This is a genomic window from Serpentinimonas sp. SMBJO2 (genome assembly GCF_056341105.1).
The window spans coordinates 859,383-1,081,464 of sequence record NZ_CP150628.1 but is presented as its reverse complement, the minus strand read 5'-3'; the positions used below and the strand labels follow the sequence as shown (position 1 = coordinate 1,081,464).

Annotated in this window: 212 protein-coding genes, 1 tRNA gene, 1 pseudogene and 1 riboswitch (1 of these 215 running past the window's edge); of the genes and pseudogenes, 100 read left to right on the top strand and 114 right to left on the bottom strand. The window is 68.0% G+C overall.

The window, feature by feature from the left end:
• Both AAAZ40_RS04915 and AAAZ40_RS04910 read right to left on the bottom strand, forming a co-directional pair.
• Positions 1-137, bottom strand: the 5' portion of a protein-coding gene (locus AAAZ40_RS04915; protein ID WP_476661447.1) for a DEAD/DEAH box helicase. 2,518 nt of this gene lie to the left of the window's left edge; only the first 137 of its 2,655 coding nucleotides appear in the window; the start codon lies at positions 135-137; its stop codon lies beyond the left edge, outside the window.
• A gap of 1 nt (position 138) precedes the next feature.
• Positions 139-1,086 (bottom strand): annotated as a pseudogene (locus AAAZ40_RS04910) (DNA methyltransferase); the annotation flags it as partial.
• A gap of 87 nt (positions 1,087-1,173) precedes the next feature.
• On the opposite strand from AAAZ40_RS04910, the gene AAAZ40_RS04905 reads away from it, so the two are divergent.
• A complete protein-coding gene (locus tag AAAZ40_RS04905) occupies positions 1,174-2,136 on the top strand; it encodes an IS5 family transposase (protein WP_476661446.1) in 963 nt (320 codons plus the stop codon).
• Positions 2,137-2,281: 145 nt separating this feature from the next.
• Here AAAZ40_RS04905 and AAAZ40_RS04900 read toward each other — a convergent pair whose 3' ends face one another.
• From AAAZ40_RS04900 to AAAZ40_RS04880, 5 genes are all read right to left on the bottom strand, one after another.
• A complete protein-coding gene (locus AAAZ40_RS04900; RefSeq protein ID WP_476661445.1) occupies positions 2,282-3,145 on the bottom strand; it encodes a site-specific DNA-methyltransferase in 864 nt (287 codons plus the stop codon).
• Positions 3,146-3,501: 356 nt separating this feature from the next.
• Positions 3,502-4,257, bottom strand: a complete 756-nt coding sequence (locus tag AAAZ40_RS04895; RefSeq protein WP_476661444.1) for a ComF family protein — start codon at positions 4,255-4,257, stop codon at positions 3,502-3,504.
• A gap of 36 nt (positions 4,258-4,293) precedes the next feature.
• Positions 4,294-5,310 (bottom strand): ketol-acid reductoisomerase, encoded by a 1,017-nt coding sequence (gene ilvC, locus AAAZ40_RS04890; protein ID WP_476661443.1) that lies wholly within the window; start codon positions 5,308-5,310, stop codon positions 4,294-4,296.
• Between the two features lie 55 nt (positions 5,311-5,365).
• Positions 5,366-5,857 carry an acetolactate synthase small subunit gene (ilvN, locus tag AAAZ40_RS04885; protein ID WP_476661442.1) on the bottom strand — a complete coding sequence of 164 codons (492 nt, stop codon included), beginning with the start codon at positions 5,855-5,857 and terminating at the stop codon, positions 5,366-5,368.
• A 23-nt stretch (positions 5,858-5,880) separates the two neighbouring features.
• Complete coding sequence (locus AAAZ40_RS04880; RefSeq protein WP_476661441.1) at positions 5,881-7,659, bottom strand: acetolactate synthase 3 catalytic subunit; 1,779 nt, start codon at positions 7,657-7,659, stop codon at positions 5,881-5,883.
• A gap of 257 nt (positions 7,660-7,916) precedes the next feature.
• Here AAAZ40_RS04880 and AAAZ40_RS04875 point away from each other — a divergent pair, with 257 nt between their 5' ends.
• From AAAZ40_RS04875 to AAAZ40_RS04865, 3 genes are read left to right on the top strand one after another with little or no spacing between them, the layout of a single operon-like run.
• Positions 7,917-8,480 (top strand): RDD family protein, encoded by a 564-nt coding sequence (locus tag AAAZ40_RS04875; protein WP_476661691.1) that lies wholly within the window; start codon positions 7,917-7,919, stop codon positions 8,478-8,480.
• A 17-nt stretch (positions 8,481-8,497) separates the two neighbouring features.
• On the top strand, positions 8,498-8,905 hold the full coding sequence (locus tag AAAZ40_RS04870) for a diacylglycerol kinase (RefSeq protein WP_476661440.1): 408 nt from the start codon (positions 8,498-8,500) through the stop codon (positions 8,903-8,905).
• Positions 8,906-8,963: 58 nt separating this feature from the next.
• Entirely contained in the window at positions 8,964-9,590 is a 627-nt protein-coding gene (locus AAAZ40_RS04865) for an LOG family protein (RefSeq protein WP_476661439.1), read from the top strand.
• A 39-nt stretch (positions 9,591-9,629) separates the two neighbouring features.
• Here the strand turns inward: AAAZ40_RS04865 and AAAZ40_RS04860 are convergent, their stop codons facing one another.
• Positions 9,630-9,968: a P-II family nitrogen regulator gene (locus AAAZ40_RS04860; protein WP_476661438.1), complete on the bottom strand. Its 339-nt coding sequence runs from the start codon at positions 9,966-9,968 to the stop codon at positions 9,630-9,632.
• Positions 9,969-10,019: 51 nt separating this feature from the next.
• On the opposite strand from AAAZ40_RS04860, the gene AAAZ40_RS04855 reads away from it, so the two are divergent.
• From AAAZ40_RS04855 to AAAZ40_RS04845, 3 genes are read left to right on the top strand one after another with little or no spacing between them, the layout of a single operon-like run.
• Complete coding sequence (locus AAAZ40_RS04855; protein ID WP_476661437.1) at positions 10,020-10,736, top strand: ABC transporter ATP-binding protein; 717 nt, start codon at positions 10,020-10,022, stop codon at positions 10,734-10,736.
• Complete coding sequence (locus AAAZ40_RS04850; protein WP_476661436.1) at positions 10,733-13,087, top strand: ABC transporter permease; 2,355 nt, start codon at positions 10,733-10,735, stop codon at positions 13,085-13,087. Before AAAZ40_RS04855 ends, AAAZ40_RS04850 begins: the two co-directional genes overlap by 4 nt.
• Before the next feature lie 2 nt (positions 13,088-13,089).
• Positions 13,090-14,322 carry an efflux RND transporter periplasmic adaptor subunit gene (locus tag AAAZ40_RS04845; protein ID WP_476661435.1) on the top strand — a complete coding sequence of 411 codons (1,233 nt, stop codon included), beginning with the start codon at positions 13,090-13,092 and terminating at the stop codon, positions 14,320-14,322.
• A gap of 33 nt (positions 14,323-14,355) precedes the next feature.
• Here AAAZ40_RS04845 and AAAZ40_RS04840 read toward each other — a convergent pair whose 3' ends face one another.
• The gene (locus AAAZ40_RS04840; RefSeq protein WP_476661690.1) at positions 14,356-16,221 is read right to left on the bottom strand and encodes an NAD+ synthase; all 1,866 of its coding nucleotides are present in this window, start codon (positions 16,219-16,221) and stop codon (positions 14,356-14,358) included.
• A gap of 84 nt (positions 16,222-16,305) precedes the next feature.
• Positions 16,306-16,848 (bottom strand): inorganic diphosphatase, encoded by a 543-nt coding sequence (ppa, locus tag AAAZ40_RS04835; protein WP_476661434.1) that lies wholly within the window; start codon positions 16,846-16,848, stop codon positions 16,306-16,308.
• Positions 16,849-16,977: 129 nt separating this feature from the next.
• Between ppa and moaA the strand changes: the two genes are divergently transcribed.
• Both moaA and AAAZ40_RS04825 read left to right on the top strand, forming a co-directional pair.
• The gene (gene moaA, locus AAAZ40_RS04830; RefSeq protein WP_476661433.1) at positions 16,978-18,129 is read left to right on the top strand and encodes a GTP 3',8-cyclase MoaA; all 1,152 of its coding nucleotides are present in this window, start codon (positions 16,978-16,980) and stop codon (positions 18,127-18,129) included.
• Between the two features lie 37 nt (positions 18,130-18,166).
• Positions 18,167-19,318 carry an iron-containing alcohol dehydrogenase gene (locus AAAZ40_RS04825; RefSeq protein ID WP_476661432.1) on the top strand — a complete coding sequence of 384 codons (1,152 nt, stop codon included), beginning with the start codon at positions 18,167-18,169 and terminating at the stop codon, positions 19,316-19,318.
• A 15-nt stretch (positions 19,319-19,333) separates the two neighbouring features.
• Here the strand turns inward: AAAZ40_RS04825 and AAAZ40_RS04820 are convergent, their stop codons facing one another.
• From AAAZ40_RS04820 to AAAZ40_RS04795, 6 genes are all read right to left on the bottom strand, one after another.
• Entirely contained in the window at positions 19,334-20,404 is a 1,071-nt protein-coding gene (locus tag AAAZ40_RS04820) for a phospholipase (protein WP_476661689.1), read from the bottom strand.
• 11 nt (positions 20,405-20,415) lie between these two features.
• On the bottom strand, positions 20,416-21,228 hold the full coding sequence (locus AAAZ40_RS04815; RefSeq protein ID WP_476661431.1) for an HDOD domain-containing protein: 813 nt from the start codon (positions 21,226-21,228) through the stop codon (positions 20,416-20,418).
• Positions 21,229-21,245: 17 nt separating this feature from the next.
• Entirely contained in the window at positions 21,246-22,073 is an 828-nt protein-coding gene (locus AAAZ40_RS04810; RefSeq protein ID WP_476661430.1) for an HDOD domain-containing protein, read from the bottom strand.
• A gap of 83 nt (positions 22,074-22,156) precedes the next feature.
• Positions 22,157-23,173, bottom strand: coding sequence for an NADP-dependent oxidoreductase (locus AAAZ40_RS04805; protein WP_476661429.1), 1,017 nt, complete (start codon positions 23,171-23,173; stop codon positions 22,157-22,159).
• Between the two features lie 59 nt (positions 23,174-23,232).
• Positions 23,233-24,024 (bottom strand): SDR family oxidoreductase, encoded by a 792-nt coding sequence (locus tag AAAZ40_RS04800; protein ID WP_476661428.1) that lies wholly within the window; start codon positions 24,022-24,024, stop codon positions 23,233-23,235.
• A gap of 47 nt (positions 24,025-24,071) precedes the next feature.
• On the bottom strand, positions 24,072-25,439 hold the full coding sequence (locus AAAZ40_RS04795) for a hemolysin family protein (protein ID WP_476661427.1): 1,368 nt from the start codon (positions 25,437-25,439) through the stop codon (positions 24,072-24,074).
• A gap of 11 nt (positions 25,440-25,450) precedes the next feature.
• Between AAAZ40_RS04795 and AAAZ40_RS04790 the strand changes: the two genes are divergently transcribed.
• Positions 25,451-26,290 (top strand): symmetrical bis(5'-nucleosyl)-tetraphosphatase, encoded by an 840-nt coding sequence (locus AAAZ40_RS04790; RefSeq protein ID WP_476661426.1) that lies wholly within the window; start codon positions 25,451-25,453, stop codon positions 26,288-26,290.
• 12 nt (positions 26,291-26,302) lie between these two features.
• Here AAAZ40_RS04790 and AAAZ40_RS04785 read toward each other — a convergent pair whose 3' ends face one another.
• Both AAAZ40_RS04785 and AAAZ40_RS04780 read right to left on the bottom strand, forming a co-directional pair.
• Positions 26,303-27,781 carry a DEAD/DEAH box helicase gene (locus AAAZ40_RS04785; RefSeq protein WP_476661425.1) on the bottom strand — a complete coding sequence of 493 codons (1,479 nt, stop codon included), beginning with the start codon at positions 27,779-27,781 and terminating at the stop codon, positions 26,303-26,305.
• 148 nt (positions 27,782-27,929) lie between these two features.
• Positions 27,930-29,072: a fatty acid desaturase gene (locus AAAZ40_RS04780; protein ID WP_476661424.1), complete on the bottom strand. Its 1,143-nt coding sequence runs from the start codon at positions 29,070-29,072 to the stop codon at positions 27,930-27,932.
• Positions 29,073-29,295: 223 nt separating this feature from the next.
• Here AAAZ40_RS04780 and rpsT point away from each other — a divergent pair, with 223 nt between their 5' ends.
• On the top strand, positions 29,296-29,601 hold the full coding sequence (rpsT, locus tag AAAZ40_RS04775; RefSeq protein ID WP_476661423.1) for a 30S ribosomal protein S20: 306 nt from the start codon (positions 29,296-29,298) through the stop codon (positions 29,599-29,601).
• A gap of 181 nt (positions 29,602-29,782) precedes the next feature.
• Here the strand turns inward: rpsT and AAAZ40_RS04770 are convergent, their stop codons facing one another.
• A complete protein-coding gene (locus AAAZ40_RS04770) occupies positions 29,783-30,127 on the bottom strand; it encodes a DUF3579 domain-containing protein (RefSeq protein WP_476661422.1) in 345 nt (114 codons plus the stop codon).
• Between the two features lie 256 nt (positions 30,128-30,383).
• Here AAAZ40_RS04770 and AAAZ40_RS04765 point away from each other — a divergent pair, with 256 nt between their 5' ends.
• The 4 genes from AAAZ40_RS04765 to grxD all read left to right on the top strand — a co-directional run bounded on the left by AAAZ40_RS04765 (position 30,384) and on the right by grxD (position 34,261).
• Positions 30,384-31,589 carry an acetylornithine/succinylornithine family transaminase gene (locus tag AAAZ40_RS04765; RefSeq protein WP_476661421.1) on the top strand — a complete coding sequence of 402 codons (1,206 nt, stop codon included), beginning with the start codon at positions 30,384-30,386 and terminating at the stop codon, positions 31,587-31,589.
• A gap of 24 nt (positions 31,590-31,613) precedes the next feature.
• Complete coding sequence (gene argF, locus AAAZ40_RS04760; RefSeq protein ID WP_476661420.1) at positions 31,614-32,570, top strand: ornithine carbamoyltransferase; 957 nt, start codon at positions 31,614-31,616, stop codon at positions 32,568-32,570.
• A gap of 34 nt (positions 32,571-32,604) precedes the next feature.
• Complete coding sequence (locus AAAZ40_RS04755; RefSeq protein WP_476661419.1) at positions 32,605-33,843, top strand: BaiN/RdsA family NAD(P)/FAD-dependent oxidoreductase; 1,239 nt, start codon at positions 32,605-32,607, stop codon at positions 33,841-33,843.
• Positions 33,844-33,925: 82 nt separating this feature from the next.
• Entirely contained in the window at positions 33,926-34,261 is a 336-nt protein-coding gene (grxD, locus tag AAAZ40_RS04750) for a Grx4 family monothiol glutaredoxin (RefSeq protein ID WP_476661418.1), read from the top strand.
• 57 nt (positions 34,262-34,318) lie between these two features.
• Here grxD and AAAZ40_RS04745 read toward each other — a convergent pair whose 3' ends face one another.
• Together AAAZ40_RS04745 and AAAZ40_RS04740 are read right to left on the bottom strand one after the other, a co-directional pair.
• A complete protein-coding gene (locus AAAZ40_RS04745; protein WP_476661417.1) occupies positions 34,319-34,963 on the bottom strand; it encodes a lytic transglycosylase domain-containing protein in 645 nt (214 codons plus the stop codon).
• A 7-nt stretch (positions 34,964-34,970) separates the two neighbouring features.
• Positions 34,971-36,716, bottom strand: coding sequence for a proline--tRNA ligase (locus tag AAAZ40_RS04740; RefSeq protein ID WP_476661416.1), 1,746 nt, complete (start codon positions 36,714-36,716; stop codon positions 34,971-34,973).
• Between the two features lie 156 nt (positions 36,717-36,872).
• Here AAAZ40_RS04740 and AAAZ40_RS04735 point away from each other — a divergent pair, with 156 nt between their 5' ends.
• The 3 genes from AAAZ40_RS04735 (at position 36,873) to AAAZ40_RS04725 (ending at position 39,119) form a co-directional block, all read left to right on the top strand.
• Positions 36,873-37,583 carry an RNA pyrophosphohydrolase gene (locus AAAZ40_RS04735; RefSeq protein ID WP_476661415.1) on the top strand — a complete coding sequence of 237 codons (711 nt, stop codon included), beginning with the start codon at positions 36,873-36,875 and terminating at the stop codon, positions 37,581-37,583.
• Positions 37,580-38,164 carry a CNP1-like family protein gene (locus AAAZ40_RS04730; protein ID WP_476661414.1) on the top strand — a complete coding sequence of 195 codons (585 nt, stop codon included), beginning with the start codon at positions 37,580-37,582 and terminating at the stop codon, positions 38,162-38,164. Before AAAZ40_RS04735 ends, AAAZ40_RS04730 begins: the two co-directional genes overlap by 4 nt.
• Positions 38,165-38,339: 175 nt before the next feature.
• Complete coding sequence (locus tag AAAZ40_RS04725) at positions 38,340-39,119, top strand: DUF3050 domain-containing protein (protein WP_476661413.1); 780 nt, start codon at positions 38,340-38,342, stop codon at positions 39,117-39,119.
• A 24-nt stretch (positions 39,120-39,143) separates the two neighbouring features.
• Here the strand turns inward: AAAZ40_RS04725 and AAAZ40_RS04720 are convergent, their stop codons facing one another.
• Positions 39,144-41,210, bottom strand: coding sequence for a SulP family inorganic anion transporter (locus tag AAAZ40_RS04720; protein ID WP_476661412.1), 2,067 nt, complete (start codon positions 41,208-41,210; stop codon positions 39,144-39,146).
• Positions 41,211-41,395: 185 nt separating this feature from the next.
• Between AAAZ40_RS04720 and AAAZ40_RS04715 the strand changes: the two genes are divergently transcribed.
• The 4 genes from AAAZ40_RS04715 (at position 41,396) to AAAZ40_RS04700 (ending at position 43,453) form a co-directional block, all read left to right on the top strand.
• Positions 41,396-41,758: a TusE/DsrC/DsvC family sulfur relay protein gene (locus tag AAAZ40_RS04715; protein WP_476661411.1), complete on the top strand. Its 363-nt coding sequence runs from the start codon at positions 41,396-41,398 to the stop codon at positions 41,756-41,758.
• A 61-nt stretch (positions 41,759-41,819) separates the two neighbouring features.
• The gene (locus AAAZ40_RS04710; RefSeq protein ID WP_476661410.1) at positions 41,820-42,338 is read left to right on the top strand and encodes a rhodanese-like domain-containing protein; all 519 of its coding nucleotides are present in this window, start codon (positions 41,820-41,822) and stop codon (positions 42,336-42,338) included.
• Between the two features lie 78 nt (positions 42,339-42,416).
• Positions 42,417-42,815: a hypothetical protein gene (locus AAAZ40_RS04705; RefSeq protein WP_476661409.1), complete on the top strand. Its 399-nt coding sequence runs from the start codon at positions 42,417-42,419 to the stop codon at positions 42,813-42,815.
• A 20-nt stretch (positions 42,816-42,835) separates the two neighbouring features.
• The gene (locus AAAZ40_RS04700; protein WP_476661688.1) at positions 42,836-43,453 is read left to right on the top strand and encodes a class I SAM-dependent methyltransferase; all 618 of its coding nucleotides are present in this window, start codon (positions 42,836-42,838) and stop codon (positions 43,451-43,453) included.
• A gap of 15 nt (positions 43,454-43,468) precedes the next feature.
• Here the strand turns inward: AAAZ40_RS04700 and proB are convergent, their stop codons facing one another.
• The 13 genes from proB to AAAZ40_RS04635 all read right to left on the bottom strand — a co-directional run bounded on the left by proB (position 43,469) and on the right by AAAZ40_RS04635 (position 52,968).
• Positions 43,469-44,650, bottom strand: coding sequence for a glutamate 5-kinase (gene proB, locus AAAZ40_RS04695; protein ID WP_476661408.1), 1,182 nt, complete (start codon positions 44,648-44,650; stop codon positions 43,469-43,471).
• Between the two features lie 51 nt (positions 44,651-44,701).
• Positions 44,702-45,760 carry an Obg family GTPase CgtA gene (cgtA, locus tag AAAZ40_RS04690; RefSeq protein WP_476661407.1) on the bottom strand — a complete coding sequence of 353 codons (1,059 nt, stop codon included), beginning with the start codon at positions 45,758-45,760 and terminating at the stop codon, positions 44,702-44,704.
• Positions 45,761-45,907: 147 nt separating this feature from the next.
• Entirely contained in the window at positions 45,908-46,183 is a 276-nt protein-coding gene (gene rpmA / locus AAAZ40_RS04685) for a 50S ribosomal protein L27 (RefSeq protein WP_476661406.1), read from the bottom strand.
• A 13-nt stretch (positions 46,184-46,196) separates the two neighbouring features.
• Positions 46,197-46,508, bottom strand: coding sequence for a 50S ribosomal protein L21 (rplU, locus tag AAAZ40_RS04680; RefSeq protein ID WP_029462341.1), 312 nt, complete (start codon positions 46,506-46,508; stop codon positions 46,197-46,199).
• A gap of 71 nt (positions 46,509-46,579) precedes the next feature.
• Positions 46,580-46,655: transfer RNA gene (locus tag AAAZ40_RS04675), tRNA-Thr, on the bottom strand.
• A 28-nt stretch (positions 46,656-46,683) separates the two neighbouring features.
• Positions 46,684-47,181 carry a ClpXP protease specificity-enhancing factor gene (locus AAAZ40_RS04670; protein ID WP_476661405.1) on the bottom strand — a complete coding sequence of 166 codons (498 nt, stop codon included), beginning with the start codon at positions 47,179-47,181 and terminating at the stop codon, positions 46,684-46,686.
• Between the two features lie 12 nt (positions 47,182-47,193).
• Positions 47,194-47,805, bottom strand: coding sequence for a glutathione S-transferase N-terminal domain-containing protein (locus tag AAAZ40_RS04665; protein WP_476661404.1), 612 nt, complete (start codon positions 47,803-47,805; stop codon positions 47,194-47,196).
• Positions 47,806-47,921: 116 nt separating this feature from the next.
• Complete coding sequence (locus AAAZ40_RS04660) at positions 47,922-48,674, bottom strand: cytochrome c1 (protein WP_476661403.1); 753 nt, start codon at positions 48,672-48,674, stop codon at positions 47,922-47,924.
• Positions 48,675-48,710: 36 nt separating this feature from the next.
• Positions 48,711-50,135 carry a cytochrome b gene (locus AAAZ40_RS04655; RefSeq protein WP_476661402.1) on the bottom strand — a complete coding sequence of 475 codons (1,425 nt, stop codon included), beginning with the start codon at positions 50,133-50,135 and terminating at the stop codon, positions 48,711-48,713.
• Positions 50,136-50,155: 20 nt separating this feature from the next.
• Positions 50,156-50,752: a ubiquinol-cytochrome c reductase iron-sulfur subunit gene (petA, locus tag AAAZ40_RS04650; RefSeq protein ID WP_476661401.1), complete on the bottom strand. Its 597-nt coding sequence runs from the start codon at positions 50,750-50,752 to the stop codon at positions 50,156-50,158.
• Between the two features lie 156 nt (positions 50,753-50,908).
• On the bottom strand, positions 50,909-51,931 hold the full coding sequence (pdxA, locus tag AAAZ40_RS04645) for a 4-hydroxythreonine-4-phosphate dehydrogenase PdxA (protein ID WP_476661400.1): 1,023 nt from the start codon (positions 51,929-51,931) through the stop codon (positions 50,909-50,911).
• Complete coding sequence (locus AAAZ40_RS04640; RefSeq protein ID WP_476661399.1) at positions 51,928-52,725, bottom strand: Nif3-like dinuclear metal center hexameric protein; 798 nt, start codon at positions 52,723-52,725, stop codon at positions 51,928-51,930. The genes pdxA and AAAZ40_RS04640 overlap by 4 nt, the downstream gene beginning before the upstream one ends.
• 57 nt (positions 52,726-52,782) lie before the next feature.
• The gene (locus AAAZ40_RS04635) at positions 52,783-52,968 is read right to left on the bottom strand and encodes a DUF3149 domain-containing protein (protein WP_476661398.1); all 186 of its coding nucleotides are present in this window, start codon (positions 52,966-52,968) and stop codon (positions 52,783-52,785) included.
• 108 nt (positions 52,969-53,076) lie between these two features.
• Between AAAZ40_RS04635 and AAAZ40_RS04630 the strand changes: the two genes are divergently transcribed.
• A complete protein-coding gene (locus AAAZ40_RS04630) occupies positions 53,077-54,240 on the top strand; it encodes a S1C family serine protease (RefSeq protein WP_476661397.1) in 1,164 nt (387 codons plus the stop codon).
• Positions 54,241-54,276: 36 nt separating this feature from the next.
• On the opposite strand, the gene tatC is transcribed toward AAAZ40_RS04630, so the two are convergent.
• The 7 genes from tatC to hisI all read right to left on the bottom strand — a co-directional run bounded on the left by tatC (position 54,277) and on the right by hisI (position 57,743).
• Entirely contained in the window at positions 54,277-55,062 is a 786-nt protein-coding gene (gene tatC, locus AAAZ40_RS04625) for a twin-arginine translocase subunit TatC (protein ID WP_476661396.1), read from the bottom strand.
• An 18-nt stretch (positions 55,063-55,080) separates the two neighbouring features.
• Positions 55,081-55,611, bottom strand: coding sequence for a Sec-independent protein translocase protein TatB (gene tatB, locus AAAZ40_RS04620; RefSeq protein ID WP_476661395.1), 531 nt, complete (start codon positions 55,609-55,611; stop codon positions 55,081-55,083).
• A 59-nt stretch (positions 55,612-55,670) separates the two neighbouring features.
• Complete coding sequence (gene tatA, locus AAAZ40_RS04615; RefSeq protein ID WP_476661394.1) at positions 55,671-55,937, bottom strand: Sec-independent protein translocase subunit TatA; 267 nt, start codon at positions 55,935-55,937, stop codon at positions 55,671-55,673.
• Between the two features lie 168 nt (positions 55,938-56,105).
• Entirely contained in the window at positions 56,106-56,465 is a 360-nt protein-coding gene (locus tag AAAZ40_RS04610; protein ID WP_476661393.1) for a histidine triad nucleotide-binding protein, read from the bottom strand.
• Between the two features lie 32 nt (positions 56,466-56,497).
• Positions 56,498-56,872, bottom strand: a complete 375-nt coding sequence (locus tag AAAZ40_RS04605; protein ID WP_476661392.1) for a DUF4870 family protein — start codon at positions 56,870-56,872, stop codon at positions 56,498-56,500.
• Positions 56,869-57,261 (bottom strand): phosphoribosyl-ATP diphosphatase, encoded by a 393-nt coding sequence (locus AAAZ40_RS04600; RefSeq protein ID WP_476661687.1) that lies wholly within the window; start codon positions 57,259-57,261, stop codon positions 56,869-56,871. The genes AAAZ40_RS04605 and AAAZ40_RS04600 overlap by 4 nt, the downstream gene beginning before the upstream one ends.
• Before the next feature lie 53 nt (positions 57,262-57,314).
• Positions 57,315-57,743 (bottom strand): phosphoribosyl-AMP cyclohydrolase, encoded by a 429-nt coding sequence (hisI, locus tag AAAZ40_RS04595; protein WP_476661391.1) that lies wholly within the window; start codon positions 57,741-57,743, stop codon positions 57,315-57,317.
• 271 nt (positions 57,744-58,014) lie between these two features.
• Between hisI and AAAZ40_RS04590 the strand changes: the two genes are divergently transcribed.
• From AAAZ40_RS04590 to AAAZ40_RS04580, 3 genes are all read left to right on the top strand, one after another.
• Positions 58,015-60,933, top strand: coding sequence for a ribonucleoside-diphosphate reductase subunit alpha (locus AAAZ40_RS04590; protein WP_476661390.1), 2,919 nt, complete (start codon positions 58,015-58,017; stop codon positions 60,931-60,933).
• A gap of 109 nt (positions 60,934-61,042) precedes the next feature.
• The gene (locus AAAZ40_RS04585) at positions 61,043-62,215 is read left to right on the top strand and encodes a ribonucleotide-diphosphate reductase subunit beta (RefSeq protein WP_476661389.1); all 1,173 of its coding nucleotides are present in this window, start codon (positions 61,043-61,045) and stop codon (positions 62,213-62,215) included.
• 84 nt (positions 62,216-62,299) lie between these two features.
• The gene (locus tag AAAZ40_RS04580) at positions 62,300-62,728 is read left to right on the top strand and encodes a histone (protein ID WP_476661388.1); all 429 of its coding nucleotides are present in this window, start codon (positions 62,300-62,302) and stop codon (positions 62,726-62,728) included.
• A gap of 40 nt (positions 62,729-62,768) precedes the next feature.
• On the opposite strand, the gene AAAZ40_RS04575 is transcribed toward AAAZ40_RS04580, so the two are convergent.
• Genes AAAZ40_RS04575 through accB form a run of 5 tightly spaced genes read right to left on the bottom strand, consistent with a single transcriptional unit; the run spans position 62,769 to position 67,548 of the window.
• Positions 62,769-63,656, bottom strand: coding sequence for a carbohydrate kinase family protein (locus AAAZ40_RS04575; protein WP_045536060.1), 888 nt, complete (start codon positions 63,654-63,656; stop codon positions 62,769-62,771).
• 46 nt (positions 63,657-63,702) lie between these two features.
• Positions 63,703-64,719 carry a zinc-ribbon and DUF3426 domain-containing protein gene (locus AAAZ40_RS04570; RefSeq protein ID WP_476661387.1) on the bottom strand — a complete coding sequence of 339 codons (1,017 nt, stop codon included), beginning with the start codon at positions 64,717-64,719 and terminating at the stop codon, positions 63,703-63,705.
• Between the two features lie 7 nt (positions 64,720-64,726).
• A complete protein-coding gene (prmA, locus tag AAAZ40_RS04565) occupies positions 64,727-65,629 on the bottom strand; it encodes a 50S ribosomal protein L11 methyltransferase (protein WP_476661686.1) in 903 nt (300 codons plus the stop codon).
• A 58-nt stretch (positions 65,630-65,687) separates the two neighbouring features.
• On the bottom strand, positions 65,688-67,037 hold the full coding sequence (gene accC / locus AAAZ40_RS04560; RefSeq protein WP_476661386.1) for an acetyl-CoA carboxylase biotin carboxylase subunit: 1,350 nt from the start codon (positions 67,035-67,037) through the stop codon (positions 65,688-65,690).
• Between the two features lie 13 nt (positions 67,038-67,050).
• On the bottom strand, positions 67,051-67,548 hold the full coding sequence (gene accB, locus AAAZ40_RS04555) for an acetyl-CoA carboxylase biotin carboxyl carrier protein (RefSeq protein WP_476661385.1): 498 nt from the start codon (positions 67,546-67,548) through the stop codon (positions 67,051-67,053).
• A gap of 148 nt (positions 67,549-67,696) precedes the next feature.
• On the opposite strand from accB, the gene pilB reads away from it, so the two are divergent.
• The 8 genes from pilB to AAAZ40_RS04515 all read left to right on the top strand — a co-directional run bounded on the left by pilB (position 67,697) and on the right by AAAZ40_RS04515 (position 77,682).
• Positions 67,697-69,427, top strand: coding sequence for a type IV-A pilus assembly ATPase PilB (gene pilB, locus AAAZ40_RS04550; RefSeq protein WP_476661384.1), 1,731 nt, complete (start codon positions 67,697-67,699; stop codon positions 69,425-69,427).
• A gap of 44 nt (positions 69,428-69,471) precedes the next feature.
• Positions 69,472-70,689 (top strand): type II secretion system F family protein, encoded by a 1,218-nt coding sequence (locus AAAZ40_RS04545; RefSeq protein WP_476661383.1) that lies wholly within the window; start codon positions 69,472-69,474, stop codon positions 70,687-70,689.
• Between the two features lie 190 nt (positions 70,690-70,879).
• A complete protein-coding gene (gene hemP / locus AAAZ40_RS04540) occupies positions 70,880-71,062 on the top strand; it encodes a hemin uptake protein HemP (protein WP_476661382.1) in 183 nt (60 codons plus the stop codon).
• Between the two features lie 117 nt (positions 71,063-71,179).
• Positions 71,180-73,495, top strand: coding sequence for a TonB-dependent hemoglobin/transferrin/lactoferrin family receptor (locus AAAZ40_RS04535; RefSeq protein ID WP_476661381.1), 2,316 nt, complete (start codon positions 71,180-71,182; stop codon positions 73,493-73,495).
• A gap of 13 nt (positions 73,496-73,508) precedes the next feature.
• Positions 73,509-74,588, top strand: a complete 1,080-nt coding sequence (locus AAAZ40_RS04530) for a hemin-degrading factor (RefSeq protein ID WP_476661380.1) — start codon at positions 73,509-73,511, stop codon at positions 74,586-74,588.
• The gene (locus AAAZ40_RS04525; protein ID WP_476661379.1) at positions 74,585-75,562 is read left to right on the top strand and encodes a heme/hemin ABC transporter substrate-binding protein; all 978 of its coding nucleotides are present in this window, start codon (positions 74,585-74,587) and stop codon (positions 75,560-75,562) included. Before AAAZ40_RS04530 ends, AAAZ40_RS04525 begins: the two co-directional genes overlap by 4 nt.
• On the top strand, positions 75,559-76,764 hold the full coding sequence (locus AAAZ40_RS04520; protein ID WP_476661378.1) for a FecCD family ABC transporter permease: 1,206 nt from the start codon (positions 75,559-75,561) through the stop codon (positions 76,762-76,764). Before AAAZ40_RS04525 ends, AAAZ40_RS04520 begins: the two co-directional genes overlap by 4 nt.
• A 75-nt stretch (positions 76,765-76,839) precedes the next feature.
• On the top strand, positions 76,840-77,682 hold the full coding sequence (locus AAAZ40_RS04515; RefSeq protein WP_476661377.1) for a heme ABC transporter ATP-binding protein: 843 nt from the start codon (positions 76,840-76,842) through the stop codon (positions 77,680-77,682).
• A 314-nt stretch (positions 77,683-77,996) separates the two neighbouring features.
• Here AAAZ40_RS04515 and cysE read toward each other — a convergent pair whose 3' ends face one another.
• Together cysE and AAAZ40_RS04505 are read right to left on the bottom strand one after the other, a co-directional pair.
• Complete coding sequence (cysE, locus tag AAAZ40_RS04510; RefSeq protein WP_476661376.1) at positions 77,997-78,770, bottom strand: serine O-acetyltransferase; 774 nt, start codon at positions 78,768-78,770, stop codon at positions 77,997-77,999.
• A gap of 11 nt (positions 78,771-78,781) precedes the next feature.
• Positions 78,782-79,594 (bottom strand): RNA methyltransferase, encoded by an 813-nt coding sequence (locus tag AAAZ40_RS04505; RefSeq protein ID WP_476661685.1) that lies wholly within the window; start codon positions 79,592-79,594, stop codon positions 78,782-78,784.
• Positions 79,595-80,147: 553 nt separating this feature from the next.
• On the opposite strand from AAAZ40_RS04505, the gene AAAZ40_RS04500 reads away from it, so the two are divergent.
• The gene (locus tag AAAZ40_RS04500) at positions 80,148-81,017 is read left to right on the top strand and encodes an inositol monophosphatase family protein (protein WP_476661375.1); all 870 of its coding nucleotides are present in this window, start codon (positions 80,148-80,150) and stop codon (positions 81,015-81,017) included.
• On the opposite strand, the gene AAAZ40_RS04495 is transcribed toward AAAZ40_RS04500, so the two are convergent.
• Positions 81,014-81,775 (bottom strand): EAL domain-containing protein, encoded by a 762-nt coding sequence (locus AAAZ40_RS04495; RefSeq protein ID WP_476661374.1) that lies wholly within the window; start codon positions 81,773-81,775, stop codon positions 81,014-81,016. The genes AAAZ40_RS04500 and AAAZ40_RS04495 overlap by 4 nt on opposite strands.
• Positions 81,776-82,053: 278 nt before the next feature.
• On the opposite strand from AAAZ40_RS04495, the gene mutS reads away from it, so the two are divergent.
• Genes mutS through AAAZ40_RS04480 form a run of 3 tightly spaced genes read left to right on the top strand, consistent with a single transcriptional unit; the run spans position 82,054 to position 86,997 of the window.
• The gene (gene mutS, locus AAAZ40_RS04490; RefSeq protein WP_476661684.1) at positions 82,054-84,804 is read left to right on the top strand and encodes a DNA mismatch repair protein MutS; all 2,751 of its coding nucleotides are present in this window, start codon (positions 82,054-82,056) and stop codon (positions 84,802-84,804) included.
• A gap of 41 nt (positions 84,805-84,845) precedes the next feature.
• A complete protein-coding gene (locus tag AAAZ40_RS04485) occupies positions 84,846-85,544 on the top strand; it encodes a protein-L-isoaspartate O-methyltransferase family protein (RefSeq protein WP_476661373.1) in 699 nt (232 codons plus the stop codon).
• 13 nt (positions 85,545-85,557) lie between these two features.
• Positions 85,558-86,997, top strand: a complete 1,440-nt coding sequence (locus AAAZ40_RS04480) for a TolC family protein (protein ID WP_476661372.1) — start codon at positions 85,558-85,560, stop codon at positions 86,995-86,997.
• 47 nt (positions 86,998-87,044) lie between these two features.
• On the opposite strand, the gene ppsA is transcribed toward AAAZ40_RS04480, so the two are convergent.
• Positions 87,045-89,435: a phosphoenolpyruvate synthase gene (gene ppsA, locus AAAZ40_RS04475; RefSeq protein WP_476661371.1), complete on the bottom strand. Its 2,391-nt coding sequence runs from the start codon at positions 89,433-89,435 to the stop codon at positions 87,045-87,047.
• Positions 89,436-89,651: 216 nt separating this feature from the next.
• Here ppsA and ppsR point away from each other — a divergent pair, with 216 nt between their 5' ends.
• Entirely contained in the window at positions 89,652-90,458 is an 807-nt protein-coding gene (gene ppsR / locus AAAZ40_RS04470) for a posphoenolpyruvate synthetase regulatory kinase/phosphorylase PpsR (protein ID WP_476661370.1), read from the top strand.
• 54 nt (positions 90,459-90,512) lie between these two features.
• Here ppsR and AAAZ40_RS04465 read toward each other — a convergent pair whose 3' ends face one another.
• Positions 90,513-91,526 (bottom strand): lytic transglycosylase domain-containing protein, encoded by a 1,014-nt coding sequence (locus AAAZ40_RS04465; protein WP_476661369.1) that lies wholly within the window; start codon positions 91,524-91,526, stop codon positions 90,513-90,515.
• A gap of 203 nt (positions 91,527-91,729) precedes the next feature.
• Between AAAZ40_RS04465 and AAAZ40_RS04460 the strand changes: the two genes are divergently transcribed.
• Positions 91,730-93,199 (top strand): putative nucleotidyltransferase substrate binding domain-containing protein, encoded by a 1,470-nt coding sequence (locus tag AAAZ40_RS04460; RefSeq protein ID WP_476661368.1) that lies wholly within the window; start codon positions 91,730-91,732, stop codon positions 93,197-93,199.
• Between the two features lie 162 nt (positions 93,200-93,361).
• Here AAAZ40_RS04460 and AAAZ40_RS04455 read toward each other — a convergent pair whose 3' ends face one another.
• From AAAZ40_RS04455 to AAAZ40_RS04405, 11 genes are all read right to left on the bottom strand, one after another.
• On the bottom strand, positions 93,362-94,975 hold the full coding sequence (locus AAAZ40_RS04455) for a sodium/solute symporter (RefSeq protein ID WP_476661367.1): 1,614 nt from the start codon (positions 94,973-94,975) through the stop codon (positions 93,362-93,364).
• A gap of 1 nt (position 94,976) precedes the next feature.
• Positions 94,977-95,246 (bottom strand): hypothetical protein, encoded by a 270-nt coding sequence (locus tag AAAZ40_RS04450; protein ID WP_476661366.1) that lies wholly within the window; start codon positions 95,244-95,246, stop codon positions 94,977-94,979.
• 170 nt (positions 95,247-95,416) lie between these two features.
• Positions 95,417-96,058 (bottom strand): histidine phosphatase family protein, encoded by a 642-nt coding sequence (locus tag AAAZ40_RS04445; RefSeq protein ID WP_476661365.1) that lies wholly within the window; start codon positions 96,056-96,058, stop codon positions 95,417-95,419.
• Positions 96,055-96,942, bottom strand: a complete 888-nt coding sequence (locus AAAZ40_RS04440; RefSeq protein WP_476661364.1) for an adenosylcobinamide-GDP ribazoletransferase — start codon at positions 96,940-96,942, stop codon at positions 96,055-96,057. The genes AAAZ40_RS04445 and AAAZ40_RS04440 overlap by 4 nt, the downstream gene beginning before the upstream one ends.
• Positions 96,917-97,984, bottom strand: coding sequence for a nicotinate-nucleotide--dimethylbenzimidazole phosphoribosyltransferase (gene cobT, locus AAAZ40_RS04435; protein ID WP_476661363.1), 1,068 nt, complete (start codon positions 97,982-97,984; stop codon positions 96,917-96,919). The genes AAAZ40_RS04440 and cobT overlap by 26 nt, the downstream gene beginning before the upstream one ends.
• Positions 97,981-98,829 carry an ABC transporter ATP-binding protein gene (locus AAAZ40_RS04430; RefSeq protein ID WP_476661362.1) on the bottom strand — a complete coding sequence of 283 codons (849 nt, stop codon included), beginning with the start codon at positions 98,827-98,829 and terminating at the stop codon, positions 97,981-97,983. Before AAAZ40_RS04430 ends, cobT begins: the two co-directional genes overlap by 4 nt.
• Positions 98,826-99,794 (bottom strand): FecCD family ABC transporter permease, encoded by a 969-nt coding sequence (locus tag AAAZ40_RS04425; RefSeq protein WP_476661683.1) that lies wholly within the window; start codon positions 99,792-99,794, stop codon positions 98,826-98,828. The genes AAAZ40_RS04430 and AAAZ40_RS04425 overlap by 4 nt, the downstream gene beginning before the upstream one ends.
• A gap of 47 nt (positions 99,795-99,841) precedes the next feature.
• The gene (locus AAAZ40_RS04420) at positions 99,842-100,750 is read right to left on the bottom strand and encodes an ABC transporter substrate-binding protein (protein WP_476661361.1); all 909 of its coding nucleotides are present in this window, start codon (positions 100,748-100,750) and stop codon (positions 99,842-99,844) included.
• A complete protein-coding gene (locus AAAZ40_RS04415; protein WP_476661360.1) occupies positions 100,744-101,319 on the bottom strand; it encodes a bifunctional adenosylcobinamide kinase/adenosylcobinamide-phosphate guanylyltransferase in 576 nt (191 codons plus the stop codon). Before AAAZ40_RS04415 ends, AAAZ40_RS04420 begins: the two co-directional genes overlap by 7 nt.
• Complete coding sequence (locus AAAZ40_RS04410) at positions 101,312-102,127, bottom strand: ABC transporter substrate-binding protein (protein ID WP_476661359.1); 816 nt, start codon at positions 102,125-102,127, stop codon at positions 101,312-101,314. Before AAAZ40_RS04410 ends, AAAZ40_RS04415 begins: the two co-directional genes overlap by 8 nt.
• Positions 102,128-102,133: 6 nt before the next feature.
• Entirely contained in the window at positions 102,134-104,116 is a 1,983-nt protein-coding gene (locus tag AAAZ40_RS04405; protein ID WP_476661358.1) for a TonB-dependent receptor, read from the bottom strand.
• A 93-nt stretch (positions 104,117-104,209) separates the two neighbouring features.
• Positions 104,210-104,480: riboswitch (cobalamin riboswitch) on the bottom strand.
• A 77-nt stretch (positions 104,481-104,557) separates the two neighbouring features.
• Here AAAZ40_RS04405 and AAAZ40_RS04400 point away from each other — a divergent pair.
• From AAAZ40_RS04400 to AAAZ40_RS04385, 4 genes are all read left to right on the top strand, one after another.
• Positions 104,558-104,776 carry a DUF904 domain-containing protein gene (locus AAAZ40_RS04400; RefSeq protein WP_476661357.1) on the top strand — a complete coding sequence of 73 codons (219 nt, stop codon included), beginning with the start codon at positions 104,558-104,560 and terminating at the stop codon, positions 104,774-104,776.
• Positions 104,777-104,787: 11 nt separating this feature from the next.
• Positions 104,788-105,123 carry a cell division protein ZapA gene (locus tag AAAZ40_RS04395; protein WP_476661682.1) on the top strand — a complete coding sequence of 112 codons (336 nt, stop codon included), beginning with the start codon at positions 104,788-104,790 and terminating at the stop codon, positions 105,121-105,123.
• A gap of 289 nt (positions 105,124-105,412) precedes the next feature.
• Complete coding sequence (locus AAAZ40_RS04390; protein ID WP_476661356.1) at positions 105,413-106,240, top strand: sulfite exporter TauE/SafE family protein; 828 nt, start codon at positions 105,413-105,415, stop codon at positions 106,238-106,240.
• A gap of 150 nt (positions 106,241-106,390) precedes the next feature.
• Positions 106,391-106,834 carry an SWIB/MDM2 domain-containing protein gene (locus AAAZ40_RS04385; protein WP_476661355.1) on the top strand — a complete coding sequence of 148 codons (444 nt, stop codon included), beginning with the start codon at positions 106,391-106,393 and terminating at the stop codon, positions 106,832-106,834.
• A gap of 34 nt (positions 106,835-106,868) precedes the next feature.
• Here the strand turns inward: AAAZ40_RS04385 and AAAZ40_RS04380 are convergent, their stop codons facing one another.
• Both AAAZ40_RS04380 and AAAZ40_RS04375 read right to left on the bottom strand, forming a co-directional pair.
• Positions 106,869-107,315: a DNA polymerase III subunit chi gene (locus AAAZ40_RS04380; RefSeq protein WP_476661354.1), complete on the bottom strand. Its 447-nt coding sequence runs from the start codon at positions 107,313-107,315 to the stop codon at positions 106,869-106,871.
• A gap of 29 nt (positions 107,316-107,344) precedes the next feature.
• A complete protein-coding gene (locus tag AAAZ40_RS04375; RefSeq protein WP_476661353.1) occupies positions 107,345-108,895 on the bottom strand; it encodes a leucyl aminopeptidase in 1,551 nt (516 codons plus the stop codon).
• 27 nt (positions 108,896-108,922) lie between these two features.
• On the opposite strand from AAAZ40_RS04375, the gene lptF reads away from it, so the two are divergent.
• From lptF to AAAZ40_RS04350, 5 genes are read left to right on the top strand one after another with little or no spacing between them, the layout of a single operon-like run.
• Positions 108,923-110,032 (top strand): LPS export ABC transporter permease LptF, encoded by a 1,110-nt coding sequence (gene lptF, locus AAAZ40_RS04370; protein ID WP_476661352.1) that lies wholly within the window; start codon positions 108,923-108,925, stop codon positions 110,030-110,032.
• Positions 110,029-111,147 carry an LPS export ABC transporter permease LptG gene (gene lptG / locus AAAZ40_RS04365; RefSeq protein ID WP_476661351.1) on the top strand — a complete coding sequence of 373 codons (1,119 nt, stop codon included), beginning with the start codon at positions 110,029-110,031 and terminating at the stop codon, positions 111,145-111,147. Before lptF ends, lptG begins: the two co-directional genes overlap by 4 nt.
• 33 nt (positions 111,148-111,180) lie before the next feature.
• Positions 111,181-111,549 (top strand): sirohydrochlorin chelatase, encoded by a 369-nt coding sequence (locus tag AAAZ40_RS04360; RefSeq protein WP_476661350.1) that lies wholly within the window; start codon positions 111,181-111,183, stop codon positions 111,547-111,549.
• Complete coding sequence (locus AAAZ40_RS04355; RefSeq protein WP_476661349.1) at positions 111,546-112,490, top strand: CysB family HTH-type transcriptional regulator; 945 nt, start codon at positions 111,546-111,548, stop codon at positions 112,488-112,490. Before AAAZ40_RS04360 ends, AAAZ40_RS04355 begins: the two co-directional genes overlap by 4 nt.
• Complete coding sequence (locus AAAZ40_RS04350) at positions 112,487-113,698, top strand: pyridoxal phosphate-dependent aminotransferase (protein WP_476661348.1); 1,212 nt, start codon at positions 112,487-112,489, stop codon at positions 113,696-113,698. Before AAAZ40_RS04355 ends, AAAZ40_RS04350 begins: the two co-directional genes overlap by 4 nt.
• Positions 113,699-113,739: 41 nt before the next feature.
• Here AAAZ40_RS04350 and hrpA read toward each other — a convergent pair whose 3' ends face one another.
• Positions 113,740-117,825, bottom strand: a complete 4,086-nt coding sequence (gene hrpA, locus AAAZ40_RS04345) for an ATP-dependent RNA helicase HrpA (RefSeq protein ID WP_476661681.1) — start codon at positions 117,823-117,825, stop codon at positions 113,740-113,742.
• Between the two features lie 198 nt (positions 117,826-118,023).
• Between hrpA and argA the strand changes: the two genes are divergently transcribed.
• Positions 118,024-119,370, top strand: a complete 1,347-nt coding sequence (argA, locus tag AAAZ40_RS04340; RefSeq protein ID WP_476661347.1) for an amino-acid N-acetyltransferase — start codon at positions 118,024-118,026, stop codon at positions 119,368-119,370.
• A gap of 100 nt (positions 119,371-119,470) precedes the next feature.
• On the opposite strand, the gene AAAZ40_RS04335 is transcribed toward argA, so the two are convergent.
• Together AAAZ40_RS04335 and AAAZ40_RS04330 are read right to left on the bottom strand one after the other, a co-directional pair.
• A complete protein-coding gene (locus AAAZ40_RS04335) occupies positions 119,471-119,707 on the bottom strand; it encodes a hypothetical protein (protein WP_476661346.1) in 237 nt (78 codons plus the stop codon).
• Between the two features lie 285 nt (positions 119,708-119,992).
• Positions 119,993-121,225, bottom strand: coding sequence for a JmjC domain-containing protein (locus AAAZ40_RS04330; RefSeq protein ID WP_476661345.1), 1,233 nt, complete (start codon positions 121,223-121,225; stop codon positions 119,993-119,995).
• Positions 121,226-121,239: 14 nt separating this feature from the next.
• Between AAAZ40_RS04330 and AAAZ40_RS04325 the strand changes: the two genes are divergently transcribed.
• On the top strand, positions 121,240-121,731 hold the full coding sequence (locus AAAZ40_RS04325; RefSeq protein ID WP_045534542.1) for an FKBP-type peptidyl-prolyl cis-trans isomerase: 492 nt from the start codon (positions 121,240-121,242) through the stop codon (positions 121,729-121,731).
• Positions 121,732-121,752: 21 nt separating this feature from the next.
• Here the strand turns inward: AAAZ40_RS04325 and dut are convergent, their stop codons facing one another.
• The 7 genes from dut to xseB form a co-directional block, all read right to left on the bottom strand.
• Complete coding sequence (gene dut / locus AAAZ40_RS04320; RefSeq protein WP_045534540.1) at positions 121,753-122,202, bottom strand: dUTP diphosphatase; 450 nt, start codon at positions 122,200-122,202, stop codon at positions 121,753-121,755.
• Between the two features lie 15 nt (positions 122,203-122,217).
• Positions 122,218-124,065: a TRAP transporter large permease gene (locus tag AAAZ40_RS04315; RefSeq protein WP_476661344.1), complete on the bottom strand. Its 1,848-nt coding sequence runs from the start codon at positions 124,063-124,065 to the stop codon at positions 122,218-122,220.
• Positions 124,062-124,697, bottom strand: a complete 636-nt coding sequence (locus AAAZ40_RS04310) for a TRAP transporter small permease subunit (protein ID WP_476661343.1) — start codon at positions 124,695-124,697, stop codon at positions 124,062-124,064. The genes AAAZ40_RS04315 and AAAZ40_RS04310 overlap by 4 nt, the downstream gene beginning before the upstream one ends.
• A gap of 132 nt (positions 124,698-124,829) precedes the next feature.
• Positions 124,830-125,984: a TRAP transporter substrate-binding protein gene (locus AAAZ40_RS04305; RefSeq protein ID WP_476661342.1), complete on the bottom strand. Its 1,155-nt coding sequence runs from the start codon at positions 125,982-125,984 to the stop codon at positions 124,830-124,832.
• A gap of 171 nt (positions 125,985-126,155) precedes the next feature.
• A complete protein-coding gene (gene dxs / locus AAAZ40_RS04300; RefSeq protein WP_476661341.1) occupies positions 126,156-128,033 on the bottom strand; it encodes a 1-deoxy-D-xylulose-5-phosphate synthase in 1,878 nt (625 codons plus the stop codon).
• 18 nt (positions 128,034-128,051) lie between these two features.
• Positions 128,052-128,984: a polyprenyl synthetase family protein gene (locus AAAZ40_RS04295; protein WP_476661340.1), complete on the bottom strand. Its 933-nt coding sequence runs from the start codon at positions 128,982-128,984 to the stop codon at positions 128,052-128,054.
• A 23-nt stretch (positions 128,985-129,007) separates the two neighbouring features.
• A complete protein-coding gene (gene xseB / locus AAAZ40_RS04290; protein WP_476661339.1) occupies positions 129,008-129,253 on the bottom strand; it encodes an exodeoxyribonuclease VII small subunit in 246 nt (81 codons plus the stop codon).
• A 255-nt stretch (positions 129,254-129,508) separates the two neighbouring features.
• Between xseB and AAAZ40_RS04285 the strand changes: the two genes are divergently transcribed.
• From AAAZ40_RS04285 to AAAZ40_RS04270, 4 genes are all read left to right on the top strand, one after another.
• A complete protein-coding gene (locus AAAZ40_RS04285) occupies positions 129,509-130,669 on the top strand; it encodes an aromatic ring-hydroxylating oxygenase subunit alpha (protein ID WP_476661338.1) in 1,161 nt (386 codons plus the stop codon).
• Between the two features lie 137 nt (positions 130,670-130,806).
• On the top strand, positions 130,807-131,097 hold the full coding sequence (locus AAAZ40_RS04280; RefSeq protein ID WP_476661337.1) for a nucleotidyltransferase family protein: 291 nt from the start codon (positions 130,807-130,809) through the stop codon (positions 131,095-131,097).
• Complete coding sequence (locus AAAZ40_RS04275; protein WP_476661336.1) at positions 131,094-131,480, top strand: HepT-like ribonuclease domain-containing protein; 387 nt, start codon at positions 131,094-131,096, stop codon at positions 131,478-131,480. The genes AAAZ40_RS04280 and AAAZ40_RS04275 overlap by 4 nt, the downstream gene beginning before the upstream one ends.
• A gap of 213 nt (positions 131,481-131,693) precedes the next feature.
• Entirely contained in the window at positions 131,694-133,262 is a 1,569-nt protein-coding gene (locus AAAZ40_RS04270; protein WP_476661335.1) for a methyl-accepting chemotaxis protein, read from the top strand.
• 92 nt (positions 133,263-133,354) lie between these two features.
• Here the strand turns inward: AAAZ40_RS04270 and AAAZ40_RS04265 are convergent, their stop codons facing one another.
• Entirely contained in the window at positions 133,355-134,458 is a 1,104-nt protein-coding gene (locus tag AAAZ40_RS04265; protein WP_476661334.1) for a nucleotidyltransferase family protein, read from the bottom strand.
• Positions 134,459-134,599: 141 nt separating this feature from the next.
• Here AAAZ40_RS04265 and AAAZ40_RS04260 point away from each other — a divergent pair, with 141 nt between their 5' ends.
• Positions 134,600-135,328: a hypothetical protein gene (locus tag AAAZ40_RS04260; protein ID WP_476661333.1), complete on the top strand. Its 729-nt coding sequence runs from the start codon at positions 134,600-134,602 to the stop codon at positions 135,326-135,328.
• A gap of 22 nt (positions 135,329-135,350) precedes the next feature.
• On the opposite strand, the gene polA is transcribed toward AAAZ40_RS04260, so the two are convergent.
• Positions 135,351-138,164, bottom strand: coding sequence for a DNA polymerase I (polA, locus tag AAAZ40_RS04255; RefSeq protein WP_476661332.1), 2,814 nt, complete (start codon positions 138,162-138,164; stop codon positions 135,351-135,353).
• 81 nt (positions 138,165-138,245) lie between these two features.
• Here polA and AAAZ40_RS04250 point away from each other — a divergent pair, with 81 nt between their 5' ends.
• Complete coding sequence (locus AAAZ40_RS04250) at positions 138,246-139,202, top strand: homoserine kinase (protein WP_476661331.1); 957 nt, start codon at positions 138,246-138,248, stop codon at positions 139,200-139,202.
• Positions 139,199-140,011, top strand: a complete 813-nt coding sequence (locus tag AAAZ40_RS04245; RefSeq protein WP_476661330.1) for a BPSS1780 family membrane protein — start codon at positions 139,199-139,201, stop codon at positions 140,009-140,011. The genes AAAZ40_RS04250 and AAAZ40_RS04245 overlap by 4 nt, the downstream gene beginning before the upstream one ends.
• Positions 140,012-140,276: 265 nt before the next feature.
• Here AAAZ40_RS04245 and AAAZ40_RS04240 read toward each other — a convergent pair whose 3' ends face one another.
• From AAAZ40_RS04240 to orn, 5 genes are all read right to left on the bottom strand, one after another.
• Positions 140,277-142,616 (bottom strand): UvrD-helicase domain-containing protein, encoded by a 2,340-nt coding sequence (locus AAAZ40_RS04240; RefSeq protein ID WP_476661329.1) that lies wholly within the window; start codon positions 142,614-142,616, stop codon positions 140,277-140,279.
• Positions 142,617-142,864: 248 nt separating this feature from the next.
• Positions 142,865-143,749, bottom strand: coding sequence for an OmpA/MotB family protein (locus AAAZ40_RS04235; protein ID WP_476661328.1), 885 nt, complete (start codon positions 143,747-143,749; stop codon positions 142,865-142,867).
• Positions 143,746-144,615, bottom strand: coding sequence for a motility protein A (locus AAAZ40_RS04230; protein WP_476661327.1), 870 nt, complete (start codon positions 144,613-144,615; stop codon positions 143,746-143,748). The genes AAAZ40_RS04235 and AAAZ40_RS04230 overlap by 4 nt, the downstream gene beginning before the upstream one ends.
• 143 nt (positions 144,616-144,758) lie before the next feature.
• A complete protein-coding gene (locus AAAZ40_RS04225; protein WP_476661326.1) occupies positions 144,759-146,471 on the bottom strand; it encodes a DEAD/DEAH box helicase in 1,713 nt (570 codons plus the stop codon).
• 378 nt (positions 146,472-146,849) lie between these two features.
• Complete coding sequence (gene orn, locus AAAZ40_RS04220) at positions 146,850-147,440, bottom strand: oligoribonuclease (RefSeq protein WP_476661325.1); 591 nt, start codon at positions 147,438-147,440, stop codon at positions 146,850-146,852.
• 86 nt (positions 147,441-147,526) lie between these two features.
• On the opposite strand from orn, the gene AAAZ40_RS04215 reads away from it, so the two are divergent.
• A complete protein-coding gene (locus AAAZ40_RS04215) occupies positions 147,527-148,798 on the top strand; it encodes a M48 family metallopeptidase (protein ID WP_476661324.1) in 1,272 nt (423 codons plus the stop codon).
• Positions 148,795-149,724 carry a ribosome small subunit-dependent GTPase A gene (gene rsgA / locus AAAZ40_RS04210; protein WP_476661323.1) on the top strand — a complete coding sequence of 310 codons (930 nt, stop codon included), beginning with the start codon at positions 148,795-148,797 and terminating at the stop codon, positions 149,722-149,724. Before AAAZ40_RS04215 ends, rsgA begins: the two co-directional genes overlap by 4 nt.
• 43 nt (positions 149,725-149,767) lie before the next feature.
• On the opposite strand, the gene AAAZ40_RS04205 is transcribed toward rsgA, so the two are convergent.
• Complete coding sequence (locus tag AAAZ40_RS04205; RefSeq protein ID WP_476661322.1) at positions 149,768-150,709, bottom strand: CobD/CbiB family protein; 942 nt, start codon at positions 150,707-150,709, stop codon at positions 149,768-149,770.
• Between the two features lie 87 nt (positions 150,710-150,796).
• Positions 150,797-151,456: a CoA pyrophosphatase gene (locus AAAZ40_RS04200; RefSeq protein ID WP_476661321.1), complete on the bottom strand. Its 660-nt coding sequence runs from the start codon at positions 151,454-151,456 to the stop codon at positions 150,797-150,799.
• A 121-nt stretch (positions 151,457-151,577) separates the two neighbouring features.
• Between AAAZ40_RS04200 and AAAZ40_RS04195 the strand changes: the two genes are divergently transcribed.
• Complete coding sequence (locus tag AAAZ40_RS04195) at positions 151,578-151,988, top strand: ComEA family DNA-binding protein (RefSeq protein ID WP_476661320.1); 411 nt, start codon at positions 151,578-151,580, stop codon at positions 151,986-151,988.
• Between the two features lie 113 nt (positions 151,989-152,101).
• The gene (locus tag AAAZ40_RS04190; RefSeq protein WP_476661319.1) at positions 152,102-152,413 is read left to right on the top strand and encodes a flagellar protein FliT; all 312 of its coding nucleotides are present in this window, start codon (positions 152,102-152,104) and stop codon (positions 152,411-152,413) included.
• 5 nt (positions 152,414-152,418) lie between these two features.
• Here AAAZ40_RS04190 and fliE read toward each other — a convergent pair whose 3' ends face one another.
• Entirely contained in the window at positions 152,419-152,754 is a 336-nt protein-coding gene (gene fliE, locus AAAZ40_RS04185; protein WP_476661318.1) for a flagellar hook-basal body complex protein FliE, read from the bottom strand.
• Between the two features lie 180 nt (positions 152,755-152,934).
• Between fliE and fliF the strand changes: the two genes are divergently transcribed.
• From fliF to fliR, 13 genes are all read left to right on the top strand, one after another.
• Positions 152,935-154,659 (top strand): flagellar basal-body MS-ring/collar protein FliF, encoded by a 1,725-nt coding sequence (gene fliF, locus AAAZ40_RS04180; RefSeq protein ID WP_476661317.1) that lies wholly within the window; start codon positions 152,935-152,937, stop codon positions 154,657-154,659.
• A 41-nt stretch (positions 154,660-154,700) separates the two neighbouring features.
• Positions 154,701-155,702 (top strand): flagellar motor switch protein FliG, encoded by a 1,002-nt coding sequence (gene fliG / locus AAAZ40_RS04175; RefSeq protein ID WP_476661316.1) that lies wholly within the window; start codon positions 154,701-154,703, stop codon positions 155,700-155,702.
• On the top strand, positions 155,689-156,396 hold the full coding sequence (locus tag AAAZ40_RS04170) for a FliH/SctL family protein (RefSeq protein WP_476661315.1): 708 nt from the start codon (positions 155,689-155,691) through the stop codon (positions 156,394-156,396). The genes fliG and AAAZ40_RS04170 overlap by 14 nt, the downstream gene beginning before the upstream one ends.
• 100 nt (positions 156,397-156,496) lie before the next feature.
• On the top strand, positions 156,497-157,909 hold the full coding sequence (gene fliI / locus AAAZ40_RS04165) for a flagellar protein export ATPase FliI (RefSeq protein ID WP_476661680.1): 1,413 nt from the start codon (positions 156,497-156,499) through the stop codon (positions 157,907-157,909).
• The gene (fliJ, locus tag AAAZ40_RS04160) at positions 157,906-158,376 is read left to right on the top strand and encodes a flagellar export protein FliJ (RefSeq protein WP_476661314.1); all 471 of its coding nucleotides are present in this window, start codon (positions 157,906-157,908) and stop codon (positions 158,374-158,376) included. Before fliI ends, fliJ begins: the two co-directional genes overlap by 4 nt.
• A complete protein-coding gene (locus AAAZ40_RS04155; protein WP_476661313.1) occupies positions 158,373-159,686 on the top strand; it encodes a flagellar hook-length control protein FliK in 1,314 nt (437 codons plus the stop codon). Before fliJ ends, AAAZ40_RS04155 begins: the two co-directional genes overlap by 4 nt.
• Before the next feature lie 165 nt (positions 159,687-159,851).
• Positions 159,852-160,388, top strand: coding sequence for a flagellar basal body-associated FliL family protein (locus tag AAAZ40_RS04150; protein ID WP_476661312.1), 537 nt, complete (start codon positions 159,852-159,854; stop codon positions 160,386-160,388).
• 47 nt (positions 160,389-160,435) lie between these two features.
• Positions 160,436-161,437 (top strand): flagellar motor switch protein FliM, encoded by a 1,002-nt coding sequence (gene fliM / locus AAAZ40_RS04145; protein WP_476661311.1) that lies wholly within the window; start codon positions 160,436-160,438, stop codon positions 161,435-161,437.
• Positions 161,430-161,840 carry a flagellar motor switch protein FliN gene (gene fliN, locus AAAZ40_RS04140; protein ID WP_476661310.1) on the top strand — a complete coding sequence of 137 codons (411 nt, stop codon included), beginning with the start codon at positions 161,430-161,432 and terminating at the stop codon, positions 161,838-161,840. Before fliM ends, fliN begins: the two co-directional genes overlap by 8 nt.
• A 37-nt stretch (positions 161,841-161,877) precedes the next feature.
• Positions 161,878-162,309, top strand: coding sequence for a FliO/MopB family protein (locus AAAZ40_RS04135; protein WP_476661309.1), 432 nt, complete (start codon positions 161,878-161,880; stop codon positions 162,307-162,309).
• Positions 162,306-163,100: a flagellar type III secretion system pore protein FliP gene (fliP, locus tag AAAZ40_RS04130; protein WP_476661308.1), complete on the top strand. Its 795-nt coding sequence runs from the start codon at positions 162,306-162,308 to the stop codon at positions 163,098-163,100. Before AAAZ40_RS04135 ends, fliP begins: the two co-directional genes overlap by 4 nt.
• A 35-nt stretch (positions 163,101-163,135) precedes the next feature.
• The gene (gene fliQ / locus AAAZ40_RS04125) at positions 163,136-163,405 is read left to right on the top strand and encodes a flagellar biosynthesis protein FliQ (RefSeq protein WP_476661307.1); all 270 of its coding nucleotides are present in this window, start codon (positions 163,136-163,138) and stop codon (positions 163,403-163,405) included.
• 26 nt (positions 163,406-163,431) lie between these two features.
• The gene (gene fliR, locus AAAZ40_RS04120) at positions 163,432-164,199 is read left to right on the top strand and encodes a flagellar biosynthetic protein FliR (protein WP_476661306.1); all 768 of its coding nucleotides are present in this window, start codon (positions 163,432-163,434) and stop codon (positions 164,197-164,199) included.
• A 23-nt stretch (positions 164,200-164,222) separates the two neighbouring features.
• Here fliR and AAAZ40_RS04115 read toward each other — a convergent pair whose 3' ends face one another.
• Positions 164,223-164,852 carry a response regulator gene (locus tag AAAZ40_RS04115; protein ID WP_476661305.1) on the bottom strand — a complete coding sequence of 210 codons (630 nt, stop codon included), beginning with the start codon at positions 164,850-164,852 and terminating at the stop codon, positions 164,223-164,225.
• A 5-nt stretch (positions 164,853-164,857) separates the two neighbouring features.
• Positions 164,858-165,949, bottom strand: a complete 1,092-nt coding sequence (locus AAAZ40_RS04110; RefSeq protein WP_476661304.1) for a sensor histidine kinase — start codon at positions 165,947-165,949, stop codon at positions 164,858-164,860.
• Positions 165,950-166,248: 299 nt separating this feature from the next.
• Between AAAZ40_RS04110 and AAAZ40_RS04105 the strand changes: the two genes are divergently transcribed.
• From AAAZ40_RS04105 to AAAZ40_RS04080, 6 genes are all read left to right on the top strand, one after another.
• Entirely contained in the window at positions 166,249-166,644 is a 396-nt protein-coding gene (locus tag AAAZ40_RS04105) for a hypothetical protein (protein ID WP_476661679.1), read from the top strand.
• Positions 166,645-166,707: 63 nt separating this feature from the next.
• On the top strand, positions 166,708-167,070 hold the full coding sequence (locus AAAZ40_RS04100) for a response regulator (RefSeq protein ID WP_476661303.1): 363 nt from the start codon (positions 166,708-166,710) through the stop codon (positions 167,068-167,070).
• 64 nt (positions 167,071-167,134) lie between these two features.
• Positions 167,135-169,369 (top strand): chemotaxis protein CheA, encoded by a 2,235-nt coding sequence (locus AAAZ40_RS04095; RefSeq protein WP_476661302.1) that lies wholly within the window; start codon positions 167,135-167,137, stop codon positions 169,367-169,369.
• 23 nt (positions 169,370-169,392) lie between these two features.
• Entirely contained in the window at positions 169,393-170,229 is an 837-nt protein-coding gene (locus AAAZ40_RS04090) for a CheR family methyltransferase (RefSeq protein ID WP_476661301.1), read from the top strand.
• A 6-nt stretch (positions 170,230-170,235) separates the two neighbouring features.
• Positions 170,236-170,862 carry a chemoreceptor glutamine deamidase CheD gene (gene cheD / locus AAAZ40_RS04085; RefSeq protein ID WP_476661300.1) on the top strand — a complete coding sequence of 209 codons (627 nt, stop codon included), beginning with the start codon at positions 170,236-170,238 and terminating at the stop codon, positions 170,860-170,862.
• Positions 170,863-170,875: 13 nt separating this feature from the next.
• Positions 170,876-171,967: a protein-glutamate methylesterase/protein-glutamine glutaminase gene (locus AAAZ40_RS04080; protein ID WP_476661299.1), complete on the top strand. Its 1,092-nt coding sequence runs from the start codon at positions 170,876-170,878 to the stop codon at positions 171,965-171,967.
• Positions 171,968-172,010: 43 nt separating this feature from the next.
• On the opposite strand, the gene AAAZ40_RS04075 is transcribed toward AAAZ40_RS04080, so the two are convergent.
• On the bottom strand, positions 172,011-172,784 hold the full coding sequence (locus tag AAAZ40_RS04075; protein WP_476661298.1) for a hypothetical protein: 774 nt from the start codon (positions 172,782-172,784) through the stop codon (positions 172,011-172,013).
• Positions 172,785-173,061: 277 nt separating this feature from the next.
• On the opposite strand from AAAZ40_RS04075, the gene AAAZ40_RS04070 reads away from it, so the two are divergent.
• The 4 genes from AAAZ40_RS04070 to AAAZ40_RS04055 all read left to right on the top strand — a co-directional run bounded on the left by AAAZ40_RS04070 (position 173,062) and on the right by AAAZ40_RS04055 (position 176,933).
• The gene (locus tag AAAZ40_RS04070; RefSeq protein WP_476661297.1) at positions 173,062-173,997 is read left to right on the top strand and encodes a branched-chain amino acid transaminase; all 936 of its coding nucleotides are present in this window, start codon (positions 173,062-173,064) and stop codon (positions 173,995-173,997) included.
• Positions 173,998-174,066: 69 nt separating this feature from the next.
• Positions 174,067-174,720, top strand: a complete 654-nt coding sequence (locus AAAZ40_RS04065; protein WP_476661296.1) for a class I SAM-dependent methyltransferase — start codon at positions 174,067-174,069, stop codon at positions 174,718-174,720.
• A 3-nt stretch (positions 174,721-174,723) separates the two neighbouring features.
• Positions 174,724-175,635: a glycosyltransferase gene (locus AAAZ40_RS04060; RefSeq protein ID WP_476661295.1), complete on the top strand. Its 912-nt coding sequence runs from the start codon at positions 174,724-174,726 to the stop codon at positions 175,633-175,635.
• Positions 175,632-176,933, top strand: a complete 1,302-nt coding sequence (locus AAAZ40_RS04055; protein ID WP_476661294.1) for an O-antigen ligase family protein — start codon at positions 175,632-175,634, stop codon at positions 176,931-176,933. Before AAAZ40_RS04060 ends, AAAZ40_RS04055 begins: the two co-directional genes overlap by 4 nt.
• On the opposite strand, the gene AAAZ40_RS04050 is transcribed toward AAAZ40_RS04055, so the two are convergent.
• Entirely contained in the window at positions 176,888-177,556 is a 669-nt protein-coding gene (locus AAAZ40_RS04050) for a hypothetical protein (RefSeq protein WP_476661293.1), read from the bottom strand. The genes AAAZ40_RS04055 and AAAZ40_RS04050 overlap by 46 nt on opposite strands.
• Before the next feature lie 250 nt (positions 177,557-177,806).
• Between AAAZ40_RS04050 and AAAZ40_RS04045 the strand changes: the two genes are divergently transcribed.
• Positions 177,807-179,426 (top strand): peptide chain release factor 3, encoded by a 1,620-nt coding sequence (locus AAAZ40_RS04045; protein WP_476661292.1) that lies wholly within the window; start codon positions 177,807-177,809, stop codon positions 179,424-179,426.
• Positions 179,427-179,583: 157 nt separating this feature from the next.
• On the opposite strand, the gene purN is transcribed toward AAAZ40_RS04045, so the two are convergent.
• A complete protein-coding gene (purN, locus tag AAAZ40_RS04040; RefSeq protein ID WP_476661291.1) occupies positions 179,584-180,201 on the bottom strand; it encodes a phosphoribosylglycinamide formyltransferase in 618 nt (205 codons plus the stop codon).
• A 131-nt stretch (positions 180,202-180,332) separates the two neighbouring features.
• On the opposite strand from purN, the gene AAAZ40_RS04035 reads away from it, so the two are divergent.
• Entirely contained in the window at positions 180,333-181,514 is a 1,182-nt protein-coding gene (locus tag AAAZ40_RS04035) for an acyl-CoA dehydrogenase family protein (RefSeq protein ID WP_476661290.1), read from the top strand.
• A 20-nt stretch (positions 181,515-181,534) separates the two neighbouring features.
• Positions 181,535-182,710 (top strand): acyl-CoA dehydrogenase family protein, encoded by a 1,176-nt coding sequence (locus AAAZ40_RS04030; RefSeq protein WP_476661289.1) that lies wholly within the window; start codon positions 181,535-181,537, stop codon positions 182,708-182,710.
• Between the two features lies 1 nt (position 182,711).
• Here the strand turns inward: AAAZ40_RS04030 and AAAZ40_RS04025 are convergent, their stop codons facing one another.
• The 3 genes from AAAZ40_RS04025 to AAAZ40_RS04015 form a co-directional block, all read right to left on the bottom strand.
• Entirely contained in the window at positions 182,712-184,856 is a 2,145-nt protein-coding gene (locus tag AAAZ40_RS04025; RefSeq protein ID WP_476661288.1) for a hypothetical protein, read from the bottom strand.
• 117 nt (positions 184,857-184,973) lie between these two features.
• Positions 184,974-187,169: a catalase/peroxidase HPI gene (katG, locus tag AAAZ40_RS04020; RefSeq protein WP_476661287.1), complete on the bottom strand. Its 2,196-nt coding sequence runs from the start codon at positions 187,167-187,169 to the stop codon at positions 184,974-184,976.
• 138 nt (positions 187,170-187,307) lie between these two features.
• Complete coding sequence (locus AAAZ40_RS04015) at positions 187,308-187,865, bottom strand: HNH endonuclease (RefSeq protein ID WP_476661286.1); 558 nt, start codon at positions 187,863-187,865, stop codon at positions 187,308-187,310.
• 196 nt (positions 187,866-188,061) lie between these two features.
• On the opposite strand from AAAZ40_RS04015, the gene AAAZ40_RS04010 reads away from it, so the two are divergent.
• The 3 genes from AAAZ40_RS04010 (at position 188,062) to lspA (ending at position 192,657) form a co-directional block, all read left to right on the top strand.
• Positions 188,062-189,123 carry a bifunctional riboflavin kinase/FAD synthetase gene (locus tag AAAZ40_RS04010; RefSeq protein ID WP_476661285.1) on the top strand — a complete coding sequence of 354 codons (1,062 nt, stop codon included), beginning with the start codon at positions 188,062-188,064 and terminating at the stop codon, positions 189,121-189,123.
• 71 nt (positions 189,124-189,194) lie between these two features.
• A complete protein-coding gene (ileS, locus tag AAAZ40_RS04005) occupies positions 189,195-192,071 on the top strand; it encodes an isoleucine--tRNA ligase (protein WP_476661284.1) in 2,877 nt (958 codons plus the stop codon).
• Positions 192,072-192,144: 73 nt separating this feature from the next.
• On the top strand, positions 192,145-192,657 hold the full coding sequence (gene lspA, locus AAAZ40_RS04000) for a signal peptidase II (protein ID WP_476661283.1): 513 nt from the start codon (positions 192,145-192,147) through the stop codon (positions 192,655-192,657).
• Between the two features lie 77 nt (positions 192,658-192,734).
• Here lspA and AAAZ40_RS03995 read toward each other — a convergent pair whose 3' ends face one another.
• Together AAAZ40_RS03995 and AAAZ40_RS03990 are read right to left on the bottom strand one after the other, a co-directional pair.
• On the bottom strand, positions 192,735-193,160 hold the full coding sequence (locus AAAZ40_RS03995) for an Hsp20/alpha crystallin family protein (protein WP_476661282.1): 426 nt from the start codon (positions 193,158-193,160) through the stop codon (positions 192,735-192,737).
• 121 nt (positions 193,161-193,281) lie between these two features.
• The gene (locus tag AAAZ40_RS03990) at positions 193,282-194,277 is read right to left on the bottom strand and encodes a quinone oxidoreductase family protein (protein WP_476661281.1); all 996 of its coding nucleotides are present in this window, start codon (positions 194,275-194,277) and stop codon (positions 193,282-193,284) included.
• Between the two features lie 114 nt (positions 194,278-194,391).
• Here AAAZ40_RS03990 and AAAZ40_RS03985 point away from each other — a divergent pair, with 114 nt between their 5' ends.
• Entirely contained in the window at positions 194,392-195,327 is a 936-nt protein-coding gene (locus AAAZ40_RS03985) for a DMT family transporter (RefSeq protein WP_476661280.1), read from the top strand.
• A 72-nt stretch (positions 195,328-195,399) separates the two neighbouring features.
• Here the strand turns inward: AAAZ40_RS03985 and AAAZ40_RS03980 are convergent, their stop codons facing one another.
• The 7 genes from AAAZ40_RS03980 to AAAZ40_RS03950 form a co-directional block, all read right to left on the bottom strand.
• Positions 195,400-196,194, bottom strand: coding sequence for an SDR family oxidoreductase (locus AAAZ40_RS03980; protein ID WP_476661279.1), 795 nt, complete (start codon positions 196,192-196,194; stop codon positions 195,400-195,402).
• Between the two features lie 64 nt (positions 196,195-196,258).
• Positions 196,259-197,182, bottom strand: coding sequence for a DMT family transporter (locus AAAZ40_RS03975; protein WP_476661278.1), 924 nt, complete (start codon positions 197,180-197,182; stop codon positions 196,259-196,261).
• 28 nt (positions 197,183-197,210) lie between these two features.
• Positions 197,211-198,125 carry a TatD family hydrolase gene (locus tag AAAZ40_RS03970; protein WP_476661678.1) on the bottom strand — a complete coding sequence of 305 codons (915 nt, stop codon included), beginning with the start codon at positions 198,123-198,125 and terminating at the stop codon, positions 197,211-197,213.
• Between the two features lie 125 nt (positions 198,126-198,250).
• Positions 198,251-199,951, bottom strand: a complete 1,701-nt coding sequence (locus AAAZ40_RS03965; protein WP_476661277.1) for a choice-of-anchor I family protein — start codon at positions 199,949-199,951, stop codon at positions 198,251-198,253.
• Positions 199,952-200,056: 105 nt separating this feature from the next.
• On the bottom strand, positions 200,057-201,244 hold the full coding sequence (gene bktB / locus AAAZ40_RS03960; RefSeq protein WP_476661276.1) for a beta-ketothiolase BktB: 1,188 nt from the start codon (positions 201,242-201,244) through the stop codon (positions 200,057-200,059).
• A gap of 91 nt (positions 201,245-201,335) precedes the next feature.
• Complete coding sequence (locus AAAZ40_RS03955; protein WP_476661275.1) at positions 201,336-202,076, bottom strand: 2OG-Fe dioxygenase family protein; 741 nt, start codon at positions 202,074-202,076, stop codon at positions 201,336-201,338.
• A gap of 61 nt (positions 202,077-202,137) precedes the next feature.
• Positions 202,138-202,389, bottom strand: a complete 252-nt coding sequence (locus tag AAAZ40_RS03950; RefSeq protein WP_476661274.1) for a hypothetical protein — start codon at positions 202,387-202,389, stop codon at positions 202,138-202,140.
• Positions 202,390-202,443: 54 nt separating this feature from the next.
• On the opposite strand from AAAZ40_RS03950, the gene AAAZ40_RS03945 reads away from it, so the two are divergent.
• The 7 genes from AAAZ40_RS03945 to coq7 all read left to right on the top strand — a co-directional run bounded on the left by AAAZ40_RS03945 (position 202,444) and on the right by coq7 (position 208,569).
• Positions 202,444-202,845, top strand: coding sequence for a hypothetical protein (locus AAAZ40_RS03945; RefSeq protein ID WP_476661273.1), 402 nt, complete (start codon positions 202,444-202,446; stop codon positions 202,843-202,845).
• Between the two features lie 120 nt (positions 202,846-202,965).
• Entirely contained in the window at positions 202,966-204,243 is a 1,278-nt protein-coding gene (locus tag AAAZ40_RS03940) for a TolC family protein (RefSeq protein WP_476661272.1), read from the top strand.
• A gap of 58 nt (positions 204,244-204,301) precedes the next feature.
• Entirely contained in the window at positions 204,302-205,750 is a 1,449-nt protein-coding gene (locus AAAZ40_RS03935) for a multicopper oxidase family protein (protein ID WP_476661271.1), read from the top strand.
• A 29-nt stretch (positions 205,751-205,779) separates the two neighbouring features.
• Positions 205,780-206,139, top strand: coding sequence for a copper resistance CopC family protein (locus tag AAAZ40_RS03930; RefSeq protein WP_476661270.1), 360 nt, complete (start codon positions 205,780-205,782; stop codon positions 206,137-206,139).
• Positions 206,140-206,153: 14 nt separating this feature from the next.
• Positions 206,154-207,056, top strand: coding sequence for a CopD family protein (locus AAAZ40_RS03925; RefSeq protein WP_476661269.1), 903 nt, complete (start codon positions 206,154-206,156; stop codon positions 207,054-207,056).
• A 24-nt stretch (positions 207,057-207,080) separates the two neighbouring features.
• Positions 207,081-207,857: a DUF411 domain-containing protein gene (locus AAAZ40_RS03920; RefSeq protein WP_476661268.1), complete on the top strand. Its 777-nt coding sequence runs from the start codon at positions 207,081-207,083 to the stop codon at positions 207,855-207,857.
• A gap of 52 nt (positions 207,858-207,909) precedes the next feature.
• A complete protein-coding gene (gene coq7 / locus AAAZ40_RS03915) occupies positions 207,910-208,569 on the top strand; it encodes a 2-polyprenyl-3-methyl-6-methoxy-1,4-benzoquinone monooxygenase (protein ID WP_476661267.1) in 660 nt (219 codons plus the stop codon).
• Positions 208,570-208,592: 23 nt separating this feature from the next.
• Here the strand turns inward: coq7 and AAAZ40_RS03910 are convergent, their stop codons facing one another.
• The gene (locus tag AAAZ40_RS03910) at positions 208,593-209,042 is read right to left on the bottom strand and encodes an OsmC family protein (RefSeq protein WP_476661677.1); all 450 of its coding nucleotides are present in this window, start codon (positions 209,040-209,042) and stop codon (positions 208,593-208,595) included.
• Between the two features lie 332 nt (positions 209,043-209,374).
• On the opposite strand from AAAZ40_RS03910, the gene ilvA reads away from it, so the two are divergent.
• Positions 209,375-211,018, top strand: a complete 1,644-nt coding sequence (ilvA, locus tag AAAZ40_RS03905; RefSeq protein ID WP_476661266.1) for a threonine ammonia-lyase, biosynthetic — start codon at positions 209,375-209,377, stop codon at positions 211,016-211,018.
• 75 nt (positions 211,019-211,093) lie between these two features.
• Here ilvA and rpmG read toward each other — a convergent pair whose 3' ends face one another.
• From rpmG to aceK, 11 genes are all read right to left on the bottom strand, one after another.
• A complete protein-coding gene (gene rpmG / locus AAAZ40_RS03900) occupies positions 211,094-211,264 on the bottom strand; it encodes a 50S ribosomal protein L33 (RefSeq protein WP_476661265.1) in 171 nt (56 codons plus the stop codon).
• Positions 211,265-211,284: 20 nt separating this feature from the next.
• Positions 211,285-211,518 carry a 50S ribosomal protein L28 gene (rpmB, locus tag AAAZ40_RS03895; protein WP_034111793.1) on the bottom strand — a complete coding sequence of 78 codons (234 nt, stop codon included), beginning with the start codon at positions 211,516-211,518 and terminating at the stop codon, positions 211,285-211,287.
• Positions 211,519-211,826: 308 nt separating this feature from the next.
• On the bottom strand, positions 211,827-213,185 hold the full coding sequence (locus AAAZ40_RS03890; protein WP_476661264.1) for a DUF2325 domain-containing protein: 1,359 nt from the start codon (positions 213,183-213,185) through the stop codon (positions 211,827-211,829).
• Positions 213,169-213,684 (bottom strand): hypothetical protein, encoded by a 516-nt coding sequence (locus AAAZ40_RS03885; RefSeq protein ID WP_476661263.1) that lies wholly within the window; start codon positions 213,682-213,684, stop codon positions 213,169-213,171. The genes AAAZ40_RS03890 and AAAZ40_RS03885 overlap by 17 nt, the downstream gene beginning before the upstream one ends.
• Positions 213,681-214,004, bottom strand: coding sequence for a hypothetical protein (locus AAAZ40_RS03880; RefSeq protein WP_476661262.1), 324 nt, complete (start codon positions 214,002-214,004; stop codon positions 213,681-213,683). Before AAAZ40_RS03880 ends, AAAZ40_RS03885 begins: the two co-directional genes overlap by 4 nt.
• Before the next feature lie 207 nt (positions 214,005-214,211).
• A complete protein-coding gene (locus tag AAAZ40_RS03875) occupies positions 214,212-215,693 on the bottom strand; it encodes a TrkH family potassium uptake protein (protein WP_476661261.1) in 1,482 nt (493 codons plus the stop codon).
• A gap of 96 nt (positions 215,694-215,789) precedes the next feature.
• On the bottom strand, positions 215,790-217,181 hold the full coding sequence (trkA, locus tag AAAZ40_RS03870; RefSeq protein WP_476661260.1) for a Trk system potassium transporter TrkA: 1,392 nt from the start codon (positions 217,179-217,181) through the stop codon (positions 215,790-215,792).
• Complete coding sequence (locus tag AAAZ40_RS03865; RefSeq protein ID WP_476661259.1) at positions 217,178-218,314, bottom strand: acyl-CoA dehydrogenase family protein; 1,137 nt, start codon at positions 218,312-218,314, stop codon at positions 217,178-217,180. Before AAAZ40_RS03865 ends, trkA begins: the two co-directional genes overlap by 4 nt.
• 18 nt (positions 218,315-218,332) lie before the next feature.
• Complete coding sequence (locus tag AAAZ40_RS03860; protein WP_476661258.1) at positions 218,333-219,523, bottom strand: acetyl-CoA C-acyltransferase; 1,191 nt, start codon at positions 219,521-219,523, stop codon at positions 218,333-218,335.
• Positions 219,524-219,568: 45 nt separating this feature from the next.
• Entirely contained in the window at positions 219,569-220,066 is a 498-nt protein-coding gene (locus tag AAAZ40_RS03855) for a hypothetical protein (protein WP_476661257.1), read from the bottom strand.
• 43 nt (positions 220,067-220,109) lie between these two features.
• Positions 220,110-222,002: a bifunctional isocitrate dehydrogenase kinase/phosphatase gene (aceK, locus tag AAAZ40_RS03850; protein ID WP_476661256.1), complete on the bottom strand. Its 1,893-nt coding sequence runs from the start codon at positions 222,000-222,002 to the stop codon at positions 220,110-220,112.
• Positions 222,003-222,082: the final 80 nt, after the last annotated feature.

Sequence of the window (222,082 nt, the reverse complement as noted above, 5' to 3'; positions counted from 1 at the left end):
ATCAGGTCGGGGTCGTCTTCGCCCACGTTGGAAGCAGCGATCTTGTCGGCCCGCTGCTTCTGAGCCGACAGCGCGGCCAAATACGCATCGAGTGCAGCGAGCACGCGGCCCTGGTAGTCCAGATCGCGCAATGCCATGTCAGCCCCTCTCGGCGCGGTAGAGCGCCCACGGCAGCGGGGCAAACTCCACGGCTAGGCCGGCCGCGCCCAGCAACCTTTGCGACACAAACTTGGCCGGGGCAAACACCAGTTGCTTTTTGCCGGGCTTGGCGGCCACAAAAGCCTGCGCCTTGGCCATGGTCAGAGCGGCCTCGCGCGACTGCAAAAACTGCAGCTCCGGCTTGTAAATCAGCCAGACGTGGTACTGGGCGGACTCGCCTAGGTAGCCCACACCCGTGGCCTGATCCAGCGCCATAGCAGCGGGTTGCATGGCCTCGTTGGTGGCCATGTGGTACAGCAAGGCCCCCAATTGGTCGAACGATGGCAGGTGTTCGCCGGTCAGCATTCGGTCCATGTCCACCGCTGCACCCAGGGTGCAGTAGGTGAACTCGCCGCCCAGGCCCTCCATGCGCTCGGTGATCTGTTTGACGCCCTCCACCAGCAGCACGCCGTCTTTGACCTTCTTCTCCAGCCTATCGTATTGCGAGCCTTCGAGGTTTTCGATCGCCGCGATGTCGTGCAACAGTCGGTCGGCGTTCCTCAAGTCGGTGAAGGTCAGGGACCTTTGCATCAACTCGACTCGGTGGTTCCCCTGGTAGGCGTAGCCCTGGCTGACGCGACGTATGCGCTCGGCAGTTAATGAGTCGGCATAGTCCTCACACTCCACGAGGATGAACTTGCGCTCACCACCGTCGGCCTTGTTCGCCGCCAGCACCGCATGAGCTGTGGTGCCAGAGCCGGCAAAGGAGTCCAGCACGATCGAGTGCTCGGTGGTGGCCAAGTCGAGAATGCGGCGCAACAGACCGACAGGCTTGGGGGTAACGAAAACATCGTCAGAACTAGCAAAGTCAAGGATCGACAGCAACTCCTTTTTGGCGTCTTGGGTATGACCCACCTCTTGAAAACGCCACAATGTTTGCGGAACTCGTCCCTGCTGAACGTCTGTTAGGGAAACCCTGCAAAACTACTCCCAGCAGTATGCCAGCTGTAAGCCTTGAATGGCACACTTCAGCACATGAAACAAAGCCCACTTGATCTGAGCCTGTGCACACGCAAGACCCGCAAACAGGTTTTTTTGCAGCAGATGGAAACCGTGGTGCCTTGGGCTGCCTTGGTTGAGCTCATCGCCCCCTACTACAGCGACGGGCGCAACGGCCGGCCACCCTTTGCCCTCGAGACCATGCTGCGCGTACACTTCATGCAGCAGTGGTTCAGCCTGTCGGATCCGGCCATGGAAGAAGCCTTCTTCGACACCCCGCTGTACCGCGAGTTTGCCCAGTTGAGCCCCTTTGGCCGACTGCCCGATGAGAGCACCATTCTTCGCTTTCGTCACCGGCTGGAGAAGCACAAGCTGGCCGAGCGCATCTTGGCCACCGTCAACGAACTGCTCGAACAACGCGGCCTGCTGCTCAAAGCCGGCACCGCCGTCGATGCCACCCTCATCGCCGCGCCGAGCTCGACCAAGAACAAAGACCGAGCGCGTGATCCTCAGATGCATTCGAGCAAGAAGGGCAACGAGTGGCACTTTGGCATGAAGGCCCACATCGGCGTCGATGCCGACTCGGGTCTGGTGCACACCGTTTGCGGCACCTCGGGCAACGTCTCCGATGTCACCCAAGGCAACAGCCTGTTGCACGGCCAAGAGACCGACGCATACGGCGACGCAGGCTACCAAGGCGCAGACCACCGCCCCGAAGCCCAGACCGGCTGCAAGTGGCACATCGCTATGCGCCCCGGCAAGCGCAAGCAACTGGACACAGAGAACAAGCTGGTGGATGCGCTGATCGACAAAGTCGAGCAGATCAAGGCCAAGATACGCGCCAAGGTGGAGCACCCGTTTCGGGTCATCAAGTGCCAGTTTGGCTTCAAGCAGGTGCGCTATCGGGGCTTGATGAAGAACACCTTGCAGATCAAGACGCTGTTTGCGCTCTCCAATCTGTGGATGGCGCGACACAAGCTGATGGGTGCGCAGGCATGAGTGCGTCCAAAAACTGGAGAAATGGCACAGAAAAGATAAAAACAGCGTTTTTTGAAGGCGAGGCTGGAATCAAGCTGGCTTAAATCGCTCGAAATCTCAGCTGGTGGAATGCATCAGCCTGCTGGCTGACCTGATTTTGAGTTTTTCAGAGTGTCCTTAGGAAGCGCTTCAACCTTGGCCGGTTGTCTCCTTCCTCGCCCCACCAGATACGCTTGTCGCGATCCATCTCCAAAAACTTTGCCTGAGACACAGTCCAATAGCGACCAGAGGGAGGGCCATCAATAACTCGGCCGGACGGGGCAGTAACGGAATAACTCCCCTCCCCGTAGTAGTTTCTAGCAGAGATATCGCCAGACATCCAAGGACCACGATGATCATTGTCTGGGTTGGTGAAACGCGCATCCATGTCTTCTGTGCGCTCCAAGAGATTGGGACGCCAGATTTCCTTGTTCTTGGCATATACCAACAGGTAGTCGTGGTCTTCCGAGAAAAACTGCGCGGAGGGCTTGGGCGAAAAGTTTTTGTGCCAGATGCACGTGGCCACAAAGTTGCTCTCGCCAAAGATGCTGTCCAGCATCGAGCGCGCCCGGTGCACCTCGTTGTCGTCCAGCGTGATCCAGATGCTGCCGGCCTCGCCCAGCAACTCATGCAGCAGCCGCAACCGCGGCCACATCATGGCGCACCATTTGTCGTGGCGCAGCCCGTCCTCGATGCCGATGGGGTTGGAGCGCAGCCACTCCTGCATCATGGGGCTGTTGACGTTGTCGTTGTAGCACCAGCCTTCGTTGCCGGTGTTGTAGGGCGGGTCGATGAACACGCAATCCACCTTGCCGGCATACATGGGCAGCAGCGACTTCAAAGCGTGCAAGTTGTCGCCGTGAATCACGAGGTTGCCGTCTAGGCGCGGCGTGCCGATGGATTTGGCTGCGTCGGGCACCAGAGGCCGGTGCGGCACCGCCAGATGGTGGTTGAAGACAAACTCCTTGCCCTTGAAGTTGAGTTCGGACATGCGGTTCCCTGAAAAATATGCCAGCAATAGTACAAACCGAAGGGGTAGCGCTTGCCGGCGAGCTCATTTTATGTGAGCACAGCCTAGGCGCACCGGCTTATCCCAGCGCGCGGGGCTGGGGCGCTGGGGGCTGTTGGCCGATTTTTGGCCGCGCAGCGGACGGCATGAGGCCGACTGCCCCCAGCGCCCCAGCCCTTAACCCCACGGGGGTTCACCATGGCCGGAGCACGATTTTCAGGCACATGGCACGGCTCGGCCTGGTGCGCAACGCACCCTGATTCCATGCGTCCCTGATTCCATGCGTTTTGGGCTTAACCGAGTGCCATGACGGTCAGCCCCCGCCTTTGCTTGCGCACTTAATCGAGGCGATTGAGCTCGGCTTCGGCCTGGGTTTCGTCGCCCCCTTGCAGCGGCGTCGGGGTGCGGGCAAACACCAAGGCGCTGACGCGGGCGGCGCCGGCGTCGAGCAGGTGCCGGGCGGCGGCTTGCAGCGTGGCCCCGGTGGTGAGCACGTCATCGACCAGCACCCAGTGCCCACCCTTGAGCGCGCTGCGCTGGCGCGGGTTGACGGCAAAGGCCTGCTGCGCATGGGCCAGGCGCGCGGCGCGGCCCAGTTCGTGCTGCACCTGCTGGGTCTCGCGGTGCAGCAGGGCCGTGGGCAAGGCCGGCAGGCCGCTTGCGCGCTGCAGCTCGCGCACCAGCTCCCACGCCTGGTTGTAGCCGCGTTCGGCCTGCCGGGCTGGGCTGAGGGGGATGGGCAGCAGGCCGTCGGCCTGCGTGAGCAGATCGTGCGCCAGCGGGTTTTGCAGCATCAGCTGCGCCAGCGCATGGGCCCAGGCGGGTTGGGCGCGAAACTTGAACTGCGCCACCACATCGACCCACGGCCACTCGTAGCTCACGCGCGCCACGCACTGCGCCAGCGGGCCCGGGCCGGCTTCGGTGCAGCGACTGCACAGCGCCAGCCCCGGTGCCAGCGCCAGGGCACACTGCGGGCAGCGCGGCAGCAGGCGCGCGTACTGGCCGCAGCAGTCGGGGCAGACGGCATCGCGGCCCCAGCGGCGGCAGACGGCGCACAGGGTGGGCAGGGGCTGCCGGCGCAACAAGCGCAGCATGGTCGGCCGGCCCCAAGCCCCAAGCCTTACCCGGCTTTAGTTGCGGCTCTGGTCCACCAGCTTGTTCTTGGCGATCCAGGGCATCATGGCGCGCAACTGGCCGCCCACGACCTCGATCGGGTGCGCCGCCGTGTTGCGCCGGCGCGCCGTCATGCTCGGGTAGTTCAGGCTGCCTTCCTGGATGAACATCTTGGCGTAGTCGCCGTTCTGGATGCGCTTCAGGGCATGGCGCATGGCCGCGCGCGACTGCTCGTTGATGACCTCGGGGCCGGTGACGTATTCGCCGAACTCGGCGTTGTTGCTGATCGAGTAGTTCATGTTGGCGATGCCGCCTTCGTACATCAGATCGACGATCAGCTTGAGCTCGTGCAGGCACTCGAAGTAGGCCATCTCGGGGGCGTAGCCGGCTTCGGTCAGGGTCTCGAAGCCCATCTTGACCAGCTCCACCGCGCCGCCGCAGAGCACGGCTTGCTCGCCAAAGAGGTCGGTCTCGGTCTCTTCCTTGAAGCTGGTTTCGATGATGCCGGCCTTGCCGCCGCCGTTGGCCATGGCGTAGGAGAGCGCCAGATCGCGCGCCTTGCCCGATGGGTCTTGGTGCACCGCCACCAGATGCGGCACGCCGCCGCCCTGGGTGTAGGTGTTGCGCACGGTGTGGCCGGGGGCCTTGGGGGCGACCATCCAGACGTCGAGGTCAGGGCGCGGGTTGACCTGGTTGTAGTGGACGTTGAAGCCGTGCGCAAAAGCCAGCGAAGCGCCTTTTTTGATGTGGGGTTCGATCTGGTTTTTGTAGACGGCGCCGATCTGCTCGTCGGGCAGCAGCACCATCACCACGTCGGCGGCGGCCACGGCCTCGTGCACTTCCTGCACCTGCAAGCCGGCCTTGCCGACCTTGTCCCACGAGGCGCCGCCCTTGCGCAGGCCCACCACCACCTTGACGCCGCTGTCGTTGAGGTTTTGCGCGTGCGCGTGGCCCTGGCTGCCGTAGCCGATGATGGCCACGGTCTTGCCCTTGATCAGGCTGAGGTCACAGTCTTTGTCGTAGAAAACTTTCATGCTCGGGGCTCCAAATGAAAAAAGGGGTTGATGATACGGGGACGGAGCGGGCTGTTCAGACCCGCAAAATGCGTTCGCCGCGGCCGATGCCGCTGGGGCCGGTGCGCACGGTCTCGAGGATCGCGCTGCGCTCGAGCGCCTGCAGGAAGGCGTCGTTCTTGCCTTGGTCGCCGGTGAGTTCGATGGTGTAGCTCTTGTCGGTGACGTCGATGATGCGGCCGCGGAAAATATCCGCCATGCGCTTCATTTCCTCGCGCTCCTTGCCCACCGCACGCACCTTGACCAGCATCAGCTCGCGCTCGGTGTAGGCGCCTTCGGTCAGATCCACCACCTTGACGACCTCGATCAGGCGGTTCAGGTGCTTGGTGATCTGCTCGATGACTTCGTCCGAGCCCGTGGTCTGGATCGTCATGCGCGACAGCGACGCGTCCTCGGTCGGGGCCACGGTGAGCGATTCGATGTTGTAGCCGCGCGCCGAAAACAGCCCGACCACACGCGACAGCGCGCCGGCTTCGTTTTCCAGTAGAACGGAAATGATGTGTTTCATGCTCTGCACTCCAGTTCCGGGCTTCAGAGGTCTTCGCTGCCGAGCAGCATTTCGGTGATGCCCTTGCCGGCCTTGACCATCGGGAACACGTTTTCGGTCGGGTCGGTGCGAAAGTCCATGAACACCGTGCGGTCCTTGAGCGCGCGCGCCTCGCGCAGCGCCGGCTCCACGTCCTGCGGGCGCTCGATCAGCATGCCGACGTGGCCATAGGCCTCGGCCAGCTTGACGAAGTTGGGCAGCGCGTCCATGTAGCTGTGGCTGTAGCGGCCCGAGTATTCGATCTCCTGCCACTGGCGCACCATGCCCAGGTAGCGGTTGTTGAGCGAGAGAATCTTGATCGGCGTGTCGTACTGCAGGCAGGTGGACAGCTCCTGGATGCACATCTGCACCGAGCCCTCGCCGGTGACGCAATAGACCTCGCTCTCGGGCCGCGCCAGCTTGATGCCCATGGCGTAGGGAATGCCCACGCCCATGGTGCCCAGGCCGCCGGAGTTGATCCAGCGCCGCGGGCGGTCAAACTTGTAGTACTGCGCCGCCCACATCTGGTGCTGGCCGACGTCTGAGGTGACGTAGGCGTCGGCGTCGCGGGTCAGGTTCCAGAGGGTTTCGATCACGCGCTGCGGCTTGATCACGTCCGGGTTGCTGTCGTCGTACCTGAGGCAGTCGCGGCTGCGCCAGCCCTCGATGGTCTGCCACCAGTCGGCCAACACGCGGCCGTCGGGGCGCAGCGGGCTTTCCTGCAGCATGGCGATGAGCTCGGTGAGCACCTCGCGCACGTCGCCCACGATCGGCACATCGACCTTGACGCGCTTGGAGATGCTCGAGGGGTCGATGTCGATGTGGATGATCTTGCGCTCGTTTTGCGCAAAGTGCTTGGGGTTGCCGATGACGCGGTCGTCAAAGCGCGCCCCCACCGCCAGCAGCACGTCGCAGTTTTGCATGGTGTTGTTGGCCTCGAGCGTGCCGTGCATGCCGAGCATGCCCAAAAAGCGCCGATCGGTGGCCGGAAACGCCCCCAGCCCCATCAGGGTGTTGGTGACCGGAAAGCCCAGCAGATCGCACAGGGTGCGCAGCTCGGGCACGGCGTTGCCCAGCAGCACGCCGCCGCCGGTGTAGATGTAGGGCCGCTTGGCCGTCAGCAGCAGCTGCAGCGCCTTGCGGATCTGGCCGCCGTGGCCCTTGCGCACTGGGTTGTAGGAGCGCAGCGCGACCGCTTCCGGGTAGCCGTTCCAGGCGGTTTTCTTGAACGACACGTCTTTGGGAATATCGACCACCACCGGGCCCGGGCGGCCGCTGCGCGCCAGGTAGAAGGCTTTTTTGAGCGTCAGCGCCAGATCGCGCACGTCCTTGACCAGAAAGTTGTGCTTGACGATCGGGCGCGTGATGCCCACGGTGTCGCACTCCTGGAAGGCGTCGAGCCCGATCGCCGCCGTGGGCACCTGACCGGTGAGGATCACCATCGGGATGCTGTCCATGTAGGCGGTGGCGATGCCGGTGATGGCGTTGGTCACGCCCGGACCCGAGGTGACCAGCGCCACGCCGACTTCGCCGGTGGCGCGGGCGTAGCCGTCGGCGGCGTGCACCGCCGCCTGCTCGTGGCGCACCAGCACGTGCTGGATCGTGTCTTGCTTGTAGAGCGCGTCGTAGATGTAGAGCACGGCGCCGCCGGGGTAGCCCCAGAGGTAGCGCACGTTTTCGGCCTGCAGGGCGCGCACGAGGATTTCGCCCCCCATCAGCTCTTCGGGCGTGCCGGGGTGGCCCGCGCTGGCTGCAGGGGCGGATGCGGATGTCTTGATTTCCATGATGATGATGAACCTTTCGGGTATTTCTCTGACGAAAAACCTTGGGTGCCTCTGAGCCAGCCCTTGTGGGGCCGCTGCGAGACTTGAGGCCAAAGCCATGGCGGCTCGATGCCGCGCAACCTTGACCCGTTTGCCGGATTGAATTGGGATAAGCGCCCATTATGACACGATCGGCGGGCTTTGCTGCCCTGCAACACCGGCGCCCCACGCTGGGTGCGACAATGCGCGCCGATACGCTGCCCACGCCACGCCCCCACATGAGCAAAAACCGCCCCGCCGCCTCTGCCACCCGCTCCCAGCCTGCCACTGCTTGCCCGGCGCCGGCGGCTGCGCCCTCGGCCCCCTCGCTGCGCCGGCGCATGGCCTGCTGGCTATACGAGGGCACGCTGATGTTTGGCGTCATCTTCATCGCCGCGCTGGCCTTTGGCGTGCTCACCGACAGCCGCGAGCCGATGCAGAACCGCCACGCCCTGCAGGGCTTTTTGTTCGTGGTCGCGGGCCTGTACTTCGCCTGGTTCTGGCACAAGGGGCAGACGCTGGCCATGAAAACCTGGCACATTCGCGTCGTTGACCACGCTGGGCGGCCGCTGCGGCTGGCACACGCGCTGTGGCGCTACGTGCTCAGTTGGGTCTGGTTTGCGCCGCCCATGCTGCTGGGTTGGGCGCTGCAACTGCAGGTGTCATGGATTTTGTGGATGATGTTATTTTGGGTGCCGCTGTACGCGCTGCTGGCGCGGCTGCACCCGCAGCGCCAGTTCTGGCACGACGCCTGGGCTGGCACGCAACTGATCCACGCCCCGCCCCCCGCCGACACGCCCTGAGCCCCTGCCCCACCGCCATGTCCGACCCCACCCTGCCGCACCTGGACCCCGTCACGCAACAAAAACGCCGCGGCATCCTGCGGCTCTGGAACGCGATGGGCTACTCGCTCATGGGTTTGCGCGCCGCCTGGGACGAATCGGCTTTTCGCCAGGAGGCGCTGGCGGCGCTGGTGATGGTGCCGGCGGCCTTCTGGGTGGGGCAAAACTGGTTCGAAGTCGGGCTGCTGGTGGGCACCGTGCTGCTGGTGATGATCGTCGAGCTGCTCAACACCGGCATCGAGACCGCCATCGACCGCATCGGGCCGCAGTGGCACCACCTGTCCAAGCGCGCCAAAGACATGGGCAGCGCCGCCGTGCTGCTGAGCTTGCTGCTGTGCGGCGGCGTGTGGCTGGGGGCGCTGCACGCGCGCTTCATGGCCGGCTAGATGGCCACCCCACCCACCGGGCGCCGCCGTGGCCCCCAGCCGTGCCAGAATAGCGACCATGAACAGCCCACACCCCTCCCCGGCAGCCCCCGCCACGCAGCTGGCGCCCATGTTCAGCCTGTGCGTGTTTTGTGGCTCGCGCAGCGGCACCGACCCGCGCCACGCCCAAGCCGCGCAAGCCGTGGGGCAGTGGATCGGCCGCCACCGCGGCCAGCTGGTGTACGGCGGCGGCGGCAACGGCCTCATGGGGCTGCTGGCCGATGCCGCCCTCGGGTCCGGCGCCGAGGTGGTGGGCGTGATCCCGCAAAGCCTCGAAATCAAGGAACACGCCAAGCGCGAGTGCACCGAACTGCACGTCGTGCCCTCGATGCACCGGCGCAAGCAGCTCATGGCCGAACGCGCCGACGCCTTTCTGATCCTGCCCGGCGGCATCGGCACGCTCGAAGAATGGTTCGAGGTCTGGAGCTGGCGCCAGCTCGGCTACCACGACAAGCCCATCGGCGTGCTCAACATCGGCGGCTACTACGACGCGCTGCTGGGCGCGCTGGGCCATTCGGCCCAAGCCGGCTTCATGGACCACTGGCAGCTCGACCTGATCCAGATCTCCTCCAGCATCGACACCCTGCTGCCCGCGCTGGTGCAAAACGCCGGCTTCGCCCCGCCCGACCGGCTCGAGCAGATTTGAAGCCCGTCAGCGCAGCGGCGCGCGCAACGGTGCCGAAACTCAGATCGCGGTTTCGTCCAGCTCGCCGGTGCGGATGCGCACCACGCGCTCGACCGGGCTGACAAAGATCTTGCCGTCGCCGATCTTGCCGGTGCGCGCGGCGCGGATGATGGCATCGACGCAGCGCTCCACGTCTTCGGACCTGAGCACCACGTCGATGCGCACCTTGGGCAGGAAATCGACCACGTACTCGGCGCCACGATAGAGCTCGGTGTGGCCCTTCTGGCGCCCGAAGCCCTTGACCTCGGTCACCGTCAGGCCGGTCACGCCCTGCTCGGCCAGGGCCTCGCGCACTTCCTCGAGTTTGAAGGGTTTGATGACGGCGGTGATTTGTTTCATGCGCAAGGGCTCCAACGAAAAACGACTGGCCTGACTTTATCATGCCTCCCCATGACAGCAGCGATCGAACCGGTATTCCGTGCGCGCGCCTTGTGCAAACACTACACCATGGGCGAGGTGCAGGTGCAGGCGCTGCGCGGCATCGATCTCGACCTCTACCCAGGCGAGTTCGTGGTCTTGCTGGGGGCCTCGGGCAGCGGCAAATCGACCCTGCTCAACATCCTGGGCGGGCTCGACCGCCCCAGCAGTGGCCAAGTGCAATGCCGGGGCCACAGCCTGGACGCTGCCAACGAGGCCGAACTGACGCGCTTCAGGCGCGCCTCGATCGGTTTCGTGTTCCAGTTCTACAACCTCATACCGAGCCTGACGGCACTGGAAAACGTGCAACTGGTGACCGACATCGCCCCCGACCCGATGCCGGCTGAACAAGCGCTGGACTGGGTTGGACTGAGCGAGCGCCAGCACCACTTCCCGGCCCAGCTCTCGGGCGGCGAACAGCAGCGGGTGGCGATCGCCCGCGCCATCGCCAAGCGCCCGGCGGTGCTGCTGTGCGACGAACCCACCGGCGCGCTCGATTCGCGCACCGGGGTGCGGGTGCTGGAGGCGTTGCGGCGCATCCACCAGCAGCTCGGCGCCCTGACGGTGGTGATCACACACAACGCGGTGATTGCCGACATGGCCGATCGGGTGATCTGCCTGAGCGACGGCCTGATCGATCGCGAACAGCGCAACCCGGCCCCCAAGGCGCCGCAGGAGCTGCACTGGTGAAGGCGCTGCAGCGCAAACTGCTGCGCGACGCCTGGCAGTTGCGCGGCCAGGCGCTGGCGATTGCGCTGGTGGTGATCGGCGGCATCGCCACCCTGGTGATGGCGCTGAGCAACTACCAGGCGCTGCAGCAGACACGCGAGCGCTTTTACGCGGAACACCGCTTTGCCGACCTGTTTGCCAGCCTGCAGCGCGCGCCCCTGACCCTGCTCGACGAACTGGCCGCCCTGCCCGGCGTGCAACAGGCCCAGGGGCGGGTGCAGACGCTGGCGCAACTGGAGCTGCCCGATTTTGAGCGCCCGATCACCGGGCAACTGGTCGCGCTGCCCGAGCGCCCCGGGGGTCTGAACCAGCTGTATCTGCGCAGCGGCAGCTGGCCCACCCAACCCTGGGAAGCGGTGCTGGGCGAAGCCTTTGCGCTGGCGCACGGCCTGCAGCCGGGCGATGCGCTGGTGGCGATCGTCAACGGCCAGCGGCAGGAACTGCGCATCAGCGGCATTGGCCTCTCGCCCGAGTTCACCTACCCGGTGCGGCCGGGCGATCTGTTCCCCGACTTTGTGCACTTTGCGGTGCTGTGGCTGCCGCCGGACACACTGGCCGGGGCGCTCGATCTGGAGGGTGCCTTCAACCAATTGGCGCTGGAGCTGGCCCCCGAGGCCGTCGAGGCCGACCTGATCGCCGCCGTCGACCGGTTGTTGCAGCCCTATGGGGGCCGCGGCAGCCACGGGCGCGAACTGCAGTTTTCGCACCGCCTGCTGGAAGAAGAACTGCTGGGCTTGCGCACCATGTCGCACCTGTTTGGGCTGATTTTCCTGGGCGTGACGGCATTTTTGCTCAGCGTGGTGAGCGCGCGCCTGATCCGTACCCAACAAGAGCAGATCGCGCTGCTCAAGGCCTTTGGCTACCGCAACCGGCAGATTGCGGCCCATTACGCCACCCTGGTGCTGCTGCTGGTGAGCGTCGGCGTGCTGCCGGGGCTGGCGCTGGGGGCTTGGCTGGGACGTGGCATGGCCGCGCTCTACGCCGGCTTTTACCACTTCCCCTACCTGGACTGGAGCCTGCGGCCCGAGCTGGTGTGGCTGGCCTGTGCCTTTGCGCTCAGTGCCGCCGCCTTGGGCACCGCGGCCGGCCTGTGGCGCGCTTGGCGGCTGGCACCGGCCGCGGCCATGCGCCCGCCCAGCCCTGCGCGCTTTGTCCATGCGCGCAGCGAAAGCTGGCTGCCCAGCCGCTGGTTGCCGCCGTCGGCGCGCATGGTGGCGCGCCAGTTGGAACGCCACCCCGTGCGCACGCTGCTGTCGGTGCTGGGCATCGCCTTGGCGGGCGGGATTTTGATCATGTCGCGGCTGCAAGCCAGCGCCATCGACGAAATCGTGCGCGTGCAGTTCGATCTGGCGCAGCGCGAGCACCTGAGCCTGACGTTCACCCACGCCACCCCGGCCAGCGCCCTGGCGGAACTGGCCAGCCTGCCTGGCGTGCTGGCCCTCGAAGGGGTGCGGCACAGTCCGGTGCGGCTGCGCCACGGGCCGCGCAGCTTCGTCACGACCCTGCAGGGCCTGCCGGCGCAGAGCGAACTGCGGCGCGTGCTCGATCAACGACTGCAACCGGTCGCCCTGCCCACGCAGGGCCTGCTGCTGACCGAGCACCTGGCGCAGATGCTGCAAATCCGCCCTGGGCAAATGCTGAGCGTGGAGTTTCTGGACGGCCGCCGCGACACCCTGATGCTGCCGCTGGCCGGCACGGTGCGCGAGTACCTGGGCGTGGGCGCGTATGCGCGGCTGGACTGGCTCAATCCCTTGCTGCTGGACGGTGCGCTGCTCACCGGTGCCCTGCTGCGCATCGACCCGGTGCAGGAAATGGCGCTGCTGCAGGCGCTGCGCCAGCGCCCCGGCGTGGCCACCGTGAGCGAACAGGAGCGCGCCATCGCCGCCTTCATGGACACCATGGCCGAGGGCATGCTGACCTTTGGCCTGATCATGACGCTGCTGGCCTCGAGCATCGCGGTCGGGGTGGTGTATAACGCGGCGCGCATCACGCTGGCCGAGCGCGCACGCGACCTGGCCAGCCTGCGCGTGCTGGGCTACACCCCGCAAGAGGTGCGCAATCTGCTGCTGGGCGAGCTGGGGGCGCTGGTGCTGCTGGCGCTGCTGCCGGCCTTTGCCATCGGCTACGGCCTGAGCGCGCTGCTGGTGGCGGGAATGCAAAACGAGCTGTTTCGCATCCCACTGGTGCTCACGCCGCAGGCTTTTGCCTTGGGCGGCTTGGTGATGCTGCTGGCCTCGGCCCTGGCAGCCTGGTGGGCCTTGCGCCGCCTGCGCCTGCTGGACCTGGTGGCCGTGTTGAAAACCCGGGAGTAAAAATGCCCCATCCCCTGACCTCTGCCCCCTGGCTGCGTTATCTGCTCGCCGCTGCGGTGCTGGCGGCCTTGCTGGCGCTGGCGCTGTGGCCCGAGCGCCACCCGGTGGACCGCGCCACGGTGCGGCAAGGGGAGGTGCGCGAGAGCTTCGAGGCCGAAGGCCGCGCCCGCGTGCAACAGCGCTTTGTGCTGAGCGCCCCCGTGGCAGGCGTGGTCGAACGGCTGCAGTGGGAGCCCGGCGAGCGCGTGCAAGCCGGGCAGGTGCTGGTGCGGCTGCTGCCGCTGGCCAGCCCGGCGCTGGATGCGCGCAGCCGCGCCCAGGCGCAGGCGCGGGCCGCAGCGGCGCAGGCCGCTTACGCCGCCGCCCAGGCCGATGCCCAGGCTGCCGCGCACACGGCGCGCCTGGCCGCTGCAGCAGCCGCGCGCGCCCAGGCGCTGGCGGCGCAAGGCATGGTGTCGGCGGCGGCGCTGCAGCAGGCGCAGGCGCAGCGCGATGAAAGCGCCCAGCGTGCGCAAAGCGCCCAATGGCTCCAAGGCAGCGCCCGCTACCAGCGCGACGCCGCCCGCGCCGCCCTGCTGGCACCCGAGGCGCAACACCCAAGCGGGGCCGCGCTGCTGCTGCGCGCGCCCATCGACGGCGTGCTGCTGCGGCGCCATTTTCAGAGCGAGCGCGCGGTGCCGCTGGGTGAACCGATTCTGGAGCTGGGCAACCCGGAGGCGCTCGAAGTCGAGGCCGACGTGCTGTCGGCCGACGCGGTGCGGCTGCGCCCTGGCATGGCGGTCGAGCTGCGGCGCTGGGGCGGACCGGTGACGCTCAACGCGGCCGTGCGCCGCATCGAACCGGCGGCGTTCACCCAGGTGTCGGCGCTCGGGGTGCAGGAGCAGCGGGTGCGGGTCTGGCTGGCGCTGCGCGATGCGCCCGCCGCTTGGGCGGGCCTGGGCGAGGGCTACCGGGTGCAGGCGCGCTTCGTGCTGCGCGCAGTGCCCGAGGCCCTCTACCTGCCCAGCGCAGCCGTATTCCGCCACGGCGACACCGGCGCTGCCGACGGCCACGGCGCCGAGCCCGGCTGGGCGGTGTATCGCATCGAAGGGCAGCGCGCCCGCCTGCAGCCGGTGCAGTTGGGCCTGCAGGGCGAAGGCCGGGTGCAGATCCTCGCCGGGCTGCAAGCGGGCGACGAGGTGGTGCTGCATCCACCGCGCCAGCTCAGCGATGGCGCGTGGCTGCGGCCGCGCTGAAGCTGCGCCGCCGCCGGCTTTGGCCAAGCCGAATCAGCCGCGGTAGCGGTTGGTGTTGGGCATGCGCCAGTCTTTGCCAAAGCTGCGCGGCGTCACGCGCGTGCCCAGCGGGCCTTGGCGGCGCTTGTATTCGCTCAGGCGCAGCAGCCGCAGCACCTGCTCCACCGCCGCCGCGGGCAAGCCGGCGGCGACGATCTGGGCCGCGCTCTGCTCTTGCTCCACGTAGCGCTCGACGATGGCATCGAGCACCTCATAGGGCGGCAGGCTGTCCTGGTCGGTTTGGTTCGGGCGCAGTTCGGCGCTCGGGGGCCGGGTGATGATGCGCTCGGGGATCGGGTTGAGGCCGCGGCCAAAGGGGTCGTGGGCATTGCGCCAGCGCGCCAGCTCAAAGACCCGGGTTTTGGGCACGTCCTTGAGCACGGCAAAACCACCGGCCATGTCGCCGTAGAGGGTGCAGTAGCCGGTGGCCAGCTCGCTCTTGTTGCCGGTGGTGAGCACGATGGCACCAAACTTGTTCGACAAGGCCATGAGCAACATGCCGCGGATGCGCGCCTGCAGGTTTTCTTCGGTGAGGTCGGGGGCGCGGCCCTCGAACAGGGGCTCGAGCGTGTGCAGCAGCGCCTCGAACACCGGTTGGATCGACAGTTCCTCATGGCGCACGCCCAGGCGCGCGGCCATGTCGCGGGCGTCGATGAGCGAAATGTCGGCGCTGTAGGGTGAGGGCAGCATGAGCGTGCGCACGCGCTCAGGCCCCAAGGCATCGACCGCCAGCGCCAACACCAGCGCCGAATCGATGCCGCCCGAGAGGCCCAGCAGCGCCCCCGGAAAGCCGTTTTTGTCCACGTAGTCGCGCAGCCCCAGCACCAACGCCTGCCAGAGCTCGGCCAGCGGCTCGGGCTCGGGGGCCACCGGGCCGCTTGGGCGCCACGGCTGGAGCGGCACCATGCCGCCGACTGGAGCGGGCGCGCTGGCGGGCATCGCGTCGCTGGCCCACAGGTCGATGCGCAACAGCTCAGGCACAAAGCTGGCGGCGCGCGCGGCCAGGCGGCCGTCGGCTCCAAGGGCGAAGCTGCGGCCCTCGAACACCACTTCGTCTTGCGCCCCCACCAGGTGCGCATAGACCAGCGGCAAGCCGGTCTCGGCCACGCGCTGGCGCATCACCTGCTCGCGCTGCGCGCCCTTGCCCCAGTGAAAGGGCGAGGCATTGAGCACCAGCAGCAGCTCGGCCCCGGCGGCTTTGGACTGTGCGGCGGGTTCTGGGTACCAGGCGTCTTCGCAGATCAGCAGCCCCAGGCGCAGCCGCTGCCCGGCGCTGCCAGCCAGATCGAACACGCCCACGCCCTGGCCCGGCACAAAGGTGCGCTGCTCGTCGAACACCTGGTAGTTGGGCAGCTCGCGCTTGGCATAGCGCAGCAGCACGCGCCCGTGCGCCAGCACCGAAGCGGCGTTGAGGCAGCGCGTGCGGCCGTGGCCGCTGGCAGGGGGGAAGTCGGGGAGATGGGCCGTGGGGCTGTCGGCAGGGCCACCAGCAGGGCAGGCCCATCGTCCAGCCCGAGCGCCCGCACCCGCACCCGGGACAGCACCCGCCTCAAGCCCAGGCCCCAGCGCCGCCGGGTGCCCCACCACCAGGTGCAGCCCCGGCCAACTGGCGCTCAGGCGCGCCAGCTCCTGCAGCGCGGCCTCGCAGTCGGCCACGAAGGCTGGCCGCAGCAACAGGTCTTCGGCGGGGTAGCCGCACAGCGCCAGCTCGGGCGTGAGCAGCAGCCGCGCGCCTTGGGCGTGCGCGGCCTGCGCCGCCGCCGCGATCTGGCGCACGTTGCCCGCCAGGTCGCCGACGACGACGTTGAGCTGCGCCACGCAGAGCGTCAGCGTGGCAGCGCTCGGGGGGGCCGACAGCACAGGCGGCAAAGCGGTGGGCAAAGCGGTGGGCAAATCGGCAGGCAAGGCAGCGGCCACAGCAGCGGTGGGGGCAGCCTGAGGCCCTCAGCCTTGCTGCTGCTCTTTCTGGTAGGCGGCAATCCCGTCGCGGATTTCCTGGTGCGCGGCCTCGAGCCCGTCCCAGCCCAGCACCTTGACCCACTTGCCTGGGTCGAGGTCTTTGTAGTGCTCGAAGAAGTGCTCGATCTGCTTGAGGCTGATCGGATTCAAGTCGGACAGGCTCTGCCACTGCGAGTACAGGGGCAGGATTTTTTCGGTCGGCACCGCCAGCACCTTGCCATCGACGCCGCCTTCGTCTTCCATTTTCAGGATGCCCAGCGCGCGGCACGGCACCACCACGCCCGGCGGCAGCGGCACCGGCGTGATCACCAGCACGTCCACCGGGTCGCCGTCACCCGAGATGGTCTTGGGCACGTAACCGTAGTTGGTCGGGTAGTGCATGGCGGTGTTCATGAAGCGGTCGACGAAGATGCAGCCGCTGGCTTTGTCGACTTCGTACTTGATCGGGTCGCCGTTCATCGAGATTTCGATGATGACGTTGAACACAGCGGGGGCCTTGCTGCCAGGGGTGACGTGGTCGAGTGACATGGGTGTACAGCCTGTGGTTGAAGATGGGCCAGGAATTGAAACCGATTTTACCTGCGCCAAACTGACTGGAACCGGCTGAATGCACCGCCGCGCCCCCCTGCGGCGCCACTTGGTATAAGCTTGCGCCGTATGGCAGAGCGCATCATCCCCCTGGTCAACGCCTTCAACCCCGGTCTGGCGGTGCCGACGGGGCCGACGAACGGGCACCAGCCGCCACCCAGCGGCGTGTTGCTCGACGCCCTGGGGCGGCCGCTGCGCGACCTGCGCATCAGCGTCACCGACCGCTGCAACTTTCGCTGCAGCTACTGCATGCCGCGCGAAACCTTCGACCGCCACCATGCTTTCTTGCCACACGCCGATCTGCTCAGCTTCGAGGAGATCACGCGGCTGGCGCGGCTCTTTGTGGCTCACGGAGTGCGCAAGCTGCGCCTGACCGGCGGTGAGCCGTTGCTGCGCAAAAACGTCGAAACCCTGATCGAGCAACTGGCGCAACTGCGCACCCCCGAGGGCCTGCCGCTCGACCTCACCCTGACCACCAACGCCAGTTTGCTGCAACGCAAGGCGCGCAGCCTCAAGGCCGCCGGTCTGAGCCGCATCACCATCAGCCTCGACGCGCTCGACGACGCGGTGTTCAGGCGCATGAACGACGCCGATTTTCCGGTCGCCGAGGTGCTGGCCGGCATCGACGCCGCCGAGGCCGCCGGGCTGGGGCCGATCAAGATCAACACCGTGGTCAAGCGCGGCACCAACGAACACCAGATCTTGCCGCTGGTGCGCCACTTCCGCGGCCGCCCGTTGGCCTTGCGCTTCATCGAATACATGGACGTGGGCTGCAGCAACGGCTGGCAGATGGACGAGGTGCTGCCCAGCGCGCAGGCGCGCCAGCTGATCGAGGCCGAGCTGCCGCTGCTGGCGCTGCCGGCCAGCGCCAGCGGCGAGACCGCCGAACGCTGGGGCCACGCCGGGCCCGATGGCCGCCACGACCCGGCGCTGGGCGAGGTGGGCTTCATCAGCAGCGTGACGCAAGCCTTCTGCCGCGACTGCAACCGCGCCCGGCTCTCGACCGAGGGCAAGGTCTATCTGTGTCTGTTTGCCACCCAGGGCTACGATCTGCGCGCCCTGCTGCGCGCTGGCGCCAGCGACGCCGATCTGGCCCACGCCATCGCCGCCATCTGGCAGCCACGGCGCGAGCGCTACTCGGAGCTGCGCGCCAGCCTGCCCCCCGCAGCGCGCGCGCCCGAGGCCGGCAAGCGCATCGAAATGAGCTACATCGGCGGCTGACAGCGGCCCCCACACCACCCTGGAGACGGCAAGCCCCATGGCCCAGATTTTTTACCTGACCCAAATCCAGATCGAGCTCGGCGCCCTGCGCCTGCTGGCCAGCGAGTGCGGGCGCGTGGGCATCCAGCGGCCGCTGATCGTCACCGACGCCGGGGTGCGCGCCGCCGGGTTGCTCGAGCGCACCGTGGCGGCGCTCGGCCAAGGCGGCGCTGCCCTGCCGCACGCGGTGTTCGACGCCACCCCCAGCAACCCGACCGAGGCCGCCGTGCGCGCCGCCGCGGCGGTGTATGGGCAGGCGCGCTGCGACGGCCTGATCGCGCTCGGCGGCGGCAGCGCCATCGACTGCGCCAAGGGCGTGGCGATCGCGCTCGCGCACCCGGGACCGCTCAAGGCTTACGCCACGATCGAGGGCGGCTCGACCAAGATCAGCGCCCAGCTACCGCCCCTGATAGCCGTGCCCACCACCGCCGGCACCGGCAGCGAGGTGGCCCGTGGCGCCATCCTGATCGTCGATGACGGACGCAAGCTCGGCTTTCACAGCTGGCACCTGCTGCCCAAGGCGGCCATCCTCGACCCCGAACTCACGCTCGGCCTGCCGCCGCTGCTCACCGCCGCCACCGGCATGGACGCGATCGCGCACTGCATGGAAACCTTCATGGCCAGCGCCTTCAACCCGCCGGCCGACGGCATCGCGCTCGACGGGCTGGCGCGCGGCTGGGCGCACATCGAGCGCGCCACCCGCGACGGCCTCGACCGCCAGGCGCGGCTGCAGATGATGAGCGCCAGCATGCAGGGCGCGCTGGCGTTTCAAAAGGGGTTGGGCTGCGTGCATTCGCTCAGCCACAGCCTGGGCGGCGTGTTGCCACGGCTGCACCATGGCACCCTGAATGCGGTGTTTCTGCCCGCTGTGCTGGCTTTCAACGCCAGCGCCGCAGCGGTGCAGCAAGAGCGCCGGCTGGAGCGCATGGCGCAGGCCATGGGCTTGGGCACAGACCCGCAGGCCGTCGGACCGGCCATCCGCGCCCTCAACGCACGCCTGGGCCTGCCCAGCGGACTGGCGGCGCTCGGCGTGGGCCCCGAGGTGTTCGAACGCGTGATCGCAGGCGCCCTGGCCGACCACTGCCACCACAGCAACCCGCGCCTGGCCAGCCCCGACGACTACCGCGCCCTGCTCGAGGCCTCGATGTGACACCGCAGCCAGGCGCTACAGCGACTGCACCACCGACGGATCGGGCCGCTGCAGCCAGGCGGCGAATTCGTCCGCCAGCTGCTGGCTCGCCGCCGCCGCCGCACTCCAGGCGCGCATGCGCGCCGCCAGATCGCTGCCGTAGCGCTCGAAATCGCTGCGATCGGGCAGCTTGCCGTCGGGCAGCGTGCGCAGCCAAGCTGGGTCCGGCGCCAGCACCAGGGTGCGATCCAGAAACGCCGTGCTGCGGTGGCGCCACTTGAGCGCCTTGTCGAGCCAACCGGGCACCAGTTGGCGCTGAAAGTGCGGATACAGCACCAGGCCGGGCGCGCGCTGCCAGTCCAGGTGCAGGTGGTAGTCGGTGATGCCGCCGTCCCAGTAGGCGCCCGGGGGCGCGCCGGCGATGTCGGGCACCGCCTGCATGGCAAACGGCACCGAGCAACTGGCTTGCAGCGCCGGCAGCCAGTTGCGCTCGTCGAGCCAGACCTGCTGCGTACGCAGGTCGGTGCAGCCAAAGGGCAAGGCCGCCCCCGGGGTCGAGAACACCACCCGCTCCAGCCAGGCGCCCAAGGCCGGGCGGTGCAGCGCGTTGCTCAGCCAGGCACCCAGATAGCCCGCCGGGGTGCGCCAGCGCCCCTCGCGCCGCAGCAGGTGGCGGCCACGGGCCGTGAGCACATGCAGCCGGTAGCGCCGGTGCGCCAGCACCTGTTGCGCCCGGCCGGCGTAGAACAGCTGCAAATTGTGCGCAAAACGCTTGCTCACATGCGCCGCCGTGGGCCGCTTGCGCCCCGCTGGCAGCTCGAACTGCTGGCGGATGTAGCCGTGCTCGAAGCGCTCGAACGCCGCCGCGCAGTCGTCCAGACAGGCCGTCGCCATGCGCCAGGCCCCGATCGAGGCGCCCACGAGGTCGATCGGCTGCGCGCTCTGCGCCAGCCAATGACCGAAGATGAAACGATCCAGTGGCCCCAGAATCAGTCCCTTGGGGCCGCCGGCGGCCCCGGCGACGATGCCCACGTCGCGCGCCTGCAAACCCTGGGTGTGCAGATGACGCAGCGCCGCCGGGCCGGCATAGAGGCGCAGGGCCTGCAAGCGGGCCGCCATCAGAGCGCCGGCAACCGGTCCAGCCCGGCCACGTCGGGCGCCACCAGCAGGTCCGGGTCCAGCCCCAGCGCCTCGCCCACGTCGTCCGGGTAGTGGTCGATCAGCTCGTTGGCGCGGTTGCCCGCCAGCAGCAGGCGTGCGCGCCAGCTGGCCAGGTGCACCACCGCCGCCAGCGGTTCCTGTTCGGCGGGTGCCAGCGGCTCGGTGTGCTGCGCGATCGCCGTCACCAGCAAGCGCGGCAGGCGCCAGTGCTGCGCCAGCGCGGCCCCGGTTTCGGCGTAGCTGTAGCCCAGCGCCAGCCGCTCGACCTCGGCGCGCTCGAGCGCAAACACGTCCAGGCGCCGGTTCAGGCTGGCCATGGCCTCGGGCATGCCCATGTGCAGCACCAGTTCGCCCACCCCGTGCAACAGCGCCGCCGTGAAAGCCAGGTTGGCATCGAGCCGGCGCGGGGTGCACAAGAGCCGGGCCACGGTGGCGGCGGCAAAGCTGAAATGCCAGAATCGGTCCAGGTGGATGCCGCTCACGGCATGAAAGCTGGCATTCAGGGCGGCGGCGATGACCAGCGCGCGCACCTTGTTGAGCCCCAGCACCACAATCGCCTCGCGCACCGTGCCGACCGGGTGCAGCAGGGCAAAAAAGGAGGAATTGGCCTGCCGCAGCAGGCGCGCCGTGAGCACCGGGTCGTGCTCGATGTCGCGCGCCAGCGCATCGACATCGACCTCGTCGAACTCGAAGGTCTGGATCAGCTTGGCCGCCAGCTCGGGCACCACCGGCAGGCTTTGGGGTTGGCGCAGCAGTTCGTCGAGTCGCATCGGGGGCTCAGGCATCATCAACCCAAAAACGCCGACAGTTCGCCAGCCGAAGTCCATTCGCTCGGGTCTTTGTCGAGCACCATGTCGAGGTCGAGCCCGAGCAGAATCGCCACCACTTCGGGGAAGGTCGCGGCCAGGCCCTCGCGGTCGAGGTTGATCTCTTGCGCGCGCGCGCGCCACGCCGCCATGTGCACGATGCCGGCCAGCGGTTCGTACACATCGCCCTCGAAGGGCAGCAGCTGGTGCCGCAGCGCGCGCACGATCAGTTCGGGGAAATCCCACTTGGCGGCGAAGGCGGCGCTGACGTCGGCGTAGGTGTAGCCCAGCACGGCGCGCTCGGCCTCGGCGCGCTTGATGTCGAACGGCGAGACGCTCCAGTCAATGCGGGCGATGACCTCGGGCAGGCCAATGTGCAGCACCAGGTCGCCGACCGCGTGCACCAGGCCGGCGGTGAAGGCCGCGCCCTCGTTCTGGCGCATGCTGCGCGCCAGGGTGCGGCAGATCTTGGCGCTGTTGAGGCTGTAGCGCCAGAACTGCTCGAGGTTGACGCCGGGCACGGCCTTGAAACTGCGCCCCAGCGCCACCGCCTGCACCGTGGTGCGCAACTGGTTGAAGCCCAGGATGTTGACGGCGTCTTGCACGCTCAGAATTTCGCGCGACAGGCCAAAAAAAGCCGAATTGGCCAGCTTGAGCAGCCGGGCGGTGAGGGCCGGGTCGGTACCGATGGCCTCGCTGATGCGGCGCGCATCGGGCTCCGCCTTGTTGAGCTCGGCCGACACCTCGGACACCACACGCGGGATGCTGGGCAGTGCCTTGGCTTGCGCCAGAAGTTCGTCGAGTTGCATGGGGGCGCTGGGTAGGGTGATCCAAGCTGGGCAGTATAGTGGAGCCAGCGCGCCGGGCCACCCGGCCCGGCCCGGCCCCCGCATCAGATCAGCCGCACCAACTGCTTGCCAAAGTTTTGGCCCTTGAGCAGGCCCAGAAAGGCCGCCGGGGCCGACTCGATGCCTTGGGCGATGGTCTCGCGCGGCCGGAAACGCCCGCTGCCCACCAGCTGCCCGAGTTCGGCCAGCGCCGGCGGCCAGTCCTGCATCTGCTCGCTGACGATGAAGCCCTGCACGCGCAGGCGGTTGACCAGGATCAGCGCCGGGTTCAGCAGCGGCAGCGGCTGGCCTTCGTAGCCCGCGATCATGCCGCAGATGGCAAAGCGGGCAAAGGCGTTGCTGCGCAGCAGCGCAGCGTCGAGCACGGCCCCGCCCACGTTCTCGAAATGTCCGTCAATGCCCTGCGGGCAGGCGGCCTTGAGCGCCTGCGCCAGCGCGAGGTAATCGGGATGACGGCGGTGGTCGATGCAGTCGTCAAAACCGAGTTCCTCGCGCACGTAGGCGCATTTGTCCGGGCCACCGGCAATGCCCACCACGCGGCAGCCGCGTGCCTTGGCCAGCACGCCCACCGCACTGCCCACGGCGCCGCTGGCGGCGCTCACCGTCACCGTTTGCCCCGGCTGGGGGTCGATGATGCGCACCAGCCCGTGCCATGCCGTCACGCCCGGCATGCCCACCGCCCCCAGGTAGTGGCTCAGGGGCACGTGGGTGGGATCGACCTGGTGCAGGGCGCCGGCCTGGTTGGCATCGACCACGCCGATCTGCTGCCAGCCGCCCATGCCGACCACCCAGTCGCCGGGGGTGTGGCGCGGGTGGCGGCTCTCGATCACCTCGCCCACCGTGCCGCCGATCATCACCTCATCGAGCGGCTGCGGCGCGGCGTAGCTCTTGCCCTCGTTCATGCGCCCGCGCATGTAGGGGTCGAGGCTCAGGTAATGGTGCCGCACCCGCACCTGGCCCTCTTGCAAGGGTTCGAGGGCGACGGTTTCGAGCCTGAAATGCTCCAGGCCGGCTTGGCCTTGCGGGCGCGCGGCGAGCACGATGCGGGTGTTGGTGGTCATGGCCATGTTCCTTGTGAGGGTTGCGTAGCAGGGTGTGAGCGTGCGCGCAGTCGAGCCTCTCAGCCGCCGACGACGGCGCTCACGCCGCCATCGACCGCCAGCCACTGACCCGTGATGTGCTTGCCTGCGGCCGACGCCAGCAGCACGGTCAGGCCCTTGAGGTCTTCGTCGTCGCCCAAGCGGCCCAGCGGTGCGTGCGCGGCCAGCCGCTCCTCGCCCAGCGCCTCCAGCGTGCCGCGCGTCATGCGGCTGGGGAAGAAGCCCGGGCAAATGGCGTTGACGCGGATGCCGTGCGGCCCCCACTCGGCCGCCAGCGCCCGGGTGAAGTTGAGCACCGCACCCTTGGAGGTGTTGTAGGCGATGGTCTGCATGCCGCGGGGGTTGCCCCCCAGGCCAGCGATCGACGCCAGATTGATGATGCTGCCACGGCGGCGCGCGATCATGCAGTGCCGGGCCAGGTATTGGCTGAGCAGAAAATAGCCGCGCACATTGAGGTTCATGACCTTGTCCCAAGCCTCGACCGGATGCTCCTCGGCCGGTGCACCCCAGGCCGCGCCGGCGTTGTTGACCAGCACATCGACCGCGCCCAGGCGCTGCAGCGCCTCGGCGCCCAGGCGCTGCAAATCGGCCTGCTGGGCGCAGTCGGCCACGATCCACTGCGCCTCGATCCCTTGCGCCTGAAGCCGTTGCGCCGCTTCGTCGAGCTCATCGCGCTTGCGCGCCACCAGCAGCACGCGCGCACCGGCCTCGCCCAAGGCGTGGGCCATTTGCAGTCCGAGGCCGCGCGAGCCCCCCGTCACCAGCGCCGTCTGGCCGCTGAGGTCGAACAGTTGTTGCACCGTGCGTGTCATGGGTGGGGTCTCCTGGGTCGTTGATCGTGGCCCCGACCCTAACCCAATCAGGCGTCGGAAGCTGACGCCTGCACGACACGGTGCACCCGCACCTCGTCGATGCGGCGCCCATCGAGCCGCTGCACGGTGAATTGCCAGCCTGCCACCTGCACCGCTTCGCCCTCGTTGAGCAGCTCGCCGGCCACGGTCTGCATCAGGCCGCCGACGGTGTTGTAGCGCTCCTTGTCCTCGTCGGGCAGCGCGTCGATGTCCAGGCGCACCTTGAGCTCGTGCGCCGGCATGGCGCCATCGACCAGCCACGAGCCGTCCGGCTGCGGCGTCGCCCAGGCCTTGAGCGGCGTCTCGGGCGAGAGCTCGCCGGTGATGGCCTCGAGCAGATCCAGCGGCGTGAGCACGCCCTGCACCTCGCCATACTCATCGACCACAAAGGCCATGCGTGTGGCGCGCGCACGGAACTGCTCGAGCATTTCCATGCCGCTCAGGGTTTCGGGCACGAACACCGGCGCGCGCGCCTGGCTGGCCCAGTGTGGCGCGCAAACCACCGCACCCGCCGCCCCCACCGCAGCGGCCTCATCGCCCCCCCCTCCAGCGCCCACGGCCGGCTCGGCCAAGGCCAGCGCCACCAGCTGCGGCAGGTGGATCACGCCCAGCACCTCGTGCAGGCCGCCGCGGCAGACCGGGTACCACGAATGGCCGCCGCGTTGCGCCGCATCCAGCGCCTGCGCCAGCGGCCAGGCGGCGTCGAGCCAGAGCACGTCTGGGCGCGGCACCATGATCGAGGTCAGCGGCCGGTCGTCGAGCAAAAAGACGTTGCGCACCATCTGGTGCTCGTTGGCCTCGATGATGCCCGCGCCCACGCCCTCTTGCAGGCTGGCGTCGATCTCGGCCTCGGTGACTTGCTGCACCGCCGCGTTGTCGATGCGCAGCAGCTTGAGCGTGGCCTGGGTGGTGTGGGTGAGCAACCAGACGAAAGGCTTGGTCGCCTGGGCCACCAGCGTCATCGGGCGCGCGATCCAGCGCGACACGGTTTCGGGGTAGATCTGGCCGATGCGCTTGGGCACCAGTTCGCCAAAGACGATGGTGATGAAGGTGATGACCAACACCACGATGGCGGTGGCGGCGATGCTGGCCGAGCCCTCGGACACGCCCCAGCCGATCATGAAGGCGGCAAAGTCGTCGCTGAACGCGGCCTCGCCCACGATGCCGTTGAGCATGCCGATCGAGGTGATGCCCACCTGCACCGAGGACAGGAACTGGGTCGGGTTGTCCATCAGCTCGAGCGCGGTCTGGGCGCCGCGGTCGCCGCTTTCGGCCAGCGCCAGCAGGCGCGCCTTGCGGCTCGAGGCCAGTGCCAGCTCGGACATGGCAAAGGCGCCATTGAGCAGAATCAGGAACAGGATCAGCAGGGCGTCCATAATCGCGGTTTATGCCTAATTACTTGATCGGCGACGTACAGGGCTGCGACGCCGCCTTGCAGCGCTTGCTGCACAAAATCGATTTTTCGCCCAGCCGCGACACGCTCTACCTGCTGGGCGATCTGGTCAACCGCGGTCCGGCCTCGCTGGCGGTGCTGCGGCGCCTGCGCGCCCTCGAAGGCGCCGCGCATTGCCTGCTGGGCAACCACGACCTGCACCTGCTGGCGGTGGCGCACGGGGTGCGGCGCGCCAGCCGCCACGACAGCTTTGGCGACGTGCTGCAAGCCAGCGACGCCGCCGCCCTGCTGCACTGGCTGCGCCAGCGCCCGCTGGCCCTGCAGGTGCAGGGCTGGCTGCTGGTGCACGCTGGCGTGCTGCCGCAGTGGACGACGGCGCAGACGCTGGCGCTGGCCAGCGAAGTGGCGCAGCAACTGGCCGGGCCCGAAGTTGGGGATTTTTTGCAGCACATGTACGGCGACCAGCCGGAACGCTGGAGCGACGATCTGCAAGGGGCCGAGCGCTGGCGCGTGGTGGTGAACGCGCTGACGCGGCTGCGCTTTTGCCGCGCCGACGGCAGCATGGAGTTCACCAGCAAAGACGGCTCTGCCGCCGCGCCAGCCGGCTACCTGCCGTGGTTCGAGGTGCCAGGCCGCCTGACGGCAGGCAACCCGATCGCTTTTGGTCATTGGTCCACGCTGGGGCCGCTGAAGCAGCCCGATTTGCTGGCGCTGGACACCGGCTGCGTCTGGGGTGGCTGCCTGAGCGCAGCCCAGCTGCCCGCAGCCGCATCGACGCATGCGCCGCTCATCATCAAGGTGCAGTGCCCACAGGAACTGAAGCCGGGGCGCTGAAAACCCCTCGCCTCAGGACACCGGCTCGGGGCGGGGCAGTGGCTCGCATGCGGCGCCAGACTCGACCACGACTGCAGCCTTGAACAAGGCCGCCACCTTGCGTTTGGAGCGGATGAATGGCGACCCGGTGCGCGCCCCCGTGCCGGCCTTGGCAGACTGCAGCTCCCACTCGGGCTTGACCTCGGGTGCCAACTTGGGCTGGTAGGGCTGTTCAAAGAACGGGTCGGCAGCCGGGCGCGCTGGCCGTTGCGGACGCAGGGCGCGCAGATCGCTGCTGCCGCGCGGGTCGTGCCAAAGGCGCTGGCCGTCGTTGATGCGGCCCGGCTCGCCGCCGAAACGGCGCCGATCCGATTCGATCTCCAGCGGCTCCACCTCGAGCTTTTTGCCGAGCAGTTTTTCAATGTCGGCCAGCGACTTGGCGTCGCGCCCGCTGACAAAGGAAAAAGACTGCCCGGAAGACCCGGCGCGCCCGGTGCGGCCGATGCGGTGCACGTAGTCTTCGGCGTTGAACGGGATGTCGAAGTTGAACACCGCCGGCACGTCTTTGATGTCGAGCCCGCGCGCCGCCACGTCGGTGCACACCAGCAGCTGCACCGCGCCGCTCTTGAAGGCTTCGAGCGCCTTGAGGCGCTCGTCCTGGCTCTTGTCGCCGTGCAGCGCCGTGGTGACGAAGCCGTCGCGCTCCAGCGTGCGCGCCAGCCGCGCACAGCCCAGCTTGCTGTTGACGAACACAAACGACTGGCCGATCTCGCGCTCGCGCAGCACCTGTTTGAGCGCCTGGAGCTTGTCGTTTTCTTCGACGCGGTAAAAGCGCTGCTCGATGGTGGCGGCGGTGGCGTTGGAGCGCGCGACCTCGATGGTCACCGGGTCTTGTAGGTAGCTCGAGGCCAAGCGCTTGATTTCGGACGAGAACGTGGCCGAGAACAGCAAGGTCGTGCGCTGCTTGGGCAAATACGAAAGAATGCGCTGCAGGTCGGGCAGGAAACCGATGTCGAGCATGCGGTCGGCTTCGTCGAGCACCACGTATTCGACCTGGTTGAGCACGCAGTTCTTGGCTTCGATGTGGTCCAGCAGCCGCCCCGGGGTGGCCACCAGCACCTCGACCCCGCGCTTGAGTTCGGCGGTTTGCGGCTTCATGTCCATGCCGCCAAACACCACCGTGCTGCGCAGCTCGGTGTATTTGGCGTAGAGCTCGATTTGCTGCGCCACCTGCACCGCCAGCTCGCGCGTGGGCAGCAGCACCAGTGCGCGCACCGGGTGCCGCGCCGGCGAGGTGGAGGCGCTGGCATGCCTGAGCAGGCGCTGCAGCAGCGGCAAGGAAAAGGCGGCGGTTTTGCCGGTGCCGGTCTGGGCCGCGCCCATCACGTCGCGGCCTTGCAGCACCACCGGAATCGCCTGCGCCTGGATCGGCGTCATGGATGTGAAGCCGAGTTCGGCCACGGCACGGGCCAGCGGCTCGGCCAGCGAGAGTTCAGAAAAAGCAGGATTCATCTAAGGCGGATTGTCGCACCACAACGTGACAAAGCAAAAAACCGAAACGGGTGGGCTGTGGTGCGCCCGCAACGCCAGCGGCCGCACACCCTCCCGTCAACCGGCACGGCGCCGGTGCAGCAAAGACGCAAGAAGACGGCGGCGCGGCTCAAACGGCGTAAGACGGCGCCTGCCCGCTGGTCGGGCGGCCCTGGAAGTCGGTCCAGCAGCGCTGGGTGAAGTCGTAGAGCTTGCACTTGCGTGCGGTCTCGAAGTACCAGCGCCAGCTGAACTGCTGCACGATGATGCGTCCGGGCAGCATGTCTTCGAGCTTTTGCTGCGCCTCTTTGAGCTTGTACAGCGGCACGCTCATGTCCACGTGGTGCGCGGTGTGCTCCATGATGTGGTGCACCAGCGCGCCGATGCGGTAGGGGAACTTGAGGTGCACGGTGGTCGAAACGAAGGGCGCCGCCTTGGCCCAGAGGTGTTTGTCGTCGTGCCACTGCACGCTGGTGTGGGTGTGGTGCACATAGACCACGAAGCCGATCATGGCGTTCCAGAACAGGAACGGCACCACGAAACCCATGACGATCAGCAGCCACACCGGCTGCCCGGTGGCCAGCGCCGCCCACACGAGGCCGGCGATCCACAGCAGCGCCACCGCCGCGACGAAGACCCCGTCCCAAATGAACTCGCTGCGCTGCGTACCCATGTAGGTCTTGCGCGGAAAAAACATGCGCAGCCACCACATCTCGATCAGGTAGTACAGCGCCGGGCCCCAACCGCTGCGGTAGATGCGCTCGAGGGCGCGGCGGCCGGGCGAGAGCGCTTCGAACTCGGCCTTGGTCAGCGGCGCCCAGACGAAATCCACGCCCTTGAGGTTGGTGTAGCCGTGATGCACCACGTTGTGACCCACCTCCCACAGGCTGTAGGGGGTGAGCGAGGGGATCATGGCGATGCGCCCCAGCACCCGGTTCAGGCCGCGGTGCGGGGTGTAGCTCTGGTGACAGGCGTCGTGCCCGATGATGAACAAGCGCCCGATCACGAAACCCGCCGCCAGCGCACACAGCAGCTTGGCCCACCAGGCTTGCAGCACGATGGTGCCGGCGATCAGGGCGGCAAAAATGGCCCAGTCGAGCACCAGCAGCGCCACCGCGATGGCGGTGCGGCGCTCGGCCAACGGCGTGATCCAGCCGCGGATGACCTTGCGGTGCGGCAGCGGGGCCCCGGCAGGAACCGGGCGCTCAGAGGCAGCAGAGGCTGCGGCTGGGGGCGGCTGCACGCCGCTTAGGGGGTCTGGTGTCGTGTGCATCGAGAAAAGCAAGGGATAAAATGCCAGCGCGCAGGCCGTGCCGGACACATTGCGGGCAGCCCAAAACTGCATCCGAACATTCTATCCTGCCCGCCCTTACACCAGCTTGACCGCGATCAAAGACTGCAAGAAACAACAGTCTATTCTAGCCCAGAGCAGCGGCTTGCGTCTATAATGCAGGGTTTTGCTGGCAACATCCACAAACCACTCAAGGAACCCACACATGGCCACCAAGCCGAAGAAAAAGAACCCCCGCCTGGCCTCAGGCCGCAAACGCGCGCGCCAGGACGTCAAGCTCAACGCCGCCAACACCTCGCTGCGCTCGAAGTACCGCACCGCCGTCAAGAAGGTCGAAAAGGCCGTGCTGGCCGGCGACAAGAGCCAAGCCAGCGCGCTCTTTGCCCAGATGCAGAGCGTGGTCGACACTGTGGCCGACAAAGGCATTTTCCACAAGAACAAGGCCGCCCGCGACAAGAGCCGCCTGTCGGCCAAAGTCAAGGCCCTGGCCACCCCCACCGCAGCGGCCTGACCACCAGCCAGACCGACCGCCCAGGCCCGGGGGGCTGTTCAGCCCCCACACCGCCTGCCGTTTGAACCGGGTGCGCTGCCAGCAAACCCCGCTCACCCTGCAAAAACCGCCTCTCGGGGCGGTTTTTTTGTCTGACCACAGGCCTGTCCGCCTGGCGGCGCTGCAGTGCCCGAAGTCTGGCTCACGGGGTCGAATCGCCAGGCGCTGGGCTGATGGCATCCCGATCGGGCAGCAGACACGCCTCCACCACCTCCAGCTCGTTGTCGCGCGCAAAGCCGATCACGAAGTCCCAAGCCATGGGGTCGTAGTCGCGCAAGGCGGTGTTGAGCACCACGCACTTGACGCCGTTGATCACCTTGGGTATGCACCAAGGCGAGTAGCCCAGGTGCGCGCCCGGCATCCGCCCTGCCGGGTGAAAAGGGCTCATCACCCCGGACAGGCGCTCGGCCCAGTCGCTGGGGCGAAAGGGTTTGCCGCTGCGGGTGCGGCCCTGAATGAAGACTTCATTGGCGCTCGGGGAGACCATGGGGGTTCAGGCCTTAAAGGGAGTCCGCCAGCCGCCGCCGAGGATCGCTCGCTGCACGTGCTGAACCGGTAGAGACCGATGGGTGGATGGCAGTATTCTATCTTATATAAGACTTGCGCTCGAATTCCCCGCTTCTGCGCCCGCCTTTGCGCCTCGAGCTGCGCCTACAATGTTCGCTTCTACCCTTGGCGGTGCCGAGGGTCGGGCATCGCCCTTCCCCCTTCCTCTCACTCACTTTTCGATCAGGACTCGATCCATGCTGCCAGCCGCCCCGGTGCAACCGCACGTCATGAACACCTATGGCCGCGTGCCGATCGAGCTCGCGCACGGCAAGGGTTGCCGCGTCTGGGATGTGCACGGCAAGGCCTACCTCGATGCGCTGGGCGGCATCGCCGTCAATACGCTTGGGCACGCGCACCCCAAGCTGGTGCCGGCGCTGCAGGAGCAGATCGGTACCCTGATGCACATCAGCAACTACTACCACCACCGCTACACCGAGCAACTGGCGCGGCTGCTGGTCGAGCGCTCGGGCCTGAGCAATGTGTTTTTCTGCTCCAGCGGGCTCGAGGCCAACGAGGCCGCGCTCAAGCTGGCGCGCAAGTTTGGCCACGACAAGGGCATCGAGCGGCCCGAGGTCGTGGTCTACGAGAAAGCCTTTCATGGCCGCTCCATCGCCACCCTGAGCGCCACCGGCAACCCCAAGGTGCAAGCCGGCTTTGGGCCGCTGGTCGAGGGCTTCATCCGCGTGCCGCTCAACGACGCCGAAGCCATCCGCCGCGCCACAGACGGCAACCCCAATGTGGTGGCGGTGTTCCTCGAGGCCATTCAGGGCGAAGGGGGCGTACACCCGGCCAGCGCCGACTACCTGCAGCAGGTGCGCGCCCTGTGCGACGCCAACGACTGGCTGCTGATGATCGACGAGGTGCAATGCGGCATGGGCCGCACCGGCAAGTGGTTCGCGCACCAGTGGGCCGGCATCGTGCCCGACGTCATGCCGCTGGCCAAGGGGCTGGGCTCGGGGGTGCCGATCGGCGCCGTGGTGGCGGGCCCCAAAGCGGCGCAGCTGTTCCAGCCCGGCAACCACGGCAGCACCTTTGGTGGCAACCCGCTGGCGCTGCGCGCCGGCATCGAAACCATCCGCATCATGGAAGAAGACGGCCTGCTCGCGCACGCGGCCAAGGTCGGTTTTCAGCTGCAGACCCTGCTCACGACCCAGCTCATGCACGAGCCTGGCGTGCGTGCGGTGCGCGGCAAGGGGCTGATGATCGGCATCGAGCTCGACCGCCCCTGCGCCGTGCTGGTCGAGCGCTGCGCCGAGGCGGGGCTGCTGATCAGCGTCACCGCCGAGCGCGTGGTGCGCCTGGTGCCGCCGCTCATCCTCAGCGGCGGCGAGGCCGACGAGATCGTGGCCCTGCTGGTGCCCCAGATCAAGCAGTTGCTGACCGAACCCTTGGCCGCCTAACCCCCTCTTTGCAGAGCGCCCTCCATGTCAGCCACCGCCCTCAAGCACTACCTGCAGTTCAAGGATTTCACCGCCGCCGAGTACGCCTACCTGTTCGAGCGCGCCTGGCTCATCAAGCACAAGTTCAAGACCTACCAAAAGCACCACACGCTGTGCGACCGCACCCTGGCCATGATCTTCGAGAAGGCCAGCACGCGCACCCGCGTCAGCTTCGAGGCCGGTATGTACCAGATGGGCGGCAGCGTGGTGCACCTGACCACCGGCGACAGCCAGCTCGGGCGCGCCGAGCCGATCGAAGACAGCGCGCGCGTCATCAGCCGCATGACCGACCTGGTCATGATCCGCACCTACGAACAGAGCAAGATCGAGCGCTTTGCCGCGCACTCGCGCGTGCCGGTGATCAACGGCCTGACGAACGAATTCCACCCGTGCCAGATTCTGGCCGATCTGTTTACCTGGCTCGAGCACCGCGGCCGCCGCGCCGACGGCACGCTCGATGTGGGGGCGCTGCGCGGCATGACGGTGGCCTGGGTGGGCGACGGCAACAACATGGCCAACACCTGGCTGCAGGCGGCGCAGATCTTGGGCTTTGGCGTGCGCGTGAGCACCCCCAGCGGCTACGAGGTCAAGCCCGACATCGCGGGCGTGGCCGCTGCGGGCAACTGCTGGCAGGTGTTTGACGACCCGCTGCATGCCTGCGCCGGGGCCGATCTGGTGACCACCGACGTCTGGACCAGCATGGGCTTCGAGGCCGAAAACGCCGCCCGCCAGCACGCCTTCGGCGCCTGGTGCGTGACGCCACGGCTGATGGCGCAAGCGCACCCCGAGGCGCTGTTCATGCACTGCCTGCCCGCGCACCGCGGCGAGGAAGTGGCGGCCGAAGTGATCGACGGCCCGCAGAGCGTGGTCTGGGACGAGGCCGAAAACCGCATGCACGTGCAAAAGGCCCTGATGGAATACCTGCTGCTGGGCCGGCAGTGAGCCCGAAGCCCGCGCACCCCACGACTCTGCTTGCATGACCCCGGTGTTTGACGTCGCCATCGTCGGCGCGGGCGCGGCGGGGCTGTTTTGCGCCGGCATCGCCGGCCAGCGCGGTTTGCGCGTGCTGCTGCTCGATCACGCGCCCAAGGTGGCCGAAAAGATCCGCATCTCGGGCGGCGGACGCTGCAACTTCACCAACCGCGAGCTCGACCCGCGCCAGCCGCAGCGCCACTTCCTGAGCCAGAACCCGGCCTTTTGCCGCTCGGCGCTGGCGCGCTACACCCCGGCCGACTTCATCGCCCTGCTGCAGCGCCACGGTGTGGCGTGGCAGGAAAAGCACAAGGGCCAGCTGTTTTGCAGCCGCTCGGCGCAAGATCTGATCGACCTGCTGCTGCGCGAATGCGGCGCCGGCGGCGTGACGCACTGGCAACCCTGCGGCGTGCGCGCCGTGCACTGGCACGACGGCGCGCCAGGCAGTCCACGCTACCGGCTCGAAACCGAGCGCGCAACGGTGGCGGCGCACGCCTTGGTGGTGGCCACGGGCGGCCTGCCGGTGCCCAAGATCGGCGCCAGCGACTGGGGCTTGCGGCTGGCGCAGCAGTTTGGGCTGCCCATCGTCGCGCCCCGGCCGGCGCTGGTGCCGCTCACCTTCGAGCCCTCTGGCTGGGCCCCCTTCGCGCACCTGGCTGGCCTGGCGCTGCCTGTGCAGATCGCAACCGGCAACAAAAGCATGGCTTTCGACGAAGACCTGCTCTTTACCCACCGCGGCCTGAGCGGCCCGGCGGGGCTGCAAATCTCGAGCTACTGGAACCCCGGCCAGCCCTTGCGCATCGACCTGCATCCCCAAGCCGCGCTCGAAGCCACGCTGCTGGCGGCCAAGGCAGCGGGGGTGCGCAAACGGCTGCCCAACCTGCTGGCCCAGCAGCTGCCACAGCGCCTGTGCGAGCTCTGGACCCAACACCGCCCCGACTGGCAGCGCCCCGTGAGCGATTGCAGCGACAAGGCGCTGGCGCAGCTGGCGGCCAGCCTGCACCATTGGGCACCCACGCCCCACGGCGACGAGGGCTGGGCCAAGGCCGAAGTCATGCGCGGCGGCGTGGACACGCGCCAGTTGTGCTCGCAAAGCATGGAATCCACGCAGCCGGGGCTGTACTTCATCGGCGAAGTGGTGGATGTGACCGGCTGGCTGGGCGGCTACAACTTCCAGTGGGCCTGGGCCAGCGCCCACGCCTGCGCACTGGCGCTGGCCAAAGCCAGCCACTGCAGCCCGTAGGGTTTTAGGCGCTGCAGAAAAACAGGGGCTGAGGGATAATCCGCCACCTTGCCAGCCTTCCTCTTGCCAACCACCCACCCCCATGACTGACACCCAACAACGCATCGACAGCCTGGTCAAAACGCACGACGTCGTGCTGTTCATGAAAGGCACTGCCACCTTCCCCATGTGCGGCTTTTCGGGCCGTGCGCTGCAAATCCTCAAGGCCTGCGGCGTCGAGGCCAGCGCCGTCAAGGCCGTGAACGTGCTCGAAGACCCCGAAATTCGCCAAGGCATCAAGGACTACAGCAACTGGCCCACGATTCCGCAGCTGTTCGTGCGCGGCGAATTCATCGGTGGCTCCGACATCATGATGGAGATGTACGAATCGGGCGAGCTGCAGCAGGTGCTGGCCGCCTCGAGCGCCTCCAAGGCCTGAAACCCGACCTCTCGAGCTGGCAGGCGCCTTGGGCTGGCCACCTTGGGCCGAGCCCCCTCAGCCGATCTGCCAGCGCCGCTGCGCCGCAAACACGGCGTTTGGGTAGGCGCTGCGGCCGCGGCTGCCGTTGTAGCGCCCCAGCGCCATGAACAGGTCGCCGCGTTCGCGGTCCAGGTAGTGGCGCAAGATCACGCAGCCGAAGCGCAAGTTGGTTTTGAGGTGAAACAAGCCGCCCACGTCGCCATCGCCGATCAAACGCGCCCAAAACGGCATGATCTGCATATAACCGCGCGCCCCCACGACCGAGATCGCAAACTGCCTGAAGCCGCTCTCGACCTGGATCAGGCCCAGCACCAGCGACTCATCGAGGCCAGCGCGGCGGCTCTCGTACCACAGGGTTTGCAAAAACTCCAGGCGTTGGTTGAAGTCGGGCTTGTGCCGCGCCAGCCGCGGGCTGATGGCCTTGAGCCAGCGCAGGTAGGCCATGCGCGCCTCGGTGCTGGCAAACTCGGGCTCGAGCGGGTCGGCGAACTCGACCGCAGCGCGCAAGGCGTGGCGCACCGAATCGGCCAGCGGCTCCTCGAGCTGGCTGGCAGCCGCCGGGCGCAGCGGCCACGCAGCGGCTGTGGCTGCTGCCGTGCAAGCCATGGCCGCAGTCCAGCGGCGCCGGCTCCAGCTGCCCTTGGCTTCGCACGCTGCCATCACCCGCTCACACCCCCAGCCGCTCGCGCAACCATGGCAATGCCTGAGCCAGCTCGAGCTTGCTCGCTTGCGCCTCGCGCCGGTGCTGGTATTCGATCTGGCCGTCCTTGAGGCCCTTGTCGCCCACCGTGATGCGGTGCGGCACCCCGATCAGCTCCCAGTCGGCAAACATCGCCCCCGGGCGCTCGCCGCGGTCGTCGAGCAGCACATCGACCCCCAGCGCCTTGAGCTCGGCGTAGAGCCGCTCGGCCGCCGCGCGCACCGCTGGGCTGCGCTCCATGCCGATGGGGCAGATCACCGCCGTGAACGGCGCGATGGCGTCGGGCCAGATGATGCCGCGCTCGTCGTGGTTTTGCTCGATCGCCGCCGCCGGCAGGCGCGTGATGCCGATGCCGTAGCAGCCCATCTCGAACGGTTTGGGTTTGCCGTCTTCGTCCAGAAAGGTGGCGTTCATGGCGCGGCTGTACTTGGTGCCCAGGTAGAACACATGCCCGACTTCGATCCCGCGCTCGATCAGCAGTTCCCCGGCGCCGTCGGGCGAAGGGTCGCCGGGCAGCACGTTGCGGACGTCGGCCACCAGGTCGGGCTCGGGCAAATCGCGGCCCCAGTTGACGCCAGTGAGGTGGTGGTTGGCTAGGTTGGCACCGCAGACCCAGTCGGCCATGAGCGCCACTTCGCGGTCGGCCACCACCCGCACCGGCTGCTTGAGCCCGATCGGCCCCAGGTAGCCCGGGCGGGTGCCAAAGTGGGCGATGATTTCGGCCTCGGTGGCAAAGCGGTAGCCCAGGTTGAGCCCCGGCAGCTTGCCCACCTTGACCTCGTTCATATCGTGGTCGCCGCGCAGCAGCAGCAGCCAGATGCGGCTGCCCACGATTTCGTCGCGTTCGTTGATCTCGTCGGTGGCCAGCACCAGCGACTTGACGGTGCGCGCCAGCGGCAACCCGAGCAGCTCGGCCACCTCGGGGCAGGTGCTGCGGCCCGGCGTGGGCGTGAGCGTCAGCGGCTGGCTCGGGGCCGGGCGCGGGCCGGCCGGGGCCAGCGCCTCGGCTTTTTCGAGGTTGGCGGCGTAGTCGCTCTGCGGGCAATAGACGATCGCGTCTTCGCCGGTGGCGGCGATCACCTGAAACTCCTCGCTCAGGTCGCCGCCGATGGCGCCGCTGTCGGCGGCCACGGCGCGGTAGCGCAGCCCGAAGCGCTCGAAGATGCGCCTATAGGCCGCCGCCATGGCCTGGTAGCTGGCTTGGGCCGCGTCGCGGTCGCGGTCGAAGCTGTAGGCGTCTTTCATGGTGAACTCGCGCCCGCGCATCAGGCCAAAGCGCGGCCGGCGCTCGTCGCGAAACTTGGTCTGAATCTGATAAAAGTTTTTGGGCAGCTGCCTGTAGCTGCGCAGCTCTTGGCGCGCGAGATCGGTCACCACCTCTTCGCTGGTGGGTTGCACCACAAAGTCGCGCTCGTGCCGGTCCTGGATGCGCAGCAGCTCGGGCCCCATCTTCTCGAAGCGCCCGGTTTCCTGCCACAGCTCGGCCGGCTGCACCACCGGCATGGTGAGCTCGATCGCGCCGGCGGCATCCATCTCCTCGCGCACGATGCGCTCGACCTTGCGGATCACGCGCAGACCCATGGGCAGGTAGGTGTAGATGCCGGCCCCGAGTTTCTTGATCAGGCCGGCGCGCAGCATGAGCTGGTGGCTCACCACTTCGGCGTCGGTGGGGGCTTCCTTGAGGGTGGAGATGAAGAACTGAGAGGCTTTCATGGGCGTGCGTGCGTTCCCGACTGGCACCCGCAAGCCCACTGGGGCCACCCTGGGCGCTGCTGACGCTTGCGCCCAGGGCCGCAGAGACCCCACACGAGGCCCACAAAAGGGCGCAGACCGTGCATAATCGGGACAGTTTAAAAATTGGGGTTGATTATGCTTGACAGAGACGGCTTCAGGCCCAATGTCGGCATCATTCTGCTCAACCAGAAGAACCAGGTGTTCTGGGGCAAGCGCATCCGCACGCATTCGTGGCAGTTTCCGCAAGGCGGCATCGACCGGGGCGAATCCCCCGAGCAAGCCATGTACCGCGAACTGCACGAAGAAGTCGGGCTCAAGCCCGAGCACGTGAGCGTCGTGGCCCGCACGCGAGACTGGTTGCGCTACGAAGTGCCGGACCGCTACATCCGCCGCGATGCACGCGGCCACTACAAGGGCCAGAAACAGATCTGGTACCTGCTGCGCCTGCTCGGCGGCGACTGGCTGCTCAACCTGCGCGCCACCGCCCACCCCGAGTTCGACGCCTGGCGCTGGCACGACTACTGGGTGCCGCTGGACGTGGTGGTCGAGTTCAAGCGCGGCGTCTATGAAATGGCGCTGACCGAACTGGCGCGCCACCTCCCCGCCGACGCCCGCCACCGCAGCGGGCGGGGTTTGCTGCGCCCGCGCCCCAGCTTGGCCGGCGCAGGCCGGCCTGGCGCCCCCCCATCGGGCACGGCCAGCGGCAGCGGCGTGGCCTCGCACCCCATGCCCGTGCACATGCCCATGCACATGGAACTGCCCCCGGGCGCCACCTTCGAGCCCAACCCCCAGTTTGACACCACGGTGCAAACGCCTGCCATGCCCGCTCGCCCCACCCCCCCATGATCGAACTGCACCCCTCAACCCCTGTTGCACGCCAACTCGGCGCCTTGGCGCTGGCAGCGGCCTTGTTGGCTGCCGTGGCACCCGCCGCCGGGCAGTCGCTGTTCCTGACCGATGGCGAACAGTGGCAGGAAGGCGAAGTGCCGCCCCCGCCCGCCTTCAGCAGCGCCGCCCTGGTGCCGCTGGACCTCGGCCAAGCCGCGCCCGAGCTGCGCTTTGGCCTCGTGCCCGAGTCGCTGCAGATCGGCGCCGACGGCGTGGTGCGCTACGTCGTGGTCGCGCAAAGCCGCTCTGGAGCGGTGAATGTGATGCACGAGGGCCTGCGCTGCCGCACGCAAGAGATGCGCACCTACGCGCGCTGGTCGCCACAGCAACTGCCGCTGCCGGCCAACTTTGACTCGAGCGCGGGCCACTGGCGCAGCGCCGGGCAAACGCGCTGGGTCAACTGGCGCGACCACGCCGCCGCCCGCCCGGCCTGGGCACTGGCGCGCGCCGGCCTGTGCGACGGCGCCGCCCCCAACGGCAACCCGGCGCAGATGCTGCGGGCGCTGCGCGCCAGCGCGCAAGCAGCCAACCTGCGCTAGAGCGCTGCACCTCAAAGGCAACGCGCCTGGCCGCCTGAACGAGGCGGCAACTTGCCTGACATGCGCTGGGGATGCGCCGCTGGTGCTCCACTGACCAGAGCAGATCACCTGGCCCATGCCATGGCTTAAGGCATTCAGTATGATGCCGCTTTTGCCCAAACCCCAGCCTTCATCCATGTCCAGCCAGCCCCCAGGATTCGATCCCGAAGTCATCGCCCCCCTGCGTCGGCGCCTCGATACCCATCCCGTCTACGGCCTGCGGGACCTCGACGACCTGCGTCGCTTCATGGAATGCCACATCTACTCGGTGTGGGATTTCATGTCCCTGCTCAAGTATCTGCAGCACCACATCGCACCGGCCCGCTATCCTTGGGCACCGGGGCCGGATGCGACGGTTTGCCGTTTCATCAACGAACTGGTGCTGGAAGAGGAGTCCGACAAGATCCCCGGCCCCGACGGCGCAGACATCTGCCTGAGCCATTTCGAACTCTACTGCGGTGCCATGCGCGAGCTGGGCGCAGATCCATCTGGCCCCGAGGCCTTCGTGGCCCTGGCCGCGCGCGCGGGCATCGAAGCGGCGCTGGCTGCCGGCATCGCCCCGGAGCCGTCGCAGCGTTTCCTGGAGAGCACCTTCGGCTTTATCCGCAGCGACCGGGCCCACGTCGTCGCCGCGGCCCTGGCCTTGGGCCGCGAACACGTGATCCCCGGCATGTTTCGCAGCCTGCTGGCGCGCATGGGCATCACCGAGCAGGACGCCCCCCTGTTCCACATCTATCTGAAACGCCACATCCATCTGGACGAGGGCTTCCACGGCCCCATGTCCCTGCGCATGCTGGACCTGCTCTGCGCCGGTGATGCTCAAAAGCGGCGCGAGGCGGAGCAGGCGGCCTGCGCGGCCATCGAGGCGCGCATCCGCTTCTGGGACGAGGTGGCCGAGCGACTGAAGATCGCTTGACCGCGCGGCAAGCGCGCGCTGGCTTCAAACCGTTTCGCTGTCGAAGCGCCGGCGCGCCTGCGCCACCGCCTCCTCACGGCTTGGGTACACGTTGTCGCGCCCGATCTGTTCGAGCAGACCGGAGCGCTCGAGCACCTCCGCCACCGGCGCCTTCAGGCTGGCGAGCATCAGGGTCACGCCCTGCGCGGCGAGCGAACGCTGCAGTTCGCGCAGCTTCTCCTCGCCCGAGGCATCCACCTCGTTGATGCCCGAGGCGATCACCAGCAGGGCGCGAATGCCGGCGTGGTTGGCGATCGCCTCCAGCACGCTGTCCTCGAAGGCGGCGACGTTGAGGTAATTGAGCGAGCGGTCGAAGCGCAGCGCGACGAAGTTGCGCCCGAGCGGCTCGACCGCGTGCAAGTCGGTGCCGGCCAGCGTGCCATCCGGCATGCGCCCGAGCACGGCGACGCGCGGGCGCATGGTGCGCAGCAGGAACAGGGCGGCGGTCAGCGCCATGCCGACCAGGATGCCATTGGCTATGTCGGGCGCAAACGCCAGTGTGGCCACAAAGGTGAAGATGCCGGCAACCGCGTCCGAGCGCTGCACCTTCCAGGCCTGGATGATCGGTCGCACGCGGATCAGGCCGAACACCGCCATCATCACGATCATCGCCAGCACCGACTGCGGCAGGTGATACAGGCTGCCGGTCAGGAACAGCAGCACGATCAGCGTCACCAGCGCGCTCACCACCGCGTACAGCCCGGTTTGCGCACCGCTGCGGCCGGCCACCGCCGAGCGCGAGAACGAGCCGCTGACCGTATAGCTCTGAAAGAACGCGCCGCCGATGTTCGCCAGCCCCTGTCCGATCAGCTCTTTGTTGGTGTCGATGCGCTGCCGGGTCTGGGTCGCGAGCGCCTTCGAGATCGAGGTCGCTTCCATGAAGCCGATCAGCGCCATGACGAACGCCGCCGGCAGCAGCACCAGCATCATGTTCCAGTCCAGCATCGGCACCTTGAAGTCGGGCAGCCCCTGCGGGATGCTGCCGACGACCTCGCCACCTGCGGCGAGCTTGATCTCGGCGCCGCTGACGCCAGCGAAGCGCCACACCCCCGGCGCGGCATTGGCGGGCGCACGGTCCTGGTGGTAGAAGCGCGGCGCGGCATCCGCCGCCTGCACCTTGACCAAGGGTTGGGCGTGGATGTCGAGCCGGCGCGCGTTGTTCTCGCGCCGCAACTGCGCGACGCGCACCTCCAGCACCGCCAGTTCGGCGCGCAGCGCCTCGAGTTCGGTCGCCGCCACATCGGCGGCGCGCGCACTGCGGATTTCGGCGCGCTGGTTGGCCGCCTGCGTCGAGAGTTCGCGGATCTGCACGCGGGTCTGCTTGAACTCGTCGATCAGCGCCAGCGTTGGCGCATCGGCCACGCGCTCGACCGGCACCGTCGTGGTCTGCTCGAAGTCGATTGCGGCGCTGGCCAGGGTGCCGATCACCACCGCCAGCAGCACCGCCGGCACCCGCGGCAGCCAGCGCGCCAGCGTCCACAGCAGCACGCCGGTGACCAGCGCGAAGACCACGGCCGGCAGGTAGGCCTGGTCGAGCCGGCCCACGAGCTCGGTCATGTCGCCGACGAAGCTGCCGGTGCCCGGACTGGGCACGTTCATGATGAAGCGCAACTGCGAGAAGGCGATGATCAGCGCCGCCGCATTGGTAAAACCGACCAGCACCGGATGCGAGACCAGATTGATGATGCCGCCGAGCCGAAACAGACCCATCGCCAGGCGCAGCACGCCGACCATCAGCGCCAGCATGATCGATAGCGCAATGAACTCGTCGCTGCCGACCGCCGCCAGCGGTGCCACCGCCGCCAGCGACATGATCGACAGCATCACCACCGGCCCGGTGTGCAGCAGGTTGAAGTTGCCGAACATCGCGCCGATCACCACCGGCAGCAGCGCCGCGTACAGGCCATAGACCACGGGCAACCCGGCCAGCAGCGCATAGGCCATGCTCTGCGGCACCAGCACCATCGCCACCGTGATCCCGGCCACGACGTCGGCGCGCAGGGTGGTGGCCGACATCGGGAACCAGCGCAGGAAGGGCAGCAGGTTGTGCATGATCCGGGTTCTCAAACGATGTACGATTGTTGATGAATATAAGTCTATCCTTGATTTTGAACTCGTGCATTCAGGATTTTGAACTCGTGCATTCAGGAAGATGCCTGAATGCGGACAAACCCCTAGTGCGCTGGCGCCGATGTTGCGCTCCAATGAAAGCCCGCACGAACCAACGAGAGGATGCCATGACACGATCCACCGATGCCATCCGCGGCCGACCGTCCGAGCCCGACCCGCTCTTTCCCCACGCGCCGCCCGAATGGACGCCAAGCGTGGCGCAAGAGCTGGCGCGCCAGGAAAACCTCGCCCTGCGCGACGACCACTGGGAGCTGGTGCGCGGGCTGCAGGCGTTCTACGCGCGCCACGAAGATGCGCCAGTCACGCTCACCGAACTGCACGACGCCCTCGAGGAGAAGTTCCACCACAAGGGCGGCATCAAGTACCTGTACACGCTCTTGCCCGGAGGGCCGATCGCCCAGGGCTGCCGGCTCGCTGGCCTGAGCGCACCGGGCGGCGCCACCGACCGCAGCTTCGGCAGCGTCGCATGATGGCCGCCGATCCACCACGGGCGGCAGACGCGCCCCAGGCATCGCTGAGCGGGTGCCGGGCGTGAAGCGCTACGCCGACCTGCAGGCGGCGGCGCGCTCGCGTGTGCGCGAGCTCATGCCCTGGGATGTGGCGGCGCGCCTGCAGCAGCCCGACGCGCCGCTGCTGCTCGACGTGCGCGAGCCGGCCGAATACGCGCAGGCCCGCATCGCCGGCTCGGTCAACGTGCCGCGCGGCGTGCTCGAGGCCGCCTGCGAGTGGGACCACGACGACACCGAGCCGGCGCTGGCCGGCGGCCGTGAGCGGGCTATCGTGGTCGTGTGCCGCTCCGGGCAACGCTCGCTGCTGGCCGCCGAGACCATGACCGTGATGGGTTTCGTCGATGTGGTGTCGCTGCGAACCGGTGTGCGCGGCTGGAACGACGCCGAATTGCCGCTGGTCGACGCGGCGGGCGACGCTGTCGATCCGGATCGCGCCCAGGAGCTGCTCGCGGCCCGCGTGCGCCCCGAGCAACGGCGCCCGCAAGCGGCGCTGCCCGCAGCGGCGCAGGCCGATGCAGCCAACCCTACAAACCGGCGGTGATTGCAGGCAGGCCGGTGGGCTGAAGCTTGGTCGATGTATGCTGGGGGCGGTGTTTCAGCAAAACCGGAGACTCAAGCGATGTTCGGACCGATCACGATCCCATTTGGAGCCAAGCTGCTTTTCAATATCGTCAAGCTCAAACCCGGTGTCGACTACAACGACATCGAGCTCGCGCTGGCCGAGATGTGCAGCGTGGTCAAGGAAACCTACGGCAACGACCAGGGTGGCTTCATCGCCGGACAGGTGTTCCGCTTTTCCGGCTTCGTGTCCGACGAGGGTTCGCTGGGTGCCGACCGCAGCGCCGACCACGATGTCGTGATCGTCACCTACTGGCGCTCGTTCGAGCAGCACGAGCGCTCGCACGCCGACGCGGTGTTTCGCGACAAGTTCGCGGCGCTGGCGCAGATGTGCAGCGAGACCAAGGAACTCGGCTACGACATGCTGTGGCAAGGCGTGCCGGAGGCCGCCGCGCAGTGAGCGCCCAGGATGTGACACGCATCCAAGCCCAAGACCACTGGGAGCGCGTCTACACGACCAAGCCCAGCGACGGCGTGAGCTGGTTCCAGGCGCATGCCGAACAATCGCTGCGCCTGATCCGCGCTTCGGGGCTACCGTCCAGCGCGCAGATCATGGACGTGGGCGGCGGCGCCTCCACGCTGGTGGACGATCTGCTGGCGCACGGCTACTCGGCGCTCACGGTGCTCGATCTTTCGGCTGCGGCGCTGGAGCAGGTGCGGGCGCGGCTCGGCGCTCAGGGCCGGCGGGTGCGCTGGCTCGTGGGCGACATCACGCAGGCCGAACTGCCCCAGCACGCCTACGACCTATGGCACGACCGGGCGGTCTTTCACTTCCTCACCGAGGCCGAGCAGCGCCGTGCCTACGTGGCGCAGGTTCTGCATGCCCTCAGACCCGGAGGCCATGTCGTCGTGGCGACTTTTGCAGAAGACGGCCCGGCGCAGTGCAGCGGCCTGCCGGTGGCACGTTACAGCCCCGATGCGCTGCAGGCTGAGTTCGGCGCGCCGTTCGAACTGCTCGAGCAGCGACGCGAAGCGCACCGGACGCCCACGGGCGCGGTGCAGCAGTTCATTTACTGCCACTGCCGCAGGCGGGCGTAAAAAAACAACCCACCTTCAGCCCCCGCGCTGCGTCAGCACCAGGTTGTCGCGGTGGATCATTTCGGCTTCGGCGGCGTAGCCGAGCAGGCGCTCGAAGTCGCTCGAGGCCTTGCGGCACAGCAGGCGCGCTTCGGCGGCGCTGTAGTTGGCCAGGCCGCGCGCCAGTTCGCTGCCGTCGGGCGCACGCAGAGCGATCACGTCGCCGCGTGCAAACTCGCCCTCCACGGCCGTCATGCCGATGGGCAGCAGGCTCTTGCCTTCCTGCACGATCTTGGCAGCGGCGCCGTCGTCCAGGCGCACCGCACCGCGCAGTTGCAGGTGGTCGGCCATCCACTGCTTGCGCGCCTGCAGCTTGGGCGTGTCGGCCAGCAAGCAGGTGCCGATGGGCTCGCCCGCAAGCAAGCGCAGCAAGACATCGGGCTCGCGCCCCCAGGCGATCACGGTGCTGGCGCCCGAACTGGCGGCGCGCTTGGCGGCCAGAATCTTGGTGATCATGCCCCCGGTGCCGATGCGCGAGCCGGCCCCGCCGGCCATGGCTTCGAGCGCCGGGTCACCGGCGCGCGCCGCCTGCACGAAGCGGGCCTGCGGGTGCCGGCGCGGGTCGGCCTCGTACAGCCCGCGCTGGTCGGTGAGGATGACGAGCACGTCCGCCTCCACCAGGTTCGCCACCAGGGCACCCAGGGTGTCGTTGTCGCCGAACTTGATCTCGTCCGTGACCACGGTATCGTTTTCGTTGATCACCGGCAGCACCCGGTGCGCCAGCAGCGTGAGCAGGGTCGAGCGCGCGTTCAGGTAGCGCTCGCGGTCGGCCAGGTCGGCGTGGGTAAGCAGCACCTGCGCACTGCCCAGCCCCAACTGACGCAGCTTGGTCTCGTACATCTGCACCAGCCCCATCTGGCCCACGGCGGCGGCGGCCTGCAGCTCGTTGATGGCTTTGGGGCGCACGGCCCAGCCCAGGCGCTTCATGCCCTCGGCAATGGCGCCGCTGCTGACCACGATCGCTTCGCGCCCCTGCCCCACCAGGATGCTCAGCTGCGCGCTCCACTGGCCGATGGCGGCTTCGTCGAGCCCGCGGCCTTCGTTGGTGACCAGGCTCGAGCCGACCTTGACCACGATGCGGCGCGCGGCGCGCAGCCGCTCGGCCACGGCGGCCTCGGAGACGCGCCATTCAGGCGCCAGGCAGACAGGTTGATCCATGGAACAAGGAAGGAGGGGCGGACCAGAACAAAGCTCGCGGCGCGGCCGATTTTAAGGCTCGAAGCGCGGATCGATCTCGGCTGGCGGCCGTTCGGCCTGCTGGCCGGCCGCGATGTGCTGGTAGATTTGCTGCACCAGGCGCTCGCAGCCCTCGCGGGTGAGGGCCGAAATCTGGAACACCGGTCCCTTGTGGCGAAAGCGGCGCACAAAGTCGCGCACACGCGCCGCGCGCTCGGCTTCGGGCACCATGTCGAGCTTGTTGAGCACCAACCAACGCGGCTTGGCGTGCAGCGCCGGGTCGTATTTTTTGAGTTCCTTGACGATCGCGCGCGCCTGCGCCACCGGATCGACCGCGTCGTCGAAAGGGGCCAGATCGACCACGTGCAGCAGCAGCCGGGTGCGCTGCAAATGGCGCAAGAACAGGTGCCCCAGCCCCGCGCCTTCGGCCGCGCCCTCGATCAGGCCGGGCAGATCGGCGACGACGAAGCTTTTTTCGGGCCCCACGCGCACCACACCCAGGTTCGGGTGCAAGGTGGTGAAGGGGTAGTCGGCGATCTTCGGTCGGGCGTTGGACACCGCCGTGATGAAGGTCGATTTGCCGGCGTTGGGCAGGCCCAGCAGCCCGACGTCGGCCAGCAGCTTGAGCTCGAGCTGCAGGTTGAAGCGCTGGCCGGGGTGGCCTGGGGTTTTTTGGCGTGGGGCGCGGTTGATGGCGCTCTTGAAGCGCAGGTTGCCAAAACCGCCGTCGCCGCCCTTGGCCAGCAGCACCAGTTGGCCCGGTTGCAACAGTTCGTGCAGCAGGGCGCCGGTGTCGGCGTCGCGGATCAGGGTGCCGACCGGCATCTTGAGCACGATGTCCTCGCCCTTGTGGCCGAACATGTCGGAGCCCTTGCCGTGCTCGCCGCGCTGGGCCTCGAACTTGCGCGTGTAGCGAAAGTCCACCAGCGTGTTCAGGTTTTCGTCGGCCAGGGCATAGACGTGGCCGCCACGGCCGCCGTCGCCGCCGTCGGGGCCGCCGAATTCCTTGTACTTTTCGTGCCGGAACGAGGCGCAGCCACTGCCTCCATCGCCCGCCGCCACCTCGATCGTGGTTTCGTCTACAAACTTCATGGGGGCAATTGTGAGGCCAATGTGGGGGCTACGGCGCCCTGGCAGGCAACTTGATGGGCAAAAGGCCCGCAAGCGGGCCTCTGGGTTGGCTGTGGAGGGATTGGCTGCAGGCCGGCCGTGGCCGCTGGAGCAAGCCGCTCAGGCCAATCAGGCCGACTCGGGCGCTGCGGCGGCCTCGACGCTGATGACCTTGCGGTTCAGGGCGCCCTTGACGGCAAAGCCCACCGTGCCATCGACGGTGGCAAAAATGGTGTGGTCCTTGCCGATGCCGGTGCCGGTGCCGGGGTGGAATTGGGTGCCGCGCTGGCGCACGATGATTGCACCGGCCGAGACTTGCTGGCCACCAAAGACCTTGACGCCCAGCATCTTGGGTTGTGAGTCGCGGCCGTTGCGGGTTGAGCCGCCGCCTTTTTTCTGTGCCATGGTGTGCCGCTCCTTAAGCCTGGATCGAGCCGATTTGCAGCTCGGTGAAGTTTTGCCGGTGGCCCTGGCGCTTCTGGTAGTGCTTGCGCCGGCGCATCTTGAAGATGCGGATCTTGTCGCCACGACCGTGCGAGACCACCGTGGCTGTGACCGTTGCGCCGCTGACCAAGGGCGTGCCAACCTGGATGCTGTCGCCGCTGCCGACGGCCAACACCTGGTCGATCACGATTTCCTGGCCCACGTCCGCAGCAATCTGTTCTACTTTAAGTTTTTCGCCAACGGCAACGCGATATTGCTTGCCGCCGGTTTTTATGACCGCGTACATTGGAAACCTCAAATGGTGATTTCTCTGGGCTGATTCCCAAAGAATCGCGCATTGTACCAAAAACGGGGGGATGGTGCCGCCTGTCGGATTCGAACTGACGACCTACCGCTTACAAGGCGGTTGCTCTACCAACTGAGCTAAGGCGGCGACGGGTGCGTATTCTACTTCACGCGTCCTACTTCACGCGCTTGAGCACGGGCTGGCGCGGCTTGCCCGGCCCAGGGCCAGGCAGGGGGGGTTCAGGGCCCGCGCTGGGCGCCTCGGCTTCGGGCTCGGGCCCAGCCAAGGGCACCAGCCTGAGGCCGGGCCCGGCATCTGCCGGGGCCGCCTGATTCTGTGCTGCGGGCTCGGGCGGGTCAAAAGCCATGCCGCTGCCGTTTTCGCGCGCGTAGATCGCCAGCACGTGATCGACCGGCACCTGCACGTCGCGCGGCACCCCGCCAAAGCGGGCCTTGAACTCGATCCAGTCGTTGCCCAGCTGCAGGTGGCTGGTGGCCTCGTAGCTGGTGTTGAGCACGATCTGGCCGTCTTGCACAAACTCTGGCGGCACCCGCACCGTGGCGTCCACCGCCACCACCAGGTAGGGAGTGAAACCGTGGTCGCTGCACCACTCGTGCAGGGCCCGAATGAGGTAGGGCCGGGTCGAGGGCAGCGCTGGCTTGTCCTGGTTCATGGCGGGCGGCGCTTACTTGCGCATCACCTTTTCGGACGGCGTGAGCGCCTCGATGTAGGCCGGACGTGAAAAAATGCGCTCGGCGTACTTGAGCAGCGGCGCGGCGTTTTTGCTCAGCTCGATGCCGTAGTGGTCCAGCCGCCACAGCAGCGGTGCAATCGCCACGTCGAGCATCGAGAAGTTGTCGCCCAGCATGAATTTGTTTTTGAGGAACACCGGGGCCAACTGGGTCAGGCGGTCGCGGATGTGGATGCGGGCTTTGTCGATCGACTTGTCGCCGCTCTTGAGGCTGCGGTTTTCGAGCACCGAGACGTGGGTGAACAGCTCTTTCTCGAAGTTGAGCAGAAACAGGCGCACGCGCGCGCGCTCCACCGGGTCGCCTGGCATCAGTTGCGGGTGCGGGAAGCGCTCGTCGATGTACTCGTTGATGATGTTGGACTCGTACAGGATCAGGTCGCGCTCGACCAGAATCGGCACCTGCGCGTAGGGGTTCATGAGCGCGATGTCTTCGGGCTTGTTGTACAGATCGACGTCGCGGATTTCAAAGTCCATGCCCTTTTCGAACAGCACGAAACGGCAGCGGTGCGAGAAAGGGCAGGTGGTGCCCGAGTACAGAACCATCATGGCTGTCAGCTCCTAGATACAAAAAACAAACAGTGGCGTGCCCGATGAAGCCCCAAAGGGGCAAGGCAGACCACTGTCACAAGCAGGCCCGGCTGTGGGCGGCGTGCATGCAGGAGTTACTTGATGTCTTTCCAGTATTCCTTGTTCAGCTTCCAGGCCAGGGCGGTGAAGCCGGCGAGGAACAGCAGCACAAAAATCCCGAGTTGCTGGCGCTGGTCTTGGTGCGGCTCGGCCAACCAGTCGAGGAAAGCCACCAGTTCGGCCACCGAGCGGTTGAACTCTGCTTCGCTCATGGTGCCGGGCGTGACCTGTTCCCAGCCGCGCAGCACCTGTGTGTTGCTGCCGTCGGCGTGAGTCACGGTTTCGATGATCGGACGGCGCTCGCCTTGCAGGTACCACAGCGGGTTGGGCATGGCGATGGTCGGGAAAGCCAGGTTGTTCCAGCCGTGGCCGATGGTGTCGTCGCGGTAGTACGAACGCAGCAGGGTGTAGATGTAATCGGTGCCGCCCGAGCCGGCGCGCGAACGCGTGATCATGCTCAGGTCGGGGGCGGCTTTGCCCCAGAACACCTTGGCGTCGGCCGGGCTGATGGCGGCCTGCATCAGATCACCCACGCGGCCGTCGGTGAACAGAAAGTTGTCGCGAATCTGGCGCTCGGTCAGGCCCAGTTCCTTGAAGCGCTTGTAGCGCTCGAACGAGGCCGAATGGCAGCTCAGGCAGTAGTTGATGAACAGCTTGCCGCCGCGTTGCAAGGCCTCGACGTCGTTGCTCAGGTCGGGGGCACGGTCCAGCGGGAACGCGCCTTTGGCCGCCACCGCGCCCGAGACCAGACCAAACGCCAACAGGCCAGCCACAATCCATTTTTTCATATTCGTTGACTCCAGCGTATGCGTAGGATCGGCTGATCAGTGCGGGGTGAAGCTGACGCGGCCAGGCACCGGCTTGAACTCACCCAAGCGGCTCCACCACGGCATCAGCAGGAAAAAGCCGAGGTAGAACAAGGTGCCGAACTGCGAGAAGCGGGTGCTGATGACCGATGGCGGCAACACCCCGTAGTAGCCCAGGATGGCAAAGTTGATGACAAAGGCGCCATACAGGTACTTGTTCCAGGTCGGGCGGTAGCGGATGGAGGCCACCGGCGAACGGTCAAACCAGGGCAGGAAGCACAGAATCACCACCGCCGCGCCCATGACGACCACGCCCCAGAACATGGCGTCGAGGCCGAGCATGGCCAGTGTACCGACCACGGCGCCGCCCAAGACCAAGCCCTTGCCCTTGAGGGTCAAGTGGCTGCGGAACAGGGCCAGGAAGGCCGCCACCCAGGTACAGGCCACCAGCACGTACATGAACTCGGTGGTCACGGCGCGCAGCATCGAGTAGTAGGGTGCAAAGTACCAGACCGGGGCGATGTGCGCCGGCGTGACCAGCGGGTCGGCGGGGATCAGGTTGGTGTACTTGAGAAAGTAGCCGCCGCCCGAGGGCGCAAAGAACACCACGGCCGAGAAGATCATCAGGAACACGCCCACGCCCATCAGGTCGTGCACCGAGTAGTAGGGGTGAAACGGGATGCCGTCGAGCGGCTTGCCGTTGGCGTCCTTGTGCTTCTTGATCTCGATGCCGTCGGGGTTGTTGGAGCCGACTTCGTGCAGCGCGATGATGTGCGCCACCACCAGGCCCAGCAGCACCAGCGGCAGCGCGATCACGTGCAGACTGAAGAAGCGGTTCAGCGTCGCGTCGCCGACCACGAAGTCGCCGCGGATGAGCAGCGCCAGATCGGGGCCGATGATGGGGATGGCGACGAACAGGTTGACGATCACCGCCGCACCCCAGAACGACATCTGGCCCCACGGCAGCAGGTAGCCGGTGAAGGCGATGGCCATCATCACCAGCAAAATGCCACAGCCAAAGAGCCAGATCAGTTCGCGCGGCTTGCGATAGGAGCCGTAGATCAGGCCGCGGAACATGTGCAGATAGACCACGATGAAAAAGAACGAGGCCCCGGTGGAGTGGATGTAGCGGATCAGCCAGCCCCACTCGACTTCGCGCATGATGTACTCGACCGAGGCAAAGGCCACCGGCACGCCGGCGGCGTTGAGCGTCGCGTCGGGCTTGTAGTGCATCACCAAAAAGATGCCCGAGACGATCTGGATCACCAGCACCAGCAGCGCCAGCGAGCCAAAGAAGTACCAGAAGTTGAGGTTTTTGGGCGCGTAGTATTCGGACAGATGCTCTTTGTAGAGCTTGCTGAGCGGAAAGCGGTTGTCGATCCAGTTGAGCAACTGCTCGCCCGCCGGGGCGTTGGGGGAGATTTCTTTGTATTCGGCAGCCATGATCTTCCTTTTGCGTGCCTTCAGGCTTGTTGGTCTTCGCCCACCAGGAGCAGGGTGTCGCTCAGGTACATGTGGGGCGGGACTTCGAGGTTGTCGGGTGCCGGCATGTTGGCAAACACGCGCCCCGACAAATCAAAGGCCGAGCCGTGACAGGGGCAGAAGAAGCCGCCCGGCCAGTCGGCCGGCAACCCGGGCTGGTCGCCCATGGCAAAACGCGAGGTCGGCGAACAACCGAAGTGGGTGCAGATGCCCACCGCCACCAGAAACTCGGGCTTGATGGATCGATGGCGGTTGAGCGCGTACTCGGGCGTGGGGAAGGTGCGGCGCTCGGATTCGGGGTCGGCCAGGCGCGGCTCGACGCGTTCCAGCGAGGCCAACATTTCGGGCGTGCGGTGCAGGATCCAGACTGGGCGCCCGCGCCACTCGACCACCATTTTTTCGCCCGGGGCCAGGCGCGAGATATCCACCTCGACCGAGGCCCCGGCCGCGCGCGCACGCGCAGAAGGTTGAAATGAACTGACGAAGGGGACGGCGACCGCGGCTGCCCCCACGCCGCCCATGGCGCAGGTGGAAATCAGCCAAACACGGCGACCGTTGTCAACGGCGGCTTCGCTCATGGGAATCTTTCTGTGACGTGAGGACTCGGGAGTCGGGGCGACAAAGCCAGCGCAGCTGCTTCAACGCCCCAAAGCACAGCGCATTGTAAGGGATTGAAACCAGCCAGCGCCCAAAACCCTTGGCAGCACTTGGTAACCACCGGCGGTATTTCCCGCCTACAGGGGCCGATCTGTGTGTGCCAACGCAGCGCGCACTGCGGCCAGCAGACTGGAGGGGTCGGCGCTGCCACTGCCGGCCAGATCGAAGGCGGTGCCATGGTCTGGGCTGGTGCGCAAGAACGGCAGGCCCAGCGTGGTGTTGACGCCCTGCTCCAGCCCCAGGTACTTGACCGGAATCAGCCCCTGGTCGTGGTACATGGCCAGCACGACGTCGAACTCGCCACGGCGCGCGCGCATGTACACCGTGTCGGGGGCAAAGGGGCCATGGGCGTCGATGCCCTCGGCCTTGGCGGCCGCGATGGCCGGCGCGATGTGCTCGATTTCTTCGCGCCCAAACAGCCCGCCCTCGCCCGCGTGCGGGTTCAGGCCCGCCACCGCGATGCGACACCGCGGGCGCGCCAGCACCTGCGCAAAATGCCGGTGCGTGAGCTGCAGGCTTTGCAACACCTGCGCCTGGGTCACGGCGTCGATGGCCGCCCGCAAGGGCAGGTGCACGCTCACCAACACCGTGTGCAGCTCGGCGTTGGAGAGCATCATGCGCACCGGCAACTGCTCCACGGCGCAGCCCACGTGCGCCGCCGCCAGCGCCTGCAGCATCTCGGTGTGGCCGGGATGGTGGATGCCGGCGGCGTGCCACGCCCCTTTGTGAATCGGGGCGGTGACCAGCGCCGCCGCCTCGCCGCGCAACACCGCCGCCGTGGCCACTTCGACGGCGCGGGCCGCAGCGCGCCCGGCCACGGCGCTCACTTGACCCAAGGGCGGCAGCTCGGCCACGGCCGGCAGCGGCAGCAGCGGCACGCAGCGCGGCGGCAGCGCGGCCGCCTGCTGCCAGTGCTCCAGCACGGCCAGCGGCAACAGGCCACCGCTGAGGGCCACGGCGCGGCGCATCACGGCCAGGTCGGCCACCACCACGCAGCGGCTGGCCCAGTCGGGCTGCAAGCGAAACACCTGCGCGATCAGCTCCGGCCCCACACCGGCCGGGTCGCCCATGCTGATGGCGATGGGGCGCGGCGCGTTCATGCCGGGTTGTCGATGTCGATGAACTGGTGCGTCAGGCCCAGCTCGGCGGCCACCGCCGCCCCCAGCGCCGGGGCGCCGTAGCGCTCGGTGGCGTGGTGGCCGCAAGCCAGATAGGCCACGCCGCATTCGCGCGCCAGGTGCGTTTGCGGCTCAGACAGCTCACCGGTGATGAAGGCATCGGCCCCGGCGGCGATGGCCGCCTCGAAATACCCCTGCGCCCCGCCGCTGCACCAAGCGATGCGGCGCAAAGGGCGGCCGGGGGCGTCGATGAGCGTCACGGGCCGCCCCAGTTGCTGCTGCACGTGCGCCGCCAGGGCGCTGGCGTCGGGGCAATCGGTGTGGCCGACAAAGCCCAACTCCTGCTCGCCAAAGCGGCCCCAGCCGTCGGCCAAGGGGCTAAAACCCAGGCGCTGCGCCAACTGGGCGTTGTTGCCCAGGCTGGGGTGGGCGTCGAGCGGCAGGTGGTAGGCCAGCAGGCTCACATCGTGCGCCAGCAGCAGCGCCAGCCGCTGCTTCAGCCAACCGGTGACGCAAGCGCCTTGACCGCGCAAGAACAGGCCGTGATGCACCAGAATGGCATCGGCCCCGGCGGCGATGGCGCGCTCGATCAACTCGCGGCTGGCCGTGACGCCGCTGACCAAGTGCCGCACCTGCGCTCGGCCCTCGACCTGCAGGCCGTTGGGGCCATAGTCTTGAAAGCGCTCGGGTTGCAGCGTGGCATCGAGGCGCTGCAGCAGCAGGCCGCGCTCGACGGCCTGCGCAACAAGACCGCAAGGGGCTAAGGATGTAGGCATGGCGCAACCCGCTCGGACACACAAGGTGCCCGATTGTCGCACCCGCCGCGCACGGGCTTAAGCCTGCCCGGACGGGCGACCCAGCGGGCCTTGCTTCGAGCGCTGCTTTTCTTCGCGCTCCGACTCGTGCATCTTGGTGACAAAATAGCGGTAAAACCACGCCGCCATGACGATCACGCCGACGATGGTGACGATGCTGAGCAAACCGTAGGTGGTTGAAAACAGCTCATTCCAGGCCTCCATGACCCTTCCTTTCATGTGGGATTAAAAGACAGCCCGATTGGATGCCAGCTTCATCGCCGGCGCCTTGACGCAGGTCAAACTGTGCGCAAAAGACAGACAGAATCCAAAATGAAACAGACTTGGCTGTTGTTTTCCCAAACCGTGACGGTGCTGCTGGCGGCCTGGTTCGTGGTCGCCACCTTGCAGCCGCAGTGGCTGCAGCGCCCAGTGCAGCTGCGCACCGTGCCGCTGCTCGAAGCCGCCCCCGGCGCGGCACGCAGCGAAGCGGTGGCCGCTGCCAGCCTGAGCGCGGCGGCACAGCTGGCGGCGCCGGCGGTGGTGAGCATCAGCGCCCGTCAGGCCCCGCAGCGCCACCCGCACGCCGACGACCCCTGGTTTCGCTTCTTTTTTGGCGAGCAGGCGCCGCGCTCGCCCCAAACCGGGCTGGGCTCCGGGGTGATCGTCAGCAGCGCCGGCCACGTGCTCACCAACCACCACGTGATCGACGGGGCCGAGGAAATCGACATCCAGCTCAGCGACGGCCGACAGGCTCTGGCGCGGGTGGTGGGCACCGACCCCGACACCGACCTGGCGGTGCTGCAGATCGATCTGCCCGCGCTCCCGGTGGCGGTGCTGGGCGACTCCGACGCGCTGCGCGTGGGCGATGCGGTGCTGGCGATCGGCAACCCCTTTGGCGTCGGGCAGACGGTGACCAGTGGCATCGTCAGCGCCTTGGGGCGCACGCAACTGGGCATCAACATCTTCGAGGATTTCATCCAGACCGACGCCGCCATCAACCCCGGCAACTCGGGCGGCGCGCTGGTCGATGTGCAAGGCCACCTGATCGGCATCAACACCGCCATCTTCACGCGCTCGGGCGGGTTCATGGGCATCGGTTTTGCCATCCCCACCTCCACCGCGCGCGAGGTGCTCAAAGCGATCGTGCGCGACGGCGCGGTGACGCGCGGCTGGATCGGGGTCGAGCCGCAAGCCATCACGCCTGACTTGGCGCAGCACTTTGGTCTGCGCCAGCAGCGCGGCGTGATCATCATCGGCGTGCTGCGCGATGCCCCCGCAGCGCGGGCCGGAATTCGACCCGGCGACGTGGTGTTGAGCGTGGCCGGTCAGCCCATCCCCGATGTCGCGGCGCTGCTGGCGGCGGTGGCCGCCTTGCCCCCAGGGCAGCCGGCGCCGCTGGAAATCGAGCGCCGGGGCGAACGCCTGGCGCTGCAGGTGACGCCGGGGCGGCGCCCACCGCCGCCAGCTGCGCAGGCACCGGACCCTGCGCGCTAGGGGCGGCGCTCCAAGCACCGGTCGCTTCGTTCAGGTCTAGTCCGCTGCCTCGGGTTCTTCGGGCGCTTGGCTGAAGCGTTTGAACCAGCTTGCCCCCCAAATGCCCACCTGATACAGCAGGCACATCGGTATGGCCAGCGCCAGCTGCGAGATCACGTCCGGCGGCGTAACGATGGCGGCGATGACGAAGGACAAGACGATGAAGTAGCCGCGAAAATCCTTGAGCTGCTGAATGCTCGCCAGGTTGAAGCGCACCAGCAGCAGCACCACCACCGGCACCTGAAACGCCAGCCCGAAGGCCAGGTAGAGCGACAGGATCGCCTGCACGTAGGAAGCGATGTCGGGCGTGGCGGCGACGCTGTCCGGGGTGAAGCCCTGGATGAAGAAGAACATCTGGTCGAGCACGAAGAACTGCACGAACGCGATGCCCCCATAGGCCAACAGGCTGCCGATGAAGATCAGCGGCAGGGCAAAGCGCTTTTCGTGGCTGTACAAACCGGGGGCGACGAAGGCCCACAGTTGGTACATGAGCCAGGGCAAGGCCATGATCATGGCCGACATCAGCAACACCTTGAGCGGCACAAAGAACGGGCTGAAGACGCCGACGGCGATCAGCTTGGCGTCGGGCGGCATGTGGTTGCGGATGGGGATGGCGATGAAGTCGATCAACCCACCGGGCCCGGGCCAGATCGCCAGCCCGATGGCAAATACCACCACGCCGGCCAAGCTGTAGAGGATGCGGTCGCGCAACTCGACCAGGTGCTGCACGAAGGGTTGCTCGGTGCCGGCGAGCTCATCGGCCTTGGGGGTGGGGTCTGCCATGGGAGTGCTCGAGGGGGATCAACGCGAGGGCGTCATGGCGCTGGGAGAGACCGGGTAGGTCTTGGGCCGGTGGCGCGCCACCCGCGCCGCGCCCGACTGCACGAAGCTGCGCTGGCCGGTGCGCGCCTTGTACCACTTGGGCACCGCTTGCTGGCGCAGCCTGAAACTCTTTTTCGGGCGCGAAAACGGCGGATAGACCGAGTGCCCGAGCGAGTACGCGGGGTGGGGATCGGCGCGCGGCGTGGCCTCGGGTGCTTCAGCTGCCCCGGAGCCCTCGAGGCCCGCCGTGGCTTCCATCCAGTCTTTCTCGAAGCTGCCGACGCCGGCTTGCACTTCGCGCGCCGCACCTTCGACCGATTCTTTCATTTTCTTGAGCTCTTCGAGGTCCATCGAGCGGTTGACCTCGGCCTTGACGTCGGCCACGTAGCGCTGCGCCTTGCCCAGCAGGGTGCCCACGGTGCGCGCCACGCGTGGCAGCTTCTCGGGCCCGATGACCACCAACGCCACGACCGCAATCAGGGCGATCTCTGAAATTCCAAAATCCAGCATGCAAGGCTTTCAGTGCAGCCGGCCGCAGCCCCAAGCCGACGGCCGGCGCGGCGCTTTGATCAAGGCTTGGTCTTGGCTTCGACGTCGATGGTGTTCTTGTCGGTTGCCGCCGGGGTCTGCCCGACCTGTGCGGTGGTCGTCGTGGCGGCAGCGCCTGCCCCGTCTTCGGAGGCCGGCCCATCCGCCTGCTGCTGCTTCATGCCATCCTTGAAACCTTTGACGGCCCCACCGAGGTCGGAACCGATGTTTTTGAGCTTTTTGGTGCCAAACACCAAGATCACCACCAGCAAAACGATCAGCCAGTGCCAAATCGACAACGTACCCATGGCAAACTCCTGCGTCGGGGCCAAGGCAGCCCCGGGTTCGATTGATTACAAGACCGGCCGATGGTTCACCACCGGCCCAAACGGCTATTGTCACCGATATGGATGAGAAAGTCCGGATTGCAAGGCCACACGGTGCAAATCTTGGCCGGGCGCGCGGGCGGGCGCGGCTCAGCCCTTGCGCCAGGGGCGCGGTCCACCGATGACGTGCACGTGCAGGTGCGGCACCTCTTGCCCGCCCTCGGCGCCGTTGTTGCAGACGATGCGAAAGCCGCCTTCGGGCCAGGGGCGGCAGCCCTGCTCGAGCGCCAGCCTGGGGGCCAGGCACATGATCTTGCCCATCAGGTGCTCGTGCTCGGGCCCGAGCTGGGCCATGGATGGCAGGTGCAGCTTGGGCACGATCAGGAAGTGCACCGGGGCCCAGGGGTGGATGTCGTGGAAGGCGAGCAGGTCGTCGTCTTCATGGACCTTGCGGCTGGGGATCTGGCCGGCGATGATCTTGCAAAACAGGCAGTTCGGGTCGTGGCTCATGGGGCTTGCGTGCAGTGGGGGGAGCGTAGGCTTCAAAGCGGCAGCGGCTTGCGGTCGTTCCAGTATAGAAGCCCTTTGACCAGCCGGTAGATGACCCAGACGGTGGCCGCAAACAGGATCGCAAAACCCACCAGCAGCACCACGGTCAAGGCCCCCAGCACGAACCAGCACAGCCCCCACCAGAAGGTGCGGATCTGCCAGCGGAAGTGGCTCTCGTACAGGGTGCCTTGGGCGTCTTCGCGCTTGACGTAGTTGATGACGATGGCGATGATCGCCGTCACCCCAAGCAACCACGACAGGGCGTAGAGGAGGTAGATGATGAGCGTGAGCTGGCGCAGGCTGGCGAGCTCGTCTGGGGTTTTGCCGCCGGGGTTGCGGCCGGTGTCCGGACCAAAGGTGTCGTTCAAGCGGCCTCCCCTCGTTGCTGGTGCCCATCCTGTTGGCGCTGCTGCAGCTTGCGCAGCGCCTTTTCTTCCAGGCCGCTCAGGCCCTCGCGGCGCGCCAGCTCGGCCGCCACGTCGGCGGGCGAGAGGCCGAAATGCGCGAGCGCGATCAGGCTGTGAAACCACAGATCGGCCATTTCACCCACCAGCGCCTGCGCGCTGCCGCGGCCGTGCTGCAAGTCCTTGGCCGCCATCAGGGTTTCACCGGCTTCTTCGGCGATTTTTTTCAGGATCGCATCCGGCCCCTGGTGCAGCAGGCGCGCCACGTAGCTGCGCGCCGGGTCGCCACCGTGCGCAGGCTTGCGGGTCTCGATCAGGGCGGCCAGGCGCAACAGAGTGTCGTCGGCGCCCATGGCCGGGGCCGGGCTGGAGGCTGTAGGGGGGGTGCTCATGTGCAGGATGGAGTTTAGCGGTAGATCGATTCGGGGTCTTTGAGCACCGGCTCCACCGTCAGCCAGCGCCCGCCAGCCGCCTGCCCGCCCGGCCCCGCAGGCGCGGCCGCTTGCCAGCGCAGATAAAAACAACTGTGGCGGCCGGTGTGGCAAGCGATGCCGGGCTCGTGCCCGAGCTGGGTGACCTTGAGCAGCAGCACGTCGGCGTCGCAGTCGAGCCGGATTTCGTGCACCTGCTGCACGTGCCCCGATTCCTCGCCTTTGTACCAGAGTTTGGCGCGTGAGCGGCTGTAATACACGGCGCGCCCCAAGGCCGCTGTTTGCGCCAGCGCCTCGCGGTTCATCCAGGCCAGCATCAGCACGTCGCCGCTGCTGGCTTCTTGGGCAATCACCGGCACCAGCCCGTGGGCGTCCCAGCGCACGGCGTCGAGCCAATCGGTCATAAACGCAAATCTCCGTTTGAGGGGGCCGCAGCCACAGTGGCTGGGGCGGCCGTGGCCCATTTTGGCACAGCCCGAGGCATCGGTGTTTACCCTGGACTGCAGGGCCAAAAACCACCAGATTGCGGGCTTGGGTGGCCGCGCCACGAATTTCGCCGCTACACTAGCGCTAGTGTTTGACTTGGCCATGAACCACTACGGGTAGTGGTCACGAGGTGCCAAGCAACCCCCCAGCCGCACGGCTGCAGCCATTGCACCCCCACAAGGAACACCCATGTCCATTGCCCCCTCCTCTGCATCCACCGAGCGCCCCCAGGTCGCTGCCCCCGAGGCCGCCCGCGCCCCCCTTGGCGGCAGCCTGCCGCACTACCAGATCATCCGGCGCAACGGCTCGGTGGTGCCGTTCGAACCGAGCAAGATCGCGGTGGCGCTGATGAAAGCCTTTCTGGCGGTGCGCGGGGCCCACGGGGCCGCCTCGGCCAGCGTGCGCGAGGACGTAGAGCAGCTCACCCAGGCCGTGGTGCGGGCGCTGCTGCGCTCGCGTCCGGCCGGCGGCACCTTTCACATCGAAGACGTGCAAGACCAGGTGGAGCTGGGGTTGATGCGCGGCGGCCACCACGAGGTGGCGCGGGCTTATGTGCTCTACCGCGAGCGCCGCGCCCAAGAACGCGCCGCCAAACAAGCCAGCGCCGCGCCTGCGGCCCCGGTGCTGCACGTGAGCCTCGGCGGCCAGCGCCAACCGCTGGACCTGGAGCGCCTACGCACCCTGGTGGCCAACGCCTGCGCCGGGCTGGGCGAGGCGGTGCGGCCCGAGCCGATCGTGGCCGAAACGCTGCGCAACCTCTACGACGGCGTGCCGCTGGAAGAGGTCTACAAGGCGACCATTCTGGCGGCGCGCACGCGCATCGAGTCCGACCCCGACTACACCTACGCCACCGCCCGGCTGCTGCTGCACACCATCGCCCTCGAGGTGCTGGGGCAGGATCTGACGCAAGCCGAACTGGCCAGCCATTACCCCGACGCCTTCCCGGCCTGCATCCGGCTCGGGGTGCAGGCCGAGCTGCTCAACCCCGATCTGCTGCAATTCGATCTGGCGCGGCTGGCGGCGGCGCTCAGGCCCGAACGCGACCTGCAGTTCGACTACCTGGGCCTGCAGACCCTGTACGACCGCTACTTTTTGCACCAGCACAAGCGCCGCATCGAGCTGCCACAGGTGTTTTTCATGCGCGTGGCGATGGGGCTGGCGCTCAACGAGATCGAGCGCGAGGCGCGGGCGATCGAGTTCTACGAGGTGCTGTCGCGCTTTGATTTCATGAGCAGCACGCCGACGCTGTTCAACAGCGGCACCCGGCGCTCGCAGCTCTCGAGCTGCTACCTGAGCACGGTGCCCGACGAGCTCGAGGGCATCTACGAGGCGATCAAGGACAACGCGCTGCTGTCCAAGTTTGCCGGCGGGCTGGGCAACGACTGGACGCGCGTGCGCGCCCTGGGCAGCCACATCAAGGGCACCAACGGCGAATCGCAAGGGGTGGTGCCGTTCTTGAAAGTGGTCAACGACACCGCCGTGGCGGTGAACCAAGGCGGCAAGCGCAAGGGGGCGGTCTGCACCTACCTCGAGACCTGGCACCTGGACATCGAGGAGTTTCTGGAGCTGCGCAAGAACACCGGCGACGACCGGCGCCGCACGCACGACATGAACACCGCCAACTGGATACCCGATCTGTTCATGAAACGGGTGCTGGAAAAGGGCGACTGGAGCCTGTTTTCGCCCCACAGCGTGCCCGATCTGCACGATCTGGTGGGGCCAGCGTTCGAGCGCGCCTACGTGGCTTACGAGGACAAGGCCGCGCGCGGCGAGATCACGCCCTACAAAAAGCTGCCCGCCACCGATCTGTGGCGCAAGATGCTGTCGATGCTGTTCGAAACCGGGCACCCCTGGATCACCTTCAAGGACCCGTGCAACCTGCGCAGCCCGCAGCAGCACGTGGGTGTGGTGCATTCGTCCAACCTGTGCACCGAAATCACGCTCAACACCAGCGACAGCGAAATCGCGGTCTGCAACCTCGGCTCGGTCAACCTGGCGCAACACCTCAAAGACGCCGACTGCGGCTCGGGCGCCCGGGTGCTCGACCACGACAAGCTGCGCCGCACCGTGGCCACCGCCATGCGCATGCTCGACAACGTGATCGACATCAACTACTACGCAGTGAAAAAGGCGCGCGACTCCAACCTGCGCCACCGGCCGGTGGGGCTGGGGATCATGGGCTTTCAGGACGCGCTCTACCAGATGCGCACGCCCTACGCCAGCCCAGAGGCGCTGGCCTTTGCCGACCAGAGCATGGAAGCCGTCTGCTACCACGCCTACTGGGCCAGCAGCGATCTGGCGGCCGAGCGCGGGCGCTATTCGAGCTACCCAGGCTCGCTGTGGCAGCGCGGCGTGCTGCCGCTGGACTCGCTCGAACTGCTGGCGCAGGCGCGCGGCGGCTACCTCGAAGTCGATCGCAGCCAGACGCTGGACTGGGACGCGCTGCGCGCCAAAATCGCCCGCGACGGCATGCGCAACGCCAACTGCGTGGCCATCGCCCCCACGGCGACGATCTCCAACATCGTCGGCGTCGATGCCTCGATCGAGCCCTGCTTTGGCAACCTATCGGTCAAGAGCAACCTCTCGGGCGAGTTCACCATCGTCAACGCCTACCTGGTGCGCGACCTCAAGCGCCTCGGGCTCTGGGACGAGGTGATGCTGCTGGACCTGAAACACTTCGACGGTTCGCTGCAGCCCATCGACCGGGTGCCGGCCGAACTCAAACACCTCTACCGCACCGCCTTTGAAGTGGAACCGGCGTGGCTGGTGGAGGCCGCCGCACGGCGCCAGAAATGGATCGATCAGGCGCAAAGCCTGAACCTCTACATGGCCGGGGCTTCGGGCAAGAAGCTCGACGAGACCTACAAGCTGGCGTGGCTGCGCGGGCTCAAGACCACCTACTACCTGCGCACCACCAGCGCCACCCAGGCCGAGAAATCGACCGGCCGCGTGGGCCAGTTGAACGCGGTGTCGATGCAGGCTGCAAGCGCCCACGGCAGCGGCCAAGCCGCCGCGCTGGGCAGCCCAAGCGCCTTGGCTGCGGCCGGCCCGGCCACAGACGTCAGGTTCTGCGCCCTCGACGACCCGGGCTGCGAAGCCTGCCAATGATGCCGCCGCTGCCCAGATACCACACGGCGGCCTGCGCAGTGCGCAAAAGCCGCTGCGGCGCTTGCTTTTTTCGTGCAACCCCTCATAATCCACCAAACAGGAAAACCCCATGCTGAACTGGGACGACCACCCCGAACCGGCCCTGCAACCGCTGCCGCCCGCCCCCAACCTGCCCCCCGTTCCTGCGGCGGCCCAAGCCAACCTTCATGAGGCGGCCGCTGTGGCGGCCGCGCAGCCGGCAGCCGCGCGCGAGCGCCCCACGCACCAGCGCATCAACGCCGCCGACAAGCGCATCATCAACGGCCAGACCGACGTCAACCAGTTGGTGCCCTTCAAGTACAAATGGGCCTGGGAGAAATACCTGGCCTCTTGCGCCAACCACTGGATGCCGCAAGAGGTCAACATGAGCCGCGACATCGCGCTCTGGAAAGACCCCAAGGGCCTGAGCGAGGACGAGCGCCGCATCATCAAGCGCAACCTGGGCTTTTTTGTCACCGCCGACTCGCTGGCGGCCAACAACATCGTGCTCGGAACCTACCGCCACATCACTGCGCCCGAGTGCCGCCAGTTTCTGTTGCGCCAGGCCTTCGAAGAGGCCATCCACACCCACGCCTACCAGTACATCGTCGAAAGCCTGGGGCTGGACGAGGGCGAGATTTTCAACGCCTACCACGAAATTCCCAGCATCCGCGACAAGGACGAGTTCCTGCTGCCCTACATCGACACCATCATGGACCCGGCCTTTCACACCGGCACGCCCGAGGCCGACCAGAAGCTGCTCAAGAGCCTGATCGTCTTTGCCTGCCTGATGGAGGGGCTGTTTTTCTACGTCGGCTTCGCCCAGATCCTGTCCATGGGGCGGCAGAACAAGATGACCGGCGCTGCCGAGCAGTACCAGTACATCCTGCGCGACGAATCGATGCACTGCAACTTTGGCATCGACCTGATCAACCAGCTCAAGCTGGAGAACCCGCACCTCTGGACGCCGGCCTTCAAGGCCGAGATCAGGGCGCTGTTCGAGCAGGCCGTGGAACTCGAGTACCGCTACGCCGAAGACACCATGCCGCGCGGCGTGCTCGGGCTCAACGCCTCGATGTTCAAGGGCTACCTGCGCTACATCGCCAATCGGCGCGCAACCCAGATCGGGCTCGATGCGCTCTACCCCAGCGAAGAAAACCCCTTTCCGTGGATGAGCGAAATGATAGACTTGAAGAAGGAGCGCAATTTCTTCGAGACGCGTGTGATCGAGTACCAGACGGGCGGCGCCCTGTCGTGGGACTGACACCGCCTTAGCCCGCTGGCTGCGTCGGTTCGCCGCAGGCGCAGCGCCATTGTCAAACTGCAACCAACCCAAGAGGAGTAAAGAATGGCACCTGCAAAAAAGACCGCCGCTGCGGCACCCGAGGCACCCAAGCCACCTGCAACCCCGGCGGCCAGCGCGCCGCGGCCAGCGCGCAAAACCGTGCCCAAAGCCAGCACAGCGGCACCGGCTGCAGCGCCGGCTCCGGCTCCGGCTGCCGCAGTGAGCAAGAAAACGGCCGCCAAGCCGGCGGCCGCACCCGCTGCACCCGCTCCTTCCCCAGCCGCCAAACCCGCCAAACCCGCCAAACCCGCCAAGGCAGTGAAGGCAGTGAAGGCAGTGAAGGCGGAGAAATCGACCAAGGCCGCGCCAACCGAGCCCAAGGTCGAAAAAACCCCCAAGGCACCCAAGGCGCCCAAGGCCAAGGCGCCGGTTCAGCCGCCAGCACCCAACCCCAAGGCGGCTTGGCCTTTCCCCACTGGCAAGAAACCCTGAACCCGCGCAGAGCGGCTGGGCAGCGGCGGCGCTCGGCCGCTCAGAGGCTGAAGCGGTAGTTCTGGCCACCCCGGGAGGCGATTTTTTCGGCACCCATGCGGTTGCCGAGTTCGGCGCTGCGCCGCAAGTCCCAACCCTGCGCCAGGCCGTAGAGCAAGCCGGCGCGCAGCGCGTCGCCGCAGCCGGTCGGGTCCAGCACCGCGCGCGCGGGCACCCCAGGCACGCGACTGCACTGGCCCTGCTGCCACAGGTCGCAGCCCTGATCGGCCAGCGTGATCACGAGGCCGCGCAGCCGCTGCGACAGCTCGGCGTAACCCAGGCCGGTGCGCTCGCTCAACATGCGCGCTTCGTAGTCGTTGAGCGCGGCCCAGTCGGCCAGTTCGATGAAGCGCAGCAGCTCGGGGCCGTCGAACATCGGCAGCCCTTGGCCCGGGTCGAACACAAAGGGCACCCCGAGCGCGTGCAGCTGCTCGGCGTGTTCGATCATCGCCTGGCGTCCATCGGGCGAGACGATGGCGATGCGCGCCTCGGGTGCGGCCACGATTGGGTTCTGGTGCGCCAGCGCCATGGCGCCGGGGTGAAAGGCGGTGATCTGGTTGTTGTCGCGGTCGGTCATGATCATGGCCTGCGCGGTGTAGTGCTGGCTCACCCATTGCACCGCGCCGGTGTCGATGCCCAGCTCCTGCATGCGCTCCAGATAGTCTTGCCCGTCGTTGCCCAGCGCCGCCACCGGGCGCGCCTGCACGCCCAACTGGCGCAAGCCATAGGCGATGTTGCCAGCGCAGCCGCCGTATTCGCGCCGCAGGGCCGGCACCAGAAAGGAGACGTTGAGGATGTGCAACTGCTCGGGCAGGATCTGCTCGGCAAAGCGGCCCTCGAAAGTCATGATGGTGTCAAAGGCCAGCGAGCCGCAAATCAGAATGGTCATGGTGCAAATGGGGAGAGCAGGTAGTGGGTGGCAGTCGAAATCACAATCAGGGGTAAAACAAGATGGCGCGGTAGCCCGTCATGACGCGCCCTTCGATGCCCTCAAAGGCGAGCTCGAATTGCAACGACCACTCCGCCCCGGCCGGCAGGGTGGCGGTTGGGCGCGGCCATTCGTGCGGCAGCAGGACGCGGCGCACCAGTACCTGGTCGTGGATGTCGGTCAGGGTGAGCTCGATCGCCGGGCTCAGCACTTCCAGCGCCGACTGGTTGCGCAGCACCACCTGAAAACCGTACACACCGGGACCCAGGCGCAGCAGCACCGAGCTGTCGATCACCACATCGGTGGGGCTGGTGGGCAGGGCCTGCTGGCAATCCAAGGTCTGGCACAGGGCCTCGAGCACCGGCTGCGTGGCCGGCACGGCGCGCGCCAGCGGTGCCCGCCACTGGGTGGCGGCTTGCAGGCCCAGCAACAGCGCCAGCGCGGCCACCGCGAGCAGCAGCAACAGGCGCACCCCCGGCCGCTGCCACAGGGCCTGGCGCTGCGCCTGGCGCACGAAGGACGGCGCCGGGGCGCTTTGCACGTGGGGCTCTGGGCTGGCAGCGGCTGGCGAAGGTGACGGCGGCGCCTCGGACTGGGGCGCCTCGGGCAGCGGCTGCGGCAGCGGTGCCGGCTCGGCATCATCCGCGTGCAGGTGCGAGGCCGTGGCGCCTGACACCTCTGGCTGCGCCTGCGTCTCTGGCTGCGGCCCTTGCGGCCCTTGCGGCTCGGTCTGCGCGGGCGCAGCGGACGGCACCACGGACTCCGGCTCCCACGCTGGCGCGGGGCGAGACGCGGGCATGGCAGCGCCCGTCTGCGCTGCGGGCTGTGGGCTTGGCTGCGGCGGTTGGTGGGGCGACTGGGGCGCGGCCGGCTCCGGCCCCGGCGACCACGACTGCAAATCGAGCGTGGCATTGAACACCTGCTGGCACTGGCCGCAGCGCACCCAGCCGTCGGAAATCTTGAGCTGGTCGGGCACCACCTTGAAGGCGGTGGCACAGGCCGGACAACGGGTGATGAAGCTCATGCTTCAATTATTGCAGTGCAACGCCTCGAGGCGCGCGCGCCGTCATCAAAATCCAGCCGTCTTCGGCGTCGCTGCGCTGCAACGCCATCCACGGCGCGTAAGCGGCCTGCAGCTCGCTGGCTTGGCGCTGCAAGATACCCGACAACACCAAATGCCCTCCAGGGCCCACGCGCTCGCACAGCAGCGGCGCCAGCAGCTTGAGCGGTGTGGCCAGAATGTTGGCCAGCACCACGTCGTAGGGGCCGCTGGCCAGGTCGGGCAAACCGGTATGCAGCTGCACACCGTTGTGCAAGGCGTTGCGCTGCGCCGTTTGCACCGCCACCGGGTCGATATCGACGGCGTCGATGCGCTGGGCCGCAAACTTGGCCGCCGCAATCGCCAGAATGCCCGAGCCGCAGCCGTAATCGAGCACGCTGCGGCCCGCCAGCGGCTGCTGCGCCAGCCAGCGCAGGCACATGCGGGTGGTGGGGTGGGTGCCGGTGCCAAAGGCCTGCCCGGGGTCGAGCCGAATCACCTGCAGCGCCGCAGGCGGCACCTCGTGCCAACTGGGCACGATCCAAAAAGTGGGGGTGATCGGCACCGGCTCGAATTGCGTCTGCGTCAGGCGCACCCAATCGGTCTCGGCCACCGGCCGCAGCGCGCAGGCCTCGCAACCGGCGAAAAAATCCTGCGCTTGCAGCAGCTGCTGCGCGTCGTGCGCTGCCGCTGCGCTGGCAAACAGCGCCGACAGGCGCGAGCGCGCCCAGCCCGCCCTGGGCGCGGGCAGGCCCGGCTCACCGAACAGCCCGCGCTCGGCGTCCGTGTCGGCGTCGGCGTCTTCGACCGAGACGCTCAGGGCGTCGAGCGCCTCCAGCGCCTCGCTCACGGGCTCGACCTGGCTCTCGGGAACCAGCAACAGCAACTCGTACAGCGCGCCCTGCGTGCCTGCGGGCTCGGCCGCGCCCGGGGGCTCGGCCCCAGCCATCGGCTCAGCGCTCACGTTGCGCCAACCAGGCTTCGAGGTAGTGGATGTTGGTGCCGCCGGCCTCGAAATTGGCGTCCACCAAGATCTCGCGGTGCAGGGCGATGTTGGTCTTGATGCCCTCGATCACGGTCTCGGACAGGGCCGAACGCATGCGCGCCAGCGCCTGCTCGCGCGTGTCGCCGTGGGTAATGAGCTTGCCGACCATCGAATCGTAGTTAGGCGGCACCAGGTAGTGGGTGTAGATGTGCGAATCGACCCGCACACCCGGGCCGCCGGGCGCGTGCCAGGCGCTGATGCGCCCGGGCGAGGGGGTGAACTTGTAGGGGTCTTCGGCGTTGATGCGGCACTCGATGGCGTGGCCGCGCAGCTCGATCTGGCGCTGCGTGAACGGCAGTTTTTCGCCGGCGGCGATGGCGATCTGCTGGCGCACGATGTCGATGCCGGTCACGGCCTCGGTCACCGGGTGTTCGACCTGCACCCGGGTGTTCATCTCGATGAAGTAGAACTCGCCGTTCTCGTACAGAAACTCGAAGGTGCCAGCGCCCCGGTAGCCGATTTTCTTGCACGCTGCGGCGCAGCGGTCGCCGATGCGGTCGATCAGGCGCCGCGCGATGCCCGGCGCCGGCGCTTCCTCGATCACCTTTTGGTGTCGCCGCTGCATCGAGCAGTCGCGCTCGTAGAGATAGACGGCGTTGCGAAAGTTGTCGGCCAGAATCTGAATTTCGATGTGGCGCGGGTTTTGCAAAAACTTTTCCAGATAGACCTCGGGGTTGCCAAAGGCGGCGCCGGCCTCGGCCTTGGTGGTCTGCACCGCGTGCAGCAGCGCCGCTTCGGTGTGCACCACGCGCATGCCGCGGCCACCGCCGCCGCCCGCGGCCTTGACGATCACCGGGTAGCCGATGGAGCGCGCGATGCGCTTGACCTCGGCCGCGTCGTCGGGCAAGGCGCCTTCGGAGCCGGGCACGCAGGGCACCCCGGCGCGGATCATGGCTTGCTTGGCCGCCACCTTGTCGCCCATGGTGCGGATCGCCTCGGGCGTGGGGCCGATGAACACGAAGCCGCTTTTTTCCACGCGCTCGGCAAAGTCGGCGTTCTCGCTCAAGAAGCCGTAGCCGGGGTGGATGGCTTCGGCGTCGGTGACTTCGGCCGCCGAGATCAGGGCCGGCATGTTCAGGTAGCTTTGCGCCGAAGGCGGCGGGCCGATGCACACCGCCTCGTCGGCGAGCTTGACGTATTTGGCGTCGCGGTCGGCCTCGGAATAGACCATCACCGCCTTGACACCCAGTTCGCGGCAGGCGCGCTGCACGCGCAAGGCGATCTCGCCGCGGTTGGCGATCAGGATTTTCTTGAACATGGCCGCTGCGCCCTCACTCGAGCACGAACAGGGGTTGCCCGTATTCGACCACCTGACCGTTTTCGGCCAAAATCTGCGTCACCGTGCCGGCGTGCTCGGCTTCGATCTCATTGAGGATTTTCATGGCTTCCACGATGCACACCGGATCGCCCACCTTGACCACCTGCCCGATCTCGACAAAGGGCTTGGCCCCCGGGCTGGCGGCGCGGTAAAAGGTGCCGACCATGGGCGATTTGAGCTCCTGCCCCTTGGGTGCTGCGGGTGCTGCGGGTGCTGCGGGGGCTGCGGGCGCTGCCGCTGGCGCCGGCGGCGCGACGCCCGCAGCAACCAGCGCCGCAGCGCTCTGGGCGGCAGGCGGCATGGCCACGACGGCCGGTGCCTGCACCAGCGGTGCGGCCGCCGGCGGGCTTTTGACGATGCGCACCTTGCCCTCGGCCTCGGTGATCTCGAGTTCGGATACATTCGACTCCGAGACGAGGTCGATCAGGGTCTTGAGTTTGCGCAAATCCATGTCAGCTCCTAAATCAGTACCAAAATGCGTCGAAGTGCGCGCATCAAGGCAAAAGCAGGCGCGAATATACACGAACTGGCCTCGTGCGAGCGGCTTGGCCACGGCCCGGCCGCGCCTGCCTTGACGCCCACGCCAGCCAGCCACTGCCATGATCGACAGCGAAGCCCCTATCTCCAGCATGGCCCTGCCGGGCCTGGCGCGTGCGCTGGTGGCCGCTGGCACCCTGAGCCAGCAAAACGCTGAAGGGCTGTACGCCAAAGCCCAGGCGCACAAAAGCAGCTTCATCGCCGAACTGGTGGGCAGCGGGGCCTTGAGCGCACGCGAACTGGCGCACACCATGTCGCGCACCTTTGCGGCGCCCTTGATCGACCTCGACGCCATCGACCTGCAGCGCCTGCCCAAAGGCGTGCTCGACCCCAAGATGGCCAAGCAGTTTCGCATCGTCGTGCTCAGCCGTCGCGGCAACCGCATCACGGTGGCCACCGCCGACCCCACCCACTCCGACGTCGCTGAAAAAATCAAGTTCACCACCCAGCTCACGGTGGACTGGGTGATCGCCGAGCTGGACAAGCTCACCAAATTGACCGATAGCACCAGCGCCAGCGCCAGCGAAGCGATCGAGCACATCGTGGGCGGCGAATTCGAGTTCGACGCCGAAGCGATCGAGATCGCCACCGCTGAAAGCTCCGAGAAGGTGTCGGCCGAAGTCGAAGACGCGCCCGTGGTGCGGTTCTTGCACAAAATGCTGCTCGATGCCTACACGATGCGGGCCTCTGACCTGCATTTCGAGCCCTACGAGCATTTTTACCGGGTGCGCTTCCGCATCGACGGTGAGCTGCGCGAAATCGCCTCCCCGCCGGTGGCTTTGAAAGAAAAGCTGGCTTCGCGCATCAAAGTCATCTCGAAGCTCGACATCGCCGAAAAACGCGTGCCGCAGGATGGACGCATGAAGCTCAAGGTCGGGCCCGACAAATCGATCGATTTTCGCGTCAGCACCCTGCCCACGCTGTTTGGCGAAAAGATCGTGATCCGCATCCTGGACCCGAGCAGCGCCCAAATGGGCATCGACGCGCTGGGTTACGAAGCGGACGAAAAGGCGCTGCTGCTGGAGGCCATCAGCCGCCCCTACGGCATGGTGCTGGTGACCGGCCCTACGGGCTCGGGCAAGACGGTGTCGCTCTACACCTGCCTCAACATCCTGAACCAGCCCGGGGTCAACATCTCCACCGCCGAAGACCCGTCGGAGATCAACCTGCCCGGCGTCAATCAGGTCAATGTCAACGAAAAGGCGGGCCTGACCTTCGCCGCCGCGCTCAAGTCTTTTTTGCGCCAAGACCCCGACATCATCATGGTGGGCGAGATTCGCGACCTGGAGACGGCCGACATCGCCATCAAGGCCGCCCAGACCGGCCACCTGGTGCTCTCGACCCTGCACACCAACGACGCCCCCGGCACCCTGACGCGCTTGCAGAATATGGGCGTGTTGCCGTTCAATATCGCCTCCAGCGTGAACCTGGTCACGGCGCAGCGGCTGGCGCGGCGCCTGTGCACGCAGTGCCGGCAACCCTTTGAAGACTTGCCCGACAAGGCGCTGCTCGATGCCGGGTTCAAGCCCGAGGAGCTCGACGGCAGCTGGAAACCGTGGCGCCCTGTGGGTTGCAAGGCGTGCTACAACGGCTACAAGGGGCGGGTGGGCATCTATCAGGTCATGCCGATCAGCGAAGCGATGCAGCACATCATTCTGCGCGGCGGCAGCGCGCTCGAGATTCTGGCCCAAGCGCGCACCGAAGGCGTTCGCACTTTACGCGAATCGGGGCTGCGCAAGGTTAAACTGGGCCTGACTTCCCTCGAGGAAGTGCTGGGCTGCACCAACGATTGACCACACAGGCGTGTGGTCCCGATGCAAAACCGAAAGAGGGAATCATGGCGACGGCAACCACCAAAGACATCAAGGAATACGTATTCGAGTGGGAAGGCAAGGACCGCAACGGCAAACCTGTGCGCGGCGAGGTGCGCGCCGCCGGCGAAAACCAGGTGCAGGCGACGCTGCGCCGTCAGGGCGTGCTGGTGCAAAAGGTCAAAAAACGCAAAACCGCGTCGGCCAAACGCATCAAACCCAAGGACATCGCTATTTTCACGCGCCAGTTGGCCACCATGATGAAGGCCGGGGTGCCGCTGCTGCAAGCCTTTGACATCGTCGGACGCGGCAACCCCAACCCGAGCGTGAGCAAGCTGCTCAACCAGGTGCGCACCGACGTCGAAACCGGCACCTCGCTCAGCGCCGCCTTTCGCAAACACCCGCTGTACTTCAACGCCCTGTATTGCAACCTGGTGGAAGCGGGTGAAGCCGCCGGCATCCTCGAAGAGCTGCTGGACCGTCTGGCCACCTACATGGAAAAAACCGAGGCCATCAAGAGCAAGGTCAAGTCGGCGCTGATGTACCCGACGGCCGTGATCGTGGTGGCGTTCGTGGTCGTGGTGGTGATCATGATCTTCGTCATACCGGCCTTCAAGGAGGTCTTTTCTGCCTTCGGTGCCGACTTGCCCGCCCCGACGCTGCTGGTGATCGCCATGAGCGAGTTTTTCGTGGCTTACTGGTGGATCATTTTTGGCGCACTGGGCGGCGGCCTGTACTTTTTCATGCAGGCCTGGAAGCGCAACCTCAAGGTGCAGCGCTTCATGGACCGGGCGCTGCTCAAGCTGCCCGTGTTTGGTACGCTGGTGGAAAAATCCACCGTGGCGCGCTGGACCCGCACCATGTCCACCATGTTTGCCGCCGGGGTGCCGCTGGTGGATGCGCTGGACTCGGTCGGTGGGGCCGCAGGCAACAGCCTGTATGCCGACGCCACCGCGCAAATCCAGCGCGAAGTGGCCACCGGCACCAGCCTGACCATGGCCATGAACAACGCCCGCATCTTCCCCTCGATGGTGCTGCAAATGGCCGCCATCGGCGAGGAATCGGGCTCGCTCGACCACATGCTGGGCAAGGCGGCCGACTTTTACGAGCAAGAGGTGGACGACATGGTGGCTGGCCTGTCGAGCCTGATGGAGCCGATCATCATCGTGGTGCTGGGCACGATCATCGGCGGCATCGTGATCGCGATGTATCTGCCGATCTTCCAGCTTGGGCAAGTGGTCTGAGAGGCAAGCTGTGGCTTGGGAACCGTGGCTGGTGCTGGCGCACGGCCAGGCAGCGCCCTGGCGGCAACGCACGGGCGGCTTGACGGCTTGCCCGCGTTGTGAGCTTGGCGTGTTGCGCCAAGGCCACGCCGCATTTGACTCAGATCAAGAGCACTTGCGAATCGTTCGCATTGGTGTTTATAATCAAGCCATGCAAACGCCTGCCCTCGCCCACCCTGCCACGCACAGGTGTGCTCCCGCGCCCAGCTCGAGTGAGCGCGCCTGGACGTTTACCGAGCTCAGCGCCGGCCAGCGCACGCTGCTGATCGAGCACGCCGGGCAGGTCTATCGCCTCAGCCTGACGGGGCAAAACAAACTCATCCTGACCAAATGATGCGCCGCCGGACGCGCGCCCCTGCCTGACTTCTCCGCCCTCAGCCAGCCAGTCACCGCCTGCGGTGCCACGAGCCAGCCAGTGTTTCCTTCTTTGCACTCGCCACTGGACCGACTCGTGACCCAACTTTCCCGAACCCCTTCCCCTTTCCTGCTGCACCCGATCGCGCTGGCCTGCCTGCTGGGCAGCGGCTTGGCTTGGGCGCAGAGCACGCCCAGCGCACGCACCGGTGCGGCCAGCCCAACCACCGGCAGCAGCGCAGCCGCGCCGACCGCTGGCAGTGGCGCATCGACGGCGCAACTGGATGCCGTGGTGGTCAGCGGCGCACGCGCCGAGCGCGAACTGGGCGACGTGCCGCAGCGCATCGACGTGCTCGAAGGCGCGGCACTGGACCCCACCCAAGCGCAGGACATCCGCGAACTGGTGCGCGACTTGCCCAACGTCGAGGTGCGCCGGGCACCGCAGCGCTTCGGCGCCGTGCTGGGTGCCACCGGGCGCGACGGCAACGCCGGCTTCAACATCCGCGGCATGCAGGGCAACCGGGTGCTGCTCACCGTCGATGGCGTGCGCATGCCGCGCGAACTGGTCGCCGGCGTGCTGGGATCGGCCGCCTTTGGCCGCGACTACTACGATATGGGCCTGATCGAGCGCGTGGAAGTGGTGCGCGGCGCGACCTCGGCCCTGTACGGTTCCGACGGCCTGGGCGGCATGGTGGCGATGTTCACGCTGCGCCCCGAGAGCCTGCTGCAGCCCGGCCAAACCCTGGGTGGCCGCCTGATGCTGCGCGCCGACACCGAGGACGATAGCAGCGGCATCGGCCTGACGCTGGCCGGCCTGGCCAGCGCACAGTGGCAGTGGCTGGGCAGCGTGCAAACCGGACGTGCGGGCGCACTCGACAACCAGGGCACCAACCAGGCCGCCAACAGCACCCGCACCGCACCCAACCCGCAGCGCGATCGCAACCACGCCCTGCTGGGCAAGCTGGTATTTGCGCCCGGCGGCGGGCAGCAGCACACCTTCACCGCCGAACAGGTAGAAAAATCCACCGATGTCGATGCCTTGAGTGCGCGTGGTGTCAACCCGTTGGCGCCCGGTGCCACGCGCGACTTGCGCGGCGAAATGGATTCGAGCCGCACGCGCCTGAGCTGGGATGGCCAGTTCTCGCTGCGCGCCGCCTGGGCCGACAGCCTGCGCGCCCACGTCGGCCTGCAGCAGGCCGAAAAACGCGAAGTGGCGATCGAGCACCGCAATGCCAGCACCAGCCCACCCAACCCAGCCACCTTCCGCGTGCGCGACGTCACTTACTGGGAGGACATCTGGCAAGCGTCGCTGCAAGCCGAACGCCGCCGCGGCCTGGGCCACGGCTGGGCGCAGCAGCTGGTCTATGGCATCGAGCTCACACGCACCGACATGGAAAACCTGAGCACCGGCGTGGCGCCACCAGCGGGCGACACCTTCCCCTTGCAGCGCTTCCCGACCACCCGCGAGACCACGCAGGCGCTGTTCGTGCAAAGCGAGTTCTTAAGCGAGCGCTGGAGCATCATCCCGGCGCTGCGCTACGACCGCTTCGACATCGACGCGCAGGAAAGCCCCCTGTTCCGGCGCGCACTGGCCGACCTGTCCGGCGATGCGCTCTCGCCCAAGCTGGGCCTGATTTTCAGGCCAGAGGCAAACTGGCAGATTTTCAGCAATCTGGCGGCGGGGTTCCGCGCTCCCAGTCCGTTGCAACTCAACAACTTCTTTGAAAACCTGGTGGGGGCTTCACCTTACCGCACGATCCCGAACCCCAACCTGCGCCCGGAAAAGAGCCGCACCTTTGAGCTCGGTGCGCGCGGCCAGCACGGCGCGCTGCAGTGGCTGGCCACGGCTTTCACCGGTCGCTACCGCGACTTCATCGAAGACGGCGTGTTCGTGGGCGGAGCCGGGACAGTGGCCGATCCGCGCACCTTCCAGTCGGTCAACCGCGGCCGCGTGCGCATGCACGGCTTTGAGCTCGAAGGCCGCTGGGCCCTGAGCACGGCCACCACGCTGCGCGCCAGCTATGGCCAGACCGAAGGCCGCGACACAGTGCTGAACCAGCCGCTGAACTCGGTCAACCCGGAACGGTTGGTGCTGGGGCTGGAACACCGGCTGCAGCAGTGGACGCTGGGCGCACGCCTGACGCACACCGCCGCCAAGGACCGGGCCGACATCCTGAACACCCTCACCGGCGGCGCGCAGCAGTTTGCCCCCCCGAGCTGGACCACACTCGACCTCAACGCCAGTTGGCAGATCAACCGCAGCATGCGCCTGAGCGCGGCGCTCAACAACCTCACCGACCGCAAATACTGGCAGTGGAGCAACGTGCAGGGCCTGGCCGGAAATTCGGCCGTGCTCGATGCCTTCAGCTCGCCGGGGCGCAGCCTTTCCTTGTCACTGGTCAGCAGTTTTTAATCGGAGCCACACCATGAACACCGCCGAAATCCGCCAAGCCTACCAAGCGGCACGCGCCAAGGGCCTGCGCGCGCGCGACGCCGCCGAACACATCGGCCTGTCCGAAGGCGCTGCGCTAGCCGCGCACCTCGGAACACACGAGCAGCCGACGCGCACCATGGCGCTGCGCCCCGACTGGCTGGAGCTGCTCAAAGCGCTGCAGCCCTGCGGTCCGTTGCTGGCGCTGACGCGCAACCGCAGCGTGGTGCACGAAAAAACCGGGGTCTATGAAAAGCTGTCGGCTCACAACCAGGTCGGGTTGGCACTGGGCAAAGAGATCGATTTGCGGCTGTTTTTCAAGCAGTGGCACGCCGGCCTGGCGGTGACCGAGCTGCACCCGGACGCCGACAAGCCGGCCAGCAGCAGCCTGCAATTCTTCGACCGTCAGGGCGCGGCGGTACACAAGATTTTCTTGCGTGAAGGCAGCGACCGCGCCGCCTGGCAGGCGGTGCTGGCGCAGTGGCAGGACGCACAGGCCGCAGCGCCGGTGTTCGAGTCACCCGCTGCGGCCGAGCCCAAGGGGGCCGACCCTGCCGTTGACGCCGCCGCCTTTGCCCAGGCCTGGTCCGAGATGAGCGACGTGCACCAGTTCTTCCCGCTGCTGCGCGAGTTTGGCGTGGAGCGCCAGCACGGTTTGCGCCTGGTCGAGGGCCGCTTCACGCGCCGCGTCGCGCACGGCTCGGTGCGCCAGATGCTGATGGAGGCCGCCTTTGACGACACCCCGATCATGGCTTTCGTGGGCAGCAGCGGCTGCATCCAGATCCACAGCGGGCCCATCAAGCGCGTCGAGCCGCTGGAGATGCGCGGCCAGGTGTGGCTCAACGTGCTCGACCCCGGCTTCAACCTGCACCTGCGCGAAGACCACATCGGCGACGTCTGGGTGGTGGAAAAGCCCAGCAGCGACGGCACCATCAGCTCGCTCGAGGTGTTCGATGCGCACGGCGATCTGATGGCCTTGTTCTTCGGCGCACGCAAGCCCGGCAACCCCGAGCTGAGCGAGTGGCGCCATTTGCTGGCGCACCTGTCGGGGGCTGAAGAAGGCGCGTCGGCATGAGCCAACCAGTCGTGCACCCGAGGGCAGCGGCGGATGCGTCGGATGCGGCAGCCGCACCGGCACGGCGTCCGGCGGCGTGCGTTGGTTCCAACGCCAGCGCAAATGCCGCCCCGGCCCTGACGCGGCGCGCCTGCGCCTTGGGTCTTGCCGCACTGGCCTCGGGTGCCGCGGCAGCCCGTGCGCCCAGCCCGCGCCTGATCACCGTCGGCGGCAGCATCACCGAAGCGGTGTTTGCCTTGGGCGCGCAAGACCAACTGGTGGGAACCGACACCACCAGCCTGTACCCGGCGGCGGCGCAAGCCACGCCCAAGGTGGGATACATGCGCCAACTGTCGGCCGAAGGGCTGCTGGCCTTGCGCCCGAACGTGGTGCTGGCGCTGGCGGGTTCAGGCCCGCCGCGGGTGCTGACGCAGTTGCGCTCGGCGCGGGTGCAGGTGGAGCTGATCGAGCGCCGCCACGAATGGAGCGATGTGGTGCGCACGCTGCAAGCCGCGGGCCAGGCCACCGGGCGCAGCGCGCAAGCGCAGGCGCTGCTGGCCCAGCTCGAGCAGCGCTGGCACAGCGTGCGCGCGCGCATCCAGGCCCAAACCGGCCCGGTGCCGCGCGTGCTGTTCATCATGGCGCACGGCGGCAGCCCGCTGGTGGCTGGGCAGCAAACCGCTGCCCACGCCATGCTCACGCTGGCCGGGGCGCAGAACGTGATCAGCGGCTTCAACGGCTTTCGCCCCCTGACGGCCGAGTCCATGGCGGCTACCGCGCCGCAGCTCATCGTGACCACCACGCAAAGCCTGCAAGCGGTAGGCGGCGAGACCGGCTTTTGGCAGCGCCCCGAGCTGCGCCTGACCCCCGCCTGGCAACGCCAGCAAAGCGGGCGCACTGCCCTGCTGCACCACGACGCGCTGGCGCTGCTGGGCTTTGGGCCGCGCCTGCCGCAAGTGCTGGAAGCCTTGCACCAGGGCTTGCAGCAGGCATGAACACCCTGGCCCTGAAACGCTGGCTGCCGCGCGGGCGCAGACCGGACGCGCAAGCCAACCCAGCCAACCCAGCCACCTCCGCCACCTCCGCCACCTCCGCCACCTCCGCCATCTCCGCCGCCATCTCCGCCGCCACCTCCGCCACCGCACCCGGCAGCGCGCGCCAAGCGCGCACACGCGGCCCCTGGGTGTTGTGGGCGCTGCTGCTGGGCGTGCTGCTGAGCCTGCTCTGGGCCAGCGGACAGGGCGCTTTTGGCCTGCCCTTGGCCGAGCTGCCTGCGGTTTGGGCGGCGGCCTTGTGGGGCAGCGCCGAACGGGGCGCGGCCGAGCTGGTGTTTTTCAACATCCGCTTGCCGCGGCTGGTGTTGGCCGTGGCGGCCGGTGCCAGTTTAGGGCTGGCCGGGGCGCTGATGCAGGGCCTGTTTCGCAACCCGCTGGCCGACCCAGGGCTGATCGGTGTCAGCAGCGGCGCGGCGCTGGCGGCGGCGTTTGCCATCGTCGTCGCCAGCGTCTGGTGGCCCGATGTGCCGCTGGCCTTGGGCACCTGGCCGCTGATTCTGATGGCCTTTGGCGGCGGCCTGGTGGTCACGGCGCTGATCTACGCCTTGGCCCTGGGCGAGGGCGGAACCAGGGTCGGCATCATGCTGCTGGCCGGCATCGCCATCAACGCCCTGGCTGGGGCCGGCATCGGCTTACTCAGCTACATCGCGACCGACGAGCAACTGCGCAACCTGCAGTTCTGGATGCTGGGCAGCCTGGGCGGCGCGCATTGGGAGGCGGTCACGGTGGTGGGGCTGATCGCGCTCGCGTGCGCCTTGCTGGCGCATGGCCTGGCGCGGCCGCTGAACGCGCTCGCGCTGGGCGAGGCGCAAGCGGTCATGTTGGGCGTGCCGATCGAGCGCCTCAAGCTCGGCTGCGTGCTGCTCACCGCGCTGGCGGTGGGAGCCGTGACGGCTACGGCAGGCATCATCGGTTTCATCGGCCTGGTGGCGCCGCACATGGTGCGCCTGCTCGCCGGCCCCGATCACCGCTGGGTGCTGCCGGGTTCGGCGCTGCTGGGGGCCATACTGGTGCTGCTGGCCGACGCCTGGGCGCGCACCGTGATCGCACCCGCCGAGCTGCCGCTGGGCATCATCACCGCGCTGGTCGGCGTGCCGTTCTTTTTGCTGCTGCTGCGCAGCGCGCACGCGCGCACGCTCTGAAGGCGGCGCCCTCTACCTCATTCGCAGCCCAAACCCCATGCCCGCCCGTCCCTCAAGCCAGCACGCAGTCGCCGCATGAATGCCCGCCTGCCCCACGCTGCGCTCACCCACGCCGCCCACGCTGCACCCGGCCCGGGCCTGGTGGCGCGCCAGATCGGCGTGCAGATCCATGGCCGCAGCCTGCTCGACGGCGTGGACCTGACGCTGGTGCCGGGCGAGCTGGGCGTGATCCTTGGCCCCAACGGCGCCGGCAAATCGACCCTGTTGCACGTGCTGGGCGGCTTGCGCAAGGCGCAAAGCGGTGCCGTCTGGCTCGACGGCGAGCCGGTGGGCGTGCGCAACAGCGCGGCCCTGGCACGCCGACGCGCCTTTTTGCCGCAAGAGCTGGTGCCTGCCTTCGACTTCACGGCACAAGAGGTGGTGGAACTCGGGCGTTATCCGCACCGGCTGCAACCCAGCGCCGACGAGGCCGGCATCGTGCGCGCTGCGCTCGAACACTGCGCCGTGGCGCATCTGGCGCAGCGCAGCATCCGGCTGCTCAGCGGCGGCGAGCGCGCACGGGTGCAGCTCGCCCGCACCCTGGCGCAAGTCTGGCACCCCAGCCCCGACGGTCGCGCCTGCTGGCTGCTGCTCGACGAACCCACCGCCGCGCTCGACCTGCAACACCAGCACGCCACCCTGCACACCTTGCGCCAGTGGAGCCGCAGCCACCGCGCCGGCGTGCTGCTGGTGCTGCACGACCTCAACCTTGCATTGCGCTACGCCGACCGCTGCTGGGTGCTGCAAGACGGGTGCCTGGTGCAACACGGTGCGCCCGATGCGGTGCTGCAAGCCGAGCTCGTACACGCGGTCTGGCAGGTGCACACGCACCGCGTCCACGACCCGAGCGGCGTGGCGCAATTGCTGCTGGCACCCTGATGGTTGGCGCCGGCCGTCGCCAGCAATAGCCGCCGCAGCGAAGCCGAGGTGCGCGAGCTGGCGGCGCCGCACCTGCCGCTTTGAGGCGGGCAGTTGGTGCATGCCCTGCCCGTGCAGTCGCACCGCTTGTTTGCGCCTTTGGTGCTGGGCTTGGCGCGAGAGCCTTCTTCCGTCTTCTTTGTCCATGCCATACGCATTGGGACTGCCATCGGAATTTCAAGGGTTATTGGCCTGGTCTATAAGCAGGGACAAAAATCCATCGGTTTTATTTGTCCCATCAAGCGCGCAACACCACTCTACCCGCAGGCCAGCCCCTACTTGCCCACCAGATCGTTGAGCCTTTGGGCCTCGAACTGCTCGAGCCGGGCGGCGTCGGGGGGCAGCGGCGGGTTCAGGCCCTGCTGGGCCGACAACTGCTCCAATGCCTGCCACAGCAGAGCGATCTGGTGTTCCTGGCTGGCGGTGCTGTCGATCAGGCCGCGCAGCGCCTGACTGAGCGGGTCGTCGCTTTGCGTGATGCCGTAGGCCGAAAAACCCAGTTTCGCGGCCTGCTCCTCGCGCCGGGCATCGGCTTGGGCCAAAATGATGCGCGCCGGGTTGCCCACCGCCGTGGCCCCAGGTGGCACGGCCTTGGTCAACACCGCGTTGCTGCCCACGCGCGCGCCGTCGCCCACCACAAAGCCGCCCAGCACCTTGGCGCCGGCCCCGATCACCACGTCGCGCCCCAGCGTCGGGTGCCGCTTGGCGCCCTTGTGCAGCGCCACGCCGCCCAACGTGACGCCGTGGTAAATGGTGCAGCCGTCGCCGATTTCGGCTGTCTCGCCGATCACCACGCCCATGCCGTGGTCGATGAACACACGCGCACCGATCTGCGCGCCGGGGTGGATTTCGATGCCGGTGAGCCAGCGGCTCCAGTGCGCCAGCCAGCGCGCCAGCCATTTCCAGCCCCGGCCCCAGAGCCGGTGCGCAATGCGGTGCAGCAGCAGCGCATGCAAGCCGGGGTAGCAGGTCAGCACCTCCCAGCGCGAACGCGCCGCCGGGTCGCGCTCCAGGATGCAGTCGAGGTCGGACTTGAGTCGGGCAAACATAGCCGCGCAGTCTACCCTTTGGTTTGCGCCAACCGCAACACCGCACGCGCCACCCCGCGCAAAATATGGATTTCGGCCAGCGTGGGCTGGGCCCGGTTGAGCAACTGCTGCAGGCGCGGCAGCAGTTTTTTCGGGGCCGCCGGGTCGAGGTATTGCAGCGCCACCAGCGCCTTTTCCCAGTGCGCCAGGGCGGCGGCCACGGTGGCGGCGTCGGCGCGGGTGGCGGCGGCGTGGCGCGCTGGCGGCGCGGGAGCGCCGGCGGGCTGATCGGTGCCCTCTTCGGTATGCTGGCCGGCGCGTTCCTCAACAGGCTCCGCAAAGCCGCCCAAGGCCAACCGCCACTCGTAGGCGATCAACTGCACCGCCGCGGCCAGGTTGAGCGAACCGTAACCGGGAGCGGTGGGGATGCGCAGGCTCGCGTGGCAGCGATAGACGTCGGCGTTGCTCAGGCCGTAGCGCTCGGGGCCAAAGACAAACGCCACCCCGTGCGCGCCGGCAGGCGCGGCCTGCTGCGCCTGCACCCAGGGACCCAAGTGCTCGCGCGGGGCCAGGGTGGGCGGACCAAAGTCGCGCGCCGTCATGGCGGTGGCGCACAGGTGCGTGATGCCGTCGAGCGCGGCGTCGAGCGTGTCCACCACCCGTGCCGCCGCCAGCACATCGGCGGCACCGCTGGCGCGCTCCAGCGCCTCGGGGCGCTGCAACACATCGGCCCAGCGCGGCCGCACCAGCACCAGATCGGCAAAGCCCATCACCTTGAGCGCACGCGCCACCGCCCCCACATTGCCGGCGTGGCTGGGCTCGATCAAAATGAAGCGGCTGACGATAGTCTGCTGGTGCATGGGCCAGATGGGGGGTGGACGGGTTGAGCCCGGATTGTCCATGAGCCACCGCTGCGCTGCGGCTGGCGCAGTGCCACCCAGGCGCTCGCGCTGCCCCATGACAGGTCGGGCGCAGCCGCGCCGGGCTCATGGGGCTGGGAAGCTCAGGGCGGTTGGTTGATCTCATGGGGCTGGGGCGCTGGGGGCGGTTGGCCGATCTCATGGGGCTGGGGCGCTGGGGGCGGTTGGCCGATCTCATGGGGCTGGGGCGCTGGGGGCGGTTGGTCGATCTCGTGGGGCTGGGGCGCTGGGGGCGGTTGGTTGATCTCATGGGGCTGGGGCGCTGGGGGCGGTTGGTTGATCTCATGGGGCTGGGGCGCTGGGGGCGGTTGGTTGATCTCATGGGGCTGGGGCGCTGGGGGCGGTTGGCCGATTTCTGGCCGCGCAGCGGACGGCATGAGACCGACTGCCCCCAGCGCCCCAGCCCCTCCCCCAGCCCCGTTAAAATGGCCCCTCTTCCTGCGGCCATCGCGCCCCCACCCTGCGCTCCTACACAACCATGACCTCCCCGCACCTGCACCCCATGCTCAACGTGGCCATCAAGGCCGCGCGCGCTGCCGGCAACCTGATCAACCGCGCCGCGCTCGACATCGAGGCGGTGCGCGTATCGGCCAAGCAGACCAACGACTACGTCACCGAAGTCGATCAGGCGGCCGAGCAAGCCATCATCGCCACACTGCACGAGGCCTACCCCGACCACGGCCTGTGGGCCGAAGAATCGGGCCGGCGCGAGGGCAAGGGGCGCGACCGCGCCTTCGTCTGGATCATCGACCCGATCGACGGCACCACCAACTTCATCCACGGCTTTCCGGTCTATTGCGTCAGCATCGCGCTGCAGGTGCACGGCAAGCTCGAGCAGGCCGTGATCTACGACCCGACGCGCAACGACCTGTTCACCGCCACCCGTGGCCGCGGTGCCTTCCTCAACGAACGCCGCATCCGCGTCGCCAAGCGCACCCAGTTGAGCGACTGCCTGGTGAGCACCGGCTTTCCGTTCCGGCCCGGCGACTCGCTGTCACACTTCATGCAGATGCTGGGCGAGGTGATGCCCAAGGTGCGCGGGGTGCGCCGCCCCGGCTCGGCCGCGCTCGACCTGGCCTACGTGGCCGCCGGCTTCACCGACGGCTTTTTCGAGACCGGCCTGAGCCCCTGGGACGTGGCCGCCGGCGCGCTGCTGGTGACCGAAGCCGGCGGTCTGGTGGGCAACTTCAGCGGCGAATCCGATTTTCTGGAACGGGGCGAATGCCTGGCCGCCAACCCGCGCATCTACGGCCAGATGGTCAGCCTGCTGCACGGCTATAGCCGGATCGCGCCACCTGCGCCCAAACCCAGCCCGGCGAGCGCAGGCGAAACCGACGGCGCCGTCTAGCCCGCTGGCCAGTGCACCGTTGGCAGTTGCTCGTAGGCCGGGCGCGCAAACAGATAGCCTTGCATGTAGGGCACACCCATGCCGCGCAGGGTCTGGAATTCGGCCACGGTCTCGATGCCTTCGGCCACCACTTCGATCTGCAGCGCCTCGCAGACCCCCAAGATGCCGCGCACGATCGCTTGGCGAACCTGGTCGCTGTCGATGTGGCGCGTCAGGTCCATGTCGAGCTTGATCAGGTCGGGCTGAAACTCGGCCAGCAGGTTCAGGCCCGAGTAGCCGGCACCAAAGTCGTCGATGGCGGTCTTGAAGCCTTGGCGCTTGTACTCTTTGATGATGCGCTTGAGGTGCTCTTTTTCGACCAGGCGCTCGTTTTCGGTGATTTCAAAAACCAGTTTCTGGGTTGAAAAGCCGTACTGCTGCGCCGCCAGCAGCGTGGCGCGGATGCAGGTGGCGGCCTCATAGACTGCGTTGGGCATGAAGTTGATGCTCAGGCGCGCCGTCATGCCCAAGCGTGCCGCCAGTTCCACCGCCTTGACACGGCAGGTTTGGTCAAAGAGGTAGCGATTTTCGGCGTTGACCTGCGCCAGCACCTCGGCCGCCGAGCCGCCAGCCTGTGCCCTTACCAAAGCCTCGTAGGCATAGACCTGCTGGGTGCGCACATCGACGATGGGCTGAAAGGCCATGCTGAAATCAAAGTCCAGCGGCGGACGGTCCTGGCACTTGTGGCAGGCGGGGTGAGGAGGAATCAATGCTTGCATGGCGAACATCTTACACATCCTGCGCAACAGCGTCACCGCAGATGCGGCAGCCAACCCCGCCGCTGCGCTCGAAGGGGCGGGCCCCACGCCTTCGATACTGAGCGCCCAGCCCCGGCCGCGCACGCTTGCAGGCAAAATCGGCCTCCATGAGCACCCCCCACCCCTTGGCCAGCAGCGCAACAGACGCCTCGACCAAACCCGGCGCAAGGGCCAGCGCCTCGGCCAGCGCAGCCAGCGCAACCGCCGCCAGTGCCGCCGAGCTCAGCGCGCACACGCCCATGATGCGCCAGTACCTTGCGCTCAAGGCCCAGCACCCCGACGCCTTGCTGTTTTACCGCATGGGCGATTTTTACGAGCTGTTCTACGAAGACGCCCACAAGGCCGCGCGCCTGCTCGACATCACCCTGACGCGGCGCGGCCAGTCGGCAGGCGAGCCGATCCCCATGGCCGGCGTGCCCTTTCATTCGGCGCAGAACTACCTGGCGCGGCTGCTCAGGCAGGGCGAATCGGTGGCCATTTGCGAGCAGGTGGGCGATCCGGCCACGGCCAAGGGGCCGGTCGAGCGTCAGGTGCTGCGCGTGCTCACGCCCGGCACCCTGACCGAGGCCGAGCTGCTGCCCGACAAGGCCGAGCCGGTGCTGCTGGCGCTGCACTGGGGGCCGCGTCAGACGCTGGGCCTGGCGTGGCTGAACCTGACGCTGGGCGAGCTGCAGCTGGCGCAGTGCCGCAGCGACGAGTTGCCGACCTGGGCGGCGCGCATCGGGCCCAGCGAGCTGCTCTACAGCGCCGAATTGGCGCAGCCCTGCGCCCGCGAACTGCACGAGCTGCAGCGCCAGTGGCCGGGGCTGGCGGGGGGCGCCGGCGCGGCCGGACCGGCGCGCCTGAGCCTGGCGGCGCGCCCGGCCTGGGCCTTCGACAGCGCCTTGGGCCTGCGCAAGCTGTGCGCGCAGCTGCAGGCCGCGAGTCTGGCCGGCTGGGGCGCGCAGGATTTGCCGCTGGCCCATGCGGCCGCCTCGGCGCTGCTGGACTATGCCGAGCACACCCAAGGGCGGGCGCTGGCGCACCTGACCACCCTGCGCGTGGCGCGGCCCGACGAACTGATCGAGCTGCCCCCGAGCACGCGGCGCAACCTGGAGCTGACGCAGACCCTGCGCGGCGAACCCAGCCCGACGCTGTTTGCGCTGCTCGACACCTGCCAGACCGGCATGGGCAGCCGGCTGCTGCGCCGCTGGCTGCTGGAGCCAGCGCGCGAGCGCACGCCGGCGCGCGAGCGCCTGCAAGCCATCGGCGTGCTGCGCGAGCACTTGCAACAGCCGCTGCGCCAGGCGCTGGCCGGGTCGGCCGATGTGGAGCGCATCGCGGCGCGGCTGGCGCTGCGCCAGGTGCGCCCGCGCGAACTGGCCGGCTTGGTGCAGACGCTGCAGCGCGCCGCCGCGCTGGCGCAGCTGCTGCAAAGCGGCGCGGTGCCACAGCCGGCCAGCACCGCCCCACCGGCCGAATCTGCCCTGCTGACACTGGTGGCGCAACACCTGATTCCGCCGCCGGGCTGCGCCGAGCTGCTGCAGCGCGCCCTGCTGCCCGAGCCGGCGGCGCTGCTGCGCGAAGGCGGCGTGATCAACCACGGCCACGACGCCGAGCTCGATGGCTTGCGTGCGCTGCAAGCCAACTGCGACGCCTTTTTGCTCGAGCTCGAGACGCGTGAGCGCGAGCGCAGCGGCATCGCCAACCTGCGCGTGCAGTACAACAAGGTGCACGGCTTTTACATCGAAATCACCCAAGGCCAGCTCGATCGGGTGCCGGCCGACTACCGGCGCCGCCAGACCCTGAAGAACGCCGAGCGCTTCATCACCCCAGAGCTCAAGGCCTTTGAAGACCAGGTGCTCAGCGCCCAGGAGCGCGCCTTGGCGCGCGAGAAATGGCTCTACGAGGCGCTGCTGGAGCAGTTGCAACCGCATTTGAGCGCGCTCACCGAACTGGCGCGCGCGCTGGCCACGCTCGACGCCCTGTGCGCGCTGGCCGAGCGTTCACTCACGCTCGACTGGTGTGCGCCCGAATTCAGCCTCGAGCCCGGCATCGAAATCCGCGCCGGCCGCCACCCGGTGGTGCAGGCGCGGCTGGCGGCGAGCGACACCGCCTTCACCCCCAACGACACCGTGCTCGGCCCCAAGGCGCGGCTGCAGATCGTCACCGGCCCCAACATGGGCGGCAAATCCACCTACATGCGCCAGGTGGCGCTGATCGCGCTGCTGGCCAGCATGGGCAGCTATGTGCCGGCGCAAAGCTGCCGCCTGGGGCCGCTGGACGCCATCCACACCCGCATCGGCGCCGCCGACGACTTGGCCAACGCCCAGTCCACCTTCATGGTCGAGATGAGCGAGGCGGCCCAGATCCTGCACCGCGCCACCGCGCACAGCCTGGTGCTGATGGACGAGATCGGCCGCGGCACCTCGACCTTCGACGGCTTGGCGCTGGCCACCGCCATCGCCAGCCACCTGCACGACAAGGTGCGCGCCTGCACCCTGTTTGCCACCCATTACTTCGAGCTCACCCGCTTCCCGGCCGAGCACGCTGCCGCGCTCAACGTACACGTGAGCGCAGTCGAGAACGGGCGCGAGATCGTTTTTCTGCACCAGATCGAGCCCGGCCCAGCCAGCCGCAGCTACGGCGTGCAGGTGGCGCGGCTGGCCGGCGTGCCCGCCGCCGTGCTGCACCATGCGCGCCAGCTCTTGCACGCGCTCGAGGCGCACAGCGCGGCGGCGCAGGCGCAGCTCGACCTGTTTGCCCCCGCGCCCAGCGCCGCCTTCGAGGCCACCGCGCCTGATTGGGCCCCAGACGCGCAGCCCCCGGCACCCGAGGCCGCCGCCGCGCCGCCCCCGAGCGCTCTCGAGCAAGCCGTGGCCGCGCTCGACCCCGACGCCCTGAGCCCGCGCGAGGCGCTCGAGGCGCTGTACCGCTTGCGCCAGCTGCTCGGGACCGAACCCAGGGCCGCGCTCGGACCCGCGCTCGGGCCCAAGCAGGCCGTCCGCTAAAATCGCCCGCAACCCCATCCTCTGCCTCCTTGGAGTCTGCCATGAGCCCCGCCCAACCCGCCTTCGACTTCGAACAAGCCCGCTTCAACATGATCGAGCAGCAGATTCGGCCTTGGGAGGTGCTCGATGCGCGGGTGTTGCAGCTGCTGGGCCAGCTCAAGCGCGAAGATTTCGCGCCCGCCCCCTACCGCTCGCTGGCGCTGGCCGACGTCGAAATCCCGCTGTGCCAGCCAGCGGTCGAAGGGGCGTGCATGCTGGCGCCCAAGATCGAGGCCCGTGCGCTGCAGGACCTGGCCCTGCAAGACACCGACAGCGTGCTCGAGATCGGCACCGGCTCCGGCTACATGGCCGCACTCATGGGCCGCCTGAGCGCGCGCGTGCTGAGCCTGGAGATCGACCCGGCGCTGGCCGAGCAGGCGCGCCTCAGGCTGCGCGCCGCCGGCATCGACAACGTCGAGGTACGCTGCGCCGACGCCGCGGCTCAGCGCTGCGCCGCCTGTGGCAGCAACGCCCCGTACGACGCCATCGTGCTCAGCGGCTCGGTGGCCGAGGTGCCCGCCGACTTGCTGGCCCTGCTCAAGACCGGCGGGCGGCTGTTTGCCATCGTCGGCCAGGAGCCGATCATGCGCGCCACCCTGGTGCGCCGCACTGGCCCCGCCAGCTACTACACCGAACAGCCGTGGGACACCGTGGCCCCGCGTCTGCGCGGCTTCCCCGAAGCCTCGCGCTTCCAGTTTTGATCCGCCCCCAGCCATGAACCCCCTGCGGCGCGCCCACGCTGGCACCTCCAGACTGACAGCGCTGGCCTGCGCCCTGGCCGGCTTGCTGGCGGCTGGCAATGCCCATGCCCAGAACCTGCCTGAGCTCTTTGCCGCCGCACGCGCCCACGACGCCAGCTTTTTGGCCGCGCAAGCCCAGTTCGAGGCCGACCGCGCCCGCGCCGCCCAAGCCCAGGCCGGCGTGCGCCCCAGTGTGGCCCTGAGCGGCGGCGCGCAATGGACGCACCGCGACACCAACCTGCCCGGGCCCGACCGCCTGCTCAACCAGCAGCAGCTCACCTTGGGCGCCAGCCAACCGCTGTTTCGCCCAGCCAACCAGCTGGCGCTGCAACAGGCGCAATGGGCCTTGCAGGCGGCGCAGGCGCGCTTGCAAAGCGCCGAGCAAGACCTGATCGTGCGCACCGCCCAAGCCACCTTCGACTTGCTTGCGGCGCAAGACCGGCTGCGCTTGATCGAGGCGCAACAGCAAGCCGTGGCCGAGCAGCTCGCCGCCGCCCGGCGCATGTTCGAGGTCGGCGCCACCACCGTCACCGACGTGCGCGAGGCGCAGGCGCGTTTCGACCTCGTGCGCGCGCAGCAGATCGCGGCCGCCAACGAGCTGCAGGTGCGCCAGCTCGCGCTCGAACAACTGGTCGGCCGCAGCCCGGTGCGCCCGTGGCTGCTGCCCGAAGGCGTGGCCCTGCCCGCGCTGCCGGGCCTGCCGGGCGCCCCTGCAACCGCCCCTGCAACCGCCCCTGCAACCGCCCCTGCAACCGCCCCTGCAACCGCCGCCACCGCCCTGACCAGCTGGGTCGAGCGCGCGCAAACCGCGCACCCTTTGCTGCGCCAGGCCGAGGCCGGCTTGCAGATCGCTGCGCTCGAGGTGCAGCGGGCGCAGGCCGCGCGCGGCCCCACCGTCGATGCCACGGCCGAGTTGCAGCTCGCCCGCAGCCCCAACCCGGCCCTGCCGGCCAGCGGCCACGTGCGTCAGCGCGACGCCAGCGTCGGCATCCAGTTCAACCTGCCGCTCTACAGCGGCGGCGCGCTGCAAAACCGCATCGACGAAGCCGTGGCCCTGCACACCCGCGCCCGCGCCGAGCTCGACGCCGCCCAGCGCAACGTCACCCAAGCCACGCGCAGCGCCTACCTCGGCGTGGTCTCCGGCGTCGGGCAGGTGCAGGCGCTGCAGGCCGCGCAGGCTTCCAGCCAGAGCGCGCTGGAGGCCAACCGGCTCGGGCTCGAGGTCGGGGTGCGCATCAACCTCGACGTGCTCAACGCCCAAAGCCAGCTGTTCGACACCAAAACCCAGCTGGCGCGCGCCCGCTACGAGGTGCTGCTGGGCACCCTGCGCCTGCGCCAAGCCAGCGGCGTGCTCAGCGCAGACGATCTGCACCCCATCGCCGCGCTGCTGCGGGCACCACCGCCCAACCCCTAGGCAGGCAGGGGCTGCGCTCGCCCCACCTCATCGGCCACAAAGCCCCCTCACTGCGCCAGCTGCTTCCAGGTCTCGATCACGGTGTCGGGGTTGAGCGAGATCGAGCCGATGCCCTGCTGCTGCAGCCAGCGCGCAAAGTCGGGGTGGTCGCTTGGGCCTTGGCCGCAGATGCCGATGTACTTACCCTGCGCGCGGCAGGCTTGAATGGCTTGGGCGATCAGCGCCGTCACCGCCGGGTCGCGCTCGTCGAAGTCCTGCGCCAGCAGCTCGAGCCCGGAATCGCGATCCAGCCCCAGGGTGAGCTGGGTCAGGTCGTTGGAGCCGATCGAGAAGCCGTCGAAATAGCGCAAAAACTGCTCGGCCAAAATGGCGTTGCTGGGTATTTCGCACATCATGATCAGCTTGAGGCCGTTGACGCCGCGCTTCAACCCAAAGCTGGCCAGCAACTCCACCACCTGCTCGGCCTGCCTGAGGGTGCGCACGAACGGCACCATCACCTGCACGTTGTCCAGCCCCATGGGCTCGCGCACGCGCCGGATGGCCTCGCACTCCATCGCAAAGGCCTCGCCAAAATCGGTGCTCAGGTAGCGCACCGCGCCCCTGAAGCCGAGCATCGGGTTTTCTTCGTCGGGCTCGTAGCGGCTGCCGCCCACCAGCTTGCGGTACTCGTTGCTCTTGAAGTCGCTCAAGCGCACGATCACCGGCTTGGGCCAGAACGCAGCCGCAATCGTCGCCACCCCTTCGGCCACTTTATCGACATAAAAGGCGCGCGGGCTGGCGTGGCCGCGGGCCACCGACTCGACCGCCTTCTTCAGGTCGGCGTCGATCTGCGGGTAGTCGAGGATCGCCTTCGGGTGCACGCCGATGTTGTTGTTGATGATGAACTCGAGCCGCGCCAGCCCGACGCCGGCGTTGGGAATCTGGGCAAAGTCGAACGCCAGCTGCGGGTTGCCGACGTTCATCATGATCTTCAGGTCGAGCTCGGGCATGGTGCCGCGCTGCACTTCGGAGATTTCGGTCTCCAGCAGGCCGTCGTAGATGCGGCCGGTGTCGCCTTCGGCGCAGCTCACGGTCACCAGGGTGCCGTCCTTGAGCGCCTCGGTGGCGTCGCCGCAGCCGACCACGGCCGGGATGCCGAGCTCGCGCGCGATGATGGCGGCGTGGCAGGTGCGCCCGCCGCGGTTGGTGACGATGGCGCTGGCGCGCTTCATCACCGGCTCCCAGTTCGGGTCGGTCATGTCGGTCACCAGCACGTCACCGGGCTGCACCTGCTCCATCTCGCTGAGGTGCTGCACCAGGCGCACCGGCCCGGTGCCGATTTTCTGCCCGATGGCGCGCCCGGTGGCCAACACCGCGCCCTGGCCCTTGAGCTGGTAGCGCAGCTCGACCTGGCCGGCAGCCTGGCTCTTGACCGTTTCCGGGCGCGCCTGCAGGATGTAGATCTGGCCGTCGAGCCCGTCCTTGCCCCACTCGATGTCCATCGGGCGGCCATAGTGGCGCTCGATCACCAGCGCGTAGTGGGCCAGTTGCAGCACCTCGGCCTCGCTCAGGCTGTAGCGGTTGCGCTGCTCCACCGGCACCTCGATGGTCTGCACCAGCTTGCCGCTGCGCGCTTTTTGCTCGGGCGTGGCAAACACCATCTGCAGCAGCTTGGAGCCCAGGTTGCGCCGGATCACGGCCTGCTTGCCGGCCAGCAGCATCGGTTTGTGGACGTAGAACTCGTCTGGGTTCACCGCCCCTTGCACCACCGTTTCGCCCAGCCCGTAGCTGCTGGTGATGAACACCACGTCCTCGAAGCCCGACTCGGTGTCGATGGTGAAGACCACGCCGGCCGCGCCCAGGTCGGAGCGCACCATGCGCTGCACCCCGGCCGAGAGCGCCACCTCGGCGTGCGCAAAGCCCTTGTGCACGCGGTAGCTGATGGCGCGGTCGTTGTACAGGCTGGCAAACACCTCCTTGATCTTGTGCAGCACCTCGTCGATGCCGTGCACGTTCAGAAAGGTTTCCTGCTGCCCGGCAAAGGAGGCGTCGGGCAGGTCTTCGGCCGTGGCCGAGGAGCGCACCGCATAGCTGGCGTGGCTGCTGGCGCCATCGAGCTGCGCAAAGGCGGCGCGGATGGCCTGCTCGAGCGCCGCCGGCAGGGGCTGCGCCTCGACCATGGCGCGGATTTCGGCCCCACACTGCGCCAGCGCGCGCACGTCGTCGGTGTCGAGCGCGTCGAGCCTGGCCTGGATGCGCTGATGCAACCCGTCAGCGGCCAAAAATTGCCTAAACGCGTGCGCCGTGGTGGCAAAACCGGTGGGCACGCGCACGCCTTGCGGCAGTTGCGAGATCATCTCGCCGAGGCTGGCGTTTTTGCCGCCTACGGCCTCGACGTCGGTCATTCTGAGTTGCTCGAACGGCACGACCAGAGCGGTCGGGTCAAACAGTTGCGACATGGTGGAGGGCTCCAAAGTTAAAAAACCGGTCACCCGCCCATGGCTGGCCGCAGCGCGCAGCTTGCGGCGCACGGCGGGCCTGGCGTGAAGCGCACGAGCCGGCCAGCGCCCCCCATCGGTGGGGGCGGCAAGGACAGCGGCATGGGCAGCAGCGGGGCCCGGCGCGGGGGCGGGATAATGCGTGGATTGTAAAACCCGCACCCTGTGCCGCACCGCATGTCGCACCGCACCGCTTTTTTTGTTTCCGACGGCACCGGCATCACCGCCGAAACCTTTGCCAAGGCCATCCTGGCGCAGTTCGAGATCGAGCCGCGCCGCGTGCGCCTGCCCTTCATCGACGACGCCGACAAGGCGCACCAGGCGCTGCGCCAGATCAACCACGCGGCCGATGTCGATGGCCGCCGGCCGCTGGTCTTTACCACCGTGGTCAACCCCGACGTGCTGCAGGTGCTGCACGGCCACTGCAAGGGCATGCTGATCGACATGTTCGGCACCTTCATCGCGCCGCTCGAGCATGAGCTCGGCATCAAGTCCAACCACCGCGTCGGGCGCTTTTCCGATGTCGCCAAAAGCCGCGAGTACCACGACCGCATGGAGGCCATCAACTTCACGCTCGACCACGACGATGGCCAGACGCACAAAGACCTGGCGCAGTCGGATGTGATACTGGTGGGCGTGAGCCGCAGCGGCAAGACGCCGACCTCGCTCTACCTGGCGCTGCAGTTCGGCCTCAAGGCCAGCAACTACCCGCTCATCCCCGAAGACTTCGAGCGCCGCCAGTTGCCCCCGCCGCTGCTGCCGCACAAGAAAAAGCTGTTTGGCCTGACCATCGATCCCCAGCGCCTGAGCGAGATCCGGCACGAGCGGCGCCCGAACTCGCGCTACGCCAGCCTCGAGAACTGCCGCTACGAGGTCGCCGAAGCCGAGGCCATGATGCGCCGCACCGGCATCCGCACCCTGTCCACCACCAGCAAATCGATCGAAGAGATCGCCACCCTGATCCGGCAAGAGCTGGAGCGGTGAGCGGCGGGCTTGGCCTGCGCGCCGGCGCAGCGGCGCAGCTGCCGTGCGCGGCGCTCACCGTTGCGGCGGCCAGACGTGCAGCGGCGCGCGGTAAAAGTTAAGGATGCGGCGCACGTAGTCCTGCGTTTCGCGAAACGGCGGGATGCCGCCAAAGCGCTCCACCGCGCCCTCGCCAGCGTTGTAGGCCGCTGCCGCCAGCGCCACGTCGCCGTTGAAGCGCTCCAGCAACCAGCGCAGGTAGCTCAGGCCCCCGCGCACGTTTTGCTCCGGGTTGAAGGGGTAGCGCACGCCAAAGCGCGCGGCGGTTTCGGGAATGAGCTGCATCAGGCCCATGGCGTTCTTGGGCGACACGGCGCTGGGGTTGAAGTTTGATTCGGCCCGCGCCACCGCCAGCGCGAAGCGGAAATCGACCTCGAAGCGCGGTGCCAGCCGCTGGATCAATTCGGCGTAGCGCTGGCGCTCGGGTGGCAGCGCGTCGATGAAGCGCTGCACCACCTCGAACGGCACCACCGCCTCGGCCACTGGCGGCGCGGGGGCCGCTGGCGCGACCGGAACCGCGAACTGCGGCGCGGCCCCCGTCAGCAGACAATCGGGCACCGCCGCAGCAAAGCCGGTGTGCGTCACGGCCAGCACCGCCTGCTCGTGCCCGCCCTGCGCCGCCATGGCCAGCAGGGCACGGCCCTCGAGCCGGCCCTGGGCGTCGATGCGCTCCAAAAACAGCCGCCCCAGCCGGTACTGGGCCTCGGTGCTGCCGAAGCGTGCGGCCGCGCAGTAGCGCTCGGCCGCCAGCAGCACCTCGCCGCGCTGCTGCGCCGCGAAACCCTGCTCGATCCAGCGCGAAAGCTGTGGCGCTTCGTCGGTCCAGGCCGGCGGCCCCAAGGGGGGCAAATGGGTCCCGTCCGCCGTGGGCGCGGGCAGCGGCGCAGAAAGCGGCGGCGGTTGCAGCGCAGCCGTGGGCGTGGCGGCCACCGCAGTGGCCGAACCTGCCGCAGCGCCCAGCCCAAGCATGAGCGCCACACCTGCCCATGCCCGCCGCGCCCACGCCGCGAGAGGGAGTGGCTGCGTCATGGTGCGCACCTCGTTGGCCGCTGCAGCAAGCCGGCGCAAAGAGATTGGGGAACGCTGGGCATGGAAGGGTCCCTGTCTGAAGTTGGCCGCATTGTCGCCCAATCCCGGCTGGTCTGCGTCGCTCTGATAAAAATTCCAGCCAGCAGCCCCGAATCCGGCCTGGGTTTAAGATGCGAATTTCGAGCGATTGCCCGCACACACGCATGAACACCCAGACCGACCCCACCCCCACACACGGCAGCGACGCCTCCACCACCCTGATGACCACCCCGGTGCGCAGCCTGCTCAAGCGCGCGCCGGTCACGCTGCCGCCGCAAACCCCGGTCATCGAAGCCGCGCGCCTGATGCGCGAGCACCGCATCTCCTCGGTGTTGATCGTGCAGGACGGGGCCCTGTTTGGCCTCATCACCGACCGCGATCTGCGCAACCGCGTGGTGGCCGCCGGGCTCGATACCTCGCGCCCGATCCTGGAGATCGCCACCCTGGCGCCGCTGACCGTCGACATCGAGCGCCCGGCCTTCGATGCGCTGCTGCTCATGGCACGCCACAACATCCACCATGTGCCGGTGCTCGACGGGCAGACCGTGGCGGGCATGATCACCGGCAGCGACTTGAGCGAGCGCCAGAGCAATTCGGCGGTCTATCTGGCCGGCGCCATCTACAACCAAGACTCGCTGCAAGGGCTGGTGCAGACCAGTGCGCGCATCAAGCTGCTGCAGCAGAGCCTGGCCGCCGCCGAAGCCAGCGCCTACAGCACCGGCCACATCGTCAGCGCCATCACCGACGCCCTGAGCGCGCGCCTGCTGCAACTGGGCGAATTGCAGTTCGGCCCGGCGCCGGTGGATTACGCCTGGGTGGCAGCCGGCTCGCAGGGGCGCAACGAGCAGACCGCGAAGTCGGACCAGGACAACTGCATGGTGCTGGCCGACGACTACGACCCAGTGCAGCACGGTGCCTACTTCCAGCAACTGTCGCGCTTCGTCTGCGACGGGCTCGCTGCCTGCGGCTACGTCCATTGCCCGGGCGAGATGATGGCCATGACCGACCAGTGGCGCCAGCCGCTGCAAAAGTGGCGCGCCTATTTTCACCATTGGATCGCCTTCCCCGAGCCCGAGGCGCTGATGCTCACCGGCGTGTTTTTCGATCAGCGTTTCGTCTATGGCAAGGCGGCCCTGATCGACACCTTGCGCGCCGAAGTGGTGCAGCGCACGCGCGGCAACAAGAGCTTTCTGGTGCCCTTGGCGGGCAACGCGCTGCAGCGCCAGCCGCCGCTGAACTGGCTGGGCAACATCAGCCTCATCAAAGGCGGCGCGCACGAGGGCTGCGTGGATCTCAAAATGCAGGGCATCGTCCCGATCACCGACATGGCGCGCTTTTATGCGCTCGCTGCAGGCTCGGATGCGGTCAACACCCGCGACCGGCTGCAGATCGCCGCCGACAGCGGCGCCATCACGCCCGAACGGGTGCGCGACCTGATCGACGCGCACGAGTTTCTGGGTACGCTGCGGCTGCAGCACCAGGCGCAGCGCATGTCCGAAGGCCACGCCGCCGACAACTACCTGCGCCCCGACGAGCTTTCCAACCTCGAACGCGGACACCTGAAAAACGCCTTTGCCGTGGTCAAGAGCGTGCAAGGCTCGCTGGCGCGCTTGTACCCGGTCAATCAGCTCTGAGCGGCTGGGCGGCTGGGCGGCAGCGCCAGCCAGTCTGCCCGCCATGCACGCCACCACCACCGGCGCCACCGGGCGCGCACGCAACACCCGCTTTGCACCGAGGCATGCATCCATAAAAAAACCCGCCTTGCGGCGGGTTTTCAAGCGTTCCTAAAGAGCGCTTCAGTTGCGGTGCGCAGCGGCCAGGAACTCGCGTGCGTTGCCCGTGGTTTTGGTCAACAGGCTGACGACGATGATCGAGATCAACGCTGCCGGCACGCCATACAGCGCCGGGTTGCCCAGCACGCGGATGCCCGCGATTTCGGGCACGGCCGAGAAGCGCGCGAAGGTGAAGGTCAGCGAGACGATCAAGCCCACCACCAGGCCGGCGATCACGCCTTCCTTGGTCAGGCCCTTCCACCACACCGACAGGATCAGCACCGGCGCAAAGGTGCTGGCGGCAATACCGAAGCACATGGCCACCAGGATGGCGACGTTCTGGTCCTTGAGCCAGACCGAGGCCAGCAGCGCGATCACGGTCAGCACCACGGCGCCGACTTTGGCGAACACCAGACGCTCACGGTCGGTGCTGTTCGGGCGCAGCACGCCGGCGTAGACATCGTGCGACAGGCTGGTGGTCATCGAGATCAGCAAGCCGACCGAGGTACTCAGCATCGCGGCCATGACACCGGCAGCGATGATGCCCAGCACCACCTCACCACCCAGTTCCATGCCCAGCAGCGGAATCGCCATGTTGGTGGCGCGGCCACGCTGGCCAGCCTGCAACATTTCGACCAGGGCCGGGTACAGGATCATCATGGTGGCAAAGCCGACGAACAGCACCGCGATGTAGAACACGGCCAGGCCGATGATGGTGATTTCGGCACCTTTCTTGGCGTCCTTGGCGTCCTTGACGGTGTAGAAGCGGATCAGGATGTGCGGCAGACCGGCCACGCCAAGCAGCAGGCCGAGCACCAGGCTGAGCTGGTTCCAGACGTCGGGGGTGGCCACGCCCGGGGTGAGCGCGTTGGGCAGGTTGGCAAAGCCGGCGCGCACCGCTTCGGCGAGCACGAACGGGCCGTAGGCGCCTTCGGGCGTGGGCGGTACCACCACCTGGGCCATGATCGGCGCGGCTTGCGTCGGCGGCACGGTGGTCATGGCCTGTGCGATGATGGCAAACGGGTTGCCGCCAAAGTAGATCAGCACCGCGAGGATGAACAGCAGCAGCATGGCGGCGAGCAGGATCACGCCTTGCACCGCCTGGTTGTAGGTGGTGCCCATCATGCCGCCCAGAATCACCATCAGGCCCATGATGACGGCCGAAACCACCACCGTGATCATGTAGTCCCAGCCCAGCAGCAGTTGGAACAGGTGCCCGGCACCGACGATCTGTGGCACCAAGTAGAGCGTGCCGATGACGACGGTGGTGAACATGGCCAGGAACTTCAGGCTGCGGCCACCGAAGCGGCCCACCAGCACGTCGGCCACGGTGAACTTGCCTGAGCTCTTCAGCGGCCCGGCCAGTGCCACCAGCACGAAGATCCAGGCGCCAAAGAAGCCGATGGCCACCCACCAACTGTCGATGCCGGCCAGCGCAATGGCACCCGCGACGCCGAGGAAGCTGGCGGCGCTGCAGTAGTCGCCGAACATGGCCCAGCCGTTGAGGCGCGGCGAGATCTTGCCGCCGGCGACGTAAAAGTCGGTGGTGGTGCTGGTGTGCTTCTTGCCCCACCAACTGATGTAGACGACAGCGACCAGGCTGACGACCAGAATCGCAAAGGCAATCGGATTTTCCATCTCAGTTGTCCTTGTCTTGGTTCAGGCACATGCGGGTGACCACCAGGCCGACCACGAACACCAGCATGCCGGTGTAGAGCGCCAGCGGCATACCGAGGATTTCGATGCCGCCGACGGCCTTGAACTCGCGCGTGGCGATGGTGGCGGCGACGAAGTAGGTGACGCAAAAAATGAGCAGCAGACCGATGGCCGCGCCAAGCTTGCGCTTGATCTTGGCTTCGTCGTACTCGAGGCCGGGCGCGCCCGGGTCTTTGGTACTGGGGTTAGACATATGAGAGGATTCCTTTCTGGGCCAGCCCGAAGTGGGCCAAGCCTCCAACCTGAAACGGCAGCAAGCGCCGCCGCGCCAGAACGCTGCCGAACCAAGGCCAAGCAACGCTCAGGCAGGCACTGTCGAACCCGATGCTTACAGCCAGCTTATGCCGACGGCCAAAGTTCCATCTACTTAGGGTATGTCCTAGGGAAAATGAGGCTGCCGCCAAATGGGATGTTTGAGCGTGGCCAGGTGTGGGCTTGCGGCCTAGGCAGCGCAGGCGCAATCGGCAGGCCCTGGCTTGGCCCAGGGTGCGCGTAGCCCAAGAGCCAGCGCAGGGCTTGCGCCGTACCGGCGTGGCAGAGCCAGACCACGCACGGCAGGGGCGCGGCCTGCCAAGCCTGCCAAGCGGCCGCCACACGGTCCAGCAAGCGCTGCACCGACTCTCCCCCGCCGGGCGCGTGCGCAGCGAAGTCGTCCACCCAGGCTTGCAGGGCAGCCGCGCCCAGGTCGTCCCAGCGCTGACCCTCCCAGGCCCCAAAGTGGAGTTCGTCCAGGCGCGCGTCGGCACCGGCGTAGTGCAAGTCGTGGCGCAACTGCAGCAGTTGCTGCGCCAGGCGGGTGCAACGCTGACGCGAACTGCTCACCAGCAAGGCTTGCTGCGGCAGGCGCTGCGCCAGGCGCTGCGCGAGCTCGGCGTTGGCGTGCGGCTCAGTCGGCCAGTCGAGCTGGCCGTAACAATAGCCGTCCACGCTACCGCCGTCTGGGCGGATCGGCCGGGCGTGGCGCACCAGCCAAAGGCTGACTGCGGCCTGGTGCGCCTGCGTCATGGCCAACGCGGCGCAACGGCCAGCAGCAACGCCAGCCACAAGCCGATTTCAGCGGCCTGCTGAGTCGCGCCCAGGCCGTCGCCGGTGTAGCCGCCCAGGCGCCGCAGCAGCCAACGCGCCAGCACAAAAGCGCCGCCAGCCGCCCCCAGCAACGCGGCCAGTAGCGCCAGCAGCAGCACGCCCCAGGGCAGATCGGCCCAGGCGCTGACCGCCGCAGCGCTGACCAGCAGCAGCGCCAAGGCCTGCGCACAAGCCCAAAGCAGACCCATCCGACCGATGCCGTCGGCCAGCGGCTTGGACTTGGCGCCGGCCAAGTCACCCACATGGCGGTAGCGGTACAGCAAGCACAAGGGTGCGCAGCGCGAGACAGTGTGCCCCCAAACCAGGGCCAGCAGAGCCAGCGCCAGCGCGCTTTGCAGCAGGCTCGCCAGCACAGCGCCTTTGAGCAGCAGCGACAGCACCAGCGCCAGGGCGCCGTAGCTGCCAAGGCGCGAGTCTTTCATGATCTCGAGCGCACGCTCGCGCTGCGCCGAGCCGCCCAGGCCGTCAAAGGTGTCGGCCAGGCCGTCCTCGTGCAAGGCACCGGTGAGCAACAGGCCCGCCGCCAGCGCAAGCAGCGCCGCCACCCAAGCCGCTGCCGCCACCGTGGGCAGCGCGCACCACGCCAGGGCGAGCACGCTGGCCGTGAGCAGGCCCAACAGCGCGCCAACGAGCGGGAAGTAGCGCGCCGACGCGCGCAACAAATCGGGGCTGTACCCCACCCATTCGGCCAGCCGGCCGGTGACCGGGATGCGCGTGAGGAACTGCAGCGCCAGCAAAAAGCAGCGCAACTCGTGCGCCAGGCGCGCACCTGCGCGCTCAAGCAGCGCTGGCACCGCTGACACCGGCAGACGCAAAGCTGGCCATGTTGTTGAGCAAGGCACAAGCCGACACCAGCAAGGGCCAGGCCAGCGCCGCGCCTGAGCCTTCGCCCAGGCGCAGACCAAGGTCCAGCAGCGGCTCGGCCTTGAGCAAACGCAGCAACGCGGCGTGGCCACGCTCGTCGCTGCGGTGCGCAAACACACAGCGTTGCAGCAGCGCCGGGCGCAGCCGCGCCGCCACCAGCACAGCCGCGCTGACGATGAAGCCGTCGACGACGATGACACGGCGCTGCGCCGCCGCCTGCAAGGCCGCACCCACCAGGGCCGCAATCTCCAGCCCACCCAGGGCAGCCAAGGCCTCCAGGGGCGTTTGCGCGTGCGCGTGCAGGTGCAAGACGCGCTGCAACACAGCGCGCTTGTGCGCCACGCCGGCTGCGTCCAGGCCGGTGCCCGCGCCGACGCAATCGTCCAGCGCCAGCCCACCCAGCCGCGCCAGCAGCAAGGCGGCGGCCGAGGTGTTGCCTATGCCCATCTCGCCCAGCAACAGGGCGTTGCCCGGCAGCGCGCGCACCGCGTCGGCGCCATGGGCCAGCGCGGCAGCGCATTGCTCAGGCGTCATGGCCGGCTCCCGGCTGGCATCGGCGCTGCCCAGCGCCACTTTGCGCACTTGCAAGCCCGGCTGCGGTGGCAGGGGTGAGGCCACGCCCACATCCACCACCGTCAAGGCCAGCGCGTGTTGGCGCGCCAGCACGCTCACCGCCGCGCCGCCAGCCAGAAAGTTGCGCACCATCTGCGCCGTCACCGCGCTCGGGTAGGCCGAAACCCCTTGCGCCGCCAAGCCGTGGTCGGCAGCAAAAAGCAGCAACTGCGCTTGCTCCAGCCGTGGGTCGAGCCGGCCTTGGATCAAGCCCAGCCATTGCGCCAGGGTTTCGATGCGGCCCAGGCTGCCCAGGGGTTTGGTTTTGGCATCGAGGCACAAGCGCAAGTGCTGCGCCAGCTCGGGCGGGTTCAGGTGCTCGAGATCGGGTACTTCGGGTACAGACCAGGGGTGGGCGCAGTCGTTCATGGGTGCGGGAGGCAAGGTTTGCAAGCAGATAACGAAGGGGTGTGCAAGGCAGAGGGCAGCGCAGGCAAGGCCACCCAGCGCCCGCCCACGGCGACGATCTCGAGCCGCTGCTCGAACACGCGCAGCAGCGCGGCGTGGCCGTTCGGGTCGTGGCAGGGGCCGGCAAATTGCACCTGCCCGTGCTGCAGCAGCACCAGTTCGTCGGCCAGCAGCGCGGTGCTGATTTCGTGCAACACGCTGACCACCGTGCGCCCGGTCGCCACCAGCGCGCGCACCAGCGCGATCCAGTCGGCCTGGTGCGGCGGGTCGAGGTTGAGCAGCGGCTCGTCCATCAGCAGCACCGGCGCTTCCAGCGCCAGCAGGCGCGCCAGCAACACGCGCTGGCGCTCGCCGCCCGAGAGCGCACCCAGCGGCCGCGCGCGCCAGTCCCAAGCTTGGGTCTGGCGCAGGGCGCGCTCGACCGCGGCCAGGTCGGCAGCGCTGGGGGCGGAGAGCCAACCCAGGTGCGGCAGGCGCCCGAGCAGGGCGACGTCGAACACGCTCAAATCGTCGGCGCTCAAGGCCGCCGCGCCGCTTTGCGCCAGCCAGCCCAGGGTGCGCGCGCGCTCACGCCGGCCCCAGTGCCCCAGCGGCCGCCCCAGCAGCTCAACCGCGCCCTGCTGCAGCGGCTGCAAGCCGGCCAAGGCACGCAGCAGGGTCGATTTGCCCGCACCATTCGGGCCCACGACGCTGGTCCAGCGCGCAGCGCGCACGTCCAGGTCGATGCCCGCCAGCGCGCTGCGCGCCTGCACCCCCTGGCCCAGGCGTACGCGCAGGCCGCGCGCGTGCAGCGCCACGGCGCTCATGCGCTGCCTCCGCGCCGGTGCACCAACCACAGCAGGTAGCCGCCCCCCAGCACTGCCGTGAGCACGCCCACCGGCAGCTCCTGCGGCGCCATTAAGGCGCGCGCCAGCAAATCGGCCCCCAGCAGCAAGGTGCCGCCCATCAGCGCCGACAAGGCCAGCAAGGCGGCGTGCGTGACGCGCACCAGCGCGCGCACCAGGTGCGGCGCCACCAGGCCAACGAAGGCAATCAGGCCGGTTTGCGCCACCGCCGCCCCGGTACACAAGGCCAGCAGCAGCACCAGCAGCGCCTGCGCCAGCGGCAGCGGCAGCCCTAGGCTGCGCGCGGTGTCGCTGCCTAGGCTCAAGGCGTCGAGCACGCGCGCCAGGGCGCACGCCGCCAGCAAAGCGCCAAGCAGCAGCGCCGCCATCAGGGCCACCGCCGCCCAGCCAACGAAGCCGGTCGAGCCGAGCATGAAGGCTTGCATCACGGGCAGCGTGTGCGGGTGCAGCAGCGTCACCAGCGCCCCGAGAGCGCCCAACACCATGCCCACCACCACCCCGCACAGCAGCAGGCGCAAGGTGTGCTGCACGCCGCGTGCCAGCGCCAGCGCCAGCAGTACCGCCAGCGTGGCCCCGGCGAAGGCGGCCCCGGTCAGGCCCAGGCGATGCAGCGCCTCGGCGGCAAAGGGCGAAACCCCGAACCCGGCCAGCAGCAACGCCACCGCCAGCGCCGCCCCCGAGGCGCTGCCGAGCAAGAACGGGTCTGCCAGCGGGTTGCGAAACAAGCCCTGTGCGATGGCCCCGGCCAACGCCAACAGCGCCCCAGCCAGCCAGGCCGCGAGCGTGCGCGGGGCGCGGATGTCCCACACAATCTGGCGCGCCAGCGGCTCGTGCCACCACTGGCCCAGCGGCTCCCAGCCGCTGCTGCCTACACCCAGCCCCAGCACACCCAACCCAGCGGCGCACGCCAGCAGCAGCACCGCCAGGGTGCCGGGCCGAGAGCTGGCGTGAGCGCCAGCATGGGCGCTTGCGCTCACGGCTGGCGTGCCAAGGGTGCAAGCCGCGCCAGGCAAGCGGCCAAATGGCGCGCGCCCTCGGCCAGGCGCGGCCCGGGGCGTACCACCAGGTCGGCGGCAGCGGGGCTGAGCACGCACACGCGCTGCTCGCGCAGCGCGCGTAAGCGCTGCCAGCCCGGGCGCGCACCCAGGTCGGCCAAGCCGAAGTCGGCGACGATGATCAAGTCTGGGTCGGCGCGCACCACAAATTCCGGGTTAAGCTGCGGGAAAGGGCCCATTTCGGGCGGCACGATGTTACCCGCCCCCAGGCGCGTCAGCGTCTGGCCGATGAACGACGCGGGGCCAGCGGCAAACGGTGCCGGGTTGACCTCGAAGTACACGCGCGCGCCGCGCGCCTGCGGCGGCAACGCCTGCGCCAGCGCGCCGACTTCGGCCTCAACCTGCTGCCACAGCCCCAGCGCCTGCTGCGGCGGCAGGCCCAGCGCCTGGCCCACGCGCACCAGCGCCTGCTGCGCGTCGGCCCAGGTGTCGGTGCGCAGCGCTAGCACCGGCACGCCCAGCGCCGGCAAACGCTCCAGCCCGCGCGTGGCGGTCGAAGCCAGCACCAGGTCCGGCCGCAGCGCCACGATCGCCTCCAGATTCGGGTCGATACCGCCGCCCACGCGCGCCAGCGCCGTCACCTGCGCCGGCCAGTTGGAGTAACGGTCCACCCCCACCAGGCGCTGGCACTGGCCTAGCGCGCACACGCTCTCAGTGAGCGACGGCAACAAAGACACCACCCGCTGCGCCGGCGCGCTCAAGCGCAGCGTTTGGCCGCGGTCGTCGAGCAGGTGTATCGGCTGCGCTGCGCCTGCCAAGGCCCAACCCCAGGCCAACAGCACCACCCACCAGACCTTGCACCACCCAAGGGCGTGACGGCTCACCATCTGCCAGCCCCCTTGACCGTCACCGTACACCCGGCCAACACCAGCGTCACACGTTCAGCGACCTGGGCCACCGCCTGGTTCAACAAACCCAGCTCGTCAACGAAATGCCGAACTTCGGCACCCATCGGAATCACGCCCCAGCCGATTTCATTGCCCACCATGACCACCGGGCCTGGCAAGCTCGCCAAAGTGTCGCACAACTGCAGGCGCGCTGCGGCCATGTTGGACACGGGCTCCCAGTTGGGGGGTGGCATCAGCGCCTGGGTCAGCCAGGTAGTGAGGCAGTCGACCACCACCAAGGTATCTGGCCGACTCAGTTGCAGCAAGGCCTGGGCCAATTCTCTGGGCTCTTCGTAGGTGATCAAACTTGGCAACCGAACCGCCCGATCGAGCCGATGCCGCTCGATGCGGCGACGCATCTCGTCATCACCGGCCAGTCCGGTGGCCAGACACACCGCGCGCCTATGGGGAGTAGCGGCCAGCCAGACCTGGGCACGGCTTTCGGCCAGACGCGATTTGCCTGACTTCTGTCCACCCAAAATCAGTTCGATAGCCGGGCACTCAACCATAATTCAGCCGCCAGTCTTGAATGATGCGCTGCAGTTGATCTACCCCGTCGGTCAAAGCGGCAGGGCCGGGCTGGAGGATGTCGGCCGACTTGATTTCAAACAGTTGCCCATGTTGTACGGCGGGCACCTGCTCCCACCCGGGACGGGCCGCCACTTTCTCTGGGCGAAACTTCTTCCCGCACCAGGACCCGACAATGATGTCGGGTGCCCGCTGAACAATCTGCATACCGTCTGCGATGATGCGATCCTTCCCCATGGCTTGGCTTGCAAGCTCTGGGAATACATCCTGCCCGCCTGCGATGCCCACCAGCTCAGAGACCCAACGAATGGCGCTGATGTGCGGGGCATCCCATTCTTCAAAAAACACCCAGGGCCGCCGCTTGCCTTGCCCATCAAGCGCTGCAGCCGCTTGTTCAATGGCAGCCAGATGCTGCTCCATGCGCTCGATATGCCGAATACCCTCTGGCGCACAGCCGACCATCGCCGCCACCTGGTAGAGCATGGCAAAAATCTCGGCCACACTGCGCTGATTGAACACCGTCACCTGCACACCAGCGCGAATCAGGGCTGCTGCGATATCGGCCTGAAGCTCAGAAAAACCGAATACACAGTCTGGTTCAAGTGCCAGGATTTTGTCCAGCTTGGCTGTGATGAATGCACTGACCTTAGGCTTTTCTTCCCTGGCCCGGCGCGGCCGCACCGTGTAGCCGCTGATGCCAACAATACGCGCTTCCTGACCGAGCAGGTACAACCACTCGGTGGTTTCTTCGGTAAGGCAGACGATGCGCCGGGGGCCAAGGTGCCGCATACGAAATTAAAACTGGATGCGGACTGCTGCGTTGATGGTGCGACCTGCTTCAGGGTATATTCCACTGGGGTTGCCGTCAGCGGCGCAATCAATGGCTTGCGTGAAATAACGGCGGTCAAACAGGTTGTTCACACCGAGCGACAACTCAGCAGATCGCACTTGCACGCTGTAGCGCACGTCTGCGGTGGTGTAGGAAGGTATGCGACATTCATTGGCAAAAGAGGGCGTTTGCGAGCTGACCCAGTTCAATCCCGCACTCAAGCGGTGGCCTTCAACCGGCTGCCAGTCGGCCCGCAATGCGAGTGTGCTGCTTGGAACCCAGGGTATGTCGCGCCCCGCGTAAGGGCCAGACCGGAAAGTGGATTCTCGAAAACCCATGCGCACACCCAAATTCAGAGCATCTGTGACAGCCCAATCGGCATCAGCCTCTATGCCCCTGCGCAGGGTTGGGTCGAAATTAACGTTTGCGCCTCTACCGTTCCATGAAAAAGGATTGGGGAAATTTGGATCCAATCCAATTTCATTCGTCAACCTGCTTTGGTAGGCGCGCACTTCAAAGCGGTACGTTGCTGCACTCCAGCGCCAGCCCGCTTCGATATCCCGGGATTCTTGAGGCCTCAGGACAATACCGGGCGGCATGAAGTTGAGTTCGTCCACATTCGCCAGACGAAAGCTCGTTCCTGCTCGAACCCAAACCATTTGACCCTGCGCCAGAGGTTGGGCCAAACCCAACTCCCATGCATTCAGCCGGTCGTTCAGCGCAACCGAAGCTGTGCTTTTGTTGAGCTTCTCAGTTCGAGCGCCCACAGAAAGCCGCGTACCCGTGGCCCAGGTGTAATCGTTTTTCACATACCATGCTTCACTTTTGTGGCGCGATGGAGTCCCGTTGCGAGGCAATCGATTCCAACGATTCTCGTCATAGCCCAACACGAATACGTTGGTGCCAGAGCCAAGGCTTGCGCTGTGACGCCCTCGAAGTCCGAACGTATCGGCATCAACATCCGTTACCATTGGCCAGCTCGTGAAAAATTGAACAGTCTGATTGCGACTGCCTGCATCAAACCCAAGCTGCCAAGCACCCGCAAACCATTCTCCGAACACCCCGCTGCGCTCATTACGAACGGCAGCCGATTCATTCGGTGTAATGGTTTGGCGTGGATTGCTCAGAAACTGCTGAAAAGTCAATGGCCCGGGCAAGCGTGTATCCAGCGTATCGCGCCCATGCCGCAGCCCTAAGCGCACCGAATCGCCCGCCCACTGCGCGACCAAGTCCAAGCCTTCAGTACTCGATTGAAAATTGTCCCGGTGGTTGTCGCTGCGCCGCTCTTGGCCTGCCACGTCGAGCGAAAAACCGCCGGCCGCCAAGGTAGCGCTGGCGCGCAGCACTTGCGTGTCGTACGTGCCGACGCTGGCGAAAAGGGAAGCCGAGTTTTGCCGCTCACGGCCCATGCCAGCCTTGGTGGTGATCACAATCACCCCACCGGTGGCACCTTCGCCATACAAGACTGCGCCGCTGCCGCGCAGCACCTCGATGCGCTCCACCGTGTCAATGTTGATGCCTGCCAAGCGGGCTTGTGACATATCGGCCTCGTTCAGCCGAACGCCGTCAAGCACGATCACCTGATTGGAGCCTGCAGTTTCACCAAAGCCGCGCAAGTCAAGGTCAAAGTTGCCACCACCGAGAAAATCCTGCCGCCCTGGCACCCCCAGGAGCCGCATGATGGCCTCGTTCACGGTCGTGACGCCCGACACCCTGATTTGTTCTGCCGTGATGACGCTGACCCCCATGGGCAAACTGGCCAAGGTTTCGGGAAAGCGCGTTGCAGTTACCACGAGCTCGGGCAAGGCCGTGCTACCACTGGCAGCCGCAGCCGCCGCCGCAGCAGCAGGCGTTTGCGCCCAGGCAACAGGAACGCACAATGCACCTGCCAGGCCCAGAATAGCCGCAGGCAAAGCCGCCACGGGGGCGCGCTCAAGGGAATTTTTCATGATTGAAACCAAGCATCGAATTGCCCGCACCGCCTTCCCCGACCGTGCCTTGGGCGCAACGGCCACCCGCACCATGCGCCCAAGCGCGCGGGGCGGGCAACCACCTCGTTGGCCGGTATCCGGGCTGGTGGATGCGACCGGCGCCGCCTTCCCGGACGGCCCTTGGTGCGAGCACCAGGCAGTCCAGTGGCTTTTGGAGACGCGCAGCGAAGCCGCCCCGTGTCTGCGGGCGGCTCGTCCACTTACCGTTGCGGGGGCAGCTCAGGTTAGGCCCGTGCGCTCGATGCGCCCAGGGCCCTCCTGCTTCCCGTTTAACCGCCACACCAGAACTGGCGCGGCAAGCACCAACGGGGCAGATTGTAACGGCCTGTGTCCGCCGCAGACTGGGTGCCGCAGGTTGGTGCCCACCCTCGCCCCGGCGCAGCCTACAATGCGCACTGTATGCCTGCACAGACCCCCATCGACCAGATTTCTGAGCGCGTCAACCGCTTGCTGGTGCGCCACGAGGAACTGCTGCGCGCCAACCAGTTGTTGCAGCAGCAAGTCGAGGCGCTGCGCCAGGAGCGCGACTTGCTGCGCCTGCAAAGCCACGCCGTGCGGCAACGGCTCGATGCGCTGATCGAGCAACTGCCCATCGAGTCAGACGACAGCCGTCCATGAATCAGCCTGCCATCAAGCAAATCGAAGTCCAGATCATGGCCCAGACCTACCTGCTGGCGTGCCCGGCCGATGGCGAGGCGGCCCTGCGCGAGGCGGTGGCCAAGGTCGATCACGCCATGTGCCGCATCCGCGACGCCGGCAAGGTAAAGGCGCGCGACCGCATCGCCGTGCTGGCGGCACTCAACATCGCCTATGAGCTGCATCAAAAAGAACCCGGCGGCTTTCGCAACACCTCTTTTGGCCAGACCGAATCGGGCGACTGGCCAGAGCCCCTGCCCGAAAACCGCCTGCAGCAGCTGATCGAGCGCCTCGATCAGGCACTGGCCCAAGACGGGCGGCTGCTTTGAGCGCTGAGGCTCAAAAATCCTTGGTTGCTCCGGTTTTTGCGTCTAGAATGGAGCCGTCTGCCACCGTTGCCGGGTTCTATATTTCCTTGAACCAATGCTCTCTGAGCCCGGGCTAGGTACATTGTGCAGTGGGTGTGATCGTCTCGCGTCAGATGAACCCGAAGCTGCTCTGCCCTTGCCCACCTGAACCCCACCGTTCAGGATGCGGGTCCGGTCCGGTGGCAGACGCCTTCCACTGCGGGCGCACGCCACCTCGCGCCTGAACCTCCCCCCTTTTGCTCCCTCCCCCTTGTCTTTCCTGGCCGTGCTCGACCCGCTTTTGGTGCTGCAACTGCTGCTGCTGGGCCTGTGCGGGGGATTTTTGGCCGGGCTGCTGGGCATAGGCGGCGGCATGGTGCTGGTGCCCTTTCTCACGGTCATCGTGGCCAACCAGGGCGTCGCTGCAGACCTGGCCGTGAAGATGGCGATTGCCACCGGCATGGCCACCATCGTCTTCACTTCGCTCTCGAGCGTGCGGGCGCACCACCTGCGCGGGGCGGTGCGCTGGGACATCTGGCGCCGCTTCGTGCCCGGCATCGTGCTGGGTGCGGCGCTGGCCAGCCTGGGCGTTTTTGCCGCGCTCAACGGCCAGACCCTGGCCTTGGTTTTTGCGCTGTTCGTGGCTTTTTCAGCCACCCAGATGTGGCTGGACAAAAAACCCGCCGCCAGCCGCACCCTGCCCGGCCCGGCGGGCCAGCTGGCCGCAGGGGGCGGCATCGGCTTTGTCTCGGGTTTGGTGGGTGCCGGTGGCGGCTTCATCAGCGTGCCGCTGCTGGTCTGGTGCAACGTGGCCATGCACCAAGCGGTGGCCACCAGCGCCGCGCTGGGCTTTCCGATCGCGCTGGCCAATTCCGTCGGTTATGTGCTGGCCGGGCACAACACGCCGGGTCTGCCCGCGGCGTCGCTGGGCTATATCTTTCTGCCGGCGCTGCTGGTGATCGCCTTGGCCAGCGTGCTCGGCGCCCCGCTGGGGGCGCGGGCGGCGCATGCGCTGCCGGTGCGGCCTCTCAAACGCCTGTTTGCCCTGGTGTTGTACGCGCTGGCGGCCTTTATGCTCCACCAAGGCCTCAGAGGCTGAGAAGCAAAAAGGGCCGCGGGTGCCGAATGACAAAAAAATTACCGCCGCAAGTCGATCCAAATACCCACTTTGGGTTTAGGATGCCAAGGCGCTGCGCTGGGCGTTATGCCGCCGCCGCAGCGAACCCCAACCCACAGAAGGAATCAACAAATGGCAACTGCGAAAAAAGCGCCTGCTGCGAAGGCTCCCACCCCCAAAGCACCCGCTGCCAAGGCCCCGGCCAAGGCCCCTGCGGCCAAAGCCCCCGCGGCCAAGGCTCCTGCGGCCAGCGCCCCGGCGGCAAAAGCCGCACCCAAGGCAGCCGCCAAGGCCAGTGCGCCGGCGGCCCCGGCGGCTCCTGCCAAGCGCACCCCCAATGCGGCCTTCATGAAACCCATGACCCCCAGCGCGGCTTTGGCGGCCGTGATCGGCAACAAGCCCATGCCGCGCACCGAAGTGACCAAAAAGGTCTGGGAATACATCAAAAAACACAACCTGCAGGACGCAGCCAACAAGCGCATGATCAACGCCGACGCCAAACTCAAGGTGATCTTCACCAAGCCGCAGGTGTCGATGTTCGAGATGACCAAGCTGATCAGCACGCAGCTGTCCTGAACACCGCTGCGTCTGGGGGCCCCGAAAGGGCGGCTCAGGCGGACGCGTCGTGGTGTTGCAGCGTCCAGCCCAGTTGGCTGTAATGGCGCCAGCGCAGGCGTGCCGCCTGCTTGAGCGCCTCATCTGCGGGCACGATCTCGATCAGGCGTTCAAAGCGCTCCACGTCGGGGGGCACCGGCGGTTGCAGATTGATCAGCAAGGGCCAGTCGCTGCTTTGCGCCACCAACTGCTCTGACAGCACCACGGGCGCGCGCTGCCACAGCCCAGCCTTTCCGGCTGCGCCGCCTTGGGCGGCCTCGCAGCGCCCATGGGCGATGAACTCGTCGGGGCTGAAGGTCCAGAGCGCGGCGTCGAGCTCGTGCGCCAGCGCGGGCGCGAGCAGCACCCACGTGCGCTGGCCGGCGTGGGAGGCCTTGCGCAGCAGCCGGCACAGGTAGGGCACGGGGGCCGCCACATTGAAGTGGAAAACCACCGTTTTCATGCCGCCGTGCTCGAGCGGTGAGGGCGCATTCAGCGCTTGCGCCCTTTGGCGCCGGCGGCCACCTTGGGCGCCGTCACCGGCTGGTCGTTGACCCTGCGCGCCGCCTCGTCGAGCAGGTACTGCACCAGCAGCGCCACCGGGCGCCCGGTGGCGCCCTTGGCGCTGCCCCCCTTCCAGGCCACGCCGGCGATGTCCAGATGCGCCCAGGCCTGCTCGGAAGCGACGAATTTTTGCAAAAACTTGGCCGCCGTGACCGAACCCGCCGGACGGCCGGCGATGTTGGCCATGTCGGCGAAGTTGGATTTCAACCCCTCTTCGTACTCCTCGTCGAGCGGCATGCGCCAGCACGGATCGAGCGCCGCCGCCCCCGCATCCTGCAGGGCCTGCGCCAGCTCGTCGCGGTTGCTGTACAGGCCGGCGCGCAGGTGGCCCAGCGCAATCACGCAGGCCCCGGTGAGGGTGGCGACGTCGATCAGGGCGCGCGGCTTGAAGCGCGCCGCGTAGGTGAGCGCGTCGCACAGGATCAACCGGCCCTCGGCGTCGGTGTTGAGGATCTCGATCGTCTGCCCGCTCAGGCTGCTGACCACGTCGCCCGGCTTGACGGCGCGGCCGTCGGGCATGTTCTCGCAGCACGGCACCAGACCGACCACGTTGAGCGCCGGCTGCAGCTCAGCCAGCGCGACGAAGCTGCCCAGCACGGCGGCGGCGCCGGCCATGTCGAACTTCATTTCGTCCATCTCGGCGCCGGGCTTGAGGCTGATGCCCCCGGTGTCGAAGGTGATGCCCTTGCCCACCAGCACCACCGGCGCGCTGGCCTTGGGCGCGCCCTGGTAGCGCAGCACGATGAAGCGCAGCGGCTCCTCGGAACCTTGGGCCACGGCCAGATAGGCGCCCATGCCCAGCTTGGCCACTTCCTTGGGACCCAGCACCTCGACCTGCAGGCGCTTGCCTTGTGCCAGCTGCTGCGCCGCCTCGGCCAGCAACCGAGGCGTGGCGTGGTTGGGGGGGCGGTTGGCCCACTCTTTGGCCCACTCCACGGCCTTGACGGTGGCCCGGGCTTGGGCAAAGGCGCTGCGCAAGGCGCTGGCGTCGCTCACCCCGACCAGCACGGTTTGCAGGCTGCGCGGCTGCGCCTTGGACGCAGACTTGGTGGTGGTGTAGCTGTAGCTGGCCTCGGCGCTGGCTTGGAGCAGCGCCGCCAGCGCCCCGGCACCCACCTCGCCGGCCCACAACAGCAAGCGCTTGGCGCCGCCGTGCTTGAGCGCCGCCAGCGCCGCCAGCACGGCCTTGCGCGTGGCGGCCGGGCCGCCGTCGCCGCTGCGCACCAGCGCCACCTTGCGCGCCTGCACCCCCGGCAGGCGGTGCGCCAGCAGCACGCTGCCCAGCGCCGGCTCGATGTCGGCCTGAGCCACGGCGGCACTGGCCCAGCGCGTCAGGGGGTCGTCTGAAGCCACCGAGCGCGCCGCGCCGCTGGCTGCGGCATTGGCGGGGTCGGCGGCATCGGGCCAGAGCACGACCAGCGCGTCGGCCTCCAAGGTGGCAGCTTGCGACAAATGCAGCGATTGCAGTTCAAAGTCCATAATCTAGGCTCACATGGTTTTTTGACGATGTTATTCCATTCTTCCCTGCGCCGTGAACTGGCGCGCAGTTTTGGCGCCACCTTGCTGGTGCTGCTGGTGATCGTCGTCACCATGCTGCTGATCCGCACCCTCGGCCAAGCCGACCAGGGGCGCATCAATCCGCAAGAGATTTTGCTGGTCCTGACCTACACCGTGGTCGGCCGGCTGCCGATCGTGCTCACCATCGCCTTGTTCATCGCCGTGGCCTCGACGCTCACGCGCATGCACCGCGAAAGCGAAATGGTGATCTGGCACTGCAGCGGCCAGGGTTTGGCGGCCTTGCTCAAGCCGGTGTTTCGCTTTGCCTGGCCGGTGCTGGCGGTGATCGCCCTGATGGTGCTGCTGATCTGGCCTTGGGCCAACCAGCAGGCCGAGCAGTTGCGCGACCGCTTTGCCCAGCGCGGCGAGCTCGAGCGCGTGCAAGCCGGGCAGTTCATCGAAAGCGCCGACGGGCGGCGCGTGTTCTTCATCGAACAAGACCCGCAACAACCCACACTGGCGCGCAACATTTTTGTCTCCAGCACCGACGCCGACGGCAGCCGCACCGTGCTCAGCGCCGGCAGCGGGCGCGTCGAGTGGCTCGGGTCGCAGCAGTGGCTGCACATCCACCACGGCCAGCGCCTGCTGTTTGACCAACCCGACCAACCCGGCCAAGTCCAAGTGAGCGAATTTGCCGCCTACCGCGTGCTCATCGACGCGCCGGCGCTGCCCATGGGCGTGGCGCAAGGGCTCAAGTCACGCCCCACCTGGGTGCTGGTGGCCGAACCCACACCGGCCAACCAGGGCGAGCTGGCGTGGCGGCTGGGGTTGGCGCTGGCCGCGGTCAATTTTGTGCTCATGGCGCTGGCGCTGGCCGCCAGCAACCCGCGCGCCCACAAAAGCGGCAACGTGTTGCTGTTGCTGTTTGGCTTCATTTTTTACTACAACCTCATGACCATGGGCCAGCGCTGGATCGGCACCGGCGAGGTCTCCGCCCTGGCCTTTGTGCTGGCCTTGCATGGCGGCACCGGTCTGGCCTGCGCGCTCTGGCTGGCCAAACGCCATTGGGGCTGGGAGCTGAACGCGGCGCGGCTGTGGCGGCGTGGAGCCCCGGCATGAAGACCATGCGCAAACTGATCTACGGCGAGCTGCTGTGGGCGATCGGCTTCGTGGCGCTGGCTTTTTTGGCGCTGTTCGCCTTCTTTGACCTGATCGAGGAACTGCCTGCGCTGGGCCAGCGCTCGCCCTTCGATCCGGCGCTCGAATACGGCCTGTGGCAAGCCCTGCTCTACGTGGCGTTGCTGCTGCCCAGCCACCTCTACGAGCTGCTGCCGATCGCGGTGCTGATCGGCGCGGTGTTCGGTTTGGTGCGGCTGGCGCAATCGTCCGAGTTCACCATCTTGCGCACCAGCGGCCTCGGGCCCGGCTTGGCTCTGCGCCAGATGCTGGTGCTGGGCGTGGCCTTTGCCGCCCTGACCTTTGTGCTGGGCGATTACGTCGCCCCCTGGAGCGACCGCCAGGCGCAACAGCTCAAAGCCACCTTCGAGGGCCAGATCCGCCTGGGGCAGACCGGCGCCTGGCTCAAGGAGCGCGGCGCGCAACGCCAGGTGTCGGTGAATGTGGCGGCGCTCGAAGGGCCCAACGATCTGCGTGGCGTGCGCCTGTTCGAGTTCGACGCCGGCGGCCGCATCACGCGCACCCTGAGCGCCACCCACGCCACCGTGGTGCCCGAGCGCGGGCTGTGGCAGCTGCACCAGGTGCAGTTGCACCAGTTCGACACCCAGGCCGACCCACCGCGCTTGCAGGTGCAGCAACTGCCCAGCCTCGATTGGCCCACCGGGCTCAGTGCCGACATGGTCTCGGTGGCTCTGCTGCGCCCGGATCGCATGAGCGCTTGGGGCCTGTACCAGTACATCGAACATCTGCAAGCCAACAACCAAGCCACACAGCGCTACGAGATCGAGCTCTGGCGCAAGCTGTTTTTCCCCCTGAGCTGCGTGGTGATGGTGGTGCTGGCGCTGCCCTTTGCCTACCTGCACTTTCGCTCCAAAGGGCTGGCGGCTTATGTGTTTATCGGCGTCATGCTAGGCTTGAGCTTCGTCCTGCTGAGCAATATGTTTGTCTATATCGGCAACTTGCTGGCCTGGCGGCCGTGGCTGGCAGCGGCCGCGCCGGCCTTGCTGTATTCGGTGGCCTCGCTTGGGGCTTTTGGTTGGCTGGTGCTGCGCCGTTAGCGCCCGAGGCCGCATGCAAAGGAGCATTGGATTATGTTGGCTGTGATCGTATTGGCGCATGGTTCGCGCGACCCGCAGTGGTTTGGACCGGTCGAAGCCGTGGCCCAGGCCGTGTCCGCGCGCCTGCCGGCGGCGCAGGTGAGCTGCGCCTACCTCGAGCTGTGCGCGCCCACGCTGCCCGAGGCCGCCGCGCGCCTGGTCGCCGAGGGTGCCACCCGGCTGCGCGTGCTGCCGCTGTTTTTTGGCTTGGGCAAACACGCACGGCAAGACATGCCCCTGCTGGCCCAAGAGCTGCAGCAGGCACACCCGCAGGTGCGTTTCGAGTGGCTGCCCACGCCCACCGAGCAGCCTAGCCTGCTGGCGCTGCTGGCCGAATTGGCCGTGGCAGAATCGCCACCATGAATCTGCACCAGTTCCGCTTCGTACTCGAGGCGGTGCGCCGCAACCTCAACCTGACCGAAGCCGCCAAGGCGCTGCACACCTCACAGCCGGGGGTCTCCAAAGCCATCCTCGAACTCGAGGACGAGTTGGGGATCGACATCTTTGCCCGCCACGGCAAGCGCATCCGGCGCGTCACCGAACCTGGGCAGGAGGTGTTGCGCAGCATTGAAATCATCCTGCGCGAGGTCAACAACCTCAAGCGCATCGGGGCCCAGTTTGCGACCCAGGACAGCGGCACGCTCAGCATCGCCGCCACCCACACCCAGGCGCGCTACGTGCTGCCGGCGGCGGTGGCCAAGCTGCGCCACGCCTACCCCAAGGTGTCCATCAGCCTGCACCAGGGCTCGCCCGAGCAGGTGGCGCGCATGCTGCTCGACGACCTGGCCGACATCGGCATCGCCACCGAGGCCCTGAGCGAACACCCCGAACTCATCACCCTGCCCTGTTACGACTGGCAGCACGCGCTGGTGCTGCCCACCGGCCACCCGCTGCAAGAGCGCGAGCGCATCGCGCTCGAAGACCTGGCGCAGGTGCCGCTGATCACCTACCACCCCTCCTACACCGGCCGCAGCCGCATCGACCAGGCGTTTGCGCAGCGCCAGCTCAAACCCCACATCGTGCTCGACGCCATCGACTCCGACGTCATCAAGACCTACGTCAAGCTCGGGCTGGGCGTGGGCATCGTGGCCGAAATGGCCATGCAGGGCGACGAGCGCAGCCCGGAACTGGTGTCGCGGCCGCTCGGCCACCTGTTTGGGCTCAACGTCAGCCGGGTGGCGTTCAAGCGCGGCGCCTACCTGCGCCTGTTCGTGCTGCGTTTTGCCGAATTCTTGAGCGAGCGCCTGTCGCGCGAGCTCATCCACAAGGCGATGCGCGGTGGCGGCACGGATTACGAGCTATGACGCACGCCCACACCCCAGCGGCCCACACCCCGGCCCACCCTTGCCTGCACACCCCCGCCGTGCGCAGCCGCCTGCCCCAGGTGGGCACGACCATCTTCAGCGTGATGTCGGCGCTGGCCACCGAGTGCCAGGCCGTCAACCTCGGACAGGGCTTCCCCGATTTCGCTTGCGACCCGCGCCTGCTGGACGCGGTCGAAGCGGCCCTGCGCGCCGGCCACAACCAGTACCCACCGATGCCCGGCGTGGCGGCGCTGCGGCAGGCGCTGGCGCACAAGACCGAAGCGCTGTACGGCCGCCGCTACGACCCGGACCACGAAATCACCGTCACCGCCGGAGCCACGCAAGCCATTTTCAGCGCCATTCTGGCCGTGGTGCAGCCGGGCGACGAGGTGATCGTGCTCGAGCCCTGCTACGACAGCTACGTGCCCAACATCGAGCTGGCGGGCGCGCTGCCGGTGCGGGTGCCGCTGGGCGCCGATTTCCGGCCCGACTTCGATGCCCTGGCCGCCGCCATCGGGCCGCGCACGCGCGCCTTGCTCATCAACAGCCCGCACAACCCCAGCGGCCGCGTGTGGCAGCAGGCTGACATGCTGCGCCTGCAGGCGCTGCTGGCCGGCACCGAGGTGATCTTGATCAGCGACGAGGTCTATGAGCACATGGTGTACGACGGCCAGCCGCACCAGAGCGCGGCGCGCTTTGCCGATCTGGCGGCGCGCGCGCTGGTGGTGAGCAGCTTTGGCAAGACCTTTCACGTCACCGGCTGGAAGGTGGGCAGCGTGCTGGCGCCGGCGCCGCTGATGGCCGAGTTTCGCAAGGTGCACCAGTTCAACGTGTTTACCGTCAACACGCCGATGCAGCACGCGCTGGCGGCGTACCTGCACGACCCAGCGCCCTACCTGCAACTGCCAGATTTTTATGCCGCCAAGCGCGATCGCTTTCGCGCTGGGCTGGCGCGCACGCGCTTTGGGCTCCTGCCCTGCGAGGGCAGCTACTTCCAGTGCGTCGATTACAGCGCGCTGGCCGTGCCCGAGCGCGATCTGGAGCCCGATGCCTTTTGCCGCTGGCTCACGCGCGCCGTCGGCGTGGCGGCGATCCCGCTGTCGGCCTTTTATGCCCAGCCGCCTGCGGGGCAGCGCCTGATTCGCTTTTGCTTTGCCAAGCAAGACGCCACCCTGGATGCGGCGCTGGCGCGGTTGGCATCCTTGTGAGTCCAAGCCCGCGCGCGCCCACCCCGGCTTGCCTGCAGGAATCAACCGCTTAGCTGCGCCCAGAGCTTGTCGAGCCGCTTGACGCTCACTGGCTGCGGCGTGCGCAGCTCTTGCGCAAACAGGCTCACGCGCAGCTCTTGCAGCAGCCAGCGCAGCTCGTCCAGGCGCGCATCGGGCACGCCCTTGCGCTCGGCCAGCAGGCGCGTGTAGCGCTGCTCCTGGGCGCGCACCGTGGCCATGTGTGCGGCGTCGCGCGCCGGGTCGGCGCGCAGCTTGTCGAGCCGCAGAAAGATTGCCTTCAGGTAGCGCGGCAGGTGCTGCAGCGCCGCCCACGGCGTCTCGGCCACGAAGCGCGGGCCCACCAGCTGTCCCAGCTGCTCGCGCACGTCGGCCAGTGGCTGGGCCTCGAACTTGCCCTCTTTGAGCTTGCGCACCACGGCGGCGTATTCGAGCAACACCGCCGCCGTCTGCCGCGCCACCTCGTGCGCAATCAACCCCAAGCGGCCGCGCCCTTGCTCCAGCCGCTGCTGGAATTCGGCGGCATTGCGCGGCCACGGCTCGACCATGAAGGCGCGCTCCAGCGCCACCTCGATGATCTGGCTGCGCAGCTCCTCGAGCGAGCCCAGCGCCATGTACGACACCGCCATCTGCTGCAGCCCGGGCAGGTTTTTTTCCAGCTGCTTGAGCGCTTCGCGCAGCTGCAGCGCAAACAGGCGCCGCAGCCCGGCGCGGTGCTTGCGCGCCGCCGTCTCGGGTTCGTCATAAACCGCCAGCGTGACGGCGTCGCCGGCATCGAGCAGCGCCGGAAAGCCGATCACGGTGTGTGCGCCGCTGGCCAGCTCCATCAGCTCGGGCCAGTCGCCAAAAGTCCAGGCGCGGTGGCGCTCGCTGGCGGCCTGAGGCGTGGGGGCGGTGGCGCTCGCTGGGGCGGTGGCCGGCTGGCCACGCTGCTTGGGTGCAGCGCCGTGCAGGTGAGCGGGCACGGCGGGCACGGCGGGCGCGGCGGGCACGGCCTGTGCAGCCTGGCTGGGCGGCAACCGGGCCGCTGCTGCGTCTGGGACGGCGTCAGCGGCCCCCATTGCCGCGCCCCGGCGCAGCGCCAATTGCAAGCCCGCCAGCGCCTGAAAGGCTCCGCGCGCCTGCGCGCCCAGCTCGGCTTTGAGTGCCGCCAGGCTGCGCCCTTGGCCCAGTTGGCGCCCGTGCTCGTCGAGCACGCGCAGGTGCATGAAGTGGTGCGCGGGCAGCTGGTCGAGCTTGAAGTCGCTGCGCTTGAGGTCGAGCCCGGTGCGCGCGCGCACCCGCGCCAGCAAGGCCTCGATCAGGCTGCCCTGGGCCCAGTGCTCGGGCTGACCGAGCTCGGCGGCCAGTTGCGCGGCGGTCTCGGGCAGCGGCAGCAGGCGCGCGCGCGGCTTTTGCGGCAGGCTCTTGAGCAAGGCGGCGATCTTGTCCTTCAGCATCCCTGGCACCAGCCACTCGCAGCGCTCCTCGCTGGCCTGGTTGAGCACGAACACAGGCAGCGCCACGCTCAGGCCGTCGCGCGCATCGCCCGGCTGGTGCAGGTAGCTGGCGCTGCATTCGGTGCCACCCAGCGCCAGCGTGGGCGGGAAAGCCACGCTGGTCACGCCTGCGGCCTGATGCCGCATCAGTTCCTCGCGCTTGAGGCGCAGCAGCTCGGGTTGATGGCGCACCTGGGCGCGGTACCAGCGCTCGAGCTCGGTGCCGCTGCTCAGGTCGGGCGGCAACTGGCTGTCGTAAAAGGCGTAGATCAGCTCCTCATCGACCAGCACGTCTTGGCGGCGCGATTTGTGCTCCAACGCCTGCACCTGCGCCAGCACCTGCCGGTTGGCGGCCAGAAAAGGCAGGCGGCGCTCGAACTCGGGCGGCCAGACGTCATCTTGCAAAGCCGCCACCAGCGCCTGGCGGATGAAGAGCGCGCGTGCGCCGGCCGGATCGACGCGCGCGTAATCGACGCGGCGCTGGCTGTAGATCAGCAAACCATACAGGGTGGCGCGCTCAGAGGCCACCACGCGGGCGGCGTTTTTCTCCCAGCGCGGATCGAGCACCTGCTTGCTCAGCAAATGCGCGCCCACCTGCTCCAGCCACTGTGGCTCGATGGCCGCGATGCCGCGGCCAAACAGGCGCGTGGTCTCGACCAGTTCGGCGCAAACGATCCAGCGCCCCGGTTTCTTGCTCAGGCGCGCCCCCGGATGCGGGTAAAAACGGATGCCGCGCGCGCCCTGGTAGTGCGCCTCGCTCTCGTGCTTGCAGCCCACGTGCCCGAGCAGGCCCGCCAGCAGGGACAGATGCAGTTGCTCGCTGCTGGCCGGCGCGCTGTTGAGCTTCCAGCCGTGCTCGGCCACCACGGTGTGCAACTGGCTGTGGATGTCGCGCCATTCGCGCACCCGGCGCACGTTCAGGTAGTGCTGGCGCAGCAGCGCCTCGTACTGGCGCTGGCTGGGCTTGTGCTGCGCCGGTGGCTGCAGCCCCGGCTGCCCCGGCTGCCCGGCCCTTGCCGTTTGGGTGGCTGGGCGCGCACCCGCACCCGCGCCTGCACTCACTCCTTCGACCACCGCACCCACAATGGGCTTGCCGCTGCGCGCCTGCTCCAGCCAGCGCCAGAGCTTGAGGTAGCCCACGAACTCGCTCTTGTCGTCGTCAAACGGCGCCTGCGCCCGATCGGCCTGCGCCTGCGCCTGCAGTGGGCGCTCGCGCACGTCCTGCACCGTGAGCGCGCTGGCCAGCACCAGCACCTCGTCGAGTGCGTGCCGCTCGCGCGCCTCCAGGATCATGCGCCCCAGGCGCGGATCGAGCGGCAGGCGTGCCAGTTCGCTGCCCAGCGCGGTGAGCTGCTGGGCGGGGTCGAGCGCGCCCAGCTCCTGCAGCAGCTGGTAGCCGTCGCTGATGGCGCGCTGCGAGGGGGCCTCGAGAAAGGGAAAATCCTCCACCGCCCCGAGGCGCAGCGACTTCATGCGCAGAATCACCGCCGCCAGCGAGGAGCGCAAAATCTCCGGGTCGCTGAAGCGCGGCCGCGCCTGGTGCTCGGCCTCGTCGTAGAGGCGGATGCAGACGCCGTCGGCGACACGGCCGCAGCGCCCGGCGCGCTGGTCGGCGGCCGCCTGGCTGATGGGCTCGACCAGCAACTGCTCGACCTTGCTGCGCAGGCTGTAGCGCTTGACGCGCGCGCGCCCCGAATCGATGACATAGCGGATGCCGGGCACGGTCAGCGAGGTTTCGGCGACGTTGGTCGCCAGCACGATGCGCCGCGCCCCGCTGGGCCTGAAAATTCGCTCCTGCTCGGCCTGGCTCAGGCGCGCATACAGCGGCAGCACCTCGGTGTCGCGCAGCACCGGCTGCTGGCTCAGGTGCTGACGCAAGTGGTCGGCGCACTCGCGGATCTCGCGCTCGCCGGGCAAGAACACCAGCACATCGCCAGACCCGGCGCCGCCGCGCCAGAGCTCATCGACGGCGTCGGCAATCGCTTCGTTGAGGCCGTAGTCGCGGCTGTCCTCGAAGGGGCGGTAACGCAGCTCGACCGCGTAGCTGCGCCCGGCCACGTTGAGCACCGGCGCCGGCCCTTGGGCCGAGGCGAAATGCTGCGCAAAGCGCGCGGCGTCGATGGTGGCCGAGGTGATGACCACTTTCAGATCGGGCCGCCGTGGCAGGATTTGCCGCAGGTAGCCGAGCAGAAAGTCGATGTTCAGGCTGCGCTCGTGCGCCTCGTCGATGATCAGCGTGTCGTAGGCCTGCAGCAGCGGGTCGGTCTGGGTTTCGGCGAGCAAAATGCCGTCGGTCATGAGCTTGATCGAGGCCTTGGGGCTGAGCCGATCCTGGAAGCGCACCTTGTAGCCCACCACCTCGCCCAGCGCCGTGCCGAGCTCGTGCGCAATGCGGCTGGCCACCGAACTGGCCGCGATGCGGCGCGGCTGCGTGTGCCCGATCAGGCGCCCACGCTCGCCCGGGCGGGCGTGCAGGCGGCCGCGCCCCATGCTGAGCGCGATTTTGGGCAACTGGGTGGTTTTGCCCGAGCCGGTCTCGCCGCACACCACGATCACCTGGTGCGCGCGCAAGGCGGCTTCGATTGCCTGGCGCTGGGCGCTCACAGGCAGGGAGTCGGGAAATTCGATGATCAAGGCGCGGGCGGCGGACAGACCGTACTGGGGCAACGTGGGGCTGTGCGATTATCCGGGATTGCCCCAGCCACGGCGCGCTTGCGGCCAGCCAGGGCCAGACCAGCGCCCAGGCTGCGCCCCCCAGTCTGGCGTATGCTTGCTGCCTGTCCGCCCACCCAAGCCCCTGAGTTTCCAGCCCCAGCCCCATAGCCGCCCATGTCCACGGTCTTCAACTTCACCTTCGTGCCCTGGTTTCGCTCGGTGGCGCCCTACATCCACAAGTTTCGCAACCAGACCTTCGTCGTCGGTGTGGCCGGCGAGGCCATTGCGGCCGGCAAGCTGCCCAATCTGGCCCAAGACCTGGCGCTGATCCAGAGCATGGGCGTGCGCGTGGTGCTGGTGCATGGCTTCAGGCCGCAGGTCAACGAGCAGTTGCGCACCAAGGGGCACCCGGCGCGCAGCCACCAAGGCACGCGCATCACCGACGAAGTGGCGCTGGACTGCGCCCAGGAGGCCGCCGGCCAGTTGCGCTACGAGATCGAGGCCGCCTTCAGCCAGGGCCTGCCCAACACCCCCATGGCCGGGGCCACGGTGCGCGTGCTGTCGGGCAACTTCATCACCGCACGCCCGCTGGGCATCGTCGATGGCATCGACTTTCAGCATTCTGGGCGGGTGCGACGCGTTGATGTGGCGGGGCTGATGCGCACGCTCGACATGGGCGCCATGGTGCTGCTCTCGCCCTTTGGCTTTTCGCCCACCGGCGAGGCCTTCAACCTGAACATGGAAGAGGTCGCCACCAGCGTGGCCATCGCCTTGCAGGCCGACAAACTGATTTTTGTCACCGAGGTGCCGGGCATCCGCGTGCAGCCGCACCAGCCGCCCAGCGACGACAACCCGATCGACACCGAGCTGCCGCTGGCCCAAGCCGAGCAGCTGCTGGCCGAGCTGCCACCGAGCCAGCTGCCCACCGACCCCGGCTTTTATTTGCAGCACTGCGTCGCGGCCTGCAAGGGCGGCGTCGAGCGCAGCCACATCATCCCCTTTGCCGTCGATGGCGCGCTGCTGCTCGAGGTCTATGTGCACGACGGCATCGGCACCATGGTGGTCGATGAAAAGCTCGAAAACCTGCGCGAAGCCAACGCCGACGACGTGGGCGGCATTTTGCAACTGATCGAGCCCTTCGAGAAAGACGGCACCCTGGTCAAGCGCAACCGCACCGAAATCGAGCGCGACATCGCCAACTACACCCTGATCGAGCACGACGGCGTGATCTTCGGCTGCGCCGCGCTCTACCCCTACCCCGAGGCCAAGACCGCCGAAATGGCCGCGCTCACCGTTTCACCGCACTCGCAAGGCCAGGGCGACGGCGAAAAACTGCTCAAGCGCATCGAGCAACGCGCGCGCCTGATGGGCCTCGAGAGCCTGTTCGTGCTCACCACGCGCACCATGCACTGGTTCATCAAGCGCGGCTTTGCGCCCGTGGATGCCGACTGGCTGCCCGAAGCGCGCAAGCGCAAGTACAACTGGGACCGGCGCAGCCGGGTGCTGGTGAAACGGCTTTGAACCGCTGCCCTGCGCCACAAGCGCAAAAAAACCGCCCAGCGTACGCGGGGCGGTTCATACTGGCACCTCCCGGGGAAGTGCCAAGCCAGCGGGCTCGGGATTAACGAGCTGGGGCAGCCGGAGCGGCTGGGGCAGCAGCGTCGGCAGGAGCAGCCGGAGCGGCAGCATCTGCAGGAGCGGCCGGGGCAGCAGCGTCGGCAGGAGCAGGAGCCGGTGCGGGCTCAGGAGCCGGTGCGGGGGCCGGAGCCGGGGCGGGGGCCGGAGCCGGGGCTTGCGGGCCGCAGGCGGTCAGGGCAACGGCGGCGAACAGGGCGGCGAGCAGGGCGGTGATTTTCATGGGGAGGTCATTCGAAAGGGTTGGGGTTTTGGGCGATTTTGGACGATACACAGGGTTATACAAGCAAACCCAGCGCTCGATCCACGGCGGCTACGACACCCGTAAAGACCCAAGTGTCTGCCACACACTGGGATCATAATTGACAGCCAGGCGCCGGGATAACCCTAGGTGGAAAAATTTTACTGAACCGAAGGGTTGTTGCAAAATAGCGACAACTTGGCCGCATTGGAGCCGGCCTTGCTAGCACCCCAATGGCTGCGCTCAAGGCCTTATTCATGCCCTCATTCAGCCCGCCGGAGCGCGCTGCAACCAACCCGCCGCGTACCAGTCGGCCAGCGCCGCCTGCGCAGCCGGGCTCGCCGCCAGCACTTGGCGCTCCTTGAGCTGTCGCCGATCCGCCAGACGCCGCATCAGGCGCGCGTCTTGGCCGCTGGCACGCAGCGCCTCGCCGTTGATGTAAATGCAGCGCTCGTCGTAGAGCATGCGGGTGCGCCGATCCAGCTCCACCGCGCCCAGCTCCCAAGGCTGCTGCGGTGGCTCGAAACACACCAGCGGCTTGGGCTCGCTGAGCACCTCGCCCAGGGCCAGTTGCAGCCCCTTGCGGTCGGCCAACAAGGCTTGCAGCGCGGCCGCCGCAAAGTCGGTCAGGTCGGCCGGAACGGCGGCCGGATGCGCACAGGCAGGCTGATCGGGATCGCGGTAGAGCGCCTCGTCTTGCCAGTCCTCGGCCAAGCGCTGCACCAGCTCGGCCGCCAGCCCGGCCCGTTGCGGCACCCGAAAACCGACCGAGTAGGTCATGCAGCCGTCGTCGAGCGCCACGCCGTCGTGCGCCCACTCGGGCGGCAGGTACAGCATGTCGCCGGGCTCCAGCACCCACTCCTGCTCGGGCTCGAAGTGTTGCAGGATTTTGAGCGGCTTGTCGGGCTGCAGCGTCAGGTCGCGCTGGCGCCCAATGCGCCAGCGCCGTCGGCCGCTGGCTTGCAGCAGGAACACGTCGTAGCTGTCGAAATGCGGCCCCACGCCGCCGCCCTCGGTGGCCCACGAGATCATCAGGTCATCGAGGCGCGCGTCGGGCACGAAGCGGAAACCCTGCAACAACTGGTGCGCCGCGTCGTGGTGCAAGTCAACCCCCTGCACCAGCAGCGTCCAGCCGGGCTGCTTGAGCGGCGGCAGCTGGCGCGGCTTGAACGGGCCCGAAGCCAGGCTCCAATCATCACCCTCGCGCACAATCAGGCGCGACTCTACGCCGTCTTGCTGCGCCAGCGCAAACAGCTCGGGGCGCTTGAGCAGCGGTGCAAAGCCGGGCACGGCCTGGCGCACCAAAAGCGGTTTTTTCTGCCAGTGGCGGCGCATGAACTGCTGCGGCGTCAGGCCGCCGAGCAAGGGCGTGGACACATCAGGCGCAGGGAGCGCGGGGGGTGCTGGCGGCGCCAAGGGCTGGCCGCTACGCGCCCTGGAGCGTTTGGGGACTTGGACGGCGGCCAAGGGCGTGGTGCTGGGTTTGGGCTGAGAACTCATGGGACAATTGTGCGATGAAAATCACCCCGCAATGCGTCGCCGCCCTCACCTGGACGCTTTCCGACACCTTGGGCGAAGAACTGGACACCCTCGACGAGCCAGTCGAGTTTTTGCTCGGCGGGCGCGACCTGTTAGAGTCTATCGAAGCCGCCCTGCAAGGCCACGGCGCGGGCGAGGAAATGGAGCTGCACCTGGAGCCCGAGCGCGCCTTTGGCGATTTTGACGACCAGCTGCTGCTGCTCGAGCCGCGCAGCGCTTTTCCGGCCGAACTCGAAGTGGGCATGGCCTTTGAGGGCTTGCCACCGGGCTGCAGCGCCGGTGCCGGCCCCGATCGGCTGTATTTTGTGAGCGAAATCTACCCCGAACACGTGGTGCTCGACGCCAACCACCCGCTGGCCGGCATCGCGCTGCGCCTCGACCTCAAAATCCACGCCGTGCGCGAAGCCACCGAGGAAGAAGTGGGCCGCGGCAGCCTCGGCGCGGGTTTTTTCAGGCTGCAAGCCTGAACTGGGCATTAGGCAGCGGGCTCAAGCCCGGCCGGTGGAACCATAGCCCCCGGCGCCGCGCGCGCTCGGCTGCTCAAAATCATCGACCCAGTTGAGCTGCGCCTGCAGCACCGGGACGATCACCAACTGCGCGATGCGCTCGAGCGGCTCGATGGTGTAGGGCTGGCTGCTGCGGTTCCAAGCGCTGACCATGAGCTGGCCCTGGTAGTCGCTGTCGATCAGCCCCACCAGGTTGCCCAGCACAATGCCGTGCTTGTGCCCCAGCCCCGAGCGCGGCAAGATCAGCGCCGCGTAGCCCGGGTCGGCTAGGTGGATCGCCAGCCCGGTGGGCAGCAGGCTGCAGGCGTTGGCGGCCAGTGTGAGTGGTGCCTCGATGCAGGCGCGCAAGTCCAGCCCCGCACTGCCCCCGGTGGCGTAGGCGGGCTGGAACTGGCGCAAGCGCGCATCGAGCAAGCGGCAATCTATGCGCATGCGCTAGGTACCCCCTCAACGCGCCGGCAATGCGCCGGCCGGCCCATCCGGCGCGCCGCCTTGGGGGGGCGCTGCATCGGCGGGCGCCGCATCCGCAGGCGCATCGGCCGGCGCTGCACCTTCGGCCGGAGCGGGCTCATCCCACATGCCGGGCCCGCCCCACTGCCCCTGCTCCTGCCCGGGCTCTTGGTTGGCCCCTTCGCCGGCCCCCATGAAACCGGGGATCTGCTGCAAACGCCGCTGCACTTCGGCCTCATCGGCCAGCTCCACCTGCTCGAGCTGCCCCGTGACCAGGTTCGGGTAGGTGATCAGCAGCGCCACCATCATCACCTGGATCAACACAAAAGCCACCGAACCCTTGTAGATCTGCTCGGTGGTAACCCCGGCGATGCGTTTCTTGGTGATGGCGTCGAGGTAGTCGTTGCGCGGCGCCACGCTGCGCAGGTAAAACAGCGCAAAGCCAAAGGGCGGCGTCAGGAACGAGGTCTGCAGGTTCATGGCCAGGATGATGCCGAACCAGACCAGGTTGATGTCCAGCATCTTGGCCACTGGCAACAGCAGGGGCACGACGATGAAGGCGATCTCAAAGAAGTCGATGAAAAAGCCCAGCAAGAAGACCAGCGTGTTGACAAAGATCAAAAAGCCCAGCTGTCCGCCCGGCAGCCCGCTGAACAGTTCCTTGACCCAGATGTGGCCGTCGGCGGCGTTGAAGGTGAAGCCAAAGACGGTCGAGCCGATCAGGATGAACATCACGAAGATCGCCAGCCGGGCGCTGTTTTCCAGCGCCTGCTTCAACAGCGGCAGGCTCAGGCGCCGGCGCGCCAGCGACATGATCAGCGCCCCCACGGCCCCCATGGCACCGCCCTCGGTAGGCGTGGCGATGCCCAGAAAGATCGTGCCCAGCACCAGAAAGATCAGCACCAGCGGCGGGATCAGCACAAAGGTGACGCGCTCGGCCAGCTTGGACAGCAGGCCCAGACGCAGACCCTTGTTGGCCAGCGCCAGCAGCAGCGCCACCAGGGCACCGGCGAGCATCGAGATGATGAAGGTCTCGTCGGCCGGGGCATCGGCAATGCGCTCGAACCAGCGGTGCATCATCTGGTTGTGCACCTGCGACCAAGCGTAGCCGGCCGCTACGGCCAGCGCCATCACCACGATCAGCGATTTGTGGCCGCTGGCGCCGTTGGCCTCGTTGTAGATGCGCGCCTCGGGCGGCAGCGGCGGCACCCACTGCGGCTTGACGATCGCCACCCCGATGACGAACATCAGGTACAGGCCGATCAGCATCAGCGCCGGCAGCATGGCACCGGTGTACATGTCGCCGACCGACACGCCGAGCTGGTCGGCGAGCACGATCAGCACCAGCGAGGGCGGCAAGATTTGCGCCAGCGTGCCCGAGGCGGTGATGGTGCCGGCGGCGATGGCGCGGTTGTAGCCATAACGCAGCATGATCGGCAACGAGATCAGTCCCATGGAAATCACCGCCGCCGCCACCACGCCGGTGGTGGCCGCCATCAGCGCCCCGACCAGCACCACCGCCACCACCAAGCCACCGCGCAGCGGGCCAAAGACCTGACCCACGGTTTCGAGCAGGTCTTCGGCCATGCCGCTGCGCTCGAGGATGATGCCCATCAGCGTAAAGAAGGGAATGGCAAGCAGGATTTCGTTCTGCATGATGCCAAAAACGCGCAACGGCAGCGCCTGAAACAGGGTGGCCGGAAACAGCCCGAGCTCCATCCCGAGCAGGCCAAACAACAGGCCCACGGCCGAGAGCGCAAAGCCGACTGGAAAGCCAGTGAGCAAAAAGAAGATCAGCCCCAGAAACATCAGGGGCACGAAAATGCCGGTGATGAACTCGATCATGCCTTGCTCCCACCCTGGGCCTGCGCACGCGCAGCCACTTCGCGCTCGATCCGGTCGTGTTCGGCCAAGGCCAGTTCGCGCGCCAGTTGCTCGACGTCGCTCGACACCCCTTGGGCCAACGCATCGGGGCCGCCAAAGTACAGGAAATTGAAGCGCTTGATGAGCTCAGACAGGGCTTGCAGCGCCAGCAGCGCAAAGCCGAGCGGAATCATGAGGTAGGCCGGCCAGCGGATCAGACCCCCGGCATTGGGTGACATTTCGCCGCTGATCCAGGCGCGCTCGAACAGCGGCCAGCCCAGCGCGATCATCAGGTAGCACAGCGGCAGCAAGAAGACCAGAATGCCGAGGATGTCGATCCAGTTGCGCGTGCGCGCCGACAGGCGGCTCGAGACCACGTCGATGCGCACGTGGGCGTTGCGCAAAAAAGCAAAACCGGCACCGAGCAGGAACACCGCCCCGAACAGATACCACTGGATTTCGAGCCAGGCGTTGGAACTGATGCTCAAGGCGTAGCGGCTGATCGCATTGCCGGCGCTGATGAGCACGGTGAGCAAAACGAGCCACATCAGCACCTTGCCCAGAGCCCCATTGAGGGCGTCGATGGCGCGCGAAAACCACATCAAGTATTTCATAAGAGCAAACCTTCACAGTCGGTAGGCACTGTGATTTTTTCTTGAACCCAACGTTCCTGGGATACGAAAACGCCCCGCTTGCCAGCAGCGGGGCGTCTTGGGCGGGTCAGGCGCTGGGCCCGAACACCCCGATCAGAGCCGGTTGTTGCGGCCCTGCAACTGCATGTAGCTGTCGAAGCTGGCTTCGGCCAGACCGTGCCACAAGACCTGGTCGCGGCGGAAGGCGATTTGGTCGTCGTAGATCTTCTTCCAGCGCGGGTTGGCGGCGTTGAGCTCGGCGTAGAGCTCGTGGGCGGCGCGGAACGCAGCGTCCATGACCGAACGTGGGAACGGCATCAGGCGCGTGCCACCCGCCACCAGGCGCTTGAGCGCCGCCGGGTTGCGCGCGTCGTAACGCGCCAGCATGGTGGTGTGCGCAAAGGCGGCGGCGTTGTGGACGATGGCCTTGTACTCGGGCGACAGGGCGTTGAACGCGGCCTTGTTGATCAGCAGGTCGAGCTGCGTCCCGGCTTCCCAGAAGCCCGGGTAGTAGTAGAACGGCGCCACGCGGTGAAAGCCCAGCTTTTCGTCGTCGTAGGGGCCGACGAACTCGGCGCCATCGACCGTGCCGCGCTCCAGCGCCTGATAGATTTCACCGGCCGGCATGGCCAGCGGCACCACGCCCAGTCGCTCCAGCACCCGGCCAGCAAAGCCACCGGCGCGGAAACGCACGCCCCGCAGGTCGGCCGGAGAGCGGATTTCCTTGCGGAACCAGCCGCCCATCTGCACCCCGGTGTTGCCCATGGCGAAATTGACCAGGTTGAAGGTGTCGAGCAGCTCGCGGCTCAGGGCCAGCCCGTTGCCCTCGTAGAACCACGAAGTCATCTGGCGCCCGTTGAGGCCAAAGGAGATGCCGCCGTTGGCCAGTGCCAGCGCGTCGTCTTTGCCGAAGAAGAAGTAGGTTGCGGTGTGGGCGCACTCGATGGTGCCGGCCTGCGCCGCATCGAACACCCCCATGGCAGGCACCAGTTCGCCGGCCGGATGGGTGCTGACCTGGAACCGGCCGCCGGTGGCGTCGGAGACGGCCTTGGCGAACACCTCGGCCGCACCCCAGATGGTGTCGAGCGCACGCGGGAAGGTCGAAGCCAGGCGCCAGCGCACGGTCTCACCAGTGATGACGGCAGGGGCGCCTGGGGCGGCTGCCGGTGCGGCGGCCGGCGCGGCGGCTTGTTCGCGTGGGCCGCAAGCGGCCAACAAGCCGGCTACACCAACTGCGCCGGTGCCGGCGATGATTGAGCGACGATCCATTAAATGACTCCGATAGGCTGGTTTTGGGTTAGGTACCACCGACCACCCCATGTGCTGGGCTGATGGATGGCTGCTGAGCATTGTAGGACCCGCACACAGCCGGTTTGGGTCGCGTAAACCCTAGGGAAAGGCGTTGCCGATTGAAAAAATATCAATTCAGAAATCTGGCATTCAAGCGGCCGCTGAGGCAAGCAAGCCTGAGCAGGCCGGCCAAGCGCGCACGCTGGCCTCGATGCCCGCCGCATCCAGCCCCAGCAGCGCCATCAGTTTGAGCGCATCGCCGTGCTCGACGAAGCGGTCGGGCAGGCCCAGCCGCAGCACCGGGCGCAGCAGACCGGCCTCGTGCAGCGCCTCCAGCACCGCCGAACCCGCGCCGCCATCGAGCGCGCCGTCTTCAATGGTCACCAGGCAGTCGTGTTGCTGCGCCAGTTCGAGCAGCAGCGCGCGGTCCAGCGGCTTGGCCCAACGCATATTGGCCACCGTGGCGTCGAGCCGCTCGGCCGCTTGCAAGGCCGGGTAGAGCAAGGTGCCAAACGCCAGCAGCGCCACGCGCTGGCCTTGGCGACGCCGTTCGCCGCGCCCAAAGGGCAGCCCCTGCAAGTCGCTGGGCAAGGCCGTGCCGGCGCCACTGCCGCGCGGGTAGCGCACGGCCACCGGGTGCTGCTGCTGGTAGGCGGTGCACAGCAGTTGGTAACACTCGGCCTCGTCGGCCGGGCAGGCGATCGACACGTTGGGGATGCAGCGCAGAAAAGCGATGTCGTAGGCGCCGGCGTGGGTGGGGCCGTCGGCACCGACGAGGCCGGCGCGGTCGAGCGCGAACACCACCGGCAGGTTTTGCAGGGCCACGTCGTGGATCAACTGGTCGTAGGCGCGCTGCAAAAAGGTGGAGTAGATCGCCAGCACCGGCTTGAGGCCTTCGCAGGCCAGCCCGGCGGCAAAGGTGGCGGCGTGCTGCTCGGCGATGCCCACATCGTGGTAGCGCTCGGGGAAGCGCTGGTGAAACTCGACCATCCCTGAGCCTTCGCGCATGGCCGGGGTGATGCCGACCAGGCGCTCGTCGTGCGCCGCCATGTCGCACAGCCAGCGCCCAAACACCTGGCTGAATGTGAGCTTGCTGCTCGGTGGCGGGCTGGGCAGGCCGACCGCCGGGTCAAATTTCCCCGGGCCGTGGTAGGCGATGGGGTCGGCTTCGGCCAGCTTGTAGCCTTGGCCTTTGCGCGTCACCACGTGCAGGAACTGTGGCCCCTTGAGGCGCCGCAGGTTCTCCAGCATTGGGATCAGGGCGTCGAGGTCGTGGCCGTCGATCGGGCCGATGTAGTTGAAGCCGAATTTTTCGAACAGGGTGATCGGCACCACCATGCCCTTGGCGCCTTCTTCGAGTCGGCGCGCGAGCTCGAGCAGCGGCGGCGCCACGCCCAGCACCTGTTTGCCCACCTGCTTGGCGGCCGAATAGAAACGCCCGCTCATGAGTTGCCCGAGGTAGCGGTTGAGCGCCCCCACCGGCGGGCTGATCGACATGTCGTTGTCGTTGAGCACCACCAGCAGCTGCGCCTGCTCGAGCACGCCGGCGTTGTTGAGCGCCTCGAAGGCCATGCCGGCCGTCATGGCGCCGTCGCCGATCACGGCCACGGCGTGCCGGTCGGCGCCCTGCTGCTGCGCCGCCACCGCCATGCCCAGCGCGGCCGAGATGCTGGTGGACGAGTGCGCGGTGCCAAAGGTGTCGTACTCGCTCTCGGTGCGCACCGGAAAGCCGCTCACCCCCCCCAATTGGCGCAGCGTGTGCATGCGCTCGCGCCGGCCGGTGAGGATTTTGTGCGGGTAGGTCTGGTGCCCGACGTCCCACACCAGCCGGTCGTGCGGCGTGTTGAAGACGTAATGCAAGGCCACCGTGAGCTCGACCGTGCCGAGGTTGGAGCTCAGGTGGCCACCGGTCTGGGCCACGCTGTGCAGCAAAAACTGGCGCAGTTCGTCGGCCAGCGGGCGCAACTGGGCGCGCGTGAGGCGGCGCAGGTCGGCCGGGGATTGGATGGTGTCGAGCAAGCCAGTCATGGGGGTGTGTAGGGGTTTTCAGTGAGAGCGGTGCAGCACCCAGTCGGCCAGGTCGTGCAGGGTTTGCGCCGCCGCCACGGGGCCCTCTTGCAAGGCGGCGTGGGCCTGCGCCAGCAAGTCGTGGGCGTACTGGCGCGCCCGCTCTTGCCCCAGCAGGGAGACGAAAGTGGGTTTGTCGGCGGCGGCATCCTTGCCCGCGGTCTTGCCCAAGGTGCCGGAGTCGGCCACCACATCGAGCACGTCGTCGATGACCTGAAACGCCAGCCCGAGCGCCTGGCCATAGCGCGTGAGGGCGGCCAGGGCAGCGGCATCGGCACCACCGGCCATCGCCCCCATCTGCACGCTGGCCAGCAGCAGGGCGCCGGTTTTGCGGCGGTGCATGTCTTCGAGCTCGGCCAGGCACAGGCGCTGGCCGACGCTGGCCAGATCGATCGCCTGCCCGCCCGCCATCCCCAGGTGCCCGGCAGCCCGGGCCAATTGCAGCGCCAGCGCGGCCCCCAGGGCGGCATCGGGCTGGTCCAGCAGCAACTCAAAAGCCAGCGCCTGCAGTGCATCGCCAGCCAGCAGCGCCGTGGCCTCGCCAAAGCGCACGTGCACGGTCGGCTTGCCGCGGCGCAGCACGTCGTTGTCCATGCAGGGCAGGTCGTCGTGCACCAGTGAGTAGGCGTGGATCAGCTCGACGGCGCAAGCCGCGCGCTGGACGGCGGCGTGCGTGGCCGGGCTCAAGGCGGCCGCGGGCGCACCGGCTGCCGCCTCGGCCGCCGCCCACACCAGCAACGGCCGCAGGCGCTTGCCGCCGTCGAGCACCGCGTAGCGCATCGCCAAGCCCAGCGCGGCCGGCGCCTGCGGCGCCAGGGCCGCGTCCAGCGCCCGCTCCACTTCGGCCAGGCGGGCCACACTCCAGGCGCTGAAATCAGGGGCTGGGGTCGGTGGTTGCCCTGCGTTTTGCATGGGGGCCTGGAGCGACGCGGCGCTCACGGCTGCGGCGTCCAAGGGCGCTCGGTGCCGTTTTCCAGCACCGTGAGCTGCTGCTCCAGCGCCTCGAGCCGGGCGCGGCAGTAGGCCAGCAGCTCGTTGCCGCGCTGGTGCTGGGCGAGCAACTCGTCGAGCGGCAACTGGCCGCCGTCGAGCCGGGCCAGCAAGGCGTCGAGCTCTTGCGCCGCGGCTTCGTACGAGGGGGGGGCGCCGGCAGCGGCGTGGCCAGCTTGGGGTTTGGGCATGGGCAAGGCAAAAAAACCGGGGCGGTGCCGCAGCGGCGGCATGGAGGGTTGGATTTTAGGCGCTTGCGCCCAGAATCGCTCGGATTCCCCTGGATTGGACCCCGACCACGGGAACCCCGGGGGTACAATCGCGCTCCCTTGTTTTCAACTCGATGGGAGTTGTTTCACCCCCAGTCCGCGCCGAACCGCTGCCCCGCACCGACACGCGCTTTCCCTGCCCCTTCATAGGGGGAGTCTCTTGAGGTCAGGACCATCATGTCTGATTTGAGTCTTCCATTGCAGCAGGCCACAAGCCAATTGCCCGTATCCGTCTATTTCGACGAGGCGCTCTTGAAAAAAGAGCGGGAACTGATCTTCGAGCCCGGTCCGCGCTACGTCGGCCACGCCTGCACGGTGCCGAACCTGGGCGACTACTACGCCCTGCCGCACGAGGGCGAGGGGCGTGCGCTGGTGCGCACGGCGCAAGGGGTGGAGCTGGTCAGCAACGTCTGCCGGCACCGCCAGGCCATCATGCTCAAGGGCCGCGGCAATCTGGGCCAGCAGGCCAGCGGCCACGCCGGCGGCCACATCGTCTGCCCACTGCACCGCTGGACCTACAGCGGCGGCTCGGCCCTGGGGCAGTTGGGCGAGCTGATCGGCGCGCCGCACTTCGCCCAAGACCCGTGCCTGAACCTGCAACGCTGGAAGCTGCGCGAGTGGAACGGCCTGCTGTTCGAGGACAACGGGCGCGACATCGAGGCCGACCTGGCCGGCATGGAGCTGCGCGAGTACCTCAACTTCGAGGGAATGGTGCTCGGCCACGTCGAGCACCACCAATGCCACTACAACTGGAAGACCTTCATCGAGGTCTACCTGGAGGACTACCACGTCGTGCCCTTCCACCCGGGGCTGGGCAACTTCGTCACCTGCGACGACTTGCGCTGGCAGTTCAAGCCCGAGTACTCGATCCAGACCGTGGGCATACAGAACCTGCCGCACAAAGCCGCCGGCAGCGCCGTCTACCAGCGCTGGCACGAGGTGCTGCTGCAACACCGCAACGGCACCCTGCCGGAGCGCGGCGCGGTCTGGCTCACCTACTACCCGCACATCATGCTCGAGTGGTACCCGCACGTGCTCACGGTTTCGACCGTACACCCGCTGGGCGTGAACCAGACCCTGAACCGGGTCGAGTTCTACTACCCGGAGGAAATCGCCGCCTTCGAGCCCGAGTTCATCGAGGCGCAACGTGCCGCCTACATGGAAACCTGCATCGAAGACGACGAGATCGCCGAACGCATGGACGCCGGGCGCCGAGCCCTGCTGGAGCGTGGCACGAGCGAAGTCGGCCCCTACCAAAGCCCGATGGAAGACGGCATGCAGCACTTCCACGAGTGGTACCGCGCGCGCATGGGGGCCGCGCTGGCGTCGCACCGCTGAGGGCGGCTGCAGGGTTGCCTGCGGTTATCAGGCACACCCCAACCGCGCATGAACCCTGGGCCTGCACCCTTCAGGGGGCTTGAAACGCTGCGCTCGATTGCCTATCATCGTGCACAGTTCGATCAGCAAAGGGGCCTATGCGACCGTCTGTTGTGCTTGAGATGAAACGGAGCGCGGTGCGCGAAGCGGTAGGCCGTTTTCGCAGCGCGAACCCGCGCGTCTTCGGCTCGGTGCTGCATGGCACCGACCAGGAGGGCAGCGACCTCGACCTGCTGGTCGATGCGCTGCCCGGTGCGACCTTGTTGGATTTGGGCGATCTGGAACAAGAACTGGAAGCGCTGCTTGGTGTGAAAGTCGATCTGCTGACTCCCGGCGACCTGCCGCCCAAGTTTCGGGCTCAAGTGCTGGCGCAGGCGCAGCCGGTATGAACGCGCAGCGCCTGCCCGATTGCCTCGAGCACATCGAGCAGGCCGCAAGCGACGCGCGCAGCTTCGTGCAAGGGATGACCAAGGACGACTTCCTGGCCGACAAGCGCACCCAGCAGGCCGTCATCATGAGCCTGATCGTCATCGGCGAGGCCGCCAGCCGCGTGATGGAGGCTTATTTGGCGTTCACTCAAACACACGCCGACGTACCGTGGCGCAGCATGCGCAACATGCGCAACCGCATGGCCCACGGCTATTTCGACATCAACCTCGACCTGGTGTGGGAGACGGTACAGGAATGGCTGCCAAGCTTGCTCCAGCAGTTGCCCGCCGTGCGCCAAGCTGCCGACGCTGAAGACCGCAACCCCCATGGGATCGAGCCCTGACCGGCGCTGGCAGCGCATGGTTGAGGTCGGCTGAGGGTGCGCGGCTGCCACGCTGCCAGCGGCAGCAGGGTGCGCCCGAGCCCGGAGTAAACCCTAGGGTTGCACCCCTTCTGGTTGACCTGAAAGGCGGCTGGCGTGGGCTATGATGTGGGCATCCACCCCCTGGATACCGGGGGGTGGTTTTTTGCGCCCCTCTTCTTAGCCCTCTAGCCCATGCTCAATCGCCTCTCCATCACCCGCCGCGTCTGGATCGGTCTGCTCGCTTTTCTGCTGCTGTTTGCGTTTGCGTTTGCCTCCGCGCTCTGGGGCTTGACGAGCGCACGCGATAGCTTGCAGCACGTGCACGACGATCGCATGCTGACCCTCAGTTCGCTCAAAACCTTGCGTGCAAACTTCCTGCACAACCGCCTGGAAATGCTGCTGCTGTTCCAGCACGCCCCCGACAACCCGACACGAGCGCTGTTCCCGCACCCTATCCAGCAGCATTTTGACAACATTGCTGCCGCACGCGCAGCCAACAACGCCGCGCAAGAACAGATCCAGGGTCGTTCGGTCAGCGCCGAAGAACAAGCTTTGATTGACGCCATGGCCGCTGCCCGCAGCGCCTGGCAGCGGCCGCGTGACCAAGTGATGCAAGCGGTTCGACAAGGCGACTTTTCGCCCACCAACATGCAGACACTGTATGCAGCCATGCAAAAAGAGGGCCTGGCCTTCGAGCGCGCCATGGTCGCCCTGGCCGAATACCAAGCCAGCGCCGCGCTGCGCGAAGTGGCCCACGCCACCCAGCGTTACCGGCAAAGCCAGATCCTGTTTGGCGCCATTTTGTTGCTCGGCGTGTTGCCGGTGAGCGCCTTCCTGATCGTGGCCATGCGGCGCATGAAGCGCGGCCTGAACGAGGCCAAGCTCACCGCGCAGCACATCGCCGAAGGCGACCTGAGCCTGGACATTCCGCCCCAAAGCGGCAGCGACGAAGTGGCCACGCTGCTGACGCAGTTGCAGCAGATGCAGCAAGGCTTGCGCCAGATGATCACCCAGGTGCTGCAAAACGCCGACGCCATCGCTAGCGCCAGCGCGCAAGTGGCCAGCGGCACGCAGGACTTGTCGCAGCGCACCGAGCAACAGGCCAGCTCGCTCGAAGAAACCGCGTCGGCTACAGAACAGCTCAACAGCAACGTGCGCCAGAACGCCGACAGCGCGCGCCAGGCGAACCAGATGGCCGATCAGGCCTCGAGCGTAGCCAGCCACGGCGGCAACGTGGTGGCGCAGGTGGTGGGCACCATGGACGCCATCAACGCCTCGTCGCGCAAGATTGTTGACATCATCAGCGTCATCGACGGCATCGCGTTCCAGACCAACATCCTGGCGCTGAATGCCGCCGTGGAAGCGGCGCGCGCCGGCGAGCAGGGGCGCGGCTTTGCCGTGGTGGCAGCCGAGGTGCGCTCGCTCGCGCAGCGCGCTGCCTCCGCCGCCAAGGAAATCAAGGGCCTGATCGACGACTCGGTGGCCAAGGTCGGCAGCGGCAACGAGCAAGTGGCCCAGGCCGGCCAGACCATGCAGCAAATCGTGGGCAGCATTGCGCAAGTGACGCAGATCATGCGCGACATCGCCTCGGCCAGCGCCGAGCAGGCCGAGGGGCTGGAGCAGATCAACAGCGCAGTGGCGCAAATGGACGGCGTGACGCAGCAAAACGCCGCCCTGGTGGAGCAGGCGTCGGCGGCGGCGGCGTCGCTGCGCGATCAGGCGCGCCAGCTCACCGAGCTCATGGGCCGCTTCAAGCTCTGAGGCCAGACCCGCATTGGCCCGCCGCACCCCGCATAGGCGGCGGGGCGCTGGCGGCCTGCGGCTGGTTGGCAGGGCCAGCGCGGGCTGCGCGCCTACGCCCGCGCGTCGCCCCAGCGCAGCGGAAAGCGGTCGTCGCCCACGTAGGTGGCCTGGCCGTGGCGGTCCACGCAGTAGCTGGGCGAGACGATCATGTCCTGGAACAACATGCCCGCACCGATGCGCGTGTATTCGAACAAAATGCTGCGCTCGACGCGCGAGCTGGCGCGCAAGTGGCTGCCGTGCCCGATCCAGCACGGGCCCACCACGCTGCAACCCGGCTCCAGGCGCACGCTGGAGCCAAAATACACCGGCCCTTGCACCTGCACCGTGGCCCAGTCGATGCGCGTGTTCAGCCCGACCCAGACGCCCGGGCGCACCTCGGTGCCGGGCATGTGCATGCGTTCGACCTCGCCGCGCAGCACGCGCTGCAGCACCGACCAGTAGTCGCTCACGCGCCCGATGTCGATCCAGTTGAACTGGTGGCTCTGGGCGTAGAACGGCAGGCCGCGCTCCACCAGCAGCGGGAACAACTGGCTGCCGATGTCGAACACCTGCTGCGGCGGCACCAGCTCCAGCGCCGCTGGCTCAAACAGGTAGATGCCGGTGCTGGCCTGGGTTGAGCGTGCCTGCTCGGGCTGGGGCTTTTCCTGGAACGACTGCACCCGGCCGCTGGCGTCGGCGAGCACGATGCCGTAGTTGCTCACCTGCTCGCGCGGCACCTCGAGCGTGACCACACTCGCCAGCGCCCCCTGCGCGCGGTGCTGGGCCAGGGCGGCGCTCAGGTCCAGGTCGATGAGCGCGTCGCCGCACAAAACCAGGGTGGTGGTGTCGAAGAAGCCGCTGTTGTCCTGGATGTGGCGCATGCCGCCAGCCGAACCGAGCGGGCGCGGCAGGATGTCGCCGTGGTCGTACACGCCTTCGTACGAATAGCCGATCTCGACCCCCCAGCGGTGCCCGTCGCGAAAGTATTCCTCGATCTTGCGGTGGTTGTAGGCCACGTTGACCATGATCTGGCGCACGCCGTGCAGCGCCAGATGCTCGATCAGGTATTCCATGACCGGCTTGCCCAGAATCGGCACCATGGGCTTGGGCAGGTCTTTGGTCAGGGGCCGAACCCGGGTGCCTTGGCCGGCGGCCAGGATTATCGCTTTTGCCATACACGCTCGCTCACCGGCGTCAGGGCCGGCACCAATCAAAACCCGGTGATCATACGGCAGCGCCCGATCGGCGAGAATCCCGCCTATCTGGGCAACGACCCCGCTGCCTGCACGCCTCTGCCCCCTTTGCCTTTGCCCCCGATGTCGATCAAACCCCGTTTTCTGTCTGGCTGGCGCGCCCTGTACGGGGCGGTACCCCTGTTGCTGACGGCGCTGCTGGCCGGCTGTGCGGCGCCCGTCACCCAGCCCCCGCGCGCGGCGCCCGAAGCGGTGCCGCCCTCCGTGCCCGCGCCCGGCAACCTGCACACCATTGGCTTCGACGGTGGCAGCCTGCTGGTCGATACCCGCACCACGGCTTGCCGCATCACGCTCAGCGGCGCCATCCACGAAGACACCGTGCGGCGCATGCACGGCGCCATGCAGCGGATCGAGGCCGCGCCCTGCACACAGCGCGTGCTGCAGCTGGAAACCGGCGCGGCTCAGGTGGGCAGCGCCATCACCCTGGGCGCGATGCTGCGCAACCGTCGCTTCGACACCCTGGTGCCGGCGGGCCGGGTCTGCGACACGCCGTGCCTGCTGGTGTTTGCGGCCGGCATCCAGCGCACGCTGGCGCACGGCGCCCCACCGGCGCAACTGGCCCTCACCCAGCTGCCCCCCGACGCCGATTTTGGCCAGCGCAGCTGCCGCAGCGAACCCAACGCGGCGCAGCAACTGACGCTGGCGCGCTATCTCAACGCCATGTTGCCCGAGCCCACCTCCAGCACCGTGCTGCGCCAGCTGCTGGCCGCCGACTGCAACGGCGCCGCCCGCCTCGGCCCGGAGCAAGCGCTGGCCCTGGGGCTGGCCACCTCGGCCGCGGCGCGGCGCTAGGGCGTGCGCTGGCCCCGGCGTCTCAGTGCGCCTGTTCCCAGTTGGCGCCAAAACCCACTTCGGCCAGCAGCGGCACCTTGAGCGCCGCCACGCCGGCCATCAGGCGCGGCACTTCGGTGCGCAGCCAATCCTGCTCGGCTTCGGGCAGCTCGAATACCAGCTCGTCGTGCACCTGCATGATCATGCGGCTGGCGCGGCCTTGGGCGTCGAGCGCCTGCTGCACCGCCACCATGCTGAGCTTGATCAGGTCGGCGGCCGTGCCCTGCATCGGGGCGTTGATGGCGGCGCGCTCGGCGGCGGCGCGGCGCGCGGCGTTGGGCGAGTTGATCTCGGGCAGGTGCAGGCGCCGGCCCAGCACCGTGTGCACGCAGCCGTGCGCCTTGGCTTCGGCGCGGGTGGCGTCCATGTAGCGGCGCACGCCGGCAAAACGCTCGAAATAGCGCTCGATGTAGTTGCGCGCCGCCCCGGTGTCGATGCCCAGCGCCTTGGCCAGCCCAAAGCTGCTCATGCCGTAGATCAGGCCAAAATTGATCGTCTTGGCGTAGCGGCGCTGCTCGGCGCTCACCTGCTCAGGCGCCAGACCAAAGACTTCGGCGGCGGTGGCACGGTGCACGTCGAGCCCGTCGTGGAAAGCGCGCAGCAGGGCCGGGTCGTCGCTCAGGTGCGCCATGATGCGCAGCTCGATCTGCGAGTAGTCGGCGCTGGCGATCAAATGCCCGGGCGCGGCCACGAACGCCTCGCGCACGCGCCGGCCCTCGGGGGTGCGTATGGGGATGTTTTGCAGATTGGGCTCGTTGCTCGACAGGCGTCCGGTCACGGCCACGGCCTGCGCATAGTGGGTGTGCACGCGCCCGGTGCGCGGGTGTGCCAGCGCCGCCAGCTTGTCGGTGTAGGTGCCCTTGAGCTTGGCCAGCGAGCGGTGCTGCAAGATCTGCGCCGGCAGCGGGTAGTCTTCGGCCAGTTTTTCGAGCACTTCTTCGTCGGTGCTGCGCGCGCCAGTGGCGGTTTTCTTGAGCACTGGCAGGCCCAGCCGGTCGTACAGGATCTCGCCCAGCTGCTTCGGGCTGGCCAGGTTGAAGGGTTGGCCGGCCAGGGCGTGGGCGCGCGCTTCGAGCTCGACCAGGCGCAGGCCCAATTCATGGCTCTGGCGCGCCAGGGTGGCGGCATCGATCAACACGCCCTGGCGCTCGATGCGGTACAGCACCTCGGAGCAGGCGATCTCGAGCGCATAGACGGCACGCAGCGGCGCCTCTGCCTGCAGCCGCGGCCACAGGCGCTGGTGCACCTGGAGCGTGAAGTCGCTGTCTTCGCAGGCGTAGGTGCTGGCGCGCTCGATATCGACTTGCGCAAACGGGATCTGCTGCGCGCCCTTGCCGCATAGGTCGGCGTAGCTCAAGCCGCGCTGGCCCAGGTGGCGCTCGGCCAGGCTCTCGAGGCTGTGCGGCAGATGCGCCTCGAGCACGTAGCTTTGCAGCAGCGTGTCGTGCTCGAGGCCGCGCAGTTCGATGCCGTGGTTGGCGAACACGTGGCGCTCGTACTTGAGGTGCTGGCCGAGTTTGGCTGCGGCCGGGTTTTCCAGCCAGGGGCGCAGGCATTCCAGCGCCGCCGCGCGCGGCAGCTGCTCGGGCGCGCCGGGGTAGTCGTGCGCCAGCGGCAGGTAAGCGGCCGCGCCGGCTTCGAGGCTCCACGACAGGCCGACGATTTCGGCGCGCATGGGGTCGAGACCGGTGGTCTCGGTGTCCAGCGCCACCAGCGGCGCCGCCTGCAGCCGCTGCAGCCAGCCATGCAGCGCCTCCCAGGTGAGCACGGTCTGGTAGTGGCGCGGTGGGGGCGTGGGGGCGGGGGCGTGTGTCGATTCCGCCGCAACGGCATCTGAACCTACGGCGCCCCCCTGCCCGCCATGAGCAGCCGCGCCGGGTTCGCCCGCTGGCGCGGCGCTGGCCGCCCCACCCTCCTCCAGCGCCCGCATCAGCGTCTTGAAACCGTAGCGCTGGTAAAAGGCGCGCAGCGCCACCCGATCGGGGGCTTGCAGGCGCAGCGCTTGCTGCACGTCCGGCGTGCTCAGATGCGCGCTCAGGTCGCAGTCGGTCTTGATGCGCAGCAACTGGCGCGCCGTGGGCAACCAGTCCAGCGCCGCGCGCAGCCTGGCGCCCACGGCCCCGGGCATCTGTTCGGCGTGGGCCACGATGGCCTCGAGCGAGCCGTATTCGCGCAGCCATTTGGCGGCCGTTTTCGGGCCCACCTGCTCGACGCCGGGCACGTTATCGACCGCGTCGCCCACCAGGCACTGGTAGTCCACCATCTGTTGCGGCTGCACGCCAAACTCGGCCTGCACCCCGGCCACGTCGCGCCGCTTGCCGCTCATGGTGTCGATGACCAGCACCCGCGGCCCCACGAGCTGGCTCAAGTCTTTGTCGCCGCTCGAAATCACCACCTGCACCCCGGCCGCGGCGGCGCGCTGCGCCAGCGTGCCCAGCACATCGTCGGCCTCGACCCCGGGCACGCACAGCACCGGCCAGCCGAGCAGGCGCAGCACCGTGTGGATGGGCTCGATCTGGGCGCGCAAATCGTCGGGCATGGGGCTGCGCTGGGCCTTGTAGGCCGGGTAGAGCGCGTCGCGAAAGGTGGGGCCGGGCGCGTCGAACACGAAAGCGGCGCTCTGCGCCGGGTGCTCGCGCAACAGCGCCTGCGCCATGTTGATGAGGCCACGCAAGGCGCCGGTGGCCGGACTGCTGGGGTCGCCGGGAACGGCGCGCAGATCGGGCATGGCGTGGTAGGCGCGGTAGAGGTAGCTCGAGCCATCGACCAGCAGCAGGGTGGGGGGTGATTCTGTCATGCCCGCATTGTGCCGCCTACAATCGCAGCCTATGCAAGCCCCCCTGTCTGGCGCCCTGCGTGCGCCCTGCTCCCCCTAGCCATGGCGGTCTATACCGAAGTCACACCGGCCCAAGCCGCGGCGCTGCTGCAGCCACTGGGCGTGGGCGAACTGCTCGAGCTGCGCGGCTGCCCCGGCGGCATCGAGAACACCAACTATTTTGTCTCGGTGCAGGCGCCCGGTGGCGCACGCCACGAGTATGTGCTGACGCTGTTTGAGCGTCTGGGCTTTGAGCAACTGCCCTTTTACCTGTGCCTGATGCAGCATCTGGCGGCCAAGGGCATCCCAGTACCCAACCCGGCTCCAGACGCCAGCGGCCAGATCCTGCACCGGCTGCTGGACAAGCCGGCGGCGCTGGTCAACAAGCTGCCCGGCCAGAGCGTGCTGGCGCCGCAGCCCGCGCACTGCGCGCAACTGGGCACGCTGCTGGCGCGCATGCACCTGGCGGCACTGGACTACCCGCGCCAGCAGCCCAATCTGCGCGGCTTGGCGTGGTGGAACCAGACCGCCCCCGAGGTGCTGCCGCACCTGAGCCCGGCACAGGCCGATTTGCTGCGCAGCGAACTGGCGCTGCAAAATGCTCTGGCGCCACAACCCGATTACCAAAGCCTGCCTCGGGGCGCCGTGCATGCCGATCTGTTCCGCGACAACGCGCTGTTCGAGCAGGACCAGCTCACGGGCGTGTTCGATTTTTATTTTGCCGGTTGCGACACCTGGTTGTTCGACCTCAGCGTGGCCCTGAACGACTGGTGCATCGACCTCGCCAGCGGCCAACCCGACGCCGCGCGCAGCCACGCCCTGCTGGCAGCCTACCAAAGCCTGCGCCCCCTGAGCGCCACCGAGCACGAACTGCTGCCGCTGCTGCTGCGCGCGGCGGCGCTGCGCTTTTGGCTCTCGCGCCTGTGGGACTGGCACCTGCCGCGCGACGCCGCCATGCTGGTGCCGCACGACCCCACCCACTTCGAGCGCGTGCTGCGCGCGCGGGTGGCGCATACATGAGGCTGCACCGCGTACCGGCGCGCACCGGCTGGCTGTGGGTGCGTCTGGGCCTGGGCACGTTTTTCAAGCAACCGCTGGCGCTGGCCGGGCTGTTTTTCCTGTTCATGCTGGTGGTCTCGGTGCTGTCGCTGGTGCCGCTGCTGGGGCAGGCGCTGGCGCTGGCGCTGCTGCCCGCCGCCACGCTCGGGCTGATGGCGGCCACGCGCATCGCGGCCTCGAGCCAGTTCCCCATGCCCGCGGTGCTGGCCAGCGCCTTTGCCGCCGGGCGCGAGCGCGCGCACGCCATGCTGGTGCTGGGCCTGATCTACGCCGCCGGCTCGCTGCTGATCCTGGGCTTGACGCTGCTGATCACCGGCGACGCGGCCACGCCGGCGGTGCTGCCCGACCCGGCGGCCGTGCCGGTGGAGCCCGGCGCCAGCCCCCGGCCCGAAGACCTGATGTTCACGCCCGAGGCCATCCACCGCATGCTCATCGGTGCGCTGTTGCACATCCCGCTCGGGTTGCTGTTCTGGCACGCCCCGGCGCTGGTGCACTGGCACGGGGTGCCGCCGCTCAAGAGCCTGTTTTTCAGCGCCCTGGCGTGTTGGACCAACAAGGCGGCGCTGCTGGTCTATTTTCTGGGCTGGGCCGCGGTGTTCTTTGGCGTCTCGCTGCTGCTGGTGCTGCTGGGCGGCCTGGTCGGGGGGCCGCGCCTCATCGGCATGCTGCTGTTTCCGGTGGCGATGCTGATGAGCGCGATCTTCTTCACCTCGCTCTACTTCACCTTCCGCGACAGCTTCGAGACCGACAGCGGCCAGCCACCCGGCTGAGAGCCGACCGAGTAGCGCTCGGGCCGGCTGGCGCTGATAAGGCCCGTGGCTGGCACTCAAACCGACTGGCGCTTGGGCTGGCTGGGGCCGTTGGCCGATTTTTGGCCGCGCAGCGGACGGCATGAGGCCGGCGGCCCCAGCCAGCCCAAGCGCCGCCCCCGCCATGCCAACCCTACAGCGGCGTAAGCCGATTTTTGGCCGCGCAGCGGACGGCATGAGGCCGGCGGCCCCAGCCAGCCCAAGCGCCGCCCGCGCCACGCCAACCCTACAGCGGCGTGAGCTTGGCCACCGCCAGCGCCAGCCACTTGCTGCCGTGGCGCGTGAAGCTCACGTGCGCCCGTGCGTCGTCGCCGCGCCCCTCGACTGCCAGCACTTGGCCCTGGCCAAATTTTTGATGAAACACCTGCATGCCGGCGCGGATGCCGTGCGTCTGGTCTGCCGTGGCGCGGCTGGGCGCCTCGGGCACCAGGGCGCTGCGCCCCCAGGCCGGCTGCAGCCCGGTGGCGGCTTTGCCAAACCCCGCCGTTGCCGGGCCGCCGCTGCCCGGCTTTGGGCTGAGCCATTGCAGGCACTGGGGCGGCAGCTCGTCCACGAAGCGGCTGCGCGGGTGGACGCGCGTCTGGCCGTGCAACATGCGCATCTGGGCGTAGCTCAGGTAGAGGCGCTGGCGCGCGCGCGTGATCGCCACGTACATCAGCCGCCGCTCCTCTTCCAGCGCCTGCGCGCTGGCGCTGGAGTTGTCGTGCGGGAACAGCCCCTCTTCGAGCCCGGTGATGAACACGGCGTCGAACTCCAGCCCCTTGGCGGCGTGCACCGTCATCAGCTGCACTGCGTCTTGCCCGCTCTGGGCCTGGTTGTCACCGGCCTCGAGCGCGGCGTAGCTCAGGAAGGCTTGCAGGGGGCTGAGGGTTTCGCCGCTGGCCTCATCAAAGCCTGAATCGGGGGCGACCGCGGTCTCGTCCAGCGGCAGCGCCACCGCGTCGCGGCCAAAGCCTTGTTGCAGCACAAAGCTCTCGGCGGCGTTGAGCAGCTCCTCCAGGTTTTCCACCCGCTCGCTGCCGTCGCGCTCGGCGCGGTAGTGCGCCAGCAAGCCGCTGTGCTGCAACACCAGGGCCACGATCTGGCGCAGCGGCTGGCCCTGGCTGCCCTCGCGCAGCACGTCGAGCAGGGCCACGAAGGCCGCCAGATGGGCCCCGGCCTTGCCCGGCACGGCGCTGGCCGCAGCGTGCAGCGAACCACCGGCCGCGGCCGCAGCGGCCTGCAAGGCCTCGATGCTGCGCGCGCCAATGCCGCGTGGCGGAAAATTGACCACCCGCAGCAGGCTGGTGTCGTCGTGCGGGTTGTCGATCAGGCGCAAATAAGCCAGCGCGTGCTTGATCTCGGCGCGCTCGAAAAAGCGCAGCCCGCCATAGACCCGGTACGGCACGCCGGCGTTGAACAGCGCCGTCTCGAGCACCCGGCTCTGCGCGTTGCTGCGGTAGAGCAGCGCCACCTCGTGCGCGGGCATGCCGTCGCGGCTGGTGAGCTGGCGCACCTCATCCACCACCCAGTTGGCCTCGTCGTAGTCGCTCGGCGCTTCATAGACGCGCAGCGGCTCGCCGCAGCCCTGGTCGGTGCGCAGGTTTTTGCCCAGCCGGCCCTGGTTGTGCTCGATCAGGCGGTTGGCGGCTTCCAGGATGTGCGCCTGGCTGCGGTAGTTTTGCTCGAGCTTGATTTGCTGACGCACGCCGAAATCGCGCACGAAGTCGGCCATATTGCCCACGCGCGCGCCCCTGAAGGCGTAGATGCTCTGGTCGTCGTCGCCCACCGCCAGCACGGCGTTGCCGGCGGGCACGAAGCGGCCGCCCTCCATGCGCCCGGCCAGCAGCTTGAGCCAGGCGTATTGCAGCCGGTTGGTGTCCTGGAATTCATCGACCAGGATGTGCCTGAAGCGGCGCTGGTAGTGCTCGCGCACCGGGTCGTGGTCGCGCAGCAGTTCGTAGCTGCGCAGCAGCAGCTCGCCAAAGTCGAGCACGCCCTCGCGCTGGCACTGCTCCTCGTAGAGGCGGTAAAACTCGACCTTGTGGCGTTGCTCGGCGTCGCGCACCGGCACCTGGTGCGCACGCTGGCCCTCCTCTTTGCAGGCGTTGATGAACCACTGCAGCTCCTTGGGCTTGAAGCGTTCCTCGTCGAGCGCGAGCTGCCTGTGCAGCCGCTTGATGGCGCTGAGCTGGTCTTGCATGTCCAGAATCTGGAACGTGGCCGGCAGCTTGAGCAGCTTGCAATGGGCGCGCAGCATGCGGTGGCACAAACCGTGAAAGGTGCCGATCCACATGCCGCGCACGTTCAGCGGCAGCAGCGCCCCCAGGCGCGTGAGCATCTCTTTGGCGGCCTTGTTGGTGAAGGTCACGGCCAGCACCCCGGCCGGGCCGATCTGGCCGGTGCTGAGCAACCACGCGATGCGCGTGGTGAGCACCTTGGTTTTGCCTGAACCGGCCCCAGCCAGAATCAGCGCCGGTTCCGGCCCCAGCGTGACGGCGGCGCGTTGTTCGGGGTTGAGCGCTTGCAGCAGCGGCGGCAGGGTGGCTGCGGTGGCAGCGGTTTCGGGCGCGAATCGAAGGGTCATGGGCCGATTATCGGCTGCTGGCCGGCCCCCTCGGGCCGGGTGCGCTTGGCCGGGTGCGCTTGGCCCGGTGCGCTTGGGCTTGGGAGCCTAGTGTGGTGGTGCGCGCTTGATGGGACAAATAAAACCGATGGATTTTTGGCCCTGCTTAGGCGCAAACCACAGCCATAGTGCCACTATGGCGCGGATTTGCAACGACAGCAGGGACGAAAAGGCGCGGTTTTATGTTCCAGATGGCGCGCAACGCCACACTAGTCCACCGGCGGCGCTTCGAGCACGATTTCCACGCGCCGGTTTTGCGCCCGCCCCTGCGCGGTGGCGTTGTCGGCCAGCGGGCGCGTATCGGCCACGCCGGTGGCGCGCAGCCGCATCGGGTTGACGCCGCGCGTCTCGAGGTGGCGCACCACGGCGCCGGCGCGGCCCGCCGCCAGCTCCCAGTTGGAGGGAAAGCGCGCGGTGGCAATGGGCACGTTGTCGGTGTGGCCCTCGACCACGATGGTGTGGCCCAGGGCCTGGTTGAGCACCGGCAACAGCTCGTCGATCACGCGCTGGCCGGCAGGGGTGAGCGCGGCCTGGCCGGGCGCAAACAGCAGCTCGCTGCTGATGCGAAAGCGCGTCACGCCCTTGGCTTCGGCGACGACCTCGACGTTTGCGCCCAGATCGCCGACGTTGAGCGCCGGTGGCTCGGGCGGCACCGGGGCGGCGCGGATGTCCACCGGGTCGCCCTCGACCCGCGCCGGGGCCGTGGCCGGGTGCGGCAGCGGCACCGGCGGCAAAATGGTGGTACCCGCATCGGCTGCCGCCTGCACCTGCGGGTGCAGGCGGTCGAGCGCGATTTCGCGCCGCTCGCCCCTGAAGGCTTCGCTCACCGGCTCGGAAAAGGCCAGCATCACGACCATCATCGCCAGCAGCAGCGTGACCACGTCGAGGTAGGTGATCAGCCAGGCTTCGTCCTCTTGCACCGGCATCGGATCCACGTGCCAGCGCTCGAAGCGCCCGCTGTGCAGCGCGCCCGTGGGTCGGCAGGAGCCGTCTTCGCCCGGCGTTGCCGCACCCTGGGAGTTTGGAGATTTGGCAGACACGCCCGGCCCGGACGGCATCCGGGCCAGCATGCTCTCGAGCAGCGTAGGGCTCATGGCCGCCCGTCGGCGCTGGAGCCGGGTTTGCTGGCTGCAGCGGCCTTGCGCGCCCCGAAGGGCCACCAGCCCCCCGATCGGGCCGCTGGCTGCGGGCCGTCAAAAATTTCGTCTTCGTGGTGCGCGACAAAGGATTTGAGCGTTTCGCGCATCAGCGACGGGCTGCGCCGCGCCGTCATCATGGCGATACCCTGCATCACCATGTTCATCAGGATCACGCGCTGCTCGGTGCGGCGCTCGAGCTTGACCGCCACCGGCTTGAAGACCAGATTGGCCAGCAGGATGCCGTAAAAGGTGGTCATCAGGGCCACCGCCAGATGGCCGCCGATCACCAGCATGTCGCCGGTGCCCAGAATGTCCATCATGTTGACCAGCCCGACCAGGGTGCCGATCATGCCAAAGGCGGGCGCGTAGCTGGCCATGACGCGAAACAGCTGCGCCTCGGCCGCCTCTTTGGCGCGCAGGCGCGAGATGCGCCACTGCATCAGGTCGAGGATGTCGGCCTCGGGCGTGCGCTCGATCACCAACTGCACCCCGGTGCGCAAAAAGGGGTTGTTGACGTTCTTGAGCGCGCGCTCGACCGCGGCGAGGTCGTCGCGTATCCACAGCCGCGAGACATCGACCAGTTCGTCGATGGCGCTCTGGGTGTAGAGCCGCTCGTTGCGAATCACGGTGCCAAAGAGCTTGAACACGCGCAGCACCTCGCGCAGTGGGTAGCTCATGAAGGTGGCGGCCAGGGTGCCAAAGAGCACGATCCCCAGGCCCGGCAGGTCGATGAACAGCAGCGGGTCTTCGGCCGCAAAAATCATCACGACGACCAGCAGCAGCACGCTGGCCACCATCCCGATCAGGGTGGAGGGATTCATCTGGAGGGGCTCCTGGCGCGGCACGGGCACGCCGCCTTTGAGCCGCCATTGTGCCGCATCAGGGCCTGCACGCGCCTGCCGTTTGGGCCCGCTGTGTGAAACCAGCCCCGCCCCAGGACTCTGGGGGCGGGGACCGGGTGGGCTCAGCGGCTGGGGCGCCCTTTGCCGGCAAAGGGCTTGGCACCGCCCTGGGGGCGTTCGCGTTTGTCGCCCCAGGCCGGGCGGTCGCCGTAGGATGGGCGCTCGGCAAACGCCGGACGGTCGCCGTAGGCGGGACGGTCGCCGTGGCCTTGGCGTGCCGGGGCCGGCTTGCCAAAACCGTGGCGCGGCCCCTCGCCGGGAGCGCGCGGCGGGTGGTGCGGCTGGTGCTGCGTCGGCCGAGCGCCAAAACCGCCTTCACGCGGGCCGCCGTAGGGCCCCGGGCGGGCACCGCGTCCGGCTGGCGGGCGGCCGCCGGCGCCACGGCGCGGATCGCGGCTCTCGTACAGGGGCTTGCGCGGCTCCATACCGGGCACGGTGTGGGTGTCGATCACTTGCTGGCTGTAGGCTTCGATTTCGCCAATCTTGCGCCGGTCGCGCATTTCGGCCATGGTCACCGCCAGCCCTTGGCGCCCGGCGCGGCCGGTGCGGCCGATGCGGTGCGTGTAGTCCTCGGCCTTCATGGGCAGCCCAAAGTTGAACACATGGGTGATGCTGGGCACGTCGATGCCGCGCGCGGCCACGTCGGTGGCCACCAGAATCTGCACCTGGCCGCTGCGCAGCGCCATCAGGCGGCGGTTGCGCAAGCCCTGGCTGAGCGCCCCGTGCAGCGCCACGGCCGCGAAACCGGCTTGCTGCAGGTCGGCGGCCAGCGCGTCGCACTCGATCTGCGTGCTGGAGAACACGATCGCCTGCTCGATGCTGGCGTCGCGCAGCCAGTGGTCCAGCAACTGGCGCTTGTGCTCGGGGCTGTCACACCAGTACAGGCGCTGCTCGATGTTCACGTGGCGGTCTTGCGGGGTGTCGATCTGCACCCGCTGCGGCTCGCGCATGACGCGCGTGGCCAGCGCCTGAATGCGCGGGGCAAAGGTGGCGCTGAACATCATGGTCTGGCGCCGGGCGGCGGTGAGGCGGTTGACTTCGGCCAGGTCGTCGGCAAAGCCGAGGTCGAGCATGCGGTCGGCCTCATCGACCACCAAAAACTGCACCTGATCGAGCACCAGCTGACCGCTGCGCTGCAAATCGAGCAGGCGGCCCGGCGTGGCCACCACGAGGTTGGCGTTTTGCAGCTTGGCGATCTGCATCTGGTAGGGCATGCCGCCGACCACGTTGGCAATGCGCAGACCGCGGCAGTGCTGCACCAGGTCGATGGCGTCGTTGGCCACCTGCTGCGCCAGCTCGCGCGTCGGGCACAGCACCAGCGCACCCGGAATGGTGGGCTTGAAGTGGCGCGCCAGCAGCGGGTTCTGGCGCTTGGCGCGCTTGGGCGCGGGCTGGCCGGCGGCAGCGGCCTCGGCCTGCAGGCGCTCCCATGCGGCGCGCTCGGCGGCCTCTTGTTGCTCCATCTGCGCCAGCAGGGTGTGCAGCACCGGCAGCAGGAAGGCCGCGGTTTTGCCGCTGCCGGTCTGGCTCGAGACCATCAGGTCGGTAAAGGCGTGGCCGCCGGGGCGCGCGCTGCCTTCGGCCTGCATGGCTTTGGGGATCACGGCTTGCTGCACCAGCGTGGGCTGGGTGAAACCCAGGTCGGCCACGGCCTTGAGCAGCGGCTGGGCCAGACCCAGCGCGGCAAAGGCCGCAGGCGTGGCGGGGGTGGCCAACGGGGTGGCCGTGGGGGTCGCGGCGTCGGTGGCCGCAGGGTTGCAGGTGAGGTCTGTCATGTCGTTCGTCCATGCGCACAGTGGGCGCAAAGGAACAGAAACGGAAGTCCGCCCAGCCGTGACTGGCTGTGCGGGTGCGCCCGATTCGTTCGTGGTGAAAAAACACATCGACCACAAACAAATCGGCCCGGAGGACTCTGCCCGTTCAGGGCAGCGCAACCAGGCTGGGGTTGGATGGGGCCAGACAGCCGTCGCTCGAAAGCCAGACTGCGGGCAGCCACTGCTGGCCACCCGATCAGGCGCCTGCATTGCCTGCAAGGCCCAACCACTGCCCCATGAAACCACCCCCAAAAAGCGTGAGGCAGATGCAAGGTCTACACTGCTTTTGCAGTGCAGCCTTTGATTATCACGTATTTTGGTGCGGCGTGCAAGAAAAATTTAGCGCAGCAAGTGCTGGCGGTAGTGCTCCAGCTCGTCGATCGACTCGTGCACGTCGGCCAGCGCGGTGTGGCGCTGCTGTTTCTTGAAGGCCGCATAGACCTCGGGGCGCCAGCGCTTGGCCAGCTCCTTGAGCGTGCTCACGTCCAGGTTGCGGTAATGAAAGTAGTCTTCGAGCTTGGGCAGGTACTTGAGCAAGAAGCGCCGGTCCTGGCCGACGCTGTTGCCGCACATCGGCGAACCGCCCTTGGGCACGTAGCGGCGCAGGAAGGCCAACAGCTCGGCCTCGGCCTCGGCCTCGGTCAGGCGGCTGGCGCGCACCTTGTCGAGCAGACCGCTCTTGCCGTGCGTGCCTTTGTTCCAGTTGTCCATCGCCGCCAGCAACGCCTCGCTTTGCTGCAGCACCAGCACCGGGCCGTCGATGCGCGGGCTCAGTTGCGGCCCGGTCACCACCACGGCGATCTCGAGCAGGCGCTCCTTTTCCGGGTCGAGCCCGCTCATCTCGCAGTCGATCCAGACCAGGTTCTGGTCGCTGTGGTGCAGTTCGGCCGTGGCGGCCCAGGGTTCGTCGGGGGTTTGCATGGCCCGCATTCTCGCCGATTCCAAACGCCTCCCTGCAGCCCATTCCAGCAGCCCATTCCTGCAGCCTTTGGCGCCGGCTCCTATACTTGCATCCCATGGAATTTCTAGCTGCTTTTGCCCCCCTGCTGTGGACGGCCGTGTTTTGCCTGCTGCTCACCGCGGGTTTGCTCACCCGGCTCTGGCTGGCCGGGCGCCAGATGCGCCACGTGGCGCAACACCGCGCCCGCGTGCCCGCCGCCTTTGCCGAGCGCATAGGGCTGGCGGCGCACCAGAAAGCGGCCGACTACACCATCGCCAAAACCCGCTTGGGGCTGCTCGAGGGCAGCTTTGGGGCCGCGCTGCTGATCGGCTGGACGCTGCTGGGGGGGCTCAACGCCCTCAACCTGACCCTGCTGGCGTGGCTGGGGCCGGGCTTGCTGCAGCAGGTGGCGCTGCTGGCGGCCTTCACCGCCCTGGGCGCGCTGCTGGAGCTGCCGCTGTCGTGGTACCGCACCTTTGTGCTCGAGCAAAAACACGGCTTCAACCGCATGACGCCGCGCCTGTGGCTCACCGACGGCCTCAAGGGCGCCCTGGTTGGGGCGGCGATCGGCCTGCCGGTGGTGGCCTTGTTGCTGTGGCTGATGCAGGCCGCCGGCCCGCTGTGGTGGCTGTGGGCCTGGGCGCTGTGGATGGCCTTCAATCTGCTGCTGCTGGTGCTCTACCCGAGCCTGATTGCCCCGCTCTTCAACCGCTTCGAGCCGCTGCAGGACCCGGCGCTCAAAACGCGCATCGAGACCCTGCTGGCGCGCTGCGGCTTCAAGGCCCAAGGCTTGTTCGTGATGGACGGCAGCAAGCGCAGCGCCCACGCCAACGCCTATTTCACCGGCTTTGGGCCCGCCAAGCGGGTGGTGTTCTTCGACACCCTGCTGCAGCAGCTCGCGCCCGGCGAGATCGACGCCGTGCTGGCGCACGAGCTCGGGCACTACAAGCGCCGTCACATCCTCAAGCGCCTGGTGCTGATGGCCGGGCTGAGCCTGGGCGCCCTGGCCTTGCTGGGCTGGCTGATGCAGCAGTTATGGTTCTACACCGGCCTGGGCGTGACGCCCAACCTGATGCAGTCCAACGGGGCGCTGGCGCTGATCCTGTTTTTGCTGGTGACGCCACTGGTCGGGTTTTTTGCCTCGCCCTGGATGAGCGCGCTGTCGCGCCGGCAAGAGTTCGAGGCCGACGCCTTTGCGGCGGCGCACGCCGACCCGCGCGACCTCGCCAGCGCCCTGCTCAAGCTGTACCAGGACAACGCCAGCACCCTCACCCCCGACCCACTCTACGTGCGCTTTTACTACTCGCACCCGCCGGCGAGCGAGCGCCTGGCCCGCCTGGGCGCATGAGCCCCCCCCAAAGCGGCGCGGCTCTGGGCGACGAGCGGCCAGCCTTGGTGGTGGGCACCCACGGCCGCCACTGCTGGATCGAGACCGACGACGGCCGGCGCCTGCTGTGCCACCTGCCCGGCCGCAAGGACGCGCCTCTGGTGGGCGACCGGGTGTGCTGGCAGCCCAGTGGCGACGGCGGCTCGATCAGCCGCACGCTGCCGCGGCGCAACGTGCTCTACCGGCAAGACGCACTGCGCACCAAATCCTTTGCCGCCAACCTCGACCTGGTGCTGGTGCTGCTGGCCGCCGACCCGGTGTTTTCCGAAAACCAGCTCAACCGGGCGCTGGTGGCTGCCGCTGCGGCAAAGATCGACGTGCTGGTGGCGCTCAACAAACTCGACCTGGGCCCGGCCTTCGACAGCGCCTGGCAGCGCCTGGCCCCCTACCGCGCCTTTGGGCAGGACGTGCTGCCCCTGTGCCTGCACGAGGGCAGCGACCCAGGCACGCTCGATGCCCTGCGCCAGCGCCTGGAGGGCCGCACGACCTTGGTGCTGGGCCCCTCGGGCACCGGCAAAAGCACGCTCATCAACCGGCTCATCCCCAGCGCCATGGCGGCCACAGGGGCGGTGTCGCGGGCGCTCAATTCGGGCCGCCACACCACCACCAGCAGCAGCTGGTACTGGCTCGACGGGCAACGGCGCGCGGCGCTGATCGACTCCCCTGGGTTCCAGGAGTTTGGCCTGCGCCACCTCGAGCCGCAACAACTGGCGCACCTGATGCCCGATCTGGCCGCGCACTGCGGGCAATGCCGCTTCTACAACTGCACCCATCTGCACGAGCCCGGTTGCGCGGTGCGCGCCGCCGTGGGCCTGGGGGTGCACGAGCAGCGCTACCGGCTCTATGTGGATTTGCACCACGAGCTCAGCGCGGCGCCGCGCTATTGACGCCGGCGGTTGCTCGCACGGGCCGGTGCCCAGCCCCTGTGCTTCACCAAGCGCGGGCAAACAGCGCCAGCGCCAGCAGCAGCAGCCACAGCAGCACGCCGCGCCACACCAGCCCCACCATGCTGGCCAGATGCGCCAACTGGGGCACGCGCGCGTCCGACTCGCTCCAGCCCAGCTCGGGCGTATACAGGGGCTCGCCCAGAGGGGGGCCGCTGCCCAGGCGCACGTTCATGGCCCCGGCGCTGGCGGCGAGCAGCAAGCCGTCGTTGCCCTTGGTCAGGGCGCCCTCTTGGCGCCAGTTGGCGATCGCTTCCTCAAAATTGCCCACCACCGCAAAAGCCAGCGCCGTGGCGCGCACCGGCACATAATCCACCACGTGCCAGCCGCGCTGCGCCGCTGCGGCCGAGGCGTCTTCGGTCTGCACCGTGGTGCGCACCGGCCAGTGGCGCGCCACGTGCAAGGCCATGCGGTACAACACCGCCCCCGCTGGCCCCAGCCCGATGGCGGCAAAGGCCACGAATGCCACCATGACGCCAAACACATGGCGGTGCGCGGCCAGCACCGAGTGTTCGATCACGTGCCGCAGCAGCTCTTGCTGCGGCAGCTCAGCCACCTCCACCCCCTGCCAGCGCGCCAGTTCGGCCCGCGCCGCCGCCTCGTCGCCCGACTCCAGCGCCACCCGGATGGTGGTGAAGTGGTGGCTGAACTGCCTGAAGCCCAGGGTCAGGTAGAGCACCAACACCGCCCAGGCAAAACCGAGCAGGCCGTGCAGCCAGTTGAGCAGTCCGTAGATCCACACCGCCAGCACCACCGGCCCCAGCACCGCCAGCGCCCACGCCAGCCAGCCGTGGTGCCATTGCCCGGCATCGAGCCAGCGCCGCGCCGCCGCCGCCCAAGCGCGCAACGCGGCGTGCGCCGGGTTGTCGTCGGGCAAGGGGCGCGCCTGTTCGAGCACCAATGCAAAAATGAGGGCAAACAAGGTCATGGGTCGGCATCATAACCAGCGCGAGCGCTCGCGACCAGCCCTGCCTGGCAGCTTGATCTAGCGCCCTGGGCCTGGTGTGGTGTTGCCTCAGGCGCTCAAGAGCCGGTACAGGTTGCGCAGCATGGCCGCCGTGGCGCCCCAGATGTAGCACTCGCGCGTGCCGTCGTGCCACGGCATGGAAAACCACTGCCGGCGGCGGCCTTGCCAGAGCAGCTCGTGGCGGCGGTGGTGCGCCGGGTTCATCAGATAGACCAGCGGCACCTCGAACACCGCCGCCACCTCGCGCGGGTCGGGTTGCAGGCGCTGGCTGGCGGGCACCAAGGCCAGCACCGGTGTGACGATGAAGCCGCTGCCCGTGGTGTAGTCGGGCAGTTGGCCCAGCACCTCGACCGCCTGCCGCGGCAGCCCGATCTCCTCTTGCGCTTCGCGCAGGGCAGCGGCTTGGGCGTCGGCGTCGCTGGCGTCGATCTTGCCGCCGGGGAAGGCAATCTGTCCGGGGTGGTCGGGCAATGCGGCGCTGCGTTCGGTGAGCAGCAGCGTGGGCTGTGGCCCTGCGCGCACCGCCATCAGCACCGCGGCGCGGCTGGGCGTGCGCTCGATGAAACGGGGTTCGTGGCACAGCTCGGGCTGCCACAGCGGCGGCGCCGCCAAACGGCGCCGCAGCGCCAGCGGCTGGCACTCGGCCGGCGCCACGGCGGGCAGGTGCGCATCGGTGCCCAGCACGGGCACTTGGGTGGGGTCAAACATCGTCGCTTGCCGGGGTGGTGGCGTTGCAGGCATCGGGCGCGCCATCGAGCCCCAATGAGCCCGCTGCAGTTAAGATGTTCGCATTGTGCAGTGTCGGCGACTGCAGCGCAGGAGGGGCAACATGGGCGGAATGGGGGTTCGTGGCGCTTGGCAGGCGTCATTCAGGCGGCGGCTGGCGGCGCCGCTGCTGGCTGCCGTTCTGCTGCTGTGCGCTGCCCTTGCCGGCGCCGTAGAGGCCAACCGCGCCTCGGCCGCCGACCTGGATGCGGTCAAGGGCATCGGCCCGGTGATGGTCGAGCGCATCGTGGCGGCGCGGCAACAGCGGCCCTTTGCCAACTGGAGCGATTTTTCACATCGGGTGCGTGGCGTGGGCCCCACCACCGCCGCGCGCCTGTCGGCCAACGGCCTGCGCGTCAATGGCCAGGCCTTGGGGCAGGAGGCGCCGCTCACGCCCGTGCGCTGGCAGCCCATGGTGCCGCAGCCGCTGGAGCCGGTGCGCCCGCCCGGCGCCAGCCCCAAAGCCCAGAACTGAACGGCACAATCCGCTCACCAAGTGCTCAAGTTGGCCCGCCACACCACGATATAGAGGACACGACCCGAGAATTTGCACAGTCTTCATCTGGCCCTTCGCACCAGCAACACACCATGTCCACCAAGCCCACTGATCTGCTCGAGCACTACCAAGCGATCGAAAGAACCAGCCAAGCGATGCTCGACGCCGCGCAAGCGCACGACTGGGACGCCGTGATGCGGCTCGAAAGCGCCTGCGCGGTGCTGATCGAGCGCCTGCGCGAACTCGGCCAAGAGGATGGCCTGACGCCCACCGAGCGCGCCCGCAAGCAGCGCATCATGCTCACGCTGCTGCGCCACGATGCCCAGATCCGCGCGTTGGTCGAACCGTGGGTGGATGATCTGTGGCAGCACCTGGCACCGAATCGATCGACCCTGCTGCATTGACCCCCTCACACCTGCATGTTCATCACATCGGTGTAGGCCTGCATCATGCGGTTGCGCACGTGCAGTGCGGCCTGAAAGCCGATCTGTGACTTTTGCATCGCCAGCATGGTCTGCTCCAGGCTCACGTTGGGGTTGCCGAGCTGAAATTCGGTCTGCAACTGGCTCGCACGCTCCTGGGCGGCGCTGACGTTTTGCAAGGCCGTCCTGAAGGCCTGCCCAAAGCCGCCGGCTGCGGGCACCGCCCCAGCCGATCCGCCTGCGCCCGACTCCAGGCCGGGCAGGCGCGCGGGGCGCGGCGCACCAACGCCGACGGTCGTGGGGGGGGTGAGGCGCAATTCCATGGCTCGATCCTTGCAGGGCGTGGGGGCATCCAATGCGATGTGCGCCTATGCTACGGCCGCGCACGCCCCGACTTGAGACCGATAAAGCCCCCGTTGGCCAGTCTTTTTCTGCTTTAGATCCGGGGCCGGGCCACACACAATGCCTTCAGCCCCCCAAACCGTCCTCCCGCCCCGACCCGCATGAACACCGCCGTCGCCACCGTCGATGCCCCACCCCTCCAGACTGCGGGCCCACCCAACCGCCTGGTGCAGGGCTTTGCGCGCCTCGACAGCGGCCGCAAGCTCATGCTGGGGCTGGGCGCGGCCGCCTTGCTGGCGCTGCTGGTGGCGGCTGCGCTGATGGCCGGCCGGCCCGATTTCCGGGTGCTTTACGCCAACCTCTCGCCGCAGGACGGCGGCGCGGTGCTCGAGCAACTGTCGCAACTGGGGGTGCCCTACCGGCATTCCGAGGGCGGAACCGCCATCTTGGTGCCCGCCGACCGGGTGCACGACGTGCGCTTGCAACTGGCGGCGCAGGGCCTGCCGCGTGGCAGCGTGGTCGGCTTTGAGCTGATGGACACCGCCCGGCTGGGCATGACGCAGTTCCAGGAGCGGCTCAATTTTCAGCGCGGGCTCGAGGGCGAACTGGTGCGCTCGATCTCGTCGCTCGATGCCGTGGCCGAGGCGCGCGTGCACCTGGCGTTGCCGAATCAGACCGGTTTTTTCAGGGAGCAGCAAAAGCCCTCGGCCAGCGTCTTGCTCACTTTACACGGCGGCCGCACGCTCGACCGCGCCCAGGTCGCCGGCATCGTGCACCTGGTGGCCAGCAGCGTGCCCGAAATGCGCCCAGCGGCGGTGAGCGTGGTCGATCAGCACGGCAATCTGCTGTCGCAAAGCGCCGACGGCGCCCAAAACGGCATCGACTCGCGCCAGCTCGAATACCGGCGCATGGTCGAGCAGATGTACGCCCAGCGCATACTGGATTTGCTCGAACCCTTGGTGGGGCGCCAGAACGTGCGCGCCCAGGTCACGGCCGACGTCGATTTTTCGGTCACCGACCAGACCAGCGAGCAGTTCCGCCCCAACCAGGCCCCCAACGAGGCCGCGGTGCGCAGCGCCCAGCTGCTCGAGAGCGGCAGCCAGACCGAACAAGCGCCGGCTGGCGTACCCGGCGCCGTGGCCAACTTGCCCCCGGGGGCTGCAGCGGCCCCGATCAACGCCCCCGACGCCGGCCCCCTGGGCGTGGTGCCGGGCCAGAACGTGACCGGCGGCAGCGCCGAAGCCAACCGCCGGCGCGAGCAAGTGACCAATTTCGAGGTCGACCGCACCGTGGCCGTGACCCGGGGTGCCACTGGCAACATCCGACGCCTGAGCGCCGCCGTGGTGCTCAACCACGCCGAGGGCACCGATCGGCGCGGCGAACCCACCAGCACGCCCTTGTCGCCCGAGCTGATGGCGCAGATCAACGCACTGGTGCGCGAAGCCATAGGCTTCAGTGAACCGCGGGGTGACACGGTGAACGTGATGAATGCCGCCTTCAACCGCACCGTGGCCGAAACGGTCGAGCTGCCGCTGTGGCAGCAGCCTTGGCTGCAAGACCTGATCCGCTCCCTGGTCTGGCCGCTGGGCTTGTTGCTGCTGGCACTGATCGTCTTCCTGGGCATGGTGCGGCCCTCGCTCAAGCTCATGGCCGCAGCGCCGCCCGAACCCGCAAGCGACGCCGGCGCCCCGGGCAGTCAGCTCAACGCCCTGGTGGACGACCAGCCTCAGCGCCCGGGCCTGCCTGCACCCGCATTCAGCGAACCGACCGTGGAGCAGCTGCGGCTCGAGGACGCGCGCCGGCTGGCACGCGAAAACCCGGTGGCCGTGGCCAACATCGTGCGCGGCTGGATGGCGGGCGAATCCGCTGCGACGGCCAGCAGTTGAAGCGACAATGGGGCCCTTGACAAGCCCAAAGGTAGCGCGCAATGGCTGACACAGACGACGGACTGCAGGACGCGGCCATCTTCCTCATGTCGCTCGGCGAAGAGGAAGCGGCCGAAGTGTTCAAGCATTTCTCGCCCAAAGAGGTGCAGCGCCTGGGCGAGACGATTGCGCGCATGCGCAGCGTCAGCAAAGACAAGGCCGATGGCGTGATCCACAAGTTCACGGCCGAAGCGGCCTCGCAAAGCCTGCTGGTCTCGGACACCGACAACTACGTGCGCGCCGTGCTCAAGCGCGCCTTGGGCGACGACAAGGCCTCGCTGCTGATCGACCGCATTTTGCAAGGCGGCGATGTTTCGGGCATCGAGAGCCTGAAGTGGATGGACCCGGTCTCGGTGGCCGAGCTGCTGCGCAACGAACACCCGCAGATTCTGGCCGCCATTCTGGTGCACCTCGACCAGGACCATGCCGCCAACATCCTCAAGCAATTCACCGAGCGCACGCGCAACGACGTCATGCTGCGCATCGCCACCATGGAGGGCATCCAGCCGATGGCCCTCAAAGACCTCAACGAAGCGCTCTACCACGTGCTGGCCGGCGGCGACAAGGTGCGCAAAAGCTCGCTCGGCGGCGTCAAGGCGGCGGCCGAGATCATCAACCTGCTCGGCACCAGCCTCGAGACCAGCGTGGTGGACTCGATCCGCGAATCCGACCCCGATCTGGCGCAAAAGATCATGGACAAGATGTTCACCTTCGAAGACGTGAACAAGCTCGACAACAAAGCCATCCAGTCGGTGCTCAAGGAGGTGTCGTCCGATGCGCTGGTGATCGCCCTCAAGGGTGCGAGCAACGAGCTCAAGGAAAAAATCCTCGGCAACATGTCGAGCCGTGCCGCTGAGGCGCTCAAGGAAGACCTGGAGTCGCGCGGGCCGGTGCGCCTGTCCGAGGTCGAGGCGCAGCAAAAAGACATCCTCAAGGTGGTGCGGCGCCTGGCCGACGAGGGCCAGATCGTGATCGGCGGCGGAGGCGACGATGCCTTCGTCTAGCCGCGCCTCGCACTACCAGCGCTTCATCCCCAAGGAAGAGGTGCAAGAGGTGGAGGCGGTGCGGTTTGGCGCCATCGACGACCAACCCGGCCGCGACGCCCAGGCCACCGAGACCGCACAGGCGCTCGATGCCCAGCAGGCACAGGCGCTGCGCCTACAGGCTTGGGACGAAGGCTACGCAGCCGGCCTGGTGGCCGGCGCCGAACGCGCGCGGCTTGAATTGCAGCAGCAAACCCTGCAAGTGCAGCGCGAACAGGTGCAGCGCGTCGACGCCGTGCTGCGCCAGGCGCAAGCGGGTTTTGATCTGCTCGAACAGGCGCTGGCCGAGCAGGTGCTGCAACTGGCTGGCGCGCTGGCGCGTCAGGTGGTGCGGCGCGAGCTGAGCACCCCGCTGCCGCCCTTGCGCAGTGTGTTGCAGGAAGCGCTGGCGCTGCTGATCGACGACGCTCGCCCGGCCACCTTGCGTCTGCACCCGCTCGATGCCGCGCTGCTGACCGATCCAGCCGCCCTGGAGGCGCACGGGATCGCGCAGCCGGTGCAGGTGCACCCCGACCCCACCTTGAGCCCAGGCGACTGCGTGGTCGAGAGCGCCCATGGCGGCGTCGATGCGCGGCTCGAAAAGCGCTGGCAGCGGGCGCTGGCCAACCTGGGGCTCGAGCCGCCCTGGCAGCCCGGAGGGCAAGCCGATGTCTGAACCCCTGGCCGCTGAACCCCTGGCCGCAGAGCCCCTGGCCGCAGCGCCCTTGGCGGCAGCGCCCCCAAGCCCAGCGCTGCCGCCGCGCTGGGCCGCCTTCATGGCGCTGGCGCAGCAGGCGGCGGCCCAGCACACCGCGCTCGAGACCAGCGGCCGGCTGGTGCGCCTGGCCGGTTTGGTGCTCGAAGCCCAAGGCGTGCGCGCGCCGGTGGGCTCACAGTGCGTGATCGACACCCCCGGCGAACCCGACAGCGCCGTGCTGGCCGAGGTGGTCGGTTTCAATGGCGACCGCGCCTACCTGATGCCAGCCGGCGACGTGCAAGGGCTGGCCAGCGGCGCGCGGGTGCGTCAGCTGCCCCCCTACCGGCCGCAGCCGCGCCTGGGCGACCCGCTCAGGCCGCAGCCCCCCAACGACCGCGGCGTGCTGCGCCTGCCGCTCGGTGCCGGTCTGTTGGGCCGGGTGGTGGACGCGCGCGGCCAGCCGCTCGACCACCAAGGGCCGCTGCGTGCGGTGGCCATAGACCCGCTCGAGCGCAACCCCATCAACGCCATGGAGCGCGCCCCGGTGCGGCAACCGCTCGACACCGGCGTGCGCGCCATCAACGCCCTGCTCACCGTCGGGCGCGGGCAGCGCATCGGGCTCTTTGCCGGCTCCGGCGTGGGCAAAAGCGTGCTGCTGGGCATGATGGCGCGCTTCACCCGCGCCGACGTGATCGTGGTCGGCCTGATCGGCGAGCGCGGGCGCGAGGTCAAGGAGTTCATCGAAGACATACTGGGGGCCGACGGGCTGGCGCGCTCGGTGGTGGTGGCGGCACCGGCCGACTCGCCGCCGCTGCTGCGCCTGCAAGGCGCGCACTACGCCACCGCCATCGCCGAGCGCTTTCGCGACGACGGCCTGGACGTGCTGCTGCTCATGGACTCGCTCAGCCGCTACGCCATGGCGCAGCGCGAAATCGCGCTGGCCATCGGCGAGCCCCCGGCCACCAAGGGCTACCCCCCGAGCTGCTTTGCCAAGCTGCCGCAGCTGGTCGAGCGCAGCGGCAACGCCGCCCAGGGCCAGGGCTCGATCACCGCCTTCTACACCGTGCTGTCAGAAGGCGACGACCAGCAAGACCCGATCGCCGACGCCGCCCGCGCCATCCTGGACGGCCACATCGTGCTCTCGCGCAGCCTGGCCGAATCCGGCATCTACCCGGCGATCGACATCGAGGCCTCGGCCTCGCGCGTGATGCACAACGTCACCAGCGTCGCGCACCAGCAGTGGGCGCGGCGCTACCGCCAGCTCTACGCCCGCTACCAAAAGAGCCGCGACCTGATCCAGCTGGGCGCTTACGCCGCCGGCAGCGACCCCGAAACCGACCGCGCCATCGCCCTCTTTCCGGCCCTGCAGCAATTTTTGATGCAAGACATGCGCGAACAGGCCCCGTTCGAGTCCAGTGTGCAGCAATTGGCCCAGGCCATAGGTGAAACCGAGCCCGGGCGCAGCCCCCATTCCTTCAAGGCGCAGCCATGAAATCCCTGGAGCAAGATTTGAGCGTGGTGCTCGACGTCGCACTGCGCAAGCGCGACCAGGCCTTGCAGGCGCTGGCCCAGATCCAGCACGAACAACGCCAGGCGCTGCTGCAGCTCAACCAACTGCAAGGCTACAGCGCCGAAACCCAGGTGCGCTGGAGCGAGCGCGCCGTCCACGGTTTCGACGGCGTGCAGCTGCACACCCACCGGGTGTTCATGGGCAAGCTCGAGCACGCGCAAAACCACCAGCAAACCGTGTTGCAGCAGATCGCGCAGCGGCTGCAACAGGGCCAGCAAAGAGTGTACGAGGCCGAGCGCGAACTGGCCAGCCTGCGCAAATTCTTGCAGCGCCGCCATCAGGTCTGGTTGTTGCAGCAGCAACGCAAAGAGCAAAAGAGCAACGACGAAATGGCTGCCGTGCAACACCGGCTGCACGCCGCTTCGCACCCCTGGAGGTCCACGCCATGAGAACCGAACCCCCCCAAAGCCCGCGCACGCCCGAGCCCGCGCCGCGCCGCACCGCAGCGGCGGCAGCCTCGGCGACGACTCCAAACACCCCCCAAGCGGGCGCCTCGAGCGGCGCCTTTGCTGCCTTGTTGCTCGCCGCCAGCGCCGGCCACGAGGCCCAGGCGCCCTCGACCCAGGACGACACCGGGGCTGGCCCAGACCCCGAGCGCACCCAAGACGAAGCCGGCGACCCCGCCGCATCGGCCGCCTTCATGGCCCGCCTCGAGGCCCAAACCGAGGCGGCAACGGTCAGAGCCACACCGGCCACACCGGCCACACCGGCCACACCGGCTACACCAGCCACGCTTGCCACAGCGGATACCCAGGCCGCATCCGCCACGCCCGCCACACCGGCAAGTGCCGCCGGCACCGAAAACGCGACCCCACGCAAGGCCGCTGCCGCCCAGGCGCCAGCCGCCTGGGTGTCCACACTGGCCAGGGCACGCGCCACCGCGGGCCCTGCAACCGGCACCGCCGCGGCGCCCAAGCCAGGCGTCGAACTGCCCGCCCCCAGCGCCAGCGCGCTGGCGGCCACAGGCCCGGCCGCAGCCGCTGCCCTGCGTTTTGCCGCTCCCGTGGCTGGGCCAGCCGTGGCGACCGCCCACCACGCCTTGGCCGGTGCCGAAGCCGCAGACTTGGCAGACGAACCCGGCGTCGGCGCCTTGGCCCCCTCGAGCGCCAGCGCACGCTCCGATGCCGGCGCGCGCGAGGGCTCGGGCCAAGGGGCACGCGGCGGCGCCGGCACCCCCGCCTGGGTCGATGGCCCGGCCCCAGGCGGGGGCGCAAACGAAGCGTCGGCGGTCGGCTCGGACTTCGGCCAACTGCTCGAGCAGCAGGTCGCGGGCCAGGGGCTCGAGGCGGTGCTCGAGCCCCTCAACCAGCACATCAGCCTGTGGCTGGCCGGGCAGGTCAAGCGCGCCAACCTGGTGTTGCACCAGGGCTTGGGCCAGCCGCTGGAAATCGGCTTGCAGCTCGACGGCCACCAGGCTCGGCTCGACTTCCTGACCGACGACGCGGCGCTGCTCGAAGCCCTGCAAGCCCAGGCACCCGAGGCCCTGAGCGAACTGCTGGAGCACAACGGGCTCGAACTGGTGGGCCTGTCGATTGGCGCGCGCGCCTCGGGCCAATCGGACCGCCCGGCGCAGCCGCGCCCCGAATGGGCCCGCACCTCCCGCGCCGAACGCGCCGAGCAAGCCGATGCGGCGGCCCAGGCGCCCACGCTGCAGTGGCAACCGGGTACCGGTCGTGCGGGCCTGAGCGTGTACGTCTGAGCGGCGTGCGGCAGTAAATCCCAAATAGCCCACCCAAGCGCCTGCTTTTCCCGCTCAAGCCGCTGCCGTCTGCCCGGCACAATCGCCGTGACACAATAGCGCGGCCTGCAGATGCGACCGAATCTGCGCCCCCTTTGTGCTTGCTTGAACCTAAAGGCAAAACCCATGGCTGCCAAACCGCCCGCCCCCGCACCCGCCGCCAACGCCGACGCGGCGCCGGCCAAACCCAAGAGCAAAAAGCTGCTCGTCATCGTTCTGGGCGCCGTGGCGCTGCTGCTGGTCCTTGCGGTGGCGGCGTTTTTCCTGTTGCAGCCAGCGGCAGAAGAAGAACTGGGGCCCGACGGCCAGCCACTGGCGGCCGCGGCCGCTGTGCAGGCACCCCCGGCTTTTCTGCCGCTTGAAAACATGGTCGTCAACCTGGCCGACCCGGGCGCCATGCGCTTTGCACAGCTCGGCGTCACGCTGCAGTTGGCCGATGCCGCCACGTCCGACCGCGTCACCGCCTTCATGCCGGCGGTCCGCAACGGCATGCTGCGCCTGGCCTCGCAGCGCACCGCCGAACAACTGCTGACCCCGGCCGGCAAAGACGCGCTGGCCGCCGACATCCTGGCCATGGTGCGCGAAACCACGGGCTTGCCCGAGCGTGGCGCCACCCCCAGCCCGGTGCAGGCGGTGTTGTTCACCAGCCTGATCGTGCAGTAAGCCCACAGCCCCTTGCAGACACCTCGACCGCCCCGCACAGCCACACCATGAGCGACGCTTTTTTGTCCCAGGACGAGATCGACGCCCTGCTCGAGGGCGTCACGGGCGAGAGCCAAAAGCTCGCCCAAGAGGAGATCGACTCCGGCGCGGTGCGTGGCTACGACCTCTCCAAGCAAGAGCGCATCGTGCGTGGGCGCATGCCCACCATGGAGGTGATCAACGAGCGCTTCGCACGCAACCTGCGCGTCGGCATGTTCAACCTGATCCGGCGCAGCCCCGAAATCTCGGTCGGCACGGTGCAGGTGCAAAAGTACAGCATGTTCCTGCGCGAGTTGGTGGTGCCCACCAACTTCAACATCATGGCGGTGCGCCCACTGCGCGGCAGCGGCATGATCGTGTGCGAGCCCTCGCTGCTGTTTGGGGTCATCGACAGCCTGTTTGGCGGCAACGGCAAGTTCCACACCCGCATCGAGGGGCGCGACTTTTCGCCCACCGAGCAGCGCGTCATCAACCGGCTGGTCGATGTGGTGTCCGAAGAGTACAAGAAAGCCTGGAAAGGCGTCTATCCGCTCGAACTGGCGTATCAGCGCTCCGAGATGCAGCCGCAGTTTGCCAACATCGCCACCCCGAGCGAGATCGTCATCAGCACCAGCTTCACGCTCGAAATCGGCGACATTGCCGGCTCGCTGCACCTGTGCATCCCCTACGCCACGCTGGAGCCGATCCGCGACCTGCTCTACTCCACCTCGCAAGGCGACTCGATGGAGGTGGATCGGCGCTGGGTGCGGCTGCTGGGGCAAGAAATCCAGTCGGCCGAAATCGAGCTGTGCGCCGAACTGGCGCGCACCCGCACCACGGTCGAGCAGCTGCTGGCCATGAAAGTGGGCGACTTCATCGAGCTCGAACGCGAGCGCGTGATCGAGGCGCGCGTCGATGGCGTGCCGGTGCTGCAGGCCGAGTACGGCACCCACAACGGCAAATATGCCCTCAAGGTGGTGCAATTGCGGCGCGAACACACGTCCACCTGGCACGGAGACCCACATGAGTAACGAGCAAGACCCCAACGACGCCGACGCCGACGACTGGGCCCAGGCGCTGCAGGAGCAGTCCAAGGTGGAGGCCGAGGAGCTCAAGGCCGGCGCCCCGCACTTCGACGCCGGCGCGCCCTTGGCCGGCGCCCCGGTGACGAACGACATCTCGATGGTGCTCGACATCCCGGTGCAGCTCTCGGTCGAGCTCGGCCGCACCAAGGTGCCGATCAAATACATCCTGCAGCTGGCGCAGGGCTCGATCGTCGAGCTCGACGCCCTGGCCGGCGAGCCCATGGACGTGCTCGTCAACGGCTACCTGATCGCCCAAGGCGAGGTGGTGGTGGTGAACGAAAAATTCGGCATCCGCCTGACCGATATCGTCACACCCTCGGAGCGGCTGCGCCGCCTGAGCCGCAACTGATGCCACCTGCGGCTGCGCCTCGGTTTGGCCCTCTGCCATGAATCAATCGATCTTCACCGCCATGCTGCCGGCGCTGGGCTTGCTGCTGGTGATGGCGCTGCTGGCCTGGGGCGTGCATTGGGTGCGCAAACGCATGACCCCGGCGGGCAGCGGCCTGGGCGCCGACCTGCGGCTGGTGTCGCAACTCATGGTCGGGCCGCAGCAGCGCGTGGTGGTGGTCGAAGTCAACGGCCCCACTGGCCCGGTGCAGCTGACGCTGGGCGTGACGCCACAGCACATCAGCGCCCTGCACGCGCAGGGTCTGGGCGCCCCGGGGCTGCTGGCGACCGCGCCGGCTGCCGCGGCCCCCGACGCCTTCACCGCCGCCCCGCCAGCCGCCGCCCCGCCAGCCCCCGCCACCCTGTACCAGCAAGTGGCACGCTCGCTCAGCCGGGGGGAGCCGCCTGCCGCCGTGGAGCCGCGCACGTGAAGGCCGCCGCCCCCAGCCGCTGGGCGCGCCCAGCCGCGCGGGCCGCGCTGGCTGCGCTGCTGCTGGGTGCCAGCGCGTTGGCGCTGGCCCAAGTGGCGCCACCGGCTGCCGCCCCCCCGGGCGCGTTCCCGATCCTGATCGGCCAGGGTGCGGGCGGCACCAGCTTCTCGGTGCCCATTCAAACCCTGCTGTTTTTTACGGCGCTTTCGTTTTTGCCGGCGGTGCTGCTGATGATGACGGCCTTTACGCGCATCATCATCGTGCTCTCGCTGCTGCGCATGGCGCTGGGCACGCAGGCGGCGCCACCCAACCAGGTGCTGGTCGGACTGGCGCTGTTTCTCACCCTGTTCGTCATGGCGCCGACGCTGGACCGCGTGCACGCCGAGGCCTACCAGCCCTTCACCCGGGGTGAGATCGGCTTCGAGCAGGCGGTGCAGCGCGCCGAAGCCCCGATGCGCGAGTTCATGAGCAAGCAAACGCGCCAGTCCGATTTCCGCATGTTCGCCAACCTGGCCGGCCTGGACGAAAACGTGACGGTGCAAAACGCCCCCTTCAGGGTGCTGGTGCCGGCCTTCGTCATCAGCGAGCTCAAGACCGCCTTCATGATCGGTTTTCTGATCTTCATCCCCTTTCTGGTGATCGACCTGATCGTGGCCAGCGTGCTCATGTCGCTGGGCATGATGATGCTCTCGCCGGTGCTGGTGGCGCTGCCGTTCAAGCTCATGCTGTTCGTGCTGGCCGATGGCTGGAACCTGCTGATCGGGTCGCTGGCAGCGAGCTTCGTGGTCTAGCTGCGCCCATTTCATCCGAAATTGATAAAAACGCCATGGATACCCAAGCCGCCCTCGCCGTGGGGCAAAACGCCCTGTTCATCCTGCTGGCGGTCGCGGCCCCGCTGCTAGGGGTGATCCTGGCGGTCGGGCTGGTGGTGAGTCTGTTTCAGGCGCTGACGCAGATCAACGAGGCCACGCTCTCGTTCGTGCCCAAGATCGTGGCGGCGGTGGTGGTGTTTGCGGTCGCGGGGCCGTGGATGCTGACCACGCTGGTGGACTTTCTGCGCCGCATCCTGCTCTCGATCCCCGAGTACGCGGTCTAGGCCCAGGGGCAGCCGTGGACGGCCCCATGATCACTTTCACCGAGGCCCAGATCATGGCCTGGGTGGCGCCCATCTTCTGGCCTTTTCTGCGCATTTTGGGTGTCTTCGCCAGCGCCCCGATCTTTTCCTCGCGCTCGGTGCCCATGCGCCTCAAGGTGGCGCTGGCGTTTCTGATTGCAGTCTGCATCCAGCCAGCCCTGCCCGCGCCGCCCATGCTCTCGCTCACCAGCCCCGAGGCGCTGGGCGCCGTGATCCAGCAGATCGCCATCGGCGTGTCGATCGGGCTGGCGGTGCGCATCGTCTTTGCCGCAGTGGAAATGGCGGGCGAAATCATCGGCCTGCAGATGGGCCTGAACTTTGCCGGCTTCTTCGACCCGGCCACCAACGCCGCCTCGAGCCCGGTCGGGCGCTACTTCGGCAACATGGCGATGCTGCTGTTCGTCGTGCTCAACGGCCACCTGATGCTGATCATGGCGGTGGCCGCCAGTTTTCACACCTTCCCGGTGGGCGGCGACATGCTGGCGGTGGTGCAAACCATGCGCCTGCACGAGCTCGGGGGGCTGATCTTTTACTACGGCCTGTGGATCGCCTTGCCGATGATCGGCATGTTGCTGTTCGTCAACCTGGTGCTGGGCATCATCACGCGCATCGCGCCGCAGATGAACGTGTTTGCGATCGGCTTTCCGCTCACGCTCTCGGTCGGGTTGGTGGGCATCGCCTTCACGCTGCCGCTGCTCGACCAGCCGGTGTTGCAGCTCATGCGCGTGGTCACCGACCTGTTCATGGGCGGCTGAAGCGCGGTTGCACCTGCCTGGCGCTACACCAACTGGTTGCGGATCGCATACACGGTGAGTTCGGCGTTGTTGCTCAGGCCCAGCTTTTCCAGCGTGCGCGCGCGATAGACGCTCACCGTTTTGGGGCTGATCATCAGCTCCTCGGCGATCTGCGCCAGCATTTTGCCGGAGGCGATCAGGCGCAGCGTCTGCAGCTCGCGCTCCGACAGAATGTCGTGCAGCTGCGCCGCCTCGGGCGCGCGCAGGTGCCTGGCCAGCAGCTCGGCCACCTCGGGCGTGATGTACTTGCGCCCCTGCGCCACCGTGCGCACCGCCGTGAGCAGCGCCGCCGGGTCGCCTCCCTTGTTGAGGTAGCCCATGGCCCCGGCCTTCAGGCAGCGCAGCGCGTACTGGTCTTCGGGGTACATCGACACCATCAGCGTGCGCAGCGGCGCCGGCTCCAGTTGCAGCGCCGACAGAATCTCCAGGCCGCTGCGTCCGGGCAGATCGACGTCGAGCAGCAGCACGTCGGGGCGCTGCTGGCGCAGCAGCTCGCGCAGGCTGGCGTAGCCGTCGGCTTCGCCGATCACGCGCACATCGGTGGCCTCGGCCAGCGTGTCGCGCACGCCGCGGCGCAGCATGGCGTGGTCGTCACACAAAATCACTTTGATCACGCAATTCACTCCCAGTCCGCCGCTTGCGCCTCGGCCTGCACCCCGGCCAGCGGCAACGACAAAATCAGCGTCAGGCCCTGCCCCGGCGCCGTGACCACGTCGATCCAGCCGCCGGCCCCCCGCGCGCGCTCGCGCAAACCCAGCAGGCCAAAGGACTGCAGCTTGGCCAGTTCGGCAGCGCTGGCGCCGCGGCCGTCGTCGCTCACCTCGAGCGTGAGCACGCCCTTGAGGTCGCTCAATTCCAGCCGCACCGATTGCGCCTGCGCGTGCTTGAGCACGTTGGTCAGCCCCTCCTGCGCGGTGCGATAGACCACCATCGCCAGCTGCGGCTCGACCGGGGCGCGCAAAGTGCCCTCGAGCTGCAGCGCCAGCCCGGTGCGCTCGGCAAAGGTGCGCACCAGCCACTGCAAGGCCGGCTGCAGGCCCTGATCCAGCACCGCCGGGCGCAGGTTGCGCATCAGGCGCTGGCTGGCCAGCAGCGCGTGCTCGGCCATTTCCAGCGCCGCGCGCACGTGCGCCTGGGCCTCGGGCTGGGGCACGTGCCGCCCCAGCCACGCCAGATCGAGCTTCACTGCTGCCAGCGCACCGCCGATGTCGTCGTGGATTTCGCGCGCAATGTCGGCGCGCTCGCGCTCCAGCCCGATCTGCAAATGCTCGGTCAAGTCCACCAGCCGGCGGCGCGATTCCGCCAGCTCGGCCTGCGCCTGCGCCTGCGCCCGGCGCGTGGCGTGCAGCTCCAGCGCCCGCTGCAACGCCATCGGCAGGCGCGCCAGCCGGTTTTTGTCCACGTAGTCGCTGGCCCCGCGCAGCAGCGCCTCGGCCACCGTGGCCTCGCCGATGGCCCCCGAGACGATCACGAAAGGCAGCTCCAGCCCCCGCGCCTGCAACCAGTCCCAGGCCTGCAGGCAGTTGAAACCCGGCAGGTGGTAGTCGGCCAACACCGCATCCACACCCCCCGCTTCGATCTGCGCCGCAAAATCGTCCAGCGTCTCGACCAGCGTCAGGCGCGCATCGAGATCGGCGCGCTGCAGGCAGCGCCGCAACAGCTCGTGATCGGCAGGGTTGTCTTCCAGGTGCAACAGGTGCAGCTCAGCCAAGGCAGACCCCACGATCGACCCAGCCGCGATCGATCAACAAGCGCATCGCCATCGCCCTTGCGGGCCACGAAACTGGGTTTTTTTGCATTTGCTGGAACAACGGGTGGGTGCGGTCTGGAGTTTATACCCCCGGCGCAGGCTAATATACGCCATTGAGCAACCGATCAGACACGCCAGCCCCGCACTCGCCCATGCCTACCACCCCCCCCGCCACGCACGAACACCGACGCTGGCCGCGCGAGGAATACACCTGCGTCGAGCCCTTGCCCGTGGTCCCCAGCGACGAGCCGGTGGTCCAGATGTCGGTGTCGGTGCTGGCCGACCTGCAAGACTCGCTGCTGGTGGCCATGAACGACCTCAAGCGGCTCGAAGGCTTGCTCGACCACGCTACCGCCAACTTGCTGGACCGCTTCAACAGCACCTTGCTCAGCGTCGAGCAGTTGCCCGATGCCGCGCAGCGCAGCGCGTTGCAGGCCAGCCTGCACCAGGCCGTGACCGAGCTGCAATTTCACGACATGTCCTCGCAGCTGCTGGTGCACATCGGCAAGGTGCTCAAGGGCTGCGCCTACGTTCTGGCTGACCAGGCGCTGGAGCCCGATGCAGATGAGTCGGGCCTGGTGGTGACCCATATGCCGCGCAAGCCCAATCCAGTCACGCAAAGCGAGATGGATGCCGGTTCGGTCGAGCTGTTCTGAGCATCGCCGCACCACAGACCGATACCCACCACGCAACCCCACACCATTCCAAGGCACTTCCCCATGCACTCGATCCTTGCCGTTGACGACTCGGCCTCCATGCGCAAGATGGTTTCCTTCACCCTGGTCAGCGCTGGCTTCAAGGTGGTGGAGGCCATCGACGGCATCGACGCCTTCGAGAAAGCCCAGAAGCAAAGCTTCGACCTCGTGCTCACCGACCAGAACATGCCGCGGCTCGACGGCATCGGCCTGACGCGCAAACTGCGCGAGCACCCGCACTTCAAGTCCACCCCGATCCTGATCCTGACCACCGAATCGAGCGACCAGATGAAGCAGGCCGGGCGCGCCGCCGGGGCCACCGGCTGGCTGGTCAAACCCTTCGACCCCAGCCGCCTCATCGAGGTGATCCGCAAGGTGATCACCTGACGCGGCCACCCCCATTCCCCCACAGCACCCCGCGCCCGACCGCACCGAACGAGGCCTTCAGACCATGGCAGACGCGAAAAACGACACCTTCGACCTGACCCAGTTCTACCAGATCTTCTTCGAAGAAGCCGGTGAGAACCTGGAGCAGATGGAGCAGCAGCTGCTGCAGCTCGACCTCGACACGGTGGACGACGAGGAGCTCAACGCCATCTTTCGTTGCGCCCACTCGATCAAGGGCGGCGCGGCCACCTTTGGCTTCGAAGACGTGGCCGAGCTCACGCACCAGATGGAGAGCCTGCTCGACAAGCTGCGCCGCCACGAGCTCAAGCCCACCGCGCCCATGGTCGATGTGCTGCTCGAGTCGTCCGACGCGCTCAAGGGCCAGCTGGCCCGGCACCAGGGCACCGGCGGCGCCGCCCCCGAAACCAGCGCTCTGGTGCAACGCATCCGCGTGCTGGCCAGCGGTGCGGCGCCAGCGGCTGCCCCCGCTCCGGTCAAAGCCCCAGCCCCCCCTCCGGCCCCTGCTCCCGCTGCAGCCGGCCCGGCCGGAATGCCCGCGGCCAGCGCCCCTGGGGCCCTGCGCCAGTTGCAAGCCGTGATCGGACCGCTGAGCGACATCCGGTTGGCCGACCCGATCAAGGACCTTTTTCGCGAGATCGTGGGCCTGGGGCAAATCTGCGCCGAGAGCGAGCAAAACGGCTGCCGCGTCTATGAGATCGAAACCAGCAGCAGCGACGCCGACCTGCTCGACCTGTTCGCCTTCCACGTCGCCAAAGACGCCATCCGCTTGCAACCCAGCCCCGGCACCTCCGGCCCCGGCGCGTCCACCCCGAGCCCGGCCGCAGAAATCTCGTCCGACGTGATCGAGCAAGGCTACGGCCTGTTTGCCGGTGCGCCGGGCAGCCCGGTGCCGGGCAGCAGCGTCTCGGCCAGCGGGGCCACGGTGCCCGAGCCCGATCTGGTGCAGGGCTACGGCCTGTTTGCCGGTGCGCCGGGCAACCCGCTCACACCGCAAAGCCACGCCCAGGCCCTGCTGCCAGACCACCCAGCCGCCGCCAGCCCCGATGCCAAGCCCACTGAAGCGAGCAAGGCCGCGCGCCCGGCCACGGCCGCCGCCATGGCCGCCCAGCCCGAAGCGACCACGCTGCGCGTGTCGGTGAGCAAGATCGACCAGCTGATCAACCAGGTCGGCGAGCTCGTCATCACCCAGGCCATGCTGGCGCAGAACAGCCGCGCCCTCGATGCCGGGTTGAATCAGCAACTGCTGGCTGGCCTGGCGGACTTGGAGCGCAACACGCGCGACCTGCAAGAGTCGATCATGTCGATCCGCATGATCCCGATGTCGGTCGTCTTCAGCCGCTTTCCGCGCATGCTGCGCGACCTGGCGAGCAAGCTCGGCAAGAAGGTCGAACTCGTGACCCAGGGCGAGGCCACCGAGCTCGACAAGGGCCTGATCGAAAAAATCACCGACCCGCTCACGCACCTGATCCGCAACAGTTGCGACCACGGCATCGAGCTGCCGCACGAGCGCGTGGCACGCGGCAAGCCCGAAACCGGCACCATCACGCTCAGCGCCGCGCACCAGGGCGGCTCGATCCTGATCGAGGTGCGCGACGACGGCAAGGGCCTGTCGCGCAGCAAGCTGATCGACAAGGCGCGCGCCAAGGGCATACCCGCCCCCGACGACATGAGCGACCAGGAGGTCTGGCAGCTCATCTTTGCGCCCGGCTTTTCCACCGCCGAAGTCGTCACCGACGTCTCGGGCCGCGGCGTGGGCATGGACGTGGTGATGAAAAATATCTCGGCCCTCGGCGGCTCGGTCGAGCTCGACTCGTCCGAAGGCTTTGGTATGAGCGTCAAGGTGCGCCTGCCGCTGACGCTGGCCATCATGGACGGCATGACGGTGCGCGTGGCCGACGAGGTCTACATCCTGCCGCTGTCTTCCGTGGTGGAGTCGTTCCAGGTCGAGAGCAACACCATCAACACCGTGGCGCAGAACGCGCGCCTGGTCAAGGTGCGCGAGGAATACATGCCGGTGATCGAAGTCGATCGCCTGTTTGGCGTGCCGCGCCCGGCCGACGACAGCAGCCCGAACAGCATCATGGTCGTGATCGAGTCCGACGGCGCGCGCGTGGCGCTGATGGTCGACGAACTGCTCGGGCAGCAACAGGTGGTGATCAAGAACCTGGAGTCGAATTACCGCAAGGTGCCCAACGTCTCGGGCGCCACCATTCTGGGCGACGGCAGCGTTTCGCTGATCCTCGACACCTCGACCCTGGTGCGGCGCTCGCGCCACTGAGAACCTCAATCCGTCCGGCCCCCATGAACGACGCCAGCGCCGCCCTGCAAAGCCGGGAATTCACCTGGACGGTGGCCGACTTCAACCGCATCAAAGACCTGATCTACCGCCACGCCGGCATCAGCCTGCACGACGGCAAGCAGGCCATGGTCTATAGCCGCATCTCGCGGCGCCTGCGCGAAACCGGGCACCGCAGCTTTGCCGATTACCTCAGGTGGCTCGAAAACCAGGGCGACGCCGACGAGTGGCAGGCGTTCGTGAACGCGCTCACCACCAACCTGACTTCGTTCTTTCGCGAGAACCACCACTTCGTCGAGCTCGCGCGGCTGGTGCGCGAGGCCCCGTCCGGCCACGACTGGAAAATCTGGTGTTCGGCCACTTCCACCGGCGAGGAGCCTTACTCGATCGCCATCACCCTGGCCGACGCGCTCGGCCTGGACGGGCGCTTCCGCATCTGGGCCAGCGACATCGATACCAAAGTGCTGGCCACTGCGGCGCGTGGGGTTTACAAGCTCGATGGCCTGAAAAACCTCAGCCAGGCGCAGCTGCAAAAATACTTCCTCAAGGGCAAGGGCGACAACGCCGGACTGGCGCGGGTGCGCCCGGAACTGCAGCGGCACATCGAGTTTTTCAGCCTCAATCTGATCGAGGACCACTGGAGCCTGCGCGAGACCTTCGATGTGGTGTTTTGCCGCAACGTCATGATCTATTTCGACCACGCCACCCAGCGCCAGGTGCTGGCGCGCATGCACCGGCTCATCAAGCCTGGCGGCATGCTGTTCGTAGGCCATGCCGAGAACTTCTCCGACCTCAAAACCCAGTTCGTCCTGCGCGGCAAAACCATTTACGAAAAAATCTGAAGCCTCATGCACCGCAGCCCCGAATACCTGCAGACCCTCAAAACCCGCACACGCCGGCCGGGCGAAGCCTCGTTTTTCTTTCACGACCAGCACTTCAAGTACAACGCCGCCAAGGTGCTGCCAGGCGAGTACTTCGTTGCCCAGGAAGACCTGGTGATCATGACCGTGCTCGGTTCGTGCATCGCCGCCTGCATCTGGGACTCGCGCCTGCGCATCGGCGGCATGAACCACTTCATGCTGCCCGAAGGCGGCGCCGACAGCTCGGGCCGCTACGGCTCCTACGCCATGGAGTTGCTGATCAACGAAATGATCAAAAAGGGTTCGACGCGCGATTACATGCAGGCCAAGGTGTTCGGCGGCGGGGCCGTGATTGCCGGCTTTACCACCATGAACGTGGGCGAGCGCAACACCAAGTTCGTGCTCGACTACCTGGCCACCGAGCGCATTCCGGTGGTCTCCAAAGACGTGCTCGACATCTACCCGCGCAAGGTGGTGTTTTTCCCGGTCACCGGCAAGGCCATGGTCAAGCGCCTGGCGCACGCCCACCCGGACACGCTCGAAGCCCAGGAGCGCCAAGGCGTCGCCACCAAGGTGGCGCAGGCCACTGCGGGTGGTTCGGTCGATCTGTTCTAAGGTTTGCACGCACATGGCAAAAATCAAAGTGGTGGTGGTGGACGATTCCGCCTTGGTGCGCAGCCTGCTGAGCGAAATCATCAACCAGCAGCCGGACATGGAGTGCATCGGGGCCGCCAACGACCCGCTGCAGGCGCGCGAGATGATCCGCGAGCGCAACCCGGACGTGATCACCCTGGACGTGGAAATGCCCAAGATGGATGGGCTCGAGTTCCTCTCGCGCCTGATGCGGCTGCGCCCAATGCCGGTGGTGATGGTCTCGACCCTGACCGAGCAGGGTGCTGACACCACTTTGCGCGCGCTCGAGATGGGCGCGGTGGACTTTGTCGCCAAGCCGCGCATCGGCGTCAGCAGCGGCCTCAAAGCGCTGGGCACCGAGATCGTGGAAAAAATCCGCATCGCCAGCCAGGCGCGCGTGACGCGCCACGTGGCGCCAGCCCCTGGGCCCACGGTGGCGCGCGTGCCCGAAGGCAGTTCCAGCGCCCCGAGCCCCAGCAGCCTGGGCCGCCTGTCGACCGAAAAAATCATCTGCATCGGCGCCTCCACCGGCGGCACCGAGGCGATCAAGGAAATTCTGGTCGAATTGCCAGCCGACGCCCCCGCCGTCGTCATCACCCAGCACATGCCGCCGGGCTTCACCACCAGCTTTGCCGCCCGGCTCGATTCGCTGTGCCGCATCCGCGTGCAAGAAGCCGTCGATGGGCAGCGCATCCTGCCTGGGCACGCCTACATCGCCCCCGGCGGCAAGCAGTTTTCGTTGGCGCGCAGCGGCGCCAACTACGTGGCGGTGGTCGATGATGCACCGCCCGTGAACCGCCACAAGCCCTCGGTCGAGGTGCTGTTCAAATCCTGTGCGCGCGTGCTCGGGCCCAACGCCATCGGCGTCATGCTCACCGGCATGGGCGGCGACGGCGGCGCGGCCATGAAAGAAATGCGCGACGCCGGCAGCCACAACATCGTGCAGGACGAAGCCAGTTGCGTGGTCTTTGGCATGCCCAAGGTGGCCATCCAGCACGGTGCCGCCAGCGAGGTGCTGCCGCTCAAAAGCATCGCCAGGGCGCTGCTCGAGCGCCTGCAGGGCGCCGGCGTGCGGCACCGGATTTAGAGGCCCGATGGCTTCGGTGCCGCCCAGGCCGCCAGCGGCCGCGTCAAATCAGGCGATCGACGTTGACCCCGGCGCTGGGTGGCAGCGGCAGCGACGAGGTGAGCTGGTAGTTCTCGGCGGCGGCTTCGAGCGCGCGCTCGATCGGCGACGGCGGGAGCGGGGCGATCAGGTCGGCACGCCGCTGCGCGGCCTCGCGCGCTTCCTCGCCGATCAACTGGTCGGCGGCAAAGCGGCTCGCGCTCCAGACATTGGGCAGCAGATCACGGATCTGGTTGGCCCGGGCCTCATCGACCGGGTCGGGTTGCGCTGGCGGCATCTGGCCCTCGATCGCCTGCGTCTGGCGCGCCTCCTGGGCGCGCGTGCGCTCGGTGCGCTCTTGCTCCAGGCGTTGCGGACTGGGAGTCTGCGGTGCCACGCCTTGTGCGGCACGTTCTGGCTCTGCCCGGCCTGGCTCGGGCAGCCCCTGCGCTGCTGCCTGGGCGGGTGCCGCGAGCGCTTGCCGCTGCGCCGCCACAGCAGCAGCCATTTGGGCCGTAGCCACGCTGGTTTGGAAATTGAAGCGCTCGGGTGCCGCCGCGTTGTCGTACAGGTGGGCGCGCAGCGCCTGGTCGGTCGGGTTCACCGGGGGCAGCGACGGCGGGGCGTACAGCGCCTGGGTGCGCGAACCCTCACCGGCCAGCGTCACTGGCGCGCTCACCCCTTGGTTGCGCGGCGACACATGTTCGCTGGCGCGGGCGGGGGTGAGGGGCTGCACACGCGCCGACACCGGCCCCTGGGCTGGCACAGGCGCTACGGCTACAGACGAGATGTTCAACATGGCAGGCTCCAGGACGGGCGAACGCCGGACGGAACAACGGCACTCAAGCGCTTATTCGGCTACTGTAGACCAAACTTTAGGGCGCCGGTGGATTTTTTCATGCCGGCTTTGATGACCGCAGCCGCAAAACCCACCGGCCCATCACAACGGCCCATCACAACGGCCCATCACAACGGCCCACAGCCGACGACCTCCTTGGCCGACGACCCCCTGCACCAGCCGATTAAAATGGCTGCGCAGCCCACTCTTACCCCTCCAAGCAAGCGAGACCCCGCCCATGAACGCCCCCCTGCCCCTGTCTGACCGCGACGGCAAAATCTGGCTCGACGGCCAGCTCATCGACTGGCGCGACGCCAAAGTGCACGTGCTCACCCACACCCTGCACTACGGCTGCGGCGCCTTCGAAGGCCTGCGCGCCTACGCCACCGCCGACGGCCCAGCGATCTTCAGGCTGCAGGAGCACACCGAGCGCCTGTTCAACAGCGCCAAGATTTTGCGCATGAAGCTCCCCTTCACGCCCGAGCAGGTCAACGCCGCGCAGTGCGAGGTGGTGCGCGCCAATGGCCTGGCCAGCGGCTACCTGCGCCCGCTGACCTGGATCGGCAGCGAAAAACTCGGCGTCAGCCCCAAGGGCAACCGCGTCCACCTGATGGTTGCCGCCTGGGCTTGGGGCGCCTACCTGGGCGAAGAGGGCCTCAAGCGCGGCATCCGCGTCAAGACCAGCAGCTACACCCGGCACCACGTCAACATCACCATGACGCAGGCCAAGGCGGTGAGCAACTACACCAACAGCATCCTGGCCAACATGGAAGCCACCGACGACGGCTACGACGAAGCGCTGCTGCTCGACGCCAGCGGCTTCGTCTCTGAGGGCGCGGGCGAGAACATCTTCGTCATCAAGGGCGGCGTGATCTACACCCCAGACCTCTCGGCCGGGGCCTTGAACGGCATCACGCGCAACACGGTGTTCCACATCGCACGCGACCTCGGGCTGGAGGTGGTGCAAAAGCGCATCACGCGCGACGAAATCTACATCGCCGACGAGGCCTTCTTCACCGGCACCGCGGCCGAAGTGACACCGATCCGCGAGCTCGACCGGGTCGAGATCGGCTGCGGCAGCCGCGGCCCGATCACCGAGCGCGTGCAAAGCGCGTTCTTCGACATCGTCAGCGGCCGCAACCCCAACTACGCCCACTGGCTGACGGCGGTTTGAGGCCCGGCTGTCGCGCCCTGACTGCCTGCCACCCGACCCCGTCGCCGGCCCCACCCCATCAGCAGCACCATGAATCCCCCTGGCTCCGCGCCGGTTGACCGGCCGGGCACTGGAACCGACGCGTCCTCACAGCGCCGCCACCTCGACCTCGGCTGCGGCACCCGACCGCGCAACCCCTACGCGGCGCCGCTGCTCTACGGCATCGACATCCGCGCCGGCTTGCAAGCCCCCGGCGTGCAGGCCATCGTCGCGGCCAACCTGGCGCTGCAAGCCATCCCCTTTGCCGACGCGCATTTCGACAGCGTGTCGGCCTATGACTTCATCGAGCACATTCCACGCGTGGCGCTCGACCTGGCCAGCGGCAGCAGCCGGCTGCCGTTCATCGAGCTGATGAACGAAATCTGGCGCGTGCTCAAGCCCGATGGCCGCCTGTACGCCGTCACGCCGCTGTTCGACCACGAAAAAATGTGGCGCGATCCGACCCACGTCAACCCGATCACGCCCAAGACCTGGCGCTACTTTTGCCGCCCCGAACTCGGGGCGCGCATGTACGGCTTCAAGGGCGAGTTCGAGCTGCTGCGCCAGACCCGCTGCCGCTTCAAGCGCGACTACGAACCCGCCCGGCCCGCACTGGGCGGCTGGCTGGCACGCGGTGCCGACCGCCTCACGGGCCAGGCCGCGCACCTGGTCTGGGAGTGGCGCGCCCTCAAGCCGCCGCACTAGCGCATGGCCGCCGCTGCCGACCAGCGCGCCCTGCTCGAGCAGGTCACGCTCATCATGGTCACCCACCACAGCGCCCACTGCCTGGCGCCGCTGGCCGGCGCGCTGGCGGCGCTGCCACACCTGATCGTGGTCGACAACGCCAGCGCCGACGGCACCCGCGCCGAACTGGCGCGCACCCTGCCGCAGGCGCTGGTGCTGGCCAGCCCCAGCAACCTCGGTTTTGGCGGCGCCAACAATTGGGCCCTGGAGCGGGTGCAGACCCCTTACGCCTTGCTCTTCAACCCCGACTGCGCCCTGACCGAGGCCGCCGTGTTGGCCCTGATGCAAGCGGCCCAGCGCTGGCCCGAGGCGGCGCTGCTGGTGCCGCAACTGCTCGACGCGCGCGGCCGACCGACCCTCAATTACGGCTGGCCACGCCACCTCTGGGCCTCGGGCGGCCCGGCGGCCGAGGGCCCGTGTTGCGTGGGCGCGGCTTGCGGCGCCGTGCTGCTGCTGCGGCTGGCGGCCTTGCGCCCCATCGGTTTTTTTGACACCGGCTTCTTTTTGTACTACGAGGACGACGACCTGTGCGCGCGCCTGCTGGCTGCGCGCCTGCCGATCGTGCTCGAACCCGCCATCCGGATCGCGCACCACTCGCGCGGCTCGACGCGCTCACCCACCCCTTGGCGCAGCGAGTACGCGCGCGGTCTGCACCACGCCCAGTCCAAGCTGCGTTACCTGGCCAAATACACCGGCGTGCCTGCGGCGCAGCGCAAGCGCCGGCGCGCCCTGGCGCTGGCCGTGGCGGCCCTGCTGCTGCGGCTCTTGCTGCCGACGCCACGCCTGGTGGCGCGCGCGCTGGGGCGCGTGGCTGGCCTGTGGCGCTGGCGCGCCGACCGCTCCCTTACCGCCCCCGCCCCCCATCCCGCGCCATGAATCCAGCCCCCCAAAACGCCGCCGTCCGCGCGGTTCCCGGCACTGCCGCCAGCCCCAGCCACCCCGCTGCCCGCCCCAGTCGCAGCGTCGCCTGGATGGCGTGTGCGCTCGGCGCCTTCACCTTTTTTCCGGTGGGCTTGAGCTATTTGGGTTTGCTCGTGCTGCTGCTGCTGTTGCTGCTCGATCGGCCGCACTGGCAGGAGCGCTGGCTGCAACTGCGGCCGTGGCTGTGGCTGCTGCTGCTGCCGCTGCTGTGGGCGCTGCTGGTGCTGGCCACCCAGGGCTGGCACGAAGACAGCGCCACGCGCCTGTTTCACCTGCTGCGGGTGGCGCTGGTGCTGGGCTTGGGGCTGACGCTGCTGCCCGCCGAGCGCTGGCTCGCGCTCTATGGTTTGCTGGCCGGGGCCGTCTTGGCCAGCGCCCTGCTGCTGCTGCACCAGCTCTGGCCGCTGCCCGACGTCGCGCTCTGGCGCGCCTTGCTCAGCGGCACCACGGGCAACAGCACCAGCCAAAAGTTCATTCTCCTGGCCGCCGCCGCCGCAGCCGCGCTCTGGCTGGCGCTGCAGCCGGGCTTGCGGCCCGCGCAGCGGGCGCTGGCGTTGCTGGGTTGGTTGCTGTTTGCCGCCACAGTGGCCACCTTCAGCGTATCGCGCAACGCGCAGCTGCTGTTGCTGCTGCTGCCGCTGGCGGTGTTTGTGCTGCGCTGGCACAGCTGGCGGCCGCTGTTGGGCGCTGCGGTGGCGCTGCTGCTGGGCGCGGTATTGATCTGGCAGTTCAGCCCCACGGTGCAGCCGCGTTTCGAGCAAGCCGTGCAAGAGGTGCAACACTTTGCCGCCACGGGCCACTTCGACGGCAGCGCCAGCGTGCGCCTGCGCATGTATCAGCACGCCCTCGAGGGCATGGCCGCGCAGCCGCTGCTGGGCACCGGGCTGGGCAGTTGGTTGCCGAGTTGGCGCGCCGAAATGGCCGAGTCAAACCCGGCCATGGGGGAAATCAACAACCCGCACAACGATTTCTTGCTCACCGGCATGGAAAAAGGCGTGCCCGGCCTGTTGCTGCTGCTGGCGCTGCTGGCGGCCTTGGGCTGGCACAGCCTGCGCCAGCGCGGCGACCCCTTGGCGGGCGTGGCCCAGCTGCTGCTGTGGACGCTGCTGCTCACCACCTTGGTCAACGCCCCATTTCGCGATGCCAACCTGGGGCTGTCGCTGCTCTGGCTGCTGGCGGTCTGCACCTTGGGCAGCCGCCCCGCCAGCTACATCCGCCCGCGCAGCGCCTTGAGCCAGCTCAGCAGCCGGTAGCGCCAACTGCGCACCCGTACCCGGCCAGGCCGCGGGTTGTCGATGCGCAACTGTTCGGGCTTGGGGCTGCCATGGAACACCAGCACCGCCGGCGCGGGCTCGATCCAGCCCATGCGGTAGTTCAAGTCCACTTTCCACGACGCGGCCAGATTCGGGTGCAGGTCTTGCAACGCGCCCGTCACCAGGCCCGAGTCGCGGATGAAGTCCTGGTCGCCCCAGCCCACGCCACCGCTGCTGTAGGCGTGGATGTTGCCGGCCTTGTCGTACAGGAAGCGGTCCAGTATGCCCTGATAGTGGCCATGCACGAGCATCAGGCTCGAGTTGTAGTCGTGGCCCTTGAAGCCGCGCAGCAGCCACAGCCCGGGCGGTGCGTCAACCAGCGGGTTGCGCGTGATCACCACGTCGAGGTCGAGGTACAGAAAACAGCGCTCGGGCAAGGCAAAGATTTCGAGTTTGGAAAACCAGCCCGGCAAATCGTGGCGCAACGGCCGCAGCTCGACGCCCTCGGGCATGCTGGGTAGGTCGCTCAGGCAGATCAGGCGTGCGCCGGGTGCATGGCGCCGCAACTGGCGCTGCAGCGCCTGCACCTGCGCCACGCCGTATTCGCCACCGCTCTTGCACACACAGACTACCGTGTCGCAAAGGCGCCTGATCGGGGTGGGTGGGGTTGCAATCATGTTCAGAGCGCCGGCGGCTTGGGGGTCTGGTGTGGGGTGAACGGGCTTGGATCGGGCCAAGATCGAGCAGGGGATTTTGGCACATGGCCTAGCGGGTGCAGCACGCAGATGCCGCGCCAAAATGGCCGCTTTTGCGCCGCCTGCACCCCAGCCGCCGCCAGGGGGGACCCCATGGGCAATCCCTGATAATCCCCCCATGCCCGATTTAGCCTCTGAAGTGCGCCGCCGCCGCACCTTTGCCATCATCTCCCACCCCGACGCCGGCAAGACCACCCTGACCGAGAAGCTGCTGCTGTTTTCCGGCGCAATCAACATCGCCGGCTCGGTCAAAGCGCGCAAGGCCGCGCGCCACGCCACCTCCGACTGGATGGAGATCGAAAAGCAGCGCGGCATTTCGGTCGCCTCGAGCGTGATGCAGATGGAGTACCGCGGCTGCGTCATCAACCTGCTCGACACCCCCGGCCACCAGGACTTTTCCGAAGACACCTACCGCGTGCTCACCGCCGTGGACGCGGCGCTGATGGTGATCGACGCCGGCAACGGCGTCGAGCCGCAGACGCGGCGCCTGCTGCAGGTCTGCCGCGCGCGCCACACGCCCATCCTCACTTTCGTGAACAAGATGGACCGCGAGGTGCAGGCGCCGCTGGACCTGATGGACGAGATCGAGCGCGAACTCGGCATGACGGTGGTGCCTTTCACTTGGCCGGTGGGCATGGGCAAGCTGTTTCACGGCGTTTACGATCGGCGCTCGGACCAGATGCGGGTGTTTGATGCCGGCGCCGACCGCGCAGGTGGCGATGTAGAGGTGCACGCTGGCCTCGACAACCCAGAGTGCGCCACACGCTTTGGCCTCGAGTGGCGGCAGGCCAAGGAGGAGATGGAGCTGCTGGCCGGCGCCGCCCCGGCCTTCGAGGCCAGCGCCTTTTTGGCTGGGCAGCAAACGCCGATGCTGTTTGGCTCGGCGATCAACAACTTTGGCGTGCGCGAGGTGCTCGACGCACTGGTCGATCTGGCCCCGCCGCCCGGCCCCAAACCGGCCTTGCAGCGCACGGTGCAGCCGACCGAACCCAAGTTCAGCGGCGTGGTGTTCAAGATTCAGGCCAACATGGACCCGGCGCACCGCGACCGCATCGCCTTCGTGCGCTGCGCCAGCGGGCACTTCGAGCGCGGCATGAAGCTCAAGGTGGTGCGCTCGGGCAAGGAGCTGCGCCCCAACACCGTGGTTTCGTTCCTGAGCCAACGGCGCGAGCTGCTCGACGAGGCCTTTGCCGGCGACATCATTGGCATCCCCAACCACGGCGTGCTGCAACTGGGCGACACGCTCACTGAAGGCGAGGCGCTGCAGTTCACCGGGCTGCCGTTTTTTGCGCCCGAGATCATCCGCAGCGTCGAAGTGGCCGACCCGCTGCGCGGCAAGCAGCTCAAGGCCGGCCTGACGCAGCTGGGCGAGGAAGGCGCGATTCAGGTCTTCAGGCCGATGGCCGGCACGGTGCTGATGCTCGGCGCCGTGGGGCAGCTGCAGTTCGAGGTGGTGCAGCACCGGCTCGAGAGCGAATACGGCGTCAAGGCGCGCATCAGCCCCAGCCCCTACCAGGTGGCGCGCTGGGTCACGTGCACGCCCGAAAACGGCGGCGAGGCCGAGCTCAAGCGCTTCATGCAGGCCAACCTGCACCGCATGGCCTGGGACGCAGTCGATGCGCCGACGCTGTTGGTGGACCACCAAGCGACGCTGCGCGCCGTCGAGGCCAATTGGCCCAAAATCCAGTTCCACGCCATGCGCGAGCACGCCGGGCTGGTGTTTCACAAGGCGGTCTAGTGTGGTGTTGCGCGCCATCTGGAACATAAAACCGCGCCTTTTCGTCCCTGCTGTCGTTGCAAATCCGCGCCATAGTGGCACTATGGCTGTGGTTTGCGCCTAAGCAGGGCCAAAAATCCATCGGTTTTATTTGTCCCCTCAAGCGCGCAACACCACACTAGGCGCTCGCGCTTGAGTGCGCTGCCAGCCAGCGCTCGACCGCGCGCGGGTAGATCAGGTGCTCTTGCGTCAGCACGCGCGCGGCCAGCGTGGCGGCGTCGTCGCCGGGCAACACCGGCAGCACGGCCTGCTCCAGAATCTGGCCGCTGTCGACTTCGGCCGTGACCTGGTGCACCGTGGCGCCGACGAAGCGGCACCCGGCGTCGAGGGCGCGTTGGTGCGTGTGCAGCCCCGGAAACGCCGGCAGCAGCGAGGGGTGGATGTTGAGCAGGCGCCCGGCGTAGTGCTGCACAAACTCCGGCCCCAGAATGCGCATGAAACCCGCCAGCAGCACCAGCGCCGGCCTGCCGTGGGGGTCGAAGCAGTCGATGGCCTGCATCAGCGCGGCGTCGAAGGCGGCGCGGCTGGGGTATTGCGGGTGTTCGAGCAGCGCCGTGGGCAAGCCCTGCGCCTGCGCCCAGGCCAGCCCGGCGGCCTGCGCCCGGTTGCTGAGCACGCCCGCAATGCGCGCCCCGAAGCGCTGCTGCCAGTGCTGCTGCTGCGCCGCGCGCACCAAGGCCTGCATGTTCGAGCCGGTGCCCGAAATCAGAATGACGATGTTCTTTGTTGCAACCATACAGGCGCCTAGTGTAATGACTCCCATGACCCGGCCCGACGGCCACCCGCTGTCACCGCCCGGACAGCGCCGTGGGTGGGTGCGTGCTAAAAACCCCTCGATCGCACACCGCTGCACCGGAGACCGACCCCATGGACTTGGCTTTTACGCCCGAAGAACAGGCTTTCAGAGCCGAAATCCGCGCCTGGGTGCGCGCCCACCTGCCGCCCGCACTGGCACACAAGGTGCACCACGCCCTGCGCCTGAGCCGCGACGACCTGCAAGGCTGGGCCCGCATCCTTGGGCGCAAGGGCTGGCTGGCCAGCGGCTGGCCCAAGGCCTTCGGCGGCCCGGGCTGGACGGCGGTGCAAAAACACCTGTTCGAAGAAGAATGCGCCCTCGCCGGAGCCCCGCGCGTCATCCCCTTCGGCCCGGTGATGGTGGCCCCGGTGATCATGGCCTACGGCACCGCCGAGCAGCAGCAGCGCTTTCTGCCCGGCATCGCCAGTGGCGAGGTCTGGTGGTGCCAGGGCTACAGCGAGCCCGGGGCCGGCTCCGATCTGGCCAGCCTCAAGACCCGCGCCGAACTCCGGGGCAACCACTACCTGGTCAACGGCCAGAAGGCCTGGACCACGCTGGGCCAGCACGCCGACTGGATTTTTTGCCTGGTGCGCACCAGCCACGAAGGCAAACCCCAGAGCGGCATCAGTTTTTTGCTGATCGACATGAAATCGCCCGGCATCACGCTGCGCCCGGTGCGCCTGCTCGACGGCGAGTACGAAGTCAACGAGGTCTTTTTCGACGATGTGCAGGTGCCGCTGTCCAACCTGATCGGTGCCGCAAACAAGGGCTGGAGCTACGCCAAGCACCTGCTCAGCCACGAGCGCACCAACATCGCCGAAGTCAACCGCGCCAAGCGCGAACTCGAGCGCCTCAAGCGCATCGCCCAAGCCGAAGGGGTGTGGAACGACGCCCGCTTTCGGGACCAGATTGCGCTGCTGGAAGTCGATGTGGTGGCGCTCGAGATGCTGGTGCTGCGCGTGCTGTCGGCCGAAAAATCGGGCAAGAACCCGCTCGACATCGCCGGTTTGCTCAAGATCCGCGGCAGCGAAATCCAGCAGCGCCTGGCCGAGCTGATGATGCTCGCCGCCGGCCCCTTTGCCCTGCCCTGCATCCACGAGGCGCTGGAAGCCGGCTGGCAGGGCGACTTCCCCGGCGGCATGAGCGCCAACGCGCCGCTGGCAGGCAGCTACTTCAACCTGCGCAAAACCACGATTTACGGCGGCAGCAACGAGGTGCAGCGCAACATCGTGGCCCAAACCCTGCTCGGCTAAGGCCCCTTTTGGAGACCGTGATGGATTTCAATTTTTCCGACGAGCAACTGCAGCTGCGCGAGGCCGTGCAGCGCTGGGTGCACAAGGCCTACCCCTTCGAGCGCCGCCGCGCCGCCGCCGCCGCCGGCGGCTTTGATCGTGCGGCCTGGAACGAACTGGCCGAACTCGGCCTGTGCGGCCTGACGGTGCCCGACGTCCACGGCGGCCTGGGGCTGGGCGCGGTGGAGGCCATGCTGGTGCAAGAGGAGTTGGGGCGCGGCCTGGTGCTCGAGCCCCTGGAGCAGACCTTTGTCGCCGCCTCGGTGCTGCAGGCCTTTGCCCCCGCCAGCGTGCAAGCGCAGTGGTTGCCGCGCCTGGCCAGTGGTGCGGCGCTGCTGGTGCTGGCGCACGTGGAGCGGGGCCTGCGCCACCGGCTCGGGGCCGTGGCCACCCAGGCGGTGGCGCAGCCGGCCCAGCCGCCAGCCGGGCTGCCAGGTGCCCCAAGCATGGGCCCAGCCGATGCGCAGGGCACGGTCTGGCGGCTCGACGGTGCCAAGAGCCTGGTGCCCAGCGGCGACTGCGCCGACGCTTTTCTGGTCCCGGCCCAGACCGCCCAGGGGCTGGCGCTGTTGCTGGTGCAGCGCAGCGCCGCCGGGGTGCAGACCCGCGCCTACCAGACCCAGGACGGCAGCCGCGCCGCCGAAGTCGGCTTTGCGCACAGCCCGGCGCAGCTGCTCAGCACCGACGGCTTGGCGGCGCTGGAGTGGGCCGCCGACGTCGGCCTCGCCGCCGCTTGCGCCCAAGGCGTGGGCGTGATGGAACAGACCCTGGCGCTCACGCTCGAATACCTGAACACGCGCCAGCAGTTCGGGGTGCCGATCGCCAGCTTTCAGGCCCTGCGCCACCGCGTGGCCGACATGAAAATGCAGCTCGAGTTGGCGCGCAGCATGAGCTACTACGCCACCCTCAAGCTCGGTGCGCCCGCCCCCGAGCGCCGCCAGGCGCTGGCGCGCGCCAAGGTGCAGCTGGGGCAGTCGATGCGCTTCGTCGGCCAGCAAGCGGTGCAACTGCACGGCGGCATCGGCGTCACCGACGAGTACATCGTCAGCCACTGCTTCAAGAAGCTGACGCAGCTCGAGCTCACCTTGGGCGACACGCTGCACCACCTCGACGAGGTGTCGGCGCGCATGGGCGCCAGCGCCGGGGTGTTTGCCTGATTCAGCGCAGCAGCAGCCAAGTCAGGGCCAGCACCAACACCAGCGCCAGCAAGGCCACCACGGCATACCAGCCCCAGGGCCGGGCAGGCTCGGCGTAGGGGTCGATCAGGCTGCGCTCGGCCCCGGCGGGCAGTTGCGCCACACCGGTGAGCGCGGCTCCGAAGGGGATGTTGAGCCGCGCCCGGATGTTGACCGCCCAGCCGTTGGCGTCGAGCAAAGGGCCCAGGTTGCGCTGGCGCAGCTTGAACCAGGCCAGCCACATCGACGGACCGGAAATCAGCAGCAGCAGACCCAGCAGCACCAGCGGCATCTGCCACGGCGGCAGGCGCAACAAACCGCTCATGATCGCGGCCAGCGCCGTGCCCAGCGCCCCCAGCGCCAAGCCGATGGCGGCAAAAATACCCGCAAAGCGCGCGATGTCGAAGGCCTGCGAGGACACCGGCGCGGCCGCACCCGGCACCGCCGCCGCCACCCCGGCTGCCGATTGGGCCTCGACGTTTTGCTCGCGCGCCGCCGCCAGACGCTGCGCCTGGGCGCTGATGAAGCGGGCCAGGCGCCGGTACGGCATCCAGAACGCCTGTGACACGCTGATGGGCGCCTCGACCACGCGCAGCACCTGCGCCTTCCAGTCGCGCCCTTGGCGGTCGTAGAACAGCGCATTGCGCCCGGCCACCAGCAGCTCGTCGGCGTCGCCACCGGTCAGGGCGGCGACGATGGTGATCGGCTCCTCGTCGGGGCGCGTGCATTCGCAGTAGATCAGGTAGGCACCCGAGAGCGGGGCCAGCGCGCTGTGGCGCTCCAGATCGGCCACGCGCAGGCACAGCGTGCAGCTGCGCTGGTCGATGTAGAGCGTGCCGGCCTGAAAGATGGCCGGGTGTTGCTGACCGTAAAAATCGCTCAGATTGACGAAGTTGCGCAGCAGCGGCACGAGGTCGCGGCGCAGCCGCAGCAGCAGCTCGAGCCCTTCGATGCCGGCGGCGCTGGCGGCGGCGCTGCGGTCTAGTTCGATCAGGGCCGCCAACCGGGCCGGCGCCGGGCCGTCGAGCCACTGGCGCAGCACGGCCGGGCTCCAGTCGGCCAAGGCGCCGGCAGGGCGCGCCGCCAGCCAGGCGCGGCAGTCTGCCAGGCGCGTACCCAGATCGTCCCACTGGGTGGGCGTCAGCGCCTCGCAGTCGCCCAACAGCGGCCGCACCGCCGCCTCGCGCAGCGCGGCCAAGCGGCTCTGCCAGGCCGGGTTGACCCCTGCACTCAAAGGCAGGGCGGCCCCCGCCTGCACCCGTGCCAGCGGCAAGGCGGCCAGTTCGGCGCTGTCTGCGTGCAGGGTGAGGGAGGCCAGTTCGGTGTAGCGCGCCTCGTCGGGGTTGAGCGCCGCCTCGGCCCGGGGGTCGAAGTCGAGCAACCGGCAGCGGGTAAAGAAATCGTCCACCTTGGCCTGCACGGCGTCGTAGGCTTGCAGCGCCGCCAACTGCCCAGTGGCCGCAGCTTCCAGCCCAGCGCCGGGCCCGTCCGGGGCGCGCTGGTGCCAGTCCAGTGCCTGCTGCGCCTGCTCCAGAAAGGCCGTCAGTCCCGCTTGCGTGGCCCCGGGCTGGCCGCTGCGGTCGGTCTGCGCACCCTGGGTGGCGATGAGGTGCGCAATCAACTCGGCGCAGGCGGCGTCCGGGGCCAGCTCGACCGGCACCACGCCATCGCCGTTGGGCAGGGCGGGTGGGAACAGGCGCGCCGGTTCGCTCAGGTCGTCCAGGCCGATCTGCGTGGCTGTGGGTTTGCCCACGCGCTGCAGCACCTGGTGTGCGGCGGCATACAGCGCCGCCCCGGCCGCCGTGTCGGTGCGCAGCGCATCCAGCGGCAAGTCGGCACCGGGTTGAAACAGCAACTGCGGGTGGTGCAGCTGCTCACAGACCCAGCGCACCGCGTGCAGCAGCTCAGGCACCCGGATGCTGCCGTCGCCGTCGGTGTCGATGCGCTGCAGCGTGCGGCGGTCGAACTCGAGGCCGCTGGTCGGGCAGGCCAGCACGGCCCACAGCTTGGGGTCGAGCTGATCGAGGCTGCGCAAATCCTGCGCCGTCTCGATGCGCACCTGATCAAAGCCGCCGCTGCGGAAAAAACGCCAGCGATGCAGACCGCTCATCTCCAAGGATTCGCTCATTGTTGGCTCCGAGCACAAAAAAACCGCTGGCAGCGGCCCAAGTGGTTGGCAGCGGCTGCAGAGGCCAGCACGTTGCGCGGGCCCGGTGCCAGCACCGCACCGAGCCCGGGCGCCGCTTCAGTGCAGGTCGAAACGATCCAGCTCCATCACCTTGACCCAGGCGGCGACGAAGTCCTGCACGAACTTGCGCTCGTTGCCGCGCTCGGCATAGACCTCGGCCAGCGCCCGCAGTTGCGAGTTGGAGCCAAACACCAGATCGGCCACGGTCGCGGTCCACTTCAGGGTGCCGCTGCTGCGGCAGCGGCCCTCGAACACGTGCGGATTGGCGGCCGAACGCGCCCACACCGTGCCCATGTCGAGCAACTGGGTGTAGAAGTCGGTCGAGAGCACGCCGGGGCGCTGCGTGAACACGCCGTGGCGGCTGCCGCCGCTGTTGGCACCGAGCACGCGCAGGCCGCCCACCAGCACCGTGAGTTCGGGCGCGGTCAGGGTCAGCAGCTGCGCGCGATCGACCATCAGCTCGGCGGCGTGGGCTTCGCAGCCGGGGGCGGCGTAGTTGCGCAGGCCGTCGGCGCGCGGCTCGAGCACGGCAAACGAGGCGACATCGGTTTGCTCAGGCAAAGCGTCGGTGCGCCCAGGGCGGAACGGCACCTCGATGGCATGGCCCGCGGCCTTGGCCGCCGCCTCCACCGCAGCGCCACCGGCGAGCACGATCAGGTCGGCGAGCGAGACCCGTTTGCCCGCAGCGGCGCCGGCGTTGAAGCGCTGCTGGATGGCTTCGAGCTGGGCCAGCACGCTGGCGAGCTGCACCGGGTCGTTGGCGGCCCAGTCTTTTTGCGGTGCCAGCCGGATGCGCGCGCCGTTGGCCCCACCGCGTTTGTCGGAACCGCGGAAGGTGCTCGCCGCGCCCCAGGCCGTGGCCACCAGTTGCGCCACGCTCAGGCCCGACGCCAGCACCTGGGCTTTGAGCGCGGCCACGTCGGCGGCGTCGATCAGCGGCTGCGTCGGGGCGGGCACCGGGTCTTGCCAGATCAGCACCTCGGGCGGCACCAGCTTGCCTTGGTAGCGGCTGCGCGGCCCCATGTCGCGGTGCGTGAGCTTGAACCAGGCGCGGGCAAAGGCGTCGGCGAACTCGGCCGGGTTTTGCTGAAAGCGGCGCGCGATCTTGTTGTAGGCCGGGTCGAAGCGCAGCGCCAGGTCGGCGGTGGTCATGATGGTTTTCACGCGCCTGGAGGGGTCGTGCGCCGCCGGAACCAGGTCTTTGTCGGCCACGTTGACCGGCTCCCATTGCCAGGCGCCGGCCGGGCTCTTGACCAGGTTCCAGTCGTAGCCGAACAGCATCTCGAAGTAGCTGTGGTCCCACTGCGTCGGGGTCGGGGTCCAGGCGCCTTCGATGCCGCTGGTGATGGCGTCGTCGCCCTTGCCGGTGCCAAAGCTGTTGGCCCAGCCCAAACCCTGCTGCTCGATCGGCGCGCCTTCGGGTTCGCGCCCGACGTGCGACTCCAGCCCGGCCCCGTGCGCCTTGCCAAAGGTGTGGCCACCGGCCACCAGGGCCACGGTTTCCTCGTCGTTCATGGCCATGCGCGCGAAGGTCTCGCGGATGTCGCGCGCCGAGGCCAGCGCGTCGGGCACGCCGTTGGGGCCTTGCGGGTTGACGTAGATCAGGCCCATCTGCACCGCGCCCAGCGGCTTGGCCAGATCGCGCTGGCCGCTGTAGCGCTTGTCACCCAGCCACTCGGTCTCGGGGCCCCACCAGATGTCCTCCTGCGGCTCCCAGATGTCGGGGCGGCCACCGGCAAAGCCAAAGGTCTTGAAGCCCATCGACTCCAGCGCCACGTTGCCGGTGAGGATGAGCAAATCGGCCCACGACAGGTGCTTGCCGTACTTTTGCTTGATCGGCCACAGCAGACGCCGCGCCTTGTCGAGGTTGCCGTTGTCGGGCCAGCTGTTCTCGGGGGCAAAACGCTGGGCGCCGTGGCCGGCACCGCCACGGCCGTCGTGGATGCGGTAGGTGCCGGCGGCGTGCCAGGCCATGCGGATGAACAAGGGGCCGTAGTGGCCGTAGTCGGCCGGCCACCAGTCCTGCGATTGGGTCATCAGCGCCTTCAGGTCTTGCACCACGGCGTCGAGGTCGAGTTCGGCGAACGCTTTCTTGTAGTCGAAGTCCTTGCCCATCGGGTTCGACTTGCAGCCGTGCTGGTGCAGGATGCGCAGGTTGAGCTGCTCGGGCCACCAGTCGCGGTTCGAGCGCGCTCCGGCCACCGCCGGGGCGGTGGGGGCACCGTGGAAGGGGCATTTGGATTCAGTCGTCATGGTCTGGTCTCCTGGTTGAAAAAGTGGACGGGGTGGACAGGTGCGTACAGTGTAGGCTCAGGCTATCGGTTGTGGGGATTGGTTTTGTCTAATCGATCAATAGGCTCGGTGCTCGGCGGCGGCTCGGCTGGGGCGCGCTCAGGCGTGCAGGCGCGAGTGGCGCGGCAGGCGCGCGGCCAGAAACTCCATCTGGTCGGCCAGGATGCGGCGGTTGCGCAAAATGAAGTCCTCCCACAGGCTGGGAACATAGGGGGTGTAGAGCAGCGGCATGCGCGCCTGTTCGGGCGTGCGGTTGCCCTTGCGGTGGTTGCAACTGCGGCAGGCGGTGACCACGTTCATCCAATGGTCGCCGCCTTTTTGGGCCAGCGGCCGGATGTGCTCGCGCGTGAGGAACGATTCGGGGAACGAGTCGCCGCAGTAGGCGCACAGGCTGCGGTCGCGGGCGAACAGTTTTTCGTTGTTCAGGCTGGGCTTGAGCTCGAAGGGGTTGATGTTAGGCACACCGACGGTGCCGATGATCGAGTTGACCTCGATCACCGACTGCAGCCCGCTGACGGCGTTGATGCCGCCCCGAAACCGCGCCACGCGCAGGCCCGCCTCCCAGCGCACCTCGCCGGCGGCGTAGTGCAGCACGGCCTGCTCCAGGCTGATCCACGACTGCGGCACGCCCTGTGCCGACAATTTCAAGACCTTCACCAAACCTTGCCTCCGCGCGCTTTGGCCTGGGCCGCCACGCGCCGCGCAGCCACCAGAGCCACCACAGAAACCCGGCCCGCCGGCAACCGAGCCAAGGCAGCGGCAGGCAGAGGCGCAACCCAGATGGGTTTGTGTCAATATAGCGCGCTTTGGTTGCGGTTCGGCGACACCCGAGCCAAATCTTTGCCCTTTACGCATGAAAATCATCCAAGGCATGGCCAACCTGCTGCGCCAGACCCACTCCCAGGGGGGCTGCGCGCTCACCATTGGCAACTTCGACGGCGTGCACCGCGGCCACCAGGCCATGCTGGCGCTGCTGGGCAACGAGGCGCGACACCGCGGCCTGCCCAGTTGCGCCCTCACTTTCGAGCCGCACCCGCGCGACTATTTCGCGCAAAAATTCCGCCAGCCCGATCTGGCCCCGGCGCGCATCGCCACCTTGCGCGACAAGCTGCACGAGTTGCGCCGCTGCGGCGTGGAGCGCTGCGTCATCCTGCCCTTTGACGCGCGCCTGGCGGCGCTGCCGGCACAGGCCTTCATCGACCAGGTGCTGCTCGGGGCGCTGGGCGCGCGCTACGTGCTGGTGGGCGACGATTTCCGTTTTGGCGCGCAACGCCGCGGCGACTACGCGCTGCTCGATGCCGCGGGCAGCGCCCAAGGCTTCGACGTCGCGCGCATGATGAGCTACGAGGTGCACGGCCTGCGCGTCTCCAGCTCCGAGGTGCGCACGGCACTGGCCGCCGGCCGCATGGCCGACGTCGCCGCGCTGCTGGGCCGGCCCTACGCCATCAGCGGCCACGTGGTGCATGGGCGCAAGCTCGGGCGCGCGCTGGGCGCGACGGCCAGCGGCGCTGGCGACGGCTTTCGCACCCTGAATCTGCGCTTTGACCACTGGAAGCCCGCCGCCAGCGGCATCTTCGTGGTGCAGGTGCACGGGCTGGACCCAGACCCCGCAGCGCCGCCGCTGCCCGGCGTGGCCAACCTCGGGGTGCGGCCCTCGCTCGACCCCGACGACGCCAATGGCGGCCGGGTGCTGCTCGAGACCCACTGCCTGGCCTGGCCCGAGCGCGTGCAGCAGGCCCTGCGCGGCGCCACCACGCCGGGTGAGGCCTACGGTAAAATCATCCGCGTCGAACTGCTGCACAAACTGCACGACGAGCTGCGCTACGACGGCCTGGCCGCCCTCACGCGCGGCATCGCCCAAGACTGCGCCGACGCCCGCGCCTGGTTTGCCGCCCGGTCTGCTGCCCCCACCTGAACGCGCCCCAGGGGCAGGCGCGGCACCCTCTGTCAGCCGGCCTGCTCACCGCCTCCCCTACCGCCATTGCCATGCCAGACGCCACCCCGACCGACTACAGCGCGACGCTGAACCTGCCCGACACGCCCTTTCCCATGCGCGGCAACCTGCCGCAGCGCGAACCGGGCTGGGTGCAAGCGTGGAACGAGCACGGCCTGTACCAGCGCCTGCGCGCCGCGCGCGTGGGTGCGCCCAAGTTCATCCTGCACGACGGCCCGCCCTACGCCAACGGCCAGATCCACATCGGACACGCGGTCAACAAGGTGCTCAAGGACATGATCGTCAAAGCGCGCCAGCTGGCCGGCTTTGATGCGCAGTACATCCCGGGCTGGGACTGCCACGGCCTGCCGATCGAGAACGCGATCGAAAAGCTGCACGGCCGCAAGCTGTCGCGCGATCAGATGCAGACCAAGGCGCGCGCTTTCGCCACCGAGCAGATCGCGCAGCAGAAGGCCGACTTCCAGCGCCTGGGGGTGCTGGGCCAGTGGGACCAGCCTTACAGAACCATGGACTTCGCCACCGAAGCCCAAGAAATCCGTGCCTTCAAGCGCGTCATGGAGCGCGGCTTCGTCTACAGGGGCCTCAAGCCGGTCTATTGGTGCTTCGACTGCGGTTCGTCGCTGGCCGAGTTCGAGATCGAATACCAGGACAAGCAAAGCCAGAGCCTGGACGTGGGCTTTTTGTGCGCCGAACCGGCCAGGCTGCTGCATGCCTTCTTTGGCCACAGTGGCTTGCCGCACCCGGACACCGCTGGGCTTGCGAGCCAGCCCATGTACGCCGTGATCTGGACCACCACCGCCTGGACCCTTCCCGCCAACCAGGCCCTGAACCTCAACCCCGAGCTCATCTACGCGCTGGTGCAGACGCCGCGCGGCTTGCTGGTGCTGGCCGAATCGCTGGTGCAAAAGTGCCTGGCGCGCTTTCAGCTCGAAGGCAGCGTGCTCGCCACCGCCCCCGGCCGCGCGCTGGAGCTGATCCGCTTCCAGCACCCGCTGGCGCACGTGCACCCCGGTTACGAGCGCTCGAGCCCGATTTATCTGGCCGACTACGCCACCGCCACCGATGGCACCGGCATCGTGCACTCGGCCCCGGCCTATGGCGTGGAAGACTTCAACTCCTGCCTCGCCCACGGCCTGCAGCCAGACGAGGTCCTCAACCCGGTGCAGGGCAACGGCCAGTACGACGAGGCGCTGCCCCTGTTCGGCGGCCTCAACATCTGGAAGGCCTGCCCGGTGATCATCGACACCCTGCGCGAGCAGGGCCGGCTGTTTGGCACCGAGACCATCAGCCACAGCTACCCGCACTGCTGGCGCCACAAAACGCCGGTGATCTACCGCGCCGCGGCGCAGTGGTTCGTGCGCATGGACGCGGGCCACGGCGTGTTCACGCAAGACGCCGCCGAGCAGACGCTGCGCCAGTCGGCGCTGCAAGCCATCGAGCAAACGCGCTTCTACCCCGAAAACGGCCGCACCCGGCTGCGCGACATGATCGCCAACCGGCCCGACTGGTGCATCAGCCGCCAGCGCTCCTGGGGCGTGCCGCTGCCCTTTTTGCTGCACCGCGACAGCGGCGAGCCGCACCCGCGCACGCTCGAGATCATCGACCTGGCCGCCGCAGTGGTGCAGGCTGGCGGCATCGAGGCCTGGAGCCAGCTCAGCGTGGCCGAGATTCTGGCGCGCATCGGCGACGCCGCCGACCCTGCGCACTACAGCAAGAGCAGCGACATCCTCGAGGTCTGGTTCGACTCGGGCACCACCCACACCACCGTGCTCAAGGGCAGCCACGCCGGCGCCGGGCACGAGCACGGCCCCGAGGCCGACCTGTACCTCGAAGGCCACGACCAGCACCGCGGCTGGTTCCACAGCTCGCTGCTCACCGCCTGCGCTCTGTACGGCCGCGCGCCGTACAAGGGCTTGCTCACCCACGGCTTCACCGTCGATGGCCAAGGCCGCAAGATGAGCAAGAGCGTGGGCAACGTGGTGGCGCCACAGCAGATCAGCTCCAGGCTCGGGGCCGAGATCATCCGCCTGTGGGTGGCGGCCACCGACTATTCGGGCGATCTGGCGATCGACGACAAGATCCTGGCGCGCGTGGTCGATGCCTACCGGCGCATGCGCAACACGCTGCGCTTCCTGCTCGCCAACATCAGCGACTTCGACCCCGCCATCGACGGCGTACCCGAGGCCGAGCTGCTGGAGATCGACCGCTACGCCCTGAGCCGCGCGGCCGCCTTGCAGGCCGAGGTGCTGGCGCACTACCAGGAGTACGAGTTCCACCCCGTGGTCGCCAAGCTGCAGGTCTATTGCTCCGAAGACCTGGGCGCCTTCTACCTCGACGTGCTCAAAGACCGCCTCTACACCAGCGCCCCCAAGAGCCTGGCGCGGCGCAGCGCCCAGACCGCGCTGCACCAGATCACGCACGCGCTGCTGCGCTGGATGGCGCCGTTTTTGAGTTTCACCGCTGAAGAGGCGTGGCAATTGGTCGGCCACACCGAATCGATCTACACCGAAACCTATCTGCCGCTGCCCAGCCCCAACCAGGCCCTGCTGGCCAAGTGGGGCCGCCTGCGCGAGCTGCGCGCGGTGGTCAACAAGGCCATCGAGGACGTGCGCAGCACCGGCAGCCTGGGCTCCTCGCTGCAAGCCAACCTGAGGCTCACGCTCGACGCCGAAGACCTGGCGCTGCTGCGCAGCCTGGGCGACGAGCTCAAGTTCGTGTTCATCGTCTCGGCGGTCGAGCTGCAGCCGGGCGCGCAGCTGGCGGTGCAGGTGCGCGCCGCCAGCGCCCCCAAGTGCGCGCGCTGCTGGCACTACCGCGACGACGTGGGCCACGACCCGGCGCACCCCGAGCTCTGCGGCCGCTGCACCAGCAACCTGTACGGCAGCGGCGAAGTGCGCCACGTGGCCTGAGAGGCCGCAAGGCAATCGGTCATGCCCGCCCAATGGCCTCTCAGACCCCAAGCCTTTTCACATAAAGCGCCCCATGGCCAAATCATCCCCCACCAGCCTCTGGCTCTGGCTCGCGCTGGCGGCTGCCATCGTGCTGGCCGACCAGTTCACGAAAACGCTCATCGTCGCCACCTTCGACCACGGCGAGGCGCTGCGCATCAGCTCGTTTTTCAACCTCACGCGCCACCACAACCCAGGCGCGGCGTTTGCGCTGTTGGCCGACGCCGGCGGCTGGCAGCGCTGGTTTCTGAGCGCCGTGGCGCTGGCGGCCAGCGCCTTCATCGTCTGGCTGCTGCACAGGCACCACAGCCAGCGCCTGTTTGCCTTTTCCATCGCCTGCATCATGGGCGGGGCGCTGGGCAACCTGATCGACCGGCTGCTGCACGGCCACGTGATCGACATGCTCGACTTTCACTTCCGCTGGCTGCAGCCGGTGTTTCACGGCGGCCACTTTCCCACCTTCAACCTGGCCGACATGGCGATCACGCTGGGCGCGTGCGGTATCATCATCGACGAAATCCGACGCGTGCGGCGCTCGCGCGCCTGAGCCGGCTCATTGGTGCGAACGCCCCTAGGCGCAGCAGACACAGCAGAGCGGCGAGCAGACAGGCGCCGGCATCCTTCTCACTCGATCGTCAGCCGCTGGCCGCTGCGGCCGCGCTTCTTGGGCAGCGTCAGCGTCAGCACGCCGTGCTCGTACTTGGCCTTGGCCTCGGCCTCGTCGATCTCGAGCGGCAACTGGAAGCTGCGCGCCACCGAGCCGTAGTAGCGCTCGCTGCGCAGCAGCTTGTCGTCCGCGGTCTGGCGATCCTGTTGCCGGATTTCGGCGCGCAGGCTCACGATGCTGCCATCGATGCTGACGTGGATGTCTTCACGCGCCACGCCCGGGATTTCAGCCTGCACCTGGTAGGCCTCCGGCGTTTCGCTCACATCGACCTTGATCGACTGCGGCAGCGCGTCGCCGTGCAGCGGTTTGATGAAGAAACCGGGCGAGGCCATGTCCTTGAAAAAGTCGTCGAACAGGCTGCCACGGGGAATCAGATGGTTCATGATGCGTGCACTCCTAGACTGGCGATTGCGGTTGATAGGACCCTCGATGGGCCGCAACCCATTGCGGCCACAAGCGCAATCTAGGGGCAACAGATGACGATTTCAAGACCCCCCCAGCCTCTCAGGGCAGCAGCACCGTGGCGCCCACGGTCTGGCGCGCCTCCAGCGCCCGGTGCGCCTGCTGCACCTGCGCCAGCGGGTAGCGCTGCTCGACGTGGATCTGCACTGCCCCGCTGCCCACCACGGCAAACAGCTCGTCGGCCATGGCCTGGGTGCGCGCACGGCTGCTGATGTGGTGAAACAGGGTCTGGCGCGTGACGTACACCGAACCCTTGGCCGCCAGCAGCGCCGGGGCAAAGGCCGGCACCGGACCCGAGGCGTTGCCAAAGCTCACCAGAAGGCCAAAGGGCGCCAGGCTGTCGAGCGAGCCCTCCCAGGTGTCTTTGCCCACGCCGTCATAAACCACCTTCACGCCGCTGCCGTCAGTCAGGGCGCGCACGCGCGCGGCCACGTTCTCGTGCCGGTAGTTGAGCGCGTGCTCGGCCCCATTGGCCCGCGCCAGCGCGCATTTTTCGTCGCTGCCGGCGGTGGCGATCAGGCGCAGGCCGAGCGCGCGCGCCCACTGGCAAACGATCAGCCCGACGCCACCCGCCGCAGCGTGGAACAGCACCCAGTCGCCTGCCTGCAGCCCCTCGACCGGCTTGCAGTGGCGCAGCAGGTACTGCGCCGTCAGGCCCTTGAGCATCAGGGCCGCGCCCTGCTCGAAGCCGATGCCCTCGGGCAGGCGGCAGACGTTCATGGCCGGCAGCACGCGCGCGTCGCAATAGCTGCCCGGCGGCTGGCTGGCGTAGGCGGCGCGGTCGCCCACCTGCAAATGCTCCACGCCCGCGCCCACGGCCTCGATCACGCCCGCGCCCTCCATGCCCAGCCGCGCCGGCAGCGGCAGCGGGTACAGGCCGCTGCGCTGATAGACGTCGATGTAGTTGAGCCCGATGGCGTGGTGGCGGATGCGCACCTCGCCCGGGCCGGGGTCGCCCACTGCGGTCTCGATCAGGTGCATCTGCTCGGGGCCGCCGGTGTGCTCGATGACGACGGCGCGGCTGTGGGTGCTGCTCATGGGTGGGTTCCTGAAAGCAAAAACGCCAATGTTGCCACGAAATCACCCGCGCCCCAGGCCGGCACTGCAAGCCCCTGCCTCAGCCTGGGGCGCGCAGGCGTTACAGTCGCAGCGATGTCTGTTACACCCTTTGCGCCCCTGACCGTGGGCACCGCCGCCCTGCTCACCATCGCCCCGCTGCTGTGGGCCGGCAACGCCGTCGTCGGCCGCGTCGCAGCGGACTGGATTCCGCCCATGACTTTCAACTTCCTGCGCTGGCTGGTGGCGTTGGCCATTTTGCTGCCGCTGGCGGCCTGGGTGTTGCGCCGCCGCAGCGGTTTGTGGCAGCACTGGCGCCGCTTTGCCGTGCTCGGGCTGCTGGCGATTGCCGGCTACAACAGCCTGCAATACCTGGCGCTGCACACCTCGACCCCGATCAACGTCACGCTGGTGGCCGCCAGCATGCCGGTCTGGATGCTGCTGATCGGGCGCCTGTTCTTTGACGCCGCCATCACCCGCCAGGCGCTGCTGGGCTCGGCGCTGTCGCTGCTCGGGGTGCTGGTGGTGCTCACGCAGGGCCAGGTGCAGCGCATCGTCGAGCTGCAACTGGTGCCGGGCGACGCCTGGATGCTGCTGGCCACCTGCACCTGGGCGCTCTACAGTTGGCTGCTCACGCGGCGCGACGAACCGGCACCGATTCGCGCCGACTGGTCGGCCTTTCTGATGGCGCAGATCGTTTTTGGTCTTTTTTGGTCGGCCGCGCTCAGCGCCGGCGAGTGGGTCCTGTGGCCGGCGGCCAGCGGCACGCCCCTGCCGCAGATCGACTGGAGCTGGGCGCTGCTGGCGGTGCTGGTGTTCGTGGGACTGGGTCCGGGCGTGATCGCCTACCGCTTCTGGGGCGAAGGGGTGCAGCGCGCCGGCCCAACCGTGGCCGCGTTCTTCAGCAACCTCACACCGCTGCTGGCCGCACTCATGTCGGCCGCCCTGCTGCGCGAGCCGCCGCAACTGTTCCACGTCGTGGCCTTTGCGCTCATCGTAGCCGGCATCGTGGTCTCGTCGCTGCGGCGTTGAGGCATGCAAGCGCCTCGAATCAGACCAAGACCACGTATTGCCTGCTGATCCTCGAGGCCGGGGCTGGGTGCCTCAGTACACCCCCGGATAGGCGCCGCCGTCGAGCAAGATGTTTTGGCCGTTCAGGTAGCCGGCGTGGATGCTGCACAGGAAGGCGCACACGGCGCCGAACTCTTGCGGGCTGCCGAAGCGGCGCGCCGGTATCTGCGCCAGCTGCGCCGCGCGCACGGCCTCGAGCGGCTGCCCGCTCCTTTGGGCCCCGGCGGCCAGGGTGGCGGCCAGGCGCTCGGTGTCGAACTTGCCGGGCAGCAGGTTGTTGATGGTCACGCCGCGCGCCGCCAAGCCGCTGCGCGCCAGCCCGGCGACGAAGCCGGTCAGGCCACTGCGGGCGCCGTTGCTCAAGCCCAAGATGTCGATCGGGGCCTTGACGGCGCTGGAGGTAATGTTGACGATGCGGCCAAAGCCGCGCTCGGCCATGCCATCCACCGTGGCCTTGATGAGCTCGATCGGGCTCAGCATATTGGCATCCAGCGCCTGCAGCCACTGCTCGCGCTCCCATTGACGAAAATCGCCCGTGGGCGGGCCAGCGGCGTTGTTGACGACGATGTCAAAGGCCCGTCCCGGCCCGCCGGGGACCGCCAACAGCGCCTCGCGCCCGGCGGCCGTGGTCACGTCGGCCGCCACCGGCAGCACCGTCACCCCGCCTTGCCGATGCAGCTCGGCGGCCACCTGCTGCAAGCGCTCGGCCCCGCGCGCCGCGAGCACCAGGTTCACCCCCGCGCTCGCCAGCGCCTGCGCGCAACCCCAGCCCAGCCCCTTGCTGGCCCCACACACCAGGGCCCAGCGACCCGCGATTCCAAAGTCCATCGTCTTGCACCTCAAGAATGGCCCCAGTGGGCCGGATTGAGCGATTTGCCTGCGCCGATTATCCTCACCGGCTGGGCCGGCTCACCCACAGCACGCCCGCCAGCACCAGCGCGGTGCCGGCCAGAATCCAGGCATTGAAGGGCTCGCCCAGCATGAGCGCGCCCATGAGCAGCGTGGCCATGGGGCCGACCATCCCGACTTGGGCCGTGAGCCCGGCGCCGATGCGCTCGATCGCCAGCATCACCAGCACCACCGGCGCTGCGGTGCAGAGCACGGCGTTGAGCAGCGAAAGCCAGATCACCTCGGGCGCCACCAGCGCCGCCTCGAGCGGGCGCAGCAGCACAAACTGAGCGATGCACAGGATGCAGGCCACGGTGGTGGCCCAGCCCACCAGCCGCAGCGCGCCGATGCGCTGCACCAGCGCGCCGCTATAGACCAGATACACGGCGTAGCTGAGCGCGCTGCCAAACACCAGCGCCGCTCCCAGGGCCGTGCTCCAGCCGTCGAAGCGCAGCTCGTGCCCAAACACCAGCAGCACGCCGGCGTAGCTCAGGCCCATGGCCCCGAGCTGACGCGGCGTCACGCGCTGGGCAAACAAGAGCCAACCCAGCAGCAGCACCAGCGTCGGGTTGAGGTACAGGATCAGCCGCCCCAGGCTGGCGCTGATGTACTGCAAACCCAGAAAATCCAGAAAACTGGCGAGGTAGTAGCCGCAAAAACCCAAGCCCAGAATGGCCAGCCAGTCGCGCCGCTGCAGCGGCTGCACCGGCTTGGCGCTGCGGTAGGTGGCCCACCAGATCATGGCCAGAAACAGCGGCAGCGCAAACAGCATGCGGTACATCAGCAGCGTGACCGGATCGACGCCGTAGCGATACGCCAGCTTGACGATGATGGCCTTGCCACTGAAGGCCACGGCCCCAGCCAGCGCCAGCAGCAAGCCGCTTTGCAGGCGGCTGAGCGCGGAAAAAACCGTGGGGCGCAGGGGCATGGCTTGGTCTCGAGCGCGGCGACGGCGCTCAGGGCGCGGCGCCGACGGGTGGCTGGGGCCGCAGCGCCGCCAGCCGCGGCAGCACGCGCCGCACGTTGGCGCTGGTCTGGGCGGCCAAGGCGGCGCAGTCCAAGCCGCGCAACGCCGCCAGCGTGGCGCCGATGCGCGCCAGCTCGGCCGGGGTGTTGGGCGCCTGCTTGGCACCGCCGGCGCGCGCTGCGGCCGGGGTGTAGAGCCACTGGGGCGGCATGTCGGGGGCGTCGGTTTCCAGCACCAGCGCCTCGGCGGGCAGGGCGCTGGCCAGCCGGCGCAGGCGCCGCGCCGCCTCGAAGGTGCAGGCACCGCCAAAGCCCAGGGCAAATCCGAGTTCGATGAAGGCCTGCGCCTGCTGCAGGCTGCCGCTGAAGGCGTGCGCGATGCCGCCGCACGCGCGGGCCAGGCGTGTGGCCGGGTCTGCCGTGGCCGCGCCTGACCAGCCCCGGCCGGACTGGCGCAGGCCGCGCAGCAACTCGTCGGCCGAACGCCGCACGTGCAAGATCACCGGCAGCCCGACGCGCTGCGCCAACTCCAGTTGGGCGGTGTAAAAGTGCCACTGGCGCTGGCGCGCCGCCGGCGCACACAGGGCGGGAACCAAAAAATCGAGCCCGATCTCTCCCACCGCCACCAGCTGTGGGTCGGCGTGGCAGCGTTGCAACTCCTGCGCCAGCGCCTCGAGGTCGGCGTCGGCGGCCCGCACGGCGTAAAGCGGGTGGATGCCCAGCGCGTAGGCGTCGCCCGTGGCGTGCGCCAGTTCGCGCACGCGCGCCCAGTTGGCGCGCTCCACCGCCGGATAGACGCAGACCTCGACCCCAGCGGCACGCGCCTGCCGACGCAGCGCCAGGCGCTGCTCATCGGTCCAATCGGGGGCGTCGAGGTGGCAATGGCTGTCGATCCACATGCGCAGCGATTATGCGCTGCACCAGTCCAGCCTGCAGCCAGCGCACGCGCCTGGGCCGCACACCGCCCCGCCCCTGCAGGCCCCAGGGTATCGACCCACCAGACCCTCAACCCTTGGGGCCCTCGAGCCGCTCAAAACCCCAGGTTGATTTGCAGGATGCGCGTGGTGCCACTGACTTCGTTGGCCACCACCAGCAAGGGCCGGCCGTTGGGCGACTGCACCGCCGGGATGAAGGTCAGGCCCTCGGGGCCGCGGTCGCCGCTGACGCCGTTGCGGGTGCCGTTGAAGTAGGTCACGAAGCGCGCCTCGGCTGGGTTGGTGACTTCATAGACCATCACGCCGCCGACGCGCTCGAGCCCGATGAAAGCAAAGTGCCGGTTGCCAAACTGGGCCACCACCACGCTTTCAGGCTCCGGGCCTTTGCTCGGGCTGCGGGCGTCGAGGGTGTTGTTGTTGTGGCTGGCGTTGAAGGCGACGTTGGGCAGGGCGCGGGTGCGCTGCTCGAACTCGTCGCCCGAGTCGTACACCAGCGCGCCGTTGGCCGCGTCCCAGATCGAGAACGAGCGCGCGCCAAAGCTGAACAGCTCGGTGCACTGGCCAGCGGCGTTGCGCCCGGTCTGGCCGGCGTTGGGGGTGTTGGTCACGAGCAGGCGACCCAGGTTCGAATCCAGCACCTGGTTCGCAGCGTCGGGGAACACGCTCGGATCCAGCCCCTGGGGGCAGTGGGCGCGCACGCGCACCTCTTCGTTGAAGCCGGGCCAGTCACGCGCGTCGCCTTCGTTGGCCGTCACCAGCAAGGTGCGCTCACCGACGCGGTAGGCGGCGATGGCGTCGGGCATGAATAAGCCGCGCACGCGCTGCGGCGCAATGCGGATCGCGGGCGTGCCCTCGTTGGTGTTGGGCGTGCCGTCTTCGTTGCTCACGTCGAGCGCGTTGCGCGCCTGGCTGTGGTCTTTGCTGCCCAGGGCGCGCACGGCGGTGATGCGCGCGTTGGCAATGTCCACCGTGGCGATGGCGTTGTTTTCCTGCAGTGTGACAAAGGCGGTGCGGCCGTCGGGGGCAACGGCGATGAACTCGGGCTCGAAGTCCTGGGCCGCATTGGCACCCGGGCCAAAGATGCGCACGCCTTGGGCGCGCAGCGCCGCTTCCTGGCCGATGAAGGCGCGGAAATCGGCCGTGGCCACGGCCGGCGTGCGGCCGCGGTTGACCGTTATGACACTGATCGAGCCCTCTGGGTCCACCGAATCGGCCTGGCCGTAGCTGTTGGGCTCGCCCTCGTTGGCCACCAGCACGCGCAAGCCGTCGGGGGTGAAGGTGAGCATGTCGGGTAGCGCGCCCACGGCCACGTGCGAGAGCACGCGCAAGGTGGCGGCCTCGACGAAGGCCACCGCGCCGGGGTTGGTCTTGGGTGCCGCCTGCACCGCGATCGCCACCAAGCCGCCGTGCACCGCCACGCTGTTGGGGCTGTCGCCAAAAGCCGCCACTGGGATGTTGCCGATGCGCTGCGGCGCGCGCGGGTCGCGCAGATCGAGCACGTCGATGGATTTGGTGGCCGCGTTGACCACGAACAGGCGCTGCGAGAACGGGTCGTAGGCGGTGATCTCGGACGCGCCTTCGGCACCGCCCTCGAAGGCCCCCAGCGCTTCCAGCGTCAGGCCGGCAGGGGCTGCAGCCGGCACGGCTGCTGGGGCTGCGGCTGGGGCTGGGGCTGCTGCAGCCGCCGCCGGGGCCGTGGCGGGCGTGGTGGGAGCCGTCTGGCAGCCGGCCAGCGCCAAAATGGCGAGGGAGGCCGCCGCGGTCAAGCGGGCCAGGGCGAAGGGGGTGGGTGTCATGGGCATTGTGGTGGTGCAGTTTGAAGTCGAACCGCTGCACTCTACGCAAGCCAGATGACAAATCTGTGAATGCCCCCGCCACCCCCCTGTGCCGCCCCAGACCGATCAAAGGCGCTCAAAAATCGCCGCAATCCCCTGCCCGCCGCCGATGCACATCGTCACCAGCGCGTAGCGGCCACCGCTGCGCTGCAGCTCGTACAGCGCCTTGACGGTGATGATGGCGCCGGTGGCCCCGATCGGGTGCCCGAGCGAGATGCCCGAGCCGTTGGGGTTGACCTTGGCCGGGTCCAGGCCCAACTCCTGCGTCACGGCGCAGGCTTGGGCGGCGAAGGCTTCGTTGGCTTCGATCACGTCCAGGTCGGCAATCGTCAGGCCGGTGCGCTCGAGCAGCTTGCGTGTGGCCGAAATCGGGCCCACACCCATGATTTTGGGCTCGAGTCCGGTGTGCGCGTAGCCCACCAGCCGCGCCATCGGGGCCAGGCCGCGCGCGCGCGCCGTGCCGGCTTCCATCAGCAGCACGGCCGCAGCGGCGTCGTTGATGCCCGAGGCGTTGCCCGCCGTGACGCTGCCGTTTTCCTTGACGAACACCGGCTTGAGCTTGGCCAAGTCGGCCAGCGTGCAGCCGGGGCGGAAGTGCTCGTCGGTGTCGAAGGCGACCTCGCCCTTGCGGCTTTTGAGCAGCACCGGCACGATCTGCGATTTGAAGCGGCCCTCGGCGCTGGCGCGCTCGGCGCGGTTGTGGCTCTCGACGGCGAGGGCGTCCTGCATGGCGCGGCTGATGCCAAACTGCGCCGCCACGTTTTCGGCCGTCACGCCCATGTGGATTTTGTGGAAGGGGTCGTGCAGCGCGCCCACCATCATGTCCACCAGCGTGGCGTCGCCCATGCGCGCACCAAAGCGCGACACCAGGCTCAGGTAGGGCGCGCGGCTCATGTTCTCGGCCCCGGCGCCGATGGCCACGTCGCAATCGCCGAGCAAGATCGCTTGGCTGGCGCTGACGATGGCCTGCAGACCCGAGCCGCACAGGCGGTTCACGTTCATGGCCACGGTGGTGTCCGGGCAGCCGCCGTCGAGCGCGGCCACGCGCGACAGGTACAGATCGCGCGGCTCGGTGTTGACGACGTGACCAAACACCACCTGGCCCACGTCGGCGCCGGGCACGGCAGCGCGCGCCAGCACCTCGCGCACCACCAGGGCGCCGAGTTCGGTGGTGGGGGTGTCTTTGAGGCTGCCGCCAAAGGTGCCAATGGCGGTGCGCGCAGCGCTGACGACGACGACTTCTCGGTGGCTCATGGGCTCGGTCTCCTGGGGGGTGGTGTGCGTTTGGGGTTGCATGGCTCGGGCCGCTGCGGCGCCCAAGGGCGGATCTTAAAGCCTGCCGCGCTCAATCGCCCTGAAAGCCGCCCGAGCGGCACGTCAGCACCAGCGTGTCGCGCCAGCCCAGTTCACCCGGCAGCAGCGGCTGGATCGGGGTCGATTCGTGGATCACGCGCTCGTCGTCGAGCAGCAGCACCGACCAAGGCTCGGTCAGGGTGAAGCGCTGGCCATGCGGGCCGTCGGCCTCGAACACCCGGCTCTCGCCGCCCTTGATGCCCTGGCGCCCGAGCAGATAGACGGCCACCAGCTCCATGCCGTCGCGGTGCGCGCCCTCGGGTGTGGGGCGACCGATGCCGTCGGTGGTGTCGATGCGAAACTGGTGCGCCTCCAGGTACCACGGCTGCGCGCCCTTGAGCGCCGAAGCCGCCGCCGCGGTCTGCTGCAGCAGGCGCTGCCAGGCGGGGTGGGCCACGACCTCGGGCTCGATCGGCTCGAACCAGCGCTGCATGCCGCCGTGCAGGGCGTTGTACTGCAGCGGCTGCCAGTGCACCCGGTGCGGCACCTGGCGCACCTGCGCGCCCTCGACCACGAAGCAACTGTGGCGCCGTTTGCGGTAGCGTCCGCCGTCGCGCAGATAGCGGTCGGGGCAGAGCCGCTCCCAGCTCGGCTGCAAGGCCGCCAGCGCCTGTGCCTCGAGCCCAAGCCAGCGCCGCACCGCAGCCGCATCGAGCAGGGCAAAGCCCTGGCGCGCCAGGGTGGCGTCGAGCTGCTCCAACGGCACGGTGGGGGGTGTAAAAACGGCGTTCATGGCAGAGGTGGCAACGGCAGGGGGCCGGGTGTGGGTGGCCCAAGTGTAAGCTTCGGCGTGCTCAGGTGCTGCGCCACAGCAGCCACAGCAGCAGCATCCCCGCGGCTGCATTGGCCAGCGCCAGCAGGGTAAACACCAGCAGCAGCCAGCCAGCGGGCGGCGACAGGTGCAGGTACCAGGCCATGCTGCTGGACAGGCCGTTGAACAGCAGCATGAGCCAGAACAGCCCATTGTGCGGCTGCCAGATTGCGCGCAAGCGCTGCCACACCGTGCGGTCCGGCTGGCCGGTAGCGGAAGCTGCGCGCTTTTCCATGCGCCTATTGTGCCCGCTGTGCAGCGGCTGCTGTTCCGGCCTAGAATGGGGGCCATGCGCCGCGTCTTGCTCCTCGTGCTGGTTGTGCTGCTGCCCCTGCGTTTGTGGGCCGCAGATGCCATGCTGTTGGGCAACGCTCTAGGCACCACCCCCCTGGCGGCGCACGCGGCCTGCCACGGCGCTCCCAGTGCCCCCTTGGCCGACGCCAGGGTCGCACCCGGCGCTTCAGGCCAGCCTGAGGTGGCGGCACCGCACCTGTGGCACGCCCCTTCGAGCGCAGCCAGCGCTGCCGAGCACGCGGGCTGCCCCTTGTGCGGGCTGTGCCACCAGGCCTTGGGCTGGGTGGCCGCGCCGCTGGCGCTCGCAGCCGCCGCGCTGCCGCCTGCGCCGCGCTTGCTTGCTGCACCCTGGCCCGACAGCGCCTGGCCGCCGATCTTCAAACCGCCTCGGGCCTGACCCCCACAAAGCTCAGTTGCGTTCGCGCAGCGCCGCATGGTGCGCCGATGGGTGCGCCGCATGGTGCGCTGCTACGCGGCACGCCGTCTTGGCCGTTTGTGTTTGGAGGTCACCCCCATCATGTTCCCTTGTTTTTCCCCGGGGCCAGCGCTGACGCGCCGCCCCTTGCCCTTCGTGCTGGCCGTCGCCTTGCTGGCGAGCAGCGGTTTCGCTTCCGTCTGGGCTGAGCCGGCTGCTGGCGCCAGCGACGACTGGCGCGCTGCGAACCAAATCGTGGGCCAGTTCCCGCGCGGCCACGCCGACATCGTGCGCTGGGAAGCGCAGCAGCCACCGGCTGCAAGCGCAGCCGACCCCGCCGTGGCTGCCGGCGCCAGACCCTGGTTGCTGGCCGACGCGCTGCGCGCCGCGCAACGCAGCCGCCCCGAGCTGCTGCTGCGCCCCGGCCTGAACGCGCTCGAGCGCGCCGAGCTGGAACGCAAGCAGGCCGAGCTCAAGCTGCAAGTCGAGCGCGCCTGGATCCAGGCGCTTTCTGCCCGCCGCGTCGCCGCCGTGGTCGAGGCCGAGCTTGGCGCAGCCCAAGTCGGCGCCGAACTCGCTGCGCGCATGGTGCGCGTCGGCAACTGGCCCGCGCAGCAAGGGCTGCAACAGCAACTGCTGGCGCAGCAAGCGCAGGCGCAGCAGCGCGCCGCACGGCACCAGGCGCGCGCCGCCGAGTGGGAGCTGTGGCGGCTCGCCGGGGCCGGCCTGAGCCTGCAGCAGCTCATCGCGCACCTGCCGCCAGACGCTACTGCGCCGACCGCCATGCCGGACCCGACCCGCCTCGATATCGCCGCGCTCGAAACCCAGGCCTTGCAGGCGCACCCGCGCTGGCGCGCGCTTGAACTACAGGCGCAACAGGCCGAGCGCGCACTCAATGCGGCTTCGCAGCGGCAACTGGCAGCCACGCTCGACGCCGTCTTCACGCCCGCGCCGGGCGAGGCCGGGGCCGCGCTGCCCGGCCTGGCGCCGCAGCAACGCTGGCCGCACGCCTGGGACGACGCGGCGCGCGCACGCGCGCAGGCCGACGCCTTGCAGCGCCAGATCCGTGCCGACTTGCACACCGCGCTCAGCGCCTGGCAAACCGCCGCCACCCTGGCCGACGCAGCACGCCAGCAGCATCAGCTCCTGATGGCGTTGCAGGACGAAACCCAGCAGCGCTACAACGGCATGCTCAAAAGCACCTTCGACCTGCTGGCGAGCGCGCGCGCCCGTCTGCAGGGCGAGCAAGCTGCTTTGCTGGCGCAACGCGACGTCGAACTGGCGCAGGCCGAGTTGCGCGCCGTACTCGCCGGCCTGCCGTACAGCGGCAGCGCCCCTGGCGGCGCGCCGGTCGCCGCTGGCGCCGCTGCGCCGCACTGACCGCGCACTGCCGCGCCTGCAAGCACGCCCTGCACACATACCTTCAAGGACATCCCCCATGCAACGCCGCCACTTCTTCCACCAAGCCCTGGCCGCCGGGGCGCTCACCGCCACTGGCGTCGCCGTCGGCCGCCACGCCCTCGCTGCCCTGCCCGAGCCGGTGCAGGCCAGCAGCGCCGCCACCGCCGCGCCCTGGACGCCGCCGGGCGTCACCGCCGCCGGCCGGCCGTACCGCCCGGTCGTCACGCTCAACGGCTGGACGCTGCCGTTCCGACTGCGCGACGGCGTCAAGGAGTTCCACCTCGTCGCCGAGCCGGTGGTGCGCGAGATCGCCCCCGGCTTCGAGGCCAACCTGTGGGGCTACAACGGCCAGAGCCCGGGCCCGACGATCGAAGTCGTCGAAGGCGACCGCGTGCGCATCTACGTCACCAACCGCCTGCCCGAGCCGACCAGCATCCACTGGCACGGCCAGCGCCTGCCGGCCGGCATGGACGGCGTGTCCGGCATCAACCAGCCCTCGATCCCACCCGGGCAAACCTGGATCTACGAGTTCCAGGCGCGCCGCCCCGGCACCTTCATGTACCACCCGCACGCCGACGAGATGGTGCAGCTCGCCATGGGCATGATGGGCCTGTGGGTCACGCACCCGCGGCTCGACGCGCGCGGGCACCACCCGCAGATCGATACCGTGCAGCGCGACTACGCCTTCCTGATCAACGCCTTCGACATCAAGCCCGGCGCGCGCACGCCGACCGTGGCGACGATGCTCGACTTCAACACCTGGGCCTGGAACAGCCGCGTCTTCCCCGGCATCGACACCCTGGTCGCGCGGCTGGGCGACCGTGTGCGCATCCGCATCGGCAACCTGACGATGGTCAACCACCCGATCCACGTCCACGGCGTCGAGTTCGAGGTCACCGGCACCGACGGCGGCCCGGTGCCGCCGAGCGCGCGCTGGCCCGAAGTCACGGTCGACATCGCCGTCGGCCAGATGCGCCAGATCGAGTTCATCGCCGACGAACCGGGCGACTGGGCCGTGCACTGCCACAAGAGCCACCACACCATGGGGCCGATGGGCCACGATGTGCCGACGCTGATCGGCGTCGACCACCGCGGCCTGGTCGGGCGCATCCAGCGCGTCGCGCCCGACTACATGGTCATGGGCGAGCGCGGCATGTACGACATGAAGGACATGCCGATGGAGCTGCCGCCCAACACGCTGCCGATGATGACCGGCCGCGGCCCGTTCGGGCCGATCGGCATGGGCGGCATGCTGACCCAGCTCAAGGTGCGCGCCGACCTCGCGCCCGACGACTACCGCGACCCTGGCGCCTACGCACACCCGCCGGGCACGGTCGCTTTCCAGCACAGCGGCGCCGTGCCCGAACTGGTGCGTGCGCCGGCGCAGGCGGCCGGGCGCGGCGCGGCAGCGGCGCCCGCCAGCGCCCCACCCGCTGTGCCCGCTCCAGCGCAAGGACCCGCAACACCGGGCCAGCACCGCCATTGACCCATCCCAACCCCACCCAAGGAACCGCCATGACCCGCTTCCAACCCCTTGTCGCCGCCGCCCTCGCCCTGCAACTGCTCGTTGCACCCGCGCTCGCGCTCGCCCACGCCCAACCCGAAGGTTCCTACCCCGCGCCAGACGCGGTGCTCGACCAGCGCCCGGCGCGCGTCGCGGTCTGGTGGGACCACCCGATGCGGCTGACCCTGTTCGAGCTGCGCGGCCCGGCGGGCGTGGTTGCGCTCAACCCGCGCCCTGGGGCCACGCCGGTGCAGCGCTTCGAGGCCACGCCCGCCGCGCCTTTGCCACCCGGGCGCTACACCCTACGCTGGCGCGGCCTTGCGCCCGACGGGCACGTGATGTCCGACGAGTTCCACTTCACCGTGCGCTGAGCACAGGCCCTGCCATGCTCGCCACTGCGGCTGCGCTGGAACCCTGGACCCTGCTGCTGGTGCTGGCCAGCGCCGGCCTGTACGCGTGCACGCTGGTCGCCGTCGGCGCCAGCCTGTTCCGTCTGGCCCTGCTGGACCAGCCCGCGCTCGACAGCGGCAGCGGCAGCCGCCGCACCATCACCGGCGCCGCCTGGCTGGCGCTGGCGCTGGCGCTGCTGCAAGCGCCGCTGCAAGCCGGCTTTCTGGCCGGTGGCACGCTGGCTGGCGCCGTCGATCCGGCGCTGCTGGCTGCCGTGCTGGGCAGCGCTCAGGGCACGCGCCTGGCCTTGCTGCTGGCTGGGCTGCTGCTGCTCTGGTATGGCGCAAGCGCCAAGCCACGCCACCTGCGCTTGGGCCAAGGCAGCAGCCTGCTGGGCGCGGCGCTGGTCGTGGCCGCCTACACCCAGGTCGGGCACACGGTCGGCACCGAGCCGCGTTGGCTGCTGGCCGCGCTGCTTGCGCTGCACCTGAGCGCGGTCGCGTTCTGGGTTGGCGCGCTGCCGCCACTCTACCGCCTGGTCGGCCTGCCGCACGTGCGCGCCCTGACCGCGCGCACGCTGGTGCGCTTTGGCCACGTGGCCTCTGGCGTCGTGGCCGCCCTCGTCGGCGCGGCTGCGGCGCTGGCCTGGCTGCTCATGGATGGCTGGCCAGGCTGGCCGCCAGGCCCCTACGCGCAGGCCATAGCCATTAAACTGGCCTTGTTGTCGTTGCTGCTGGCTTGCGCCGCCTGCAACCGCTGGTGGCTGGTACCGGCCTTCGAGCGCGCCGAACCCGGTGCCGCCATGCGCCTGCGCGCCAGCATCGCACTCGAAGGCCTGCTGGTGCTCTGCATCCTGCTCGTCACCGCCTTGCTGACCAGCACCACCCCACCGCGTTGATCGCCCCACCACTGGAGAAACCCCATGCTCAGACGCCACCTCCTCCAAACCGCCTGCCTCGGCGCGGGCCTTGCCAGCTTGGGCGCACACCAGGCGCTGGCCCAAGTGCGGCGCGCGCCCCTGGTCGAAGTCTGGAAAGACCCCCAATGCGGCTGCTGCGACGACTGGATCACCTACCTGGAGCGCAACGGCTTTGCCGTGCGCGCCTTCAACACCGGCAACATCGCCGCGCGCCAGCGCCTGGGGCTGCCCGAGCGCTACGGCTCTTGCCACACGGCGCGCGTGGACGGCTACGTGATCGAAGGCCATGTGCCAGCGCCCGACATTCGGCGCTTGCTGCAAGAGCGCCCGCAGGCCTTGGGCATCAGCGTGCCCGGCATGCCGATCGGCAGCCCGGGCATGGACGGCCCGCTCTACCAGGGCCGACAAGACCCGTTCCACGTGCTGCTGATCGGGCGCGACGGCAGCTCCACCATTTGGGCCTCGTACCACCAGCCCGCTGCGGCCAGCGCCGCCAGCCCGCGTAACGGCCACGCCGCCGTCAGCAGCGGCGACAGCGGCAGCGACAGCGCCGGACGCCCCTGGGTCGAAGCCGAAGTGCGGCGCCTGATCCCGGAGCGGCAAAGCGTGAGCCTGCGCCACGGCCCCATCCCCAACCTCGACATGACGGGCATGACCATGGTCTTCAAGCTGCACGACCCGGCGCTGTTGGCGCAACTGCGCCCCGGCCAGCGCATCCGCTTCAGCGCCGACCGGGTGCAAGGCGAGTTCACCCTCATGGAGCTGGCCGCGCAGCCTTGATGCGGCGATAATGCGCGGGAACTCAGCCCAGCGCCCATCGGTCAACGCCACTATGAACGCCTTCATCGACGCCCACCTGATCGCCGCCGACGGCGCCCTGCGCACCCTGTTTGCCCCGCACCGCGCCGCCCGCCCATGCCCGCGCCCGCCCACCGACGTGGCCGTGGCGGCCTTGAGCGAAGCCGAAAAGCGCCACGCCGGTGCGCTCATGCGCGTCAACCACGTCGGTGAGATCTGCGCCCAGGCGCTCTACACCTCGCAGGCGCTGGCGGCGCGGCTGGGGCCGGGCAGCGCGGCCGAAAAGGAAAAGCTGGCGCACCACCTCGAGGCTGCCGGGCAGGACGAAACCGACCACCTGGCCTGGTGCAAGCAGCGCCTGGACGAGCTCGGTGACCGGCCCTCGCTGCTCAACCCGCTCTGGTTCGCCGGCGCCTTCGGGCTGGGCCTGCTGGCCGGGCGCTTCGGCAAGGGCGTGAGCCTGGGCTTTGTGGTCGAGACTGAGCGCCAGGTCGAGGCCCACCTCGACAGCCACCTCGGCCGCCTGCCGGCGCACGACCACGCCTCGCGCGCCATCGTCGAGCAGATGAAGGCCGACGAAGTGCGCCACGCCAACGAGGCCAAACGCGACGGCGGCGTCGACCTGCCACCACCGGTGCAGGGCCTGATGCGGCTGGCGGCCAAGGTCATGACCACGGTCGCGCACCGGGTCTGAAGCGGGCGCGTCTGGCGTCCGGCTTAATCTTCGAGCAGCTCGAAGCTGGTCGTGATGGCGGCGGTCTTGCCCAGCATCACGCTGGCCGAGCAGTACTTCTCGTGGCTCAGTTCGATCGCGCGCTGCAGCGCCGCCTCGGGGATGCCGCGCCCGCGCACGGTGAAGTGCATGTGGATGCGGGTAAAGACCTTGGGGTCGGTCTGGGCGCGCTCGCTGCTGAGCTTGACGCTGCAGCCACGCACGTCGTGGCGGCCGCGCCTGAGGATCAGCACCACATCGTAGGCGCTGCAGCCGCCGGTGCCGGCCAGCAGCGCCTCCATGGGCCGCGGGGCCAGGTTGGCGCCGCCGTGTTCGGGCCGTGCCGGGTCGGGCGCGCCGTCCATGTGCAGCACGTGGCCGCTGCCGGTCTCGGCCACAAAACCCATGGATGAGCGGGTGCCGGCGGCGCCGGTCCAGGTGACGGTGCATTCCATTTCGATCATTACCCCAAAAACAACAGACGCTTACAAAAAAGATGTTGCATTGCAGCAAATCCGGGTTTACACTAGCGCCATTGTATGCAGGAGTTGGCTCGGCCAGCGCCTGCAGCGTCCGCAGCCCCCGTGCTGCGCCATCGGTTGTCTCCTCTGCCCTTCAACGGGTGGTTCAAGCCCGGTCATCGCGACCGGGCTTTTTTTTGGCCGCGCCTGGGTGGCTGCCTCCATGCATTTCGGGCCGCCGCAGCGCTTTCCCCTATGATGCCGGGCTGCCCTGCCACATCAGCAACTGGCCTGCCGCCCTGCCCTGGATTTACGCTTTTGCCCCTATGCCCGCACTGCAACCTGCCCCGCCCGCCGCCGTGTCTGCTGCCCCTCTGGCGGCTGCCCCTGCTGGCGCCGCCCCGGCCGCCACCGCCGCCACCGATCTCAGCCCCGCCGACTACCTCAAGCTCATCCTCACGGCGCGCGTCTATGACGTGGCCATCGAATCGCCGCTGGAGCCGGCGCGGCAGTTGAGCCGGCGCCTGCACAACAAGGTGCTGCTCAAGCGCGAAGACCAGCAACCGGTGTTCAGCTTCAAGCTGCGCGGGGCCTACAACAAGCTCGCGCATCTGAGTGCGCAGCAGTTGCAGCGCGGCGTCATCTGCGCCTCGGCTGGCAACCACGCGCAAGGCGTGGCGCTGGGGGCGCACAAGCTGGGGGCGCGCGCCTACATCGTCATGCCGGTGACCACGCCGCAGCTCAAGGTGGACGCCGTGCGCGCCCTCGGCGGCGAAGTGTTGCTGCACGGCGACAGCTACTCCGACGCCTACGAGCACGCGCTGGCGCTGCAGGCCGCGCACGGCTACACCTTCGTGCATCCGTTCGACGACCCGCTCGTCATCGCCGGCCAGGGCACGGTGGCGATGGAGCTGCTGCGCCAGTTGCAAAGCCTGGGCAGCCAGCGCCTGGACGCGGTGTTCGTGGCCGTGGGCGGCGGCGGCCTGATCAGCGGCGTGGCCAACTACCTCAAGGCGCTGCGCCCCGAGGTCAAGGTCATCGGCGTGCAAATGAACGACTCCAACGCCATGCTGCGCTCGGTGGCGGCGGGGCACAACGTGACTTTAAGCGAAGTCGGGCTGTTTTCGGACGGCACCGCCGTCAAGCGCGTGGGCGACGAGACGCTGCGCATCAGCCGCGCGCTGGTCGATGCGTTCGTCGAAGTCGATACCGATGCCGTCTGCGCCGCCATCAAGGACGTGTTCGTGGATACGCGCAGCATCGTCGAGCCGGCCGGCGCGCTGGCGGTGGCGGCAATCGAGCAGTACGTGGCCACGCACAAAACCCGCGGCGAGACCTACGCCGCCATTCTGTGCGGCGCCAACATGAACTTCGACCGGCTGCGCTTCGTGGCCGAACGCGCCGAGGTGGGCGAGCAGCGCGAGGGCCTGTTTGCCGTCACCCTGCCCGAGGAGCGCGGCAGCTTCAAGCGCTTTCTCGAGGCCATTGGCAACCTACCGGGGGGGCCGCGCAACGTGACCGAGTTCAGCTACCGCATCAGCGACGCGCAGCAAGCGCACGTGTTCCTGGGCCTGAGCACGCAGGGCCGCGGCGAGAGCAGCAAGATCGCCGCCAACTTCGCGCGCCACGGCTTTGCCGCGCTCGACCTCACACACGACGACCTGGCGCAAGAGCACATCCGGCACATGGTCGGCGGCCATTCGCCGCTGGCGCACGACGAGCGCCTGCTGCGCTTCGTCTTCCCCGAGCGCCCCGGCGCGCTGCTGAAGTTTCTGAGCCTGATGCGCCCGGGCTGGAACATCAGCCTGTTCCACTACCGCAACCAGGGCGCCGACTATGGCCGCATCCTGGTCGGGTTGCAGGTGCCAGCGGCCGAAGAGTCCGAGTTCCAGACCTTTCTGACCACGCTCGGCTACCCCTGTGTGGACGAAACCGCCAACCCGGTGTATCGGTTGTTCCTGCGGCGCTGAGGGCCACGCAGCGGCGGCCCAGCAAACGCAAAAACCGCCAGAATGGCGGTTTTTGCTGGCGACCGAGGCTGAAACTTACTTCAGCTTGACCTCTTTGTACTGCACGTGCTTGCGCGCCTTGGGGTCGAACTTGGAGATGGCCATTTTTTCTGGCATCGTCTTCTTGTTCTTGGTCGTGGTGTAGAAATGCCCGGTTCCAGCCGTGGATTCGAGCTTGATTTTATCGCGTCCGCCTTTGCTTGCCATGGTGCTGCTCCTTTAAGCGATCAGGCTTGACCACGGGCGCGCAGATCGGCGAGCACCGCTTCGATACCGTTTTTGTCGATCAGGCGCAGCGCGGCGCCCGAAATGCGCAGGCGCACCCAGCGCTTTTCGCTCTCGACCCAGAAGCGGCGCGACTGCAGATTGGGCAGAAAACGGCGCTTGGTTTTGTTGTTGGCGTGGGACACATTGTTCCCCACCATGGGCTTCTTGCCCGTGACTTCACATACCCGTGCCATGGGGGCACTCCTATCAAATGAAAACAGCCCGAAGGCCGCACCTCGCTCGCGTCCTGTGTTGCGCCGCCTGCCTTGGGTGCCCTGCAAGCCATGCCTGCAGACCACTTCAAGGACGGCTCCGGCTCGCGAGCGGTCGAGGGGGGTTGACCAAGGGCCTTGCATGGGTGACGCCCTGATGGGCTCGATGCAAGCGTGGCGCGGCTTCAACGCGCCACCCGGCTTGGACAGCCCATGATTCTAAACCATCGCGCGGGTTCGTGGCAACTTTTGTGCGTGGCAAATTTTCTTCCCAGCTGCAATCCCCCGGTTCACGCCGCTGCCACGGTACAGACGGCCGTCTGTTGTGCCGCACGGATGCGCTGCATGGCGCGTTCGAGCGCGCTGCGGCTGGTGCTCTCGACGTACAGACAGGGCTTACCGGTGCGCTTGCAGTGCTCTTTTACGCGCCAGTAAGCGTTGTGACTGATGCAGCCCACTTGGCAGATGACCCAGTCGGCGGCCGCCAGGGTGGCTTGCAACTGGCTCAGGTGGTGTTCGTCCCCGCCGTCGTGGTGCAGCAGTTGCGCGCCGTGCGCCTCCACCACCTCGCGGAAAGCGGGCAATTGTGCCGTGCGGCCGCCCACGCACGCGACCTTGGTGCCCAGGGTCGAGCAGCCTGTCAAGGTGGCGCAGTCACTGGCGCAGCCCGAATCCGGCACCGATGGTGCCGCCTGCGCTTGCGACGCTGGAGCGGCCTGCTGCGCTTGGGCGGGCGCCTTGCTGCCAGCCGGTACCGTCACTGGGGCCAAGCAGGGCTGACCCGACCCCTGATGACTGGTCGCGCATGGCCGCAGCGCCGCGCGCAAGGCCCGGTTGGCCTGCTGGCATTGTTGGCGCAAATCGGCGTTTTCCAGCCGCAGCGCCTCCAGGGTCTGGGCATCGGGGCGTTCGGCCTGCAACTGCTGGTAGCGTGCGTCCAGCCGCTCCTGTTCGGCCTCGGCTTGCAGCAGGCTGTGACGCAGCCGCTGCAGCTCGGTTTGCAGCTCGTGCTGGCGCTGCTGCGCCTCCTGCTGTTGGCGCTGCGCGCGCTCTCGGTGTTCGGCCAGTTCGGCGCGCAGTTGCGCCAGTTGGCTGCGCTGCTGCTGCCACTGCTGCTGCTCGACTCGCGTGACCATGCCCACCTGGTGCTGCATCATATGCACATCACCCAGCAGCTCATGCTCCAGCGTGAGCAGGCAGGCCGGGTGCGTGAGCGCGGCCCACATCACACCGCCCCATGCCGGCTCCGCCCGTGCCTGCCGCCAGTGCTGGCGCAGCTCGTCGGCGCTGCGCAAATCGGCCACTTGGCGCAACTCGAGGGCGAACTGCGCATCGAGCCACTTTTGCAGGCGCTCGGCCAAGGGCGTGCGGCGGCGACACTCCGAAACCCCGATCTGGTGCAGCTCGTAGTCACCGCGTCCGTGTACGTCGATGCCGCACTTGCGCATCAGCGCACGCTGCTCACACATCGGCAGACAGACCCCAAGCACCGGGCAGGCGGCGCTGGCGCTCAGCTCCCACATGGAGCGGCGGCGCTTGGCGGCCTTGCTGGCGCCGTCGATCGACGGCGCCTCGAACACCAGCGGCCGCAGACCGTCGGCGCCCGATTCGGACGGCCACACCGCCGTGGCTTTACGTGCCAGACACATCGACGTCTCCCAAGGCTTGCACCCGCTCGCAGTCCCCGCCCTTGCGCTGGCACTGGCCATCGGCGCCCAGCCAATGGTGGGCATGGCCGACGCAAGCCGTTTGGCACAGCACCTCGTCGGATGCGCGCCAGGCATCGGGGGCCAGGTCAGGGGCCACCGCCGAGGCCGGGGTGGCGGCGGCCTGGGCCAACGCGGGCCCGCGAAAGGCCAAGCGCACGACCGAGGTTCGGTCCCCGCCAGGCTGCACCCCCGGCCACCTACGCCACGAGCGGTGGCTGCGCAGCGGAATCGCCCACCATTGGGCCGTGCGCTCCAAAACGGCCTGGGCCCGGTGGCGCAACAGATCGGCCTCCAGCGCCTCGATGCGTGCGGCCATCTGGCGCACGGTTGCGCTCATTCTTTGCTGCACGCGGGCGTGGTGGCGCAGCCACACCATCTGTTCGTCCAAGGGCATCGCATTGGCGGCCGCGCCGGGCACGCAGTCAAAGGCGGTGTTCATTGCAAGCCCGCCGTCAGCGCTTGGCCGCTCCAACCTGGGGCGCACGGGGGGCACACCAGCGCTGGCCGGGCGGGCACCTTGGGCAACGCTTGCCAGTGGGCATGCAAGCGCCAGACCATGGCGCGCATGGAGGCGCTCAGGCTGGGCTGCTCGGTGAGTGCCAGCAACAAGGCGCCGATTTTGTGCGCCAAGGCGGCGCGCTGGCGCTCGCAAGCGCTCTGGGCGTGGCCGGTCATGAGCGCCAAGGCAGCCGCCAGCATGGCTTCTGAGGCGGGCAACAGGTAGGTATCGGCTTCGGGCCAGTCGGGTTCACGTTCCATGGCTGCTCCTGGGGTTGGGTGCGATGGACGTATGGTAAATGCGAATCGTTCCTATTGGTTGCCCGTGTGATTGATTTTATATTGTCATAGGCAGAAATCGATAGTTTTTGTAAGCATGGACACCCCCTGCGCACCCGGCGCGCGGTGTTTGCACGCGGCTGCAACGGGCACCCTGAAGCGCCCGCACCGGCCCGCAGCCAGCCCGCTTCAACGCCGCCAATAGTGGCGCGTGAACAACACCAGCACCGTGAGCAGCTCCAGCCGCCCGAGCAGCATGGCAAAGCTCAACACCCCGAGCTGAAAGCCGCTGAGCCAGCCATAGTTGTGCGCCGGCCCGACCAGTCCCAGCCCAGGACCGATGTTGTTGAGCGTGGCCACCACGGCTGCAAAGGCGGTCACGATGTCGAGCCCGGTGAGCAGCAGCACGAAGCTCAGCCCCAGCGTGGCGGCGCCGTAGATCAGCATGTACCCGAGCACCGTGGTGAGCGTGGCCGCGGCGATGCGCTGCCCGCCGAGCGTGATCGGATTGACCACGCGCGGGTGCACGATGCGCACCAGCTCGCGCCGCGCCTGCTTGATCAGCAGCACCATGCGCACCATCTTGATCCCGCCACCGGTGGAGCCGGCGCACGAGACGAAGCAACCGAGAAACATCAAATAGACGCCGATGAACACCGGCCACTGCCCGTAATCGGCAGCGGAATAGCCGGTGGTGGTGGCCAGCGACAGCACGTGAAAGGCGCTGCTGCGCAGGGCGGTCCAGAAATCGGCTTCGACCTGGTGCGCCGTGAGCAGGGCCGTGACCAGCAGCACCGAGCCGGCCAGCACCAAAAAGTAGCTGCGGATCTCGTGGTCGTTGGCGATCGGGCCCAGCGTGAGCGTGCGCAGCACCAGAAAGTAGCGCAAGAAACTGATGCCAGCCAGCGTCATGAAGACAATCGCCACCAGCTCCACCGCCGCCGAATCCCAGTGCCCGAGGCTCGCGTCCTGCGAGGAAAAGCCACCCAGGCTCATGGTGCTGCACATGTGGATGAAGGCGTCGGACCAGCTCATGCCGGCCCAGCGGTAGGCCAGCAGACAGGCCAGCGAAAAACCGAAATACACCAGCCACAGGCCGCGCGCGGTCTCGGCGATGCGCGGCGTGAACTTGGTGTCCTTCATCGGGCCGGGGGTTTCGGCCTTGTAGAGCTGCATGCCACCCAAACCCAGCAGCGGCAACACCGCCACCACCAGCAGCATGATCCCAAGGCCGCCGATGTACTGCAAAAAGGCGCGCCAGACGTTGACCGAAACCGGCAAGTCGCCCAAGCCGCTCAGGGCGGTGGCGCCGGTGGCGGTGAGCGCGCTCATGGCCTCGAAATAGGCGTGGTTCCAGCTGATGTCGGGCACCAGCCAGTACAAGGGAATGGCGGCGTAGGCGGTGAGCACCAGCCAGACCAGCACCACCAGCAAGAAACCGTCGCGCGGCAGCAGCTCACGGTACTGGTTGCGCGTGAGCCACAGCAGCAGCAGACCGGAGCCGAAGGTCAGCCCAAAAGCCACACCCCAGATGGCGCGCAGGTAGTTCAGATCCAGCGCCCAGCCCCAGGTCAAGGGCACCAGAAAGGCGAAGGCGAAGGCCATCATGATGCGCGCCAGCAGCGCCAGCACGGGCCCAAAAATCGACCACAGGGCAGACAAGCCGTTCATTTGCGCCAAAAAACCCTTGTAAACAAAAACAGAAAAGCCCGCACGACCCAGCCCGGCACCGAGGCGACACGCAGCAGCGGCATGGCAAACAAGGGCTTAACCAAAAAAAGTGGCTGTGACCTGGAACAGTTTTTCCACCTCGCGCACTAGGCGCTTGTGCGGGATGAAGATCACCACGTGGTCTTCGGCCTCGATCAAGGTGTCGTGGTGCGGCATCAGCACCTGGGCATTTTGTCCTTCGCCGCGCACGATGGCGCCAAAGCGCGCCCCTTTGGGCAGCGCGACCTCTTCGACCCGGCGCCCGACCAGCTTGGAGGTTTTGACGTCGCCGCGCGCCACCCCCTCCAGCGCCTCGGCGGCGCCACGGCGCAGGCTGTGCACCGCCACCACGTCGCCGCGGCGCACGTGCGTGAGCAGCTCGCCGATCACCGTCTGCGCCGGCGAAATGGCGATGTCGATCGCGCTGCCCTGCATCATGTCGGCGTAGGCGCGGCGGTTGATGAGCGCCATCACGCGCCGCGCCCCCAGGCGCTTGGCCAGCATGGCGGCCATGATGTTGTCTTCGTCGTCGTTGGTCAGCGACAGGAACAAGTCCATGTCGGCCACGTTTTCTTCCTCGAGCAGCGACTCGTCGGTGCAGTCGCCCTGCAGCACCAGCGTGCTCGAGGGCAACTGGCTGGCCAGGTACTCGCAGCGCAGCGGGTTTTGCTCGATCACCTTGACCTGGTACTGGCCGCTCAGGCTGCGTGCCAGCCGCAGCCCGACCCGGCCGCCGCCGGCGATCATCACGCGCAGCACCGGCTTGTCGATGGTGTGAATGGCCGCCAGCACCAGCCGGATCTGGTCGGCCGCCGCCAGCACGAACAGCTCGTCGCCGGGCAGGATGCGGGTTTCGCGCGTGGCCTCCATCTCGGTGTCGAGCCGGTACAGCGCCACCACGCGCATGTCGGCGTGCGGCAGCAGCTCTTTGAACTGGGCGATGGTGCGCCCGACCAAGGTGCCGCCGTGCTCGGCGCGCACCGCGATCAGGGACACCCGCCCTTGAGCAAATTCCAGCACCTGCAGCGCTTCCGGGTACTCGATGAGCTGGTGGATGAAGCGCATCACCGACTCTTCGGGGCAGATCACGCGATCGACCGCAAAACCGGCCTTGCTCATGAGCGCGTCGCCCTCGAGGAACTCGGGCGAGCGCAGGCGCGCGATGGTGGTGGGCACGCTGAAGACGTCGTGCGCGATCTTGCACACCACCAGGTTCGACTCGTCGGCGGCGGCGCAGGCGATCACCATGTCGGCGTCCTTGGCCCCGGCCTCGCGCAGCACCGAGGGCTGGATGCCGTTGCCCACCAGGCCGCGCAAATCGAGCCGATCTTCGAGGGCGCGGATGCGCAGCGGGTCTTGGTCGATGACGGTGATGTCGTTGTGCTCCGACACCAGGCTCTCGGCCACGCTCTCGCCGACCCGGCCGGCGCCAAAAATGATGATGTTCATGAAGCCGCCAAGGCGCGTTGAATCAGGATTTTCTGCACTTCGCTGGTGCCCTCGTAAATTTGGCACACGCGCACGTCGCGGTAGATGCGCTCGACCGGAAAATCGCGCACCACGCCGTAGCCACCCAGGGTCTGGATGGCGGCCGAGCAGACCTGTTCGGCCACTTCGCTGGCAAAGAGCTTGGCCATGGCGGCTTCCTTGAGGCAGGGCAGCCCGGCGTCGCGCAGGCTGGCGGCGTGCCAGACCAGTTGCCGCGCCGCCTCCAACCGGGTGGCGCAGTCGGCGAGCTTGAAGCCCACGCCCTGGTGCTCGATGATGGCGCGGCCGAAGCTGTGCCGCTCGCGGGCGTACCCGATGGCGAAGTCGAGCGCGCTGCGCGCCATGCCCACGCTCTGCGCCGCAATGCCGATGCGCCCGCCTTCGAGCGCACCGAGGGCGATTTTGTAGCCCTCGCCCTCGGCCCCGATGCGCTGCTCGAGCGCGATGCGGCAACCCTCGAAGCGGATTTGGGCCGTGTCGCTGCTGTGCTGACCGATTTTGTCCTCGAGCCGTTCCACCAGATAGCCGGGGGTGGTGGTGGGCACCAGAAAGGCGCTCAGTCCCTTTTTTCCCGCCGCCGGGTCGGTGACGGCGATGACGATCAACAAGTCGCCGTATTTGCCGCTGGTGATGAACTGCTTGACGCCGTCGAGCACGTAGCCGTCGCCGTCGCGCAGCGCGCGCGTGCGCAGCTCGGAGGCATCGGAGCCAGCCTGCGGCTCGGTGAGGGCAAAGCCGCCCAGCAGCTCGCCGCGCGCCAGCGGCACCAGCCAGCGCTGCTGCTGCGCCGCGCTACCGTAGCGCAGCAAGATGGCGTTGACCGGGCAGTTGGTGACGCTGATGGTGGTGCTCACGCCACCGTCACCGGCCGCGATTTCTTCCAGCACCAGCGCCAGCGTCAGGGTGTCGAGCCCGACGCCACCCAGCGCCTCGGGCACGCAGATGCCGTAGCAGCCCAAGGCCGCCAGGCCCTGGTGCGCCGCTTTGGGAAAGATGTGCCCTTGGTCCCACGCAGCGGCGTTGGGCCACAGTTGGTCTTGGGCGAAGGCGCGCACGGCGTCGCGGATTTGCAGTTGGTCGGGGGTGAGCAGCACGGCCAGGCCTTTGTTTGATCAAAGCAATTCCAGCGCCATCGCCGTGGCCTCGCCGCCGCCGATGCACAGCGTGGCCACGCCGCGCCGGGCGTTGCGGGCGCGCATGGCGTGGATGAGCGTGACCAGGATGCGCGCGCCGCTGGCCCCGATCGGGTGCCCGAGGGCGCAGGCGCCGCCGTTGACGTTGACGATCTCGTGCGGCACCTCGAGGTCGTGCATCAGCGCCATCGCCACCACGGCAAAGGCCTCGTTGACTTCCCACAGATCGACCTCAGCCGCCGTCCAGCCCAGCTTGGCCAGCAGCTTCTGGCTCGCGCCCACCGGCGCGGTAGAAAACCACTGCGGCGCTTGGGCGTGGGTGGCGTGGGCGCACACGCGCACCAGCGGCGTGCAGCCGAGCCGCTGCGCCGTGCTGGCGCGCATGAGCAGCAGCGCGGCGGCGCCGTCGTTGATGCTGGAGCTGCTGGCTGCGGTAACGGTGCCGTCTTTTTTGAAGGCCGGCTTGAGTGTGGGGATTTTGTCGAGCCTGATGCGGCCCGGCCCTTCATCCACGCGCACCTCGCGCGCGCCGCTGCGCTCTTGCAGCGTGACCGGGGCGATTTCTTGCGCAAAGCTGCCATCCTGAATGGCGCGCTGGGCGCGCTGCACGCTGGCGGTGGCGTAGGCGTCCTGCTGGGCGCGGGTGAAGCCGTAGTGGGCGGCGCAGTCTTCGCCAAAGGTGCCCATGCTGCGCCCCGGTTCGTAGGCGTCCTCGAGCCCGTCGAGCATCATGTGGTCGTAGAGGCGGTCGTGGCCGAGCCGATAGCCGCCGCGCGCCTTGGCCAGCAGGTAGGGGGCGCTGCTCATGCTCTCCATGCCGCCGGCGAGCAACACCTCGTGGCTGCCGGCCAGCAGCATGTCGTGCGCGAACATGGCCGCGCGCATGCCAGAGCCGCACATTTTGGACAGCGTCACGGCGCCGGCGCTGTCGGGCAAGCCACCCTTGAAAGCGGCCTGGCGCGCCGGCGCCTGGCCTTGTCCGGCCAACAAGCAGTTGCCCATCAGCACCTCGGTGACGAGTTCGGGCGCAATGCCGGCGCGCGCTACTGCGGCGGCGATCGCCACGCCACCCAGGTCGTGCGCCGCCAGCGCGGCAAAGTCGCCCTGCAAACTGCCCATCGGGGTGCGGGCGGCGGAGACGATGACGATCGGATCGGCGGCTGGGTTCATGATCGGGCTCCAGGTGTAGAAAGGGTGGGCTGGGTGCGGAAAAATTCAGGCGGTGGCGGCCTCGCGCTGCAGCGCCTCGCGCTCTTGCTGCGCCACGCGCTCGATGTAGGCGACAAAATCCGGGTCTTCGCCGCGCAGCAGTTGCCCGAGCGCTGCGGCAAAGTCTTCGCGCCGGCACCACTCGCGCATGTAGTCGTCCCAGCTGTTCCAGCGCCGCTGCTCGGTCGGGCTCATCTGATCTTTGTAGGCCACCAGGTAGGCGCGCTCGAACAGGCTGATGAGCATGTCGAAGATCACCAGCATGCGCTCGCGCTGTTCAGGCGTGGGATTGGACAGCGCGCGCGTGCTGCGCAGCTGCAAATCGGCATGGGAGAGCACCACCTGTAAAAACTGGTTGTAGGCGTCGCTTAGGTGCTGGTAGGCTTCTTCGTCCTCGTTTTCGCGCTCTTTGCGCGCTTGCTGCACATAAGTCCAGAGGGCAAAGGGCAAGCCGATCACCGTCACGGCGTTGGCCGCCAACATGAAGGCGTCGTCGATCGTCATGGGGGCCGCAGCGCTGGGCTCTGAGGGGTGTGGGCGCTCGAGCTCAAGAGGCCGCAGCCGGCGCCGCCTGCGTCTCCAGCGCCGCTGCCTGTGCCGCCCGCTCGGCCGCCAGAGCCGCCTGGGCGCGCTGCACCACGAAGCGGCGCTCGCGCTCGTAGGGGAACACGTCGTGCACGTGGCCGGCCAGGATGCGCTCCTTGTGCGCCTGCCAGAATTCGGCCTGCAGCAGATCGGCGTGGTGGCGCATGAAGACCTCGCGCACCAGCGGGTTGCTGAGCAAGAAGGGGCCAAAGGTTTCGGGGAAGACGTCGTTCTTGGCCACGTTGTACCAGACGTCGCCGCTCATCTCGTCGTCGTCGTTGCGCGCTGGTGGCACGCGGCGAAAGTTGCAATCGGTGATGTATTCGATTTCGTCGTAATCGTAAAACACCACCTTGCCGTGGCGTGTGATGCCAAAGTTCTTCCACAGCATGTCACCGGGAAAGATGTTGGCCGCCACCAAGTCTTTGATGGCATTGCCGTATTCGAACACCGCGCGCTCGAGCTGCCGGCGCGCGCCGGCATGGTTGCGGTCGTGGCGCAGCACGTCAAAAGCCTCTTGCAGGTAGATGTTGAGCGGGATCATGCGCCGCTCGATGTAGAGGTGCTTGATCACGACTTCGATGGTGCCGTCGCCGTCGCGGTCGCTGATTTCGATCTGGCTGGGGGCAAACTTCTTGATTTCCTCGATCAACTCGTCCTCGAAGCGGTCGCGCGGAAACCCGACTTCGCTGAACTCGAGCGAATCGGCCATGCGCCCGACCCGGTCATGCTGCTTGACGAGCTGGTATTTGCCCCGGATCTGCTCGCGCGTGGTGTCCTTTTGCGGCGGGTAAAAATCCTTGATGACCTTGAACACAAAGGGAAAGCTCGGCAGGTCAAAGACCAGCATCACCATGCCCTTGATACCGGGCGAAATCCGGAAGCGGTCCGTGCTGTGCCGCATGTGGTACAGAAAATCACGGTAAAACAGCGTCTTGCCCTGCTTGGCCAGCCCCAGCGCGTTGTAGAACTCGGCCCGCGGTTTGCGCGGCATCATGCTGCGCAAAAACTGCACGTAGGCGCTGGGCACCTCCATATCGACCATGAAATAAGCACGCGCAAAGCTGAACACCATCAGCAGATCGTCTTCGCCGTGCAACAGGGTATCGATCACCAGCTGACCCTGTTCGTTGTGCAGGATCGGCAACGCAAAGGGCAGCTCCTGAAAACCGTTGATCAGTTTGCCGACCGCATAGGCGCCCTTGTTGCGATAGAACAGGCTGTGTAGCACCTGGATCTGGAAATTGGCGCGCAGTTTGTCGTGCTCGAACAAGGGCAGCAGCGCCTCATGGACCGACTGCGTGTCGCGCTCGAAATGTTCAAACGGCGCGCGCAGGCCAAAATCGCGCACCATGCGGCGCAATTCCTCGAGCAAATTGTCGCGCTGCGGGTAGTAGCTGCGGTAGCTGGTGTGGGTCTGCGGGTCTTGCGGCTCCAGGTATTCGGTGCTCACCGCCGGGCGCACGAAAATGAAGTCGTTCTGGAAATAGCAGCGATCCAGAATCTTGGTGCTCACCGAATTGAAAAAGGTCTCGGCCAGCTCGGGTTGGCGGTGGTCCACCAGCATGCCGACGTAAAACAGCTTGATCTGCTGCCAAACCTCCATCGGCAGCTGCGCGGCGTGGTATTCGCGCTCCAGCCTGGTCACGCATTCCTTGACGCGCAGATCATAAAACTCGATGCGCTCGCGCTGGGCGCGCTGCTGACCGTGCCAGTCCTGAGTCTCGAAGCGGTGCTTGGCGCGCGCCGACTCGGCCCTGAACAGGCGGTAATGGCGGTCAAAGCCGTCGATCATGGCGCGCGCGATGTCGTGCGCCAGCGTGGAGTCGAGCCGTTGCGGCAGGGTGGTGACCATTGGCGATCTGGGTGGATTGGACGGGGCAACCGGAGCAAACCCTGTGGCTGCTCCCAAACCCCAGCACACTAGCACAAAAA

Bases quoted from the DNA above. Each gene is read 5' to 3' on its own strand.
- ppa (WP_476661434.1), bottom strand. From the start codon at position 16,848: ATGTCACTCGACCACGTCACCCCTGGCAGCAAGGCCCCCGCTGTGTTC.
- AAAZ40_RS04230 (WP_476661327.1), bottom strand. From the start codon at position 144,615: ATGAATCCCTCCACCCTGATCGGGATGGTGGCCAGCGTGCTGCTGCTG.
- AAAZ40_RS03940 (WP_476661272.1), top strand. From the start codon at position 202,966: ATGTTCCCTTGTTTTTCCCCGGGGCCAGCGCTGACGCGCCGCCCCTTG.
- AAAZ40_RS04190 (WP_476661319.1), top strand. From the start codon at position 152,102: ATGTCCACCAAGCCCACTGATCTGCTCGAGCACTACCAAGCGATCGAA.
- AAAZ40_RS03885 (WP_476661263.1), bottom strand. From the start codon at position 213,684: ATGAACACCGCCTTTGACTGCGTGCCCGGCGCGGCCGCCAATGCGATG.
- AAAZ40_RS04580 (WP_476661388.1), top strand. From the start codon at position 62,300: ATGGCACCTGCAAAAAAGACCGCCGCTGCGGCACCCGAGGCACCCAAG.
- AAAZ40_RS04530 (WP_476661380.1), top strand. From the start codon at position 73,509: ATGAACACCGCCGAAATCCGCCAAGCCTACCAAGCGGCACGCGCCAAG.
- AAAZ40_RS04270 (WP_476661335.1), top strand. From the start codon at position 131,694: ATGCTCAATCGCCTCTCCATCACCCGCCGCGTCTGGATCGGTCTGCTC.
- AAAZ40_RS03985 (WP_476661280.1), top strand. From the start codon at position 194,392: ATGTCTGTTACACCCTTTGCGCCCCTGACCGTGGGCACCGCCGCCCTG.
- AAAZ40_RS04800 (WP_476661428.1), bottom strand. From the start codon at position 24,024: ATGACACGCACGGTGCAACAACTGTTCGACCTCAGCGGCCAGACGGCG.
- AAAZ40_RS04055 (WP_476661294.1), top strand. From the start codon at position 175,632: ATGAATCCAGCCCCCCAAAACGCCGCCGTCCGCGCGGTTCCCGGCACT.
- AAAZ40_RS04460 (WP_476661368.1), top strand. From the start codon at position 91,730: ATGAACACCCAGACCGACCCCACCCCCACACACGGCAGCGACGCCTCC.
- AAAZ40_RS04745 (WP_476661417.1), bottom strand. From the start codon at position 34,963: ATGGCAGCGTGCGAAGCCAAGGGCAGCTGGAGCCGGCGCCGCTGGACT.
- AAAZ40_RS04240 (WP_476661329.1), bottom strand. From the start codon at position 142,616: ATGACCCTTCGATTCGCGCCCGAAACCGCTGCCACCGCAGCCACCCTG.
- AAAZ40_RS04735 (WP_476661415.1), top strand. From the start codon at position 36,873: ATGCTTGACAGAGACGGCTTCAGGCCCAATGTCGGCATCATTCTGCTC.
- fliQ (WP_476661307.1), top strand. From the start codon at position 163,136: ATGGATACCCAAGCCGCCCTCGCCGTGGGGCAAAACGCCCTGTTCATC.
- AAAZ40_RS04575 (WP_045536060.1), bottom strand. From the start codon at position 63,656: ATGACCATTCTGATTTGCGGCTCGCTGGCCTTTGACACCATCATGACT.
- AAAZ40_RS04815 (WP_476661431.1), bottom strand. From the start codon at position 21,228: ATGCGACTCGACGAACTGCTGCGCCAACCCCAAAGCCTGCCGGTGGTG.
- AAAZ40_RS04405 (WP_476661358.1), bottom strand. From the start codon at position 104,116: ATGAAAAATTCCCTTGAGCGCGCCCCCGTGGCGGCTTTGCCTGCGGCT.
- AAAZ40_RS03855 (WP_476661257.1), bottom strand. From the start codon at position 220,066: ATGACGATCGACGACGCCTTCATGTTGGCGGCCAACGCCGTGACGGTG.
- AAAZ40_RS04630 (WP_476661397.1), top strand. From the start codon at position 53,077: ATGAAACAGACTTGGCTGTTGTTTTCCCAAACCGTGACGGTGCTGCTG.
- AAAZ40_RS04135 (WP_476661309.1), top strand. From the start codon at position 161,878: ATGAATCAATCGATCTTCACCGCCATGCTGCCGGCGCTGGGCTTGCTG.
- AAAZ40_RS04765 (WP_476661421.1), top strand. From the start codon at position 30,384: ATGCTGCCAGCCGCCCCGGTGCAACCGCACGTCATGAACACCTATGGC.
- AAAZ40_RS04905 (WP_476661446.1), top strand. From the start codon at position 1,174: ATGAAACAAAGCCCACTTGATCTGAGCCTGTGCACACGCAAGACCCGC.
- AAAZ40_RS03975 (WP_476661278.1), bottom strand. From the start codon at position 197,182: ATGCCCCTGCGCCCCACGGTTTTTTCCGCGCTCAGCCGCCTGCAAAGC.
- cysE (WP_476661376.1), bottom strand. From the start codon at position 78,770: ATGTTTGCCCGACTCAAGTCCGACCTCGACTGCATCCTGGAGCGCGAC.
- ilvC (WP_476661443.1), bottom strand. From the start codon at position 5,310: ATGAAAGTTTTCTACGACAAAGACTGTGACCTCAGCCTGATCAAGGGC.
- cheD (WP_476661300.1), top strand. From the start codon at position 170,236: ATGCACCGCAGCCCCGAATACCTGCAGACCCTCAAAACCCGCACACGC.
- AAAZ40_RS03980 (WP_476661279.1), bottom strand. From the start codon at position 196,194: ATGGACTTTGGAATCGCGGGTCGCTGGGCCCTGGTGTGTGGGGCCAGC.
- cgtA (WP_476661407.1), bottom strand. From the start codon at position 45,760: ATGAAGTTTGTAGACGAAACCACGATCGAGGTGGCGGCGGGCGATGGA.
- AAAZ40_RS04325 (WP_045534542.1), top strand. From the start codon at position 121,240: ATGAAAATCACCCCGCAATGCGTCGCCGCCCTCACCTGGACGCTTTCC.
- AAAZ40_RS03860 (WP_476661258.1), bottom strand. From the start codon at position 219,523: ATGAACCCAGCCGCCGATCCGATCGTCATCGTCTCCGCCGCCCGCACC.
- AAAZ40_RS04495 (WP_476661374.1), bottom strand. From the start codon at position 81,775: ATGCAAGCATTGATTCCTCCTCACCCCGCCTGCCACAAGTGCCAGGAC.
- AAAZ40_RS04865 (WP_476661439.1), top strand. From the start codon at position 8,964: ATGAACAGCCCACACCCCTCCCCGGCAGCCCCCGCCACGCAGCTGGCG.
- AAAZ40_RS04875 (WP_476661691.1), top strand. From the start codon at position 7,917: ATGAGCAAAAACCGCCCCGCCGCCTCTGCCACCCGCTCCCAGCCTGCC.
- AAAZ40_RS04660 (WP_476661403.1), bottom strand. From the start codon at position 48,674: ATGAAAAAATGGATTGTGGCTGGCCTGTTGGCGTTTGGTCTGGTCTCG.
- AAAZ40_RS04025 (WP_476661288.1), bottom strand. From the start codon at position 184,856: ATGAGCGAATCCTTGGAGATGAGCGGTCTGCATCGCTGGCGTTTTTTC.
- AAAZ40_RS04010 (WP_476661285.1), top strand. From the start codon at position 188,062: ATGAAAATCATCCAAGGCATGGCCAACCTGCTGCGCCAGACCCACTCC.
- AAAZ40_RS04455 (WP_476661367.1), bottom strand. From the start codon at position 94,975: ATGGAAAATCCGATTGCCTTTGCGATTCTGGTCGTCAGCCTGGTCGCT.
- ilvA (WP_476661266.1), top strand. From the start codon at position 209,375: ATGCCCGCACTGCAACCTGCCCCGCCCGCCGCCGTGTCTGCTGCCCCT.
- AAAZ40_RS04795 (WP_476661427.1), bottom strand. From the start codon at position 25,439: ATGGACGCCCTGCTGATCCTGTTCCTGATTCTGCTCAATGGCGCCTTT.
- AAAZ40_RS04225 (WP_476661326.1), bottom strand. From the start codon at position 146,471: ATGACAGACCTCACCTGCAACCCTGCGGCCACCGACGCCGCGACCCCC.
- AAAZ40_RS03950 (WP_476661274.1), bottom strand. From the start codon at position 202,389: ATGGAAAAGCGCGCAGCTTCCGCTACCGGCCAGCCGGACCGCACGGTG.
- trkA (WP_476661260.1), bottom strand. From the start codon at position 217,181: ATGAACATCATCATTTTTGGCGCCGGCCGGGTCGGCGAGAGCGTGGCC.
- AAAZ40_RS04740 (WP_476661416.1), bottom strand. From the start codon at position 36,716: ATGAAAGCCTCTCAGTTCTTCATCTCCACCCTCAAGGAAGCCCCCACC.
- fliG (WP_476661316.1), top strand. From the start codon at position 154,701: ATGGCTGACACAGACGACGGACTGCAGGACGCGGCCATCTTCCTCATG.
- ppsR (WP_476661370.1), top strand. From the start codon at position 89,652: ATGTCGCACCGCACCGCTTTTTTTGTTTCCGACGGCACCGGCATCACC.
- fliF (WP_476661317.1), top strand. From the start codon at position 152,935: ATGAACACCGCCGTCGCCACCGTCGATGCCCCACCCCTCCAGACTGCG.
- argF (WP_476661420.1), top strand. From the start codon at position 31,614: ATGTCAGCCACCGCCCTCAAGCACTACCTGCAGTTCAAGGATTTCACC.
- AAAZ40_RS04670 (WP_476661405.1), bottom strand. From the start codon at position 47,181: ATGAACCAGGACAAGCCAGCGCTGCCCTCGACCCGGCCCTACCTCATT.
- AAAZ40_RS03890 (WP_476661264.1), bottom strand. From the start codon at position 213,185: ATGTGTCTGGCACGTAAAGCCACGGCGGTGTGGCCGTCCGAATCGGGC.
- AAAZ40_RS04080 (WP_476661299.1), top strand. From the start codon at position 170,876: ATGGCAAAAATCAAAGTGGTGGTGGTGGACGATTCCGCCTTGGTGCGC.
- AAAZ40_RS03965 (WP_476661277.1), bottom strand. From the start codon at position 199,951: ATGACACCCACCCCCTTCGCCCTGGCCCGCTTGACCGCGGCGGCCTCC.
- AAAZ40_RS03920 (WP_476661268.1), top strand. From the start codon at position 207,081: ATGCTCAGACGCCACCTCCTCCAAACCGCCTGCCTCGGCGCGGGCCTT.
- accB (WP_476661385.1), bottom strand. From the start codon at position 67,548: ATGGATTTGCGCAAACTCAAGACCCTGATCGACCTCGTCTCGGAGTCG.
- AAAZ40_RS04465 (WP_476661369.1), bottom strand. From the start codon at position 91,526: ATGACGCAGCCACTCCCTCTCGCGGCGTGGGCGCGGCGGGCATGGGCA.
- AAAZ40_RS04895 (WP_476661444.1), bottom strand. From the start codon at position 4,257: ATGCTGCGCTTGTTGCGCCGGCAGCCCCTGCCCACCCTGTGCGCCGTC.
- AAAZ40_RS04500 (WP_476661375.1), top strand. From the start codon at position 80,148: ATGACCTCCCCGCACCTGCACCCCATGCTCAACGTGGCCATCAAGGCC.
- lptG (WP_476661351.1), top strand. From the start codon at position 110,029: ATGAAGACCATGCGCAAACTGATCTACGGCGAGCTGCTGTGGGCGATC.
- dxs (WP_476661341.1), bottom strand. From the start codon at position 128,033: ATGACTGGCTTGCTCGACACCATCCAATCCCCGGCCGACCTGCGCCGC.
- AAAZ40_RS04810 (WP_476661430.1), bottom strand. From the start codon at position 22,073: ATGCAACTCGACGAACTTCTGGCGCAAGCCAAGGCACTGCCCAGCATC.
- AAAZ40_RS04585 (WP_476661389.1), top strand. From the start codon at position 61,043: ATGCTGAACTGGGACGACCACCCCGAACCGGCCCTGCAACCGCTGCCG.
- AAAZ40_RS04780 (WP_476661424.1), bottom strand. From the start codon at position 29,072: ATGCACACGACACCAGACCCCCTAAGCGGCGTGCAGCCGCCCCCAGCC.
- AAAZ40_RS04375 (WP_476661353.1), bottom strand. From the start codon at position 108,895: ATGGACTTTGAACTGCAATCGCTGCATTTGTCGCAAGCTGCCACCTTG.
- AAAZ40_RS03925 (WP_476661269.1), top strand. From the start codon at position 206,154: ATGCTCGCCACTGCGGCTGCGCTGGAACCCTGGACCCTGCTGCTGGTG.
- AAAZ40_RS03955 (WP_476661275.1), bottom strand. From the start codon at position 202,076: ATGAACGCCGTTTTTACACCCCCCACCGTGCCGTTGGAGCAGCTCGAC.
- tatA (WP_476661394.1), bottom strand. From the start codon at position 55,937: ATGGGTACGTTGTCGATTTGGCACTGGCTGATCGTTTTGCTGGTGGTG.
- AAAZ40_RS04900 (WP_476661445.1), bottom strand. From the start codon at position 3,145: ATGTCCGAACTCAACTTCAAGGGCAAGGAGTTTGTCTTCAACCACCAT.
- lptF (WP_476661352.1), top strand. From the start codon at position 108,923: ATGTTATTCCATTCTTCCCTGCGCCGTGAACTGGCGCGCAGTTTTGGC.
- rplU (WP_029462341.1), bottom strand. From the start codon at position 46,508: ATGTACGCGGTCATAAAAACCGGCGGCAAGCAATATCGCGTTGCCGTT.
- AAAZ40_RS04205 (WP_476661322.1), bottom strand. From the start codon at position 150,709: ATGACCTTGTTTGCCCTCATTTTTGCATTGGTGCTCGAACAGGCGCGC.
- AAAZ40_RS04880 (WP_476661441.1), bottom strand. From the start codon at position 7,659: ATGGAAATCAAGACATCCGCATCCGCCCCTGCAGCCAGCGCGGGCCAC.
- fliN (WP_476661310.1), top strand. From the start codon at position 161,430: ATGAGTAACGAGCAAGACCCCAACGACGCCGACGCCGACGACTGGGCC.
- rpmA (WP_476661406.1), bottom strand. From the start codon at position 46,183: ATGGCACAGAAAAAAGGCGGCGGCTCAACCCGCAACGGCCGCGACTCA.
- AAAZ40_RS04380 (WP_476661354.1), bottom strand. From the start codon at position 107,315: ATGAAAACGGTGGTTTTCCACTTCAATGTGGCGGCCCCCGTGCCCTAC.
- AAAZ40_RS04105 (WP_476661679.1), top strand. From the start codon at position 166,249: ATGTCGGTGTCGGTGCTGGCCGACCTGCAAGACTCGCTGCTGGTGGCC.
- AAAZ40_RS04260 (WP_476661333.1), top strand. From the start codon at position 134,600: ATGTCGATCAAACCCCGTTTTCTGTCTGGCTGGCGCGCCCTGTACGGG.
- rpsT (WP_476661423.1), top strand. From the start codon at position 29,296: ATGGCCACCAAGCCGAAGAAAAAGAACCCCCGCCTGGCCTCAGGCCGC.
- AAAZ40_RS04100 (WP_476661303.1), top strand. From the start codon at position 166,708: ATGCACTCGATCCTTGCCGTTGACGACTCGGCCTCCATGCGCAAGATG.
- AAAZ40_RS04590 (WP_476661390.1), top strand. From the start codon at position 58,015: ATGTCCATTGCCCCCTCCTCTGCATCCACCGAGCGCCCCCAGGTCGCT.
- AAAZ40_RS04600 (WP_476661687.1), bottom strand. From the start codon at position 57,261: ATGGGCGCCGACGACACTCTGTTGCGCCTGGCCGCCCTGATCGAGACC.
- AAAZ40_RS04430 (WP_476661362.1), bottom strand. From the start codon at position 98,829: ATGAGCGCCGTGGCGCTGCACGCGCGCGGCCTGCGCGTACGCCTGGGC.
- AAAZ40_RS04570 (WP_476661387.1), bottom strand. From the start codon at position 64,719: ATGAGCTTCATCACCCGTTGTCCGGCCTGTGCCACCGCCTTCAAGGTG.
- rsgA (WP_476661323.1), top strand. From the start codon at position 148,795: ATGAGCCCCCCCCAAAGCGGCGCGGCTCTGGGCGACGAGCGGCCAGCC.
- AAAZ40_RS04770 (WP_476661422.1), bottom strand. From the start codon at position 30,127: ATGGTCTCCCCGAGCGCCAATGAAGTCTTCATTCAGGGCCGCACCCGC.
- AAAZ40_RS04755 (WP_476661419.1), top strand. From the start codon at position 32,605: ATGACCCCGGTGTTTGACGTCGCCATCGTCGGCGCGGGCGCGGCGGGG.
- AAAZ40_RS04215 (WP_476661324.1), top strand. From the start codon at position 147,527: ATGGAATTTCTAGCTGCTTTTGCCCCCCTGCTGTGGACGGCCGTGTTT.
- AAAZ40_RS04655 (WP_476661402.1), bottom strand. From the start codon at position 50,135: ATGGCTGCCGAATACAAAGAAATCTCCCCCAACGCCCCGGCGGGCGAG.
- AAAZ40_RS04155 (WP_476661313.1), top strand. From the start codon at position 158,373: ATGAGAACCGAACCCCCCCAAAGCCCGCGCACGCCCGAGCCCGCGCCG.
- ilvN (WP_476661442.1), bottom strand. From the start codon at position 5,857: ATGAAACACATCATTTCCGTTCTACTGGAAAACGAAGCCGGCGCGCTG.
- coq7 (WP_476661267.1), top strand. From the start codon at position 207,910: ATGAACGCCTTCATCGACGCCCACCTGATCGCCGCCGACGGCGCCCTG.
- AAAZ40_RS04665 (WP_476661404.1), bottom strand. From the start codon at position 47,805: ATGATGGTTCTGTACTCGGGCACCACCTGCCCTTTCTCGCACCGCTGC.
- AAAZ40_RS03945 (WP_476661273.1), top strand. From the start codon at position 202,444: ATGCGCCGCGTCTTGCTCCTCGTGCTGGTTGTGCTGCTGCCCCTGCGT.
- ileS (WP_476661284.1), top strand. From the start codon at position 189,195: ATGCCAGACGCCACCCCGACCGACTACAGCGCGACGCTGAACCTGCCC.
- tatC (WP_476661396.1), bottom strand. From the start codon at position 55,062: ATGGCAGACCCCACCCCCAAGGCCGATGAGCTCGCCGGCACCGAGCAA.
- AAAZ40_RS04045 (WP_476661292.1), top strand. From the start codon at position 177,807: ATGCCCGATTTAGCCTCTGAAGTGCGCCGCCGCCGCACCTTTGCCATC.
- AAAZ40_RS03990 (WP_476661281.1), bottom strand. From the start codon at position 194,277: ATGAGCAGCACCCACAGCCGCGCCGTCGTCATCGAGCACACCGGCGGC.
- AAAZ40_RS03875 (WP_476661261.1), bottom strand. From the start codon at position 215,693: ATGAACGGCTTGTCTGCCCTGTGGTCGATTTTTGGGCCCGTGCTGGCG.
- AAAZ40_RS04825 (WP_476661432.1), top strand. From the start codon at position 18,167: ATGGCCCAGATTTTTTACCTGACCCAAATCCAGATCGAGCTCGGCGCC.
- AAAZ40_RS04360 (WP_476661350.1), top strand. From the start codon at position 111,181: ATGTTGGCTGTGATCGTATTGGCGCATGGTTCGCGCGACCCGCAGTGG.
- AAAZ40_RS04420 (WP_476661361.1), bottom strand. From the start codon at position 100,750: ATGGTGAGCCGTCACGCCCTTGGGTGGTGCAAGGTCTGGTGGGTGGTG.
- AAAZ40_RS04070 (WP_476661297.1), top strand. From the start codon at position 173,062: ATGAACGCCCCCCTGCCCCTGTCTGACCGCGACGGCAAAATCTGGCTC.
- AAAZ40_RS04295 (WP_476661340.1), bottom strand. From the start codon at position 128,984: ATGCAAAACGCAGGGCAACCACCGACCCCAGCCCCTGATTTCAGCGCC.
- AAAZ40_RS03910 (WP_476661677.1), bottom strand. From the start codon at position 209,042: ATGGAATGCACCGTCACCTGGACCGGCGCCGCCGGCACCCGCTCATCC.
- AAAZ40_RS04235 (WP_476661328.1), bottom strand. From the start codon at position 143,749: ATGAGCCCTACGCTGCTCGAGAGCATGCTGGCCCGGATGCCGTCCGGG.
- AAAZ40_RS04245 (WP_476661330.1), top strand. From the start codon at position 139,199: ATGAGGCTGCACCGCGTACCGGCGCGCACCGGCTGGCTGTGGGTGCGT.
- argA (WP_476661347.1), top strand. From the start codon at position 118,024: ATGTCCACGGTCTTCAACTTCACCTTCGTGCCCTGGTTTCGCTCGGTG.
- AAAZ40_RS04275 (WP_476661336.1), top strand. From the start codon at position 131,094: ATGAACGCGCAGCGCCTGCCCGATTGCCTCGAGCACATCGAGCAGGCC.
- moaA (WP_476661433.1), top strand. From the start codon at position 16,978: ATGGCAGAGCGCATCATCCCCCTGGTCAACGCCTTCAACCCCGGTCTG.
- AAAZ40_RS04485 (WP_476661373.1), top strand. From the start codon at position 84,846: ATGAGCCCCGCCCAACCCGCCTTCGACTTCGAACAAGCCCGCTTCAAC.
- AAAZ40_RS04520 (WP_476661378.1), top strand. From the start codon at position 75,559: ATGAACACCCTGGCCCTGAAACGCTGGCTGCCGCGCGGGCGCAGACCG.
- AAAZ40_RS03880 (WP_476661262.1), bottom strand. From the start codon at position 214,004: ATGGAACGTGAACCCGACTGGCCCGAAGCCGATACCTACCTGTTGCCC.
- AAAZ40_RS03995 (WP_476661282.1), bottom strand. From the start codon at position 193,160: ATGAACCATCTGATTCCCCGTGGCAGCCTGTTCGACGACTTTTTCAAG.
- AAAZ40_RS04150 (WP_476661312.1), top strand. From the start codon at position 159,852: ATGGCTGCCAAACCGCCCGCCCCCGCACCCGCCGCCAACGCCGACGCG.
- AAAZ40_RS04090 (WP_476661301.1), top strand. From the start codon at position 169,393: ATGAACGACGCCAGCGCCGCCCTGCAAAGCCGGGAATTCACCTGGACG.
- fliM (WP_476661311.1), top strand. From the start codon at position 160,436: ATGAGCGACGCTTTTTTGTCCCAGGACGAGATCGACGCCCTGCTCGAG.
- AAAZ40_RS04805 (WP_476661429.1), bottom strand. From the start codon at position 23,173: ATGACCACCAACACCCGCATCGTGCTCGCCGCGCGCCCGCAAGGCCAA.
- orn (WP_476661325.1), bottom strand. From the start codon at position 147,440: ATGCGGGCCATGCAAACCCCCGACGAACCCTGGGCCGCCACGGCCGAA.
- petA (WP_476661401.1), bottom strand. From the start codon at position 50,752: ATGAGCGAAGCCGCCGTTGACAACGGTCGCCGTGTTTGGCTGATTTCC.
- AAAZ40_RS04450 (WP_476661366.1), bottom strand. From the start codon at position 95,246: ATGTCTAACCCCAGTACCAAAGACCCGGGCGCGCCCGGCCTCGAGTAC.
- aceK (WP_476661256.1), bottom strand. From the start codon at position 222,002: ATGGTCACCACCCTGCCGCAACGGCTCGACTCCACGCTGGCGCACGAC.
- AAAZ40_RS04445 (WP_476661365.1), bottom strand. From the start codon at position 96,058: ATGACGCAGGCGCACCAGGCCGCAGTCAGCCTTTGGCTGGTGCGCCAC.
- bktB (WP_476661276.1), bottom strand. From the start codon at position 201,244: ATGAGCCACCGAGAAGTCGTCGTCGTCAGCGCTGCGCGCACCGCCATT.
- grxD (WP_476661418.1), top strand. From the start codon at position 33,926: ATGACTGACACCCAACAACGCATCGACAGCCTGGTCAAAACGCACGAC.
- AAAZ40_RS04790 (WP_476661426.1), top strand. From the start codon at position 25,451: ATGCCTAATTACTTGATCGGCGACGTACAGGGCTGCGACGCCGCCTTG.
- tatB (WP_476661395.1), bottom strand. From the start codon at position 55,611: ATGCTGGATTTTGGAATTTCAGAGATCGCCCTGATTGCGGTCGTGGCG.
- AAAZ40_RS04035 (WP_476661290.1), top strand. From the start codon at position 180,333: ATGGACTTGGCTTTTACGCCCGAAGAACAGGCTTTCAGAGCCGAAATC.
- AAAZ40_RS04860 (WP_476661438.1), bottom strand. From the start codon at position 9,968: ATGAAACAAATCACCGCCGTCATCAAACCCTTCAAACTCGAGGAAGTG.
- AAAZ40_RS04075 (WP_476661298.1), bottom strand. From the start codon at position 172,784: ATGTTGAACATCTCGTCTGTAGCCGTAGCGCCTGTGCCAGCCCAGGGG.
- AAAZ40_RS04065 (WP_476661296.1), top strand. From the start codon at position 174,067: ATGAATCCCCCTGGCTCCGCGCCGGTTGACCGGCCGGGCACTGGAACC.
- AAAZ40_RS04525 (WP_476661379.1), top strand. From the start codon at position 74,585: ATGAGCCAACCAGTCGTGCACCCGAGGGCAGCGGCGGATGCGTCGGAT.
- AAAZ40_RS04170 (WP_476661315.1), top strand. From the start codon at position 155,689: ATGCCTTCGTCTAGCCGCGCCTCGCACTACCAGCGCTTCATCCCCAAG.
- polA (WP_476661332.1), bottom strand. From the start codon at position 138,164: ATGACAGAATCACCCCCCACCCTGCTGCTGGTCGATGGCTCGAGCTAC.
- AAAZ40_RS04305 (WP_476661342.1), bottom strand. From the start codon at position 125,984: ATGGATCGTCGCTCAATCATCGCCGGCACCGGCGCAGTTGGTGTAGCC.
- AAAZ40_RS04785 (WP_476661425.1), bottom strand. From the start codon at position 27,781: ATGAATCCTGCTTTTTCTGAACTCTCGCTGGCCGAGCCGCTGGCCCGT.
- AAAZ40_RS04725 (WP_476661413.1), top strand. From the start codon at position 38,340: ATGTCCAGCCAGCCCCCAGGATTCGATCCCGAAGTCATCGCCCCCCTG.
- AAAZ40_RS04330 (WP_476661345.1), bottom strand. From the start codon at position 121,225: ATGAGTTCTCAGCCCAAACCCAGCACCACGCCCTTGGCCGCCGTCCAA.
- AAAZ40_RS04705 (WP_476661409.1), top strand. From the start codon at position 42,417: ATGTTCGGACCGATCACGATCCCATTTGGAGCCAAGCTGCTTTTCAAT.
- purN (WP_476661291.1), bottom strand. From the start codon at position 180,201: ATGGTTGCAACAAAGAACATCGTCATTCTGATTTCGGGCACCGGCTCG.
- AAAZ40_RS04285 (WP_476661338.1), top strand. From the start codon at position 129,509: ATGTCTGATTTGAGTCTTCCATTGCAGCAGGCCACAAGCCAATTGCCC.
- fliJ (WP_476661314.1), top strand. From the start codon at position 157,906: ATGAAATCCCTGGAGCAAGATTTGAGCGTGGTGCTCGACGTCGCACTG.
- AAAZ40_RS04195 (WP_476661320.1), top strand. From the start codon at position 151,578: ATGGGCGGAATGGGGGTTCGTGGCGCTTGGCAGGCGTCATTCAGGCGG.
- AAAZ40_RS04415 (WP_476661360.1), bottom strand. From the start codon at position 101,319: ATGGTTGAGTGCCCGGCTATCGAACTGATTTTGGGTGGACAGAAGTCA.
- AAAZ40_RS04335 (WP_476661346.1), bottom strand. From the start codon at position 119,707: ATGAAAATCACCGCCCTGCTCGCCGCCCTGTTCGCCGCCGTTGCCCTG.
- AAAZ40_RS04640 (WP_476661399.1), bottom strand. From the start codon at position 52,725: ATGCCTACATCCTTAGCCCCTTGCGGTCTTGTTGCGCAGGCCGTCGAG.
- katG (WP_476661287.1), bottom strand. From the start codon at position 187,169: ATGACGACTGAATCCAAATGCCCCTTCCACGGTGCCCCCACCGCCCCG.
- cobT (WP_476661363.1), bottom strand. From the start codon at position 97,984: ATGAACGACTGCGCCCACCCCTGGTCTGTACCCGAAGTACCCGATCTC.
- accC (WP_476661386.1), bottom strand. From the start codon at position 67,037: ATGTTCAAGAAAATCCTGATCGCCAACCGCGGCGAGATCGCCTTGCGC.
- xseB (WP_476661339.1), bottom strand. From the start codon at position 129,253: ATGCCCAAACCCCAAGCTGGCCACGCCGCTGCCGGCGCCCCCCCCTCG.
- AAAZ40_RS04060 (WP_476661295.1), top strand. From the start codon at position 174,724: ATGGCCGCCGCTGCCGACCAGCGCGCCCTGCTCGAGCAGGTCACGCTC.
- AAAZ40_RS04855 (WP_476661437.1), top strand. From the start codon at position 10,020: ATGACAGCAGCGATCGAACCGGTATTCCGTGCGCGCGCCTTGTGCAAA.
- AAAZ40_RS04355 (WP_476661349.1), top strand. From the start codon at position 111,546: ATGAATCTGCACCAGTTCCGCTTCGTACTCGAGGCGGTGCGCCGCAAC.
- AAAZ40_RS04250 (WP_476661331.1), top strand. From the start codon at position 138,246: ATGGCGGTCTATACCGAAGTCACACCGGCCCAAGCCGCGGCGCTGCTG.
- pilB (WP_476661384.1), top strand. From the start codon at position 67,697: ATGATCGACAGCGAAGCCCCTATCTCCAGCATGGCCCTGCCGGGCCTG.
- AAAZ40_RS04515 (WP_476661377.1), top strand. From the start codon at position 76,840: ATGAATGCCCGCCTGCCCCACGCTGCGCTCACCCACGCCGCCCACGCT.
- AAAZ40_RS04610 (WP_476661393.1), bottom strand. From the start codon at position 56,465: ATGAGCCACGACCCGAACTGCCTGTTTTGCAAGATCATCGCCGGCCAG.
- proB (WP_476661408.1), bottom strand. From the start codon at position 44,650: ATGGATCAACCTGTCTGCCTGGCGCCTGAATGGCGCGTCTCCGAGGCC.
- AAAZ40_RS04280 (WP_476661337.1), top strand. From the start codon at position 130,807: ATGCGACCGTCTGTTGTGCTTGAGATGAAACGGAGCGCGGTGCGCGAA.
- AAAZ40_RS04480 (WP_476661372.1), top strand. From the start codon at position 85,558: ATGAACCCCCTGCGGCGCGCCCACGCTGGCACCTCCAGACTGACAGCG.
- pdxA (WP_476661400.1), bottom strand. From the start codon at position 51,931: ATGAACGCGCCGCGCCCCATCGCCATCAGCATGGGCGACCCGGCCGGT.
- AAAZ40_RS04730 (WP_476661414.1), top strand. From the start codon at position 37,580: ATGATCGAACTGCACCCCTCAACCCCTGTTGCACGCCAACTCGGCGCC.
- ppsA (WP_476661371.1), bottom strand. From the start codon at position 89,435: ATGTCGCAACTGTTTGACCCGACCGCTCTGGTCGTGCCGTTCGAGCAA.
- hemP (WP_476661382.1), top strand. From the start codon at position 70,880: ATGCAAACGCCTGCCCTCGCCCACCCTGCCACGCACAGGTGTGCTCCC.
- fliR (WP_476661306.1), top strand. From the start codon at position 163,432: ATGATCACTTTCACCGAGGCCCAGATCATGGCCTGGGTGGCGCCCATC.
- AAAZ40_RS04635 (WP_476661398.1), bottom strand. From the start codon at position 52,968: ATGGAGGCCTGGAATGAGCTGTTTTCAACCACCTACGGTTTGCTCAGC.
- fliE (WP_476661318.1), bottom strand. From the start codon at position 152,754: ATGGAATTGCGCCTCACCCCCCCCACGACCGTCGGCGTTGGTGCGCCG.
- mutS (WP_476661684.1), top strand. From the start codon at position 82,054: ATGATGCGCCAGTACCTTGCGCTCAAGGCCCAGCACCCCGACGCCTTG.
- AAAZ40_RS03930 (WP_476661270.1), top strand. From the start codon at position 205,780: ATGACCCGCTTCCAACCCCTTGTCGCCGCCGCCCTCGCCCTGCAACTG.
- AAAZ40_RS04720 (WP_476661412.1), bottom strand. From the start codon at position 41,210: ATGCACAACCTGCTGCCCTTCCTGCGCTGGTTCCCGATGTCGGCCACC.
- AAAZ40_RS04265 (WP_476661334.1), bottom strand. From the start codon at position 134,458: ATGGCAAAAGCGATAATCCTGGCCGCCGGCCAAGGCACCCGGGTTCGG.
- AAAZ40_RS04200 (WP_476661321.1), bottom strand. From the start codon at position 151,456: ATGTTTGACCCCACCCAAGTGCCCGTGCTGGGCACCGATGCGCACCTG.
- AAAZ40_RS03935 (WP_476661271.1), top strand. From the start codon at position 204,302: ATGCAACGCCGCCACTTCTTCCACCAAGCCCTGGCCGCCGGGGCGCTC.
- AAAZ40_RS04315 (WP_476661344.1), bottom strand. From the start codon at position 124,065: ATGATCGAGTTCATCACCGGCATTTTCGTGCCCCTGATGTTTCTGGGG.
- AAAZ40_RS04400 (WP_476661357.1), top strand. From the start codon at position 104,558: ATGCCTGCACAGACCCCCATCGACCAGATTTCTGAGCGCGTCAACCGC.
- AAAZ40_RS04385 (WP_476661355.1), top strand. From the start codon at position 106,391: ATGGCAACTGCGAAAAAAGCGCCTGCTGCGAAGGCTCCCACCCCCAAA.
- rpmB (WP_034111793.1), bottom strand. From the start codon at position 211,518: ATGGCACGGGTATGTGAAGTCACGGGCAAGAAGCCCATGGTGGGGAAC.
- AAAZ40_RS04310 (WP_476661343.1), bottom strand. From the start codon at position 124,697: ATGAAATACTTGATGTGGTTTTCGCGCGCCATCGACGCCCTCAATGGG.
- lspA (WP_476661283.1), top strand. From the start codon at position 192,145: ATGGCCAAATCATCCCCCACCAGCCTCTGGCTCTGGCTCGCGCTGGCG.
- rpmG (WP_476661265.1), bottom strand. From the start codon at position 211,264: ATGGCAAGCAAAGGCGGACGCGATAAAATCAAGCTCGAATCCACGGCT.
- fliI (WP_476661680.1), top strand. From the start codon at position 156,497: ATGGCGCTGGCGCAGCAGGCGGCGGCCCAGCACACCGCGCTCGAGACC.
- AAAZ40_RS04845 (WP_476661435.1), top strand. From the start codon at position 13,090: ATGCCCCATCCCCTGACCTCTGCCCCCTGGCTGCGTTATCTGCTCGCC.
- AAAZ40_RS04410 (WP_476661359.1), bottom strand. From the start codon at position 102,127: ATGCGGCACCTTGGCCCCCGGCGCATCGTCTGCCTTACCGAAGAAACC.
- AAAZ40_RS04095 (WP_476661302.1), top strand. From the start codon at position 167,135: ATGGCAGACGCGAAAAACGACACCTTCGACCTGACCCAGTTCTACCAG.
- AAAZ40_RS04545 (WP_476661383.1), top strand. From the start codon at position 69,472: ATGGCGACGGCAACCACCAAAGACATCAAGGAATACGTATTCGAGTGG.
- AAAZ40_RS04350 (WP_476661348.1), top strand. From the start codon at position 112,487: ATGACGCACGCCCACACCCCAGCGGCCCACACCCCGGCCCACCCTTGC.
- AAAZ40_RS04715 (WP_476661411.1), top strand. From the start codon at position 41,396: ATGACACGATCCACCGATGCCATCCGCGGCCGACCGTCCGAGCCCGAC.
- AAAZ40_RS04870 (WP_476661440.1), top strand. From the start codon at position 8,498: ATGTCCGACCCCACCCTGCCGCACCTGGACCCCGTCACGCAACAAAAA.
- AAAZ40_RS04030 (WP_476661289.1), top strand. From the start codon at position 181,535: ATGGATTTCAATTTTTCCGACGAGCAACTGCAGCTGCGCGAGGCCGTG.
- dut (WP_045534540.1), bottom strand. From the start codon at position 122,202: ATGCGCATAGATTGCCGCTTGCTCGATGCGCGCTTGCGCCAGTTCCAG.
- hisI (WP_476661391.1), bottom strand. From the start codon at position 57,743: ATGACCGATTGGCTCGACGCCGTGCGCTGGGACGCCCACGGGCTGGTG.